Raw genomic sequence first — 186,694 nt, 5'->3', positions numbered from 1 at the left:
CGAAAGTTCGCACCACACACAAACTATCGCATACCCAATTTGCTGAAGCGTCGAAAGACGGTTCGGTACCCGAATTTCTTGACGACCATAGAGCATTGGAACCACCTGATCCCATCCCGAACTCAGAAGTGAAACGATGCATCGCCGATGGTAGTGTGGGGTTTCCCCATGTGAGAGTAGGTCATCGTCAAGATTAAATTCCAAAACCCCTATCTGCGTATGCAGGTAGGGGTTTTGTTTTTGCCCGGCTGCAAGGGCGAGCTTGCTCGCGATGGTCGTCAACGATGACGTTAACTATCTGAGGCCACCCGCAGTCCTTCAGTTCTCCGCGAGCGAGCTCGCTCCTGCAATGAAGCAAGTTGCCTTCAATGCTAAAGTCGTCCCTCGATTTGCGCTTTCCAAGGAAGCCTTTATGCCGGACGCAACATCCCTCAGTGCTGGTTTTATGGTGGTTCACGGCAATCGCCTGGACGAGTTACGTAGCCTGGTGGTGAGCTGGATGCGGCGTTACCCGCTGGCCCCCTTGGAAAATGAAATCGCCCTGGTGCAGAGCAATGGCATTGCACAATGGCTCAAGTTGGCACTGGCTGAAGACTCTGAAGAAGACGATATGGGTGGTTGCGGGATCGCTGCGGCCATCGATGTACAGTTACCCGGCAGCTTCATGTGGCAGCTGTATCGCATGGTTCTTGGTCGTGACGAAATTCCGGTCAAATCCCTGCTTGATAAGGCTCCCTTGACCTGGCGCCTCATGCGTCTGCTCCCGCAACTGATCAATCAACCGCATTTCGAGCCCCTGCAACGCTTCCTGACCCATGACAGCGATTTGCGCAAACGCTATCAATTGGCTGAGCGGTTGGCGGATTTGTTCGACCAATATCAAGTGTACCGGGCCGACTGGCTCGAAGACTGGGCAGAAGGTCGGCATCAATTACGCAACGGCAGAGGGGAAGCCAAGCCGCTGACGCCGGCCAATTGCTGGCAGGCGGAGTTGTGGCGCGCTCTGTTGCTGGATGTCGGTGAAGAGGGCATGGCGCAAAGCCGCGCCGGCGTACACCAGCGGTTCATCGAGCGGATCAACAGTCTCGATATCGCCCCTGTCGGGCTGCCTTCCCGTGTCATTGTTTTCGGCATTTCGTCGCTACCCGCACAAGCCCTGGAAGCCTTGGCCGGGCTGGCTCGATTCAGTCAGGTTCTGTTGTGCGTGCATAACCCGTGTCGCCACCATTGGGCGGACATCGTCGCCGATAAAGACCTGTTGCGACATCAATACAAGCGACAAGCTCGCAAGAGCGGTATGCCGGTTGTGCTCGACCCGCAAACCCTTCATCAGCATGCCCACCCGTTGTTGGCCGCATGGGGCAAGCAGGGGCGGGATTACATCAACCTGCTCGACAGCTACGACGATCCAAATAGCTATCGCTCTGCGTTTCGCGACGGTCGCATCGACCTGTTCAGCGACAGCCAGCCACTGAACATGCTCAATCAGTTGCAGGACGACATCCTTGAGTTGCGTCCCCTGAACGAAACCCGCGACCGTTGGCCGGCAGTGGATCTGGAGGCAGACCAGTCGGTCCGTTTTCACATCGCTCACAGTGCCCAGCGCGAAGTCGAAATCCTTCACGATCAACTGCTCGCACGCTTCAGCGCCGATGCAGACCTGCGACCACGGGATGTGATTGTCATGGTCCCGGATATCGACAGTTACGCACCCCATATTCGGGCGGTGTTCGGCCAGCTTGAGCGCCAGGATCCGCGATTCATTCCCTTCACCCTGGCGGACCAGGGGCAGCGTGGCCGTGATCCATTACTGATCGCCGTCGAACATCTGCTCAAACTGCCGGACAGCCGTTTCCCTGTCAGCGAAATTCTCGATCTGTTGGATGTCCCGGCACTGCGCGCTCGTTTCGGTGTAGAGGAGCGCGACCTGCCGACCCTTCATCGCTGGATTGAAGGCGCGGGCATTCGCTGGGGCATGAATGCCGAGCAGCGGGCAGGACTGGGTCTGCCGCAGGCGCTGGAGCAAAACAGTTGGCGTTTTGGCCTGCGCCGGATGCTGCTGGGTTATGCCGTGGGCAGTGGCAGTGCTTGTGAAGGCATTGAACCCTATGACGAGATCGGTGGACTGGATGCCGCGCTCATCGGCCCATTGGTCGCGTTGCTCAATGCGCTGGAGATTGCCCATCACGAACTCACGCAACCGGCATCGCCCCAGCGGTGGAGTTCGCGCTTGCAGGCCTTGGTGTCGTTGTTCTTCCAGGCCAGTAACGAGCATGACGACTACCTGCTGAGCGAACTCGAAGCCTTGCGTGAAACCTGGCTCGAGAATTGTGAGTCGGTCGGTTTACAAGACGAACTGCCACTGACCGTCGTCCGCGAAGCCTGGCTGGCCGGGCTCGATCAGGGGCGCTTGTCTCAGCGTTTTCTGGCCGGTGCGGTTAACTTCTGCACCTTGATGCCCATGCGAGCGATCCCGTTCAAACTGGTCTGCCTGCTTGGCATGAATGACGGTGACTACCCGCGAGCACAACCGCCCCTGGACTTCGACCTCATGGGCAGTGACTACCGCCCCGGTGATCGATCGCGACGCGAAGATGACCGTTACTTGCTGTTGGAGGCGCTCTTGTCGGCCCGTGACCAGCTCTACATCAGTTGGGTCGGTCGCAGTATTCGCGATAACAGCGAGCGCCCGGCATCGGTACTGATCGGCCAGCTCCGTGACCACCTGGCCAGCGGCTGGCGAATGACCGACGCCGAAGAGGACCTGCTTGAGGCCATCACTCAGGAGCACCCCTTGCAGCCCTTCAGTGCCCGGTACTTCCATGAAGGCGACGCACTGTTCAGCTACGCCACGGAATGGCAGGCGCTTCATCACGCGACCGAGCACGCGATGGACATCGAAGTGCTGGATGCCCACGTTCAAGAAGAGCCGCTGGGTCTCGGCCAATTGCAGGATTTCCTGCGTAACCCTGTGCGCCATTTCTTCAGTCAGCGCTTGAAAGTGTTCTTCGAGGCCGCCGAAGTGCCCCTGGCCGATGAGGAGCCCTTTGTGCTCGACGCACTGCAACGCTATAGCCTCAGCGACAGTTTGCTCGAAGCGGCTCTGGCAGCCCCGGAAGACGTTGATCAAGCGTTGGCATTGCAGGCACGACGCCTGCAAAACAGTGGACTGCTGCCAATGGCAGGATTCGGCGAATGCCTTCAGCGGGAACTGATTGAGCCGTTACCGGACCTGCTGCAACGCTACGACCAGCTCCTGGCGTTATGGCCAACGCCGCTGACCAGTGCCCTGCCGGTGAACCTGGCGTTGCATGATCTGCGCGTCGAGGGCTGGCTCAGCGGGCTGCACCAACGCGCCGACGGTGGTTTGCTCTCGATCACAACCATCCCCAACAGCATCGGTTCGATCAAATCGCGCAAATGGCATCGCCTGACGCGACCCTGGGTCGATCATCTGGTCGCCTGTGCCAGCGGCCTGGCCATGACCACCGCATTGGTGGCCAGTGACGACAGCCTGATCCTTGAGCCGATGGAGCAGGAGTCAGCATCACGGATTCTGGGTGACCTGTTGCTGGCCTGGCAATCGGGCATGCGTCAGCCGCTGCCGATCGCGGTCAAGACGGCGTTCGCCTGGTTAGGCCAGACCGATCCGGTCAAAGCCGCAATGGCTGCGCGCAAAGCCTACGAAGGCGATGGATTGACCACGGACGGGGAGCGCCGGGAAAGCGTGGCACTGGCCCGTCAATTCGCCGATTACGATGCGCTCACCGCCGATGAAACGTTCGTCGATTGGTGCAACGCCTTGTATCGGCCGCTACTTGAGGCGCCTTGGCGCTCATTGCCCAGCGAGGAGGCACGCTCATGACCAGCAAGACACCTCTGGCCCTGGCATTCCCGCTGCGCGGCAGTCAACTGATCGAAGCCAGTGCCGGGACCGGCAAGACGTTTACCATTTCTGCCCTGTATCTGCGGCTGGTCCTTGGCCATGGCGGCGAATCGAGTGGTTTCGGGCGCGAGTTGTTGCCTCCGCAAATCCTCGTTGTGACCTTCACCGATGCCGCCACCAAAGAGCTGCGCGAACGGATTCGCACACGGCTTGCAGAAGCCGCCCGCTTTTTCCGCGATGAAACGCCCGCCCCGGACGCCCTGATCGCCGAGTTGCGTAACGAGTACCCGCCCGAGCAGTGGCCCGGTTGCGCAAACCGCCTGGACATCGCCGCCCAGTGGATGGACGAAGCCGCCGTCTCGACCATCCACAGTTGGTGTCAGCGCATGTTGCGCGAACACGCGTTCGACAGTGGCAGCCTGTTTACCCAGACCCTGGAAACCGACCACAGCGATTTGCTCGGCGAGGTCTTGCGCGATTACTGGCGGCTGTTTTGCTACCCGATGCAAGGCGATGCCCTGAACTGGGTGCGCAACAATTGGGGTGGCCCGGCCGCACTGTTGCCGCGCGTTCGCGGACTGTTCGCCAGTGAGCGTGACAGTGTTGAAGGTAAAGAGCCGGTCGAACTGATCACCGAGTGTCTGCAGCAACGACGGGCGGCCTTGCTCGAACTGAAGATGCCCTGGCGTCAGTGGGCGGACGAGTTGCTCGCCATCTGCCACGAGGGTGTCGCCAGCAAAAATGTCGATGGTCGCAAGATGCAGGCGCGTTACTTCGAGCCGTGGTTCGAGAAACTCAAAGCCTGGGCCGAGGATGAAGCCCTCGAGCAACTGGATATCGGCACCGGTTTCACGCGTCTCACGCCCGACGGTATGGCTGAAGCCTGGAAGAAGGGCGAGGTGCCCCGTCATCCTGGGCTGGACGCAATGCCCGGCCTGAAAACCGCACTTGATCAATTGCCGACGCCCGATGCCGCCGTGCTGCAACACGCCGCCCATTGGGTCGGTGCACGCTTCGAAGAAGAGAAGCGTCGACGGGCGGAAATGGGCTTTGATGACATGTTGCTGCGTCTCGATGCAGCGTTGCAATCCGATGGCGGCGAGCGCCTGGCTGCCCTGATCCGCGAGCAGTTCCCGGTAGCGCTGATCGATGAATTCCAGGACACCGACCCGGTGCAGTACCGGATCTTCGAGAGTATCTATTGCATCGAAGACAACAATCCGCAAAGCGGCCTGTTCCTGATCGGCGACCCGAAGCAGGCGATTTATGCCTTCCGTGGCGCCGACATCTATACCTACCTTCGCGCGCGTCAGGCCACTGCTGGCCGGCTGCATACCCTGGGCACCAATTTCCGTTCCAGTCATGGCATGGTCGGTGCCGTGAACCATGTCTTCGAACGCGCGGAGTCCCGAGAGTCCGGGCGTGGTGCCTTCCTTTTCCGGGAAGCGAGCGGCGACAACCCGGTACCGTTCCTGCCGGTCGAATCCCAGGGCCGCAAAGAAGTCCTGTGCATCGATGGTCAGGTCGTGCCCGCCCTGAACATCTGGCACCTGTCCACCGAGCAGCCGTTGTCCGGTGCGGTGTACCGGCAACAACTGGCCGCCGCCTGCGCCAGCGAGATCACCCGACTGCTCAATGGTGGTCAGCAAGGTCGTGCCGGGTTTACCCGCGAAGGCCAGGGTTTCAAAGGCCTGTTGCCAGCGGACATTGCGATCCTGGTCCGCGATGGCAAGGAAGCGCAGGCTGTGCGTGCCGAACTCTCGGCCCGAGGCGTGCGCAGCGTTTATTTGTCGGACAAGGACTCGGTGTTCGCCGCTCAGGAAGCACACGACGTGCTGACCTGGCTCAAGGCCTGCGCCGAACCGGATGTCGAGCGGCCGCTACGCGCCGCCTTGGCCTGCATCACGCTGGACCTGTCACTGACGGAACTGGAGCGACTGAACCAGGACGAACTGGCGTGGGAAGCGCGGGTGATGCAGTTCCGCAGTTATCGCGAGATTTGGCGCAAGCAGGGCGTGTTGCCGATGTTGCGACGTTTGCTGCATGACTTCCAATTGCCCCAGGCGTTGATGGCACGCAGCGATGGCGAGCGAGTGTTGACCAACCTGTTGCACCTCTCCGAGTTGCTGCAGCAGGCCGCTGCCGAACTGGATGGTGAGCAGGCCTTGATCCGACATTTGTCCGAACACCTGGCGTTGTCCGGGCAGGCCGGTGAAGAGCAGATCCTGCGTCTGGAAAGCGATGAACAGCTGGTCAAGGTCGTGACCATCCACAAGTCCAAGGGGCTGGAGTATCCCTTGGTGTTCCTGCCGTTCATTTGTTCGGCAAAACCGGTGGATGGCAGCCGACTGCCGTTGCATTACCACGACGCCACGGGCAAGGCCCAGGTGACCTTGAGCCCGACCGCCGAGTTGATTGCCCTGGCCGACGACGAGCGTCTGGCCGAAGATTTGCGCTTGCTCTATGTCGCGCTGACACGGGCGCAGCATGCCTGCTGGCTGGGCGTCACGGATCTCAAGCGTGGCAATAACAACAGCTCGGTACTGCACCTTTCGGCGCTGGGTTATCTGTTGGGCGGTGGCGCGGCATTGCTTGAATCGGCGGGTTTGAAGCGCTGGCTGGAAGACCTGCAACAGGGCTGCGTTGCGCTGGCTTACGGCGAAATGCCTGAAGTCACCGCCGAGCATTACCACCCGCCGCAGAACGAAGCGGCATTGCTCGCGCCATTGATTCCGAAGCGCAAGGCCAGCGAAAACTGGTGGATTGCCTCTTACAGTGCCCTGCGAATCAGCGACATCCTGAGTGTCGGCAGTGATGAGGCACCAGAGAGCCCGCAGGCACAGAAGCTCTTCGACGACGAACGCCTCGATCCGCAAGCGCCCCGTGAGATGGTCGCCGGGGGGGCCGATCTCCATCGATTCCCGCGCGGTCCGAATCCGGGCACCTTTCTTCATGGATTGCTCGAGTGGGCCGGTGACGAGGGTTTTGTGGCCACGCCGAACGCTGTGGAAGATGCCATTGCCCGCCGATGCAACCGCCGAGGCTGGGAAGGCTGGATCACTACACTGAGCGATTGGCTGCAGCATCTGCTCAAGTCGCCGTTGCCGGCAGGGGCCGGGCAGGTCCCGGTGGTCCTGGAGCAACTGACGCATTACCAGGTCGAAATGGAGTTCTGGTTCGCCAGCCACAAGGTCGACGTGCTCAAGCTCGATGCGCTGGTGTGCCAATACACGCACAAGGGCGTAGCGCGGGTGGCGGCCGAACCGGTATTGCTCAATGGCATGTTCAAGGGTTTCATCGACCTGACCTTCGAGCACGACGGTCGTTATTACGTCGCTGACTACAAATCCAACTGGCTCGGCGTCGACGACGCGGCTTACACCGAACAGGCCATGGAACAGTCGATCCTCGACAACCGCTACGACCTGCAATACGTGTTGTACCTCCTGGCCTTGCATCGACAACTCAAGGCACGGCTGGCCGATTACGACTACGACCGACATGTCGGCGGCGCGTTGTACCTGTTCTTGCGCGGCACGCGTGCATCCAGCCAGGGCGTGTACTTCGCCCGCCCTCCAAAAGAGCTGATCGAACGAATGGACCGGCTGTTCCAAGGTAAGCCAGAACCCAAGGCCGAACCCGCCTGGGAACAGGGAGTATTGCTATGAGTCGCACCTTCGCTGACCTGTTGCCCACTTCATTGGCCGACGAGAGTCTCGCCGAGCTTGCCCCCCTGAGCCGTGCTGACGACTTGTTGTTGCTGCTCACCCGCTGGGTCGAACGTGGCTGGTTGCGCGCGCTGGACAAGGCCTTCGTGACCTTCCTTCATGAACTGGCGCCGGATGACGACCCCTTGGTGCTGCTGGCCGCGGCATTGACCAGTCACCAGTTGGGCCACGGGCATGTTTGCCTCGACGTGTTCGAGACATTGAAGGAGCCGGACTTCGCCCTGTCGCTGCCACCGGAAGGTGATCTGCACAGTGGCGCGATGGTGTTGCCGTCGCAGTTGTTGGTTGCGCTGGACGGCGCCCATTGGTGCAAAGTGCTGGCCTCCAGCAGTCTGGTCGCGTTGGCGGCCGACGGGCGTGAGGCGGTGCACAGCCGTCCACTGGTGTTGTCGGGCAAGCGCCTGTACCTGCGCCGTTACTGGGCTTACGAGCGCCGTATCGATAACTCGCTGCGCCAACGCCTGGCCGAACATGAAGCAACGCCGGGCGACTTGCCCGAGCGTCTAACCGGTTTGTTCGGTGCGGCCAAGCCGGGGGACGTGATCGACTGGCAGAAACTCGCCTGCGCCCTCGCAACCCGAGGCGCCTTCAGCATCGTCACCGGCGGACCGGGAACCGGCAAGACCACCACTGTCGTGCGCTTGCTGGCGTTGCTTCAGGCGCCAGCGGTAGAGGCGGGCAAACCGCTGCGCATTCGTCTCGCTGCCCCGACCGGCAAAGCGGCAGCGCGCCTGACCGAGTCCATCAGTCAGCAAGTCAGAACGCTCAAAGTCAGCGACGCCATACGCCAGAAAATCCCTTCGGATGTCACCACCGTTCACCGTCTGCTCGGAAGCCGTCCCGGTACGCGGCATTTCCGTCACCACGCGGGCAATCGCTTGCCGCTGGACGTGTTGGTGGTGGACGAAGCCTCGATGATCGACCTGGAAATGATGGCCAACCTGCTTGATGCGCTGCCACCCCATGCGCGCCTGGTGTTGCTGGGGGACAAGGATCAACTGGCCTCGGTGGAGGCCGGTGCCGTGCTGGGCGATTTGTGTCGCGATGCCGAGGCCGGCTGGTACAACCCGCAAACACGGCAGTGGCTGGAAGCGGTCAGTGGCGAAAGCCTGGCGGCCAGTGGTTTGCAGGAAGACACCCAGGGCGTTCATCCGCTGGCCCAGCAAGTGGTGATGCTGCGTCACTCGCGGCGGTTTGGCGAGGGCAGCGGCATTGGTCAACTCGCCCGTTGGGTCAATCAACAGCAGCCCGATGAAGCCCGTAAATTGCTGGCGGCGCGAAGCCATGACGACGTGTTTTCCCTGTCCCTCAAGAACGAACAGGACCGGGCGCTGGAGCGTTTTTTGCTCGATGGCCATGGCGAAGGACCACAAGGTTATCGGCATTACCTGAGCCTGTTACGCAACCAGCGGCCGGCAATCGACCGTCCGCTCGAGGATGCGTGCTGGATGGATTGGGCGCGGGATGTCCTGAAAGCCTTCGACGCTTTCCAATTGTTGTGCGCCGTCCGCAAGGGGCCGTGGGGTGTCGAGGGCTTGAACCGGCGAGTGACCGACGCGTTGCTCAAGGCCCGCCTGATCGACAGCGACCAGCAGTGGTACGAGGGACGGCCCGTGCTGATGACCCGCAACGACTATGGTCTGGGCTTGATGAATGGCGATATCGGCATTGCGCTGAAACTCCCCGAACGGGACGGTCCGGACGCCGGCAAGCAGGTGCTTCGCGTGGCGTTCCCGCGCAACGACGGGCAGGGCGGCGTGCGCTTTGTCCTGCCCAGCCGGCTGAACGACGTCGAGACTGTGTACGCCATGACCGTGCATAAATCCCAGGGCTCGGAATTTACCCACACCGCGTTGGTTCTGCCCGATGCCCTGAACCCGGTGCTGACCAAGGAACTGATCTACACCGGGATTACCCGGGCCAAGGACTGGTTCACCTTGATCGAGCCGCGCGCCGGGGTCTTTGAAGAAGCGGTGCGGCGCAAGGTCAAACGCTTGAGCGGGCTGATGCTGGAGCTCGGCACCGATTAATCGGCAAACAGCATCTCCCGGCTTTCCCCCATCAACAGCCGCTGATTCTGCTCAGTGACCGAACGGATGTAATCCCACAACAGGGTGATTCGCTTGAGCTTGCGCAGGTCTTCGCGGCAGTACATCCAGAACTGCCGGGTGATGTTGATGTCCTCCGGCAGCACCGGCAGCAAGCGTGGGTCTTGTGCGGCGAGGAAGCACGGCAGGATCGCCAATGACCGGCCCTGCTGTGCTGCCACGAATTGCGCGATCACGCTGGTGCTGCGCAGGTTGGCACTGGCGCCGGGCAAGACGTTGGCCAGGTACAGCAGCTCCGAACTGAACGCCAGGTCGTCGACATAGCTGATGAATGAGTGCTTGCCGAGGTCGGCCGGGCGGCGGATCGCCGGGTGTTTGTCGAGGTATTCCTGTGTCGCATACAGCTGCAGGCGATAGTCCGTCAGTTTGCAGCACACGTACGGCCCGTGTTCCGGGCGCTCCAGGGCGATGACGATGTCCGCCTCGCGCTTGGACAGGCTGATGAAGTGCGGCAACGGCAGGATGTCCACCGAAATGGCCGGGTAGGCGTCGACGAAATGGCTAAGCTGAGGCGTGATGAAAAAACTGCCGAACCCTTCGGTACAGCCCATGCGCACATGCCCGGACAACGCCACCCCGGAGCCGGACACCTGCTCGCAGGCCATGTGCAGCGTGCTTTCGATCGACTCGGCGTAACCCAGCAATCGCTGGCCTTCGGCGGTCAGGACGAAACCGCTGGTCCGGGATTTCTCGAACAGCAGCGTCCCCAATGAGGCTTCCAGCGAACTGATGCGCCGCGACACGGTGGTGTAGTCGACGGCCAGGCGTTTGGCGGCGGTGCTGGCCTTGCGGGTCCGGGCGACTTCGAGGAAAAACTTGAGGTCATCCCAGTTCAGCGAACCTAAAGACGTGATGTTTTTTTGCATGATGGACCGGCTTTTATGTGCGTTCTTATTAGAAGTTTGCACATCTATACTCCAAAAACAGTCCCACAACCAATTCGCGACACACGCCTCATCGCAAGGCGACTTTTTCGCCTTGGCTCCCAAGATAAAAACAAACATCCGGAGACCCACATGAACGCTTCGCTTACGCCTAACGAAACCACGCTGCACAAGGTCAAGCTGTTGATCGATGGCGAGTGGGTCGAATCCAAGACCACTGAATGGCACGACATCATCAACCCGGCGACCCAACAGGTGCTGGCCAAGGTGCCGTTTGCCACCTCCGAAGAAGTCGACGCCGCGATCAGCGCTGCCCATCGCGCCTTCCAGACCTGGAAGCTGACGCCAATCGGCGCGCGGATGCGCATCATGCTCAAGCTGCAGGCGTTGATTCGCGAACATTCCAAACGCATCGCCGTGGTGCTCAGCAACGAACAAGGCAAAACCATTGCCGACGCCGAGGGCGACATTTTCCGTGGCCTGGAAGTGGTCGAACACGCGTGCTCCATTGGCACCCTGCAAATGGGCGAGTTCGCTGAAAACGTGGCCGGTGGGGTCGACACCTACACCCTGCGTCAACCGATCGGCGTCTGCGCCGGCATCACCCCGTTCAACTTCCCGGCGATGATTCCGCTGTGGATGTTCCCGATGGCCATCGCTTGCGGCAACACCTTCGTACTCAAGCCGTCCGAGCAGGACCCGCTGTCGACCATGCTGCTGGTGGAACTGGCGATCGAAGCCGGCGTTCCGGCGGGCGTGCTCAACGTCGTGCACGGTGGCAAGGACGTGGTGGATGCGCTCTGCACCCACAAGGATATCAAGGCGGTTTCGTTCGTCGGCTCGACCGCCGTCGGCACTCACGTCTACGACCTGGCCGGCAAGCATGGCAAACGCGTGCAATCGATGATGGGCGCCAAGAACCACGCCGTGGTGCTGCCGGATGCCAATCGCGAACAAGCGCTGAATGCGCTGGTCGGTGCCGGTTTCGGCGCGGCCGGTCAACGTTGCATGGCCACGTCGGTGGTGGTGCTGGTGGGCGCGGCCAAGCAGTGGCTGCCTGACCTCAAGGCGCTGGCGCAAAAACTCAAGGTCAATGCGGGCAGTGAGCCGGGCACCGACGTAGGGCCGGTGATCTCGAAAAAGGCCAAGGCGCGAATTCTCGATCTGATCGAAAGCGGCATCAAGGAAGGCGCGAAACTGGAGCTGGACGGTCGTGACATCAAGGTTCCCGGTTTCGAACAGGGCAACTTTGTCGGCCCGACGCTGTTCTCCGGGGTGACCACCGACATGCAGATCTACACCCAGGAAATCTTCGGCCCGGTGCTGGTGGTGCTGGAGGTCAATACCCTTGACGAGGCCATCGCCCTGGTCAACGCCAACCCGTTCGGCAACGGCACCGGCCTGTTCACCCAGAGCGGTGCGGCGGCGCGCAAATTCCAGAGCGAAATCGACGTCGGCCAGGTCGGTATCAACATCCCGATTCCGGTGCCGGTGCCGTTCTTCAGCTTCACCGGTTCCCGTGGTTCGAAACTCGGCGACCTCGGCCCGTACGGCAAGCAAGTGGTGCAGTTCTACACTCAGACCAAGACTGTCACCAGTCGCTGGTTCGATGACGACAGCGTCAACGACGGTGTGAACACCACCATCAACTTGCGTTAAGGAGCCGGACATGAAAATTGCTTTTATCGGTCTGGGCAACATGGGCGCGCCGATGGCGCGCAATCTGATCAAGGCCGGCCATGCCCTGCGCCTGGTCGACCTGAACAAAGCCGTGCTGGCGGAACTTGAACAGTTGGGCGGCAGCATCAGCGCCTCGGCCCGGGAAGCGGCGGACGGTGCAGAGCTGGTGATCACCATGCTGCCGGCGGCCGTGCATGTGCGCAGCGTCTGGCTGGGTGAAGACGGCGTTCTGGCCGGGATCGGCCAAGGTGTACCGGCTGTTGATTGCAGCACCATCGACCCGCAAACCGCGCGTGACGTGGCCGCCGCTGCCGCCAAACAGGGCGTGGCCATGGCCGATGCCCCGGTGTCCGGCGGTACGGGTGGGGCAGCCGCCGGGACGCTGACATTCATGGTCGGCGCCACCCCGGAACTGTTCGCCACCCTGCAACCGGTACTCGCACAGATGGGCCGCAACATCGTCCATTGCGGTGAGGTCGGCACCGGGCAAATCGCTAAAATCTGCAACAACCTGCTGCTGGGGATTTCCATGGTCGGCGTCAGCGAGGCCATGGCCCTGGGCGATGCCCTGGGGATCGACACCAAGGTGCTGGCGGGCATCATCAACAGCTCCACCGGGCGTTGCTGGAGTTCGGAGATGTACAACCCATGGCCGGGTATCGTCGAAACGGCGCCTGCGTCACGGGGCTATACCGGCGGTTTCGGTGCCGAACTGATGCTCAAGGATCTGGGGCTGGCCACCGAAGCGGCACGTCAGGCACACCAACCTGTGGTGCTCGGCGCGGTGGCCCAGCAGCTGTATCAGGCGATGAGTTTGCGTGGGGAAGGCGGGAACGACTTCTCGGCGATCATCAACAGCTATCGCAAACCGCAATAATCGCGCGGAAAACCTGTGGGAGCGAGCCTGCTCGCGATAGCGGTGTGACAGTCGACGAAAATGTTGAATGTGAGTCCGCCATCGCGAGCAGGCTCGCTCCCACAGGGGCAGCATGTACCTATCGACATTTACCGGGAGATCACGTCGGGTGATCCCCCGGTTTTTTTGTATCAGGCAAACACGAAATACTTGCGTACGGTTTCCACCACTTCCCACGTGCCTTTCATGCCTGGCTCGATGACGAAAATGTCACCGGCGCGCAGGTGGATCGGCGCCATGCCTTCCGGGGTGATGATGCAGTAGCCTTCCTGGAAGTGGCAGTACTCCCACTTCACGTATTCCACGTACCACTTGCCCGGCGTGCAGATCCAGGTGCCCATGATCTTGCTGCCGTCTTCGCTGGTGTAAGCGTTGAGGTTGACGGTATGCGGATCGCCTTCGAGCTTTTCCCATTTGCAGGCGTCGAGCACCGGCAGCGGGTGAGTGTCGCGAAGAACAGTAATCGGTGCGGTCATGATGACTCCGAGCGTTAGGGAGAACTGAAGTCGCACCCTATAGGGCTTGGTTATGCGTCAGTTGTCTGTGCTCGACATCGAGGTATCCAGAAACGCAGCGGCCAGCGTCCATTCGCGCAAATCCCGATGGATGAAGGCAGCTGTTTTTTGCGTTGAAATTTCCTGTCGGGAAACCATCGATTCCCGGCATTTTTTGCGAAAGCACCCGGCATTGCCGCAGGTTTTCGCAAGAACCTGCACAACCATCACTCGTATCATTGACCTCGGAAAAGGCCGAGAGCGTGGCAATGAAAAAAACAATGTCGTGGTGGGATATCAGCCCGCCCTTGAGCACTGCAACACCGACCTGGCCGGGTGATACGCCGTTTCAGGAAGAGCGCGTCTGGAGCCTGGGGCCGGAGTGCCCGGTGAATGTCGGGCGCATCACCCTGTCGCCGCACACGGGCGCCCATGTCGATGCACCGTTGCACTACAGCGCGGACGGTGCGGCCATTGGCGATGTGTCGCTCGACGTCTACATCGGACCGTGCCGCGTGTTGCACTGCCTGGACAGCGGCCGCCTGGTGCAGCCCGGGCAATTGCAGGGTCGTTTGCACAACCTGCCCGAACGCGTCCTGCTGCGCACCTATCGCCAGGCACCACTGACCACCTGGGACCCGGACTTCACCGCCGTCGGCAAAGACACCGTCGATCTGCTGGCCAGTCTCGGCGTGCGCCTGATCGGTATCGACACCCCATCGCTGGACCCGCAGCAATCCAAGACCATGGATGCGCACAACGCAGTGGCGCGCCACGGCATGGCCATTCTTGAGGGCATCGTGCTCGATGACGTCCCGGAAGGGGATTACGAGTTGATCGCGCTGCCGTTGCGCTTTGCCAACCTCGACGCCAGCCCGGTGAGGGCGATTTTGCGTCCGCTGACCCGCGAATAAAAAACGCCCCGGCATTCATGGAATACCGGGGCGTTTTTGTGTGCGGTTACTCAGCCACTGGCAAGTTCCGATGCCTGGCCATGCGTATCCGGTAGCAACCGTAGATGAACAACACCCAGACCGGCATGGCGTAAACCGACGCGCGTACTGGCGGAATCATCCAGATGACGCAGATGATCACAGCCATGAACAGCAGGCACAGGTAATTGGTGTAGGGCGACCAGAATGCCTTGAAGCCTGGCACGATGCCGCGTTGGCCCATGGCCTTGCGAAACTTCAGGTGCGTGAGACTGATCAGCGCCCAGTTGATCATCAGCGAAGCGACCACCAGTGCGAACAGCAATTCGAGCGCTTCATGCGGGGCGACATAGTTGACCAGCACCGCCAGCATGGTGATCAGGGCTGATACGCCCAGCGCCCGTACCGGAACGCCCTGCTTGTTCAATTTCATCAGCGACTTCGGTGCATCGCCCTGTTCGGCCAGGCCGTAGAGCATGCGGCTGTTGCAGTACACGCCGCTGTTATAGACCGAGAGCGCCGCGGTGAGCACCACAAAGTTGAGGATCTGCGCGGCGGTGTTGCTGCCGATCAGCGAGAAGATCTGCACGAACGGGCTGCCGCTGTAGGCATCGCCCGACGCGCCCAGCGTTTGCAGCAGTTGGTCCCACGGATACAGCGAGAGCAATACGGTGAGGGCGCCGACGTAGAAGATCAGCACGCGGTAAACCACCTGGTTGATTGCCTTGGGAATGACCTTTCGCGGCTCGCTGGCTTCAGCGGCGGTGATGCCGACCAGCTCCAGGCCACCGAAAGAGAACATGATGAACGCCATCGCCATCAGCAAACCGCTGTAGCCGTTGGGGAAGAAACCGCCATGGCTCCACAGGTTGCTCACCGCTGCCTGCGGGCCGCCCGTGCCGCTGAACAGCATGTAGCAGCCCAGGGCAATCATGCCGATGATGGCCACGACCTTGATGATCGCGAACCAGAACTCCATTTCGCCGAAGATTTTCACGTTGAGCGTGTTGATCAGGTTGACCAGCACAAAGAAGACCGCCGCGCTGACCCAGGTCGGCACCTCCGGCCACCAGAACTGGATGTATTTACCCACGGCCGTCAGTTCGGCCATGCCCACCAGCACATACAGCACCCAGTAGTTCCAGCCGGACAGGAAGCCGGCAAAACTGCCCCAGTAGTTGTGGGCAAAATGACTGAAGGAGCCGGCCACCGGCTCCTCGACAATCATTTCGCCCAGTTGGCGCATGATCAGGAAGGCGATGAAGCCGGCTATCGCATAGCCGAGGATCATCGATGGCCCGGCGGACTTGAGCACGCCGGCCGAGCCCAGGAACAGCCCGGTACCGATGGCTCCACCCAACGCGATCAGTTGAATGTGTCGATTTTTCAACCCTCGCTTGAGCGTCCCCTGTTGCAAGATTTCATCCGCCATCGCGTTCCCTTCTGGTCATTGTTGTCAGGCATGATTTGAAGGGTCAGATATTACTCTCAGTGAACTTCTCGTAATACAGGTGCACGTTGTCCAGGGCCTGCTCCTGCAGCCAGGTCTTGATCGATTCGACCATCGGTGGTGGCCCGCAGACGTACATGTCGGCCTCGCCATCGCGCAGTTCACTGGCATTGAAGTGCTCGGCGATGTAGCCGCGTTTTCCGCTCCATTGCGGTGACGGGTCGCTGACCACTTCGGTGTAGCGAAAGCCTGGAATGCGTTCGGCGTAGGCATCGATGCGTGCCCGTTCGCACAGATCGGCCGCGTCGCGCACGCCGTAGTACAGGTGCACTGGTTGTTCGCAGCCGCGCTCGGCCAATTCGTCGAGCATCCCCAGCAGTGCCGAGAGTCCGGTGCCGCCCGCGACCAGGATCAACGGTTTGGCGACGTGGCGAAGGTAGAAGGCGCCCAGTGGTGCTTCCAGGGCGATTTCGTCGCCCACCTGGCAGCGTTCGCGAATGTAGTTGCTCATGACGCCGTCGGGCAGCAGGCGGATCAGGAATTGCAACTGATTGCGGCTGCTTGGGCGGTTGGCGAACGAGTAGGAGCGCAGGCTTTCCGTGCCCGGAATCCTCAGTCTCGCGTATTGCCCCGGCAGGTAATCCAGAGCCTGGGCTGCGGTGCCGAGGTCCAGGTGCAGGATCGCCGTGCTGGCCGAAATCTGCCGCACATCCGTGACCGTGCCCTTGAGACGGTCAGGGCCGCTGGCGTTGCACAGGCTGGAGGCGAAGTCGAAATAGAACGCCGCATCAGACTTCACCCGGGTCTGGCAGGTGAGCATTTTGCGTTGCTGCAGGTCCTGACTGGAGAGCGCCTCCTCGTCCACATAATCCTGGCTGTAATCGCCCGATTCGCAGCGGCCCTGACAGGTTCCGCAGACGCCTTCGCGGCAATCGAGGGGAATGTTGATGCCGTTGCGCAGGGCGGCGTCGAGCAGGATTTCGTTGGCCTGCACGGGAAAGAACAGCGTTTTGCCGTCGGCAAAGCTGAACGCTACTTTGTGATTCATGCCTCGGTCTCCCGGGATTCAGAGGTGGTAGAAGTCGAGTACCGAGTTGATGGTGTCGTTGAGCAACAACACATGCTTGCGGCTGATCAGCCAGCTGTCGGCGTGGGGCTTGAGCCGGTAGGTCGCGCGGCCGTAGAACTGCTCCGATGTGGCCAGGCGATAGAACAGCGTGTGCCAGTTCAGGCGCACTTCCAGCTCACCGTTTTCGAGTTCGTCGATCCGCACGTTGTTGATCAGGTGCAAGGTGCGCGGCATGGGTGTCGAGGACGCAGACTTGCCCGTGCGCAGGCGGAACACGCGGTCCTCCAGGCCTGAACGGTTGGGGTAGTAGATCAGCGACATTTCGCGTTTGGGGTCGCGGGTGTAGACGTGTTCCGAATCCCATTGCGGCAGGTGGAATTCGCTCTGCTCGTCGAACAGCTTGATATAGGCGTCCCAATCCTGGGCATCGCACAGTTCGGATTTGCGATAGAAGAACTGTTCGATCTGGTACTGCAATTGCGCATTCATCATTGCACCTCACGGAGTTTCAGGGATTTCGCATCCAGGCCATCGAGCAGGAATTTCTGCCAGTTGCTGTGCTGGTTGACGTAAAGGCCTTCGTGGGTGAATTCGGTGCCGGTCATGGCCGGGGCGATGCCGATCGCCTCGCTGTTGGGCGTGGCGCCGGTAGCCCATCGGTGGCTGCCACGGGAAATGTCGCTCCAACGCTCCAGGCGTGCCTGGAAGCCGCGCTGGGCTTCGCGGAATTCCACCAGGTCATCCGGCGTGCCGAGGCCCGAGACGTTGAAGAAGTCCTCGAACTGGCGAATGCGGTTTTCGCGGTCGGCGTCAGACTCGTTTTTCACCCCCAGGCACTGGCTGATGATCTCGGTCTTGTTCCACGCCACCGGGCGGATGATGCGCAGCTGCGAGCTGATCTGGTCGAGGAAAAACAGGCTGGGGTAGATGTTCAGGTTGCGCAGGCGATGCATCATCCATTCGGCCTTTTGCTGGCCGTGTTCTTCGATCAGGCGCGGCATGATCGTCGCGTAACCCGAGCGTACGGTCGGGTTCGGCATGTCGCTGAACAACAGGCTGTGACCGTTGTTGAACGCGAACCAGCCATCATCGGTGTTGGCATCGCCGGCACCGAGTTTGCTGTAGTCGAGGGTACTGCCAGCGGCGGTGCCGTTCTCGCTGTTGACCTGCTGGCGATGCTGCACGGTAGCCACGTAGTTGTAGTGGACGGTGCTGACGTGATAACCGTCGAGGCCGTTTTCGTTCTGCAGTTTCCAGTTGCCGTCGTAGGTGTAGGCCGACTTGCCGGGCAGTACTTCCAGCTCACCGGTGGGCGACTGGGCGACCATCATGTCGAAGAACACCCTGGCGTCGCCGAGGAAGTCTTCCAGGCTGTTGTCCGCGTGCACGTCCAGGCTGATGAAGACGAAACCCTTGTAGCTCTGGATGCGGGCTTTTTTCAGGCCGCGGGTGGCCTTGTCGAAACCTTCCGGGTACTCGCCAGGCGCCTTGACCTTCACCAGGCGGCCGTCGCTTTTGTAGCACCAGGCGTGGAAAGGGCAGGTGAAGGTCGACTGGTTGCCCTTGCCGACCCGGGTCAACGTGGTGCCCCGATGCTGGCAGGCGTTGATCAGCGCGTTGAGTTGACCGTCGCCGTCGCGGGTAATGATCATCGGCTGACGGCCGGCGCGCATGGTGACGAAGTCGTGATTGTTGGCCAGCTCGCTTTCGTGGCAGGCGTAGATCCAGTTCTTCTCGAAGATCAGTTCCATCTCCAGATCGAACAACTGCGGTTCGGTGAAAATGTCCCGGGCAATGCGGAACACGCCTTCTGCCGGACGGAAATCCAGGCAGCCCTGGATAAACGCTTTCCACTGCTCGACGTTCTTTTCGCCACTCATGGGTGTGTACCTGTTTTTGTTGGGGCTAATCGGTGTGCTCATTAGAGGGAGTGGGGCGGGCAGGGGTCTATCCGGTTTGTGGGCGAAGGCAGTCCATAAAATTGGTAGCGGACGACACAGGTGCTGGCCCGTTCGGGTAACACCGTGTAACGCGTTGGGCAGGGACGACTCAAACCGCGCACCAGGCGATGAACGGCTGCACCCGTTTGCAGCAATGAGTTACTGTTTTGTCGGACGTCGAGTGCCGTTTGATAGCGTTTCCCTGCCCCTGACTCACGCCGTTATCCACTTAGTCAGGGATTGCTATCCATTCAGTTGGCCTTGGCGTTTTATGGCTTGGAACTTGCCTTTTTCCAGCCGGAGACGCGCCGTCAGAGCGCGCTAAAAGAAGCCTGCGAGTGCACCGTGATGAACAGCAAAACTGATCCGCAGTGTCGCGATATTCGTGTCGACAGCGATGACCTTGAGGCCGCGAGAAGCTGGATGTCCGGCATCTGCGGGCCCCACAGACTCGTGACTGCGACACCCGAGCGGATCCGCTTTCACCACAGCGCCAACATGTTCAAATCGATGGCCACCACCCTGGGCACCATCGAATACGGCACCGATGTCACCATCGATATCGAAGACCCCGAGCACTTCAGCAGTTACAGCCTGAGCTTGCCGTTGGTGGGCGAGCAGGAGTTGAGCAAGAACGGCAGTGTGCTCAAGTCCGATCGTGATCAAGGCGTGATCATTTCCCCGAATGAAAACCAGTTGCTGGCGATCTCCGGCGATTGCCGCAAGGTTCAGGTGGTGATCACCCGCGTCGCCATGAGCGAATCCCTGGAGGGCTTGCTGCAACGACCGCTGGATGAACCGCTGCGCTTCGAACCGGTGATGGATGCGGTCGACGGTGCATCGGCCTCCTGGTGGCGGATGGCGCGCTATTTCATCGCCGAACTGGAACGCAGCAGCGAGCTCTATGAACAAGTGGCCTTCACCCGGGACATCGAAAGCTCGTTGATCAAAGGCTTGATCCTCGCCCAGCCGAACAACTATTCAGAAGAGCTTCGGGCAGTGTTGGGCGTGAAGTTGCCGCACTATCTGGTCCGGGCCCGGCAGTACATTCACGCCAACGCCCGGGAAGCGCTGCACCTTGAGGACATCGAAGCGGCGGCCGGGGTGTCGCGCTTCAAGTTGTTCGAGGCATTCAAGAAGTACTTCGCCCTCTCGCCCATGGTCTACCTGAAAAAATACCGCCTGAACGCCGTGCGCCAGGAGATTCTCGAGCACGGTTCGGCGCGCAATATTTCCGGAATCGCCATGGGCTGGGGCTTCACCCATCTCGGGCGTTTTTCCGCCGAGTACCGCAAGCTGTTCGACGAATCCCCGAGCATGACCCTGCAGCGCAACGAAGCCCGGCGCCTGCGCGGCTTCTGAGGTCAGGCTTTGCCCCTTACTTGCGCACCACCAAATCCAGCAAATCGTCGCGCTCCTTGATTTTCTGCAGGACGATTTCCGAGCGGATGTCGGTGACCCCCGCCGTGCGGTTCAGGTGGTTGACGATGAAATCGGAGAAGTGTTTGAGGTTGCGCGCCTGCACTCGCAGCACATAGTTGCTCGCCCCGGTAATCACATAAGCCGTGACCACTTCCGGCCACAGCTGAACCTTCTTGATGAAGGTCTCGTGCCAGTCCTCGACGTCCTGTCGCAATGACACATGGACGATGGCTTCCAGCTCGATGCCCAACCGTTCGGCATTCAGCACGGCGCGATAGCCGGTGATGATTCCTTCGCTCTCCAGCAGGCGCAATCGGCGCAGACAGGCCGACGGCGACAGGGCGACTTTCTCTGCCAGTTCCTGGTTGCTGATACGGCCATCGAGCTGCAATTGATGGAGGATTCGCAAGTCTGTCGAGTCGAGATTCATTGTTCGTATAAATCCGCGCTTATTGGTGATGGATTCGAATTTTATGCGAAATAACTACGCTTTCTTCGCTCACTTTGCACGAAAATTCTCCAAAGCTTCGTTCATTATCTCTCCACGGAAAAGGGGCCGACAACGCCTGAAATAACGCTACGACCTTCCAAGAACAGGACACCCGATGACAACAAGAAACGATTGCCTGGCGCGTGATGCCCAGGACACTCTCGCGCCGCTACGCCAGCAGTTTGCCCTGCCAGAGGGAGTGATTTATCTCGATGGCAATTCGCTGGGCGCTCGACCGGTCGCCGCATTGGCGCGTGCTCAGGAGGTGGTCGCCCAAGAGTGGGGCAATGGCCTGATCCGCAGTTGGAACAGTGCCGGCTGGCGTGAGCTGTCCGAGCGTCTGGGCAATCGATTGGCCGGCCTGATTGGTGCCCGTGACGGCGAAGTGGTGGTGACCGACACCACGTCGATCAACCTGTTCAAGGTGCTCAGCGCCGCCCTTCGCGTGCAGGCTGCAAGGTCGCCGGCGCGCCGAGTGATCGTCACCGAATCCAGCAACTTCCCCACCGACCTGTACATCGCCGAAGGTCTGGCCGACATGCTGCAGCAAGGCTACACGCTGCGTCTGGTCGATAGCCCGGAAGAACTGCCGCAGGCGATTGACCAGGACACCGCCGTGGTGATGCTCACCCACGTCAATTACAAGACCGGTTACATGCACGACATGCAGGCCCTGACCGCGCTGACCCACGAATGTGGCGCGCTGGCCATCTGGGACCTGGCGCATTCCGCCGGTGCCGTGCCGGTCGATCTGCATCAGGCGCAAGCCGACTACGCGATTGGCTGCACCTACAAATACCTCAATGGCGGTCCCGGTTCGCAGGCGTTTGTCTGGGTCCATCCGCAGTTGTGTGACCTGGTGGCGCAGCCGCTGTCAGGCTGGTTCGGGCATTCGCGGCAGTTTGCCATGGAGTCCCATTACGAGCCGAGCAGCGGCATCGCGCGTTACTTGTGCGGCACTCAACCGATCACCTCATTGGCGATGGTCGAATGCGGTCTGGATATTTTCGCCCAGACCGACATGGCCACCCTGCGCCGCAAATCCCTGGCGCTGACGGACCTGTTCATCGAGCTGGTCGAGCAGCGCTGCGCCGCCCATGAGCTAACGCTGGTCACCCCGCGTGAACATGCCAGGCGCGGCAGCCATGTCAGTTTCGAGCACCCCGAAGGTTATGCGGTGATCCAGGCCCTGATCGAGCGGGGCGTGATCGGTGACTACCGCGAACCGCGGATCATGCGTTTCGGCTTCACCCCGCTGTACACAACCTTCACCGAAGTCTGGGACGCGGTACAGATTCTCGGTGAAATCCTGGACCGCAAAACCTGGTCGCAAGCGCAATTCCAGGTCCGCCACAGCGTGACCTGATACACCCCGGACGCCCTCGTCTTGCTGCCGCTTTTTCCCGGCAGCAGGCCTTCGGTCGCCTCAATAAAAGTTCTGTGCAAACACAATAATAAGGAGCACGCAGAATGAAACTGTCCCTCTGGCCCGCCTTGTCGCTCGCCGTCAGCAGTTGTCTGAGTCAATGGGCTTGCGCCGCCGACAATGGATTTGTCGAAGACAGCAGCCTGACCCTGACCAACCGTAACTTCTATTTCTACCGCAACAACCTCAACAATCCCGGTGGCCAGAATTATCGGGACGAATGGGCCCACGGGATCCTGCTCGATTATCGCTCCGGTTTTACCCAAGGCGTTGTCGGGTTCGGGGTCGATGCCCATGCGCAATTGGGTCTCAAGCTCGACAGCGGCAAGGGACGGACCGGCACCGGTTTGCTGCCGGTCGACTCCGATGGCCGTCCCGAGGATGAGTACTCCGAAGCGGGCGGTGCGTTGAAGGCGCGGATCTCCCGCACCGAACTCAAGTACGGCAACCTGGCACCGTTCAACCCGGTATTCGGCACGGGCAATGCGCGCCTGTTTACGCCATTGGCCAACGGCTTTCAGCTGACCAGTAATGAACTGAAAGCGCTGCAGCTCGACCTCGGGCACTTCACGTCCGGCAACGACGGCAATTCGACGAATAACGATGGCGCCCTCAAGGCCCTGTATGCCGGCGTGGAAACCCGCAGCGTCGACTACCTGGGCGGCAGCTACGCCCTGAGCGATCAACTGAGCGTCAGCCTCTACGGTTCACGGTTCACCGACATCTGGCGCCAGTACTACGCCAACACCAACTACACCTTTGCCCTGAGCGAAGGCCAGTCGTTGAACCTGGATTTCAATATTTACCGTACCAATGACGACGGCCAGAGCCTGGCCGGCAAGATCGACAACACCACCTGGTCGTTGGCCACCGCCTACAAATTCGGTGCCCATCGCTTGACCCTGGCGTACCAACGCGTCGATGGCGACGAGCCGTTCGACTACCTGGGGTTCGATCAGCAACCCGGTACTTCGATCTTCCTGGCCAACTCGGTGCAGGTGCTGGACTTCAACGCACCCAACGAACGCTCCTGGCAACTGCGCTACGACCTGGACATGGCCGCGTTTGGCGTACCGGGCCTGAGCTTCATGTCGCGTTACGTCAGCGGTGACCATATCGACGACAGCCATTACGACGGCGGTTCCAACGGCGCCTATGGGCGTTACGGCGATGACGGCAAGCGCTGGGAGCGCGACATCGAAGCGCGCTATGTCGTGCAGTCGGGCAAGGCCAGGGACCTGTCGGTGCGGGTGCGCCAGGCCAGCGTGCGTTCGACCGCACAAGTGGCGCGGGCCGACACCACGGACAACAACGAAATCCGCGTCATCATCGAGTATCCACTGAGTATTTTCTGATCCGTGTCCTGCTGTGCGTGGCTGATCCCCACCCGTAAAACCCACGACGTGCTCTTCAAGAAAGACAATATTCAGAGGACATAAAAATGACCGATAACGCCGGTTTTGAAACGATATCCAACCGTGAACACGGCCTGCGGCGGCAACTGACGTCGGGGCAAATGAGCATGATCGCCATTGGTGGTGCGATCGGCACCGGGCTGTTCATGGGCAGCGCCTACGCCATTGGCTATGCCGGACCGAGCGTGCTGCTCAGCTACGCCATCGGCGCGATCATCACTTTGCTGTTGATGGGCTGCCTGGCGGAAATGACCGTGGCCCATTCGACCTCGGGATCCTTCGGCGCCTACGCCGAATTCTATGTCAGCCCGTTGGCCGGTTTCCTGGTGCGCTATGCCTACTGGGCGGCGATTGTGCTGGCGGTCGGCACGGAAGTGACGGCGGTGGCGATGTACATGAAGTACTGGTTTGCCAACGTGCCGGAGTGGATATGGATCGTCTCGTTTTCCAGCATGCTGATCGTGCTCAACGCCATCAGCGTGAAGACATTCGGCACCTTTGAGTACTGGTTCTCGACCATCAAGATCGGTGCAATTGTCGGCTTCATCATCCTGGCGGTGTATGTGGTGTTCGGTTCCGGCAACCCGCAATACGGCGTGCACAACTACACCGCCCATGGCGGCTTCTTCCCCAATGGCCTGCAAGGCATGTGGGTCGCGGTGATCGTGTCGATCTTCAGCTACCTGAGCGTGGAAATGATCGCGGTGGCGGCCGGTGAAGCGCAGGACCCCGAACGCGCCGTGAAGAAAGCCTTTCGCGCGACTATCGTACGGCTGGTGGTGTTTTACCTGCTGACCCTGGCCCTGATGTTGGCCATCGTGCCGTGGGTTCAGGCCGGTCATGCCCAGAGCCCGTTCGTCACGGTCATGCAAACCATCGGCATTCCCGGCGCGACCGGGGTGATGAATTTCGTGATCCTGATAGCGGCGTTGTCGGCCATGAACAGTCAGCTCTACATCACCACACGCATGATGTTCAGCCTCTCTCGTGGCGGCTATGCACCCAAGTCCATGGGCGTGTTGAGCAAGAGCGGAATCCCGCTGAACGCCTTGTTGCTGTCGAGTTCGGGCATTGCACTGGCGACCCTGCTCAACGTGTTGTACCCGGAAAGCTCGTTCACCCTGATGATGGCGATCTCCATGTTCGGCGCCATCTTCACCTGGTTCATGATCTTCCTGACGCACTACTGTTTCCGTCGCTACCACGAGCGCAATGGCGAGCGAAAACTGTCGTTCCGCATGCGTCTGTTTCCGTACAGTACCTTGTTGGGGTTGTTGTTGATGGGCGCGGTGATGATCACCACTTACTTCACCGAGGCGTTCAAGATGACGTTGGTGTTCGGTGTGCCGTTCCTGGTGATTCTGTCGATCGTCTATGGCCTGTTTTTCAGGAAGGCCAAGCCGATCTCACTTAGCGCGCAAAGCCTCAAGCAAGGTTCTGGCATAACCGGGCAGGCCAGTGAATGAGCGGGCGCACAGCAGTAGTTTTCGTTGTGCCCAGTCTTCCTTCAGGGCGAAGCTTTTGATCGATTGACTCACTGCCTGGCGCTGGATTGCCGCCAGCGGCACGATCGCCAGCCCGGCGCCGCGCGAGACCATGCGTATCACCCCGTCGAAGCCTTCCGCACGGATGCGGATTTGCAGGCGGATACCTGCGTGCAATGCCTGTTCCTCAAGGTACACGGCCAGTGCACTGTTGCTGGCCAGACCCACAAAGTCGTGTCGCAACGTATCGTTGAAGCTCGGTGTTGCACCGTCGGCCAGCGGATGCCCGAGTGGCATGATCAGCGCCAGCGGATCGTCGCAAAAGGGCAGGGTTTCGAGGCCGTGAGTGTCCACCGCATCGGAGATCACGCCAAGGTCGGCGGCACCCTGACGCAAGGCATGGGTGATGCGGGCACTGGGCAACTCCTGCAGGTCGATATCGAGGTTGGGATGCTCGCGCAGAAAGTCCGCCAGCAGCTCGGGCAGGTATTCAGTGATCGCGGTGGTGTTGCACAACAGCCGCACCTGACCTTTGACGCCGTTGGCGTATTCGGCCAAGTCCTGTTGCATGCGTTCGGCGTGCTGCAGCAAGCGTCGGGCGTGCTGAGCCAGGGCATTTCCCGCAGGCGTGGGGGTAACACCACGTCGTCCGCGCTCGAGAAAATCGATGCCGATCGACGCTTCCATCGCACGGATTCGTGCGCTCGCTGCCGCCAGCGACAGGTGACTGCGCGCGGCACCGGCGGTGATGTTGCCGCTGTCGAGGATGTTCAGGTACAGGCGCAGGTCGGTCAGGTCGAAGTGCATTGGCGGCCTTTGGATATCAGTTGTCTGGAAGGGCCCCATCGCGGGCAAGCTCCTACAAGGGATGGGTGTCGTTCGCAGGCCCCCTGTAGGAGCGAGCCTGCTCGCGATGGACTCAAGAGCGCCGCGTTTAGCCGGTAAGCACGCGTTATCGTTAACGACCATCGCGGGCCCGCTCCCACAAGGGATGGGTGTCGTTCGCAGGCCCCCTGTAGGAGCGAGCCTGCTCGCGATGGACTCAAGAGCGCCGCGTTTAGCCAGTAAACACGCGTTATCGTTAACGACCATCGCGAGCAGGCTCGCTCCTACAGGGGACGTTGCGCCTCATTCCTCAGCCTCTTGTCAGGAGAGAGGCAGCCTCAGTATATGGCAGATTTTCAAGCGACCACGGCGGGCTCACCATGGCCCCATGAATACACTCGCCCCGTTTTACCAAAATATTGGTTTTGCCCTGTCATTGCTGGTCATGGCGACTTTCCTGCTGGCCGGCATGATCAAGGGTGTGATCGGCCTGGGTCTGCCAACCATCGCCATGGGTTTGCTCGGTCTGGCTATGGCGCCGTCGCAGGCTGCTGCGTTATTGATCATTCCCGCAACGCTGACCAACGTCTGGCAACTGGCATTCGGCGGGCATTTGCGCGGTTTGATCAAACGACTCTGGCCGATGCTGCTGGCGATTTTCGTCGGCACGGGGGCGGGGACGCTGTGGATCGGCATGGCCGGTGGACGTTGGGTGGTGCGGGGATTGGGGGCAGCGCTGTTGCTCTATGCCTTGAGCGGCTTGTTTCTGCCGACCCTGCGCATCGGTGCGCGCAATGAGCGCTGGCTCGGTCCGTCGTGCGGTGTACTGACGGGTGTGATCACCTCGGCCACCGGTGTCTTTGTGATTCCGGCGGTGCCCTACCTGCAAGCGCTGGGTTTGAACAAGGATGAGCTGGTACAGGCGCTGGGCCTGTCATTCACCGTCTCGACCCTCGCCCTGGCCGCCGGACTGTTTTGGCGCGGCGCCTTGGGCGGTGAAGAGTTGGGTGCATCGTTGCTGGCGCTGATCCCGGCGGTGTCGGGCATGCTGCTGGGGCAATGGTTGCGCCAGCGGATCAGCGCCGTGTTGTTCAAACGCGTTTTTTTCATTGGCCTCGGCGTGCTCGGCGGCCACTTGCTGATCAGCGGTTAGCAGACGACGGGCTGATCATCTCGATTTCGCGGATCTCAAAGTCTCGTTCCAGGTATTCAAAGCGCTGATCCAGAAACTGCTTCATGTGCGGCAGGTTCGAATGCACGTCGAGATGCGCCTGGGACTGCCAGATTTCGTAGAAGATAAACAGGGTCGGGTCCTGCTTGTCGCGCAGCATGTGGTACTCGATGCAGCCGGGCTCGGCGCGACTGGCTTCGACATAGCCACTGAAAAACGCTTCGAAAGCGTCGGATTTTTCCGGACGGGTCTTGGCGTGCAGGATGAAGCCTTGCAGTTCACTCATTGGAAAGTCTCCTCAAGTCAGAATGGGGGGCAGTCTAAGGCAATAATCGCTGGTTGATTCTTGCGTATGGGTCAAATGAATTTTGCGAAGGAGGCGCTTATTCCGCGCGAGGTGGATCGTTACTCTGCCGCCATTCAATTTTCTGACCTTTGCGAGACCACCCATGAAAAAAGTCCTGTTGCTCAATGGCGGCAAAAAATTCGCCCACTCCGATGGCCGCTACAACACCACCCTCCACGAAACCGCGTTGAGCGTGCTGGACCGTGGCGGCGTGGATATCAAAACCACGTTCATCGACGAGGGCTACGACATCGCGGAAGAAGTCGCCAAATTCCTCTGGGCCGACGTGATCATTTACCAGATGCCCGGCTGGTGGATGGGCGCGCCGTGGACCGTGAAGAAGTACATCGATGAGGTGTTCACCGAAGGCCATGGCAGCCTCTACGCCAGCGACGGCCGTACCCGTTCCGACGCGTCGCAGAAGTACGGCAGCGGCGGCCTGATCCAGGGCAAACAGTACATGCTGTCCCTGACCTGGAACGCACCGCAGCAAGCGTTTGATGACCCAAGCGACTTCTTCGAAGCCAAAGGTGTGGATGCGGTGTACTTTCCGTTCCACAAGGCCAACGAATTTCTCGGCATGACCAGGTTGCCGACCTTTCTCTGCGTTGACGTGATGAAGCGCCCGAACATCGAAGCCGATGTGGCGCGCTACGAGCAGCATCTGATTGAGGTGTTTGGTCTGAAGGCTTGACGCTCCGCTACTATCGATAGCAGGAGCGGGCACTGACCTGTGGCGAGGGAGCTTGCTCCCGCTCGGCGGCGAAGCCGTCGTAAGATCAGCCAGCGAGATCAACCTGAATCACAGCGTCTGCAGGGTTTGGGTTCGCTTCGCGCACCAGCGGGAGCAAGCTCCCTCGCCACAAAGGGGCGCCCACACAGCAGAGTTGTGCAGGACTATCGATAAGGAACCCACGTGAAAGCCAGATCCGATGAGTTGCAGATTTTCGTCTGCGTGATTGAATGCGGGTCGATTTCTGCGGCGGCCGAGCAGGTGGGACAAACGCCATCGGCGGTCAGCCGCACGCTGTCGCGGCTGGAGGCCAAGCTCGATACCACCTTGATCAACCGCACGACGCGGCGCATGGACCTGACCGAGGAGGGCAAGTACTTCTTCGAGCAGGCCAAGCTGATTCTCGATCAGATGGACGAGCTCGAAGAGCGCCTGTCCTCGCGCCAGCAAACGCCGTCCGGGCGTTTGCGCATCAACGCCGCGTCGCCGTTCATGCTGCACGCGATCGTGCCCTACATCGATGAGTTCCGCCGGCTCTACCCGGAGATCCAGCTGGAACTCAACAGCAACGATCTGATCATCGACCTGCTCGAGCAGAGCACCGACATCGCCATCCGCATCGGCACCCTGGCCGACTCGACCCTGCATGCCCGTTCCCTGGGCTGCAGTCCGCTGCACATCGTCGCCAGTCCGGCGTACCTGGAAAAGCACGGCACGCCAAAGGCCGTGGCCGATCTGTCCAGCCACACGCTACTCGGATTCACCCAGAACGAAGGCCTCAACCAATGGCCGCTGCGCTACGTGCACGGTGACCGCTGGCCGATCCAGGCCTCGCTCAGTGCCTCCAGCGGCGAAACCATTCGCCACCTGGCGCTGGAAGGCCAGGGCATCGCCAGCCTGTCGCATTACATGACCATCGAGGACATCCGTGCCGGACGCTTGAAAGTCTTGCTGGCCGAGTTCAACAGTGGTTATCGCCAGCCGATCAACGCGGTGTATTACCGCAACTCGCAACTGGCCCTGCGAATTCAATGCTTCCTGGATTTCATCCAGGGCAAATTGGCGCTGTACGCCACCGACGATTTCAACGACTGATTCGTGACTTCTGCGCAAGAGTGATTTGGGCCGGCAGGGATTTTCCCTCAGGGATCGCTGCTTGATACTCGTTGCATCACTTATCAACGCAGGGAGCTCCTCCATGAATGTCTTCGTCACCGGCGCCGCCGGTTTCATCGGCGGCTCGATCGCCACGGGCCTGATCCGTGCCGGCCACCAGGTCACCGGTCTGGTGCGCAGCGCCGAACAAGCGGAAGAACTGACAGCGCTAGGGATCACCCCGGTCATCGGCACTCTTGACGACAGCGCACTATTGGCCGACCAGGCCCGCGCCGCCGACGCGGTGATCAACGCCGCCAGCAGCGACCATCGTGGTGCGGCTCAAGCGCTGCTTGATGCCCTGCGCGGTACCAACAAGGTGTTCCTGCACACCAGCGGTTCGAGCATCGTCGGTGATGCGTCGGGCGGTCAGCCCAGTGATGTCATCTACTACGAAGACAACCTGCCGGAACCGACCGTCGACAAGGCTGCACGGGTGGCCATCGACAACCTGATCCTCGCGGCAGCCAGGGACGGCGTGAATTCGGCGGTCATCTGCAACACCCTGATCTACGGCCACAGCCTGGGCGTCCATCGCGACAGCGTGCAGTTGCCGCGTTTGCTGAAACAGGCGCGTAAAAGCGGCGTGGTGCGTCACGTCGGGACCGGCCAGAACATCTGGTCCAACGTGCACATCGAAGACGTGGTGGCCCTGTACCTGCTGGCGCTCACCAAAAACGTTCCCGGCACCTTCTACTTTGTCGAAAGCGGCGAAGCGTCGTTCATCGACATGACCACGGCGATGGCCGAGGCGCTGAATCTGGGCAAGCCGCAAGACTGGCCGCTTAAAGACGCCGAAGCCGAGTGGGGTTATGAGATGGCCAACTATGGCCTGGGCTCCAACAGCCGGGTTCGCGGCAAGCAGGCGCGGGAATTGCTGGGCTGGGCACCGAAGCGCACGTCGGTGGTTGAATGGATTCTTAACGAGATGGTGTGAGTTCGCTTTAAACCGCGTCATCGTTCATCGCGGGCAAGCCACGCTCCCACAGGGTTCTCCAGTGATCAGGTGGGAGCGAGCCCGCTCGCGATGGCGTTTCTGAAAGCTCATAAACTGGCCGGGCCGCCCTCGATTCCGTAACATCCGCACACTCTTTCCTGCTACTCCCTGCATGCGGTCCCCCATGAAACCAAAACACCTACGCGCCGATGCCCTGGCCGGCCTCACCACGTCTTTTGCCTTGCTGCCCGAATGCATCGCCTTTGCACTGGTGGCGCACCTCAATCCGCTGATGGGCCTGTACGGCGCGTTCATCATTTGCACCCTGACTGCGTTGTTCGGTGGTCGACCGGGTATGGTGTCCGGGGCCGCGGGTTCGATGGCGGTGGTGATTGTCGCGCTGGTGGTGCAGCACGGCGTGCAGTACTTGCTGGCCACGGTGTTGCTCGGTGGCCTGGTCATGCTGGCGTTCGGGCTGCTGCGACTTGGCAAACTGGTGCGGATGGTGCCGCACCCGGTGATGCTCGGCTTCGTCAACGGCCTGGCGATCATCATTGCCCTGGCGCAACTGGAGCATTTCAAAAGCGGTGAGGCCTGGTTGAGCGGTGCACCGTTGTACATGATGGTCGGGCTGGTCGCGGTGACGATGGTGATTGTCTATGTGCTGCCGCGCCTCACCCGCACGGTCCCGCCAGCCTTGGTGGCGATTCTGGGCGTTGGCCTGGCGGTTTATCTGCTCGGTCTGCCGACCCGTACCCTGGGTGACATGGCGCACATCGCCGGCGGCCTGCCGACGTTCGCCCTGCCGGACCTTCCCTGGAACCTGGAGACCCTGCGCATCATCGCGCCCTACGCGATCCTGATGGCGCTGGTCGGTTTGCTGGAAACCCTGCTGACCCTGAACCTCACCGATGAAATCACCGAGAGCCGTGGTTACCCCGATCGCGAATGCGTGGCGCTGGGCGCGGCCAACGTGGTGTCCGGTCTGTTCGGCGGCATGGGTGGTTGCGCGATGATCGGCCAGACCGTGATCAACCTCAGTTCCGGTGGTCGCGGTCGCTTGTCCGGTGTGGTCGCCGGTATGGCGATCCTGCTGTTCATTCTGTTTCTGTCGCCGCTGATCGAGCGCATTCCGTTGGCGGCCCTGGTCGGGGTGATGTTCGTGGTGTCGCAGCAGACCTTTGCCTGGGCCTCGCTGCGGGTGCTGAACAAGGTGCCGCTCAATGACGTGCTGGTGATCATCGCAGTGACGGTGATTACGGTGTTCACCGATCTGGCGACAGCCGTGCTGTGCGGCATCATCATTGCGGCGCTCAACTTCGCCTGGCAGCAGGCCCGTGAGCTGTATGCCGACACCCACGTCGAAGCCGACGGCAGCAAGCTGTACCTACTGCATGGCACGCTGTTCTTCGCCTCGACCACACCCTTTCTCAACCAGTTCGATCCTGCCAACGACCCGTCCGTGGTGACCATCGATTGCCGCCACCTGAGCTTCGTCGATTACTCGGCCATCGCCGCGCTCAAGACACTGCGCGAGCGCTATGAAAAGGCTGGAAAGCACCTGCGCGTGCTGCACTTGTCCGAGCGCTGCAAGAAACTGCTCAAGCGGGCACGCGTGCAACACGACTGAGACCCCGCCCCTGGCAGGCGCGATGTAAATCCGCCTGCCTGATTTTCATTACTCGCGACAAGACATGCCTTTGCGCGACACGCCTTACCTCTGCACGAAAATTACTTTCACCTCGTTTGAATATCGCGTCTCGAAATGTTTTAAGAGTTTCACAAAGCTTTCGACGTGACCCTCTCGAGGAGTACCGCATGACCCCGTCCTTCGGCTATTGGCTGCTGGTGTACGCCGCGGTCGCCATCATCGCGCTGATCGTGCTGATCGCCCGCTACCGGCTCAATCCGTTCATTGTCATCACCCTGATTTCCATAGGTCTGGCGCTGGTCGCCGGGATGCCGCCGTCCGGCGTGGTCGGCGCGTATGAGGCTGGTGTGGGCAAGACATTGGGGCACATCGCGCTGGTGGTGGCGCTGGGTACGATGCTCGGCAAGATGATGGCCGAGTCGGGTGGTGCCGAGCAGATGGCGCGCACGCTGATTGAACGCTTCGGTGAGAAAAACGCTCATTGGGCGATGGTCTGCATCGCATTCCTGGTCGGGCTGCCGCTGTTCTTCGAAGTCGGTTTCGTGTTGCTCGTGCCGATTGCGTTTACCGTGGCGCGGCGGGTGGGTGTGTCGATTCTGATGGTTGGCTTGCCCATGGTGGCCGGGCTCTCGGTGGTACATGCCCTGGTGCCTCCGCACCCGGCGGCGATGCTGGCGGTGCAGGCCTATCAGGCGTCGGTGGGGCAGACCCTGCTGTATGCCATCCTGATCGGCATCCCGACGGCGATCATCGCCGGCCCGCTCTATGCCAAATTCATCGTGCCGCGTATCCAGTTGCCGGCGCAAAACCCGTTGGAGCGGCAGTTCCTCGAACGCGAGCCGCGCGACAGCCTGCCCGGTTTCGGCATCACCATGGCGACCATTTTGCTGCCAGTGGTGCTGATGCTGATCGGTGGCTGGGCCAACCTGATTTCCACGCCGGGCAGCGGTTTCAACCAGTTCCTGCTGTTCATTGGCAACTCGGTGATCGCGCTGTTGCTGGCGACGCTGCTGAGCTTCTGGACCCTCGGTCTGGCCCAGGGCTTCAACCGTGAAGCAATCCTGAAATTCACCAACGAGTGCCTGGCGCCAACCGCCAGCATCACCTTGCTGGTCGGTGCCGGTGGCGGACTGAACCGGATTCTGGTGGACGCTGGCGTCACCGACCAGATCGTCGGCCTGGCCCACGACTTCCACCTGTCGCCGCTGCTGATGGGCTGGCTGTTCGCCGCGTTGATGCGCATCGCCACCGGTTCGGCCACCGTGGCCATGACCACCGCGTCAGGCGTGGTCGCACCCGTGGCCATTGGCTTGGGTTATCCACACCCGGAGTTGTTGGTACTGGCGACAGGCGCCGGGTCGGTGATTTTTTCCCACGTCAACGACGGCGGCTTCTGGTTGATCAAGGAATACTTCAACATGACGGTCGCCCAGACCTTCAAGACCTGGACCGTGCTTGAAACCCTGATCTCGCTCGTCGCCTTCGGTTTGACCGTGGGTCTTTCTTACCTGATTTAGCCGGAGCCGCCCGCCATGGACATCCTCTACCAGATTCGCGCTCGCCAGGATTCCTTCAGCGCCGGTGAAGGACGCATCGCCCGCCTGATGCTCGACGACGTAGGGTTTGCCGCGTCGGCCAGCCTCGACGAGCTGGCACAGCGGGCGGAAGTCAGTACCGCCACGCTGTCGCGTTTCGCCCGTACGGTCGGTTGTCGCGACTTGCGTGATCTGCGCCTGCAACTGGCCCAGGCCAGTGGCGTCGGCAGCCGTTTTCTCGATCCGGCGGGGACGCCCGAGCAGTCGGCGTTTTATGGACAGATCGTCGGCGATATCGAATCGACCCTGCGTCAGCAACTGTCGGCCTTCGACGAGTCGCGCTTTGCCGACGCGGTGAAACTGCTGGGCAAGGCGCGGATGATTCACGCCTTCGGCATGGGCGGCTGCTCGACCCTGTGCAGCGATGAGTTGCAGGTGCGCCTGGTGCGGCTCGGTTATCCGATCACAGCGTGTCATGACGCGGTGATGATGCGGGTCACCGCCGCCAGCCTCAGCGCCGAACACGTGGTCATCGTCTGTTCATTGACAGGCATCACCCCCGAATTGCTGGAAACCGTGGAACTGGCGCGCAACTACGGCGCGCGCATTCTGGCGATCACGCGGGGTGATTCGCCGCTGGCGCAACTGGCCGACATCGTGCTGCCGCTGCAAAGCGCCGAGACCTCGTTCATCTACAAACCGACCGCCGCGCGCTACGGCATGCTGCTGGCCATCGACGTACTTGCCACCGAGCTGGCACTGGCCAATCCTGAAGACAATCAAGAACGTCTGCGGCGGATCAAACTCGCCCTGGACGATTACCGCGGCGGCGATGATCACTTGCCGCTGGGAGACTGACATGATGTACGACACGCTGATTCGCAACGCGCTGATCATCGACGGCAGCAACCGCCCCGGCTACCCCGCCGACCTGGCGATTCTGAACGGACGCATCGAGCGTATCGGTGATCTGCACGACGCCCGCGCCACCGAAGAAATCGACGCTGCCGGCCGCGTTCTGGCGCCGGGTTTCATCGACGTGCACACCCATGACGACACCGTGGTGATCCGCCAGCCGCAGATGCTGCCCAAGCTCAGCCAGGGCGTGACCACAGTGATCGTCGGCAACTGTGGCATCAGCGCCTCGCCCGTGAGTTTGCGCGGCGACCCACCGGACCCGATGAACCTGCTGGGCACCCGCGCCGCCTTTGTTTATCCGACGTTCAGCGATTATCGCGCGGCCGTCGAAGCGGCGAACACGACGCTGAACGTCGCCGCGCTGGTGGGCCACACCGCGCTGCGCAGCAATCACCTCGACGATCTGTTTCGCACCGCCACGGCCGACGAAATTGCCGCGATGCGCGAGCAACTGCGCGAGAGCCTGGAGGCGGGTGCACTGGGCTTGTCCACGGGCCTGGCTTACGCCAGTGCGTTCTCGGCGTCCACCGACGAAGTGATGCAATTGACCGAAGAGCTGACGGCATTCGGCGCCGTCTACACCACCCACTTGCGCAGCGAATTCGAACCGGTGCTGGAGGCCATGGACGAGGCGTTCCAGATCGGCCGCCATGCGAAATCCCCGGTGATCATTTCCCACCTCAAATGCGCTGGCGCCGGTAACTGGGGCCGCAGCCCGCAGTTGCTGGAATCCCTTGAGCGTGCCGCACAAACCCATCCGGTGGGCTGCGATTGCTATCCCTATGCGGCGAGCTCGTCGACCCTGGACCTCAAGCAAGTCACCGACGCCCATCGCATCACCATCACCTGGTCGACGCCGCACCCGGAGATGGGCGGTCGCGACCTGATGGACATCGCTGCCGAGTGGAACCTGTCGTTGCTCGATGCCGCCCGCCAACTGCAACCGGCCGGCGCGGTGTATTACGGGATGGACGAGGCGGATGTGCGCAGAATCCTCGCGCATCCACTGTCGATGGTCGGCTCCGATGGCTTGCCCGAAGATCCATTCCCGCATCCGCGCCTATGGGGCGCGTTCCCGCGGGTGCTGGGGCATTTCAGCCGTGACGTAGGGCTGTTTGCGCTGCACACCGCCGTGCACAAAATGACCGGGCTATCCGCCGCGCGATTCGGCTTGAAGGAGCGGGGCGAGATCCGCGAAGGGCATTGGGCCGACCTGGTGTTGTTCGACCCGGCGACCATCCGCGACGTGGCGGACTTCAATGATCCGCAACGGGCCGCAGAAGGCATCGACGGCGTGTGGGTCAACGGCGTTCTGAGTTACTGCGACGGTCAGGCGAACGGACGCAGGGAAGGGCGGTTTCTGGCGCGGGAAGGGGATCTGCGAGACGGGTTCGAGTGAGGATTGGGGGTTGCGTCACAATGATGGCGCATTGACATTAAAGAATGCCATGCCCCAGCCGAATTGCTGACGTACAGCCCGACTCCACTCCGGGCCATTTCCGTCTGGGAGCAACGCGATGAGCCTCGGCAAAACCACCCCGATCCTGCGGATCTTCGATGAGATCACGGCCATGGAGTTCTACGTCGACTTCCTCGGATTCAAGGTCGACTGGCAGCATCGCTTTGAACCCGGCTTCCCGTTGTACCTGCAGGTATCGCGCGGTGAATGCGTGCTGCATCTGTCCGAACACCACGGGGACAGCACCCCGGGCTCGGCCCTGCGCATCGAGACCGATGAACTGGAAGTGTTCCAGCAGCAATTGCTGGCCAGGCAATACCCCTTCGCTCACCCGCAGATTCAGGCGATGCCGTGGGGCAGCCAGGACATGACCGTGACGGATCCGTTTGGCAATCGGTTGGTGTTTACCAATGCGATCAGTGTGTGAAGCCATCCAGCGGCCGGCAATGTTTACTGAATCATGATGTGCTAGCCTGCAATCAATGATTTCATTGATTGCAGGAGGCATCATGGCCAGCATCACTATTCGAAACCTCGACGATCAGATTAAAGAACAGCTACGCATTGCGGCGGCCCATAACGGACACTCGATGGAAGAAGAAGCTCGCCTGATTTTGGGAAGAGCATTGGCTACCATCGATCGTGCGGGAGGGCTCGGCAGTAGAATTCGTGATCGGTTCAGAGTGTGCGGCGGTGTTGAACTCGATTTGCCAGAGCGGCATGAAAAAGCGAGCGCTGTGGATTTCTCCGAATGATCGTGCTCGATACGAATGTGCTTGCAGAGTTCATGCGAGTCGAACCTGACACCCAAGTGCTTGCCTGGGTTGATGCACAACCTGCGATGGAGCTGGCAATCAGCGCCATTACCGTGGCGGAAATTCTCCACGGCATCGCCAGGCTCCCTTCCGGCAAGCGCAAACAAAAGCTCGAATCCCATGCGATGGCAATGTTTGAAGAAGACTTTGCCGGAAGGATTTTGCCCTTTGATGTTCATGCTGCGGTCGAGTACGCGACGCTCGTGGCAGGATGTGAAGCCAAGGGGCGTACTGCGTCGATGGCTGATGCGCAGATTGCCGCTATCTGCCGAATCCACAGGGCTCCGATTGCTACTCGTAATGTTCGGGACTTCGAGTTTTCCGGACTGGAAGTGATGAATCCGTGGGAAGCCTGAGTGTTTTCATTGCCCCTCAGATCGCCATCGCGAGCGGGCTCGCTCCCCAAAGGGCTCGGTGAATACCTGTGGGAGCGGGCTTGCCCGCGATTGGTCGTTGATTCAGCGCTGAGCGTACGTCAGACGCGGAAGTGGCTCACCATCGCCTGCAACTGATTCCCCAAGCGCGCCAGTTCAATACTGGATGCTGCCGTTTCGTCGCTGGCCGCAGCCGTCTGTTCGGACACATCGCGCACGTTGATGATGCTGCGGCTGATCTCTTCGGCCACGGCGCTTTGCTGTTCGGCGGCGGCTGCGATCTGCTGGTTCATCGACTGAATGTTGGACACCGTGCGGGTGATGCTTTCCAGTGAGGCGCCGGCCTTGCGGGTCAGGGCCACGCTGCTGTCGGTCAGGACACGGCTGTTGTTCATCACCATCGCCACTTGCTGGGTACCGTTCTGCAGACCCGCCACCAAACCTTCGATTTCTTCGGTGGATTTCTGTGTGCGCTGGGCCAGGCCGCGGACTTCGTCGGCCACCACGGCAAAACCACGTCCGGCTTCACCAGCACGTGCCGCTTCAATGGCGGCATTGAGTGCCAGCAGGTTGGTCTGTTCGGCGACGGCCTTGATCACGTCCATGACGCTGCCGATCTTGTCGCTTTCCTGTTGCAGCACGCTCATGGCTTCGGTGGAGCGCACCACTTCGCTGGCCAGGCGTTCGATCTGGGCAATGGCTTCGCCGACCACTTTGTCACCTTCGCGAGCTTCGCCATCGGCCGCGGCTGCCGCTTGCGAAGCATGCTCGGCATTGCGTGCGACTTCCTGCACGGTGGCGGTCATTTCGTGCATGGCGGTGGCGACCTGATCGGTTTCAACTTTCTGGCTGTTGACCCCGGCGCTGGTCTGTTCGGTCACGGCCGATAATTCCTCGGCGGCGCTGGCGATCTGGGTGACGCCATCGCGGATGCCGCTGATCAGGTCGCGCAGGGTTACGCCCATGCGCGCGATGCCTTGCTGCAACACGCCCAGTTCATCGCGGCGTGTCACCCGGACGTCGTGGGTCAAGTCGCCGCTGGCGATGCGATCGACCACGGCCAGTGTGTCGCGCAGCGGGCCAGTGATCTGCCGGGTGATGATGACGGCGGCAATGACACCGACCAACAATGCCAGCAACGTGCTGACCAGTTGCAGGGTGCGGGCCTTGGCGCTTTCGGCATCACGTCGGTCGAGTTGAATCTGGTACAGCGCATCGCTGAGGCTGACGATGGCGGCACCCTCTTCGGTCATTTCCTTGCGTGCCTGCACCACCTCGTTACTCGCGGTTTTGTAGGCTTGTAACGCGCTGCGGTAGTTGCCCAGGGCGGTTTCCAGTCGATGCAGGGCATCTGGCTCTACGTCGGCGAAATGCACGTTGAGCTGTTTCAGGCTGGCGATGGCGGCATCCAGCTGGGCGACGGCTTTTTGCTCGGTGTCGGCATTAGTGGTCGCGGTGTAGCCACGTACTTCGTAGCGGGCCAGCAAGAAGGCTTCCCTGGCAGCGGTGATGGCCTGGAACTGTTCGAAGCGCTGATCGCTCGGGGGCAGTTGTTGCACGCGGGTGTTGAGGTCGTTGATCAGCGTGTTGGCGGTTTCGGCATTGGCGGTCATGGCATCGCGGGCGCTGTTGCCGGCGCGGTAGGCGCCACGCATCTTGTTCAGGGACGTCTTGTAGGCGTCGATGACGGCGCCTTGCTCTTTGAGCAATTTGAGGTTTTCCGGGCTCTTGAACTTCACCAGCAGCGCTTGTTGTTGAGCGGAAAAGGCTTCGAGGGTGGTCTGCACGCTTTGCGCGGTGGTTTCGTCGCCGTTGGTCAGCATGTATTGCAGGCGCGCGACCCGTAGTTTGGTCAGACTGGCGTTGAGCTGGGTGATGTCGCTCATCCAGTTGCTGCGGTCAATCAAACTGCCCAGGCTGGTCCAGCCGGTGAGGGCGAGCACGCAGGTCAAGGCGAGGACCAGGCCAAAGCCCAGGCCCAGTTTCAGGTTCACGCTGATGTTGCCGAACCAGCTATTCATCAAAATTCCTCCAGGAACGTGTTGCTTCTTGATCGTCGGTTGGCTGGAAGATTGTTGTTTTTAGGGCCAGCAAGCGGTGTAGCAGGTGTTTATCGGCCGCAAACATGAGAGCTGAAAGGATTTTTCAGGGGATTCTGTAACAAGGTTTTTGCAGGGTTTTAAGCTTTTTTTCACAATCGTTTCACTTTGAGTCGACGCCCACCTCTCTACGCTCTTGCATTATTTTGAGTGGTGCATGCCGGCGAGGCGGCCTGATATGGAATTGAGACTGAGTCTTTTCGGCGTAAAGCGCTCGATCGATCTGAGCCGTCTGGCCCGTTATCGCAATGCAATCGTGGTGCTGGCCTCGGCGTTGCTGGTGATACCCCTGACAATATTGCTCCTGCGGCCCGCCGCCGTGCCGGACCTGGCCAATGGTAATGTGGCCGGTGCCCAGGCGTTGCTGGCGGGCTGGGCCAAGGGCGACATGATCGTGCTGGTACGCCATGTTGAACGTTGTGATCACTCAAGCGCCGCCTGTCTGGTGGGCAACGATGGCATAACCGACCGTTCGCGTAGTGTCGCGGTGGAGGTCGGTGCGCACTTCGAGCAGTTGGGACTGAGCAAGGCTGACATCTACAACAGCCCAATGCTGCGAACAGCACAGACAGCGGCCTACATGTTCAACAAGGTCGGCACCGGTGAGGACTGGCTGATCAGCTGCAAGGGCACTATGCTGCGCGACGCTTTGGCGCACAAAGTGGCAGGACGCAATCTGATTCTGGTGACCCACAGCGAATGCATGGAGCAGCTCGAGAAAGACCTCAAGTTGTCAGGCTCCACTTTGGGCTACGGCGCGTCGTTGTTTATTTCCGCTGAAACGCCACAGACACCTCGCATGCTGGGCTTCATCGACGCCGCGGACTGGCAATCGGTGACGGGCAAATGAATTCATCTTTTTGATCAGGACACACGATGCAGAGTACTTCCCACCGTTTTTACTGGCTGAATTTCGGCATTCCCCTGGCCTGCGCGGCCGTGGTTTTCCTGATGTTCGACATGACGTCAATCGACCTCGCGTTCAGCAATCTGTTCTTTGATCCGATTACCCAAACCTTCCCGATCGACCACATTCACTTCTTTGAAAAGCTGACCCACAAATGGGCGCGGATCATTCCCAACTGGACCGCTGAAATTGCGCTGATTGGGGCAATCCTGTCGTTTGTCTGGCCGTTGCTCAATCCGCCGAAACGTCCTCGTCTGGGCAACTTCCTGGAGCGGACCAAAGCCGCCCCTGTGCTTCGATTTGCCAGGGACCATCGTCGGGATTTTCTGTTTGTGGTGTTCGCGTTCGCGATTTGCACCGGGGTGATTCATTTCCTCAAGTCGCATACCAGCGTGTACTGCCCGATTGAAACGACGCTCTACGGTGGAAAGATCGCCCACGTCGAGTGGTACGAGAATTTCCAGCTGTTCAGGGAAGCAGGCGACGGCCGCTGCTGGCCGGGTGGCCATGCCTCCGGGGGCTTTACCATGCTGGCGCTGTATTTCGTTGCACGTCGCTACCAGTGGCGCTTTTCCAAGGCGGTGATGTACGGGTCGCTGCTGCTGGGTTTCGTCTACGGCACCACGCGAGTGCTGCAGGGCTGGCACTACATGTCCCACACCCTCTGGGCCGGGATCTTCGTATGGCTGGCGTGTTTGCTGACGGCGCTGGCGTTTTACGGCCGAGCGCGGCTGGATCAGCCGGTTCTGCAAAAGCATGAACGGCGGGCAGGAGTAGCGCAGGTTCAGACGGCCAGTTAATTTCAGGCGTCGGATAAAAAAAACCGTGATCCCCAAGGGGCACGGTTTTTTTTGTTTTCCGGGACATTATCTTCGCGAATGAGCTCACTGCCCGACAAAGAAGTATTGCTGTTGCCCGACCATCATGGATTTAAGCACTTTCAATGGTGCGGGCGGTTCTGCATCGGCAGCCATGACCGCTACGTTGGAAGGCGACGCCGTCAGGAACTCATGCAGCTGCGCCTCGGTATCCAGTCCTTTGAGCACGCGGTGGGTATAGAACACGCTGGCGCCGCCCAGGCGTTCGCTGGCCTGATACAGCGCGACGTGCTGACCGTTGGCCTGCAGGGTCCGGATCTGCTCGGTCAGTGGCAGGAACGACAATGTGCGATCGGCGTGGGGTAGCGCCCATTGTGCATCGGCGAGGTAGGTGGCAATCACCACGGACAGCGTGCCAACCGCGACGCTGCGACGATGCCGGATAATGCTGCTCACCAGGGGCGAGAAGTCTTGCCGGGCCTTCAGTTTTGCGTACAGGGCGCTCGCATACTCGGCGGCGATGACAGCCGCCGCCGGTGTCATCGACATCAGGTACACCGTGCGTTTAGTCGACGCCAGCGTCAGCATGACGAACTGGGCCAGGAGCCACAGGGTGAAGAACAGCAGGTAACGGTTGGCCATCAGGCTTTTGCGGAAATGCCACAACCCCAGGTACACCAGAATGTTCCAGGGCAAAAACGCCTGGGGCAGTTTGGCCAGATAGTAGTAGAACGGTTCGTGATGACCGGCTTCCACGAAGGAGCCACTGAAGCGTCCGACGCTGTTGGTCAGCAGCAGTTCCGTCACTGCCTGGATGCCGCCGCGCTGATACAGCAGCGCCAGCCAGATCATCAGTGGCAGCAACCCCAGCATTGTCAGCAGCCCCGGACGTAGCCAGTGCGAGAGGTACAGACGCTTGTCCATCAGGCTTTCTGCCAGCAAAAAGGCGAAGATCACCACCCCCGGCATCGCCAGCCCCAGGATGCCTTTGCTCAAGGTAGCGATGGCGATGCCCAGGGCGAACAACAGCGCATTGCCCAGGCTCGATTGTCTGTGGTCCTGGAAGAACGCCAGTAGCGTCAGCGTCACGCCGAGGGCGAGCAACGCGTCTTCGCCGACGCTGCGCACGTTACTCCAGTAACTGGCCATGGTCGCCAGCAGAAGAGCAGCAGTCCAGGCAAGGATTGTCGGCCGGCCGAACCGCCGCAGCATCGTGAACAACAGCATCACGCTGAGTAGCCCGGCGCAGGCCGAGGTCAGCCGTACCGCCCAGGGTGTGCTGCCAAATGCGCCGATTGCCTTGGCGTCGAGCCATAGACTCAGGGGCGGTTTTTCCAGGAAGGGTTCGCCGAACAGGCGAGGGGTCACCCAGTCGTTGTCCAGGTGCATTTCCATGGCAATGCCGGCGACTCGAGCCTCGGCGGAACCTTGCAACTGGTGATTGCCCAGTGCGAAGAAGAACAGCAACGCGGCAAGCAAGAACAGTGAGGAAGTGGAGCGTGACATGGATTTTTCGGCGACCGGGAAAGGAGTACGAGCGCCGAGCATACGAAGCGAATCCTTAACAAAACGTGAACGCGGTGTGAAAGCTTAGGATAACTGTCTAGACCAGCACTGATCCGGGTTTTCGTAGACCTTGCTGACCAGCGCAGTCAATACGTGATCCTGCCAATGCCCGCCGATGTTCAGGTACGCCTTGGCATAGCCTTCGCGCTCGAAACCCAGGCGCTCCAGCAGCCGGGCGCTGCGCTCGTTGTCGGGTATGTAGTTGGCCATGATCCGGTGCAGGTTCATTGTTTCGAACATGTAGCGAATGCCCGCTTGCAGGGCTTCATGCATCAAACCCTGGCCCTGGCGGGATTGGTCGATGTGATAGCCGAGGTAGCACGCCTGAAATGCCCCACGAATGATGCCGCTGAAATTGCATGCACCGATCATCTGCTCGCTGCCGCGCTCCAGCACGGCAAAGTGCACCGCGTAGCCGTCTTCAAAGGCAAAGGCCTGTTGCGCCAGGCGCGAGCGGATTTTTTCCGGGCTGTAGTAATCGTCAGGCCGAACCGGTGACCAGGGGGCAAGGTGGGCCTGGTTGCGTTGGTAGAAATCGCTTTCCAGTGGCGCCTGGCTGGGGCTGAGGATGGCCAGCGTTACGCGTTTGCACGGCAGGGTGAGGATTGTCATCGAGCGCTCCGGGTTGGGGTGGACGATGACCAATCTACAGGCAAAAAAAAGCCCGCGGGAGGGCGGGCAAACCGTAGTTTCTTGAATGAGCGAGGGAAATGTACAGGTTGCGACCAGGACCAGGGGTGAAGAAAAGTTCATTTGTCCGGCGATGGCCGGCGCCCCCGAGGCTAAGGCAAATGATCTGCCGCAAAATCCGCTTCCGACCGCGCGCGCAAGCGGCCCTTGCGACAGGCCTGCTGAAAGCGCACGAAGTCGCGTTCGTTCTGTTCGGCATAACCCTTGGCGTATCGGTGGAGTGCATCAGCCAATGCGTCTCCCTTGCCGATGTAGCCAGTGATATGCGCGGCGTAACCTGACGACTTGGCGTGGGCATTGGCCAAGGCACGACCACAGACCCTGCCGTAGGCCGCAAAGGTCTCGGCGTCGAACGTTTCGAGCTCTGCGGAGACTTTCATATCGCGCAACTGACGCACATAGAAATGACGACCGTTCGGGCCGGTGGTCCAGCCTAGGAACAGGTCGCTGGCCGATTGCATCAGGCGCTGGCCATCGACCACACGCTGTCCTTCATGCCGTGTCCGTGACTTGCTTTTGACGTAATTGGCGATCACGGATCGGCGTGCTTCCTTGAATTGCAGAAATAGCGGGAACTCTTGTTCGTCGGTCAGCAAAGCCACCAGGCATCGGGTGCCAACGCTGCCGACACCCACCACCTTGAACGCCATGTCATGAACCTGAAAGCGTGACAACAGTTCACGGCGGTCAGTCTGCAAGGTGGCGCGGTAGTCGCGCATGAACGTTTCATACAGCGGCTGCCAGTCGGAAAGGCGCAGCCAGTCATCCTCGGCATCCAGCAGGGTGGTGTTGTCGTGCAGGTGGAAGATTTCCGGCAAGTCATCACGAATGACCAGGCGACCCTGGGCGTCACGCTCGCTGATTTTCGGCAGCAGTTCGGCGTGGGTGCGACGTTCGGCTTTTTCGATGGCGCGCTCCACATGCTCAAGTGCGCTTTTGCGTGCCTGTTCGCGCAAGTCGTCATAGGAAATGGATTCGTACCAAGTCTCCAGGGTGCTTTGTTCAGCGCATTCGAGCATGGTCTGTTGATAAGCGCGCACCGCTTCATGGCAGACCGTTTCCTCGACCGAGCTGCCGTGACGCAGGTCGCGGGCGGCCACCAGAAAACTCGCCACCAGGCGTTTCAAGTCCCACTCCCAGGGCCCGGGATGCGCTTCGTCGAAGTCGTTGACGCTGAAGACCAGATTGCGCTCGGGGGTGGCAAAGCCGCCGAAATTCATCAAATGACAGTCACCACAGATCGGCGACACCAGGCCCATGTTCGGCGTGCCCGCCAGATCGTGCGCTTGCAGCAATGCATTGCCGCGAAAGAAAGTGAAGGGTGAGACCAGCATGCGCCCATAGCGCAATTCGACCAGCGACTTGACCCGCCCCTCGCTCGACGCCTTGATCAGCGGAATCGGATCACGGTTGCCTTTACCCAGCGTTGCCTGTGCGCTGCGCGAGCATTTCTTGCGAGCGTCCTTGCCTTGTTTCAAGCGATCTTTGAGGGTCGTCATTTGGGCTCTATCGGCAGGGTGTGGAATGTATGCCAAGTGAGTGTAGAAGGAGTTGAAAGCGCCGTGCCTGCTGCCTCCAGGTTAATGGCCTGAAAATGCGGGCAATCGGCAGCACTGATGCGGGGGCGCCAATCGGGCGATGCTTGGGATCGAAGGAATGGTGCGCTGGCAAAGCGCCGGAAAGGGAGGTTGCTGAAAAGGCGCTGGGATCGGCGTGAATCCGCAACTGCTCACGGCAGAATTCCAGAGTGCAGATGCAACGAAGCCCGCACTGGGCGGGCTTCGTTGGGTTTTGATTGGTGGAGCCGGGGTAATTTGAATCGGTGTTGTATCTTATTGAGTTATTTATCTAATCTTTTATGATGTTTTTAGCTGGAATACCAATCGGAATACCGTTCGGCTGAAAAGTGCATCGTTTAGTTTTTCTTCAGAATTCACGTGTACCGATGTCCTGAAGAAAACTTGGTGGAGTAAATTTTTCGCCTGTCGACCAACGGGTTTCTGCCTACCGTATCGAGCCTCGGCTGCCGGTGGCAAGAGGCCGAAACCGGCAGATACTGTTGAAAAAGTCGGATTCGATTTCCACGACAGAAAAGTACGCGTCTGAGATTGAAATCTGCATGCTGAGCAGAGGGTTCAGGGCCCAGATTTGACATGGCAGTGTTAAAAAATGGCGTTTTCACCACTCAATGCATGGCTGGCCAAGCCGGGTCGACTTTTTCAACACAATCGGCCAAAAGCAGCCGGTCATATGTGGTTAGAAAATTAGGGACGTTTCAAATAATTTCTGGCAGCAGCCCATACCTTAATCAAACTGTACCAGTACGCCCATTTCGGTTAATGCGCCCTATCAAAGTTTTCCATCCCCTGCTGGCGTATTTGCTCAATCCAATTGTCTGCCGTCTCCTTAGAGTGGCCACGGTCGATAGCAGCTTCATGCATCAAATGATGCTCCATCCGCAGAGTGGTCGGAATCAGACCAGGATCGTCCGTGTTGATCGTAACCGGCATAGATCGCTTGCGAAGACTGAATAGATTGAACCTACCGCCCGCTTCCAAATCTGCATGGTCTGGAGGATTCCAGCGATAAATCGGGTGGTCACTATGAGTTTTCAACTGACCAATGTAGACATTAGAGCTGGGATTGGTCTCGATTGATAACCCCAAGCGTGAATAGCGCTCGAGGCAAATGTCCTGTAAGGCAAGCATAAAGCGGAGGTCGTTGGGATCATCATGATCGTAAAGGCATATAACCGACTTGCTTTGCCCCCCATGTGGAGACTCAAGAGGCTGGGACTCCAATAGTTCCTGCCTGCGTGTAAGGTGGCCGTGCGGAAGCACTGTCAGGCGCACTTGAGTTACTTTCTTCTTCGTAGCAGTCGGTGAGTTGACTTCGAGAAGAGCTCGCAGAACGTAAAGCCCTTCCGATGTATCATTCGACGGTTTCTCGAGATGCTCACGAAGTCTTGAAAGCTCGGGTACCCCAACGATTAGTTCTGGTTCATCAATCCCTGTGTTGCTGATCTCGGACAGTGCCATGTGCGCACAGTTTCTACGAAGCTTCCACGCCACATACAAGCGCATTATGTCTTCTTTCGTTGGATCGGACATACCCTCCTTCCAGGGATACCAAGTCACATATCGCAACATGCGGGTGATCCGCTTTTCTAGCCTAGGCCGTACGCGTTGTGCTTCCTCCAGCGCTTTCAGCTTTCCCGCCTCTCGCCAAGCCCAAACAAGGTTGTCAACGTGCTCATCCACTGACAATAACACCTCGCCATGCCTGTCTAACCATTCGTCCGGTGCAATACCCAAGGCCAGCGCATGGCCCAGTCGATCGCCTTTTCGCATGTTGCAAAAGCGCACAGTTTCATCAACATGACGCAGTCCAGATAGCGGATGCGCATAGTCCTCTCCGGCATGAACGCTGAGATGGAGTTTCGCTTTAGGCACCAAAAAATTGTCTGGACCACCTTGGGGTGGGAGCGATTGCGTTCGAGTGCGGAGCCAACGCAGCATCGGTGCGAATCGCTCGATTGACCACTGAGTTTCGTCTCCGACAACATCGAGGCCACGGATAATCTCTGCCGGATGTACAGTGTTTCCCGGCTCAACTTCGAGAAAATCCTCGGGGGCTGCCAAGCTCCAGCGCTGCACTGAATGTAGTACACCATGCAGCGCTTTGGCTTCCTTCCAGAGTTTATGTCTAGGGGATTTTCCCGCCCGATTAAAGGTCGCGCAGATATGCCAATGACTACGCGAGTCGGCATGACCCGCGGAAGCGTCAACCAGAGCGGCCTGAGGCTTACTATTGGCGAGCTTATGTATGTGCGCACTCACGTTTTGTGCGAAGGCTGCCGTGGTATTGCATTTTCCAAGACTGCCCGCATGAAGCTTGATTTCAGTTTTGTCACCCTGTCGGGCAAAGAGCCTTCTGGCTGCCTCATACTGCGATGTATTTTTCCAAGGGCCGTGTGATGCAGCGTCAGCGCGCAGCGGAGAAAAGAACTGGGTAGTGAAGCGTCTCAGGCCACTTCCGTTCATGATCAATTGCCGGCGGAGCACCATGATGTCGGCGACCAGAAGCAGGACTGCAACACGTATCGAGGGCTTGGTTTTACCTTGATAAGTTCGCCACAGAAGGATGAACAGCCAGATCCATGCGTGCTGAAGGTTATGTTTGTCTGCATCAGCGGCCAACTGTATCAGCAGCCACCGGTCGGTAGTCGACTCGTTCGCCTCATCCACCGCAGGTAATACCGCTTGATCAGCCTCGACGTCTTTATAGAGCCCACGCAGAAGAAAGTCCCAGTCTATGGCCGGATTATTGGGTACTAGTTGAGCATCGTCGGAAACCGCGCTCAGTAGCACAATCTCTTGCTGGGTGGTTGTCCGGGCCTGATGTCCCCAGTTGTCGGTCAAGGCCATGAGCATACGGCGGATCCGACGGAGTCGGCTCACGTGCAGCTCCGACACCGCGAACTTCGTCGGCCACTGGTGACCGAGAACGAGTTGCGCCAGCACAAGCTCCTCCCCAGCAATACCATTAAGGTGCACGTGTCCTTCGGCAAAGGCGTCTGAAAAAAATCGCGGCCCAACGAACAAGGTCTTTAGTCGAATGACAGTTTCCTGAAGGGCCTGCTTCGACCACTTTTCCTGCTCTGCCCGCTGTGCCAGATATCGCGCCGCAAGGATTGTAGGGTCGAGTTCCGACAGTATTTGCGCGTAGAGCTGAACCTGCTTTTCACGAAAATGCAGGGTTTTTGTATCGCTATCCCATTCCAGCACTGCATCAATCGACTCATCTATGACCGGACTCTCCCCGTTGTCTAGGAATAGCGATTCGCAAAGGCCCTGGCTGATGCGTTGAATCTCGTTCACCCGATGGCGGTTTCCAGTTCGCGCATCTATGTCCGCCTCAATCGTGTCCTGCAGTTTTTCGCGGAGGGAATCCAGATTGATCGGCTTAGGGTTCGCGCAAGCCTGTGTCGGCCACCAATCAACCAGATGTTTATAAAGTACGTTGGCAGTCCCTTCACCGCCGAGCAGTGCACCGAGTGCTCGCTCTTGCATGGAGCGAACAAGCATCAGGATGCCCCAGCCTCCAACGTCTTCTCGTCCAGTTCGTCAATTGCTCGACGTAACGTGCTTAGCTGACTATTATCTGGATAGAGATCTGATACGCGGCCCCATATCGACTCGCCAAATTGTTTGGGAGTTACGCCTCCAGGGGCGTTGCGTTTCAGCGCCTTTTTGATAGATGGAACAGTAATTCGGCGCTGACTGGTCGAGATCCCCAATGCTTGCAACAGATAATCACGACCATCAACGGCTTCAACCTTGTTCACAGTCGTATCTTCTCGCTCTTTTGCGAACTCGAAGAGCTCCTGCAAGCGCATGCGCAGCGGGTGTTTATCCAGCGTCCAGGTAGCCGAGATTACCTGTTCTCCAGACACCGTCGCATCACCCATCTCGACCAGTGGCTTGATGTTCTGTGTGAACAAGTCATTGCGTGTGAAATCGCCTCGGCGATTAAGCAGGTTCACGTTTGAGATTTCGGAGCCAAGGTCGAATAACGGTCCTTTCTCAAAACTAGCTAGCGCGGCCCAGAATGAATTGAATGCAGAGAGACCTGACGCAGCAACATCGCTGAGCAACTCTCCCCTTGGCTGCTCATTCACTGACAAGGGACGAGTGAACATCGGCGACTGATTGAACGCCTTGTTCAGCGCACAGTAAATCAGCCATGGCGAGCGTGGCAGGCGGTCGGCCTGAACGCTCCGCCTCCACTCATTGATAGCGGTCGCAATGTTCTGGATTGCGGTATCCCGGCTTTGCAGGCCGAGGTCACCCGCACCATATCGGGTCGACGAGGCGGATTCCTCATCAGCGTCGAAGTCAGATGACTCAATCTCATCGAGCGAGAACTGCACGGCTTTGGTCGCTGCAACGCGAACAGCACTGTGAAATGGAGCGTTAGCCAGGATGCGATTGACATCACCGCTAGAAATGTCCCGGACAAGGCTAGTCACGACCAGTTCAAGCACACGACCACTGCAAATCAAAGTAGCCCGCTTGCTCGTACTGTAAAAATTACGATGCGTGATCAGATCAATTAAAACCCGTGTGCTTGCAGCAGATTGAGAATTATCAGGTTTTTCTTTTTTTTCCTCCCATGGAGCGAGTACTACGGCGCGGCCCACTTCGGGTGTAGCAAACGGAAGGATGGCTTGGTCTTTCAGTGTGTTTACCCATGAGTCGGGAAGCCGTCCACCCAAGTCCACTGTCCAGTTGAGAGTCGCTCTCGTCGCTATATACCTCAGTTCAGGACGATTGATCTGTTGCAGCGGGTGAAAAAGCGGCGTATCGAGTACAGATCCGTCTCTCACCTCATGCCAATGCCGCACTGCCAGCAACACGAGACAAACAGCACCGGCGGAAGGTTCGAACATGAAGTGATTCAGTAGCGCCGACTGCCATTGCGCTAGCAAAACCTGGTTCGGCTCCGTTGCGGGAGCGGAAGGCTCTGTCCCCTCGCTATGACCGCGAGCAGGAGTTCGACCACGTCGTCGATATGAGATACGCCGCATTAGATCCGTCTCTGGCAGTGCAGCCGTCTCGTTGAAGAACGCCTTTTCAAGTGCCGGGATATTAGTTCGCACCCGGGACAGTAGCTGCGACAGCGCCCGGATCGTCGAGATGGGAATGCGGAGTCGACTGTTCTCGTTGTTATTGACAGCCCCCGCCAATAAAGCCCTCAACCAGGACTCCAGTTCAGGTAACACGAGACGGGGTGTTCCTTCAGCACGGTTCTCGACGCCCAAAAAAACGTTGTAGTTGCCCAAGAACTCCCCGACCTCTGGCATCCTCAACCGCCGATGTAACGGTAGGATCTTACGCAGATATTCGTGTGCCAAGCTCTCCGCAAACGGCTTTGCTTGCTCATGATAGTGGGCAACGTCCACAGTCAGCCTTCGGAACGTATCGCGCCACGTTACCTCGTGATAGAGGCTCAAATCTCCGCAAACGATGGGCAACAGCACCGGGCTAACCAAATAGCGCCGCACCACCTCCAAGTTCTCGAAGGCACGATGCAATGTCGTGTCAACGTCATCGATTGGAAGCACCAGCAAGCGCTTGCCCAACAACTGTGCTGCCTTCTGGAAGAAGTCGTGAACGGCGCCCACCAGTTCCTGTGTTCCCATGAACGCCCGTAATCGGTCGAGGCCGACCCCGTCGCTCTGCGTCTCCTTCCCCAGCAGAGCACTCCCAAGCTTCTGAAGGCTCTCGTGCAGAGCTTGCCAAAGCTCGGGTTTCTCATCCCGCTGCGCCTTGACTTGTTTATCCCCAAGCACAGCCGCTACAACGACGTTGAGGAACAAGTCGTCGCCATCTTCAAGCTGCGAAGGATCGATGGGCTTAAGAACATGCACCGCCTCGGCCAACCCTTCATAGCGCTCGCGCACGCCGTCGGCCTCCAGATACTGTGGCAGGTTGACGATGACGGTTGTCTTTCCGGTACCACGGTCGCCGTCCAGAAAGATTGTCATGTGGCCGCGGTCACGGACAAAGCGCTCGCTGTCGTCGTGATCTGTTACGCCCCCAAGATCGGGCAGCGATTCCTTCAACATCTGCGCCAGGTTCTCGTACACAGCGCGGGGCAGCAACTGGCTCACCGTCATATGGCTCGCCCGTTCGCCTTGGTCGAGAGGAAAAAAGATGGGCTCGCTACTTTGCCCAGGCACTGACGACATGTCATTTCCTTATGATCATAATGTGGTTGCAATCGACATCCCAACTGAGAGCGCCAAAGCGATTTGCATGACATGAAATCAACTGGTAGGGAATCAGCGTTACATCATCATTTGCGAACTTCGCAGATGTGATTGTGCAGGTATCTTCATATGCCCTACAGTCTATATGGTTGACGACGTACGATATACCTAGAGATTCAACTGCTGCCTCCCGTGTACTGAGATTCGTAGAATCCACAGTCATCGAATGAAAGGAACTCTGCAATGGCAAAGTGAATCGCCCCTCATTTCGTAGACATTTCCGAATGACCGCTTCCGATAGCAGCCATTGATACCGTCGACGTTAACTAACCCAACTGGCCCCAGTCTCAACGCAAAGCTGGCCGTTCCCCATCCGCTTCCAGATCAGCATGGAGGTGAGCCGATAATAATATCGAGTAGCCTCTGAACGATCCCTCAGGTGCTGAGTGAGAAACCAGCGCACATGTTTGAGCTGCCAGGTCCAGGGATTATCGCGTTGCCATCGCTGTTGAATTGCCGCTTGCATGATTCTGGCTTGGCGCAGGTGTCGTTGCTGCGTGACCTTCGAGCCGGTCAGAACGCCGCTCAGGAACAGGGTCATATCGAAGGGCCTGGTCACGCTCTCCCTCCAATGTAGGCCGAAACCACATCGATCCGGTTATGCCCGAGTTCAACGCTGATCTGTTGCCGCGCCTGCTGATCAAGGTCGCGGTCAATGCGATAGCAGTGGCCACCATTGACCGGTGCGGCGTGGCCAGTGAGCTGTTCATAACGCTCGCAGGCGTAGGCCGCTCGCAGTTCATGGAAACCCTTCAGCCCGTGTTCATGCAGCGTTTCTCGGGCGGGAAGTACGGTCTGATGCAGGAACACAGCGTAGCTTTCGTCTCGGGCCAACAAGTTGCGGCTGCGGGGCGGCGATGCATGACGAGCAAGCTGCAGTGCCGCCTTCACTTCTTCATTTGCCACGACCCATCGCGGCGCTGAAGCCCCTGAGCGGCCGCCTTTGGTGCCGTCCTGGATGTTGATGCGGCCTAAGTGTTCGGCTTCGCGGTGTAAGCGTGGCAGGTCAGCCAGGATCGCTTCACGCAGGCGCATACCGGTTGTTCGGGCCAACAGGACAATCGCGGCCACCCGCTCGTGTTGCTGTTCGCCAAGTGCCTCGAGTACTCGCCGCAGCTGTTGGTGGTCTTGGCCATCCGGTGCGCGGATGCGCACGGTCGAGCGCTGCTGTCCCAACGCCTGGCTCGGGCTGGCGATCCTCACGTCCTGATCACCGCGTAGCGCAGCGAGGGTGCGGTTGACGCTGCTCAGGCGGTTCTGCGCGGTGGCGATGCAGAGTTCACCTTGCTGGATCTGCTGGCGCAGATACGCGGCGTAGTCTTGTAGCGTCTGTCTATCGATCTGGCGCGCATCGTTGTAACCGGGGCCGTTCTCTGATCGACACCAGCGCACGAACGCTTGCCAGCGATCGCTATGCGCTTTGACCGTGGCGAAGTGGCCATCGGCAAACAAATCCTTGAGCGCTTGTGAGCCGGCGTAGCTCAGCTGGCGGCCATAGCCAAAGTTGCGACCCTCACGCAGACCGACCAAGGCCATCATCATCACCGTTTTCGTTTGTTTGCAGAAAGAGCAGCAAGGCTTTCCAGTGAGGGCTGAGCCTGTCTATCTGCCGCCAGTGTGTCGGGCGGATCAGGAGGGCGTTCTCGTGGTGTTGCAGCAGTGCCCCTTCCTCACGCAGTTGCTTGATCAGCAGGGCGAGATTGGCAGGCTCAAAGGGTGGTGTGGCGACAGCGGCGACAGTGGCGACAACCCCTGTCGTTGCTGGCCTGGCGCGTGGCGACAGGGTGGCGACAGAAGCGGCGACACGCCGTGATTCAGGTTGTGATTGATGTTGCGCCAGGTAGCGGCGCACCGCGTCATTGAGGCGAAACATGGCGGACCTCGAAGGTTTTTCCGTCGCGGCTGTTCAGCCAGCGATGAGTGATCAGCACGACCAATAAAGAGGCGGTATGGTCAGCGCTCTTGCGGGCAAAACGAGGGCCGTTGCGATTGACGTCGCGAATGGTGAAGTGAGTCCAGCCTTTCTGCACCAGCCAGCGCAGCAGTCGATCCGCCTCTTCGCGTCGCCTATTGACCGGCTCCTGTTCGGTCAAGCGCTGGATCTCGGCCAGGTAGTAATCCATCAACGTGGAGGCGCGCTGGATGTGTGCTTCCTCCAACTGACTGGCCTCTTCAACCATGGCGAGCACGCCTGCGATGCGCAGCACATTCGCCGCGGCCTTGCCCGCGGCAGGCTGGACGCCGGCCAGCTCGCCGAACTCGCCAGACTGGCACTCGATGGTGTCGTGAATATCGATCCAGGCACGACGGGCACGGGGAGTCAGTTCCAGCGTGACGGGATTGAGTGATCCATCCTTGTGAAGCGACCAGGGCTTTTGCAGCAGGGCGGTGATCCGTTGTTGGTAGTGCTGGACTTTGGCATCTCTGGTCAGGTCGATTGCCTTGTAGAGTCGCTGGCCGGCCAGGCGCTCGGGCCAACTGATCAGGCAACGGCCGAGGATGCCTTGGCCATTGATCACCGGGTCTTTGAACAGCTGGTTGGCAAGGTAGGGTTGCAGCATCAGATGCAGACTGAGGCGGCGGTCATAGGCCCGCAGACTTTCTCCGGCCATGGAGCGCGCCCGGTCGATCGGGCTGCCATCCCACAGTGTCGACAAGGTGGTGATCGCCTTGAGCAGATTCTCTTTGCTCATGGTGCTGCTGCCCAAGAACTGGCCACCTTCATCATTGAACAAGCCCATGCTGGGCAAGCCATTGCACAGACTTTTGACCAGGGCCTCAATGGTGGGCTCGGCAATGATTAGTCTCGGCGGTACGGGCTCGGACAGCTCACCGCCTTTCGCCTCTGCACGCTCCGTTGAGGTTTTGGGTTTGGCCATGAGGCTGGTAGCGGCGCGATAGGCTTTGAGCTTTTCCGCATACAGGGTCCACTGCTGTCGTTCCCAGTCGCGCGCCGCCTTCAGTGCCAGATGATCCACCGCGCTTTTGCGATCACCCGAGGACGCCACCGTCAGTAGGTAGAGGGACAATGGATAGGTTCGGCCATCGAGTTCGACATTGGCATGACCCTGACTCACCAGGGCAGCGCTGGCCAGCACCGATTGCGCGGCCATGGCGCAGGGCACGCCGATCACCTCGGCCAGTCGTTCGACCGCAGGGCCCAACAATTCCCCCAGTGCTTCGACCGGGTAGGACAGTGGCGCCTGCTGATATTCCAGCAACGGTTGTGGTGGCTCGAACGCTTCGCACAGTTGCATCGCAACTCTCCTGAGATTATCGACTTCGTCCTCACTCATCCCGCCACGGTTGTTGAGTGTTATCAGGGATCTAGGCCCCTGCGACCTGTGAGGGTTGTCCACTAACGCGGGACTGGCGGCTCCTTACGACCGGGAGCTTGGGCATCTCATGATCTGGCCTCCTGGGCACTTCCGAAGAAGTGGGCGGGTGGAGGCTGCACTGGCTGACGAAACCGGTGCCGCGAGATCCTGAGTCAGGTGAAGGCAGTGAGGCGATGACTGGGGCATGCCTGACTGTCAGTCAGGTGCAGTCCATTCCGTGGGCTGCGGCACCATCATCGGCATTGCTGTGGCGAGTGAGCATTCGTTCGGTGTTTGTCACGCCGATTGTCACGAGGGGGAAAGCCGCAAAGCCCCATGCGAGCGGGGCTGCAGCAGTGGTAAGAGCGCCCGTCTCTTTAGGGGGCAAAGAGACGGGCAACAGGTTGGCGCAAGAAATGGCCAAGCGGATAAGTTGCTGCAGAGCAGCCAGGGAGAGTATGAGCTGCCGCAGTGGGCATTCTGGAAGAAGTGGCATCCATCACATCGCTGTGACCGTGCGAGCCGCCGGACGCTAATCGCACTTGAGGGTGAACCACCACGGTATGGCGTAGCCTCAAAGGTTCTGGCTACCTGGGTGCTGTCGAGGACAGCGCTGGTACGGTTCTGGTTTAGCGCTCGTTCTGCTCGCGGTCAACCGTATTTTGGGGGCGGTTGTTGCGCCAATCGGTAACGGTGGAAGACCTTGGAAACCGGTGGTTTTCCATGGCCGGGTGGTCGTTCGTCGGTTTTTAATGTGAGCCCATGCGAGTGGGAATGCGGAGCCTTCCCGCTCGCGTGGGCTTGGCCGAGAAAGCCCCGCGAGCGAGACTTGTAACGGCGACAGTCGCCACTTCTGTCGCCATGCTGCAGGCCAGGTATTACGCGGGTTGTCGCCGGTGTCGCCGCTGTCGCCAAATCAAGCATCACTCCATCTTGGGGAGTCATTCTCGGTTACTGGCGGCGTCCGGTGAGCGCTTACCGTATCGGCACGACGTTGTGGTCCCGGGTTTGATTGATCGCAGATGCCGACAGGTTGCCAGTGGCCGCTTTCTGGATGTGCTCACTCCACCAAGCCATCATCGGACGCCGGCGCTCGATGTAGTCCGCTCGGTTGTAAGCGCTTCGGACTTCGTCCTTGTCGACATGCGCCAGCGCGACTTCGATCAGCTCCGGATCCCACCCATGCTCGTTCAGGATGGTGCTGGCCATGGAGCGCATGCCGTGGCTGACCAAGCGGTCCTGAAAGCCCATGCGTTTCAACGCCATGTTGGCGGTCTGGCTATTAGCGTGGGTACGCGGGTTTCTATCTGCCGGGAACACGTATTCTCTGTGGCCGCTATGGAGCTTGAGTGTCTCCAGTAACGCGAGTGCCTGTTCAGTCAGCGGGATGGTATGCGGGCGACGCTTTTTCATGCGCTCCGGTGGGATGGTCCAAATGCGTTTGTCGAAATCGATGTCTGCCCACCGAGTGGTGGCTGCCTCGACAGGGCGGGTCATCGTGTGCAACTGCCATTCGATCAGACAGCGCGTGACTCGCTTGATGCTGGCATTCGCGATTTCCATCATGAGCTCCGGAAGCTCGTCAGGTCGTAGCGCGGCCATGTTCTCTTTCCTGGGTTTCTTGAACACCGCCCGAATGCCACTGAGGGGGTTCGCAAAGATCAGTCCTGAATTGACCCCGTAGGTCATGATCTCGTTGAGTCGTTGGCTCAGCCGCTTCACTGTTTCGAGGCTGCCTTTGGCCTCAATCGGGCGAAGGAGCTTGATCACCATAGGAGCACTGACTTCAGAAAGCGGCGTCGATTTCATGCTCGGAAAAACATGCAGCATGAGTGAACGCCAAATGTCCTCGGCATACGCTGGCGTCACTGAGTCTTTCTTCAGTTCGAACCAGGCTGTGGCTATCTTCTCGAAGGTGTGTTCGGTCTCAGCCAGTCTGGCTTGCCTTTGCTCATCGCGCTGGGCTTTGGGATCAATGCCTTGAGCAAGTAGCTCTCGCGCCTCGACTGCTTTCTTCCGAGCATTCGCTAATGAGAGGTCGGGGTATGGGCCGAGCGCCATATTAAGACGGCTTCTGGTCAACGGCTCGCGATAATTGAAATTCCACATCATCGAGCCGCTGGCGCGTACTCGAAGCTGAAGGCCGTCGCCGTCGCTGAGGACGAAGTCTTTACCAGTTGCCTTGACTGCCTTGAGCTGGCGATCGGAGAGGCGGGTTGCGTTAGTAGGCATGGGGGCTACCTCCAGCACCGTTTTGGTATCCTGAAAGTAGCATTTGGCAGCCCGGGATACCACCTGGGATACCAAAGCGCCTGGAACTCAGAAATCCTCAAAAGTCCTCGTAAGCCCTGGAAGCCGCGTATTTACTGGATTTCAGGCACAAAAAAAGACGTCCGTGGACGTCTTTAGATGATGAAGTGGTGGAGCCGGGGGGATTTGAACCCCCGTCCGCCAGTACTCCGCTGTCGGTACTACATGCGTAGCCGTGTCTATTAAGTTAACCCTCAGCGACCCGACGGGCAGGGTGCTTTGGGCGAGTTGTGTAAGTTTTAGCCGCTTCGTCCACAACGTACTGCACGGCGATTCTGTTCTATATGACAATCATTTTGGGTTTACAGACATCCCCTGATGATTGCTGGACCCGAAGGTACCAGAAGCTCAGGCTCTAAGGCTGCTTACGCAGCGATAGCGAATTCCTGGCCGTAGTTATCGTCATTGGCAACTATAAGTAGTTGCAACAGTGGATTTACGAGTTCTGTTACCAACTCGGCATGCACCTAAAGTTTCGCGACCGGCGTCGAATCCTAAACGGCCCCGAGCCTGTTACTCGGTGAATCAAAGTGAGCAACAGGCCTGCACAGTGTACGCCAACACGCTTCAGAAGGCCACCCGCAAGGTTGGCCTCGATTGATCATGGGTTGGTTCGTTGGTCAATTTGCCATAGACAATGCCTGGCTGGCCTCGGTGGCGCATTTTTTGTCATCTTTGGCGGCTTGTGACGCTTTGGCGCTGGCCAGCAGCCTTTTGATTTCGGGCGCGTTGGTGGAGGTCGCTGGCAGCGAATTCACTTTGGCTTCGAGCTCTTGCAGCTTGCTCGTACACAGGTTGTTGTCCGCGGCAAATACGGGAGAGGCCAACATGGCAGCAGAAATGAACAGGCCAGCGACTACGGTACGTTTCATGGGGATCTCCTCGAACTGATGGGCTCGGTGCTGCTGTATGGGCGGGGGCTCGGCCGAGTCTAAAAATCAGCCACGTTGATTGGGCTTATCTAAAAGACTGCGGCGCGGCAAAGTAATTCGGTCTTGGCAGAAAAGCGATGAAAAACTGCGCAACAGGCCCAATGGCACTAAAAAGGTTTACCGAGCCCCAGATGCACCAAAACCCGTAATTTGACGGGTTCTGGATTGCTTCGTACTGGATGGAGCCAGTACGGCGGTAAGGCCAACCCGAAGGTTGGCCCGGAGCTGGGTTACTTCCCGCCTTTGTTCGCGTTCTTGATGTCCTGAATGGTTTGGTTGGTCTCGGCGACGCAATCATCAATCCCTTGCTTGGTGCCTTTTGCGTGGTCTGCTTGGGCTTGCTTGACGGAATCCGCTACCTGGTCAGCCAGTTCCTCAGGAATCTGTGCCTGGGCGTCTTCGATGGTTTGCAGATTGACGGCGCATTGATCTTTTTCGGCGGCAAACGAGGGGGAGGCCAGCAGTGAGGCAGTAACGAACAGACCAAACAGTACAGAACGTTTCATGGGTATCTCCTTGAACTGAGTGGCCAGGCATCGCTGACCATCAGGACGGGCTGCCAAGTGTTGGGAAGGTCCCGCATTTGCGGGACTTGGTCAGTAGACTGCGGCGGCACATCAGGGTTCTAATTTTTTGCTGTACTGCTGTCGGTTCTGGCAAGAAACAAAAAGGCGCCTGAATGCGCCTTCCTTGAGGTCCTGCTCAGGTCACCCTAGCCTGGGTAACGCGGTCCACCAGATAGACTAGCCCGTGGTAATCAATGCCGCCATGTTGCGACAGCCCGATCTCACAGGTGCGGCTGGTCGAAATCCCCTCGCTGCACTGCTGCACCGCGTCCTTGAGCGTTCTTAACGAATGAGCGTTCAGTTCCGGCGTGGTGAAACCCTTGTCGCCGGCAAACCCGCAGCAATGAATGCCTTCAGGAATGATGACGGTTTTGCTGCACTTGCGTGCCAGATCAATCAACGCGTGGCTCTCGCCCAAGTGCTGGGTGCTGCAAGTGACGTGTACGGCAATCGGCGCCTCCTGCGGTGTGAAATCCAGGCGATCCATCAAATGCGTGCGGATGAAGCGCACCGGGTCATACAGGTCCAGCCGAACTTCGCCCAAGTCTTGAATTAGTCGTAGCGTGCAGGGGCTGGTGTCGCAATAAATCGGATCGAGCCCGCCGCGACTGGCGTGCAGCAAGGCGCCAATCAGTTCCTGTCGTTTGTGTTCGGCTTGTTCGGCATAGCCCTTGGAGGCGAATGGCTGGCCACAGCAGAGATTGTCCAGATTGTCCGGAAAGATCACTTGGTAACCGGCTTTTTCCAGCAGTCCGCGGGTTTTGTCGTACAGCGACATCTGCTCTTCATCACCTGCCGCCGGGCCCATGACCCGCGACACACACGCTGCCATGTACACCACCCGAGGGCGTTCGTCCGACACGGTCGGGCTGAAGCGAATGGCTTTTTCCGGTTGTGGCATGGCGTTGGTCCATTGCGGGACCTGCCCTTTGGACAGTTTCGTCAGCGTCGCCGACAGCTTCGCCAGGCGGGGCGCTCCCAACAGCATCCGGGCGCCGTTAGCGACGTGCAGTGTGAAACGTGCACCTTGCAGCGCCGTGGCGAAATTGCCTTCCAGCCAGTTGGCGGTTTTCTTATGCGTGGCGTGGCGTCCGCGAAGCTTTTTCACCAGCTCGCCGGTATTGATGCCTACAGGGCAACGCTGTGCACAGAGCCCGGTGGCGGCGCAGGTATCGATACCTTGATACTCGTAAGCCGCTTCGAGTTTGGTGGTGTCCATGCCCGCGCGTTTCTTCGCCTGAATGTCGCGCCAGATCACGATGCGTTGGCGAGGGCTCAGGGTCAGGCCTTTCGACGGGCAAACCGGTTCGCAGAAACCGCATTCGATACACTTGTCCACAATCTCGTCGGCGGCCGGCAAGGGCTTGAGATGCTTGAGGTGGATCTGCGGATCTTCGCTGAGCACAACGTCCGGGTTGAGAATGCCATTGGGATCGAGCAGGCGTTTGAGTTGCCACATCAACTGATAGGCATCGCTGCCCCATTCCAGTTCGACAAACGGTGCCATGTTGCGTCCGGTACCGTGTTCGGCCTTCAGCGAACCGCCAAACTCCACCGCGACCAACTGCGCCACGTCATCCATGAACGCCTGATAGCGTGCGACTTCTTCCGGGTTATTGAAGCCTTGGGTGAAGACGAAGTGCAGATTGCCCTCCAGCGCGTGTCCGAAAAGGATCGCTTCGTCGTAGTGATGTTTGTCGAACAACTCGATCAGCCGGTTCACGCCGATGGCCAGTTGTTCCACCGGGAAGGTCACATCCTCGATGATCACCGTGGTGCCGGTTTTGCGCACCGCGCCGACGGCGGGGAAGGTGTCTTTGCGGATCGCCCAGAGGCGGGCGTTTTCCAGTGGGTCCTCGGTGAAATCGACCTGTTTCTCCACCGGGAACGACGCCAGGGACGCCATGATCTGCGCCAATTGTTCATGCAGCAGTGAGGACGACGCGGCGCGGGATTCGATCAGAAGTGCGCAGGCGTTATTCGACAGCTGCTGTACGAAAGCCGGCATGCCGGGCTTGTTCTGTACCGAGCGCAAACTGCGGCGGTCCAGCAGCTCCACCGCCGACACCGGTTGGCTTTTCAGCACGGTAACCGCGTTGCAGCAGGTTTCCACATCGGGAAACACAATCAGCGCCGAGGCCTTGTTCGGGTGATCGATCACGGTGTCGTAAGTCACGGCACTGATGAAACCGAGGGTGCCTTCGGAGCCCACCAGCAAGTGGCTCAAGATATCCACAGGCTCGTCGAAATCCACCAGGGCATTGAGTGACAGGCCGGTGGTATTTTTCAGGCGGTATTTGTGGCGAATCCTTGCTGCCAGTTCGGTGTTTGCGCGTGTTTCACGGCCCAATGTCGCCAAACGCTCCAGCAGCGCTGCATGGCTCTGGCGAAACGCCGCGACGCTGGCGGCATCTTCGGTATCGAGACGACTGCCGTCGGCCAGTACCAGACGAATCCCGGCCAGTGTGTGATAGGTGTTTTGCGCCGTGCCGCAGCACATGCCGCTGGCGTTGTTGGCGACGATGCCGCCGATTTTGCAGGCATTGATCGAGGCCGGATCAGGGCCGATTTTGCGCCCGAACGGTGCCAGCCAGGCATTGGCCTGGGCGCCGATCACACCGGGTTGCAGGCGGATTTGTGTGCCCTGGCCACGGAGCTCGCGACCGTTCCAGTTATCCCCAAGCACGATCAGCACCGAATCGCTGATCGCCTGGCCAGAGAGACTGGTACCGGCAGCGCGGAACGTCACCGGCACTCGGTCACGCTGGGCCATTTTCAGCAGCGTGACGACTTCTTCTTCGGATTCGACGCGAATCACCAGCTTCGGAATCAGTCTGTAGAAACTGGCATCGGTGCCGAAGGCCAGCGTCGACAGCGGGTCGTCGAAGCGTCGTTCCCGTGGAATCAGTTGCTGTGCATCACGCAGAAAAGCGGCCGGTAGACTCATTGGTCCTCCAGGATCAATACCACCAGGTCTTTCGGGCCGTGGGCGCCGTAGGCCAGCACCTGCTCGATGTCGGCGGTTTTCGACGGGCCGGACACCAATAGAGCATTGGTCGGCATGCCCTGGGCCCATTCGAACTCTTGCTGTACCTGATAGAAGTTGTCGCGAATTGCGCTGGCCTTGAGCAGGGCGAAATGCACCGGTGGCGCCAGGCTCATCAATCGCGGCTCCTCCCGGGTCGGCCAGAGAATCAAGCTGCCTGTGGCAGCGATTGCGCCGAGGGTGGTGGTGAGACTCGCAGGTGTGTCATTGAACAGTTCGGCTTTCCATTCCTCTACCGGACGGTCGTAGGCCTTGAGTGCCGGCAGGTGCGGATTATTCGCCCAGTGTTGAGTGATGCGTTGACCATGAGCGGTGGTTGGCGCGATCAACAGGCTTGGCAACTGACGGTCCCCCAGAAGTTTTGCCAGCAGCGCTGGCCAGTCTTCGTCGGTTGTCAGATGGATTTCCGTGTGCACCGCTTCCATCAGTTTTCGCAGTTGCGCAATGCGTTGCTCAGGGGCGTAGGTGTAGGGCTGCGTCACCAGATCGACGTCGAAGTTGTCGGCAACCGGCGTAGTGCCTGTCAGGCTTTTACGCAGTTTGGCGAGGATGTTTTGCTTGGCGCTCATCAACGGTCTCCCTGTTTGGCCAGATGCTCGCGGGCCATGTCATGCAATGAGCGGGCGGCGGGTTTCGGTGCGCTGTGGTTTTGTGTCCACGGGCCGACATTGTTCGGTGTGAGGGCACGCAACCGTGTGGCGAAGAATGCGAACAGGCGATACAGCGTCGGCGAACTGTTGAGCTTCGCCCAGGCGTTCCAGATGAATCGCTCTTTGCGCGAATACTTGCTGCCCTGGCCGCGCATTACTTGATGGGGGCTGTCCGGGGCTTTGACGTTTTCCTCCCGCAGGCGACGCAGCAATGAAGGGATCGGAATCTTTACCGGGCACACTTCACCGCAAGCACCGCATAAAGAAGAGGCGCTCGGGTGGTCCGGGACTTTCGCCAGGCCGACCATGTGCGGGGTGATGATTTTTCCGATGGGGCCAGGGTAAACCTCGCCATAGGCATGGCCGCCGATTCGGGTGTAGACCGGGCAGTGATTCATGCAGGCGCCGCAGCGAATGCAGTTCAGGGTCTGGCGCAATTCGCTGTCGGCAAAGGCCTGGCTGCGACCGTTGTCGAGCAAGACCAGGTGCACTTCCTGCGGGCCGTCGAGTTCATGCGCCTTGCGAGGGCCGGAGATCATGTTGACGTAAGTGGTGATCGGAATGCCCAGGGCCGAGCGGGTCAGCAGCGACAGCAGTGGCACCACGTCGCGCAGGTTTTCCACGACTTTCTCGATACCGGTGACGGCGATATGCACCGGCGGTACCGTTGTGGTCATGCGGCCGTTGCCTTCGTTTTCCACCAGCAGCAGGGTGCCGGTTTCGGCCACGGCGAAGTTGACGCCGGAGACACCGATGTCCGCTTCGAAGAATTTCTGCCGCAGGACCCTGCGACCGATCTGAATGAGTTGGTCAACGTCCTTGGTGTATTCCACACCAAGTTTGTCGTGGAACAAGGACGCGACCTGACCGGCATTCTTGTGGATCGCCGGCATAATGATGTGTGAAGGCTTCTCGTTGTCGAGCTGGACGATGTATTCGCCCATGTCCGATTCAAGGCATTCAATGCCCTGATCAGCGAGGAAATGGTTCATCTCCATTTCTTCGCTGACCATCGATTTGCCCTTGATCACTTGCCGCCCCTCGTGAGCGCGGATGATCGAGAGGACGATGCCATTGGCTTCGTCCACCGTTTCCGCCCAGTGTACTTTCACACCATTGCGGGTCAGGTTCTGTTCAAGTTGCTCGAGCAGGTCGGGCAGCTTGGATAATGCTCGGGCACGGACAGCATTGCCCAGCGCTCGCAAATGTTCTCTTTCATGGGCATCGCTGAACGCCGCTGCCCGTTTGGTCATCAGTGAATCCATCGCCTTGCGAAAGTTGTTTCGCAATTGCGCGTCACCCAGCGCCTGGTGAGCACGGGTGCGGAAATCTTCTTCTACGGCAACCGTAGGAATAATCGTGGAAGTGCTCATTGGGCACCTCCGGTACGCTGCCAAAGGAAGCTGGCCAGGTGTTGGCCGCGTAGCGCTTCCTTTTGTTTTTCCAGCGAGCCATTGATGTTCATCAGGCAACCGCAGTCGGCACTGAGTACCTTGTGCGCACCGGATTCCTTCAACGACCGGGTCTTGTCGGCCACCATCGCGCCGGAGATGTCTGGCATACGGACGCTGAAAGTCCCACCAAAGCCACAGCATTCACTTTCGTGGCTGTGCTCGACTCGCTCCACATTGCTCAACTGCGCCAGTAACGCGCGGCCATGCAAATGGGTGTTCATTTCCCGACGTGCCGAGCACGAAGTGTGCAACGCCACTTTTACAGGCTCGCCGCTGTCCTTGAGCTGCACTTTGCAGACATGCAACAGGAATTCGGCGAGTTCGTAGGTTCTGGCAGCCAGTGCCTGAACCTGTTTCAACGTTTGCGGTTCGTCCTTGAACAAGTCGGCATAGTGTTCACGCAACATGCCCGCGCAAGAACCGGATGGCACCACCACCGGATAATCCCCGGCGAACAGCGCCAGTTGCGAGCGCGCCACGGTCCTTGCCTGCTCGGTGTAGCCCGAGGTGTAGGCCGGTTGGCCGCAGCAGCTTTGCCCTTGCGGGTACTCGACACGGATGCCTTCGCGTTCCAGCAAGTGGATCGCGTCCATTCCGGCTTCCGGGTAGAACAAATCCACTACGCAGGTCCCGAACAGGTAGACCCTTTGCGGTTTCTCGCTGGGGTATTGCCGAGGCTCGGGCAGTGGCGGGGCGACACGGGTCGCATTCGGCACAGCGTTGTAAAAGAGTTCGCTCATCAGGCGTGTCTCCGGGTGATCCCGGTTATCCGTCCGCTGAGGCTGCTGAATATAGAGAGTGATTCTTTCAGCAGCCTTACAGACCGGGTGGTGAATAGCTGACGCCGGAGTCGTGGTCCGGCGTCGGTTTTTTCCATGCCGCTTGTGGCGTTTAGTGCACCAGCATGCCGGTGAACCAGTAGGCCTGGGCCAAGGTGATCAGGCCGACGATCGTTGCAAAGAATAGGCTGTGCTTGAGGGTGAAGCGGAACAGATCCGACTCTTTGCCCACCAGGCCGGTCGCGGCGCAGGCCACGGCGATCGATTGTGGCGAGATCATCTTGCCGGTTACGCCGCCGCTGGTGTTCGCCGCGACCAGCAAGGTGTCGTTAACGCCGATCTGGTGCCCGGTGGTCGCCTGCAACGAGCTGAACAGGGCGTTGGACGAAGTGTCCGAACCGGTCAGGAACACACCGAGCCAGCCAAGGAATGGCGAGAAGAACGGGAACGCGGCGCCAGTGGCTGCCAATACCAGAGCCATGGTCGAGGACATGCCCGAGTAGTTGGTGACGAAGGCGAAGGCCAGCACCATGCCGATGGACAGGATCGGCCAGCGCAGCTCGTAGAAGGTCTCTTTCAAAGTGGTCAGACCAATTTTGATGTTGATCTTCAGAATCAGCATCGAGATCAGCGCCGAGAAGAAAATCGCCGTACCGGTCGCGGAAATCGGGTCAAGCTTGAATACCGCCGGGATAGCCGTGGGCGCTGCCACGATCGGTGCAACCTTGATCACCATTTGATCCAGGTGCGGAATGGCGAAGTTGAACACCCAGCTGTACATCGAGCCGCCGGCGGCGAACATGGCCTTGAACGGTTTCAGGGTCCAGATGGTGACCAGTACGGTCAGGATCAGGAACGGCGACCAGGCTTTGAATATTTCACCCAGGCTGTAAGGCGAAGCCACGGTGGTGCGCTTCTGGCCAAAACCACCGGTGCTGGCGGTTACCACGGACGCCGAAACGGCGCCGACGATGTGTTGGCCGGCGGCGCGCTTCGGCTGCCAGACTTTCAGAAACAGGGTTAGTGAAACCAGGGAAACCAGCGCCGAGGTGATGTCCGGCAGTTCCGGGCCGATGAAATTGGAGGTGAAGAACTGCGTGACGGCAAAGCTCAGGCCGGCCACCAGTGCGGCTGGCCAGGTCTCACGGACGCCGCGCAGGCCGTCCATCATGAACACCAGCCAGAACGGCACGAACAGCGACAGCAGGGGCAGTTGGCGGCCGGCCATGGCTCCGATCTTGAAAGCGTCGATGCCGGTCACTTGCCCGGCGACGATGATCGGGATGCCCAGTGCGCCGAACGCCACTGGAGCGGTGTTCGCGATCAGGCAAAGGCCGGCGGCGTACAGCGGATTGAAGCCCAGCCCTACCAGCAGCGCGGCGGTAATCGCGACTGGCGCGCCAAAACCGGCTGCACCCTCCAGGAAGGCACCGAAGCAGAAGCCGATCAGTAGCACTTGCAGGCGCTGGTCGTCGGTAATCGACAACACGGAGCTGCGGATGATTTCGAACTGCCCACTTTTGACCGTCAGTTTGTAGAGGAAAACGGCGGCCACGATGATCCAGGCGATCGGCCACAGACCGTAGGCGAAGCCATACCCGGCGGCGGCGAATGCCATGTCGACCGGCATCTGGAAGGCAAAGATTGCCACCAGAATCGACAAGGCCAGGGTGATGCTGCCGGCCACGTGGCCTTTGAGGCGGAAGACGGCCAGGGCCAGGAAGAAAAACACGATGGGAATAACGGCCGCGAGGGCGGACAAGCCGAGGCTGCCGAGCGGGCTGTAGAGCTGTTGCCAGGTTTGCATATGGGGTGGCCCCTAATTGTTGTTGGTCAGGCACTGATCAGCGTTCTTGGCTAATTGGTAATACCAATTTACAATCGCTGTTGGCTAGGGTAAAAGCCTTGTGGGCGGTGTGTCAATTTGCCGCTCTAAAACTTTTGTCGAATGCCTGCGTGTTCAGGTCGTCTGGTCTGTTCAAGCAATTGCTGTCTGGCAGGTGTCGGCGCTGCGCCGATAGGCCAGAATAGAGCCCCGGCGAGTCGTCGGGATCGTGGAGAAATTGAGTTATGGGGTTTGATCAGATTCGGCAGCGCCGTTTGTCTGACGATATTGTCGAGCGGCTTGAAGGCATGATCCTTGAGGGCACGCTGAAGGCGGGTGAGCGCTTGCCAGCTGAGCGCGTATTGGCCGAACAGTTCGGCGTGTCACGCCCTTCGTTGCGCGAGGCCATTCAAAAACTGGCGGCCAAGGGTTTGCTCGTCAGTCGGCAGGGTGGCGGCAATTATGTGGTGGAATCGCTGGGGACGACCTTCAGTGATCCATTGCTGCATCTGCTGGAAAGCAATCCTGAAGCGCAGCGCGATCTGTTGGAGTTTCGCCATACGCTCGAAGCGTCCTGCGCCTATTACGCTGCGTTACGCGCCACGGATGTTGATCGTGAGCGGTTGACGGCGGCGTTCAACGAATTGCAGGACTGCTATTCGCGTCACGATGACGTAAGTCGCGCGGAAGAGGGCGCGGCAGATGCGAAATTCCATCTGGCAATCGCCGAAGCCAGTCACAACGCCGTGTTGTTGCACACCATTCGTGGGCTGTTCGATCTGCTCAAGCGCAATGTGGTGACCAATATTGGCGGCATGTACAAGCAGCGCACGGAAACCCGGGACATGCTGATCACCCAGCATCGCGAGTTGTACCAGGCGATTGTCGAAGGTCGTGCGGAGCAAGCGCGGGAAGTCTCCAGTCGACACATCCTGTATGTGCAGGAAGTGCTGGAGGAAGTGCGTCAGGAAGTGCAGCGCGTGGCTCGGGCGGAGCGGCGCAAGGGGATGTAGTTGTCGTATTGAGATTCAATGTGGCGAGGGAGCTTGCTCCCGTTGGGGGGGGCGAAGCGGCCCTGGCTTTTGGCGTAGCTGTCACGAATGCATTGGCGACGGCTGCGCAGCCGGGCGGGAGCAAGCTCCCTCGCCACAAAAGCAGTGATCAGGTCGGAAGATTAATCTTCCTTGCCCTTGTTGCGCACCGCGCGCTGCAACTCGCGGCCGGCATCGCGCTCACGCTCGGTATCACGCTTGTCGTATTCCTTCTTGCCCTTGCCCAGAGCGATCTCGCACTTGACCATGTGCTTGCTCCAGTACCAGGACAGGCATACGCAGGCGTAACCCTTTTGCTGCACAGCGGCAGACAGCTTGTCCAGCTCGCGCCGGTTCAGCAGCAGCTTCCGGGTGCGGGTCGGGTCAGCGATGACGTGGGTGCTGGCGGTTGTCAGGGGCGTAATGTGACTGCCGAGCAGCCAGGCTTCGCCATCCTTGAGCAGCACGTAACTGTCGACCAGTTGCAGCTTGCTCGCCCGCAGACTTTTTACTTCCCAGCCGGCCAGGACCAGACCAGCCTCGAACCGATGTTCGATGAAGTAATCGTGCCGCGCCTTTTTATTTTGCGCGATGGTCCCTGTTGGGTGTTTCTTCTGTTTAGCCATAGGGGCGGCATTATAGGGAGTTGCACGCGAGTCGGCTACGGTGTTGCTGCGTGCTTGAGCAGGTTGATTGAATCCCGGACAATGCGCGCTCTTTTTTGAATGCTTGGTCGTAATAACGATGTCGACAGACAAGGTTTCTGTCCACGGCAGTTGGGCTAGCCGCTGGGTCTTCATACTCGCCGCGACCGGTTCGGCCGTGGGCCTGGGTAGTATCTGGAAATTCCCGTACATGGTTGGCGTCTATGGCGGCGGCGCCTTCGTGCTGATGTTCCTGGCCTGTATTGCACTGATTGGAGTGCCGGTCATGCTGGCGGAAACCCTGATCGGCCGGCGTGCCCGGCAGAGTCCGGCCAATGCGCTGAAGGTGCTGGCGCAGGAAGCCGGGCATTCGGGTAAATGGTCCTGGGGGGCCTTTGCTGGCATGATCACGGCGTTGTTGATCCTGTCTTTCTATAGTGTCGTGGGCGGCTGGTCGCTGGATTACATCGTCGACATGGGCCGGGGCGACTTCCAGGGTGTGACACCGGAACAGGTGGGCGCCTACTTCGGTAATGTAATCGCCGATCCATGGCGTCTGACACTTTGGCACACGATTTTCATGCTGCTGTCAGCCCTGGTGATTGCCAAAGGGGTGGTGGCAGGTCTTGAACGTAGTCTGCGGATCATGATGCCGCTTCTGTTTGTGATGATCCTGGTGTTGCTGGGCTACAGCATGACGACCGGGCATTTCATGGAAGGCGTGCATTTCATGTTCGACTTCCATCCGGAAAAGGTCCTCGATGGTTTGTTGCCAGCCATGGGGCATGCGTTCTTTTCCCTGAGCGTCGGTGTGGGTTCGATCATGATTTATGGCGCTTACATGCCGAAGCATTCGTCGATTTCCGGAACTGTCGTTGGCGTGGCGCTGCTCGATACCTTCGTTTCGCTGGTGGCTGGTCTGGCGTTGTTTCCGATTGTGTTCGCCGCAGGCTTGAATCCAAGCGAAGGCCCAGGCCTGATGTTTGTCAGCTTGCCATTTGCCTTTGGTAACGTAGTCTTCGGCCAATTGATGGGCGTAGTGTTTTTCGTACTGGTAGCGATTGCGGCGTGGAGTTCGGCCATTTCGCTGCTTGAGCCGATGGTGGCGTACTTGGTCGAACGGACGAAAGTCAGCCGCGCTTGGGTAACCTTCTGGCTGGCGTTCACCTGCTGGTTTGTCGGTCTCGGTACGGTGTTCTCGTTCAATATCTGGAAGCAAGCCAAGTTTTTCGTGAACGAAGGCGGTTTGTTCCACCTCTACCAATGGGGGGCCGCGGGCGGTCTGGATTTTTTTGGAGTCATCGATTTCTTCACCTCACGGATCATGTTGCCACTCGGTGGTTTGTGTTTCGTGGTGTTTGCAGGCTGGGTGATGGGGCGTGAAGCGGTGCGTGACGAGTTGTCGATCCGCAACCCTGCATTGTTCGCCCTGTCCTTGTTCTTGATGCGCTATGTGGCGCCCATCGGCATTCTCGTAGTGTTTGCCGCACAGCTGTGGAAGTGACGCTGACATGACGACACACATTTCACGTTCGGCCTTGCTGCCCTATCCGGCGCAAGCGCTTTATGACCTGGTCAACGATGTAGCGCGGTATCCGGAATTCTTGCCGTGGTGCTCAACGGCCGAAGTCCTGGAAGGCTCTCTCGAGCATATGCGTGCCAGTGTTGGAGTGGCCAAGGGTGGGCTAAGTCAGCATTTCGTGACGCGTAACACCCTGGTTCCCGGTCAGTCGATTGAAATGAATCTCGAAGAGGGGCCATTCACTCAGTTGCACGGTATCTGGGTGTTCAAGCCATTGGGCGAGAAGGCCTGCAAGATCAGTCTGGACCTGTCGTTCGACTACGCGGGGCCGATTGTTCGGGCGACTCTGGGCCCGCTGTTCAATCAGGCCGCCAACACGCTGGTGGATGCATTCTGCCAGCGGGCCAAGCAAATGTATGGATGAGGTGCTGATAGAGGTCGAGGTGGTGTATGCCGCTGTTGATCGACAACTGCTTCTGTCGGTGTCAGTGCCAACCGGAACGACCGTCAGGGCGGCATTGCTGGCATCGGGAATAGGTCTGGCTTTTCCGGAGCTGGACTTGGCCGAGTGCCCGGTGGGAATCTTTGGTAAGGCGCTAAATGATTCTGACAGTCGTCCGGTTCAACCGGGAGACCGAATCGAGATTTACCGACCATTGCTGGCGGACCCGAAAGAAGTTCGCAGGTTGCGTGCGGCCAAGGCTGCCGAGGCCAAGGCGCGGAATCAGTGAGGCACTCAAATCTCACGCAATAAAAAACCCGGCATGCCGGGTTTTTTATTGCGTTGCAGATTATTGCGGCGAAGTATCCAGAGGTTCTGGTGTCGGGACCGGAGCGGTCTCTACACCGTCGACGTCCTTCTGGATCTGGTCTAGCAACGAGCCTGGCTTGATCGGTTTTTCAGGTTTTGGTTTCGGCTTCTCGGTGTTTTCTACAGGGGCGGCCACTGTCGTGGCGGTGTCCTTGCCGAGAATCGCCTCGTCGCGGCTCATGCCCGGCATGAAGTCTCCGGAGAGGCTGACAAGCTGGTCATTTGCGTTGAAGATGACGCTAATGCGTTCTTGTTGGCGTTCACCACCACCCGGTTGCAGGCTATACAGATAATCCCAGCGATCGGCGTGGAACGTGTCGGTCAGCAGAGGGTTGCCCATGATAAACCTTACTTGCTTACGGGTCATTCCCGGGCGTAACTGGTCTATCATGTCCTGCGTGACGACATTGCCCTGCTGGATGTCGATTTTGTAAACCCCGGGGAATGAACAACCGGCGAGTGCGAGCAGTCCCACAAAGGTGAAACTGGTTAGCAAGAGCTTGGTGTTTTGCATCGGTGGGCGACTTCCACTATCTTGGCTGGGACAACGTAAACGCCGATCATACCCGCATTAAGAGAAGCTGCGAAGCAGCATCGCGAGAAAGCTGACCATGGTTGAAAATAGCGAACTACGCAAAGCCGGCCTCAAAGTGACCCTTCCACGGGTCAAAATTTTGCAAATGCTCGATTCCGCCGAGCAGCGTCATATGAGTGCTGAAGATGTCTACAAGGCACTGATGGAGGCTGGCGAGGATGTCGGTTTGGCCACGGTTTACCGTGTACTGACTCAGTTCGAGGCAGCTGGCCTTGTGGTGCGGCACAACTTCGACGGAGGCCATGCGGTCTTCGAGCTGGACGACGGCAAGCATCATGACCATATGGTTAACGTCGAGACCAGTGAAGTGATCGAGTTCTTCGACGAGGAAATCGAGCGCCTGCAGAAAGCCATCGTCGACAAATATGGCTTCGAAATGGTTGATCACAATCTTGTGTTGTATGTACGCAAGAAAAAGTAAGCAAGTCGCGCGAACCTGAGGTTCGCGAAACGAACGAAGGCGACCCAAGGGTCGCCTTCGTGCTTTCTGTCGAACTTAAATCTTCGCGGTTACGACCATTTTCCTGGCGTGAGCCAGGGATTCCTTGGTGAGATCGATGCCTCCCAGCATTCGCGCGACTTCTTCTACACGATCATTTTTACTCAGCCTGGAGACGGCGGTGTGGGTGGCGTCTTCGCCGCGCACCTTGTGGACAAACAGGTGTTGATGACCTTGTGCTGCCACTTGTGGCAAGTGGGTAACGGTCAGAACCTGTCCTCGTTCCCCTAGACGACGTAGAAGCTGGCCGACGATTTCGGCTGTCGGTCCACCGATGCCCACGTCCACTTCGTCGAATACCAGGGTGGGTACGCGGGAGGTTTGTGCGGTGATCACCTGAATGGCCAGGCTGATTCGGGACAATTCGCCGCCCGACGCTACCTTTGCCAGTGCTTTTAAGGGCTGCCCGGGGTTGGCGCTGACCAATAGCTCGACCTGTTCAAGTCCGTTGGGCAGCAGTTCGTCACCGCTATTGGGGCGTAGCTCAATGGTAAAGCGACCACCTGGCATTCCCAGTCGCTGAATTTCCTGCTCTACAGCGCTCGCCAGGCTGCTTGAGGCCTGGTGGCGCAGGTCACTCAGCTCTCGGGCTTTTTCCTGGTAGTGACGCGCATAAGCGGCCAACTCATCGCTCAGTCGTTCGATGGATTCGTCGTTGGCATTCAGCGTTTCAATCTCATCCAGTAGCTTTTGTTGCATCTCGGCGACTTCGGTCGGCTGGATTCGGTGTTTGCGCGCCAGGGTGTAGATCGAATCAAGTCGTTCTTCGAGATATTGAAGACGCGATGGGTCGGCGTCGAAATTATCAAGGAAGCGATTCAGTTCGCCGACGGCTTCTTCGACCTGGATTTGCGCACTGGTCAACAGGCTGCTGGCCTCGCCCAGAGCACCAATCGAGTTGTTCACGCTCGACAGGCGGTTGAGACTGGCGGTCAGGGCGTTCAAGACATTGCCCGAATCGCTTTCGCTGCACTGTTCGACGACTTGCCGGCAGATACCCAGCAAGGTTTCAGCGTTGGTCAGGTTCTTGTGTTCCTGCTCCAACTGCTCCAGTTCATTGTCGCCAAGGCCCAGGTTTTCAAGTTCTTCGAGTTGATAGCTGAGCAATTGATGGCGAGCTCGCTGCTCGTCGCCTGAGTTGGAAAGGCGTTCCAGTTCCTGGCGCGTTTGGCGCCAGCGTTGGGCCGCCAGCTGTACCTGGCGGGCAAGATCCGTGGCGCCGGCGTACTCGTCGAGCAGGCGACGGTGGGTATCGGTTTTGAGCAGGGATTGGTGTTCATGCTGGCTGTGGATATCGATCAGCAGCTCACCCAGTGCCTTGAGATCGCCCAGCGGGCAGGGTGTGCCATTGATGTAGCCACGCGAGCGCCCTTCGGCGGTGATCACGCGGCGCAAGATGCACGGGCCTTCATTTTCAAGGTCGCGTTCGGCAAGCCAGGTGCGTGCTTCCGGAATGTCGACCAGATCGAAGGTGGCGAGGATATCGGCCTTGTCTGCGCCGGGTCGGACCACGCCGCTGTCGGCGCGATCGCCCAGGGTCAGGCCCAGGGCGTCGAGCATGATCGATTTGCCGGCGCCGGTTTCTCCTGTGATCACGCTCATCCCGCGATCGAGTTCGAGATCGAGATGTTCAACGATGGCGTAGTTATGTACTGACAGGTGCACCAGCATGAAGGCCGCTCCCAGGCATTAGGTCTGGTTATTTATACAGTGTTTTGTTTCTGGCTGACAATGCCCCTCGTTAGCTCGATTTGCTTGATCCGACGAAATCGTTAGTGCGTCCCGGAATGACAATGCAGGTGTTTTTGTAGGGTTAATACGCGGACACCCCTTGAAGCAGGATTTTGCGGCCCCATATAGGTGGGCAGAAGCGCGAGTTAAGGCTCGCGGACGATATTGAAAGGAGAATTCTATGGCTGACGAACAGACAGTGGATACGCAAAATCTAGACGCCGATCAGGCCTCCCAAGCCTCGGGTGATGACCTGACGGCTCGTGTACAAGTGCTCGAAGAGCAACTGGCAGGTGCGCAGGATCAGGCTTTGCGTGTAGCCGCCGATCTGCAGAACGTCCGCCGTCGCGCCGAGCAGGATGTAGAAAAGGCTCACAAATTCGCGCTGGAAAAATTCGCCGGCGACCTGCTGCCGATCATCGACAGCCTGGAGCGTGGCCTGGAGTTGTCCAGCCCGGATGACGAAAGCATCCGTCCGATGCGCGAAGGCATCGAGCTCACCCTGAAAATGTTCCAGGACACCCTGAAACGTTATCAACTGGAAGCGATCGATCCGCACGGCGAACCGTTCAATGCCGTTCTTCATCAGGCAATGGCGATGCAGGAAAGCGCCGACCTTGAGCCGAACAGCGTGCTCAAGGTGTTCCAGAAGGGCTACCAGCTCAATGGACGCCTGCTGCGCCCAGCGATGGTGGTGGTCAGCAAGACGCCGGCGCCTGTTTCGCCTTCGATTGACGAGCAGGCTTGAAATTAGCCGCAAGGCCCCCATTTAGAAGTCAAGTGTTTAATTGCTACCGCAGTTAGCCATCACTGCTGCGGCAACCAAATCCAAAGTTTCGGGAGAGTGAACATGGGCAAAATTATCGGTATCGACCTGGGGACTACCAACTCCTGCGTCTCCGTACTTGAAAACGGCGTAGCCAAAGTTATCGAAAACGCCGAAGGCGCGCGTACCACGCCGTCGATCATCGCTTACGCCAACGATGGCGAGATCCTGGTTGGCCAGTCGGCCAAGCGTCAGGCAGTGACCAATCCGCACAACACCCTGTACGCGGTGAAGCGTCTGATCGGTCGCAAGTTCGACGAAGAAGTCGTACAGAAAGACATCAAGATGGTCCCGTACAAAATCGCCAAGGCTGACAACGGCGACGCCTGGGTTGAAGTGAACGGCCAGAAAATGGCTCCGCCACAAATCTCGGCTGAAATTCTGAAGAAGATGAAGAAGACCGCCGAAGACTACCTGGGCGAGTCAGTGACTGAAGCGGTGATTACCGTTCCGGCCTACTTCAACGACAGCCAGCGTCAAGCCACCAAAGACGCCGGCCGCATCGCGGGTCTGGACGTAAAACGTATCATCAACGAACCAACCGCAGCTGCGCTGGCTTACGGCATGGACAAGGCCAAGGGCGATCACACCGTGATCGTTTACGACTTGGGCGGCGGTACTTTCGACGTTTCCGTAATTGAAATCGCTGAAGTCGATGGCGAGCACCAGTTCGAAGTGTTGGCCACCAACGGTGACACCTTCCTGGGTGGTGAAGACTTCGACATTCGTCTGATCGACTACCTCGTCGACGAATTCAAGAAAGAAAGCGGCATGAACCTCAAGGGTGACCCGCTGGCGATGCAGCGCCTGAAAGAAGCTGCTGAAAAAGCCAAAATCGAGCTGTCTTCCGCTCAGTCGACCGACGTGAACCTGCCGTACATCACTGCAGATGCAACCGGTCCTAAGCACTTGAACGTGAAAATCTCGCGCGCCAAGCTGGAAGCGCTGGTTGAAGACCTGGTTCAACGCACCATCGAACCTTGCCGCATCGCTCTGAAAGACTCCGGTATCGACGTTGGCGCCATCAACGACGTGATCCTGGTGGGCGGTCAGACTCGTATGCCGCTGGTGCAGAAGCTGGTTACCGAGTTCTTCGGTAAAGAAGCTCGTAAAGATGTTAACCCGGACGAAGCGGTTGCCATGGGTGCTGCTATCCAGGGCGCGGTACTGGCCGGTGACGTGAAAGACGTTCTGCTGCTCGACGTCAGCCCGCTGACCCTGGGTATCGAAACCATGGGTGGCGTGATGACTGCGCTGATCGAGAAAAACACCACGATTCCTACCAAGAAATCGCAAGTGTTCTCGACTGCCGACGACAACCAGGGCGCCGTGACCATTCACGTGCTGCAAGGTGAGCGTAAGCAAGCGGCACAGAACAAGTCCCTGGGCAAGTTCGACCTGGCCGAGATTCCACCAGCACCACGTGGCGTGCCGCAAATCGAAGTGACCTTCGACATCGACGCCAACGGCATCCTGCACGTAGGCGCCAAAGACAAGGCCACTGGCAAGACTCAGTCGATCGTGATCAAGGCCAACTCCGGTCTGTCCGATGAAGAGATCGAGCGCATGGTGCGTGATGCCGAGGCCAACGCCGAGGAAGATCGCAAGTTCGAAGAGCTGGCTGCTGCTCGTAACCAGGGCGATGCACTGGTTCACTCGACACGCAAAATGGTGGCCGACGCTGGCGACAAAGTGAGTGCCGAAGAGAAGACTGCAATCGAAGCGGCTGTAGTTGCTTTGGAAGCCGCTGTTAAAGGCGACGACAAGGCTGCGATCGAAGCCAAGGTTGAAGAGCTGTCCAAGGTCTCCGCGCCAGTGGCTCAGAAGATGTACGCCGAGCAGGCTCAGCCAGCTGAAGGCGCTGCACCGCACGCTGAGTCGGCTGGAAAGGCTGATGACGTCGTCGATGCTGAGTTCGAAGAAGTCAAAGACCACAAGTAAGTTGTTGGTCGGCCGGTTGACTGCCTTGAGGCGGTGACTGGTAGGATGTCGCCGCGCGGGGGCTTGCTCCCGCGTTGGCGTGTCTGGAGTAAGCGAATTTTTACAGTATGCGACAACGTTCGCGTGCTGATGGTATGGCCGGGAATGCTCCTGCTTTCTGAGCCGCAAGTACCGCATCGAATCAAAGACCAGGATCGTTGAATTGACGTGAGTTGGGTCCGGGCCTTCATTGGGGCTCAACGGGTTTGGCGAGGCTCAGGAGAGGTTTGCCGAACGTCCTTAAGAGTGCAAAAGACTTATGGCAAAGCGTGACTATTACGAAGTATTGGGTGTTGAACGAGGCTCAAGCGAGGCGGACCTGAAAAAGGCCTACCGTCGCCTGGCGATGAAGCACCACCCGGACCGTAATCCCGATGACAAAGCGTCGGAAGAGAAATTCAAGGAAGCCAACGAGGCTTACGAAGTACTGTCCGATTCCAGCAAGCGTGCGGCGTACGACCAGTATGGTCATGCCGGTGTCGACCCGAGCATGGGTGGCGGCGGTGCCGGTTTTGGCGGTCAGAACTTCTCCGATATCTTTGGCGATGTCTTCAGTGACTTCTTCGGTGGCGGTCGCGGTGGTTCCCGTGGCGGCGCTCAGCGCGGCAGTGATCTGCGTTATACCCTGGAGCTGGATCTGGAAGAGGCGGTGCGCGGCACGACCGTGAATATCCGCGTTCCAACGCTGGTCAACTGCAAGCCGTGCGATGGCTCGGGTGCCAAGAAAGGCTCCTCTCCGGTAACCTGCCCGACCTGTGGCGGTATCGGCCAGGTGCGCATGCAGCAAGGTTTCTTCTCGGTGCAGCAGACCTGTCCGCGCTGCCATGGTCAGGGCAAGATCATTTCCGATCCATGCGACTCCTGCCATGGCGAAGGTCGCGTCGAAGAGTACAAGACCCTGTCGGTGAAAGTGCCGGCCGGTGTTGATACCGGTGACCGCATTCGTCTGTCTGGCGAAGGCGAGGCGGGTGCGCAAGGCGGGCCGACCGGCGACCTGTATGTCGTGATCAATGTGCGCGAACACGCGATCTTCCAGCGTGATGGTAAGCATCTGTTCTGCGAAGTGCCGATCAGCTTCGTCGATGCGGCGTTGGGTGGTGAACTGGAGATTCCGACCCTCGATGGTCGGGTCAAACTGAAGATTCCCGAAGGGACTCAGACCGGCAAGCAATTCCGCGTTCGTGGCAAGGGTGTTGCGCCTGTGCGTGGCGGCGGTGCCGGTGACTTGATGTGCCGCGTGGCGGTCGAAACCCCGGTGAATCTGAGTCGTCGTCAGCGTGAAATGCTCGAAGAGTTCCGCAGCTCGCTGGCGGATGACAACAGTCACTCGCCGAAAACCACTGGCTGGTTCGAAGGCGTGAAGCGCTTCTTCGGCGATCTGTAAGGAGTGGTCATGCGACGTATAGCTGTGATGGGCGCTGCCGGGCGCATGGGTAAGATCCTGGTCGAGGCGGTGCAGCAACGCGCGCCGCTCACCGGTCTGACAGCCGCCATCGTTCGCCCTGGCAGTACGCTGATTGGTGTGGATGCCGGTGAGCTGGCTTCGCTGGGGCGTATCGGCGTGCCGTTGTCCGGTAACCTGGATGCGGTGGCGGATGAGTTCGACGTGTTGATCGACTTCACCCTGCCGGAAGTCATGCTGAAAAACCTGGCCTTCTGCCGCAAGGCGGGTAAAGCCATGGTCATCGGCACGACGGGGCTGGACGCTGCGCAAAAGCAGTTGCTGGCCGAGGCGGGCAAAGACATCCCGATCGTGTTTGCAGCCAATTTCAGCGTGGGTGTGAACCTGTCGCTGAAATTGCTCGATATGGCGGCTCGTGTGTTGGGCGACGAGGCGGATATCGAAATCATCGAAGCTCACCACCGGCACAAGATCGACGCGCCTTCCGGCACGGCGTTGCGCATGGGTGAGGTCATCGCCAGTGCCCTGGATCGTGACCTGCAGAAGGTTGCGGTCTATGGTCGCGAGGGGCATACCGGCGCGCGCGAGCGTGAAACCATCGGTTTTGCCACTGTTCGCGGTGGTGATGTGGTGGGGGATCACACGGTGCTGTTTGCCTGTGAAGGGGAGCGCCTGGAAATCACCCATAAGGCTTCCAGTCGCATGACCTTCGCCAAGGGCGCGGTACGTGCTGCCTTGTGGCTGGATGGTCGAGAGCCTGGTCTTTACGACATGCAAGACGTGCTCGACCTGCGATAAAACGCTATTGAAACCGGGCTCGAGCAATCTGCTTGAGTCCGGTTTTACACCGCCAAGCGACGTCCTGTCGCATTCTCTGGCCTTTCGGGCTCATTGGCGGTAGACCAAAAATGCCTTTTTCTGTAAGCTACAGCTTTAGTGTGTCCACTAAAAGCGCGCAGAATAATTCAGTGAAGAAGCGGGGTGACGTGTCCATACGTCACTCCGCTTTTTTACAACCTGCGATCGCCCTTTCAGGCTTTATTTACGGGAGGTCTTCTTGACTAAGCCAGCCATACTCGCCCTTGCTGATGGCAGCATTTTTCGCGGCGAAGCCATTGGAGCCGACGGTCAAACCGTTGGTGAGGTGGTGTTCAACACCGCAATGACCGGCTATCAGGAAATCCTTACCGATCCTTCCTACGCCCAACAGATCGTTACCCTGACTTACCCGCACATCGGCAACACCGGCACCACGCCGGAAGACGCTGAGTCCAACCGCGTCTGGTCCGCTGGCCTGGTCATCCGTGACCTGCCACTGGTTGCGAGCAACTGGCGTAACACCATGTCCTTGTCCGACTACCTGAAAGCCAACAATGTTGTGGCAATCGCCGGTATCGACACCCGTCGCCTGACTCGCATCCTGCGTGAAAAAGGCGCACAGAACGGCTGCATCATGGCCGGTGACAACATTTCCGATGAGGCCGCCATTGCCGCCGCCCAGGGCTTCCCTGGCCTGAAAGGCATGGACCTGGCGAAAGTCGTCAGCACTACTGAGAATTACGAGTGGCGTTCGACGGTCTGGGATCTGAAAACCGACAGCCATGCCACCATCGAAGCCTCCGAGCTGCCGTACCACGTGGTTGCCTACGACTACGGCGTCAAGCTGAACATCCTGCGCATGTTGGTCGAGCGCGGTTGCCGCGTCACCGTGGTACCGGCTCAAACGCCTGCCGCCGATGTGCTCGCCTTGCAGCCGGACGGTGTGTTCCTGTCCAACGGCCCTGGCGATCCGGAGCCTTGCGACTACGCGATCCAGGCGATCAAGGACGTGCTGGAAACCGAAATTCCGGTATTCGGCATCTGCCTTGGTCACCAGCTGCTGGCCCTGGCCTCCGGCGCCAAGACCCTGAAAATGGGTCACGGCCACCACGGTGCCAACCACCCGGTCCAGGATCTGGATACCGGCGTAGTGATGATCACCAGCCAGAACCACGGTTTTGCCGTAGACGAAGCCACCCTGCCGGCCAACGTTCGTGCGACCCACAAATCGCTCTTCGACGGCACCCTGCAAGGGATCGAGCGTACCGACAAGAGCGCCTTCAGCTTCCAGGGTCACCCGGAAGCCAGCCCTGGCCCGAACGACGTAGCGCCTTTGTTTGATCGCTTCATCAACGAGATGGCCAAGCGACGCTGATCGCTCGCCCTGATGTTGCAAAGCTTGAGGGCGGTCCCGATACCGGCGGCCCCCTCAAGGCTTCAGAGATTGAACAAGACGGCTTGCCGACTGACCTGCGGATTTGAGTGACAAACCCATGCCAAAACGTACAGACATTAAAAGCATCCTGATTCTCGGCGCTGGCCCGATCGTGATCGGCCAGGCCTGCGAATTCGACTACTCCGGCGCCCAGGCCTGCAAAGCCCTGCGCGAAGAGGGTTACCGCGTCATCCTGGTAAACTCCAACCCGGCCACCATCATGACCGACCCGGCCATGGCCGACGCTACCTACATCGAACCGATCAAGTGGCAGACCGTCGCCAAGATCATCGAGAAAGAGCGTCCGGACGCGCTGCTGCCAACCATGGGCGGCCAGACCGCCCTGAACTGCGCCCTGGACCTGGAGCGCGAGGGCGTTCTGGAGAAGTTCGGCGTAGAGATGATCGGTGCCAACGCCGACACCATCGACAAGGCTGAAGACCGCTCGCGTTTCGACAAGGCCATGAAATCCATCGGCCTGGCGTGCCCGCGCTCCGGTATCGCTCACAGCATGGAAGAGGCCAATGCGGTTCTCGAGAAGCTTGGCTTCCCGTGCATCATCCGTCCGTCCTTCACCATGGGCGGCACCGGTGGCGGTATCGCTTACAACCGTGAAGAGTTCGAAGAAATCTGCGCCCGTGGTCTGGACCTGTCGCCGACCAAAGAGCTGCTGATCGACGAATCCCTGATCGGCTGGAAAGAATACGAAATGGAGGTTGTCCGCGATAAGAAGGACAACTGCATCATCGTCTGCTCCATCGAAAACTTCGACCCGATGGGCGTGCACACCGGTGACTCGATCACCGTGGCGCCTGCACAGACCCTGACCGACAAGGAATACCAGATCCTGCGTAACGCCTCCCTGGCGGTACTGCGCGAGATCGGCGTGGAAACCGGTGGTTCCAACGTCCAGTTCGGCATCTGCCCGAACACGGGTCGCATGGTTGTCATCGAGATGAACCCGCGTGTATCCCGTTCCTCGGCCCTGGCGTCGAAAGCCACCGGTTTCCCGATTGCCAAGGTCGCGGCCAAGCTGGCCGTGGGTTACACCCTGGATGAGTTGTCGAACGACATCACCGGCGGCAAGACCCCGGCGTCCTTCGAACCGTCCATCGACTACGTCGTGACCAAGCTGCCACGCTTCGCCTTCGAGAAGTTCTCCAAGGCAGACGCGCGCCTGACCACGCAAATGAAGTCGGTCGGCGAAGTCATGGCCATTGGCCGCACCTTCCAGGAGTCCCTGCAGAAAGCGCTGCGGGGCCTGGAAGTAGGCGTTTGCGGTCTGGACGAGAAGGTTGACCTGAACAATCCGGAAAGCATGAGCATCCTCAAGCGCGAGCTGACCGTGCCGGGTGCCGAGCGTATCTGGTACGTGGCGGACGCAATGCGCGCCGGCATGAGCGTTGAAGATATCTTCGGCATGACCATGATCGATCCTTGGTTCCTGGTGCAGATGGAAGATCTGATCAAGGACGAAGAGAAGGTCAAGACCCTGGGTCTGACCAGCATCGACCGCGATCTGATGTTCCGCCTCAAGCGCAAAGGCTTCTCCGATCAGCGCCTGGCCAAGCTGCTGGGTGTGACCGAGAAGAGCCTGCGTGCCCATCGTCACAAGCTTGAAGTGTTCCCGGTCTACAAGCGCGTCGACACGTGCGCCGCCGAGTTCGCCACCGATACCGCTTATCTGTACTCCACGTACGAAGAAGAGTGTGAAGCCGCACCATCGGGCCGTGACAAGATCATGATCCTGGGTGGCGGTCCGAACCGTATCGGCCAGGGCATCGAGTTCGACTACTGCTGCGTACACGCGGCACTGGCCCTGCGCGATGACGGGTACGAGACCATCATGGTCAACTGCAACCCGGAAACCGTATCCACCGACTACGACACTTCCGACCGTCTGTACTTCGAACCAGTGACCCTGGAAGACGTGCTGGAAATCGTCCGCGTCGAGAAACCGAAAGGCGTGATCGTCCAGTACGGCGGCCAGACCCCGCTGAAACTGGCGCGTGCCCTGGAAGCCGCCGGCGTGCCGATCATCGGCACCAGCCCTGACGCCATCGACCGTGCCGAAGACCGTGAGCGCTTCCAGCAAATGGTTCAGCGACTGAACCTGCGTCAGCCGCCGAACGCCACCGTGCGCAGCGAAGACGAAGCGATTCGTGCGGCTGCCAAGATCGGCTACCCGCTGGTGGTGCGCCCGTCCTACGTGCTGGGCGGTCGTGCGATGGAAATCGTTTACGAAGAAGAAGAACTCAAGCGCTACCTGCGTGAAGCGGTTCAAGTGTCCAACGACAGCCCGGTGCTGCTGGACCACTTCCTCAACTGCGCCATCGAAATGGACGTTGATGCGGTCTGCGACGGCAAAGACGTGGTGATCGGCGCAATCATGCAGCACATCGAGCAGGCTGGCGTTCACTCCGGTGACTCCGCATGCTCGCTGCCACCGTACTCGCTGCCTGCTCATATCCAGGACGAGATGCGTGAGCAGGTCAAGAAAATGGCCCTGGAGCTGGGTGTGGTCGGCCTGATGAACGTACAGTTGGCGCTGCAGGGCGACGATATCTACGTGATTGAAGTCAACCCGCGTGCTTCGCGTACCGTGCCTTTCGTGTCCAAGTGCATCGGTGTTTCCCTGGCAATGATCGCGGCTCGCGTCATGGCCGGTAAAACCCTGAAGGAAATCGGTTTCACCAAAGAAATCATTCCTAACTTCTACAGCGTGAAAGAGGCGGTATTCCCGTTCGCCAAATTCCCGGGAGTTGACCCGATTCTCGGCCCAGAGATGAAGTCCACCGGTGAGGTGATGGGTGTGGGCGATACCTTCGGCGAAGCGTTTGCCAAAGCCCAGATGGGTGCCAGCGAAGTGCTGCCGACCGGCGGTACTGCGTTCATCAGTGTGCGCGACGACGACAAGCCACTGGTTGCAGGCGTGGCCCGTGATCTGATCAACTTGGGCTTCGAAGTGGTCGCTACTGCCGGTACTGCCAAGCTGATCGAAGCCGCAGGCCTGAAAGTGCGCCGCGTGAACAAGGTGACCGAGGGTCGTCCACACGTGGTCGACATGATCAAGAATGACGAAGTTACCTTGATCATCAACACCACCGAGGGTCGTCAGTCGATCGCTGACTCCTATTCCATTCGTCGCAATGCCCTGCAGCACAAGATTTACTGCACCACGACCATTGCTGCTGGCGAAGCGATCTGTGAAGCGCTGAAGTTCGGTCCCGAGAAGACCGTGCGCCGCTTGCAGGATCTACACGCAGGATTGAAGGCATGAGCATAACGAAGTACCCAATGACCGTTCAGGGCGCTCGCGCCCTGGAAGAAGAACATGCTCACCTGACCAAGGTCGTTCGTCCGAAGCTCAGCCAGGACATCGGTACGGCCCGCGAGTTGGGTGACTTGAAGGAAAACGCCGAATACCACGCTGCTCGCGAGCAGCAGGGTATGGTTGAGGCGCGGATCCGTGACATCGAAGGCCGCATGCAAAATGCAGTGGTGATTGATGTCACGACCATTGCACATACTGGCAAGGTGATTTTCGGCACGACCGTTGAGATCGCCAACGTCGAGACTGATGAAAGCGTGACCTACCAGATCGTTGGTGAGGACGAGGCAGACATCAAGCTCGGCAAGATCTCTGTCGGTTCACCCATCGCCCGCGCCCTGATTGCCAAGGAAGAGGGTGACGTGGTCGCGGTCAAGACGCCGAGCGGCGTCATCGAGTACGAGATTGTCGAAGTTCGCCACATCTGAAGGTAAAAGCAGGCGCCTGCTTCGTGCGGGCGCGGTGCTTTGGCAGCTGACTCAGATGTTGTGGGTTGGCGGCCTGTGGTTGTTGCATATCGGTCTGTTGCCGGTGCTGGGGCTGATTGGCCTGGCACCGCTGCTGATCGACGAAATTGCAGGCATGCTGAGTGCATTGATGGTGGGTTTTGCCACAGTGTGTCTGGTTTTTCAGGCTTTGGTGCTGATTCAGGCCGAGGGCCTTGCCAGTCTATGGTGCGATATTCGTGGGCAGCTGTTGCTGATGGGGCTGGGCGCGTGCGCGATGCACTTCGCGGTGCGTGTCGGGTGGCCCGACGCGGTGCGTTGGCAGGTGTTCAGTTATCTTGTCCTGGGCTTTTCCGGACTGGTGCTGGTCATACAGCCGGTGCCTGGGTGGAGTGGCAGGGTGCGCGAAGCACACCCTTGACCCTTGCCATCACTTGAAGCGATGGACGTTCGACAGCTGCTTGTTGACGCTGAAGTTTTTGCGGTAAATCAGTGCCATCTTGCCGATGACCTGAACCAGGTCCGCCCTGCCGACCTTGCACAGTTCTGCAATGGACGCCAGGCGCGACTCGCGATCCAGGATGTTGAGCTTGATTTTGATCAGCTCGTGATCCGCCAAAGCGCGTTCAAATTCGGCTAAAACACCTTCAGTCAAACCATTGTCAGCCACAATCAAAACTGGTTTCAGGTGGTGGCCAATGGATTTGTACTGTTTCTTCTGCTCTTGAGTGAGCGGCATAATCTGACCCTTTCGTCTGGATTCTGTAAAATGGCGGCCATTTTACCCGAGGGTTCGTGGATCCGCCCAATTAATCACGACCCTTATCAACGAGGTGCCCAATGGCGCGTTCCAAGACAAGCCTTGGTTGGCTGAAAAGACATGTCAATGACCCCTATGTGAAGCAGGCGCAGAAGGATGGCTACCGCTCGCGTGCGAGTTACAAGCTTCTGGAGGTCCAGGAGAAATACAAGCTGATCCGTCCGGGCATGAGCGTTGTCGACCTGGGTGCGGCGCCTGGTGGCTGGTCGCAGGTCACTAGCCGGCTGATTGGGGGGCAGGGACGTCTGATCGCCTCGGACATCCTGGAAATGGACAGCATTCCGGACGTGACTTTCATCCAGGGTGACTTCACTCAGGACGAAGTGCTTGGCCGGATCCTTGAGGCTGTGGGTAATTCGCAGGTGGACCTTGTGATTTCCGATATGGCCCCCAATATGAGTGGTACGCCTGCCGTAGATATGCCCAAAGCCATGTTTCTTTGCGAGCTGGCTCTTGATCTGGCCGCTCGGATACTCAAGCCGGGTGGTAATTTCGTGATCAAGGTTTTTCAGGGTGAAGGGTTTGATGCTTACGTAAAGGATGCTCGTCAGAAATTCGACAAGGTCCAGATGATAAAACCGGACTCGTCCCGTGGCAGTTCCCGTGAGCAGTACATGCTGGCTTGGGGCTACCGCGGTCGGAGTGAATAAAGCGAGGTTTTTTTGCGGGGCAATAGGATTTTCGTATTTCGCCCTGTGGGAAATAACGAATATTGTGTAGGAAGTGTTTCACAAAGGGTTACAGACGGCGCCTGCCAAGTCGTAGGTAATGTAGTAAGTTAGGCCGGTGAATATCATGCGAAGCGCGCGCCATCAGCGGCGCTTGCTTCAGAGGGTAGTTAATTGAACGATATGGCAAAGAATCTGATCCTGTGGTTGATCATCGCGGCTGTCCTGGTGACGGTGATGAACAACTTCTCCAGCCCTAACGAGCCGCAGACCCTCAACTATTCCGACTTCATCCAGCAGGTCAAGGATGGCAAGGTCGAGCGCGTGGCGGTTGATGGCTACGTGATTACCGGCAAGCGCAACGATGGCGACAGTTTCAAGACCATTCGTCCGGCGATCCAGGACAATGGTTTGATCGGCGACCTGGTGGATAACCACGTCGTGGTCGAAGGCAAGCAGCCTGAACAGCAAAGCATCTGGACTCAACTCCTGGTCGCAAGCTTCCCGATCCTCGTGATCATTGCCGTGTTCATGTTCTTCATGCGGCAGATGCAGGGCGGCGCCGGAGGCAAGGGCGGGCCAATGAGTTTTGGCAAGAGCAAGGCGCGCCTGCTGTCTGAAGATCAGGTCAAGACCACGTTGGCTGACGTTGCCGGTTGTGACGAAGCCAAGGAAGAGGTCGGTGAGCTGGTCGAGTTCCTGCGTGATCCGGGCAAGTTCCAGCGTCTGGGCGGTCGCATTCCCCGCGGCGTGCTGATGGTTGGTCCTCCGGGTACCGGTAAAACCTTGCTGGCCAAGGCGATTGCTGGCGAAGCCAAGGTGCCATTCTTCACCATTTCCGGTTCCGATTTCGTCGAAATGTTCGTTGGTGTGGGTGCCAGCCGTGTTCGTGACATGTTCGAGCAGGCCAAAAAACACGCGCCATGCATCATCTTCATCGACGAAATCGACGCCGTCGGTCGCCATCGTGGCGCCGGCATGGGTGGCGGTCACGACGAGCGCGAGCAGACGCTCAACCAGTTGCTGGTAGAGATGGATGGCTTCGAAATGAATGACGGCATCATCGTGATTGCCGCCACCAACCGTCCAGACGTACTGGACCCTGCGCTGCTGCGCCCGGGCCGTTTCGACCGTCAGGTTGTAGTGGGTCTGCCGGATATCCGTGGCCGCGAACAGATTCTCAAGGTCCACATGCGCAAAGTGCCAATGGGTGACGACGTCGCTCCGGCCGTTATCGCTCGTGGTACGCCTGGCTTCTCCGGTGCCGACCTGGCCAACCTGGTAAACGAGGCTTCGCTGTTTGCCGCCCGTGCTGGCAAGCGCATTGTCGAAATGAAGGAATTCGAACTGGCCAAAGACAAGATCATGATGGGTGCCGAGCGCAAATCCATGGTCATGTCCGAGAAAGAAAAACAGAACACGGCTTACCACGAGGCGGGTCACGCCATTGTTGGTCGTGTCGTGCCCGAGCATGATCCGGTATACAAGGTGTCGATTATTCCGCGTGGTCGCGCCTTGGGTGTGACCATGTTCCTGCCGGAAGAAGATCGCTACAGCTTGTCCAAGCGGGCGCTGATCAGCCAGATTTGCTCGTTGTACGGTGGTCGTATCGCTGAAGAGATGACGCTGGGCTTCGATGGTGTAACCACCGGTGCCTCCAACGACATCATGCGTGCCAGCCAGATTGCGCGGAACATGGTGACCAAGTGGGGGCTTTCGGAGAAACTCGGTCCTTTGATGTACGCCGAAGAAGAAGGTGAGGTTTTCCTTGGTCGCGGCGGCGGTGGTCAGAATGCAAGTTTCTCCGGCGAGACGGCCAAGCTGATCGACTCCGAAGTGCGCAGCATTATTGATCAATGCTACGGCACAGCTAAGCAGATCCTTACGGACAACCGTGACAAGCTTGATGCAATGGCCGATGCCCTGATGAAGTACGAGACGATCGATGCTGATCAGATCGATGACATCATGGCGGGTCGTACGCCTCGCGAGCCTCGCGATTGGTCGGGTGGCACCGGCACTTCCGGAACCCCTCCGGTGGTGCAGGATGAGCGTCCTGAAACACCAATTGGCGGTCCGGCTGCTGATGTTTAAGGTTTGAAATGACTTCTGCTCAGTCCTCGACCCGGTTGCCTTGCGGCAACCGGGTTCTTGATTTGGCCCAGACTCATGTCATGGGCATTCTCAATGTCACCCCCGATTCTTTCTCTGACGGTGGTCAATACAGCCAGCTTGATGCTGCCCTAAGGCACGCAGAAGCCATGGTGGCGGCTGGCGCGACACTGATTGATGTGGGTGGTGAATCGACGCGACCAGGTGCCAGGGCGGTTTCGCCACTGGAAGAGCTGGAGCGCGTAGCGCCGATTGTCGAGCGGATCAGCCGCGAGCTGGACGTGATCATCTCGGTCGATACCTCCACGCCGGCTGTCATGCGTGAAACCGCACGACTGGGCGCCGGGTTGATCAATGACGTGCGTGCACTCCGTCGTGATGGTGCCTTGGATGCGGCGGCAGCGACCGGTCTGCCGGTCTGTCTGATGCATATGCTCGGTGAGCCGGGCGATATGCAGGACAATCCGCAGTATCAGGACGTCACGAAGGAAGTGGGTGAGTTCCTTGTCGAGCGCATGGCACAGTGCGCATCGGTAGGGATCGCGGCTGAGCGGATCATTCTTGATCCAGGCTTCGGTTTCGCCAAAACATTGCAGCACAACCTAAGCTTGTTCAAGCATATGGATGCCTTGCATGCCTTGGGGCGGCCCCTGTTAGTCGGGGTTTCGCGAAAGAGCATGATCGGGCAGGCATTGAATCGTCCGGTGGGCGAGCGCTTGTATGGCAGTCTTGCCCTTGCTGCGCTGGCTTCGCACAAGGGTGCGCGTATATTGCGCGTCCATGATGTCGCTGAAACTGTCGATGTGGTGAGGATGATCACTGCAGTGGCATCAGCCGAATAAGAATTATGGAGTGTTTATGAGCAGGAAATACTTTGGTACCGACGGCATTCGTGGTCGAGTTGGTCAATATCCGATTACTCCTGATTTCATGCTAAAGCTTGGCTGGGCTGCAGGCATGGCGTTCCGCAAGATGGGTGCCTGCAAGGTGTTGGTCGGCAAGGACACCCGGATCTCCGGTTACATGTTCGAGTCTGCGCTGGAAGCTGGACTGACGTCGGCGGGCGCCGATGTCATGTTGCTGGGGCCAATGCCAACGCCAGCCATCGCTTATCTGACGCGTACCTTTCATGCTGAAGCGGGTATCGTGATCAGTGCGTCGCACAATCCTCATGACGACAATGGCATCAAGTTTTTCTCCGGAAAGGGCACCAAGCTGCCGGATGAAGTCGAACTGATGATCGAGGAGTTGCTGGATACGCCAATGACCGTGGTTGAGTCGAGCAAGATCGGCAAGGTCACGCGAATCAACGACGCCTCGGGTCGTTACATCGAGTTCTGCAAGAGTAGCGTACCGACGGGGACCAGCTTCTCCGGCCTGAAAATCGTCATCGACTGTGCCCATGGTGCGACTTACAAGGTTGCGCCTAGCGTGTTTCGCGAGCTAGGGGCCGAGGTGGTAGTTCTTTCAGCGCAACCCAACGGATTGAACATCAACGATAATTGCGGTTCGACTCATATGGGGCAACTGCAGGCTGCTGTTCTCGCCGAGCACGCCGATCTTGGGATCGCATTTGACGGTGATGGTGATCGCGTTCTGATGGTCGATCACACCGGTACCATCGTTGATGGCGATGAGCTGCTGTACATCATTGCGCGTGACCTGCATGAGCGTGACAAGCTGCAGGGCGGTGTGGTCGGTACGCTGATGAGTAACCTGGGCCTGGAGCTGGCTCTCGCAGATCTGGCGATTCCGTTCGTGCGTGCCAATGTCGGTGACCGTTATGTCATTGCTGACCTGCTGGAGCGTAACTGGCTAGTGGGTGGTGAGAACTCGGGGCATATCGTTTGTTTCAATTACACCACTACGGGTGATGCGATCGTTGCCGCGTTGCAGGTGTTGAAGGCGCTCAAGACCCGATCGGAAGGGCTCGCCCAGGCTCGTCAGGCGTTGCGTAAATGCCCTCAGATACTGATCAATGTGCGTTTTGGTGGTGGTGCTAGTCCCCTTGATCATCCTTCCGTCAAGGAAGCCAGTGAGCGTGTGACCAAGGCTATGGCGGGTCGTGGGCGGGTGCTTTTGCGCAAGTCCGGAACAGAGCCGCTGGTGCGCGTCATGGTCGAAGGCGAAGACGAAACGCAGGTTCGTGGCTACGCCGAAGAGCTGGCAAAACTGGTTAGTGAAGTTTCTGCCTGAATTCGGCTTGCCAGCCATGATTGTGTTGGGTAACATCTGCGCCCACTTTGACCGACGAGGTACAGCATGCGTCGCCCTATGGTAGCTGGTAACTGGAAGATGCACGGTACCCGCGCCAGCGTCGCTGAGCTGATCAAAGGCCTTTGTGATTTGGCCTTGCCGAGCGGTGTTGATGTTGCGGTATTCCCGCCTTGCCTGCATATCAATCAAGTGATTGATGGCTTGAAAGGAAAGTCGATTGCAGTCGGCGCGCAGAATTCTGCGGTGGAGTCCACACAAGGTGCGTTGACTGGTGAGGTTGCTCCGAGTCAGTTGGTGGATGCGGGCTGTTCACTGGTGCTTGTCGGGCACTCCGAGCGTCGTCAGGTAATGGGCGAGCAGGACGGAATGCTGATCCGCAAGTTCGCAGCAGCTCAGGCATGTGGCTTGATTCCGGTGTTGTGCATTGGGGAAACCCTTGAGCAGCGTGAAGCTGGAAAGACTCTTGAAGTTGTCTCGCGTCAGCTTGACAGCATCATTGAGGAGCTGGGTGTTGGTGCATTTGCGAAGGCGGTAATCGCTTACGAGCCGGTCTGGGCCATTGGTACCGGGCTGACTGCTTCGCCGCAACAAGCGCAGGATGTGCATGCAGCCATCCGCGCACAGTTGGCGGCAGAGAATTCTGAAGTCGCACGAGGTGTGCGGCTTCTATACGGCGGCAGCGTGAAGGCGGCCAATGCGGTCGAACTGTTCGGCATGCCGGATATCGATGGGGGGCTCATTGGTGGAGCTTCCCTGAATGCAGATGAGTTCGGTGCGATTTGTCGCGCCGCGGGAAACTGAAAAAATGCTGGAAACAGTCGTAGTCGTTTTTCATCTGCTGGGTGCATTGGGCGTAGTTGCTCTCGTATTGCTGCAGCAGGGTAAAGGTGCGGATGCTGGCGCGTCTTTCGGAGCAGGTGCTTCAAATACTGTGTTCGGAAGCCAAGGTTCCTCTACCTTTCTTAGTAAGTTTACTGCTATACTTGCCGCAGGTTTCTTCATAACCAGCTTAGGGTTAGGTTACTTTGCTAAAGAGAAAGCTCATCAGCTGACTCAAGTAGGTTTGCCAAACCCGGCAGTGTTGGAAGTTCCAAAGCAACAACCGGCTTCTGATGATGTCCCGGTGCTTCAAGAGCAAAAGTCGGCTACTCCAGCGACTGACGTGCCTCCAGCTCAAGAGCAGAAGTAAGAAGGGTTTCAAACGTAGTATTGCCGAGGTGGTGGAATTGGTAGACACGCAACCTTGAGGTGGTTGTGCCCATAGGGTGTAGGGGTTCGAGTCCCCTTCTCGGTACCAATTAGTCAGGAGAGCCCGCTGTTGCGGGCTTTCTTGCAGGTGGAAGGTTACATTGACCCTGTCAGGGATCGGTCGTATACTTCCGCCCCAGCTTTGTCGCGGGGTGGAGCAGTCTGGTAGCTCGTCGGGCTCATAACCCGAAGGTCGTCGGTTCAAATCCGGCCCCCGCAACCAGTTTAAGGAGCCCCTTTTCAGGGGCTTTTTGTTAGCTGGACACTTTATAACGCCGCTGTTCGACGGCGTTTCAGGGATGGGCGTTTCGCCCATTTTTTTATTTTGCATAGCATGCATTTACATGCACGAGGGGGTTCAGGTGTCGAGCAAGCTAGAACAGTTGCAGGCCTTGTTGGCCCCGGTGGTCGTGGCCCTTGGCTATGAATGCTGGGGTATTGAGTTTTCGGCTCAAGGTCGCCACTCACTGTTGCGCGTTTATATCGATAAAGAAGGCGGTGTGCTGGTGGACGATTGTGCCATCGTCAGCCGTCAGATCAGCGGTGTTCTGGATGTTGAAGATCCAATTTCCGTTGAGTACACCCTTGAAGTTTCCTCGCCTGGCATGGAACGCCCTCTGTTCACTCTTGAGCAGTTTGCAAAATTTGCCGGTGAACAAGTGAAGATCAAGCTGCGCTCGCCTTTTGAAGGTCGGCGCAACTTTCAGGGCCTTCTGCGCGGTGTAGAAGAACAGGATGTCGTGGTGCAGGTAGAAGACCATGAGTTCCTGTTGCCGATCGATATGATCGACAAGGCCAACATTATTCCCAGTTTTGACTGAGACGCGGATCCCGCGGATCCAATGGCTTGCGAAAGGCGAGGCGTACGATGAGCAAAGAAGTACTGCTGGTTGTTGAGTCGGTATCCAATGAAAAGGGCGTACCGGCAAACGTAATTTTTGAAGCGCTGGAGCTGGCTCTGGCCACTGCTACCAAAAAGCGTTTCGAGGACGAAGTTGATCTGCGTGTGGAAATCAACCGCCACACCGGTGCTTACGAGACTTTCCGTCGCTGGACGGTCGTCGAAGAGGCAGACCTGGACGATCCGGCCATCGAAACCTGGCCGAGCAAGGTTGCTGAAACGCATCCAGGTGCCAAGGTGGGTGACGTCGTCGAAGAAAAAATCGAGTCGATCGAATTCGGCCGTATTGCTGCACAGACTGCCAAGCAAGTCATCGTGCAGAAAGTCCGCGAAGCCGAGCGTGCTCAGGTTGTGGACGCTTACCGCGAGCGCCTGGGTGAAATCATCTCCGGCACCGTGAAGAAAGTGACCCGCGATAACGTAATCGTCGATCTGGGTAACAACGCTGAAGCGTTGCTGGCTCGTGAAGACATCATCTCTCGCGAAACCTTCCGGGTTGGCGTGCGTCTGCGTGCGCTGCTCAAGGAAATCCGCACCGAGAACCGCGGCCCGCAGCTGATCCTGTCGCGTACCGCGCCGGAAATGCTGATCGAGTTGTTCCGCATTGAAGTGCCGGAAATCGCTGAAGGCTTGATCGAAGTGATGGCGGCATCCCGTGACCCGGGTTCGCGCGCCAAGATCGCCGTCCGCTCCAAGGACAAACGCATCGACCCGCAGGGCGCTTGCATCGGTATGCGCGGTTCGCGCGTCCAGGCAGTGTCGGGTGAGTTGGGCGGTGAGCGTGTTGATATCGTTCTGTGGGACGACAACCCGGCTCAATTCGTAATCAACGCCATGTCCCCGGCCGAGGTTGCAGCAATTATCGTTGACGAAGATGCCCACGCAATGGACATCGCCGTTGGCGCAGACAATCTGGCTCAGGCCATCGGTCGCGGTGGTCAGAACGTGCGTCTGGCGAGCCAATTGACTGGCTGGACCCTGAACGTAATGACCGAATCGGACATCCAGGCTAAGCAGCAAGCAGAAACCGGCGACATCCTGCGCAACTTCATCGACGAGCTGGAAGTCGACGAAGAACTGGCCCAGGTGCTGGTCGATGAAGGCTTCACCAGCCTGGAAGAGATTGCCTACGTACCGTTGGAAGAAATGCTCAACATCGACGGCTTTGACGAAGACATCGTCAACGAGCTTCGCGCTCGTGCCAAGGATCGTTTGTTGACCAAAGCCATCGCTACTGAGGAAAAGCTGGCAGACGCCCATCCGGCCGAAGACCTGCTCTCGCTTGAGGGTATGGACAAGGATTTGGCGATGGAACTGGCGGTGCGCGGCGTAATTACCCGCGAAGACCTGGCCGAGCAGTCTATTGACGATCTGCTCGACATCGACGGCATTGACGATGATCGTGCCGGCAAGTTGATCATGGCCGCCCGAGCCCACTGGTTCGAGTAATTAGGCGCGGCCTGAGGAGAGAAGTGCATGACGCAAGTCACGGTGAAACAACTGGCCGATGAGGTCAAAACACCGGTAGAGCGCCTGTTGCAGCAGATGCGTGAGGCAGGTCTGCCGCACACCGCCGCCGAAGAAAGTGTGACTGACAGTGAGAAGCAATCTTTGCTGACTCACTTGAAAAGCAGCCACAAGGCGAAAGTGGAAGAACCACGCAAGATTACGCTGCAGCGTAAAACCACCAGCACCCTGCGTGTTGCTGGCAGCAAAAGCATCAGCGTTGAAGTACGCAAGAAGAAAGTCTTCGTACAGCGCAGCCCGGAAGAAATCGAAGCCGAGCGCAAGCGTGAACTGGAAGAGCGTCGCGCAGTAGAAAATGCTGCTCGTCAGAAGGCTGAAGAAGAAGCCAAGCGTCGCGCCGAAGAAGAAGCGCGTCGCCAGCCTGCTGTTGCGCCGACCGCTCCAGCCGAACCTGTTGCTGCTGCACCTGTTGCCGTGGCCGAGCCTGTGCGTGAAAGCGCTCCGGTTGTAGCTGCCGCACCGGCTGCCGACACCCGCAAGCGTGACGAACAGCGCCGTCCGGACAAACCACGTGCAGACGATAACAATCGTCGCGGTGGCGGCGATGGTGAGCGCAAAAACGCTCCGCATCGTGCTTCGGTCAAGGAAAAAGCGCCTGCTCCACGCGTTGCCCCTCGTACTACCGACGAAGAAAGCGATGGCTTCCGTCGTGGTGGTCGCGGCAAGGCCAAGCTGAAGAAGCGCAACGCTCATGGTTTCCAGAGCCCAACCGGCCCTGTCGTGCGCGAAGTGAAGATCGGCGAGACCATCACTGTGGGCGATCTGGCCCAGCAGATGTCGGTCAAGGCAGCTGAAATCATCAAGTTCATGTTCAAACTGGGTACTCCAGCGACCATCAACCAGGTGCTCGATCAGGAAACTGCTCAACTGGTTGCTGAAGAGCTGGGCCACAAAGTGACCCTGGTCAGCGATACCGCCCTGGAAGATTCCCTGGCCGAGTCCCTGAAGTTTGAAGGCGAGGCTGTTGCCCGTGCGCCAGTCGTGACCGTAATGGGCCACGTTGACCACGGTAAGACTTCCCTGCTCGACTACATCCGTCGTGCGAAGGTTGCAGCTGGCGAAGCCGGCGGCATTACTCAGCACATCGGTGCCTACCACGTTGAAACTGACCGTGGCATGGTGACGTTCCTCGACACCCCGGGCCACGCCGCGTTTACCGCGATGCGTGCCCGTGGTGCCAAGGCGACCGACATCGTGATCCTCGTCGTTGCAGCGGACGACGGCGTGATGCCGCAAACCATCGAAGCTGTTCAACACGCTCAAGCCGCGGGCGTTCCGCTGGTTGTGGCGGTGAACAAGATCGACAAGCCGGGCGCCGATCTCGATCGCATCCGTAGTGAATTGTCGGTACACGGCGTGACGTCGGAAGAGTGGGGTGGTGACACGCCATTCGTACCGGTTTCGGCGAAGATGGGTACCGGTGTCGATGAATTGCTCGAAGCCGTTCTGCTGCAAGCCGAAGTTCTGGAACTGACAGCTACGCCTTCGGCTCCTGGCCGTGGTGTGGTGGTTGAATCGCGTCTCGACAAGGGCCGTGGCCCGGTGGCGACCGTTCTGGTTCAGGACGGCACCCTGCGTCAAGGCGACATGGTGCTGGTCGGTTCCAACTACGGCCGTGTTCGCGCCATGCTCGACGAGAACGGCAAGGCCATCAAGGAAGCCGGTCCAGCCATCCCTGTCGAGATCCTCGGCCTGGACGGTACTCCGGACGCTGGCGATGAGATGAGCGTGGTTGCCGACGAGAAGAAAGCCCGTGAAGTGGCTCTGTTCCGTCAAGGCAAGTTCCGCGAAGTCAAACTGGCCCGTGCTCACGCAGGCAAGCTGGAAAACATCTTCGAAAGCATGGGTCAGGAAGAGAAGAAGACGCTCAACATCGTCCTCAAATCCGACGTCCGTGGTTCGCTGGAAGCGTTGAACGGTGCCTTGAACGGCCTGGGTAACGATGAAGTGCAGGTGCGTGTTGTCGGTGGCGGTGTCGGTGGTATCACCGAATCCGACGCCAACCTGGCACTGGCCTCCAACGCTGTACTGTTCGGCTTCAACGTGCGTGCCGATGCCGGCGCTCGCAAGATCGTCGAGCAGGAAGGTCTGGATATGCGTTACTACAACGTGATCTACGACATCATCGAAGACGTCAAGAAAGCCCTGACCGGTATGCTTGGCAGCGATGTTCGCGAGAACATCCTCGGTGTGGCCGAAGTGCGTGACGTGTTCCGTTCGCCGAAGTTTGGCGCAATCGCCGGTTGCATGGTGATCGAGGGTACTGTTCACCGTAACCGTCCAATCCGTGTACTGCGTGAAGACATCGTTATCTTCGAAGGCGAGCTGGAATCCCTGCGCCGCTTCAAGGATGACGCTTCCGAAGTACGTGCCGGCATGGAATGCGGTATCGGCGTGAAGAGCTACAACGACGTCAAAGTCGGTGACAAGATCGAAGTCTTCGAGAAGGTTCAGGTTGCTCGCAGCCTCTAACTCGCGCACTTCAAGAGCCGTGATGGGCAGCCGCATGCAAATGCACGGCGCATCACCCGGACTCTAAACGCAACGCCCGGTCTGGCTTCTGTCAGGCCGGGCGTTTGCCGCTTTCAGACCTCACGGGTTTCGCCGTGGGGCAGTAACAGGTAACAAGACATGGCAAAAGAATATAGCCGTACCCAACGTATCGGCGATCAGATGCAGCGCGAGCTGGCACAACTGATCCGTCGTGAAGTCAAAGACCCGCGCGTCGGCCTGGTCACCATTACCGCCGTGGAAGTCAGCCGTGACGTCGGTCACGCCAAGATTTTCATCACCGTGATGGGGCAGGACAGCGCCGAAGACATCGCACAGAGCATCAAGGTGCTCAACTCCGCCGCCGGTTTTCTGCGCATGCAGTTGGCTCGCGAGATGAAACTGCGCAGCGTCCCACAGTTGCACTTCCACTACGACGAAAGCGTCGTTCGTGGTGCGCACCTGTCGGCATTGATTGAGCGCGCAGTGGCTGAAGACAATCAGCATCCGGTTGCGGCAGAAGCCGAAGACACCAAGGAGTAATCGGTGGCTCAGGTCAAACGTATCCGTCGTAACGTCAGCGGTATCATCTTGCTCGACAAGCCGCTGGGGTTCACCTCCAACGCGGCCTTGCAGAAGGTCCGCTGGTTGCTCAACGCTGAGAAAGCCGGACACACCGGCAGTCTCGACCCGCTGGCCACCGGTGTGTTGCCGTTGTGCTTCGGTGAGGCCACCAAGTTCTCGCAATACCTGCTCGATTCCGACAAGGGTTACGAAACCCTGGCGCAACTGGGCAAAACCACGACCACGGCGGATGCCGAGGGCGAAGTTTTGCAGGAGCGTCCCGTGACCGTTGGTCGCTCCGATATCGAAGCGGTGTTGCCGAATTTTCGTGGCCAAATCAGTCAGATACCGCCGATGTACTCGGCTCTCAAGCGTGATGGTCAGCCGCTGTACAAGTTGGCTCGTGCTGGCGAAGTAGTGGAGCGCGAACCGCGTTCTGTTACTATTACGCGCTTGGAATTACTGGCTTTCGAAGGTGATACTGCGCGGCTGGCAGTGGATTGCAGCAAAGGCACCTATATCCGTACCCTGGTGGAGGATATCGGTGAGCAACTCGGTTGTGGCGCTTACGTTGCAGAACTGCGACGTACCCAGGCCGGGCCTTTCACGCTGGCCCAGACGGTCACCCTGGAAGAGCTGGAAGCGGTACATGCCGAAGGCGGCAACGAAGCAGTCGATCGCTTCCTGATGCCATCGGACAGCGGTCTGCTGGATTGGCCGCTGTTGCAGTTCTCGGAACATAGTTCGTTCTACTGGCTTAACGGCCAGCCGGTACGAGCTCCGGACGCACCGAAATTCGGTATGGTCCGGGTACAGGATCACAATGGTCGCTTCATCGGTATCGGTGAAGTGAGCGAAGACGGGCGCATCGCGCCGCGTCGACTGATTCGGTCAGAATGACCGGACGAGGGTGGCTGTCAACAGGCACGGTCACTACTCATTTTTAGATACAGGGATTTGTCCCTGGCCTGTTGAAACTGTTTTTCTGAAACAGTTTCCTGATAAAAGGATTGCCTCATGGCTCTCGACGTTCAAGAAAAAGCCCAAATCGTAGCTGACTACCAGCAAGCTGTTGGTGACACTGGTTCGCCAGAAGTGCAAGTTGCACTGCTGACCGCCAACATCAACAAACTGCAAGGTCACTTCAAGGCCAACGGTAAAGATCACCACTCCCGTCGTGGTCTGATCCGCATGGTAAACCAGCGTCGTAAGCTGCTGGACTACCTGAAAGGCAAAGACGTGAGCCGTTACAGCGCTCTGATCGGTCGCCTGGGTCTGCGTCGCTAATAAGCGATTGCGCTAGAGGTTGGTTGTCTGTCGTGCGTCCGCGGGTTTCCCGTTGGCGCATGGCAGGCTCCCAGCCTCAAGTTTTATCTGGATACACGTTTTACCCTGGACAATCGAGTCGGGCCGATTCCCGGCGTTGCCCAAGAATTTCGCAAGAAACCAGTTCCCCCAAGAGCCACAAAGAAGGTAGGACACCGTGAACCCGGTAATCAAAAAATTCCAGTTCGGTCAGTCGACCGTTACCCTCGAGACTGGCCGTATCGCCCGTCAGGCCTCCGGCGCAGTATTGGTCACCGTTGACGACGACGTCACCGTATTGGTGACCGTAGTGGGTGCCAAGCAAGCCGATCCAGGCAAGGGCTTCTTCCCTCTGTCTGTTCACTACCAGGAAAAGACTTACGCAGCCGGTAAGATCCCTGGCGGTTTCTTCAAGCGTGAAGGCCGTCCTTCCGAGAAAGAAACCCTGACTTCCCGACTGATCGACCGTCCGATCCGTCCGCTGTTCCCAGAAGGTTTCATGAACGAAGTGCAGGTTGTCTGCACCGTTGTTTCCACCAGCAAGAAGACCGATCCGGACATCGCTGCGATGATCGGTACCTCGGCCGCACTGGCCATCTCCGGCATTCCTTTCGATGGTCCGATCGGCGCTGCCCGCGTTGCGTTCCACGAAAGCACCGGCTACCTGCTGAACCCGACTTACGAACAACTGAAAGCTTCGAGCCTGGACATGGTCGTTGCCGGTACTTCGGAAGCCGTTCTGATGGTTGAATCGGAAGCCAAAGAGCTGACCGAAGACCAGATGCTGGGCGCTGTACTGTTTGCCCACGACGAATTCCAGGCCGTTATCCAGGCCGTCAAGGAGCTTGCTGCCGAAGCTGCCAAGCCAACCTGGACCTGGGCTCCGCAAGCCGAAGCCACTGAACTGCTGGGCGCTATCCGCTCCGAGTTCGGCGAAGCGATCTCCCAGGCTTACACGATCACCGTCAAGGCCGACCGTTACGCTCGCCTGGGTGAGCTGAAGGACCAGGTCGTTGCCAAGCTGTCCGGCGAAGAAGGCCAGCCCTCCGCTGCCGACGTCAAAGCTGCTTTCGGTGAAATCGAATACCGCATCGTTCGCGAAAACATCGTAAACGGCAAACCGCGTATCGATGGCCGCGACACCCGCACCGTACGTCCGCTGAACATCGAAGTCGGCGTACTGCCGAAGACTCACGGTTCGGCGCTGTTCACCCGTGGCGAAACCCAGGCTCTGGTTGTAGCAACACTGGGTACTGCCCGTGACGCACAGCTGCTGGACACCCTCGAAGGCGAGAAAAAAGACCCGTTCATGCTGCACTACAACTTCCCTCCGTTCTCGGTAGGCGAGTGTGGTCGCATGGGTGGTGCCGGTCGCCGCGAAATCGGTCACGGCCGTCTGGCCCGTCGTTCGGTTCAGGCCATGCTGCCGGCCGCTGACGTGTTCCCGTACACCATTCGGGTCGTATCGGAAATCACCGAATCCAACGGTTCGAGCTCGATGGCTTCGGTCTGCGGCGCCTCCCTCGCTCTGATGGACGCCGGCGTGCCGATGAAGGCGCCGGTTGCCGGTATCGCCATGGGTCTGGTTAAAGAAGGCGAGAAGTTCGCCGTCCTGACCGACATCCTGGGTGACGAAGACCACCTGGGCGACATGGACTTCAAAGTAGCCGGTACCGCCAAAGGCGTGACCGCGCTGCAGATGGACATCAAGATCAAGGGCATCACCGAAGAGATCATGGAAATCGCTCTGGGCCAAGCCCTGGAAGCGCGCCTGAACATTCTCGGCCAGATGAACCAGATCATTGGCCAGTCGCGTACCGAGCTGTCGGAAAACGCTCCGACCATGATCGCGATGAAGATCGACACCGACAAAATCCGTGATGTCATCGGTAAAGGCGGCGCGACCATTCGTGCGATCTGCGAGGAGACCAAAGCTTCGATCGATATCGAAGACGATGGCTCGATCAAGATCTTCGGCGAAACCAAGGAAGCAGCTGAAGCGGCACGTCAGCGCGTTCTGGGTATCACCGCAGAAGCCGAGATCGGCAAGATCTACATCGGTAAGGTTGAGCGCATCGTCGACTTCGGCGCATTCGTCAACATCCTGCCTGGCAAGGACGGCCTGGTTCACATCTCCATGCTGAGCGATGCTCGCGTTGAGAAAGTGACCGACATCCTCAAGGAAGGTCAGGAAGTGGAAGTACTGGTACTGGACGTGGATAACCGCGGCCGTATCAAGCTGTCCATCAAAGACGTGGCAGCTGCCAAGGCTTCGGGCGTTTAATCCGCTCTCCAGCCTGACCGCTTCAACGTTGTAAAAAAGACCCCGCCGTGAAAACGACGGGGTCTTTTTTTGCCTGTAAACAATCGATGCATTGGCTAAAGTTGCCGGTATGCCTTGGCGATGCTAGGTTTAGCGCACCGCCCGTGTAGCTCAGTCGGTAGAGCAGCGCACTCGTAACGCGAAGGTCGCAGGTTCGATTCCTGTCTCGGGCACCATCCCCCCTGTTGTTTCGCCTTTCTGCTCAAATCCTCGATCGTACTTTTTAGTTCGTCCCTTGCGTTGCTGTCGGCGCTTTTGCTGGAACAGCTGCCGGTATGTCCGTGGGCGAGACTGAAGGTGAGGGCGGTTTATTTGTGGATTGATGTAAAGAGTCGTGTAAATCGTCTGATAAACATCCTATATTCGGAACCTGCATGAGCTTGGCCCTGCAGTTTTCAGATGATCCCGAATGGTTCTGAAGGCCAGACAAACCGGGTTGAACACGGTTATTTGCGTCAGAGAGATCCTTGATGATCCAGATCCATCTTCCATTCCCCAGATCAGCGAGAACACCATGACCGTTAAAGAATTGAGCCAGGAAGCCCGGCACGAAGAGGCACTCAAGAAGTATTTGCTGGATTCGCCCCAGCTAGCCGAAGAGATCAAGGACTTGCCAGCCGACGATCAGAAAGACCAGATCCAGTGGGCCTTCGAGGATGAGGCTGAAGCCCAGGGCCTGCAGCCGTGGGAATTGACGCTCAAGTACACATCGAGCCCGGAAGAGTACGAGGCCGCGCGCCTGGCTCTGCACAAGGAGGCGGCTGAAGTGTTGGGCGTCGAGTGGGAAGAGTACTGCGAGATGAATAATCTGGTGGTCTGAAAAAGCGCCCGCCAGGTGCAGGAGCGAGCAAGCTCGCTCCTGCAGTTTTTCATTGCGTCTGATCAGAGACTCAGACGCATCGACAGATCGACAGCCTTCACATCCTTGGTCATTGCACCAATCGAAATGTAATCCACGCCAGTTTCAGCGATGGGCAGCAACGTGCTTTCGTTGATGCCACCACTGGCTTCCAGTTTTGCCTTGCCAGCGTTCAAACGTACGGCTTCGCGCATGTCATCCAGGCTCAGCTCATCAAGCATGATGATGTCGGCACCGGCCGCCAAAGCCTCTTTCAGCTCATCCAGGCTTTCCACTTCGATTTCGACCGGTTTGCCCGGGGCGATTTTGTGCGCGGCGGCGATGGCTTGCGGGATACCTCCGCAAGCGGCGATATGGTTTTCCTTGATCAGGAAGGCGTCATACAAGCCGATGCGGTGATTGTGACAACCGCCACAGGTCACCGCGTACTTTTGCGCGAGACGCAGGCCCGGCAGGGTTTTGCGAGTGTCGAGCAGCTTGACCTGGGTCTGGGCGACAAAGTCCGCCAGATATTGCGCGCGAGTAGCCACGCCGGACAGCAGTTGCAGGAAGTTCAAGGCACTGCGTTCACCAGTCAGCAACGAGCGTGCGGGGCCTTCGAGGTGGAACAACGCCTGATTGGGGTTGACCCGCTCGCCATCGGCAACTTGCCAGTGCACCGCAACCCGTGGGTCCAATTGGCGAAATACGGCATCGACCCAGGCGGTGCCACTGATAACGGCGGCGTCGCGGGTAATGATGGTGGCTTTGGCCAGGCGTTCGGCCGGGATCAACTGTGCGGTGATGTCGCCGCTGCCGATGTCTTCGAGTAACGCGCGGCGCACGTTGGCTTCGATTTCGGCGGTCAAATCGGCGAGACGTAGATTCGGCATAACGGACTCCACAAACAAAGTGGCCCGATTATAGGGCCATGGTGCGAGGCAACCCAAGGCATCCGAGCTGTCGCCATCGCTCAGATGCCTGCATTTGGTCGATTCCCAAGGCCTGCCTGTCTTCAAGGGAGGGGCTATTTGCGCAGAAGCTGAAGAGTCCTCTGGCGCAAGCGCTATCTTTTACAAGATAATTCGCCTTGTATTTGACGTCATGACTTTGACGAACAGGATTTTCAGGAGGCCGGATGCTCAAAGACGGGAATGTAGTGCCTTTGCGCAAGGCGACTACCGATCAGGCGACACCTTCGCCGCTCGCCCGCTTGCCTGTGATCCTGCTTCAGGTTCGCGACAAGGCCACGCAACAACTCCGGCAGGGTGTGCAGGCGCTGTTCGATAACGCCGACGACACGCTTTTCGAAATGGCCGACCGCGCTCGCACCGACGGCGAGCAGAACATTTTCTTTCAGGCGATGCGCGACTTGCGCCTCAAGCGCAAAAGTATCGAGCGGTTTTTTTTCGAACAGTTTTTCGAGGCATTCATCGGTCTTGCCCGTTACGACGCCACTCATACCTTCATGAATAGGGCATTGCCGGTTGACTCCCCTGCTGCGGTGCCGCATGACGAGCTTGAGCGTCATGTGGCGGTGGAGTCGATGGTCAACAAGGTGTTCAATCGCGACGGATTCGCCCTCGATCAACTCACCGCGCGCCTCAGTACGTTGCTGGGCCGAACGCTGATCGAGCAGCACAACCCCATGGGGCCGACGATGCTCTGCGCGTTTTTCCTGCAGGCCGCGCGCAACCTGGGGGTGGAAATCAAGGTCAAGCTGATCATACTCAAGTTGTTCGATCGCTACGTGCTCAGTGGTGCCGAACAGCTCTACGGGCAAGCCAACCAACTCTTGATCGCCGCCGGCGTGCTGCCTGATCTCAAGCCTGCCCCGACGTGTCGTTTCGCGGATCAGGCGACCGTTGGTGTCGCCCTTGAGTCCGGCGAAGTGCCAGGCGAATACGACAGCGTGCCGCAAGTATTCGCTGCTTTGCAGGAACTGCTGTCCCACGTCCGCGGCAGCATGACCCCGAACCTCGAAGCCAATACCCTGGCGCAGCCGATCTCCAGCCGCGACCTGCTGCGTCTGCTCTCGCACCTGCAGCAATCTGTGCCAACGCCAGGCGCTGACGACGACTTCGATCTGCGCACCCGCTTGGAACAGTTGGTGTCGCGCAGCAGCGTCAAAAGCGGCAAGTCGCGTGTCGTCGGTGTGGCCGATGAGGACGCGATCAATCTGACCCTCATGTTGTTCGAATGCATGCTCGACGACCGTAATTTGCCCGTCTCGCTCAAGGCAATGATGGGCCGTCTGCAGATCCCGATGGTGAAAGTAGCGGTGCTCGACAAGAGTTTCTTCAGCCGCGGCAGCCATCCGGCCCGGCGTCTGCTCAACGAAATCGCCAACGCGGCGCTGGGTTGGGGCGAGAGCGATGACCATGAACGTGACAGCCTGTACGTGCGGATCGAGCAGGTGGTGCAGCGTCTGTTGAGCGAGTTTAGGGACGATCCGGCGATATTCTCTGAATTGCTGGCCGATTTCCTGACATTCACCTGTGATGAACGTCGGCGCAGCGAATTGTTGGAACAGCGTATCCGTGACGCCGAAGAAGGTCGCGTCAGAACCGTGTTGGCCCGTCAATGTGTCGAGCAAGTGTTGAATCAGGCTTTACTGGGCAAGGTATTACCGAAAACGGTGTTTGCGTTTGTCCGGGATGCCTGGAGCAAAGTCTTGCTGTTGACCTGCCTCAAACAGGGCGATCAGTCCGCACAGTGGCACGCCGATGTGCAAACCATGGAGCAACTGATCTGGAGCGTCCAGCGCCATGACGAGCCCGACGCCCGTACTCAACTGTTGGCGTTGGTACCGGGTTTGCTCAAGGCCTTGCGCGAAGGTTTGAGCGGTTCGGCATTCGACCCGTTCGCCACCAGCGAATTTTTCAGTGAGCTGCAAAACCTGCATGTGCAGTCGTTCGAGCATCTGCCGGGCTCGCCTGCCGGCACGCCGCTGTTGATCGAAGTGCGGGAAAAAATCGTTTTGCCGAGCGCCGATGAAGGCCCTGTGGAAGGCAATTCGGTACGGTTGCCGGTGGGCGATGCAGGATTGCGTCAGGTCGATCAGTTGCGTCCGGGCTGTTGGGTCGAATTCCAGGAGGATCCGGAAAACACCCTGCGTTGCAAACTGGCGGCGATCATTGAGGGCACCGGCCAATTCATCTTCATCAACCGTACCGGCATGAAGGTACTGGAGCGCAGTCGCACGAGCCTGGCTCTGGAGTTTCGCCAGGGTTCGGTGCGCACACTCGATGACACCCTATTGTTTGATCGGGCCCTTGAGTCGGTGATCGGCCATCTGCGGCGTCTCAATCGCGGCAAGTGATCGCGTCCCGAGGGGCTATCGCGGCATACTGGTCACTCACACAGTCGTCGTTGAAGGAACCTTTATGCAGTTGGACCCCGCAAGCGGTTGGTGTCAGGACGTGCGCCTCTGCCCCTCGCCCAACTTCAACGAGCGCCCCTCGGGCGAAATTTCCCTGCTGGTGATCCACAACATCAGCCTGCCGCCAGCGCAATTTGCCACGGGCAAGGTGCAGGAGTTTTTCCAGAATCGCCTGGATGTCACGGAGCACCCTTACTTTGAAGGGATTGCCGATTTGCGGGTGTCGGCGCATTTTCTGATTGAGCGTGATGGCGCCGTCACCCAGTTTGTCTCTTGCCTTGAGCGCGCCTGGCACGCTGGCGTTTCCAATTTCGAGGGGCGCGAGACCTGTAACGATTTTTCCGTGGGCATTGAACTCGAAGGCACGGATGATCTGCCGTTCACCGACGCCCAATATGACGCGTTGACGGGGCTGACGCTTCAATTGCAAAGCGTCTTCCCGGCCATCACGGCACAGCGTATCTGCGGGCATAGCGACATTGCGCCCGGACGAAAGACCGATCCGGGACCGGCGTTTGACTGGGCACGCTACCGCGCGGCCCTGGCAAAGACTACATTGGGAAAAAAGGAGCAACGATGAGCTTTCTGGTGTTGCTGTTGGCAGTCTGGATCGAGAAATTCTCGGCCTTGCGCCACCGTGTACAGCGCGACGGTTTTTGGCTGCGTGAACTGGCCAGGCTTGAGGTCAGCACGCGTCTGGTCAATCGACCCTGGCTGATCCTGGCCGTGATGGTGCTGTTTCCGGTGGCGCTGCTCGGTTTGCTGTTGCTGGTGCTGACCCCGGTGGCCTACGGTCTGTTCGCATTGCCCGTGCACCTGCTGGTGGTGATTTACAGCCTGGGGCGCGGTGATCTGCTGGCCGGTCTCGGGCCGTTTCGCGATGCCTGGCGCCGGGAGGACCTGCAAGCCGCGGCCCTTGTCGCCAAACGCGATGTGGATATCTGCGCCGACAGCGGTGAACAACTGCTTGAGCGAGTGGAAGGGCATTTGCTGTGGGAGGCCTACCAGAGCTTTTTCGCGGTGATTTTCTGGTACTTCCTGTTGGGCCCGGTCGCGGCCCTGAGCTATCGATTGCTGGCGCTGGCCGAAGAGCACGGGCAAAACCCGGCCGTGGTCGAGCGCGCCAAACAACTGCGTCACGCCTTCGATTGGGTGCCGGTGCGCCTGCTGGCGGCGAGTTTCGCCCTGGTTGGCAACTTTGTCGCGGTCGGTCGTGTGATGTTGCACGAACTGCTGAACTGGAACATCAGCGCCGCTCAATTGATCGAGAAGGCCGGGCTGGTGGCCGGTGAAATTCCGGCGCCGGTGGTTGGACCTGAAGGCATCAACAACCTCGACCGCATCTGGGAGTTGCTTCTGCGAGCCGCAGTGCTCTGGTATGCGGGATTTGCCCTGTGGACGGTACTGCCCTGATTGGGTCCTGAAGACCCAATGTTCGCAGCCAGTGATGGCTGCGAACTTTCTCGTTAACCTTTAGTTACAAAACCTCCCGCCGATTTAAGTTATACAGAGATAGCGCCGGTTAGTGGCTATTTGCTCTCTGTCTGCGCCTGCCAATAAAAATAAGAAATCAATGGGAGACTTCCAGTGAAGAGCTTGCACTATCCCGCCGTCGCGCTTATGAATCGCCTGAGCTTTGGCATGAAGTTCAGCTTGATCAGCGTGCTGTTCCTGGTGCCGATGCTGGTGACCAACTTCTACCTGGTGCGTGACTCCTATCGCGAATTCCAGGGCACCCGTATCGAACTGCAAAGCCTCGACCTGTTGGGCAGCAGCCTGGCGTTGCGGCGCGATCTGGAAACCCTCAACAACCTGGTGCAGATCAACGTCACCCTTGGCCAGTCGGGCAAGGCGGGCAATGTCGAGTCGCAGATCAGCGCCCTGGAGCAAAGCCTTCTGACCCGCTTGCAAGGGCTGACCGCGATGAGCACGGACCCCGAACAAATCACGGTGTTCGATGCCAAGCGCGATGAAATGATCGCGGCCTTCAAGGCGCAACACAGCGAAACTTCCCTGCAAAGCAAAAGCGGGATGATCGGCAAGTTGCTGGGCAGTGCGCAGGTTTTCAGCCAGATCGTCGCCAGCCAGGCCGGACTGAGCCGCGATACCGAGAGCGACATGCGTCAGTTGAGCGAGCTCATTACCAATGTCACCCCGCCAGTCACCCAGCTTCTGGGGGAAGGCCGTGCCATGGGCTCTTTTTCCCTGGGGCAGGGCTTTCTCAATTCGGCTTCGAGTACCCGTTTCGATGAGCTGTTGGCGCAGATCGAAAAATTGCAGGGCGAATATGGCCTGAAGTTGCAGGACGCATTGGGCTCCAGCAAAGCGGCGCGGGAAACCCTGGCCGCGCAGGCTGACAGCAGCCGGGCGACATTGAAGAAGGCCAGTGAACTGTTCGAAGAACAGGTCGTGATGGCCGACACCCTCGATGCACCGTGGCAGGGTTTCTACGATCAGGTCACCGGCCTGATGGACAAGACGTATCAACTCAACGAAGCCACGCTGAAATTTCTTGGCACCCAATTGCAGCAACGCCTGGATCAGAACCGCACCCACATGGTTTTGCAGGCTGTGGCGCTGTCGGTGGTGTTTGTGCTGATTTTTTATCTCTATGGCGGCTTCTACGCCTCGACCCGCACCACCCTCAAACGCCTTGGCGGGGTGATGGATAAAGTCGCGGCCGGCGACATGACGGTGACGTTCAGCGCCAACAGCCGCGATGAACTGGGCGAGTTGGGCGAGGTGTTCAACGGCACCGTGAAGAAAATCCATGACCTGATCGAGCGCGTGGGGCAAACCGTCAGCGAGGTCGAACGCCAGGCCGGGCAAGTCGAGAATGTGTCTGCGCAAAGCAACCATGCCGTGGCTGGGCAACGCAGCCAGATCGAGCAAGTCGCCACGGCAATGAACCAGATGTCGGCCACCTCCCTCGAGGTGGCGCGCAGTGCCGCCGCGGCGGTCAGCAGTGCCCACAGTGTCAACGATGAAACCATCAGCGGGCGTGGACTGGTGGAGTCCCAGCAAGGCAGCATCGCAGCACTGGCCAGCGAAATAGATCAGTCGGTGCTGGTGATCAATCAACTGGCCAGTGATAGCCAGTCCATCAGCCGCGTGCTGGAGGTGATCAAGAGCATCGCCGAACAGACCAACCTGTTGGCGCTCAATGCTGCGATCGAAGCCGCGCGGGCTGGCGAGCAGGGGCGTGGGTTCGCGGTGGTGGCAGACGAGGTCCGGACACTGGCCAAGCGTACCCAGCAATCGACCGAAGAAATCGAACAGATGATCGCCAAGCTCCACAGTGGTGTCGGCGCCGCCGTGAAGGCGATGGGGGTGAGCCATGAAATGGCCAATGGCACGGTTGGACAATCGGAAAAGGTCCAGCAGGCGCTGGAAAACATCCTCGGTGCCGTCGGCATGATCGTCGACCAGAACCAGCAGATTGCCGCAGCCGTGGAACAGCAAACGGCGGTTGCCCACGATATCGACCAGAACATTGTCGAAATCAATCGCGCTGGCGAACGAACCGCTGAAGGTGCGCACCAGACCGAGGATGCCAGTCGCGTGTTGTCGGCTCAGGTGGTGGAACTCAAGCAGCTGATTAGCGCATTCCGGGTCTAGATAGGCCCCTGTGGGCTCGCTTGTTGGCGATGATGGCGTGATGGTCAATGTTGTCGATTGGCACCTCACTGTCGCGAGCAAGTCCAGTCTCACGGGTTCTATCAGTGGCTGAAAACGCTGTAATACCTGTCCCAAATTTCGTCAGGAACCTGCTGTTTTTCAGCATGTTCCTGTTTTTCATCTTCAATGAACGGAGTTTCATTTCAGTGCCCACATGGAGGAGGCCTTTCTATGTCTGTTGCAACACTTGGAATCCAGGGACGCTGCGCCCATTGCCAGCGCACGCTGCTACTTGAGTGCTGGCAGATCAACGCCATCGCAATCAACGAAGCCTTCAGCTGCACACACTGCCGAAAAGCCTTGCAACTGAACGACCCGAAACAGATCAAGCGCTTCAGGTCGCTTGATTCCCTGGCCATGTTGAAGGCCAGCCTGTTGATCATGGTTTGCACCGTATTGATGGTGGCGTTGTTGTTGGAGTGGCTGGGCAGGATCAGCGTTTGGGAGCAGCTCAACTGCTCGCTACTGGCGGTTTTCGTCTACTTCATCTCCGTGCGCTTTGCCCGTCAGCGTCAGCACATGACGTTGACGCTTGAGGCCGCCAAGGCTCACGCCGACTGATTACCAGTTGAACAACTCGCAGGCATTGGCCGTGCTGACAGCCGCCAGTTGCTCGGGGCTGATCGCCATGATGCCAGCCAGTGCTGCACAAATGGCAGGCAGGTGCGCCGGGCTGTTGCGTTGGCCGGGATACATGGCCGGTGCCATGTCGGGTGAGTCAGTCTCCAGAACCACCGATTCGAGCGGCAGCTCGGCGAGGACCCGGTGCATGCGCAGCGCCTGGGGCCAGGTGGCGGCACCGCCGAGGCCCAGTTTGAAGCCGAGCTTGATGTATTCGCGCGCCTCTTCCTTGCTGCCGGCGAAGGCGTGGATGATGCCGGCGCGTGGCAGGCGAAAGCGTTTGAGCGTGGCAATGACCGCCGCATGACTGCGTCGCACATGGATCAGCGCCGGCAGATTGAACTCCGCGGCCAGTTGCAGCTGTGCGTCGAACAACACTTGCTGGCGTTCGCGGTCGAGGGTTTCGATGAAGTAATCCAGGCCAATCTCACCCACTGCGCACAACTGTCGGTGACCGGCCAGACGGGTCAGCCACTCACCGAGTTCGCGTAAATCTTCGGGCCGATGATCGTCCAGATACACGGGATGCAGACCGAACGCGGCATGCAGGTCGGGATCGCTTTGCACCAGATCCCAGACGCGTTGCCAATTACCCTGATAAACCCCCAGCACCACCATCCTTCGTACCCCGAGGGCGCGACTTTGCGCCAGTAGCGCCCGACGATCCTTGTCGAAATCGGGAAAGTCCAGATGGGTGTGGCTGTCGATCAGCTCCACGGTTCAGTCCTGGCGGATACGCTGCTTGAAGGTGCGCGCGATGGCCTGCACGCCGGGTTGGTAATCGGATTGCTCGATGGCAGCCAGGGCCAGTGCGAGGGCCTTGTCGGCAATCAGCTGATGCTGCTGGGCCATGGCATTGACCGGCAGTGGCAGGAAGTCCAGCAACTGAGTGTCGCCGAACGTGCCGAGGCGCAACGGGCGGTTTTTCAGCGGGAAGTCGTGCAAGGCATCGAACACGCCCTGCAATAATACATAGGACGTGGTCACCAGTGCTTCGGGTAAATGCCCTACACGCTGGAGTAACTCTTCCATCAGTTGTTTGCCACATTCGCGGCTGAAGGATTCGCCCTGTTCGATCAGCACCTCGCCGTTAAAGCCCTTCAAGGCCTCTTTGAAACCGGCGGCGCGTTCCTGGCTGATGCTCAGTTCCGGGCGGGCACCGATCAAGGCGATCTGCTTGGGCAGCGGGTCCAGCAGGCTGCGGGTCAATTGCAAACTGGCTTCGCGGTCGTCGCTGATCACCGAGCAGAAGTGCTCTGGCTCCATGACCCGGTCGATCGCGATGATGGGAATGCCCTTGGCCTGCAACTGGCGATAGCTGTCATCGCCCGGCGGCAGGCAACTGGCAACGATCAGGGCATCGCAGCGGCGGGCGCGGAACAGTTTCAGCAATTGCCGTTCGCTGTCCGGCGCGTCGTCGGAACTGGCGATCAGCAACTGATAGCCGCGAGCGCGTGCGCCTTGTTCCAGCAGTTTGGCGATTCGTGCGTAACTGGGGTTTTCCAGATCCGGCAAAATGAACCCCAGGGTGCGGGTGTGCCGGCTGCGCAGCCCGGCGGCCTGAGGATTGGGCGTGAAGCCATGTTGTTCGACGACTGCACGTACGCGTTCTACGGTGGCGCTACTGATGCGCTGTTGTTCGGCCTTGCCATTGATGACGTAGCTGGCGGTGGTAACGGACACACCGGCCAACTGGGCAATATCACTGAGTTTCAACCCGGGATTTCCTTGTTTTTTCGAGCTTGCCTCGACATTTTTTGCCAATCCTAACCGATTCGCGCAGGCGATCCCGCCTTCGCGCAGCCGACAAGTTGGACTTCAAGGATGGGCCATTATCGAGTAACGTGCCAATCAATCTAGATTAAACGTTTCAGCAAGCGTATTTTCTACGTTATGGGCGCCTTTGGCCGGTTCTGCCACGAAACCGCTGAAGACTGTCACAGGACAAGCGCCTAAGCTGAATCAATCAAAACAATACCTGGTGCCAACAGGTGCCAAAAGGAGAAAGCATGCTCGAGCTCACCATAGAGCAGATATCCATGGGCCAGTCGGCTGTGGATAAGTCCGCAGCCTTGCAGTTGCTGGCCCGGCATCTGGTTACCGATGGTCTGGTTGCCGATGGTTATCTCGCGGGCTTGCAGGCGCGCGAAGCCCAGGGCTCGACCTTTCTCGGTCAAGGTATCGCCATCCCCCACGGCACCCCGGAAACCCGCGATCAGGTATTCACCACGGGTGTGCGCCTGATGCAGTTTCCCGATGGCGTTGACTGGGGCGACGGGCAGATCGTCTACCTGGCCATTGGCATCGCCGCCAAATCCGATGAACACCTGCGCCTGCTGCAATTGCTGACCCGCGCCCTGGGCGAGACCGATCTGGGCCAGGCCCTGCGCCGCGCCAGTTCCGCCGAGGCGCTGCTGAAACTGCTGCAAGGCGCGCCGCAGGAATTGGCGCTGGATGCGCAGATGATTGGCCTGGGTGTGGCGGCCGAAGATTTCGAAGAGCTGGTCTGGCGCGGTGCGCGTTTGTTGCGTCAGGCCGACTGCGTCAGCAACGGTTTCTCCGCCGTGTTGCAACAGGTCGAGGCGCTGCCCCTGGGCGATGGGCTGTGGTGGCTGCACAGTGAGCAAACAGTGAAACGCCCCGGGCTGGCGTTCGTGACCCCGGACAAACCGCTGCGTTACCTCGGTCAGCCGCTGCACGGGTTGTTCTGCCTGGCCAGCCTGGGTGAGGCCCATCAAGCCTTGCTGGAGCGACTGTGCGCGTTATTGATTGAAGGTCGCGGCCACGAATTGGGCCGTGCCACCAGTTGCCGCGCGGTGCTTGAAGTCCTCGGCGGTGAACTGCCGGCGGACTGGCCGAATGCTCGGATCGCCCTGGCCAATGCCCACGGTTTGCATGCGCGGCCGGCGAAGATCCTCGCGCAACTGGCAAAGAGTTTTGAAGGTGAAATTCGCATCCGCATCGTCGATGGTCAGGACAGCGCAGTATCGGTCAAGAGCCTGAGCAAGTTGCTCAGCCTCGGCGCCCGTCGTGGTCAGGTGCTGGAAATCATCGCCGAGCCGAGCATCGCCGCCGATGCCCTGCCCGCGTTGTTGGCTGCCATCGAAGAAGGCCTCGGTGAAGAAATCGAGCCGCTGCCACCCGTCAGCCAGCCGCGCGAAGAGTTTGTCGAGACCGCCCAGGTGCTGCTCGCCCCGGCGTCCGGTAGCGTGATTCAAGCCATCGCCGCCGCACCGGGTATCGCCATCGGCCCGGCGCATATTCAAGTGCTGCAAGCCATCGACTACCCGCTGCGAGGTGAATCCGCCGCCATCGAACGCGATCGTCTTAAGCAGGCGCTGGCGGATGTGCGTCGCGACATCGGTGGTTTGATCGAGCGCAGCAAGGCCAAGGCCATTCGCGAAATTTTCGTCACCCACCAGGAAATGCTCGACGACCCGGAATTGACCGATGAAGTCGACACCCGTCTCAAGCAGGGCGAAAGCGCGGAAGCGGCCTGGATGTCGGTGATCGAAGCGGCGGCCCGGCAGCAGGAAGCGCTGCAGGACGCCTTGCTGGCCGAACGCGCTGCCGATTTGCGTGATATCGGTCGTCGGGTGTTGGCGACGCTCTGCGGGATCGAAACCCCGAGCGAACCCGAGCAACCGTACATTCTGGTGATGGACGAAGTCGGTCCATCCGACGTTGCGCGTCTGGACCCGACTCGCGTGGCAGGCATCCTCACCGCTCGCGGCGGCGCTACTGCCCACAGTGCGATCGTTGCCCGGGCGCTCGGTATTCCGGCATTGGTCGGTGCCGGTCCGGCCGTGTTGCTGCTGGCGCCGGGCACGCCGTTGCTGATCGATGGCCAACGCGGTCGCCTGCATGTGGACGCCGATAGCGCAACGCTGCAACGGGCCACTGAAGAACGCGACACCCGTGAACAACGATTGAAGGTGGCCGCTGAACAGCGCCATCAACCGGCCGTGACCCGCGACGGTCATGCGGTCGAAGTGTTTGCCAACATCGGTGAAAGCGCTGGCGTGACCGGAGCGGTGGAGCAGGGGGCCGAAGGCATTGGCCTGTTGCGCACCGAACTGATTTTCATGGCGCACCCGCAAGCCCCGGACGAGGCGACCCAGGAGGTCGAATACCGGCGTGTCCTCGATGGCCTGGCAGGCCGACCCCTGGTGGTGCGCACCCTTGATGTTGGCGGCGACAAACCGCTGCCCTATTGGCCGATCGCCAAGGAAGAAAACCCGTTCCTCGGTGTTCGTGGCATTCGCCTGACCCTGCAACGGCCACACATCATGGAAGCGCAGTTGCGCGCCTTGCTGCGAGCGGCCGACAACCGTCCGCTGCGGATCATGTTCCCGATGGTCGGCAGCGTCGATGAGTGGCGCCAGGCCCGGGACATGACCGAACGCCTGCGCCTGGAAATTCCGGTCGCGGACCTGCAACTGGGGATCATGATCGAAGTGCCGTCCGCGGCATTGCTGGCGCCGGTGCTGGCCAAAGAGGTGGACTTCTTCAGCGTTGGCACCAACGACCTGACGCAATACACCCTGGCCATCGACCGTGGACATCCGACCTTGTCGGCCCAGGCCGATGGCCTGCATCCGGCGGTGTTGCAACTGATCGACATCACCGTGCGCGCCGCCCATGCCCATGGCAAGTGGGTCGGTGTCTGCGGCGAACTGGCGGCCGACCCGCTGGCGGTGCCGGTGCTGGTCGGGCTCGGTGTGGACGAGTTGAGCGTATCGGGGCGCAGCATTCCCGAGGTCAAGGCGCGGATCCGTGAACTCAGCCTGAGCCAGACGAAAACCCTTGCCCAAGCGGCGCTCGCCGTGGGCAGCGCCAACGAAGTGCGCGCATTAGTGGAGGCCCTGTAATGGCCAGGATATTAACCCTGACCCTCAACCCGGCGCTGGACCTCACCGTCCAGTTACCGCGCCTGGAACCGGGTCAGGTCAATCGCAGCGATGCGATGCACACCCACGCCGCAGGCAAAGGGTTGAACGTGGCGCAGGTATTGGCAGACCTTGGGCATCAACTCACGGTCAGCGGATTTCTCGGCGAAGACAACCTCCAGGCCTTCGAAACCCTGTTCGCCAAACGCGGCTTTGTAGACGCGTTCATCCGCGTGCCGGGCGAGACCCGCAGCAATATCAAACTGGCGGAAAGCGATGGCCGCATCACCGACATCAATGGCCCGGGGCCGCAGGTCAGCGCGAGCGCACAGCAGGCCTTGCTGGATCGTCTTGACCGGATCGCTCCGGGGCATGACGCCGTCGTCGTCGCCGGCAGCCTGCCACAGGGCGTTAGCCCGCAATGGTTGCAGGCGTTGATTCTGCGCTTGAAAAAACTCGGTTTAAAGGTCGCGCTCGACACCAGCGGCGATGCCTTGCGCGCCGCGCTCAAGGCCGGTCCATGGCTGATCAAGCCGAACACTGAAGAGCTGGCTGAAGTGCTGGGTTGCGAGGTGGTCTCTGTCACCGCCCAGGCCGAAGCGGCGAACCGCCTGCACGCGCAGGGTATCGAGCATGTGGTGATTTCCCACGGAGCCGATGGCGTGAACTGGTTCAGTGTCGGTTCGGCGCTGCATGCCACGCCACCTAAAGTCAGCGTCGCCAGCACGGTGGGCGCGGGCGACTCGTTGCTGGCGGGGATGCTCCACGGCCTGGTCAGCGCCGATCTGCCCGAGCAGACCTTGCGCAGCGCCACGGCAATTGCCGCGATGGCCGTCACCCAGATCGGTTTCGGTATCAGCGATGCAGCGCAATTGGCGCGGCTCGAACAGGGTGTGCGCGTGCGCCCCCTGACAGAACAATAAGAGGGTTGGTCATGAAATTAGCCATTGTTACTGCCTGCCCGAACGGCATGGTCACCAGTGTGCTGTGCGCCCGTCTGCTGGATGCAGCGGCCCAACGTCAGGGCTGGAGCACCAGTGTCGAAGTGAACGATGCGGCGCATCCTGAACGGCAATTGTCGGCGGCGACGATCGCGGCTGCCGAATGGGTATTGCTGGTGACCAGCGCGCCGGTGGACATGTCGCGATTCGTCGGCAAGCGAGTATTCCAGAGTACCCCGGCGCAAGCCCTGCAGGACGTCGAGGCGGTGTTGCGCCGTGGCGCCGAAGAGGCTCGGGTGTACGTCGCGCCTGAAGCCGTCGCAGAACCTGTTGCGGTAAGCAAAAACGCACCGCGCCTGGTCGCGATCACCGCTTGCCCGACCGGCGTCGCCCACACCTTCATGGCTGCCGAAGCCTTGCAGCAAGCAGCCAAGCGCCTGGGGTATGAGCTGCAAGTGGAAACCCAGGGTTCCGTCGGCGCGCGTAATCCGCTGAGTGCGCAAGCGATTGCCGAGGCTGATGTGGTGCTGCTGGCGTGCGATATCGAAGTCGCCACCGAGCGTTTCGCCGGCAAGAGAATTTATCGCTGCGGCACCGGCATTGCCCTCAAGCAGGCCGAAGCCACGCTGAACAAAGCGCTGGCCGAAGGCTCGCAGGAAAGCGTCGCGAGCGGTGCCAGCGGCCCGGTCAAGGCAGAGAAGACCGGCATCTACAAACACCTGCTCACCGGTGTCTCGTTCATGTTGCCGATGGTGGTGGCGGGCGGTCTGATGATTGCCTTGTCGTTTGTATTTGGCATCACTGCGTTCAAGGAGCCCGGCACGTTGGCGGCGGCGTTGATGCAGATCGGCGGCGAGACCGCGTTCAAGTTGATGGTGCCATTGCTGGCGGGCTATATCGCTTACTCCATCGCCGACCGTCCGGGTCTGGCGCCGGGGATGATCGGCGGTTTGCTGGCGAGCTCCCTCGGCGCCGGTTTTATCGGCGGGATCATTGCCGGTTTCCTTGCCGGCTACGCCGCCCAGGCGATCAATCGATATGCGCGGTTGCCGCAAAGCCTTGAGGCGCTCAAGCCGATTCTGATCATCCCGTTGCTGGCCAGTCTGTTCACGGGCCTGGTGATGATCTACGTGGTCGGTAAGCCCGTGGCCGGGATGCTCGAAGGGCTCACGCATTTCCTCGACAGCATGGGCACTACCAATGCGATCCTGCTCGGCGTGTTGCTGGGCGGAATGATGTGCGTCGACCTCGGCGGGCCGATCAACAAGGCCGCTTATGCGTTCTCGGTCGGGCTGCTGGCGTCGCAGAGTTATGCACCGATGGCCGCGACCATGGCGGCAGGCATGGTGCCGCCGATCGGCCTTGGCATTGCCACGTTCATCGCCCGGCGCAAGTTTGCCCAGACTGAACGCGAGGCCGGTAAAGCGGCGCTGGTGTTGGGGTTGTGCTTCATCTCCGAAGGGGCGATTCCGTTTGCCGCCAAGGACCCGCTACGGGTGATTCCGGCGAGCATCGCCGGCGGTGCGCTGACCGGTGCGCTGTCGATGTATTTCGGCTGCAAGCTGATGGCGCCCCACGGTGGATTGTTCGTGCTGGCCATCCCGAATGCGATCAACCATGCATTGCTGTATTTGCTGGCGATTGTGGCGGGGAGTTTGTTGACGGCGGTGGTGTATGCGCTGGTCAAGCGGCCTGAGGTGACGGAGTTGGCGATCGAGCCCGTCAGCGCCTGATCCCCCCTGTAGGAGCGAGCCTGCTCGCGATGGACTCAACGGCGCCGCGGGCTATCAGGTGCCCCGCGTTATCGTTGACCACCCTCGCGAGCAGGCTCGCTCCTACAAGGGAAATCTGAGGTGTCAGTAAACGTCGCGGCGGTAGCGGCCCTGTTCGATCAGACGTTCCACTTCGGCGGTGCCGAGCACATCGTTGAGCACTTGATCGACTCCCGAAGCCATACCCTGCAAGCTGCCGCAGATGTAAATCACGGCCCCTTCGGCCAACCACTTCTTCAGTTCCTTGGCTGATTCACGCAGGCGATCCTGAACGTAGATTTTCTCCGCCTGATCCCGCGAGAACGCCAGATCCAGGCGCTGCAGATCACCCGAAATCAACCACTCTTCCAGCTCGTCGCGACATAGATAGTCGTGTTCCCGATTGCGCTCGCCGAACAGCAGCCAGTGACGTTGTTGACCGTCGGCAATCCGCGCCTTGAGCAAGCTGCGCAGTCCGGCCAGCCCGGTGCCGTTACCCAGCAGGATCATCGGCACGGGGTTCGACGGCAGATGGAAACCGCTGTTGCGGCGCACACGCAGGCTGATGGTGCTGCCCACCGGCGCATGTTCGGTCAGCCAGCCGGAGCCGACGCCGAGGCTGCCATCGGGGTGCAATTCCTGGCGAACGATCAGCTCCAGCACGCCGTCGGCGGCAATCGAGGCAATGGAGTATTCGCGCATGGCCAGGGGCACCAGCGCATCCGCCAGCGCCTGGGCATGCAGACCGACCAGATGCACCCGATTCGTCGGCAGCTGGCGGCTGGCGAGTGCTTGCTCCAGCGGCTGCGCCCGGCCATCGAGTTCAATCGTGGCGCGACCGTCAATCCCCAGGCCGTCGAGGAAATGCTCGATTGCCCAGGAACCATTGCGTGGCAACACTTCCACCAGGTCGCCTGCCAGCCAACTGCTGGTGGTGGGCGGTTTGAGGCCCAGCAAGTACACGGGCGAGCCGCTGCTGTCCGGGTTGAGCAACTCGCGACGAATCAGCGGCCAGTGGTCGTAGCTCGGCGCTTGCCAGGTGTCGACCGGTGCTTGCCCGGTCAGCAGGCCCAGTTGTTGCTGCCAGTGACGCAAGGCGTAAGGGTCGCCGCTGTCGACTTCCACCGGGGCGAACAGGGTCTTGCCGCCGTGTTCGCCCAGCCAGGTGTGCAAGCGTCGGGCAAAACCGCAGAAGTGTTGATACTGCCGGTCGCCGAGACCGAGCACGGCGTAGTTCAAACGCTCCAGGCTCGACGCCCGGCCCAGCACCTTGCGTTCAAAACCACGGGCGCTGTCCGGCGCCTGGCCGTCACCGAAGGTGCTGACCACGAACAGTGCGTTGCTCGAACTACGCAGGTCCTGCTCGCTGACGGTCGCCAGCGGTTGCACCTTCACCGGCAGGCCGGCCGCCTGCAATTGACCGGCGGTCTGCCAGGCCAGTTGCTCGGCAAAGCCACTCTGACTGGCGAAGCTGATGAGCCACGCCGGCGCGTCGCTGGCGGGTTGGGCGAGGTCCTTGCGGGCGTCCTTGATCTGGCGTTTTTTGCGTCGGCGATCGAGGTACAGCAACCAGCCGGTGACGAAAAACAGCGGCATGCTCAGCGCGGTGATCGTCAGAATGATCCGCCCGACGATGCCGAAGTAGCTGCCGACATGCAGCGCATAGAGACTGGTCAGCAGTTGCCCCTTGAAGCGCTTGTCGCTGTAGCGCTCATGCCGTTTGATATCGCCGGTGACCGGATCGAGGGTGATCTGGTTCAGCGCGCGGTCGTGAGGGGAGTTTTTCAAGAGGTAGAACACGGTCGCCGGTTGACCGGCCACGGGCGGCATGCGCGTGTTGTAGAAGCTCAGGCCGGGGCCGGCAGCGCTATAGATGCTCAGCCACATGGCCGAGTAATCGGCCGTCGGCGCCGGACCATCGGGCGCCGGGCCACGACCACCGCGTACACGCTCGTTCTGCGGTGAGTCGGAGAGCAAACGGGTCAGGCCCTTGTTGTACCACTCGTAGGACCAGGACAACCCGGTCAAGGCGGCAAGGAGGTAAAACACCAGGCACCAGGTGCCGGCGACCGAGTGCAGGTCCCAGTTGAAGCTGCGACCTTTTTTCTTCCAGTCGAGGGTCAGCCAGGCACGCCAGCTTTTCCACTGGCGGGGCCAGCGCAAGTACAGGCCGGAGAGGCAGAAGAACACCAGGATCAGGGTACAGGCACCAGTGATCTGTCGACCGGTATCGCCCATGGCGAGGAAACGGTGCAATTGCAGCATCAGGCCGAAGAAATCCTGGCCAGTGGCGTCGCCCAGCAGCTCGGCGGTGTAAGGATCGAAGTAACGCATCGGTCCGCGCCGCTCGCCCGGTGGCGGGGTGAAAAACACTTTTGCGGCGATTCCGCTGTCGATGTCGACCGAAAGCCCCGTCACTTTTTTGCCCGTGGCCGTCTCGATTTTCTCCACCAGTTCGGCGGGCGGCAGCACCCCGGCGACCTGCTTCTGGACCTGCAAGACCGAGGGGTTCAGCGCATACAGGATTTCATCCTGAAACGATACCGTCGCCCCGGTGATGCCCATCAGGGCCAGGACGAGTCCGGCGCTGATGCCAAAAAACCAGTGCAACTGGAACAGGGTTTTCTTCAACACGTCGCTCGCCTTGTTCGTTCAAAAGTCATCATCACGGCGCGCATTATGCCGTGGGTTGTCGAGAAGCATTCTTTTTTACACACAAAAGCCCCGTTCATCTGGATGAACGGGGCATGGCCCTGTTTCGGCCTTCACCCTTCTGTAGGAGCGAGCCTGCTCGCGATGGTCGTCAACGATAACGCGTAAATCCTGGCACCCCGCGTCGTTCTCAAGTCCATCGCGAGCTCGCTCCTATAGAGGTTGCGATTTCACGTTTCCATCAGAAGTGGAAGTTGGTGCTCAGCAACGCAGTACGGCCCGCCGCCTGGTTGGCGAAGTGAGTCGAGAAGGCCTTGTCGTAGTAGGTTTCGTCGGTCAGGTTTTGCAGGTTCAGTTGCAGGTCGATGTTTTTGGTCAGCTTGTAGGCCGCCATGGCATCGTAACGAACGTAGGAATCGACCATGGTGGTGTTGGCCACGCTGCCGAACACGTCATCGACATAGAACGCGCCGCCACCGATGGTCAGCTTCGGCGTGACCTGATAGGTCGTCCAGAGGCTGGCGCTGTTTTTCGGCGTGTTCGGCAGTTCGTTGCCGTCGTTGACCGCGCCCAGCGGGCCGCCATCGACCTGTTCGCTGTCCATGTAGGCGTAACCGGCGAAGACCTGCCATTTGTCGGTGATGCGGCCGGTCGCCGACAGTTCGACACCTTGAACACGGGTTTTGCCGACGTTTTCATAGGACGTGGTGTTGGTCTGTACCCGAGCATTTTCTTTCTCGGTACGGAAGATATCGGCGGTCAACGACAGGCGATCGTTCATCAGGTCCCACTTGGTGCCGATTTCGTAGTTCTTGGTGGTTTCCGGCTCCATGTCGCTGCTCAGCAGATTGCCGTTGCGATCAGGCGTGCCGCCTAGCGGGTTGCCTTCCTGACCGTCGCCGAGGGTGTTGCCCGGCGGCGTGGCGGACGTGGCGTACGACGCATAGATGCTGCCGTTCTCTGCCGGTTTGTAGACCACACCGAATTGACCGGTCACGAACTCACTGACGTCGTCACCCTTGGACGTGGTGGCGCCGGCGGCGGTGTAGGTCTTGTAGCGAGTGTCGAAATGGTCGTAACGCAGGCCCATGTTCACCAGCCATTGTTCGGACAGCTCAAGTGTGTCGAACACGTACAAGGCATAGGTGTCGGCCTTGGTGTCGGTGCCGGCGTAGTTGCGCGAGATCGCTCCGTTCCACGGATCGCTTGGGGTCGGATTGGACAACGAGGTGCAGTTGTAGCCGCTCGCCGCGCCGATCAGACCCGGGTTGCAGTTGGTGGTCACCGCCGCTGTGCCCGGGGTGGTGTCGGTGTTGACGTTGTACGAGGATTTTTGATTTTCCTCGTGGGTGAACTCGATACCGGTGGCGAAACTGTTCTTGAAGCCTGCGAGATGGAAATCGCCAAACAGGTCGGTCTGGTTCGTGGTCGTTTCGGTGTTGCTCACGCGGGTGTTGGCACGACGCCAGACGCTGCCGTTGTTGACGTTGCCCTTGCTGTCGTCCGGCTGGGTCAGGATGTAGTCCTGCATGCTGGTGCCGTGGCGCAGGGTGTTCTTGACCGTCAGCGAGTCGTTCAGATCGTGCTCGATGGCGAAGGTCGCGGTGTCGGTGCGGCCCTTGCGGAAATCGCGGTTATCCAGGCCATAGAAATTGCTGCTGTCGCCGCCGTCGTTCGGCTTGTCCGGGTTGGCCTTGGTACGGGCAGCCGAGCCGGCAGCCGGGATGGAGTAGGGGATACCCGAATCCGGGGTGTCGTTGCTTTCCAGATGGTAGTAATCGAGGTTGACCCGGGTATCGGTGCCCAGGCCAAAGGCCAGCGAGGGTGCAACGCCCCAGCGATCGTAATCGACGCTGTCGCGGCCGGCGACGTTGCTTTCATGGCTCATCAGGTTCAGACGGCCGGCGGCGGTCTCGGAGAACTGGTAGTTGCCGTCCATGGTGTAGCGCTGGGTTTGGTCGGAACCCCAGGTAAAGCCGCCGTCGAACGAGTCGCCCAGGTGCGCTTTTTTGCTCACCAGGTTGATGCTGCCGCCCGCCGCGCCACGGCCACCGATGGCCGAGTTCGGTCCTTTGCTGACTTCGATCGATTCAACGGCAAAAATCTCGCGGCTCTGCGAACCGGTGTCGCGCACGCCGTCCAGGTAAGTATCGCCCTGGGCATCGAAGCCACGAATGAATGGACGGTCGCCCTGTGGGTTGCCGCCTTCACCGGCACCGAAGGTGATGCCTGGAACGGTGCGCAGGGCGTCCTGCATGTTCAGGGCGCCGGTGTCCTTGAGCACTTGCTGCGGGATCACGGTGATCGAACGCGGTGTGTCTACCAGCGGCGCGGTGTACTTGGGCGAGGAGGCTTTTTCGACATTGTAGGAAGTCTGGTCCTGTGCTTCGCCAGTGATGGCAGTCGCGCCCAGGGAAATGGTGTTGCCCGGCGCTTTTTCATCGGTCTTTTCAGCCGCGAAAACCATGTGGCCCGCGGAGCCGGCGGTGATCGCCACGCCAATTGCAGAAGCGAGTAAACGCGGTGAGCTGACAGGTAATTGTGGTTGCTGGCGTGACATTTTTATTCCCCTCCCCAAGGATTTGAGGCGGCGGAATATAGGGTAAATACGTATTCGTATCAATTGCGAAATATTGCTATTCGCATCGAATTTACATTCTTTACAATTTACCCTTACGGTTTTTACCGACTTGTTCGTCTGGCGGGTTTTACATTGGCAATAAGAATCAATACCATTAGCGCCCTTTCTCTTTCTGGTGCCATGCCTATGTTGCTGCACATCCCCGGCTTGTTCGAAAAAGAAGAAGTGCGGCGCATTCGCGAGGCTCTGGAGCAGGCCGATTGGGCGGACGGCAAGATCACTGCCGGTTATCAGTCGGCCAGGGCCAAGCACAATCTGCAATTGCCCGAAGGCCATCCGCTGGCCAAGGAGATCGGCGCGGCGATGCTGGAGCGTCTGTGGAAAAATCCGCAGTTCATGTCCGCTGCATTGCCGCACAAGGTCTTTCCTCCGTTGCTGAACTGTTACACGGCCGGTGGCAGTTTTGACTTCCATATCGACAACGCAGTGCGTCAGCCCAAGGGCAGCATTGAACGGGTGCGCACTGATCTGTCGGCAACGCTGTTTTTCAGCGAGCCTGCGGATTACGACGGCGGCGAACTGGAAATTCAGGACACCTACGGCACCCAGCGCGTGAAGCTGCCGGCCGGTGACATGGTGCTGTACCCGGGCACCAGTCTGCACAAGGTCAACGCGGTCACTCGCGGGGCCCGCTACGCCTCTTTTTTCTGGACCCAAAGCCTGGTGCGCGAAGACAGCCAGCGCGCCTTGCTGTTTGAAATGGACGGCGCGATTCGTCAATTGACCCAGGACGTGCCGGACCATCCGTCGCTGATCCGCCTGACCGGCACCTATCACAACCTGTTGCGCTGCTGGGTCGAGGTGTAAGTGGCGGATTTTCGATTGCGCCGCGAAGAAGTCCTCGACGGTGATCGGCTAAAAGCCATGCTCGACGAAAGCCCTGCGCGTGCGGCCCAGGCGATTCTGATGGCTGCCGGCGAAGGCATCCTCGATGCGCAGGCGTTGCTCGGGCAGATACTGCTGGACGGGCAGGGCATCGCCCGGGATCAGCCGTTGGCGGTGCGCTGGTTTGAGATCGCTGCACGACGTGGGCATTTGATGGCGCGCAACATGCTCGGTCGCTGCCATGAACACGGTTGGGGTTGCGCTGCCGATGCTGCCGTTGCCGCGCGGCATTACCGAATTGCAGCCGAAGCCGGGCTGGATTGGGCGATGTACAACTACGCCAACCTCCTGGCGACCGGACGCGGGGTCGTCGAGGATCAAGTGCAGGCACTGGAGCTGTACCGCCGCGCCGCAGCACTCGGCCATGCGAAATCGATGAACCTGCTGGGGCGTTATCTGGAAGAGGGGCGGGTTTGCCCGAGGGACCTGGTAGCCGCTCGCGACTGGTATCGACGTTCGGCCGAAGGCGGGGACTTTCGCGGACAATTCAGCTTTGCGGCGGTGTTGACCGAAGAGGGAAATATCGACGACGCATTGGTCTGGCTGCGCAAGGCACTGGCCGGAGGGAATCTGAATTTCCTGCGGGTGGCGAGTGAAGCATTGTCGGCATCGGCCGACCCAAGGGTTCGCGTGCTGGTGGCTGAATATCAGCAGCGAATTCAAGAGTTGAGCCCGGAATAAATGGATCAGCACGGCAACTGTGGCGAGGGAGCTTGCTCCCGCTGGGTCGCGCAGCGGCCCCCAAAAAATGGGACTGCTGCGCAGTCCAGCGGGAGCAAGCTCCCTCGCCACAAGGGGGAGTCGCGGATTGTGGCTCTAAGTTGAATTCCAGGCACAAAAAAGCCCATGACGCGTCATGGGCTTTTTTGTTTGTGCGTGACGTACTTACACGTAGAACGATTTCAGCGGCGGGAAGCCATTGAACTCAACGGCGCTGTAGCTGGTGGTGTAGGCACCGGTCGACAGCCAGTACAGGCGATCGCCGATGGCCAGGTTCAGCGGCAGGCCATACTTGTAGTTTTCGTACATGATGTCGGCGCTGTCGCAGGTTGGACCAGCGATGACGACTTCTTCCATCTCGCCTTTCTTTTCGGTCCAGATCGGGAACTTGATGGCTTCGTCCATGGTTTCGATCAGGCCGGAGAACTTGCCCACATCCGTGTACACCCAACGCTCTACAGCGGTACGGGATTTACGTGCGACCAATACCACTTCGCTGACCAGGATGCCGGCGTTGGCGATCAAAGAACGGCCTGGTTCCAGGATGATTTCCGGCAGGTCGTCACCGAAGTCTTCCTTGAGGAAGCGGATGATTTCTTCCGCGTAGGTTTCCAGGCTGTTGGTGCGGGTGATGTAGTTGGCCGGGAAGCCACCGCCCATGTTGATCAGCTTCAGTTGAATGCCGTCTTCTTCTTTCAGGCGCTCGAAGATCACTTTGACCTTGGCGATTGCCGCGTCCCAGACGCTGATATCGCGCTGTTGCGAGCCGACGTGGAAGGAGATGCCGTAAGGCACCAGGCCCAGGTCGCGAGCGAGGATCAGCAGGTCCATGGCCATGTCGGTCTGGCAGCCGAATTTACGGGACAGTGGCCAGTCGGCAGTGGTCGAGCCTTCGGTCAGGATGCGCACATAGACTTTCGAACCCGGTGCGGCCTTGGCGATGTTGCGCAGGTCCGCTTCGGAATCGGTTGCGTAAAGACGCACGCCCTTCTCGTAGAAGTAGCGGATGTCCTTGGATTTCTTGATGGTATTGCCGTAGCTGATCTGGTCGGCGCTGACGCCACGGCTCAGCACTTTGTCCAGCTCATAGATCGAGGCGATGTCGAAGCTCGAGCCTTTTTCCTTGAGCAGGTCGATGATTTCCACGGCCGGGTTGGCCTTGACCGCGTAGTAGACCTTGGCGAATTCGAAACCGGCGCGCAGGTCGTCATAGGCCTGGCTGATCATTGCGGTGTCGATCACTACGAACGGGGTTTCTTGCTTGTCGGCGAACGCTTTCATTTTTTGAAAGGTTTCGCGCGCGAAATAGTCTTCGACCTGGATCGACATGCTGGGAACTCCTACTGGCAAACTAAAATTATCAATGGGTGCAAATGAACGTCCTCCGTATCCCCACTTTGGTTCGCCTACTTCCCAAGGCATGTCGCCGAAAGCAAAAAGGCCATGGGTAGCGTTGCTTCCCTTGGCCTTGCTGTCTCGTCGTCAGTACTTGAGCCGGATGGATCGTTTCCAGCATGGACGTTCGGCGCGAACTTTAGGGCGTGAGGGGCTTGAGATCAACAAAAAATGTCGCGTTTTTGCACTCGTCTGTCGCACGGCAACGGCACAGTCCTTTTTAACTGACACAGATGACAGTCGGATGTTCCGGATGATTTATGAAGTGTTAAAAATACCTGCACGTTCGACGCTTTTGTGCGCCAAGTCGCTAGAAAGTGCAATGTCGTCAACTTCGGCGACGTTGGCTGCGAGAATCTGGGCTGAGAGGGAATTTGATTATTTAAGTGTGTGTTTGTGGATGGCTTTTGCAGGCTCTACTGTTGATATTTTTTTCCGGCCTGTGCATCACTCAAAAATCCCACAGAACCTGTGGGAGCCAGCCTGCTGGCGATGACAATTTCATCATCAAAACAGTGTTGACTGGTATTCCCCAATCGCTGGCAGGCTAGCTCCCACAGAGATTTGTGTTTTTTACTCGATTATCAGGCAACCACTGCCTCAGCCGGCGAGACGATATTGGTCTTCATCCCGCGCGAACGCCCCGAACTCAGGTACGCCGCAATCGACTCCTGTGTCACCTCACCCAAGAACACCCGCTCGGCATCCATCACCGGCAACCACGAACGGTTGAACTCGTACATCCGCGACAACAGGATGCGAAGATGTTCGTCGTACGCCGCAGTGGCGTTGAACTCGCGCAAGTATTGCCCGCAGGTGCCGGTCTGGCGGTGCAGGTCGCGACGACGAACATAGCCCAGCGCCTTGTTCTCGCCGTCGGTGACCACCACGTAACGCCGGTCATGCTCATCCATCAGTTCCAGCGCGTCGGCCACCGGGGTGTGCGGGCTGACCGACGGCGCGTTGTCCGCCGCATCTTCCGCTTTCACCAACAACAGGCGCTTGAGGGTGCTGTCCTGGCCGACGAAGTTGCTGACAAAGTCATCCACCGGATGGGCGAGCAGGGTGTCCGGGTGGTCGATCTGCAACAGCTTGCCGGCCCGGAAAATCGCGATCTTGTCGCCCAGCTTGATGGCTTCGTCGATGTCGTGGCTGACCATGATCACGGTCTTGTTCAGCGCCCGCTGCATCTCGAAAAACTCGTTCTGGATCATTTCACGGTTGATCGGGTCGACCGCGCCGAACGGTTCATCCATCAGCAGCAGCGGAGCATCGGCCGCCAGGGCACGAATTACCCCGATGCGTTGCTGCTGGCCACCGGACAATTCCCGAGGGTAACGATGCAGATACTGCTTGGGCTCAAGCTTGATCATGCTCATCAGTTCACGAGCGCGGTCGTGACATTTCTGTTTGTCCCAACCCAGCAGACGCGGGACCACGGTGATGTTTTCCTCGATGGTCATGTTCGGGAATAGACCGATCTGCTGGATCACATAGCCGATATTGCGGCGCAAGGTCACTTCGTCGAGAGCCGTCGTGTCTTCGCCGTTGATCAGGATCTTGCCCGAGGTCGGTTTGATCAGGCGGTTGATCATTTTCAACGTGGTGCTTTTACCGCAACCCGACGGCCCGAGGAACACGCAGATTTCGCCTTCATTGACGGTCAGGCTCACCGAATCCACGGCTTTCACATCTTTGCCGTTGCTTTGGAAGGTCTTGCTGAGGTTTTGAAGTTCGATCATTTGAGTAATCCTTTTGGGGTCAGCGAACGTTGCAGCCATTGCAGAAGCAGGTCGGCGAAGATGGCCAGCAGGCTGACCAGCACGGCGCCGACGATCAGCATCGACATGTCGCTGCGGCTGATGGAAGCGAGGATGAGCACGCCGAGGCCGCCGGCGCCGATGGTCGCGGCGATGGTCATGACACCGATGTTCATGACCACGGCGGTGCGTACGCCGGCGAGGATCACCGGCACGGCGATGGGCAGTTCGACCATGCGCAGGCGCTGGCCGAAGGTCATGCCGATACCGCGCGCGGCTTCACGAATGCCCGGTTCGACGCCGGTCAGGGCCAGGTAGGTGTTACGCATGATCGGCAGCAGCGAGTAGAGAAACACGGCGGTGATCGCCGGCATCGGGCCCAGGCCCTGGCCGAATCTGGAATAGAAGGGCAGCAGCAGGCCGAACAGGGCAATCGACGGCACGGTCAGCAGGACCGTGGCGCTGGCTTGCAAGGGACCGGCCAGCGTCGGGAAGCGGGTCATCAGGATGCCCAGTGGTACACCCACCAGTATCGCCAGGGTCACGGCGATGCCGACCAGGGTGATGTGCTGCCAGGTCAGGTGCAAAACCTGCGGCCAATCGAGATGGGAAAAGGCGTTCAAGAATTCCATGGCTTTTCCTCGTTCAGTTCAATGGATGCTGGCGCAGGAAATCGGCGGCCACGGCGGAAGGGCTTTCGTGGTCGACATCAACGCGCGCGTTGAGCTGGCGCATGGTGTTGTCGTCGAACAGTTCGGCCAGTGGCTTGAGCTGCTCAGCCAGTTGCGGGTGCGCATCGAGATACGCCTGACGCACCACCGGGGCGGCGGTGTAATCGGGGAAGTAGTGCTTGTCGTCTTCGAGCAACTTGAGTTTGAAGGCGTTCAAGCGACCGTCGGTGGTGTAGACCAGACCGGCAAATACCTGACCGTTGCGCAGCGCGGTGTAAACCAGGCCCGCGTCCATCTGGCGGATGTTTGTACGGGTCAGGTTCATGCCGTACAGCTTGACCATGCCATCGAGGCCGTCGGAACGGTTGGCGAACTCGGTGTCCAAAGCCACCAGGTGGTTGGTCTTGGCCTCGTCCCGCAGCACCTTGTTGAGATCACTGATGGTGTTGATCTGCGGGTACTCATCGGCGACGTTCTTCGGCAGCGCCAAGGCGTAGGTGTTGCTGAATTTCGACGGTGTCAGCCAGACCAGGCCTTTTTTTCCGTCGAGTTCTTTCACCCGGGCGTAGGACTGTTCGCTGTCGAGTTTTTCAGTCACATGGTTGTAGGCCACCAGCGACACGCCGGTGTATTCCCAGAGCATGTCCAGTTGACCGCTTTCGTGGGCGCTGCGGGCCAGATTACTGCCCAGGCCGCCGGTGACTTGCACGTCATAACCCTTGGTGCGCAGGTATTGGGAGGTGATTTCCGCCAGCAGGGTCTGTTCGGTGAACACGCGGGCGCCGATGCGGATCAGCGGTTTGTCCGCCGCTTGGGCAAATCCTGCGCACAGCAGTACGCAGCCTAATAAAAAGCTAGATGTCTTCATGAGAGTTCCTTTGCCGAGACTTAAGACGGGCGCAAGCCGCGTTCGAGCCAGGTTCGGCTGGCCAGCGTCACCAGACCGTCGAGCAGCAGGGCCAGCAGGGCCGTGCAGGCCGCGCCCAGTAGCAGTTGCGGCTGATTGTTCAGGGCGATGCCGGGGAAAATCAGGCTGCCGAGACTGTTGGCGCCGATCAGGAACGCCAGCGGCGCCGTGCCGACATTGATGGCCAGTGCCACGCGCACGCCACCGATGATGATCGGCACGGCGTTGGGCAATTCGACTTTCCACAGCACCTGGCGCGGGGTCATGCCGATGCCGACGGCCGCCTCCTTGAGCGAACCCTGGACGTTTTTCAGGCCTTCATAGGTGTTGCGCACGATCGGCAGCAGCGAGGCCAGGAACAGGGCGAAGATCGCGGGACCGCTGCCTATGCCGAGGATGCCCAGGGCGATGGCCAGCACGGCGAGGGGCGGGACGGTGTTGCCGATGTTGAAGACCTGCATGAAGCGTTCGGCGCGGCCGACCATGGTCGGGCGGCTGAGGAAGATGCCGGCGGGGATGCCCACGACGAGGGCGGCCAGCATGGAAGCGAGGACGAGAATCAGATGAGCTTGCAGGTAAAACAACAAATCGTCGCGGTAGTGTTCGATCGTGTTGATGCCGATCCAGTGGATCAGCAGGGCCAGAAGGGCGATGACCAGCGCGCCTCCTATCAGCCCTTTGCCATAGCGAATAGCCACAGGCGGACTCCTTTTTTCAGTCGGCGAACGCAGTCCCGTGTGGCATGCCATTCCTGGCTGCCGGGAAATCAACGTTCGCGAGAAGCAGCTCATGCCGGGCGCATTCCACTGCAGGAGCGAGCTCGCTCGCGAAAAACGTCCAGACAACGCGTACATTCAGGTACCCCGCGTTATCGTTGACGTCCATCGCGAGCAGGCTCGCTCCTACAGGCGGAACGCGTACGGCTTATCGAGCCATAAGCGCAGCCTCGTCAGGCTAACTTGCTGATTTTTCAGCCCCTGACGAAAGCCGTAACAGGGGAGTGGACGCCTCCACCTTTTAAAAGGTTCCATAATCGGCAGCCTCTGGCCACCTTTAGTGCCCTGCAGGGATCTGTTGATCACCGCAGTCGACGGGCCGAGCGGTGGTCTGTGATGGACGGTTTGCGCTATACTCGCCGCCCTTTTTTGAATCACCTGCCAGGCGATTTCCCATGACCAAACAGGCCGCCGAAGTCGCGAAACGCCGCACTTTCGCCATTATTTCCCACCCCGATGCCGGTAAAACCACCATCACCGAGAAGCTCTTGCTGATGGGCAAGGCGATTGCGGTAGCCGGCACGGTGAAATCTCGCAAATCCGACCGCCATGCCACCTCCGACTGGATGGAAATGGAAAAGCAGCGGGGTATCTCGATTACCACGTCGGTCATGCAGTTCCCGTATCGCGAGCACATGATCAACCTGCTCGACACCCCGGGTCACGAAGACTTCTCCGAAGATACCTACCGTACCCTGACCGCGGTCGACTCGGCGTTGATGGTCCTCGACGGCGGTAAGGGTGTAGAGCCACGCACCATCGCCCTGATGGACGTCTGCCGCCTGCGTGACACGCCGATCGTCAGCTTCATCAACAAACTCGACCGTGACATCCGTGACCCGATCGAACTGCTCGACGAAATCGAAGCGGTCCTCAAGATCAAGGCCGCGCCTATCACTTGGCCGATCGGTTGCTACCGCGATTTCAAAGGCGTGTATCACCTCGCCGACGACTACATCATCGTCTACACCGCCGGTCACGGCCACGAGCGCACCGAAACCAAGATCATCGAGAAACTCGATTCCGACGAAGCCCGCGCCCACCTGGGTGACGAGTACGAGCGCTTCATCGAACAGCTGGAGCTGGTGCAGGGCGCCTGCCACGAGTTCAACCAGCAGGAATTCCTCGACGGTCAACTGACCCCGGTGTTCTTCGGTACGGCGCTGGGCAACTTCGGTGTCGACCATGTACTCGACGCCGTGGTCGACTGGGCCCCGCGTCCGCTGGCACGTGTGGCCAACGAGCGCACCGTGGAGCCGGTGGAAGAGAAGTTTTCCGGCTTCATCTTCAAGATCCAGGCGAACATGGACCCGAAACACCGCGACCGCATCGCCTTCATGCGCATCTGCTCCGGCAAGTACGAAAAAGGCATGAAGATGCGCCACGTGCGTACCGGCAAAGACGTGCGGATCGGCGACGCGCTGACCTTCTTTTCCTCCGAACGTGAGCAACTGGAAGAAGCCTACGCCGGCGACATCATCGGTTTGCACAACCACGGCACCATCCAGATCGGCGACACCTTCAGCGAAGGCGAAACCCTGGGCTTCACCGGCATCCCGCACTTCGCCCCGGAACTGTTCCGCCGCGTACGCCTGAAGGACCCGCTGAAATCCAAGCAACTGCGCCAGGGCCTGCAACAACTGGCCGAAGAAGGCGCGACCCAGGTGTTCTTCCCGGAGCGCAGCAACGACATCATCCTCGGCGCCGTCGGTGTGCTGCAGTTTGATGTGGTCGCCAGCCGCCTGAAGGAGGAATACAAGGTCGAGTGTTCCTACGAGCCGATCACCGTCTACTCGGCGCGTTGGGTCGAATGCAGTGACAAGAAGAAGTTCGAGGAATTCTCCAACAAGGCTGTGGAAAACCTGGCCCTGGACGGCGGCGGTCACCTGACCTACCTCGCGCCTACGCGGGTCAACCTGGCGCTGATGGAAGAGCGCTGGCCGGACGTGAAATTCCGTGCAACGCGCGAGCATCACTAAGCGCTGAGTTGAAACACCCAAAACCCCGTTGCGAGAGCTGCGGGGTTTTTTGTTGCCTGTTGCATTCCCTGTAGGCGCGAGCCTGCTCGCGATGATTCCAGCCGCGCCGCGTTTAGTCAGGAGGTGCGCACCATCGTTGACCTCCATCGCGAGCAAGCTCGCTCCTACACAGAATGAGGGTTACCGCTGCGACGAAAGTGTTCCCTGATGGAAAACCATTTGCCATTGCTCATCCTGCTTTCGCCAGATCGAACTGCGCAAACTGCCGATGGAGCGTTGCTGGCCAAGGGTTTCGACGTGGCAGTGGTAAGTCACCAAGGCGGTGTGCTCTGACAGTGGTTTAACGGCAAACTGGCTGATGGTCCGTTGCGTGAAGTGCTCTTGGGGCAACTGCTCGACCACGTCGGCCTTGTTCCAGATGTTGCCGCTGACGCCGAACTCGATGAAGTCGGCGGCGAGCAGGTGGGAGAGCTCTTCGCCATTGCGTCGCGCTGCTGGTGAAAGGAGACGTTGTTCGAGTTGCAGAAGTGTTTGAGACAGATCCATGGCCCTGGTCCTTTTTTGAGCATTGAAGATCACAACCTTCGATAGTCTGCCGAGTGCTGTGTTCTTACGATTTTTTCGGCATAACCTTTATCGCAAACCAATCTCCACGCCAATGGCATTTCCGCCGAGTCGATACCCTCTAGTCTGGAGAACCCGGCTGATCGGAACTAGATTTTACTCAGCGCCAGCCAGGCACTTGAGTTTCACCTGCGAAAGGATGGAATCGGCTATGAACAGGTTGCTACGCGTTGTATTGCTGTTGAAGGTTTTCGTGATGCTGTCCCTCGGCAGTGCGGCGGTCTGGGCCGAGTGTGAGAACCACGCTACCCAGGCGATGAGCGGGCAGGGCGGAGACAGTGGAATGATGCTCGCCAAGTCCGAATCGGAGGCGGGTGATAAGGGCCAGGGCGGCGCGGATAACGGTGATGACTCGACCACCGACGAACCGGATTCCAGTGACGACGAGGAAGGCGATAGCCAGTCGTAAATTGCAGACAAAAGAAAACCCCTTCCAGCGGAAATGGAAGGGGTTCGGTTAACACAATCCCTGTGGGAGCGAGCCTGCTCGCGATAGCGGTGGATCAGTCGATAAAAATATTGACTGAAAGGGCGTCATCGCGAGCAGGCTCGCGCCTACAGTTTTTTATGCCGCGCCGTCGAGGAATTGCTCGGCGTAGTGGCAAGCCACCTGACGACTGTCCAGCAGGCGCAGGGCCGGCTCTTCAGTTTTGCAACGCTCGGTGGCGTATGGGCAACGCTTGTGGAATGCGCAGCCGGGCGGCGGGTTCAGCGGGTTGGGCAGTTCGCCGACGATCTTGATCTTCGGCTTGTCCGGATCCGGGTGAATGGTTGGCGTCGCCGACAATAGCGCCTGGGTGTAGGGATGCAGAGGACGGGTGTAGATGTCCTCTTTCGGGCCCATTTCCACTGGACGACCGAGGTACATCACCATCACGTGATCGGCGACGTGGCGCACCACCGCCAGGTTGTGGGAGATGAACACGTAGGCGGTGTTGAACTCTTGCTGCAGGTCCATGAACAGGTTCAGCACCTGGGCCTGGATCGATACGTCCAGCGCCGAGGTCGGTTCGTCGGCCACCAGCACTTTCGGTTGCAGCATCATGGCGCGGGCGAGGGCGATCCGCTGGCGCTGACCGCCGGAGAACATATGCGGATAGCGCTGGTAGTGTTCGGGACGCAAACCCACCTGCTTCATCATCGCCTGGACTTTCTCGCGACGTTCGGTGGCCGACAGGTTGGTGTTGATCAGCAGCGGCTCGGCCAGTTGATCACCGATTTTCTGCCGTGGGTTCAGCGAGGCGTACGGGCTCTGGAACACCATCTGCACGTCTTTGCGCAGTTGCTTGCGCTGGGCCTTGTCGGCACCGGCCACTTCCTGGCCGGCGATTTTCAAGGAGCCCGAGGACGGCTCTTCGATCAGTGTCAGGGCACGGGCCAGGGTGGATTTGCCGCAACCGGACTCGCCTACGACGGCGAGGGTCTTGCCGGCCTCCAGTTCGAACGACACACCGTTGAGGGCGCGAACGGTGGCGAGACCCTTGAACAGGCCACGGGACACTTCGTAGTGACGGGTCAGGTCGCGGGCGGTAAGAACGACGGCCATTACGCCACCTCCTGGTTCAGCGGGTAGAAGCAGCGGGCGAGGCTGTTGCTTTTCGGGTCAAGGGTCGGACGCTGCGCACGGCAGTTGTCCTGCACATACGGGCAGCGCGGCGACAGCAGGCAGCCCTGCGGACGGTCATAACGGCCGGGCACGATGCCCGGCAGGGTCGACAGGCGCGAGGCTCCCAGGCTGTGTTCCGGGATCGCCTTGAGCAGCGCTTCGCTGTACGGGTGCGCCGGGATGTCGAACAACTGGGGCACCTGGCCGACTTCGACCGCTTGACCGGCGTACATCACGCACACGCGCTGAGCGGTTTCGGCCACGACCGCGAGGTCGTGGGTGATCAGTACCAGGCCCATGTTCTGCTCTTTCTGCAACGCCAGCAGCAGGTCCATGATCTGCGCCTGAATCGTTACGTCCAAGGCTGTGGTCGGTTCGTCGGCGATCAGCAGTTTCGGTTCGCCGGCAATGGCCATGGCGATGGCAACACGCTGGCTCATACCGCCGGACAGTTGATGCGGGTAGGCGTCCATACGACTGGCAGCGCCCGGGATTTCAACTTTTTCCAGCAGTTCGATGGCACGCTTGCGCGCAGCCTTGCCGGACATTTTCAGGTGCAGGCGCAGCACTTCTTCGATCTGGAAACCGACGGTGTAGCTAGGGTTCAGCGCGGTCATCGGGTCCTGGAAGACCATGGCCAGGTCTTTGCCGACGATTTGCCGACGCTGACGGTTGCTGAGCTTGAGCATGTTTTTGCCATCGAAATTCAGGGCGTCGGCGGTGACGATCCCCGGATGCTCGATCAGGCCCATCAGCGCCATCATGGTCACGGACTTGCCGGAACCCGATTCGCCAACGATGGCCAGGACTTCGCCCTTGTCCACTTTCAGGTCGAGGCCATCGACCACGGGAACGGCGTTCTTGTCGCCAAAGCGAACGTTGAGATTCTTGATTTCTAACAGGGACATTGGAATCTCCTCAGGCGGCGTTCTTGAGTTTCGGGTCCAGCGCATCGCGCAGGCCGTCACCCATCAAGTTGATTGCCAGCACGCTGAGCAAAATGGTCAAACCAGGCAGGCTGACGACCCACCAGGCGCGTTCGATGTAGTCGCGGGCCGAGGCCAGCATGGTGCCCCACTCAGGGGTTGGCGGTTGTACGCCAAGGCCGAGGAAGCCCAGTGCGGCGGCATCGAGAATCGCCGAGGAGAAGCTCAGGGTCGCCTGAACGATCAGTGGCGCCATGCAGTTGGGCAGCACGGTCACGAACATCAGGCGCGGCAGGCCGGCACCGGCCAGGCGCGCGGCGGTCACGTAGTCGCGGTTCAGTTCGCCCATCACCGCAGCACGGGTCAGACGAACGTAGGACGGCAGGGACACCACGGCGATGGCGATCACGGTGTTGATCAGGCCTGGGCCGAGGATGGCGACGATCGCCACGGCCAGCAGCAGGGACGGCAGGGCCAGCATGATGTCCATCAGACGCATGATGGTCGGGCCGACCACGCGCGGGAAGAACCCGGCGAACAGACCCAGCAGGATCCCCGGGATCAGCGACATGACAACCGACGACAGGCCGATCAGCAAGGACAGGCGCGAACCCTGGATCAGGCGCGACAGCAGGTCACGACCCAGTTCATCGGTACCGAGCAGGAACTGCATCTGCCCACCTTCCAGCCAGGCCGGCGGGGTCAGCAGGAAGTCGCGATATTGCTCGCTCGGGTTATGCGGCGCGACCCACGGGGCGAAGATGGCGCAGAAAATCACCAGCAGCATGAACAGCAGGCCGGCAACGGCACCTTTGTTCTTGGAAAACGCTTGCCAGAATTCTTTGTACGGCGACGGGTACAGCAGGCTTTGATCCGCGGCGGAGGCGGTGGCGGCTACTGAGGAAGTTGGAGTGCTCATGGGTATTGACCTCAGCGCTGATGACGGATGCGTGGGTTGGCAAAGCCGTAGAGGATGTCCACTACGAAGTTGACCAGAATCACCAGGCAGGCGATTAACAGGATGCCGTTTTGCACAACCGGGTAGTCCCGGGCGCCAATGGCTTCGATCAGCCATTTACCGATACCCGGCCAGGAGAAGATGGTTTCAGTCAGGACCGCACCGGCCAACAGGGTGCCGACTTGCAGGCCGACCACGGTCAGCACCGGAATCAGCGCGTTACGCAGACCGTGCACGAACACCACGCGCGATGGCGACAGGCCTTTGGCGCGGGCGGTACGGATGTAGTCCTCACGCAGTACTTCGAGCATCGACGAACGGGTCATCCGAGCGATCACCGCCAGCGGGATCGTGCCGAGCACGATGGCCGGCAGAATCAGGTGATGCAGGGCGTCGAAGAAGGCGCTGACGTCATCGGCCAGCAAGGTATCGATGAGCATGAAACCGGTGCGCGGCTCGATGTCGTACAGCAGGTCGATCCGCCCGGATACCGGGGTCCAGCCCAGGGATACCGAGAAGAACATGATCAGGATCAGGCCCCACCAGAAGATCGGCATCGAGTATCCCGCGAGCGAGACACCCATGACCCCATGATCGAACAGGGACCCTCGCTTGAGTGCCGCGATCACCCCGGCCAGAAGGCCCAGGATGCCGGCGAACAACAGTGCGGCCATGGACAGCTCCAGGGTCGCGGGGAAGAGAGAGGTGAACTCGGTCCAGACGCTTTCACGGGTACGCAGGGATTCCCCGAGATCGCCGTGAGCCAGTTTGCCGATGTAATCCAGGTACTGGGCATACAGGGGTTTGTTCAGACCTAGGCGTTCCATTGCCTGAGCGTGCATTTCCGGGTCGACTCTGCGTTCGCCCATCATGACTTCCACGGGGTCGCCAGGGATCATGCGAATCAACGCGAAAGTCAGCAAGGTGATGCCGAAGAACGTGGGGATCAGTAACCCCAGTCGGCGGGCAATAAAACTAAACATCGTGTGGTGTACCTCATCAGCCGGTTAGGCGTGCCCGGCATGCCTGGGTTCAGGAATGCCGGGAGTTTCTTATCTACTTCACCTGGGTGGTGGCGAAGTTATTCGTGGTGAGCGGGCTAATGTGATAACCCTCTACGTTGTTGCGCATTGCTGTAAACATTCTAGTGTGCGCCATGCTGATCCACGGCTGGTCCTGATTAAAAATAACCTGAGCCTGCTCGTACAAGGCTGCACGCTCGGCCGGGTCGGTTTTTTCTCGGGCCTGGTCAATCAGTGCCTGGAACTTGTCATTGCACCAGCGGGCGTAGTTTTCGCCGTTCTTCGCGGCTTCGCAACTTAGCATAGGCGTCAGGAAGTTATCCGGGTCGCCGTTATCGCCCGCCCATCCGGCGGAAACCATGTCGTGTTCGCCGTTTTTGGCGCGCTTGAGCATTTCCCCCCATTCCATCACGCGGATGTCGATCTTGATCCCGACCTTGGCCAGGTCAGCCTGCATCATCTGCGCGCCGAGCATCGGGTTCGGGTTGGTCGGGCCGCCACCGTTGCGGGTGAACAGGGTGAACGTCGTGCCTTCCGGTACGCCGGCTTCCTTGAGCAGGGCGCGAGCCTTGTCCAGATCGTGGGCCGGGTTCTTCAGGCTGTGGTTGTAGCCCAGCAGGGTGTCCGGGTACGGGTTGACCGCCGCTGTCGCATTGCCTTTGCCGAACAGGGCGTTGACATAGGCTTCCTTGTCGAAGGCGATGTCGATGGCTTTACGTACGCGCACGTCACTCAGGTATTTGTGCGTGGTGTTCATGGCGACGTACGAAACGGTCATGGCGTTCAGTTCGTCGACTTTCAGGTTCGGGTCTTTCTTGATGCTCGGAATGTCATCCGGCTTCGGATACAGCGCGACCTGACACTCGTTGGCCTTGAGTTTCTGCAGGCGTACGTTGTTGTCGGTGGCGATGGCCAGGATCAGCGCCTCGGCTGGCGGCTTGCCACGGAAGTAGTCCGGGTTGGCCTTGAAGCGAACCTGGGCGTCCTTGTTGTAGCGCTGGAAGACGAACGGGCCGGTGCCCACCGGTTTGTTGTTCAGGTCGCCGGTCTTGTTGGCCTTGAGCAACTGGTCGGCGTACTCGGAGGAGTAGATCGACGAGAAGGCCATGGCGATGTCGGCCAGGAACGGCGCTTCACGGCGGGTCAGGGTGAACTTGACCGTGTTGTCGTCGATTTTCTCTACGCTTTTGAGCAGTTCCTTGAAGCCCATGCTTTCAAAGTACGGGAAGCCCACGCTCGACAGTTTGTGCCATGGGTGGTTCGGGTCCAGCTGACGCTGGAAGCTCCAGACCACGTCGTCGGCATTCATGTCGCGGGTCGGCTTGAAGTATTCGGTGGTGTGAAACTTGACGCCTTTGCGCAGGTGGAACGTGTAGTTCAGGCCGTCTTCACTGATGTCCCAGGATTCGGCCAGTGCCGGAATCACTTCGGTGGTGCCAGGCTTGAAGTCAGCCAGGCGATTGAAGATGGTTTCGGCCACTGCGTCGGCGGTGACTGCAGTTGTGTACTGGACCATGTCGAAGCCTTCGGGGCTGGCTTCGGTGCAGACGACCAGGGGTTTGGCCGACACGCCAACCGCGACACTCAGCAACGCGGCCGCGATGGCCGCACGTAGGGGAAGCATTTTCATCAAGAACCCTCTGCAATCGGTTGATCAGGAAAACCCGATGGCCGGCCCCTCACGAGCCAGCCGTCGGGTAGGCGTGTTTACAGAATGTTGAACGGAACGGTGGTCACGAGACGGAACTCGTTGATGCTGCCGTCAGCCTGGTTTTCGCTGGCACGGTGAGCGGTGTAGGTCGCGCGTACGGTGGTGGCCTTGAGCGGACCGCTTTGTACGGCGTAGGAAGCACCGATGCCGTATTCGTAATGGGTTTCGCCGTCCATCGACTGAATGCCGTCGTAACCTTTGCCCGCTACACCACCGTTGCCGGTGTAGTGAGTGCCGTCGATGCCCCAGCCGCGAGCCTGGTAGATGTTGAACTTCAGGCCTGGCACGCCGTATTCGGCCATGTTCAGACCGTAGGCAATCTGGAACGATTTTTCGTTCGGGCCGTTGAAGTCCGACAGCAGGGAGTTGGCCAGGTAGATGCCGTTGGTTTCGTGCAGGTAGTCGAAGTACTCGTTACCGTTCACTTCCTGATACGAGAAGGTCAGGCTATGGGCCTGGTGAGCGAGGCCCAAGGACAGGGAGTAGGTGTCGTTGTCGATCTTGCCGATCAGCGCCTTGCCTTCGTCCTTGGTCTTGTAGTAGTTCAGGCCGGTGGTCAGGCTCAGGACCTGGCTATCGCCCAGGACATGGTTGGCGCCGAAGTAGTACTGGTTCCAGATGTCTTCGGCCTGGGTGGCCCAGAGGCTGGTGGTCAGGCTGGCAAACGGGGTGTAGGTGAGACCTCCGGTGTAGACGTGGTCGGTTTCAACGATGCCGTTGGCGTATTCGGTGCGGAATTTACGCTGGCTTTCTTCGGTACGCGGTGAGTTGCGATCGAACGTGGCCAGGTCGAAAGCCAGGTTGTTCAGCTCTTCGCTGTGGATCGCCACACCTTCGAAACTCGAAGGCAGCGCACGGTTGCCGATTACGTCGACCATCGGGCTGCTGAAGTTCATGCGGCCTGCGGTCAGGGTGGTGTTGGAGACACGGGCCTTGACGTTGGCCAGGCCCATTTTGCTCCACTGGCCTTGAGCGTCGCCACCTTCGGTGGTCAGGGTACGGTTGTTACCCGCGCCTGGGCGAGTGCCCGGTGCGCCGCCGTTGTTGGAGGCCAGGTCCTTGCGGTCACGATCCAGTGCGATGGCGTTGTAGGCCGCCACTTCAGTGCTGAAACCGACAGTGCCTTCGGTGAAGCCCGAGTTGTACTTGACGATGGTGCCCTGAACCCAGTTGATCCGGCGGTCGGTCGGGGTCGAAACGCCGTCCTTCTTGTACTGGAACTTGCCACCGCGTTGCAGTTGCTCGTTGGCGTACCAGTTACGGGTAGTGCCGCTAATCGACTGGCCTTCAACAAAACCAGTGGCTTCGCTTTGAGCACTTTTCTCATTCACAGTAACCGGGGTGTACGCCTGGCTCTGGGTTTCTGCGTAAGCCGTGGCTGTTACGCTGCTGATGGCCAAGGCCAGTATCGCGGTGCTGCTCAGTTTCATGGGTAAAGCTCCTTACTTTCTTTTTTTATGCCGTTCTTTTTTGATGAATCGGCTATTGCTTTGGAACTCATTGCACGCATCGCAAACGTTTGCTGTACGCCTTATGGGCGAATTACGGCAACACGCTGGCGTGAGGGCGCCATGCGCCCCCGGCGTTTTCAACTACACGGTTTTATTTATCGATGCTGACACCCGAGAACACGTTGCGACCGAACGGGCTCACCTTGAACCCTTCGATTTTGGCGCTCAACGGCTGGTTGACCGTCGAGTGGGCGATAGGCGTGATCGGTACTTGCTGCTTGAGCAACTGCTGCGCCTGTTTGTAAAGCACGGTGCGCTGGCCTTGATCGGTCACGACCTTGGCCTGCTTGATCAGCTTGTCGTAAGCCGGATCGCACCACATGGAATAGTTGTTGCCGCCAATGGCATCGCAGCTGTACAGCGTGCCCAGCCAGTTGTCCGGGTCACCGTTGTCACCCGTCCAGCCGATCAGGCTGATGTCGTGCTCGCCATTCTTGGTGCGCTTGATGTACTCGCCCCACTCATAGCTGACGATCTTGACCTTGAGGCCGATCTTCGCCCAGTCAGCCTGGAGCATTTCGGCCATCAACTTGGCGTTGGGGTTGTACGGACGCTGGACCGGCATGGCCCAGAGGGTGATTTCGGTGCCTTCTTTCACACCGGCAGCCTTGAGCAATTCCTTGGCTTTTTCCGGGTTGTAGGCGACGTCCTTGATGGTGTCGTCGTAGGACCATTGGGTCGGCGGCATGGCGTTGACGGCCAGTTGCCCTGCGCCCTGGTAAACGGCGTTGAGAATGCCTTGCTTGTTGACCGCCATGTCCAGCGCCTGGCGCACTTCAAGCTGGTCGAACGGTTTGTGGCGCACGTTGTAGGCGATGTAGCCGAGGTTGAAGCCGGGCTTCTCGATCAGTTGCAGCTTCGGATCGTTTTTCAGCGCGGCGACGTCGGCAGGGCGCGGGTGCAAGGTGATCTGGCACTCGTTGGCCTTGAGCTTCTGCACGCGTACCGACGCATCGGTGTTGATGGCGAAAATCAGGTTGTCGAGCTTGACCCGGCTTGGGTCCCAGTAGTGCTTGTTGCCGGTGTAGCGGATGTTCGAGTCTTTCTGGTAGCTCTTGAACACGAACGGCCCGGTGCCGATCGGCTTCTGGTTGATGTCGCTCGGCTTGCCTTCGGCCAGCAGCTTGTCGGCGTACTCGGCGGAGAGAATAGAGGCAAAACTCATCGCGATGTTCTGAATGAACGCGGCGTCGACGCTGTTGAGCGTCATGACTACGGTCAGCGGCCCGGTCTTTTCGACCTTGGCAATGTTCTTGTTCAGGCTCATGCCGTTGAAATACGGAAATTCGGTCGGGTAAGCCTTACGGAAAGGGTGTTGCGGATCGAGCATTCGATTGAATGTGAACAACACGTCATCAGCGTTGAAGTCGCGAGTCGGTGTGAAGTACTTGGTTGTATGAAATTTCACACCAGGACGAAGGTGGAATGTGTATTTGAGGCCGTCCTCGGATATATCCCAACTGGTGGCCAGGCCCGGTACGACATTGGTCGCGCCTTTTTCAAACTCTGCCAGACGGTTGTACAGCGGCTCGGCGGCGTCATTATCGGTCGCGGTCGTGTACTGCGCGGTATCGAAGCCAGCGGGGCTGCCTTCGGAGCAGAACACCAGGCTGTTGTTGGCAGCCTGGCTCATGGAAGTGGCGGCCAACAGGCCGGTGCCCAGCAAGGCGGATAAAACCAAGGTATGGCGCATAACGCTCCCTCTCGTTCAGTGTTTTGACAATGAGCCTTCGTCCCGTCCGGGGACGTGGAGGCGTCACTGATTTCAAGCCATGACGTGCAGCCGAAAACCGATGGCCCACGCATGAACTGGTCAGATCCCGACGGTATGGGCCGTGGGTCTGGCAGTAAATGCGTAGAGCCTGAAAGACTCGTAGGAAAAGACGACGCGTCCTAACGGACTGCTGTAGTTAGCAGACGATTTGGATGTAGGCAGATTCCTGCTTTCTCGGAAGATAAAGCGATGGCGACGTCAAAAACGTCGCCATCGCCGAACCTTATTTGCTGACGCTGACACCGTAGAAGGAGTTCAAGCCAAACGGGCTGATCTTGAAGTCCTGCACTTCGGCGCGCATGGGTTGGAACACCGTCGAGTGAGCGATAGGTGTCATTGGAGTCTGATCTTTGAGGATGTGTTGCGCCTGTTTGTACAGTTCGGTGCGCTTGGCCTGATCCGAGGTGCGCTTGGCTTGCTTGACGATGTCGTCAAACGGCTTGTAGCACCACTTGGAGAAGTTGTTGCCTTCCAGCGAGTCGCAACCGAACAGCACGTTCAGCCAGTTGTCCGGATCACCATTGTCACCGCTCCAGCCAATCAGCATTGCCTGGTTCTCGCCACCTTTGGAGCGCTTGATGTACTCGCCCCACTCGTAGCTCTGGATCTTGACCTTGAGGCCGATCTTGGACCAGTCGGACTGCAGCATTTCTGCCATCAGTTTGGCGTTCGGGTTGTATGGACGCTGTACCGGCATCGCCCAGAGCACGATTTCGGTGCCCTCTTTGACGCCCGCTTCCTTGAGCAGCTCTTTGGCTTTCTCAGGATTGTACGGTGCGTCCTTGATGGTGGTGTCGTAGGACCACTGGGTTGGCGGCATGGCGTTGACGGCCAATTGACCGGCACCCTGGTACACGGAGTCGATGATCTGTTGCTTGTTGACCGCCATGTCCAGTGCTTGACGCACTTTCAGTTGAGCCAGCGGGTTTGGCTGATCACTGCCCTTGATCTTGTCCATGACGTTGTACGCGATGTAACCCAGGTTGAAACCCGCCTGGTCAGGCAGCTTCAGGGTCTTGTCTTCGCGCAGCGCCTTCAGGTCGGCCGGACGCGGGAACAGCGTGACCTGGCACTCGTTCTTCTTCAGCTTCTGAATGCGTACCGACGGGTCGGTGGTGATGGCGAAGATCAGGTTGTCGATCTTGACGTCTTCAGGCTTCCAGTAGTCCTTGTTCCCGGTGTAGCGGATGTTGGAGTCTTTCTGGTAGCTCTTGAACACGAACGGACCAGTGCCGACCGGCTTCTGGTTGATGTCGGCGGCCTTGCCTTCCTTGAGCAGCTGGGCAGCGTACTCGGCGGACTGGATCGAGGCGAAGCTCATGGCCATGTTCTGGATGAACGCGGCATCGACGTCTTTGAGGGTGAACTTGACGGTGTGGTCGTCGACTTTATCGATCTTGGTGATGTTGGTATCCATCCCCATGTCGGTGAAGTACGGGAATTCGGTCGGGTACGCTTTGCGGAACGGGTCATCCTTGTTAATCATGCGATTAAAGGTGAACAGCACGTCGTCGGCGTTGAACTCACGAGTCGGCTTGAAGTACGGGGTTGTATGGAACTTGACACCTTCACGCAGGTGGAAGGTGTAAGTCAGGCCGTCTTCGGAGACATCCCACTTGGTCGCTAGCCCAGGAACTACGGCGGTGCCGCCGCGCTCGAACTGGGTCAGACGGTTAAACATGGTTTCTGCAGAGGCGTCGAAGTCGGTTCCGGTGGTGTATTGACCCGGATCGAAACCGGCCGGGCTCCCTTCGGAGCAGAACACCAGGTTAGTCGCAGCTTGGGCGAAAGGTGCGGCAGCTAGTAAGCCGGCACCTAATAGAAACGGAATGACCGCGTGTTTAAGCATGGTGGCCTCATGATTTGTTGTCATTTTTTGATTTTGAGGACGACCTCGTGAGTCGTGCCTGCGGATACTTATGCAGGGGCCATACCCAATGCAAGATCCAGAGCGACTACAGGCGTTAAACAGTGGCACGAACGTACCTTAATGTCGCATTGGTATAAATTTTGACGCATTTGACCGTTTGCGCAGTATTTTTACCTTACAAGCCGTGCCCTTTTTCGGTGCATTTTAAATCTATGAATGCTCCCGGTTGGGGCGGGTGTTACTTATATATACCCCGGACCTGAGGTGGGTATGGCCCAAGTGCGACTGGTTATTGTTGCTCCAACGTTAGCGGATGATCTTGAGTTGTACCTCGGTGCAACCAGCGATTTCGCGCTGTTTGCCTATTCATTTATAGCTCACTTATAAAAGCTGTCCGAAAAAAAACGGCGATCACCGAAGTGGTCGCCGTTTTGCGTGCCGTTTATCGAATCAAGGCATCAGCACTTCAATCGAGCCATCGGCGGTCATGCTGACCTGGCTGGTTCCGGCTTCGACATCCGGCGTCACCGACGCCGCATCCATGGCTGCCGCTTTCATCATCATCGGTGCGCGCATATAAGGTTGCGGGTAGCCGTTGCTGTTGAGGTTCAGGTTGACGATTTTGTAGTCTTTGCCTCCCAGCGCATCGGTGGCTAATTGGGCGCGGGCCTTGAACGCAGTCACGGCTTCCTTGAGCAGGGCGTCTTCACTGGCCTTGCGGGTTGGCGTGGCGATGGCGAAGTCCATGCCGCCCATCTTCAAGTCGGTGAGCAGTTCGCCGGTGAGTTTCGACAGTGCGGCGAAGTCCGAGCTTTCCAGGCGCAGTTCGGCGCGTTCACGCCACCCAGTGATTTTTTGACCCTTGGTGTCATAGATCGGGTAGCTGTTGCGGCTGCCCTGGCGCAGGGTAATGTCTTTAACCTGCTTGGCCTGGGCCAGCGCCTTGTTCATGGTGGTGCTGACGTCGGCGGCTAGTTTAGCCGGGTCGCTGTTTTGTTCTTCGGTGTAGAGCGTCACGATCATCAGGTCGCGAGCCACTTCCTGACTGACTTCGGCGCGCAGGGAAATCTGGTTGTAATGAAGCTCGTCGGCCGCCAGGGCCGGGAGGCTGGCGATCGTGCCAATGCTCAGGGCGAGAAGGGCGGCGCTGCGGCGGAATGTGTGCATGAAAGCTCCTTGGGTGATGCGCAGGGGTGTGTTCCGGGCCTGCGTGAAACCATCAGACTCTAGCCGCTACGATCCGGTTCGCACAGTTACAACTTCTATACAGATACACATGCCCCCTGTAAGCGAGCCTGCTCGCGATGAACCTGAGAGCACCGAGGGGGGCTAGGTTTCCAGCGTCATCGTTGACGACCATCGCGAGCAGGCTCGCTCCTGCATGTGGCCGTTTGCCGCACTTTTGCCTGTCAGCCCCCGTGCTTGGTTATACTCCCTGCGATCCGCCTGGAGCGCTCATCAGGAGAGCTCATGCTCGCCCCCGTTCAAATCACCTCCGCAACTCGCCAGAATCTCTGGCGGCTGACGTTCATCCGCACTTTGGTGCTGGCCGCCCAAGCCGGCTCGGTGGGCCTGGCCTACTGGCTTCAATTGCTGCCGCTGCCCTGGTTCCAGCTGGCGGCGACCCTCGGTTGCTCAATGTTGCTGTGTACGTTCACGGCGATTCGCCTGCGTACCTCATGGCCGGTGACAGAGCTCGAATACGCCGTGCAACTGGCCTGCGACCTGTTTATCCACAGTGCCTTGCTGTACTTCTCGGGTGGCTCGACCAACCCGTTCGTGTCCTATTACCTGGTGCCACTGACCATCGCGGCGGTGACCTTGCCGTGGCGTTATTCGGTGATCCTGTCCGGTATCGCGTTGACCATGTACACCCTGTTGCTGGCGCGCTTTTATCCATTGCAAACCTTCCCGATCGCTCGGGAAAACCTGCAGGTGTACGGGATGTGGCTGAGTTTTGCCCTTGCCGCGGCGGTGATCACTTTCTTCGCCGCGCGCATGGCCGAAGAATTGCGTCGCCAGGAAGAACTGCGCGCCATTCGCCGGGAAGAAGGGCTGCGCGATCAGCAATTGCTGGCCGTGGCCACCCAGGCGGCCGGTGCCGCCCATGAACTGGGCACCCCACTGGCGACCATGAGCGTGTTGCTCAAGGAGATGCGTCAAGACCACCACGACCCGATGTTGCAGGACGACCTCAGCGTGTTGCAGGATCAGGTCAAGCTGTGCAAGGAAACCTTGCAGCAGCTTGTTCGGGCGGCGGAAGCCAATCGCCGCCTGGCGGTGGAAATGCAGGACGTGACCGACTGGCTCGACGAGGCGCTCAATCGCTGGCATCTGATGCGTCCCGAGGCCAGCTATCGCTTCCAGCGCCTGGGTCAGGGCGAAGTGCCGCGCATGGCGCCCCCCCCGGACCTGACCCAAGCCCTGCTGAATTTGCTCAACAATGCAGCGGATGCCTGCCCCGAAGGCCTGCAAGTGACGCTGGACTGGGATGCGGAAAACCTGACGATCAGCATCCGCGACCACGGCGCCGGGGTGCCGCTGGCCATTGCCGAGCAGATCGGCAAGCCGTTTTTTACCACCAAGGGCAAAGGCTTCGGCCTGGGCCTGTTTTTGAGCAAGGCCAGCGTGACACGCGCGGGCGGCTCAGTGAAACTCTACAGTCATGAGGAAGGCGGCACGCTCACCGAGCTGCGCCTGCCCCGTGTCGCCCGAGGAGACCAACATGAGTGACGAAATCCAAGTCGAAGGCGAAGAGCTGCCGCATTTGCTGCTGGTCGATGACGATGCAACATTTACCCGCGTCATGGCCCGCGCCATGGCTCGCCGTGGTTTTCGCGTCAGCACCGCCGGTTCCGCCGAAGAAGGCCTCGCGATGGCCCAGGCCGATCTGCCGGATTACGCCGCTCTGGACCTGAAAATGGACGGTGACTCGGGCCTGGTGCTGTTGCCCAAGTTGCTGGAAATGGACCCGGAAATGCGCGTGGTGATCCTCACCGGTTACTCGAGCATCGCCACCGCCGTCGAGGCGATCAAGCGCGGCGCCTGCAACTACCTGTGCAAACCGGCGGATGCCGATGACGTATTGGCGGCGCTGCTGTCCGAACACGCCGACCTCGACAGCCTGGTGCCGGAGAACCCGATGTCGGTCGACCGTCTGCAATGGGAGCACATCCAGCGCGTGTTGACCGAACACGAAGGCAACATTTCCGCCACGGCCCGCGCCCTTGGCATGCACCGTCGCACGTTGCAGCGCAAATTGCAGAAGCGCCCCGTTCGTCGCTGAACCTGTGCTGAACGAATGCCGGCCGCTCCTCGCGACAAATCGAACCGATCATCTATGATCGGTTCGAGCATGTTCTTTTCTTTATCGAGCCTTTTCCATGAATCAGAACGCTGAATATTCCGCGGTCAACGATGCGGTGCGCGGGCAGTTTTTTCGCAAAGTGTGGGCGATGACCACGCCTTACTGGCGTAGCGAGGAGAAGGGCAAGGCCTGGACGTTGCTGATCGCCGTGATTGCACTCTCGCTGATCAGCGTCGGGATCTCGGTGTGGTTCAACACCTGGTACAAGGATTTCTATAACGCCCTGCAGAAGAAGGATGAGGCGTCGTTCTGGACCCTGATTCTGTATTTCTGCGCCATTGCCGCCGTGGCGATCATCGGTGCGGTGTACCGCCTTTACCTGACCCAGATGCTGACCATTCGCTGGCGGGCCTGGCTCACCGAAAAGTATTTCGCCCGCTGGCTCGGCGACAAAAATTACTATCGGCTGGAGCAGGGCGGTTACACCGATAACCCGGACCAGCGGATATCGGAAGACCTCAATAACTTCACCTCAAACACCCTGAGCCTGGGCCTTGGGCTGATTCGTAACATCGTCAGCCTGGTGTCGTTTTCGATCATTCTGTGGGGCGTATCGGGCAGCATTGAAGTGCTCGGTTTCACCATTCCCGGCTACATGTTCTGGTGTGTGCTGGTGTATGCCGCGGTCGGCAGTTGGCTGACGCATTTGATCGGTCGTCGTTTGATCGGCCTGAACAACCAACAACAACGCTTCGAAGCCGACCTGCGTTTCTCCATGGTCCGGGTTCGTGAAAATGCCGAAAGCATTGCGTTATACAACGGCGAACCCAACGAAAACCGCCGCCTGAGCGGTCGTTTCGGGATGGTCTGGCATAACTTCTGGGACATCATGAAGGTGTCCAAGCGCCTGACGTTCTTCACTTCCGGTTACACCCAGATAGCGATCATCTTTCCGTTCATGGTTGCGGCGCCGCGTTACTTCTCCGGCAAGATCGAGCTCGGTGAACTGATGCAAATCAGCTCGGCTTTCGGCAACGTTCAGGAGAGTTTCAGCTGGTTTATCAGTGCGTACCAGGACCTCGCCTCATGGCGCGCCACCTGTGATCGTTTGTTGAGCTTCCGTCAGGCCATGGCCGACAACGAAGAGCGTGTCCCGGCCATCGACGTGCAGAATCAAGGGGACGCATTGCGGGTGCACAACCTCGGCCTTGATCTTGCTGACGGTCGCCACCTGCTGACCAATGCCGAGATGAATGTGGAGGAGGGCGAGCGTGTGATGCTCAGCGGTCGCTCCGGCAGCGGCAAGTCGACCTTGCTGCGGGCGATGGGGCATTTGTGGCCGGCGGGCCACGGCAGTATTCGCCTGCCGGCCGCGCGTTACCTATTCCTGCCGCAAAAACCCTACCTGCCGATTGGCACGTTGCGTGAGGCGCTGAGTTATCCACAGGCCGGCGATACCTACCCGAACGAGCGCTACGTGCACGTACTGGAAACTTGTCGCCTGCCCCATCTGGTCGCTCGTCTTGATGAAGCCAATCACTGGCAGCGCCTGCTGTCGCCCGGTGAGCAGCAGCGCCTGGCCTTTGCCCGCGCCCTGATTTATGCGCCGCAATGGTTGTACATGGACGAAGCGACCTCGGCGATGGATGAAGAGGATGAAGCGTCGCTGTATCAGGCCCTGATCGACGAGTTGCCGGGACTGAGCATCATCAGCGTCGGCCATCGCAGCAGTCTCAAGCGTTTCCATCCACGGCACATTCGTATCGAGAATGGCCACCTGGTGGACCAGGCAGTGACCGCATAAACACCACGCGTCCTGTAGGAGCGAGCCTGCTCGCTCCTACGCAGGGGGATGGGTGATCGTACAACCGCGTTGAGCTATGATGCGGTTTCAACCGAATTTTTCGAGACAGATGTTCACCATGGAAAACCCGAACGACGCACCACGCCTCCCTCGCAAGCGCCGCAGTCTCGCGCAGGAGCTGGTGACGGTGCTGTCCGAGCAGATCCGCGACGGTCACCTCAAGCGTGGTGACAAGTTACCCACCGAGTCGGCGATCATGGATGCCCATGGCGTCAGCCGCACGGTGGTGCGCGAGGCGATTTCCCGTCTGCAGGCGGCGGGGCAGGTGGAAACCCGTCACGGTATCGGCACCTTCGTCCTCGATACCCCGAGCCCGAGCGGTTTTCGCATTGATCCGGCGACAGTAGTGACCTTGCGTGATGTGCTGGCCATTCTGGAGCTGCGCATCAGTCTGGAGGTGGAGTCCGCCGGGCTGGCAGCACAGCGCCGTACCCCCGAGCAGTTGGCGTTGATGCGCGCGGCACTGGATGCCTTGAATGAAAGCGTCTCCCATGCCGGCGATGCGGTGGCCTCGGACTTCCAGTTCCACCTGCAAATTGCCCTGTCGACCGGCAACCGCTACTTCACGGATATCATGACCCACCTGGGCACCAGCATCATTCCGCGCACCCGCCTCAATTCCGCGCGACTGGCCCATGACGACCAGCAGCACTACATGAATCGCCTGAGCCGCGAGCACGAAGAAATCTACGATGCGATTGCCCGCCAGGATTCCGATGCGGCCCGTGCCGCCATGCGCCTGCACCTGACCAACAGCCGTGAACGGTTGCGTCATGCCCATGAAGAGGCTGAGGCGCAGCGGGGGTAGTTTTCAACTCCGCTTGATCGTCTGCCTGATCGACCGCTATCGCGAGCAGGCTCGCTCTCACATTTGACTTGCGGTGAACACTCGTCGTGCGCACCCAAATCCCTGTGTGGGAGCTTGCTCGCGATGGGGCCATCAGCCATTTCCCACACCCTCCAGCTTGTTTGCTCGGTCCATCAATCTTCTGACAACGTATCTCTGTCGAGGCGGCCTGCGCCCCGCTTTTCCTGCCCCCAATAACCGCAGAAACTCCTATCTCGCCTGACTCTTGTCGAACAATTTTCACCCGCAGCGATGAAATGCAGTTGACGGTTATTTTTTAAGTTGTACGATGACCTACAACTCGGCGAAAGCTGAACGGTTTTCCTCACACACAAACGTCGTTACCCAGGGTGTTCGAATAATGAATCCACAAGAACTGAAGTCCATCCTCTCCTCCGGCCTGTTGTCTTTCCCGGTCACCGATTTCAATGCTCAGGGCGACTTCCATCGCGCTGGCTACATCAAACGTCTTGAATGGCTGGCCCCATACGGCGCCTCGGCTCTGTTCGCCGCAGGCGGCACCGGTGAGTTCTTCTCTCTGGCGGCCAGCGAGTATTCGGAAATCATCAAGACGGCCGTCGACACCTGCGCCTCCAGCGTACCGATCCTGGCCGGTGTTGGCGGTTCGACCCGTCAAGCCATCGAATACGCACAAGAAGCCGAGCGCCTGGGTGCCAAAGGCTTGTTGCTGCTGCCGCACTACCTGACCGAAGCCAGCCAGGACGGTGTTGCCGCCCACGTTGAAGCCGTGTGTAAATCGGTCAACATCGGTGTCGTGGTTTACAACCGCAACGTTTGCCGCCTGAACGCGCCGCTGCTGGAACGTCTGGCCGAGCGCTGCCCGAACCTGATCGGCTACAAGGACGGCCTGGGTGATATCGAGTTGATGGTGTCGATCCGTCGCCGCCTCGGTGACCGTTTCAGCTACCTGGGCGGCTTGCCGACCGCCGAAGTCTACGCCGCTGCCTACAAGGCTTTGGGCGTGCCGGTCTACTCCTCGGCGGTATTCAACTTCATCCCGAAAACCGCGATGGACTTCTATCACGCGATCGCTCGTGACGATCACGCCACCGCTGGCAAGATCATCGACGACTTCTTCCTGCCGTACCTGGACATCCGTAACCGCAAGGCCGGTTACGCCGTGAGCATCGTCAAGGCCGGGGCAAAAATTGCCGGGTACGACGCAGGTCCGGTGCGTGCGCCGCTGACCGATCTGACGGGCGAAGAGTTCGAAATGCTCGCCGCGCTGATCGACAAGCAGGGCGCGCAGTAACACATCTGATTTAACGGGGCCGCTGAGCATTCAGCGGCCTTTTGCGTGAGATCTTTTTGTTTCGAGGGCAGTCCCGTGGCAAATGCAAAGCGTTTCGACAACTACATCAACGGCGAATGGGTCGCGGCCAGCGATTACTCGACCAACATCAACCCGTCCGAGCTGAGCGATGCCATCGGCGACTACGCCAAGGCTGACCTGGCCCAGGTCCATGCCGCCATCGATGCTGCCCGTGCCGCGTTCCCGTCGTGGTCCACTTCCGGCATTCAGGCGCGTCACGATTCCCTGGATAAAGTCGGCACGGAAATTCTCGCTCGTCGCGAAGAGCTCGGCACCCTGCTGGCTCGGGAAGAGGGCAAGACCCTGCCCGAAGCCATTGGCGAAGTGACCCGCGCCGGCAACATCTTCAAGTTCTTCGCCGGTGAATGCCTACGCCTGTCCGGCGACTACCTGCCGTCGGTGCGTCCGGGCGTCAACGTTGAAGTCACTTGCGAAGCATTGGGTGTGGTCGGCCTGATCACCCCGTGGAACTTCCCGATTGCCATTCCGTCGTGGAAAATCGCCCCGGCCCTGGCCTACGGCAACTGCGTTGTGCTCAAGCCTGCGGACCTGGTGCCCGGTTGCGCCTGGGCTCTGGCGGAAATCATCTCCCGCGCAGGCTTCCCCGCCGGCGTGTTCAACCTGGTGATGGGCAGCGGCCGCGTAGTGGGCGATGCACTGGTCCACAGCCCGAAAGTCGACGGCATCAGCTTCACCGGTTCCGTGGGTGTCGGTCGTCAGATCGCTGTCAGCTGCGTATCGCGCCAGGCCAAGGTCCAGCTGGAAATGGGCGGCAAGAACCCGCAGATCATTCTCGACGACGCCGACCTCAAGCAAGCGGTCGAGCTGTCGGTGCAGAGCGCGTTCTACTCCACCGGCCAGCGTTGCACTGCATCGAGCCGCTTCATCGTCACCGCCGGTATCCACGACAAGTTCGTCGAAGCCATGGCCGAGCGCATGAAGTCGATCAAGGTCGGCCACGCCTTGAAATCGGGAACCGACATTGGTCCGGTGGTTTCGCAAGCCCAGCTTGAACAGGACATGAAGTACATCGACATCGGCCAGTCCGAAGGTGCGCGTCTGGTCAGTGGCGGTGGTTTAGTGACCTGCGACACCGAGGGCTACTACCTCGCGCCAACCCTGTTTGCCGACAGCGAAGCCGCGATGCGCATCAGCCGTGAAGAAATCTTCGGCCCGGTGGCCAACGTGGTTCGCGTCGCTGATTATGAGGCGGCACTGGCCATGGCCAACGACACCGAATTCGGTCTGTCGGCGGGCATCGCCACCACTTCGTTGAAGTACGCCAACCACTTCAAGCGCCACTCCCAGGCCGGGATGGTGATGGTCAACCTGCCGACCGCTGGCGTGGATTACCACGTTCCGTTCGGTGGGCGTAAAGGTTCGTCCTATGGCTCGCGTGAGCAAGGGCGCTATGCGCAAGAGTTCTACACGGTCGTGAAGACCAGCTACATCGGCTCATAACGCAATACCCCTGTAGGAGCGAGCTTGCTCGCGATGGTCTCCAGGACGCGACGCACAACCTGATACCCCGCGTCATCGTTGACCACCATCGCGAGCAGGCACGTTCCTACAGGGACCGTACCCGTTTCACCCGCGCATAAAAATAATCAGTGGGAGTACATCTACATGCCATCGACCAAGCCGACTCACGTCCGCTATTTGATCTTGCTCATGCTGTTCCTGGTGACCACGATCAACTACGCCGACCGCGCTACCATCGCCATTGCCGGCTCCAGCCTGCAAAAAGACCTCGGCATCGACGCGGTCACCCTCGGCTATATCTTCTCTGCATTCGGTTGGGCCTACGTGGCCGGGCAAATTCCCGGTGGCTGGTTGCTGGACCGTTTCGGCTCGAAAAAAATCTATGCCTTGAGCATCTTCACCTGGTCGGTGTTCACCGTCCTGCAGGGCTATGTCGGTGAGTTCGGCATGTCCACGGCAATCGTGGCGCTGTTCATGCTGCGCTTCCTGGTGGGCTTGGCCGAAGCGCCATCCTTCCCTGGCAACGCTCGCATCGTGGCGGCCTGGTTCCCGACCGCTGAACGCGGTACGGCATCGGCGATCTTCAACTCCGCGCAATACTTCGCCACGGTGCTGTTCGCGCCGCTCATGGGCTGGATCGTCTACACCTTTGGCTGGCAGCACGTGTTTGTCGTGATGGGCAGCATCGGCATCGTGTTCTCGCTGATCTGGCTGAAAGTTATCCACAGCCCGCGCCAGCACCCGATGATCAACGACGCCGAGTTCAAGCACATTGCCGAGAACGGCGGCATGGTCGACATGGACCAGGACAAAGGCAAGGGCAAAAAGGTCGACGGGCCAAAGTGGGACTACATTCGCCAGTTGCTGACCAACCGCATGATGCTCGGTGTTTACCTCGGGCAATACTGCATCAACGGCATCACTTACTTCTTCCTGACCTGGTTCCCGGTGTACCTGGTGCAGGAGCGCGGCATGACCATCCTCAAGGCCGGTTTCATTGCTTCGTTGCCGGCGATCTGTGGCTTCATCGGTGGCGTGCTCGGCGGGGTGATTTCCGACTACCTGCTGCGCAAGGGCCACTCCCTGACGTTCGCCCGCAAGGCACCGATCATCGCCGGCCTGCTGGTTTCCAGCAGCATCGTGGCGTGTAACTACGTCGATATCGAATGGATGGTCGTAGGCTTCATGGCCCTGGCGTTCTTCGGCAAGGGTGTGGGCGCGCTGGGCTGGGCGGTGGTCTCCGATACTTCACCGAAACAGATCGCCGGTTTGAGCGGTGGCCTGTTCAACATGTTTGGCAACCTCGCCTCGATCACCACCCCGATCGTGATCGGTTACATCATCAGTTCGACCGGATCGTTCAAGTGGGCATTGGTGTTTGTCGGTTGCAACGCATTGGTCGCGGTGTTCAGCTATCTGGTCATCGTCGGTCCGATTAAACGCGTGGTGCTCAAAGAACCACCGATGGGCGGTCCTGAAATGAATAACAAATTGTCTCAAGCGCATTCCTGAGGAGCGGCGTCATGCAGTTGATTGAACATTCCGACTCGCCGCGCTACATCCGCCTGCACGAGCGGGACAACGTAGTGATCGTGGTCAACGATCAGGGCGTGCCGGCCGGCACCGAGTTTGCCGATGGCCTGGTCACCGTGGATTTCGTGCCACAGAGCCACAAAGTCACCCTGGTAGACATACCCGAGGGTGGCCAGGTGATTCGTTACGGCCAGACCATTGGCTACGCCTTGCAGCCGATCCCGCGCGGCAGCTGGGTCAAGGAAGACCAACTGCGCATGCCCACCGCGCCGCCGCTGGACAGCCTGCCGCTGTCCACCGAAGTGCCGGCCGCGCAAGCGCCGCTGGAGGGGTTTACCTTCGAGGGTTATCGCAACGCCGACGGTACGGTTGGCACGCGTAACATTCTCGGCATCACGACCACGGTGCAGTGTGTCACCGGCGTGCTGGACCATGCGGTCAAGCGCATCAAGGACGAACTGCTGCCCAAGTACCCGAACGTCGATGACGTGGTGGCGCTGACTCACAGTTACGGCTGTGGCGTGGCAATCACCGCCACCGACGCCTACATCCCGATTCGCACCGTGCGCAATCTGGCGCGCAACCCGAACCTGGGTGGCGAGGCGTTGGTGATAAGCCTGGGCTGCGAGAAGTTGCAGGCCGGGCAGGTGATGCACGAGAACGACAGTTCGGTGGATTTGAGCGAGCCCTGGTTGTATCGCCTGCAGGACTCCAGCCACGGTTTTACCGAGATGATCGAGCAGATCATGGCGCTGGCCGAAACCCGTTTGAAGAAGCTCGATCAGCGCCGTCGGGAAACCGTGCCGGCGTCCGAGCTGATCCTGGGCATGCAATGCGGCGGCAGTGATGCGTTCTCCGGGATCACCGCTAACCCGGCCCTGGGCTACGCCTCGGACTTGCTGCTGCGTGCGGGGGCGACGGTGATGTTCTCCGAAGTCACCGAAGTGCGCGATGCGATCTACTTGCTGACCTCGCGTGCTCAAACCAGGGAAGTCGCTCAGGAACTGGTTCGGGAAATGGACTGGTATGACCGTTACCTGGCCAAGGGGGAAGCGGATCGCAGCGCCAACACCACGCCGGGCAACAAGAAGGGCGGGTTGTCGAACATTGTCGAGAAATCCCTGGGCTCGATCGTCAAGTCTGGCAGCAGCGCCATTACCGGCGTGCTCGGCCCAGGCGAGCGCTTCAAGGACAAAGGCCTGATCTTCTGCGCAACGCCAGCCAGCGACTTTGTCTGCGGGACGTTGCAGCTGGCGGCGGGGATGAACCTGCACGTGTTCACCACCGGTCGTGGCACACCCTATGGATTGGCCATGGCACCCGTGGTGAAGGTATCGACCCGGACTGAACTGGCGCAGCGTTGGCCAGACCTGATCGACATCGACGCCGGGCGAATCGCCACCGGACGCGCCTCCATCGAAGAGCTGGGCTGGGAGTTGTTCCACTACTACCTGGACGTGGCCAGTGGCAAGAAGCAGACGTGGGCCGAAAAGCACAAGCTGCATAACGACATCACCTTGTTCAATCCGGCGCCGATTACCTGAGATCGCGTTGCCTGCATCGCTGGCAAGCCAGCTCCCACAGGAATCTTCTGCGTTGCATAAGACGTATGAACACCGAGGAGCCTGTGGGAACTGGCTTGCCAGCGATAGCGTTCTACCAGACGCCGAGGGACTTGCTGGCTTATCATTAGCCCCCTAACGACGCCCACCTCAAGGTCCACTCCGGCATGCTGGCCATTTTCCTCGAAACCCTGAATATCACCGCCCCGGTGTTCGCCATGCTGTTTCTGGGGGTGCTGCTCAAGCGCATCAATTGGATCAACGATAACTTCATCCACACTGCGTCGGCGCTGGTGTTCAACGTCAGCATGCCGGCGTTGCTGTTTCTCGGCATCCTGCATGCCGACCTGCACGCCGCGCTGCAGCCGGCGCTGCTCATCTACTTCTCCCTCGCCACCCTGGTGGGCTTTGCCATCGCCTGGGGCTGGGCGATATTCAAGTGCCCGCGCGAAGACCGCGGGATCTACACCCAGGGTGCTTTTCGCGGTAACAACGGGGTCATTGGCCTGGCGCTGGCGGCGAGCATGTACGGCGATTACGGCATTTCCCTGGGGGCGATTCTCGCGGCGCTGGTGATCCTGTTCTACAACACGCTGTCGACCATCGTGCTGGCTGTCTATAGCCCGGTGATCAAGTCCGATCCGTGGAGCATTTGCAAAAGCGTGTTCAGCAATCCGCTGATCATCAGCGTGATCTCGGCGGCACCTTTTGCCTACTTCAAGATCGGTTTGCCGGGATGGCTGGAAACCTCCGGTCAATACCTGGCGCAGACCACCCTGCCGTTGGCGTTGATCTGCATTGGCGGCACGCTGTCGCTGGCGGCAATGCGCAAGAGCGGTTCGATGGCGCTGAGTTCAAGCCTGGTGAAGATGCTCGGCCTGCCGATACTGGCAACGCTCGGCGCGTGGCTCTGGGGCTTTCGTGGTGCGGAGCTGGGGATTCTGTTCCTGTACTTCGGCAGCCCGACGGCGGCGGCCAGTTTTGTCATGGCCCGTGCGGCCAATGGCAATCATGAACTGGCGGCGGCGATCATCGTCATCACCACGCTGATGGCGGCGGTCACCACCAACATCGGGATCTTTTTGTTGCAGTGGGGTGGGTGGATCTAGTCGCTGAAGAGGCAGTGCTCTTCAGGGGCTCATCGCGAGCATGCTCCCACATTTGGAATGCATCCCCCTGTGGGAGCGGGCCTGCTCGCGATAACGGTCGATCAATCACCGCATTGTTCGCGGTTTCATTCCGGCTTCTGGTAGGTATCAATCACTTCCTGCGCCGCCCGGAACGCATCGATCGCCGCCGGCACGCCGGCATACACCGCGCAATGCAGCAGCGCTTCGCGAATTTCTTCCACGGTGCAGCCGTTGTTCAGCGCACCGCGCACATGGCCTTTCAATTCCTGCGGGCACTTCAGTGCAGTCAGGGCGGCGAGGGTAATCAGGCTGCGGGTTTTAAGCGGCAAGCCTTCGCGGCTCCAGACACTACCCCAGGCGTGTTCGTTGACGAAATCCTGCAGCGGCTGGGTGAACTCGGTGGCATTGCCCAGCGCGCGGTCGACGAAGGCGTCGCCCATCACTTGGCGGCGTACTTCAACGCCGGTCTTTTTATTCTCGGTCATGGCAATTCCCTCTTGTGGTGTTGGCGACGCCAGGCGCGCAGCGACGTGAACAGCAAAAACGCCACCAGCGCCGGCAGGACGAAAAACAGCATCAGGTGTTCAAGCTTGCCCGCCAATGGCATGCCCGTGGTGAACGACACTACGTGCAGCCCGTAAGCCAGGTACAAACCCAAAAACAGCAGGCCTTCGGCGCGGGTCACCCGGTAGCCGGAATAGAACACCGGCAGACACAGCGCGGCGACGCCGAGCATCACCGGCAAGTCAAAATCCAGGGCATTGGGCGATACCGACAGCGGTGTCGGCGCAATCAACGCCGTAAAGCCCAGGACGCCCAACAGGTTGAACAGGTTGCTGCCAATGACGTTGCCCACGGCAATTTCCCGTTCACCCCGCAACGCGGCGATCAGCGAGGTGGCGAGCTCCGGCAGGGACGTGCTGATGGCGACGATGGTCAGGCCGATGATCCGCTCCGACAGTCCCAGATCTGTGGCGACCGCTACGGCTGCGCCCAAGAGCAAATGACCGGCGTAGATCAGCATCACCAGACCGCCACCGATCATCAGCAGGCTTTTCAACCATGGCGCTTGGCCAGGGTGCTCATGAGTCGAATGCGGACGCGCCGAGTGCTTCGACTGACGCAGCAACAGGCCCAGGTACAGCAGCAAGGCTGTCAGCAGGATGATGCCATCGGCGCGGGTCAGCTCTTCATTCCAGGCCAGTACGAACACCAGCAGGCTGGCGCCGATCATCAGCGGAATATCCAGGCGCACCAGTTGCCGTGAGACCCGCAGGGGGATGATCAGCGCCGACAGGCCGAGGGTTACGAGGATATTGAAAATGCTGCTGCCGATCACGCTGCCGACGGCGATGTCGGCGTTATGCGCCAGGGTGGCTTGCAGGCTGATGGCCATCTGCGGTGCGCTGCTGCCAAGGGCGACGATGGTCAGGCCGATGATCAGCGGTCGCACATGCAGGCCCGCAGCCAGGCGCACGGCGGCACGTACCATCAGTTCGGCGCCGGCAATCAATAGCACCAGCCCGCTGAGCAATTCGATCACGCTGATCAGGGGTAAATCGGCTAATCCGAAGATGGTCAGCGCTCCGTTTGTCAGTCGTCGAGGGCTTGCACGCGAACCCGTGCGGTGCCGCTCTTGAGCATGCCCAGGCGTTCGGCGGCCTCGTGGGACAGGTCAATCAGGCGCCCACGGGTATGCGGCCCGCGATCGTTGATGCGGACCACGCAGGATTTGTCGTTATTCAGGTTGGTGACCTTCACCCGCGTGCCGAACGGCAGTTGGCGATGGGCGGCGGTCAGGGAGTTCTTGTCGAAACGCTCGCCGCTGGCGGTGCGTTTACCCTGGTGTTTGGCGCCGTAGTACGAGGCCATGCCGGTCTTATCGTAGCCGTGTGGGTCGACGATATCGTTGCTGGCGCAGCCGGCGAGGAGGGAAAGGAGGGCGCAGGCGCCGAGCAAACGTTTCATTTCAAAGGTTTCCCGAAACAACTGTAGGAGCGAGCCAGCTCGCGATGGAGGGTCAGCTACATCGGGGCCAACTGACATTCCATCGCGAGCAGGCTCGCTCCTACCAGGTTTTGAGCCAGGTTTAAAAACTGGCTCCATTTCTATCAGCCTTCGAGCTTGCTTTTCAGCAATTCGTTCACCTGTTGCGGGTTGGCCTTGCCTTTGGAGGCTTTCATGGCCTGGCCGACGAAGAAGCCGAACATCTTGCCGCGCTTGGCCTCGTCTGCCGCACGGTACTGCTCGACCTGTTCAGCGTTGGCCGCGAGCATTTCGTCGAGCACTGCCGAGATGGCGCCAGTGTCGGTCACTTGCTTCAGACCGCGCTTGTCGATGATCTCGTCCGCGCTGCCTTCGCCGTTGGCCATGGCTTCAAACACCACCTTGGCGATCTTGCCCGAGATGGTGTTGTCCTTGATCCGCAGCAGCATGCCGCCCAGTTGTTCGGCGGAAACCGGTGACGCTTCGATGTCCAGGCCTTGTTTGTTGAGCAGGCTGCCCAATTCGACCATCACCCAGTTGGCGGCCAGCTTGGCGTCGCCGCTGATGCTTGCGACTTGCTCGAAGTAGTCCGCCTGCTCGCGGCTGGTGGCCAGCACGTTGGCGTCGTATACCGACAGACCGAACTGCTCCTGGAAACGCTCGCGTTTCTGCGGGGGCAATTCCGGCAGGGTGGCGCGCACGTCGTCGAGGAACGCGTTTTCAATCACGACCGGCAGCAGGTCCGGATCGGGGAAGTAACGGTAGTCGTTGGCTTCCTCTTTGCTGCGCATCGGACGGGTCTCGTCCTTGTTCGGATCGTACAGGCGGGTTTGCTGGATCACTTTGCCGCCGTCTTCGATCAATTCGATCTGGCGCTGGATTTCGCTGTTGATCGCCTTCTCGATGAAGCGGAACGAGTTGACGTTCTTGATCTCGCAGCGAGTACCGAACTCGACCTGGCCTTTCGGACGGATCGACACGTTGCAGTCGCAACGCAGCGAGCCCTCGGCCATGTTGCCGTCGCAGATGCCCAGGTAACGCACCAGTGCGTGGATCGCCTTGACGTAGGCCACGGCTTCCTTGGCGCTGCGCATGTCCGGCTCGGAAACGATTTCCAGCAGCGGCGTGCCGGCACGGTTCAGGTCGATGCCGGTGGCACCGTTGAACTCTTCGTGCAGGCTCTTGCCGGCGTCTTCTTCCAGGTGCGCGCGGGTGATGCCGACACGTTTGACCGTGCCGTCTTCCAGGGCGATGTCCAGGTGGCCCTTGCCGACGATCGGCAGCTCCATCTGGCTGATCTGATAGCCCTTGGGCAGGTCCGGGTAGAAGTAGTTCTTGCGGGCGAACACGTTGTGCTGGCCGATCTCGGCGTCAATCGCCAGACCGAACATCACCGCCATGCGCACCGCTTCCTGGTTCAGCACCGGCAGTACGCCGGGCATGCCCAGGTCGATCAGGCTGGCCTGGGTGTTCGGCTCGGAGCCGAACGTGGTGGAACTACCGGAAAAGATTTTCGACCGGGTGGTGAGCTGGGTATGAATCTCCAGCCCGATCACGACTTCCCATTGCATGTGTGTCTCCTCAGAAGCCGGTTGGGGTGCGGGTGTGCCAGTCAGTGTGTAGCTGATACTGGTGGGCAACGTTCAACAGGCGACCTTCCTGGAAGTACGGAGCGAGCAATTGCACGCCGACCGGCAGGCCATCGACAAAACCGGCAGGCATGGACAAGCCCGGCAGGCCAGCGAGGTTGGCGGTGATGGTGTAGACGTCTTCCAGGTACGCAGCGACCGGGTCGCTGTTCTTGGCGCCAAGCTTCCAGGCCGGGTTCGGCGTGGTTGGGCCGAGGATGATGTCGACCTCGTTGAAGGCCGCCATGAAGTCGTTCTTGATCAAGCGACGGATCTTCTGCGCCTTCAAGTAATAGGCGTCGTAGTAACCGGCCGACAGTGCGTAGGCGCCGACCATGATCCGGCGCTGCACTTCCGGACCGAAGCCTTCGCCACGGGAGCGTTTGTACAGGTCCATCAGGTTGACCGGGTTTTCACAGCGGTAGCCGAAGCGCACGCCGTCGAAACGCGACAGGTTGGAAGAAGCTTCCGCCGGGGCGATCACATAGTACGCAGGGATCGCGTGCTGCATGTTCGGCAGGCTGATTTCCTTGACCACGGCACCGAGCTTTTCCAGCTCCTTGACGCTGTTGTGGATCAGGTCGGCAATGCGTGGGTCGAGACCGGCGCCGAAATACTCTTTAGGCACGCCAATGCGCAGGCCTTGCAGCGAGCCGTTGAGGCTGGCGCTGTAGTCCGGCACGGGCTCGTCGATGCTGGTGGAGTCGTTCGGGTCGAAACCGGCCATGCCTTGCAGCAAAATTGCGCAGTCTTCAGCAGTGCGCGCCAACGGGCCACCCTGATCGAGGCTCGAGGCGTAGGCGATCATGCCCCAGCGCGAAACGCGACCGTACGTCGGTTTCAGACCGGTAAGGTTGGTCAATGCGGCGGGCTGACGAATGGAACCGCCGGTGTCGGTGCCGGTGGCTGCCGGCAACAGACGAGCGGCAACGGCCGCGGCCGAACCGCCGGACGAGCCGCCAGGCACGTATTCGAGGTTCCACGGGTTTTTCACGGCGCCGTAGTAGCTCGACTCGTTGGCCGAACCCATGGCGAATTCGTCCATGTTGGTCTTGCCCAGGGTCACGGCCCCGGCGGCGGCCAGCTTGGCGACGACGGTGGCGTCGTACGGTGCTTTAAAGTTGTCGAGCATCTTCGAGCCGCAGCTGGTGCGGATGCCCTGGGTGCAGAACAGGTCTTTGTGAGCGATCGGCGCGCCGAGCAGGGCACCGCTCTCACCATTGGCCCGGCGGGCGTCAGCGGCTTTCGCCTGCGTGAGCGCCAGGTCCTCGGTGAGGCTGATGAAACTGTTGAGCTGTGGATCGAGCTGGGCGATGCGCGCCAGCAGGACTTTGGTCAGCTCTTCGGAAGAAAACTTTTTATCGGCGAGTCCGCGGGCGATCTCGGCCAGAGTCAATTGATGCATTGCAGGCTCTTTCCCTTTAGTCGATGACTTTCGGAACCAGGTACAGGCCGTTTTCGACCGCTGGTGCGATGGACTGGTAAGCCTCGCGATGGTTGGTCTCGGTCACGACGTCTGCACGCAGGCGCTGGCTGGCTTCCAGTGGGTGGGCGAGCGGTTCGATACCGTCGGTATTGACCGCCTGCATTTCGTCGACCAGCCCGAGAATACTGTTGAGGGCCGAAGTGATGTGTGGAAGATCGGCTTCATTGAGGCCCAGACAGGCCAGATGAGCGATTTTTTCCACGTCGGAGCGTTCAAGCGCCATTGGGATTCTCCAGTGGAAAACAGAACGGACGGCGTCCGTGTGTTAGATTGTCGGAACACTACCGCACTTCTACGGTCATAAGGCCGCGATTGTGGGGCTTGGTGCACAGAAAAGCGGCCAATTTAACATATTGGCGCCTTGCCCAAAATCCCTGTCGTTGTTAGAGTTTGCCGCACTTTTTTACCCACGCGTTGCCTAGGGTCCCTTTCCCATGTTCAAGAAACTGCGTGGCATGTTTTCCAGCGATCTTTCCATTGACCTGGGCACTGCCAACACCCTTATTTACGTGCGCGAGCGCGGTATCGTCCTGAATGAGCCCTCCGTTGTGGCTATTCGGACACACGGTAACCAGAAAAGTGTCGTTGCTGTCGGCACCGAAGCGAAGCGCATGTTGGGCCGTACGCCGGGCAACATTGCTGCCATTCGTCCGATGAAAGACGGCGTGATCGCCGACTTCAGCGTGTGCGAAAAGATGCTGCAGTACTTCATCAACAAGGTTCACGAAAACAGCTTCCTGCAGCCCAGCCCTCGTGTTTTGATCTGCGTTCCGTGCAAATCCACCCAGGTTGAGCGTCGTGCCATCCGTGAATCGGCCCTCGGTGCCGGTGCCCGTGAAGTGTTCCTGATCGAAGAGCCAATGGCCGCTGCGATCGGTGCCGGCCTGCCGGTTGAAGAAGCTCGCGGTTCGATGGTCGTGGATATCGGTGGTGGTACCACTGAAATCGCCCTGATCTCCCTGAACGGTGTGGTGTATGCCGAATCCGTGCGTGTGGGCGGCGACCGCTTCGACGAAGCGATCATCACTTACGTGCGTCGCAACTACGGCAGCCTGATCGGTGAATCGACTGCCGAGCGCATCAAGCAGGAAATCGGTACGGCCTACCCGGGCGGCGAAGTGCGTGAAGTCGACGTACGTGGCCGTAACCTGGCTGAAGGCGTTCCACGTGCGTTCACCCTGAACTCCAACGAAGTGCTGGAAGCTCTGCAAGAGTCCCTGGCCACCATCGTTCAGGCCGTGAAGAGCGCGCTGGAGCAATCGCCTCCGGAACTGGCTTCCGACATCGCCGAGCGTGGCCTGGTCCTGACCGGTGGTGGCGCCTTGCTGCGTGACCTCGACAAGTTGCTGGCCCAGGAAACCGGTCTGCCGGTGATCGTCGCCGAAGACCCGCTGACCTGCGTTGCTCGCGGCGGTGGCCGTGCCCTGGAAATGATGGATAAACACACCATGGACCTGCTCTCCAGCGAATAAGTCGCCGGATTGCCTCTATGCTGTTGAGCGCGCAGGCGGCACTTTGCAGTGCTGCCTGTTCGCGTTTATCTTCTGTCGTCTGCATCCAGGCCGGTTTGATGCCGTATGAGTAAAGAGAACATTTGCCTGGGAGGAGCGGCTTATTAAACCGCTTTTCTCCAAAGGTCCCTCACTGGGCGTGCGCGTGTTGGTGCTGGTCGTGCTTTCGATCGCGCTGATGGTGGTCGATGCCCGCTTCACACTGCTCAAGCCAGTGCGTAGCCAGATGTCGCTGGTGTTGATGCAGTCCTACTGGATCACCGACCTGCCGCAGCGGCTATGGCAAGGCGTGGCCAGCCAGTTTGGCAGCCGGACCGAACTCGTCGCCGAAAACGAAAAACTCAAGACCGAGAACCTGCTATTGCAGGGGCGCATGCAAAAGCTTGCCGCCCTGACCGAGCAGAACGTTCGGCTGCGCGAGTTGCTCAACTCTTCGGCGCTGGTGAACGAGAAGGTCGAGGTGGCCGAGCTGATCGGCATGGACCCCAATCCCTTTACCCATCGGATCATCATCAACAAGGGCGAGCGTGACGGCGTCGTCCTCGGCCAGCCGGTGCTCGATGCCCGCGGCCTGATGGGGCAAGTGGTCGAGTTGATGCCGTACACCTCCCGCGTCCTGTTGCTGACCGATTCCACCCACAGCATTCCGGTGCAGGTCAACCGCAACGGCCTGCGGGCGATCGCCAGCGGCACGGGCAATCCGGAGCGCCTGGAGCTGCGTCATGTGGCTGATACCGCTGACATCAAGGAAGGTGATCTGCTGGTCAGCTCCGGCCTTGGCCAGCGCTTCCCGGCCGGTTACCCGGTCGCAACGGTCAAGGAAGTGATTCACGACTCCGGCCAGCCGTTCGCCATTGTTCGCGCCGTGCCGACGGCTGCGCTGAACCGCAGCCGTTACCTGCTGCTGGTGTTCAGCGACACCCGTACCCCGGAAGAGCGTGCCAACGACGCTGCCCAGGCGCAGGAATCCCTGGATGCGCAGGGCGGTGGGCCGATCATTCCGGCGACCGTGCCCAAACCGGCCATCGTTCCGGCTCCGGCTGCCCCGGCGACCCCGGCAGCGCCAGCCACCGCGCCGGCGGCCACAGCCCCGGCCAAACCTGGGGTTAAACATCCGAAGCCGTCCGCGACGGCACCGGCGCCATCCAAGCCGCCGACGGCTCAACCCGCCGTGGTGAAGCCTGCGGCCAAACCGGCTGTCTCCGCGCCGGCTACCCCTGGGGGACGAGAATAATGGCTGGTGTCAAAGCCTCCCGAAACGGCTGGATCGTCTGGCTGACCTTCGCCATCGGCTTGCTGCTCAGTGTATCGCCGTTGCCGCAATTCATGGAAATCCTCCGTCCTCTTTGGCTGGCCTTGCTGCTGGCGTTCTGGGCATTGACCCTGCCGCAGAAAGTCGGGATGGTCACCGCGTGGTGCCTGGGCCTGACCGAGGATGTGCTCTATGGCACGCTACTGGGGCAGAATGCCTTGATCCTGACGTTAATCACCTACCTGGTGCTGGCGCTGCAACAACGCTTGCGGATGTTCCCGATGTGGCAACAAAGCCTGGTTATCCTGGTGATCTTCGGTCTCGCACAGCTGGTTCAGCTATGGCTCAGTGCCCTGACCGGCAATCGTCAACCCACGCTGGCACTGGTGTTGCCGGCACTGGTCAGCGCCTTGCTCTGGCCTTGGGTCAGCTACGGTTTGCGCGGATTGCGTCGACGCTACAAAATCAACTGATTCGGTCAGGCATTTGCCCACACCATGACAAGGGAGATGTCTTGATGAAGCCGCTGTACCTCGCCTCTGGCTCACCGCGTCGACGTGAACTGCTTACGCAGATCGGCGTACCCTTTTCCGCCGTCAGTGCGGACATCGACGAAACGCCATTACCCCACGAATCCCCATCGGCCTATGTCGAGCGCCTGGCGCGCGGCAAGGCTGCGGCCGGGCGCGCTGTCGTGCGGTCCGACCTTCCGTTCTGCGTACTAGGGGCCGATACCGCCGTGGTGCTGGACGGGAAAATTCTTGGCAAGCCGGTTGATGAAGCTGACGCTTGCGCCATGCTAATGATGTTGTCCGGGTGTGAGCATGAAGTCCTGACGGCGATCGCTTTGCTCGACGGTGAGCGTTGCGAGTCACGGGTGGTGCGTAGCGTGGTGCGCTTTCGTCTGATAGGCAGCGATGAAGCGGCGGCCTACTGGGCCAGCGGCGAGCCGAGGGACAAGGCCGGTGGTTATGGAATACAAGGACTGGGTGCGGTGTTTGTCGCCGGGCTCAATGGAAGTTACTCAGCGGTGGTTGGCTTGCCGCTGTGCGAAACCGCAGAACTGCTGGGCCATTTCGGCATACCCTGTTGGCAAACCTATAACGCGCGTTGAGCGTCGTACTGACCAGATGTGGCCATTACCGTGAACATGCCTGAACGAGACCCTGCCATGAGTGAAGAGATCCTGATCAACATCACGCCGATGGAATCGCGCGTGGCGGTGGTTGAAAACGGTGTCCTGCAAGAGGTCCACGTCGAACGTACGCAAAAGCGCGGCATCGTTGGCAATATCTATAAAGGCAAGGTCGTGCGGGTATTACCCGGTATGCAGGCCGCTTTCGTCGACATTGGCCTGGATCGTGCCGCATTCATTCATGCTTCGGAAATTTCCCTGCGCGAAGGCCCGGCGGTCGAGAGTATCAGCGCCCTGGTTCATGAAGGCCAGAGCCTGGTGGTGCAAGTCACCAAGGACCCGATCGGCTCCAAAGGCGCGCGATTGACCACCCAGCTGTCGATTCCTTCGCGCTATCTGGTCTACATGCCGCGCACGGCTCATGTCGGCATTTCACTGAAAATCGAAGATGAAGCCGAGCGTGAGCGTCTCAAGCAGGTGGTCTCCGATTGCGTCGCCAAAGAAGGCATCAAGGAGGCGGGCGGTTTCATCCTGCGTACCGCGGCGGAAGGCGCTGGTGCCGATGAAATCCTCATGGACATCCGCTACCTACGCCGACTCTGGGATCAGATCAATGCGCAGATCAAAACCATCAGCGCACCGAGTGTGATTTACGAAGATCTTGGTCTCGCGCTGCGTACCTTGCGTGACCTGGTGAGCCCGAAGATCGAAAAAATTCGCATCGACTCCCGGGAAACCTTCCAGAAAACCATGCAGTTCGTCGCCGAACTGATGCCGGAGATTGCCGATCGTCTGGAACATTATCCCGGCGAGCGGCCGATTTTTGACCTGTACGGCGTCGAAGACGAAATCCAGAAAGCACTGGAACGCAAAGTCCCGCTGAAGTCTGGTGGTTATCTGGTGGTCGACCCGGCGGAAGCCATGAGCACCATCGACGTCAACACCGGGGCGTTCGTCGGTCATCGCAATCTGGAAGAAACCATCTTCAAGACCAATCTCGAGGCCGCGACCGCGATTGCTCGGCAATTGCGCCTGCGTAATCTGGGCGGGATCATCATCATTGACTTCATCGACATGGAAGATGAAGAGCACCAGCGTCAAGTGCTGCGCACGCTCGAGAAACAATTGGAGCGTGACCACGCCAAGACCAACATCATCGGTATCACCGAGTTGGGCCTGGTGCAGATGACCCGTAAACGCACCCGTGAAAGCCTCGAACAAGTCCTGTGCGAGCCGTGCAGCAGTTGCCAGGGCCGCGGCAAGTTGAAGACCCCGGAAACCGTTTGCTACGAAATCTTCCGGGAAATTCTCCGAGAGGCTCGCGCCTATCAGGCGGAAGGCTATCGTGTATTGGCGAACCAGAAAGTTGTCGATCGTCTGCTCGATGAGGAGTCAGGCAATGTCGCCGAGCTTGAAGGGTTTATCGGCCGCACGATTCGGTTCCAGGTGGAAACCATGTATTCCCAGGAACAATACGACGTGGTGCTGCTCTGAACTGCTGTGTTTTAACTTTTCCTGAACGGCTGGCCTCAGCTTTTTGCAAAACTTTTGCCATGGGAGCCAACTGACATGGAGCGTCTGACACGCATTTTGGCCGCACTGACCCGCTGGGGTCTTGGCCTGTGCGCGTTGGCTTTGGTGTTGATGGCGTTGTACGTCAGTCTTGGCCGTGAGCTGGCGCCACTGGTGGCCGAGTACCGCGGCGAGGTTCAGGCCAGGGCCAGCGACGCCTTGGGCATGCCGCTGCAAATTGGCGAACTCGAAGGCAACTGGAGTGGCTTCGCACCCATATTGTCGGCCCATGATGTGACGGTCGGCGAGGGTGCGAATGCGCTGCACCTGGACAAAGTGCGGGCGGTGCCCGACCTCTGGGCCAGTCTGCTGGCGCGCGAAGTGCGTATTGCCCACCTGGAACTCAATGGCCTTAAGATCAGCCTCAAACAAGGCAATGATGGTCAGTGGGCGCTGGAAGGTTTGCCGGTAAAAAACGATCAGCCCCTCGACCCGGAGCAGTTGCTCAATGGGCTGCAAATGGTCCAGCAGTTGTCGGTGCTCGACAGTCAGATCACTTTGCAGCCCTGGGGTGAGTCCCCGCTGAGCCTGACTTACGTTGGTCTTAATCTGAAAACCGGTGCATACCGCCAGCGGCTCGATGTCCGCCTGACCCTGCCCGATGGTCAACCGATGGCGATGAGCCTGCGTACCCGCATTCAGGCCAGTCAATGGAAGGACGGTGAAGCGGACGTCTACCTGAGCCTGCCGCAGAGTGACTGGTCTAAATGGCTGCCCGAAAGCGTATCCCAGCAATGGAATTTCTCTCAGATCAAGGCCGGTGGCGAGCTGTGGGCGACCTGGGGCCAAGGCGCCTTGCAAAGTGCCGCCATCCGGTTGAACGCGCCTCAAATCAAAGGGGCCTATGCCGAGCGCAAGCCGGTCCAGATCAATAATCTGGCGCTCAACGGCTATTTTCAGCGCAGCAACGAAGGCATGTTGGTCACCCTGGATTCTCTGGCCATGAACCTGGGCGAGACTCGCTGGGAATCACGCTTGCAGCTCAAGCAAATCGCGGCCACCGACAAGGCGGAAGAGGCTTGGCACCTGCAAGCCGACCGCTTCGAGCTCACTCCGCTCACGCCGTTGCTCAATGCCCTGGCGCCATTACCTGAAGGCTTTGCCACGGTGGTCGAGCGACTCAAGGTGATCGGTGGCTTGCGCAACGTTCTGATTGATGTGCGGCCCAATGCCACTGACGACAGCAAGTTCAGCTTTGCCGCCAACCTCGATCGGGTAGGTTTCGATGCCTATCACGGCGCTCCGGCGGCACGGAATGTCAGCGGCAGTATCAGCGGCGACCTGGGCCACGGTGAGCTGCGCATGGACAGCAAGGATTTCATGCTCCACCTGGACCCGATTTTCGCCAAGCCCTGGCAATACATCCAGGCCAATGCCCGGTTGACCTGGAAACTCGATAAAGAAGGTTTCACCCTGATCGCGCCGTACCTGAAGGTATTGGGCGAGGAAGGCAAGATCGCCGGTGACTTCCTGATCCGGCTGCATTTCGACCACAACCAGGAAGACTACATGGACCTGCGGGTCGGCATGGTCGACGGGGATGGTCGCTATACCGCCAAGTATTTACCAGCCGTCCTCAGCCCGGCACTCGACGAATGGCTGCGTACAGCGATTCTCAAGGGGGCAGTCGATCAGGGTTTCTTCCAGTACCAGGGGTCGCTGAACCATGGTGCCGAAGATGCCGCCCGCAGCATCAGTCTGTTTTTCAAAGTGCACGATGCCGAGTTGGCGTTTCAACCGGGCTGGCCGCATGTCAGCAAGGTCACGGGGGACGTGTTCGTCGAGGACAGCGGCGTGCGGATTCTGGCCAGCAAGGGGCAGTTGCTCGACACCCAGGTCAGCGATATTTACGTCAACATTCCTCATGTTCCGGAAGGGCAGAGTATTCATCTGTTCCTCGACGGCGGGTTTGCCGGCGGCTTGGGTGATGGCCTGAAAATTCTCAAGGAAGCGCCGATCGGCACTGCCGATACTTTTGCCGGCTGGGAAGGTGAGGGTGATCTGCAAGGCAAACTTAAGCTGGATATTCCGTTGGTCAAAGGCGAGCAGCCGAAGATCATTGTCGATTTCAAAACGGCAAAGGCCCATTTGAAATTGCCCGAGCCTCCTCTTGAACTGACTCAGCTCAAAGGTGATTTTCGTTTCGACAGCAGCAAAGGGTTGAGCGGCCAGAACATCACGGCAAAAGCGTTCGACAAACCGGTGAGTGCACAGATATTTGCCGATGGTCGTGAAGGCAAGCTCAATACCCGTGTCACGGCCTTGGGACAGGTCGAAGTCAAGAAACTTGCGAACTGGCTGAGCGTCACTCAGCCGTTGCCGGCGAGCGGCGTGATCCCGTATCAATTGCAGCTGACACTCAATGGCGGCGATAGCCAGTTGATAGTCAGCTCCAATCTCAAAGGTGTCGCCGTCGATTTGCCGGCTCCCTTCGGCATGTCCGCCGAAACCGGGCGTGACACGACGTTCCGCATGACCTTGCAAGGGGCAGAGCGACGCTACTGGGTGAATTACGGCGAATTGGCGAACTTCACCTTTGCCGCACCTCCCGGAAATTTTGCCGAGGGTCGCGGTGAGTTGTTCCTCGGTAATGGCAATGCCGTATTGCCTGGTGCAAAGGGCTTGCGAGTGCGCGGCGTGTTGTCGGAGCTGGAGGTCGGCCCCTGGCAGGATCTGGTGAACAAATACGCCGGGCAAGACCCGGGCGGCAGTGCCAAGCAATTGCTCAGCAGTGCCGATTTCAAGGTCGGCAAGCTCAGCGCATTGGGAACGACCCTGGATCAGGCATCCGTGCAGTTAACGCGCAAACCGGCCGCCTGGGCTTTGCAGCTCGACAGTCAGCAGGTCAAGGGCACCGCCAGCATTCCCGATGCGAAAGCCGCGCCGATGGTCATTAATCTGCAGTACGTGCGTTTGCCGGCACCCGATCCGAAGGTCCTTGCCGACGAAAACTCGCCGGACCCGCTGGCCTCCGTGGACCCGACGAAGATCCCGGCGCTGGATATCACCATCAACCAACTGTTCCAGGGCAATGATCTGGTCGGTGCCTGGTCGCTCAAGGTTCGTCCGACTGCCAAGGGGATCGCCCTCAACTCACTGGATATGGGCCTTAAAGGCATCCTGTTGCAAGGCAGTGGTGGCTGGGAAGGCGCGCCCGGCTCCAGCACAAGCTGGTACAAGGGGCGGATCAGCGGCAAGAACCTGGCGGATGTGCTCAAGGGATGGGGCTTTGCACCGAGCGTGACCAGCCAGGAGTTCCGTATGGATGTCGATGGTCGCTGGCCCGGTTCGCCGGCCTGGCTGGCCAGCAAGCGTTTCTCCGGGACCCTCAATGCCTCAATGAGTGAGGGCCAGTTTGTTGAAGTCGAAGGAGGCGCCCAGGCATTGCGGGTGTTCGGCCTGCTCAACTTCAACTCCATTGGCCGGCGGCTGCGCCTGGATTTTTCCGACCTGTTCGGCAAAGGCTTGAGCTATGACCGGGTCAAGGGTCTGTTGGTGGCGACCAACGGCGTCTACGTGACCCGTGAGCCCATTCAGATGACCGGTCCGTCGAGCAATGTTGAACTCGACGGCACCCTGAACCTGGTGGGGGATCAGATCGATGCCAAGCTGATGGTGACGTTGCCGGTGACCAACAACCTGCCGATTGCCGCCCTGATCGTGGGCGCGCCTGCCGTCGGTGGCGCTCTGTTCCTGATCGACAAGTTGATCGGTGACCGCGTGGCCCGCTTTGCCAGTGTGAAGTACACCGTCAAGGGGCCGTGGAAAGAGCCGAAAATCACCTATGACAAGCCTTTTTGACGCTCTTTTTCAGAACCCACACTCCAAGCCTATGGAGTAGCATGGACGCCTATCCATTCAGGAGCGCGCCATGTCTGTAGCGGTGATTCAAATGGTCAGTCAGAGCGATGTGCTGGCCAACCTGGCCCAGGCCCGTCAATTGCTCGAGCAAGCTGCGGCCGGCGGTGCGGCGCTTGCCGTGCTGCCGGAAAACTTCGCGGCCATGGGGCGGCGTGACATTGCCGACATCGGCCGCGCCGAGGCGCTGGGCGAAGGCCCGATCCTGCCCTGGTTGAAACAGACCGCTCGCGACCTCAAGTTATGGATAGTGGCCGGCACCTTGCCGTTACCGCCCGTGGATCAGCCGACGGCCAAGGTGCACGCTTGTTCGTTGCTGGTCGATGATCAGGGTGAGACGGTCGCGCGTTATGACAAGCTGCATTTGTTCGATGTGGACGTGGCAGACAATCGCGGCCGTTATCGCGAATCCGATGACTATGCTTATGGCAGTGGCGTTGTGGTCGCCGACACACCGGTGGGGCGAGTGGGCCTGACGGTCTGCTATGACCTGCGCTTCCCGGAGCTGTACAGCGAATTGCGTGCTGCCGGCGCGGAGCTGATTACCGCGCCGTCCGCCTTTACTGCGGTGACCGGCGCCGCGCACTGGGACGTGTTGATTCGCGCGCGGGCCATCGAAACCCAGTGTTATGTACTCGCGGCCGCCCAGGGCGGAACCCATCCGGGACCGCGGGAAACCTGGGGGCATGCCGCCATCATCGATCCATGGGGGCGTGTGCTGGCACAAAAGGATCAGGGTGAGGCCGTGTTGCTGGCCGAACGAGACAGCAGTGAACAAGCGTCCATCAGGGCGCGGATGCCGGTGTCCAGTCACCGGCGCTTTTTCTCGCAGGGCGCTGAGCGACCTGCATCAGAACGACGAATTTAAGGCGTAAAGCATATGAGCGAGTTGTTGTCCTCAGTCAGTGATCATCTCCTGGCACCCGGTGGCGTGACGATCGAGAGCCTGCAGGGTGTGCTCGGCGACCTGGCCGGCCCGGGTATCGATGCCGCCGACCTGTATTTTCAAGGGCAGATTTCCGAGTCCTGGGCGTTGGAAGACGGCATCGTCAAGGAAGGCAGCTTCAACCTTGACCAGGGTGTGGGCGTGCGGGCGCAATCGGGTGAAAAGACCGGTTTTGCCTACAGCAACGCCATCACGCTGGAAGCCTTGGGTGCGGCGGCCCGTGCCGCCCGTTCGATCTCCCGTGCCGGGCAAAACGGCACTGTGCAGGCATTCACCACTCAGGACGTCGCGCAACTCTACGGGCCAGACAATCCTCTGGAAGTGCTGACCCGTGCCGAGAAAGTCGATCTGCTCAAGCGTATCGATGCCGCGACCCGCGCGCTCGATCCCCGCATCCAGCAAGTTACCGTGAGCATGGCCGGTGTCTGGGAGCGGATTCTGGTGGCGTCCACCGATGGCGGTCTGGCAGCAGATGTTCGGCCGCTGGTGCGTTTCAACGTCAGCGTGATCGTTGAGCAGAACGGCCGTCGTGAGCGCGGTGGTCACGGCGGTGGCGGCCGCACCGATTACCGTTATTTCCTCGCCGAAGATCGCGCCATGGGCTACGCCCGCGAAGCGCTGCGACAGGCGCTGGTCAATCTGGAAGCCATTCCGGCACCGGCCGGTACATTGCCGGTGGTGCTGGGTTCCGGTTGGTCGGGTGTGCTGCTGCACGAAGCGGTTGGCCACGGTCTGGAGGGCGACTTCAACCGTAAGGGCAGTTCGGCCTACAGCGGACGCATGGGCGAGATGGTTGCATCCAAACTCTGCACCATTGTCGATGATGGCACGCTGGCCGGACGCCGTGGCTCCTTGAGCGTTGACGACGAAGGTACGCCGACCGAGTGCACGACGCTGATCGAAAATGGCGTACTCAAAGGCTACATGCAGGACAAGCTCAACGCGCGCCTGATGGGTGTTGCCCGCACGGGTAACGGCCGTCGTGAATCCTATGCGCACCTGCCAATGCCGCGCATGACCAACACCTACATGCTCGCCGGTGAAAGCGAACCGGCGGAAATCATCGCCTCGGTGAAGCGCGGTATCTATTGCGCCAATCTTGGCGGCGGCCAGGTGGACATTACCAGCGGCAAGTTCGTGTTCTCCACCAGCGAGGCGTACCTGATCGAAGACGGCAAGATCACCGCTCCGGTCAAGGGTGCGACCCTGATCGGCAACGGGCCGGAAGCCATGAGCAAAGTGTCGATGGTCGGTAACGATCTGTCGCTGGATAGCGGTGTGGGCACGTGCGGCAAGGATGGGCAGTCGGTGCCGGTGGGTGTCGGCCAGCCAACGCTGAAGATTGATGCGATCACCGTGGGTGGCACGGGCGCGTAAGGCGTGGAGCTGCGGGTGAGCCGCCAGGCGACTCACCCGATCGGAGTCTCAGCGCAGACCGCGTTGAGTTTCGTCCAGCTCACGGATGTACTTGAAGATTTTACGGCTCGATGCCGGTGGCTTGTTGGTCGCCAATTCGTGCTGGGCCTGACGGATCAGGGAGCGCAATTGCTGGCGATCAGCCTCCGGGTAGTCGATGACGAACTTCTCCAGGACTGCATCGTCGCCGGCGATCAGGCGATCACGCCAGCGCTCCAGGTTGTGGAAGCGTTCGTTGTATTGGCGAGTGGAGGCATCGAGTTGATCGAGCAAAACCAGAATGGCGTCAGTGTCCTGATCGCGCATCAGTTTGCCGATGAACTGAAGGTGCCGTTTACGCGCGATGTTCGCAACGTGCTTGGGCGCATCGGCCAAGGCCCGGCGCAACGCGTCGGTCAAGGGCAGTTTTGCCAGCAAGTCAGGCTTGAGTGTTGTAAGGCGCTCGCCAAGGTCAACCAGAGCATGCAGCTCGCGTTTGACCTGGGATTTGCTTTTTTCTCCCGTATCGAGGGAGTCGTCGTAAGAATCAACCATGGTGGCCGTCCGCAAAGAAACGCCGCCATGATAACCAGTCGGGGGCCGCTTGTCCGGCCCGGTCGCTCGATGACCTATACCGAAAGAAGAATTTGAGTGGAGAACAGCATGAGTGCAGTTGAAAGCGTCGGCCCACAAGCGTTGCCGGCACTGCAAGAACAAGTCGAGCAAATCATCGCTGAAGCCAAGCGTCAGGGGGCCAGTGCCTGTGAAGTGGCGGTGTCCCTGGAGCAGGGCCTGTCGACCACCGTGCGCCAGCGCGAAGTTGAAACCGTCGAATTCAACCGTGATCAGGGTTTTGGCATCACCTTGTACGTTGGCCAGCGCAAGGGTTCGGCCAGCACCTCGGCCAGCGGTCCTGAGGCGATTCGTGAAACCGTGGCCGCCGCCTTGGCCATTGCCAAACACACCTCTGAAGACGAAGCGTCGGGCCTGGCGGATGCCGCTTTGATGGCTCGTGACATTCAGGATTTCGACCTGTTCCACCAATGGGATATCACGCCAGAGCAGGCAATCGAGCAGGCCCTGGCCTGTGAAGCGGCCGCGTTTGCTGCCGACAGCCGGATCAAGAATGCCGACGGCACTACGCTGAGCACCCATCAAGGTTGCCGTGTTTACGGCAACAGCCACGGGTTTGTTGGCGGTTACGCTTCGACCCGACACAGCCTGAGCTGTGTAATGATCGCCGAGGCCGATGGCCAGATGCAGCGCGATTACTGGTATGACGTGAACCGTCAGGGCAATTTGCTGGCTGATCCGGTGAGCATCGGACAGCGTGCCGCGCAACGGGCAGCGAGTCGTCTTGGGGCGCGTCCGGTGCCGACCTGCGAAGTGCCAGTGCTGTTTTCCGCGGAGTTGGCCGGTGGTTTGTTCGGTAGCTTCCTGTCGGCGATTTCCGGCGGCAGTCTTTATCGTAAATCATCGTTCCTCGAAGGCACCCTGGGGCAAAAGCTGTTTCCGGAATGGCTGACCATCGACGAGCGGCCCCACTTGATGCGAGCCATGGGCAGCGCGGCGTTCGATGGTGATGGGCTGGCAACCTACGCCAAGCCGTTCGTCGAAAAGGGCGAGCTGGTCTCTTACATCCTCGGTACTTACTCCGGTCGCAAACTCGGCATGCCGAGCACCGCGAATGCCGGCGGGGTGCACAATCTGTTCGTTACCCATGGCGACGAGGATCAGGCAGCCTTGTTGCGTCGTATGGGGCGCGGCTTGCTGGTCACGGAGTTGATGGGCCAGGGCTTGAACATGGTGACTGGCGATTACTCCCGTGGCGCGGCGGGTTACTGGGTAGAGAACGGCGAAATCCAGTTTGCCGTCCAGGAAGTCACCATCGCCGGCAACATGCGCGACATGTTCAAGCAGATCGTTGCCGTGGGTAATGACCTGGAACTGCGCAGCAACATTCGTACGGGTTCTGTGCTGATCGAGCGAATGACGGTGGCGGGCAGCTAAACCCGTTCGTCACAAAAAAGGCGCGCCACCTGATCGGGTGGTGCGCCTTTTTTTATTGGGCTGCAGAGCAGCTTTAGCCTGGATTGGCGTCTACTCGCCTTCGTCGAAATAGCGGTTGATCAAGTCTTTCAACGCGTCCAGTGCCCTTTGCGCGTCTTCGCCTTCGGTGCTGATATAGATTTTGGTTCCCTTGCCCGCAGCGAGCATCATCATGGCCATGATGCTTTTACCGTCGACCGTGGATTCCGGAGTGCGTCCTACTCTGATCGTGCAATCCTTGAACTCACCGGCGACCCCGACGAATTTTGCAGAAGCACGGGCATGCAAGCCGAGTTTGTTGATGATTTCGATTTCCAGAGCAGGCATCGCGGTGTGAATCCTTTAGCTGAGGTCGCGGTGGCGAACCTGGACGTTCTTCAGGGATTGTTGCAGCGTCTTGCCCAGGCGTTCGGTCAGGTAGACAGACCGGTGGTGCCCGCCGGTGCAGCCAATGGCAATAGTGACATAGGCACGATTGCTGGCGGCAAAGCGGGGCAACCATTTGAGCAGATATGTAGAAATGTCCTGGAACATTTCTTCCACATCCGGCTGGGCAGCAAGGTACTCGGCAACGGGTTGATCAAGCCCGGACAGCGCCCGAAGCTCGGGTTTCCAGTAGGGATTGGGCAGGCAGCGCACGTCGAACACCAGATCGGCGTCCACCGGCATGCCACGCTTGAAGCCAAAGGATTCCACCAGAAACGCCGTACCGGGTTCCGGCTGGTTCAGCAGGCGCAGCTTGATCGTATCGCGCAACTGATACAGGTTGAGGTTGGTTGTATTGACTTTGAGGTCGGCGAGGTCGGCTATGGGGCCGAGCAAGCTGGTTTCATCGTTGATCGCCTCGGCCAGCGAGCGATTGGCACTGCTCAGTGGATGACGGCGACGGGTTTCGGAAAAGCGTTTAAGCAGGGTTTCTTCATCAGCGTCCAGGTACAGCACATCGCACTGGATATGCCGGCTGCGGACTTCTTCCAGCAGCTCGGGAAACCGCGACAGGTGGCTCGGCAGGTTGCGTGCATCGATGGAGACAGCAACGAGTGGCTGTACCAGCTCGGTGTGAATCAACGCGCGTTCGGCAAGTTCCGGCAGCAACCCGGCAGGCAGGTTGTCGATGCAGTAGTAGCCGTTGTCCTCAAGCACATCGAGGGCGGTACTTTTACCCGAGCCGGAACGGCCGCTGACGATGATCAAACGCATGATTACTGACCGTTTTGCTCGTTCAGGACAACCTGATACAAGGCTTCATTGCTCGGGGCACTGCGCAGTTTTTCGCGCACTTCCTTGCGGTCGAGCATGCTGGCGATCTGGCGCAAAAGCTCAAGGTGCGCATCGGTAGCAGCTTCCGGGACCAACAGAACGAACAACAGGTCAACCGGTGCGCCATCGATGGCGTCGAAATCTATGGGGGCGTCCAGGTGCATCAAAGCGCTGATGGGCGAGGTACAACCCTTCAGGCGACAGTGGGGAATGGCGATACCGTTGCCAAAACCGGTCGAGCCGAGTTTTTCGCGGGCAATCAAAGCCTCGAAGACATCTTGCATCTCCAGATCCGGCACTTCCCGGGCGATCAGGTTGGCAATTTGCTCGAGGGCTTTCTTTTTACTGCCGCCCGGCACGTTCACCAGGGAACGGCCGGGGGTCAGGATACTTTCAAGTCGGATCATGGGTTGGGAGTGTTAACGACCCGTAGCGCCCTGAAGGAGGCTCTGGGTCTTTTCCTTATGCTTTTTGAGTTGTTTGTCCAGCTTGTCGGTCAGTGCGTCGATCGCCGCGTACATGTCGGTATGTTCCGCGTTAGCGACCACTTCATTGCCGGGAATATGCAGCGTGGCTTCGATTTTCTGCTTCAACTTTTCGACGGTCATCGTGACCTGAACGTTGGTGATCTTGTCGAAATGCCTCTCTAATCGTTCGAGTTTTTCGCCGATGTAGGTGCGAAGAGGTTCGGTCACTTCCAGTTGGTGTCCACTGATGTTGACTTGCATACAGCTTCTCCTTCGTTGCCAGTGCATAAAGCGGTAGATCAGATGATCTACCACTGGAACGCTGTGGCGTGGCTCTACATCAACCGCTTGCGTTCGCTCGAAGGCGCGATCCCCAGGGATTCGCGGTACTTGGCGACGGTGCGGCGAGCCACCTGAATGCCTTGTGCCTCCAGTAAACCAGCGATCTTGCTGTCACTCAACGGCTTTTTCTGATTTTCCGCAGCAACCAGTTTTTTGATGATCGCGCGGATCGCCGTGGACGAGCATTCGCCACCTTCGGAGGTGCTGACATGGCTGGAGAAAAAGTATTTCAGTTCATATATGCCCCGAGGGGTATGCATGAATTTCTGGGTGGTCACACGTGAAATCGTCGATTCGTGCATACCGACCGCCTCGGCGATGTCATGCAGAACCAGCGGCTTCATGGCTTCGTCGCCGTACTCCAAGAAGCCGCGTTGATGCTCGACGATCTGGGTGGCTACTTTCATCAGGGTTTCGTTGCGGCTTTGCAGGCTTTTGATGAACCAGCGGGCTTCCTGCAACTGATTGCGCATGAAGGTGTTGTCGGCGCTGGTGTCGGCGCGACGCACGAAACCGGCGTACTGGGCGTTGACCCGAAGACGTGGAACCGACTCCTGATTGAGCTCCACCAGCCAGCGTTCGTTGTCCTTGCGCACGATCACGTCGGGAACGACGTATTCGGCTTCAGTGGACTCGATCTGCGAGCCTGGGCGTGGGTTAAGGCTCTGAACCAGTTCGATCACCTGGCGCAGTTCGTCTTCCTTGAGCTTCATGCGGCGCATCAGTTGACTGTAATCGCGGCTGCCGAGCAGGTCGATGAAATCGGTGACCAGGCGCTTGGCTTCGTTCAGCCAAGGGGTTTTGGCCGGCAACTGACGTAATTGCAGCAGCAGGCATTCGCCTAGGTTGCGGGCACCAATACCGGCGGGTTCGAATTGCTGGATGCGGTGCAGAACAGCTTCGATTTCGTCCAGTTCGATGTCCAGTTCCGGATCGAAGGCTTCGAGGATTTCCTCAAGCGTCTCGTCCAGATAGCCCTGATTGTTGATGCAATCAATCAGGGTCACGGCGATCAGGCGATCGGTGTCGGACATTGGCGCCAGGTTCAATTGCCACAGCAGGTGGCTTTGCAGGCTTTCGCCGGCCGATGTGCGGGTGGTGAAATCCCACTCGTCGTCATCGTTGCTCGGCAGGCTGCTGGCACTGGTCTGGTAGACGTCTTCCCAAGCGGTGTCGACGGGCAGTTCATTGGGAATGCGCTCGTTCCAGTCGCCTTCCTCGAGGTTATCAACCGTCGGTGCGCTTTCCTGGTAGGAGGGTTCCTGAATGTCGGGGTTGGGCTTCTGTTCGACGTTGTCGGCCAGGGGGTCGGTGTTATCGAAGTCGTCGCCGTCTTCCTGGCGTTCGAGCATCGGATTGGACTCCAGGGCCTCCTGGATTTCCTGTTGCAGGTCCAGGGTCGACAATTGGAGCAGGCGGATAGCCTGTTGCAGCTGCGGTGTCATCGTCAGCTGCTGGCCCATTCTCAAGACTAGCGATGGTTTCATGGCAGGGGCTTAACACCTTATTCGCCGGCGCACATGCGCCATCCACTACAGGGCGCCGGAGCGCCAAACATAAGCAAATTATATGCCCGAAACTGAAGTGTTTGCCTAGAGCGCTGTAACAATAAAAAAATGTTGATTTTTTATCGAGACAAGCGCCCGTCGACTAGCCAGACACCTCAGTGCTTACAGGCGGAACTCATGGCCCAGATACACTTCCTTGACCAGGTCGTTGGCCAGGATGGTTTCAGCGTCGCCTTCGGCGATCAATTGGCCATCGTTGACGATGTAGGCGGTTTCGCAGATGTCCAGGGTTTCGCGGACATTGTGGTCGGTGATCAACACACCAATGCCCTTGGCCTTGAGGTGATGGATGATCTGCTTGATGTCACCCACCGAAATCGGGTCCACGCCGGCGAAGGGTTCGTCAAGCAGGATGAATTTCGGGTTGGTCGCCAGGGCACGGGCGATCTCCACGCGGCGGCGTTCGCCACCGGACAGGCTCATGCCGAGGCTGTCACGGATGTGGCTGATGTGGAACTCCTGGAGCAGGCTTTCCAGTTCCTTGCGACGACCCGCCTTATCGAGTTCCTTGCGGGTCTCGAGGATGGCCATGATGTTGTCGGCGACCGACAGTTTGCGGAAGATCGACGCTTCTTGCGGCAGATAACCGATACCGGCCTTCGCGCGGCCGTGCATGGGCTGGTGGCTGACGTCCAGATCGTCGATCAGTACCCGGCCCTGATCGGCCTGTACCAAGCCTACGATCATGTAGAAACAGGTGGTCTTGCCGGCGCCGTTAGGGCCCAGCAGGCCGACGATCTGACCGCTATCGATGGACAGGCTGACATCACGCACGACCTGGCGGCTCTTGTAGCTCTTGGCCAGATGCTGAGCTTTCAGAGTTGCCATTACTGGGCCTTTTGCTCGTCGGTTTTCTTCTTCGGCTGGATCACCATGTCGATGCGCGGACGCGATTCGGTGACCTTGTTGCCTGTTGCACGGCCAGCGCTCGCAAGCTTCTTGACGGTGTCGTAGACAATTTTCTCGCCCTGGGTGGTGTTGTTGTCCTTGTCGATGACTTTGGCGCGATCAATCAGCACCACGCGGTTTTGCGAGGCGTGGTACTGGATGGTCACACCCCAGCCCTGGACAGGCTTGGTGTCGCCCTGGGTTTGCAGCTGTTCGAAGTAGGCCAGGTTGCCCACCGACGTCACGACATCGATGTCGCCAGTCGGGGTGCGGGTGATGGTTACGGTGTTGCCCTTAACGATCATCGAGCCCTGGGTAATGATCACGTCACCTTTGTAAGTGGCAACGCCATTCTTGTCGTCCAGTTGGGCGTCGTCGGCTTGAATGCGGATAGGCTGCTCTTGATCGTTCGGCAGAGCCCAGGCGCTCACGCTTCCCAGTGCTGCGCCCAGACTGAGCAAAATAGGGAGGGTTTTAACGAGCCTCATACTGTCCTCTTACGTTCGAAAGCAGGTGTATCCTGCTTTCTTTCAAATACGCTTTCATTCCGGTACCAGTCGATACGCCGCCAGCGCCGTCGATTCTAACGGGTTGCTCGGTCTGCGCATATTGCTGCTGCGGGAACACCGTCATGCGGGTGGTGGTGATCAGCGTTCTGCGGTTTTTTTCGTCGAAACGCGTGATGCGTACCGAATCGATCAGTTCAACCTGCGTGCCGTCCGGGTTGACTTCACCCTTTTCGCTCTGGACGTGCCACGGGAACTCGGTGCCGCGGAACATGTTCAGGTCGGGGTTGGTCAGCAACGTCACCTCGGTTGCCTTCAGGTGCTCGACCTTGTCAGACGTCATTTCATATTGAAGCCTGCCATCGGGCAGGAACTGCACGCTGTGGGCGTTGGTAGCGTAATAGTCGATTTGGCTTTCGTCGACGGGTGCCACTTGCTTGTCGAGGAAGCGTTCCGGGCTGATGTTCCAGTAGCCGACAGCGGCAAAAATCGCGGCGATGCAACCAAACACCAGGATGTTGCGAATTTTTTTCAACGACATGTTTGGCTCACAGGTACGCGGCGTTTGCCGCATCGAGGCGGCCCTGGGCGCGCAGGATCAATTCGCAGAATTCTCGGGCGGCACCTTCGCCGCCGCGGGCGTGAGTCACGCCATGGGCGTGTTCGCGCACAAAGCTTGCGGCATTGGCCACAGCCATGCCCAGGCCGACGCGCCGAATTACCGGCAGGTCGGGCAGGTCGTCGCCAAGATAGGCGACCTGTTCATAGCTTAGGTTGAGTTGGCCCAGAAGCTCGTCGAGCACCACCAGTTTGTCTTCGCGCCCCTGATAGAGATGCCCAATGCCGAGGTTTTTTGCTCGTCGCTCTACTACCGGGGTCTTGCGACCGCTGATGATCGCGGTCTGCACACCGGCCGCCATCAGCATCTTGATGCCCTGGCCGTCGAGGGTGTTGAAGGTCTTGAATTCGCTACCGTCTTCGAGGAAATACAGGCGGCCGTCGGTCAGGACGCCATCGACATCGAATACGGCCAGTTTGATCTGTTGGCCGCGTTGCAGCAGGTCCGTGCTCATTACATTACTCCCGCACGCAGCAAATCGTGCATGTTCAAGGCGCCAACCGGTCGGTCTTCGCTGTCGACCACGACCAGTGCGTTGATTTTATGGTCTTCCATGATTTTCAGGGCCTCGGCGGCGAGCATCTCCGCGCGGGCGGTCTTGCCGTGGGCGGTCATGACCTGATCAATCGTGGCGCTGTGGATGTCGATACTGCGGTCGAGCGTGCGACGCAAATCACCGTCGGTGAAGATCCCGGCCAGTTTGCCATCGGCTTCGAGAATGACGGTCATGCCCAGGCCCTTGCGGGTCATCTCCATCAGCGCGTCCTTGAGCAGGGTTCCACGCTGAACCTGTGGCAAATCCTGTCCGGCGTGCATGACATTTTCCACCTTCAGCAGCAGGCGTCGACCCAGTGCGCCTCCCGGGTGGGAAAAGGCGAAGTCTTCGGCAGTAAAACCGCGGGCTTCAAGCAGTGCGACGGCCAGGGCGTCACCCATGACCAGCGCGGCGGTGGTGGAAGACGTAGGGGCCAGGTTCAACGGGCAGGCTTCGTGCTCGACGTGAACGTTCAGGTTGACCTCGGCGGCCTTTGCCAGTGGCGAGTTCGGGTTGCCGGTCATGCTGATCAACTGGATGCCCAGACGCTTGATCAGTGGCAACAGGGTGATGATTTCATGGGTGGAGCCGGAGTTCGACAGGGCCAGAATGATGTCGTCGCGGGTGATCATGCCCATGTCGCCATGGCTGGCTTCGGCCGGGTGGACGAAAAACGCCGTGGTGCCGGTGCTGGCCAGGGTAGCGGCGATCTTGTTGCCGATGTGCCCGGACTTGCCCATGCCGACCACGACTACGCGGCCTTTGCTGGCCAGAATCATCTCGCAAGCGCGCACGAAATCCGTGTCGATATGCGGCAGCAAGCCTTGTACGGCTTCGACCTCGAGGCGGATGGTGCGTTGTGCAGATTGAATCAGGTCGCTGGATTGGCTCATGTCGGAATCGTATAGCCTGATGAAAAGGTCGCGATTATAGCGGTTATGATCGAAACCCTCACGCAAGTTCGTCGCGCATTATCATTCCCGGCTCTCCAATCCCTCTAAATAAGCATTCTCACCTGTCATCTTGCTGAATAAGGCCCGGCATTGGCCTTGGGCGCGTGGCCTTTGCAGTGATATAGTTCGCCGCCAGTTCGGCCCGCCCGGGGAGATGTGCTTTTGTCAGAAGGCCAGGCGTCCGAGTGAGAGGCTGCATCGCAAGGAGTTTAGATGAGTGCCGATAACGCCTACGCGGTCGAGCTGAAGGGACTGACCTTCAAGCGCGGTGCGCGCAGCATTTTCAATAACGTCGATATCCGTATTCCCCGCGGCAAGGTCACCGGCATCATGGGGCCTTCCGGGTGTGGCAAGACCACGCTCTTGCGGTTGATGGGCGCGCAATTGCGGCCCACCATCGGCGAAGTCTGGGTCAATGGCCAGAACCTGCCAAAGCTGTCGCGCAGCGATCTGTTCGACGCCCGCAAGCACATGGGCGTGCTGTTTCAGAGCGGCGCACTGTTTACCGATCTCGATGTGTTCGAGAACGTCGCTTTTCCGCTGCGTGTCCACACCGAGCTGCCGGACGAAATGATCCGCGATATCGTCCTGCTCAAATTGCAGGCCGTCGGCCTGCGGGGCGCCATCGACCTGATGCCTGACGAGCTGTCCGGCGGCATGAAGCGCCGTGTCGCGCTGGCCCGGGCGATTGCACTCGATCCACAAATTCTCATGTATGACGAGCCTTTCGTTGGCCAGGACCCTATCGCTATGGGCGTACTGGTGCGCCTGATCCGCTTGCTCAACGATGCGCTGGGTATCACCAGTATCGTGGTTTCCCATGACCTGGCCGAAACCGCGAGCATTGCCGATTACATCTATGTGGTGGGTGACGGGCAGGTGTTGGGGCAGGGCACGCCTGACGAACTGATGAACTCTGAGGAGCCGCGTATCCGTCAATTCATGACTGGCGATCCGGACGGTCCGGTTCCCTATCACTTTCCAGCGACGGACTACCGCGCAGATCTTCTGGGGAAGCGTTGATGCGCAAGATTTCATTACTGGAACGAGTGCGCCGATTCGGCCAGGCCGGCATCGACGTGCTGGCGGTGTTCGGACGTTCGGCACTGTTTCTGTTTCACGCGCTTCTGGGGCGAGGCGGTATTGGTGGCGGTTTTGGCCTGTTGGTCAAGCAGCTGCACTCCGTGGGCGTGATGTCCCTGGTGATCATTGTGGTCTCCGGCGTGTTCATCGGCATGGTGCTGGCGCTGCAAGGTTTCAACATTCTGTCCAGCTACGGTTCGGAGCAGGCGGTCGGCCAGATGGTGGCGCTGACGCTGCTGCGCGAACTGGGTCCTGTGGTGACTGCCTTGCTGTTCGCCGGGCGTGCCGGTTCGGCGCTGACGGCGGAAATCGGTAACATGAAATCCACCGAACAGCTGTCCAGTCTGGAAATGATCGGGGTCGACCCGCTCAAGTACATCATTGCCCCGCGCCTTTGGGCCGGCTTCATTTCCCTGCCGGTGCTGGCAATGATTTTCAGCGTGGTGGGCATTTGGGGCGGTTCGTGGGTGGCCGTCGACTGGTTGGGCGTCTATGAAGGCTCCTACTGGTCGAACATGCAAAACAGCGTGACGTTCTCTGATGACGTGCTCAACGGCATCATCAAGAGCATCGTCTTCGCCTTTGTCGTGACCTGGATCGCCGTATTCCAAGGCTATGACTGCGAGCCCACTTCCGAGGGGATCAGTCGTGCCACTACCAAGACCGTGGTGTATGCCTCTTTGGCAGTGCTCGGCCTGGACTTTATTTTGACCGCCTTGATGTTTGGAGATTTCTGATGCAAAACCGCACCCTGGAAATCGGTGTCGGCCTTTTCTTGCTGGCTGGCATCCTGGCTTTGCTGTTGCTGGCGCTGCGGGTCAGTGGGCTGTCCCCAAGCCCGAGCACCGATACCTATAAACTTTATGCATACTTCGACAATATCGCCGGTTTGACGGTCAGAGCCAAAGTGACCATGGCCGGTGTCACCATCGGCAAGGTCACTGCAATCGATCTGGATCGCGACACGTTCACCGGTCGAGTGACCATGCAGCTGGAAAAGCGCGTAGATAACCTGCCGGTCGACTCCACTGCATCCATCCTGACCGCTGGCCTGTTGGGCGAGAAGTACATCGGTATCAGCGTGGGCGGGGAAGAAGCCCTGCTCAAGGATGGCGGGACCATCCATGACACTCAGTCGTCGCTGGTGCTGGAAGACCTGATCGGTAAATTCCTGCTCAATACCGTTAGCAAAGACGCCAAATGAGGAGTTGTTAAATGATCTCTATCTTGCGACGTGGTCTGTTGGTATTGCTCGCGGCGCTGCCGTTGGTAGCTAACGCCGTGGCGGCGCCTTCCGCGCACGATCTGGTACAGGACACCACCAATCGGTTGCTTGCCGACCTGGCGGCCAATAAAGAAAAGTACAAGAAGGACCCGAATGACTTTTATACGGCGCTGAACACTATCGTTGGCCCCGTGGTGGATGCCGAGGGCATCTCCAAGAGCATCATGACGGTCAAGTATTCGCGTAAAGCGACACCTGAGCAGATGAAAACCTTTGAAGAGAATTTCAAGAAAGGTCTGTTCCAGTTCTACGGCAATGCGCTGCTGGAGTACAACAACCAGGGGATCGTCGTTGACCCGGCCAAAGATGAGTCGGGCGATCGCACCAGCGTCGGCATGACCGTCAAGGGCAGCAATGGCGCGATTTATCCAGTGCAGTACACGCTCGAGAAGATCAATGGCGAGTGGAAGCTGCGCAACGTCATCATCAACGGCATCAACATCGGCAAGCTGTTCCGCGATCAGTTCGCCGATGCGATGCAGCGCAATGGCAACAACCTGGACAAGACTATCAACGGTTGGGCCGGCGAAGTCGCCAAAGCCAAGGAAACCACCGAGAAATCCTCCGGGCAGCAAGCGCAATGAGTGAGTCGGCAGTCCAGATGGACGAAGCCGGCGAGCTGAAGCTCAGTGGCGTGCTGGATTACCGCACCGGCCCTGACCTGCGCAAGCAGGGGCAGGCGCTGATCAAGTCCAGCAAGGCTGCGGCGTTGGTGGTTGACTGTTCGGCGGTAGAGAAGTCCAGCAGTGTCGGCCTGTCCTTGCTGCTGTGCTTCATGCGTGATGCCCAGGCGGCCGGCAAGGCGCTGAGCATCCGCGGGATGCCCGAAGACATGCGCGAAATTGCCCAGGTCAGTGAGCTGACCGAGCTGTTGGCGCATCCGTAACCCGCATCGATAAAGAAGCCCCCCGTCAGAGTCCTGCTTCGCGGGGTTCGCAGGCGCGGGGCTTTTTTGTATGATGTCCGACCCGCGCGCACAGGGCGCCGATTGAGGTTGAGCATGCAGGCCACCGAAGTGAAGAGCTTCCTTGAAGGAAAGTTGCCAGGAACTCAGGTAGAAGTTGAGGGCGAAGGCTGCAATTTCCAGCTGAACGTGATTAGCGATGAACTGGCGGCATTGAGCCCGGTCAAGCGTCAGCAGCAGATCTATGCCCATTTGAACCCGTGGATCACCGACGGCAGCATCCATGCGGTCACTATGAAATTTTTCAGCAGCGCGGCCTGGGCCGAGCGCACCTGAGCCCAAGGGCGTCGAGATTCTTATGGATAAATTGATTATTACTGGCGGAGCTCGTCTTGACGGCGAAATCCGCATCTCCGGGGCAAAGAACTCTGCCCTGCCGATCCTGGCAGCGACGCTTCTGTGCGATGGCCCTGTGACTGTGGCCAACCTGCCGCACCTGCACGACATCACCACCATGATCGAGCTGTTCGGTCGCATGGGCATCGAGCCGGTCATCGACGAGAAGCTGGCTGTCGAAATCGACCCGCGCACCATCAAGACCCTGATCGCTCCGTACGAACTGGTGAAAACCATGCGTGCGTCGATTCTGGTATTGGGTCCGATGGTTGCCCGTTTCGGTGAAGCCGAAGTCGCATTGCCTGGCGGTTGCGCCATCGGTTCGCGTCCGGTGGACCTGCACATCCGGGGCCTCGAAGCCATGGGCGCGGTCATCGACGTCGAAGGCGGCTACATCAAGGCCAAGGCACCGGAAGGCGGCCTGCGTGGCGCGCACTTTTTCTTCGACACCGTCAGCGTGACCGGTACCGAGAACATCATGATGGCCGCCGCTCTGGCTAATGGCCGCAGTGTACTGGCCAACGCCGCACGCGAGCCTGAGGTCGTCGACCTGGCGAACTTCCTGAACGCCATGGGCGCCAAGGTTTCCGGAGCCGGCACCGACACCATCACCATCGATGGCGTCGAGCGTTTGCACCCGACCACTTACAAAGTGATGCCTGACCGTATCGAGACCGGCACCTACCTGGTCGCCGCTGCCGTGACTGGCGGTCGCGTGAAGGTCAAGGACACCGATCCGACCATTCTCGAAGCCGTCCTGGAAAAACTCCGCGAAGCGGGCGCCGAAATCACCTGCGGCGAAGACTGGATCGAGCTGAACATGCACGGCAAGCGGCCGAAAGCCGTCAACGTGCGTACCGCACCGTATCCGGCGTTCCCGACTGACATGCAAGCGCAGTTCATCTCCCTCAACGCCATTGCCGAAGGCACGGGCGCCGTGATCGAGACGATCTTCGAAAACCGCTTCATGCACGTTTACGAACTGCACCGCATGGGCGCCAAGATCCAGGTCGAGGGCAACACCGCCATCGTGACCGGCACTGAAAAACTCAAGGGCGCGCCAGTCATGGCGACCGACCTGCGTGCTTCGGCCAGCCTGGTCATCTCGGCGCTGATCGCCGAAGGCGACACCCTGATCGATCGCATCTACCACATCGACCGTGGTTACGAATGCATCGAAGAAAAACTGCAGATGCTCGGCGCCAAGATCCGCCGCGTACCGGGCTAGTTCCTGCTGCATGGGCATAAGGACATGCCCGTTGAATTGTTGAAGTCGAGCCGGATTCCGGCTCGACGTGTGTCCGGCGCCGTTTGCGACCGGGCATGAGTACCTTGATAAGGACTGACGTTTCCCATGTTGACCATTGCACTGTCCAAGGGCCGCATCCTTGACGACACCTTGCCGCTTCTGGCCGAAGCGGGCATCGTACCGACCGAGAATCCGGACAAGAGCCGCAAGCTGATCATCCCCACGACCCAGGAAGATGTACGCCTGCTGATCGTGCGTGCCACCGACGTGCCGACTTATGTCGAGCATGGGGCCGCCGACCTGGGTGTCGCCGGCAAGGACGTGCTGATGGAATACGGCGGCCAGGGCCTGTACGAGCCACTGGACCTGCAAATTGCCCAGTGCAAGCTGATGACCGCTGGCAAGGTCGGCGCAGTCGAGCCCAAGGGTCGCCTGCGTATCGCCACCAAGTTCGTCAACGTTGCCAAGCGTTACTACGCCGAGCAGGGTCGTCAGGTCGACATCATCAAGCTATACGGTTCGATGGAGCTGGCGCCGCTGATCGGCCTGGCCGACAAGATCATCGACGTGGTCGACACCGGTAACACGCTGCGGGCCAATGGCCTGGAGCCACAGGATTTCATTGCTGCCATCAGCTCTCGGCTGATCGTCAACAAAGCTTCGATGAAGATGCAACACGCCCGTATCCAGGCGTTGATCGACACCCTGCGCAAGGCAGTGGAGTCTCGACACCGCGGCTGATTCACTTGCGCGACCTTGAGTCGCGCCGTCTATCCGCCTCATAGCCAGAATTCTCAGGTGCCCAAGCGGATCGAATGTTAGCTTCGGGCGCCTGAGTTTTTTGCCAATCCTATGAGGCTCTCGCTATGACCGCACCGACTGCAATTCGCCGACTCAACGCTGCTGACCCGGATTTCGCACATCATCTGGATCATCTGCTGAGCTGGGAAAGTGTGTCTGACGACTCGGTCAATCAGCGGGTGCTGGACATC

Annotated in this window: 159 protein-coding genes, 3 tRNA genes, 1 rRNA gene, 1 other RNA gene and 2 pseudogenes (1 of these 166 only partly in view); 95 read left to right on the top strand and 71 right to left on the bottom strand. The window is 59.3% G+C overall.

Translation table 11 applies throughout. From position 1 onward, the window contains the following. Positions 1 to 77: 77 nt before the first annotated feature. The 4 genes from rrf (at position 78) to recD (ending at position 9,644) form a co-directional block, all read left to right on the top strand. A 5S ribosomal RNA gene (gene rrf, locus F7R06_RS20940) occupies positions 78 to 193 on the top strand. Between the two features lie 219 nt (positions 194 to 412). Beyond that, positions 413 to 3,865 (top strand): exodeoxyribonuclease V subunit gamma, encoded by a 3,453-nt coding sequence (gene recC, locus F7R06_RS20935; protein ID WP_090315706.1) that lies wholly within the window; start codon positions 413 to 415, stop codon positions 3,863 to 3,865. Further along, the gene (recB, locus tag F7R06_RS20930) at positions 3,862 to 7,554 is read left to right on the top strand and encodes an exodeoxyribonuclease V subunit beta (RefSeq protein ID WP_151149698.1); all 3,693 of its coding nucleotides are present in this window, start codon (positions 3,862 to 3,864) and stop codon (positions 7,552 to 7,554) included. Before recC ends, recB begins: the two co-directional genes overlap by 4 nt. Then, a complete protein-coding gene (gene recD / locus F7R06_RS20925; protein ID WP_090315710.1) occupies positions 7,551 to 9,644 on the top strand; it encodes an exodeoxyribonuclease V subunit alpha in 2,094 nt (697 codons plus the stop codon). Before recB ends, recD begins: the two co-directional genes overlap by 4 nt. Here the strand turns inward: recD and F7R06_RS20920 are convergent. Then, the gene (locus F7R06_RS20920; RefSeq protein ID WP_090315712.1) at positions 9,641 to 10,588 is read right to left on the bottom strand and encodes a LysR family transcriptional regulator; all 948 of its coding nucleotides are present in this window, start codon (positions 10,586 to 10,588) and stop codon (positions 9,641 to 9,643) included. The two genes, recD and F7R06_RS20920, sit on opposite strands and share 4 nt — an antisense overlap. Positions 10,589 to 10,738: 150 nt before the next feature. On the opposite strand from F7R06_RS20920, the gene F7R06_RS20915 reads away from it, so the two are divergent. Together F7R06_RS20915 and mmsB are read left to right on the top strand one after the other, a co-directional pair. Further along, positions 10,739 to 12,265, top strand: coding sequence for a CoA-acylating methylmalonate-semialdehyde dehydrogenase (locus tag F7R06_RS20915; protein WP_090315715.1), 1,527 nt, complete (start codon positions 10,739 to 10,741; stop codon positions 12,263 to 12,265). Positions 12,266 to 12,275: 10 nt separating this feature from the next. Further along, entirely contained in the window at positions 12,276 to 13,163 is an 888-nt protein-coding gene (gene mmsB / locus F7R06_RS20910; RefSeq protein ID WP_090315720.1) for a 3-hydroxyisobutyrate dehydrogenase, read from the top strand. A 170-nt stretch (positions 13,164 to 13,333) separates the two neighbouring features. Here mmsB and F7R06_RS20905 read toward each other — a convergent pair whose 3' ends face one another. Together F7R06_RS20905 and F7R06_RS20900 are read right to left on the bottom strand one after the other, a co-directional pair. Beyond that, positions 13,334 to 13,678, bottom strand: coding sequence for a cupin domain-containing protein (locus F7R06_RS20905; RefSeq protein WP_007900627.1), 345 nt, complete (start codon positions 13,676 to 13,678; stop codon positions 13,334 to 13,336). A gap of 57 nt (positions 13,679 to 13,735) precedes the next feature. Next, entirely contained in the window at positions 13,736 to 13,924 is a 189-nt protein-coding gene (locus tag F7R06_RS20900) for a hypothetical protein (protein WP_090315724.1), read from the bottom strand. Between the two features lie 41 nt (positions 13,925 to 13,965). On the opposite strand from F7R06_RS20900, the gene kynB reads away from it, so the two are divergent. After that, positions 13,966 to 14,610: an arylformamidase gene (gene kynB / locus F7R06_RS20895; protein ID WP_090315729.1), complete on the top strand. Its 645-nt coding sequence runs from the start codon at positions 13,966 to 13,968 to the stop codon at positions 14,608 to 14,610. Positions 14,611 to 14,656: 46 nt separating this feature from the next. On the opposite strand, the gene F7R06_RS20890 is transcribed toward kynB, so the two are convergent. From F7R06_RS20890 to antA, 4 genes are read right to left on the bottom strand one after another with little or no spacing between them, the layout of a single operon-like run. Further along, the gene (locus F7R06_RS20890) at positions 14,657 to 16,060 is read right to left on the bottom strand and encodes an amino acid permease (RefSeq protein WP_090315735.1); all 1,404 of its coding nucleotides are present in this window, start codon (positions 16,058 to 16,060) and stop codon (positions 14,657 to 14,659) included. Between the two features lie 43 nt (positions 16,061 to 16,103). Continuing rightward, the gene (antC, locus tag F7R06_RS20885; RefSeq protein WP_090315739.1) at positions 16,104 to 17,126 is read right to left on the bottom strand and encodes an anthranilate 1,2-dioxygenase electron transfer component AntC; all 1,023 of its coding nucleotides are present in this window, start codon (positions 17,124 to 17,126) and stop codon (positions 16,104 to 16,106) included. 18 nt (positions 17,127 to 17,144) lie between these two features. Then, positions 17,145 to 17,636 carry an anthranilate 1,2-dioxygenase small subunit gene (gene antB / locus F7R06_RS20880; protein WP_090315743.1) on the bottom strand — a complete coding sequence of 164 codons (492 nt, stop codon included), beginning with the start codon at positions 17,634 to 17,636 and terminating at the stop codon, positions 17,145 to 17,147. Further along, complete coding sequence (gene antA, locus F7R06_RS20875; RefSeq protein ID WP_090315748.1) at positions 17,636 to 19,027, bottom strand: anthranilate 1,2-dioxygenase large subunit; 1,392 nt, start codon at positions 19,025 to 19,027, stop codon at positions 17,636 to 17,638. The genes antB and antA overlap by 1 nt, the downstream gene beginning before the upstream one ends. 408 nt (positions 19,028 to 19,435) lie before the next feature. On the opposite strand from antA, the gene F7R06_RS20870 reads away from it, so the two are divergent. Further along, positions 19,436 to 20,449 (top strand): AraC family transcriptional regulator, encoded by a 1,014-nt coding sequence (locus tag F7R06_RS20870; RefSeq protein ID WP_090318299.1) that lies wholly within the window; start codon positions 19,436 to 19,438, stop codon positions 20,447 to 20,449. Between the two features lie 16 nt (positions 20,450 to 20,465). Here the strand turns inward: F7R06_RS20870 and F7R06_RS20865 are convergent, their stop codons facing one another. Beyond that, entirely contained in the window at positions 20,466 to 20,939 is a 474-nt protein-coding gene (locus tag F7R06_RS20865) for an Lrp/AsnC family transcriptional regulator (protein ID WP_090315751.1), read from the bottom strand. 175 nt (positions 20,940 to 21,114) lie between these two features. Between F7R06_RS20865 and kynU the strand changes: the two genes are divergently transcribed. From kynU to F7R06_RS20850, 3 genes are all read left to right on the top strand, one after another. Beyond that, the gene (kynU, locus tag F7R06_RS20860; protein ID WP_090315754.1) at positions 21,115 to 22,365 is read left to right on the top strand and encodes a kynureninase; all 1,251 of its coding nucleotides are present in this window, start codon (positions 21,115 to 21,117) and stop codon (positions 22,363 to 22,365) included. A gap of 104 nt (positions 22,366 to 22,469) precedes the next feature. Next, complete coding sequence (locus tag F7R06_RS20855) at positions 22,470 to 23,780, top strand: OprD family porin (RefSeq protein WP_090315757.1); 1,311 nt, start codon at positions 22,470 to 22,472, stop codon at positions 23,778 to 23,780. A gap of 86 nt (positions 23,781 to 23,866) precedes the next feature. Continuing rightward, a complete protein-coding gene (locus F7R06_RS20850; protein ID WP_090315760.1) occupies positions 23,867 to 25,306 on the top strand; it encodes an amino acid permease in 1,440 nt (479 codons plus the stop codon). Here the strand turns inward: F7R06_RS20850 and F7R06_RS20845 are convergent. Continuing rightward, positions 25,247 to 26,131 carry a LysR substrate-binding domain-containing protein gene (locus F7R06_RS20845; protein WP_090315763.1) on the bottom strand — a complete coding sequence of 295 codons (885 nt, stop codon included), beginning with the start codon at positions 26,129 to 26,131 and terminating at the stop codon, positions 25,247 to 25,249. The genes F7R06_RS20850 and F7R06_RS20845 overlap by 60 nt on opposite strands. A 406-nt stretch (positions 26,132 to 26,537) precedes the next feature. On the opposite strand from F7R06_RS20845, the gene F7R06_RS20840 reads away from it, so the two are divergent. Then, positions 26,538 to 27,302: a sulfite exporter TauE/SafE family protein gene (locus F7R06_RS20840; protein ID WP_090315766.1), complete on the top strand. Its 765-nt coding sequence runs from the start codon at positions 26,538 to 26,540 to the stop codon at positions 27,300 to 27,302. Here F7R06_RS20840 and F7R06_RS20835 read toward each other — a convergent pair. Next, positions 27,292 to 27,606, bottom strand: a complete 315-nt coding sequence (locus tag F7R06_RS20835) for a putative quinol monooxygenase (RefSeq protein ID WP_090315769.1) — start codon at positions 27,604 to 27,606, stop codon at positions 27,292 to 27,294. The two genes, F7R06_RS20840 and F7R06_RS20835, sit on opposite strands and share 11 nt — an antisense overlap. Positions 27,607 to 27,769: 163 nt before the next feature. On the opposite strand from F7R06_RS20835, the gene mdaB reads away from it, so the two are divergent. The 10 genes from mdaB to F7R06_RS20785 all read left to right on the top strand — a co-directional run bounded on the left by mdaB (position 27,770) and on the right by F7R06_RS20785 (position 37,225). Next, the gene (mdaB, locus tag F7R06_RS20830) at positions 27,770 to 28,360 is read left to right on the top strand and encodes an NADPH:quinone oxidoreductase MdaB (protein WP_090315773.1); all 591 of its coding nucleotides are present in this window, start codon (positions 27,770 to 27,772) and stop codon (positions 28,358 to 28,360) included. Between the two features lie 222 nt (positions 28,361 to 28,582). Further along, positions 28,583 to 29,494 (top strand): LysR family transcriptional regulator, encoded by a 912-nt coding sequence (locus F7R06_RS20825; RefSeq protein WP_090315777.1) that lies wholly within the window; start codon positions 28,583 to 28,585, stop codon positions 29,492 to 29,494. A 103-nt stretch (positions 29,495 to 29,597) separates the two neighbouring features. Continuing rightward, entirely contained in the window at positions 29,598 to 30,491 is an 894-nt protein-coding gene (locus tag F7R06_RS20820) for an NAD-dependent epimerase/dehydratase family protein (RefSeq protein ID WP_090315780.1), read from the top strand. Between the two features lie 184 nt (positions 30,492 to 30,675). Continuing rightward, positions 30,676 to 32,121: a SulP family inorganic anion transporter gene (locus F7R06_RS20815; protein WP_090315784.1), complete on the top strand. Its 1,446-nt coding sequence runs from the start codon at positions 30,676 to 30,678 to the stop codon at positions 32,119 to 32,121. Between the two features lie 188 nt (positions 32,122 to 32,309). Continuing rightward, entirely contained in the window at positions 32,310 to 33,659 is a 1,350-nt protein-coding gene (locus F7R06_RS20810) for a GntP family permease (RefSeq protein WP_090315789.1), read from the top strand. 15 nt (positions 33,660 to 33,674) lie between these two features. Then, entirely contained in the window at positions 33,675 to 34,535 is an 861-nt protein-coding gene (locus F7R06_RS20805) for a MurR/RpiR family transcriptional regulator (RefSeq protein ID WP_090315792.1), read from the top strand. Position 34,536: 1 nt separating this feature from the next. After that, positions 34,537 to 35,994 carry an N-acyl-D-amino-acid deacylase family protein gene (locus F7R06_RS20800; RefSeq protein ID WP_090315796.1) on the top strand — a complete coding sequence of 486 codons (1,458 nt, stop codon included), beginning with the start codon at positions 34,537 to 34,539 and terminating at the stop codon, positions 35,992 to 35,994. Between the two features lie 118 nt (positions 35,995 to 36,112). Next, positions 36,113 to 36,481, top strand: coding sequence for a glyoxalase superfamily protein (locus tag F7R06_RS20795; RefSeq protein ID WP_090315800.1), 369 nt, complete (start codon positions 36,113 to 36,115; stop codon positions 36,479 to 36,481). An 82-nt stretch (positions 36,482 to 36,563) separates the two neighbouring features. Next, complete coding sequence (locus F7R06_RS20790) at positions 36,564 to 36,809, top strand: FitA-like ribbon-helix-helix domain-containing protein (RefSeq protein WP_090315803.1); 246 nt, start codon at positions 36,564 to 36,566, stop codon at positions 36,807 to 36,809. Continuing rightward, the gene (locus F7R06_RS20785) at positions 36,806 to 37,225 is read left to right on the top strand and encodes a type II toxin-antitoxin system VapC family toxin (protein ID WP_090315808.1); all 420 of its coding nucleotides are present in this window, start codon (positions 36,806 to 36,808) and stop codon (positions 37,223 to 37,225) included. Before F7R06_RS20790 ends, F7R06_RS20785 begins: the two co-directional genes overlap by 4 nt. 119 nt (positions 37,226 to 37,344) lie before the next feature. On the opposite strand, the gene F7R06_RS31550 is transcribed toward F7R06_RS20785, so the two are convergent. Together F7R06_RS31550 and F7R06_RS31545 are read right to left on the bottom strand one after the other, a co-directional pair. Continuing rightward, entirely contained in the window at positions 37,345 to 38,049 is a 705-nt protein-coding gene (locus F7R06_RS31550) for a methyl-accepting chemotaxis protein (RefSeq protein ID WP_425524321.1), read from the bottom strand. A 201-nt stretch (positions 38,050 to 38,250) separates the two neighbouring features. Next, positions 38,251 to 39,129, bottom strand: a pseudogene (locus F7R06_RS31545) (methyl-accepting chemotaxis protein); the annotation flags it as partial. A gap of 391 nt (positions 39,130 to 39,520) precedes the next feature. Between F7R06_RS31545 and pmrG the strand changes: the two are divergent. Continuing rightward, positions 39,521 to 40,192: a lipopolysaccharide core heptose(II)-phosphate phosphatase PmrG gene (pmrG, locus tag F7R06_RS20775; RefSeq protein ID WP_151149696.1), complete on the top strand. Its 672-nt coding sequence runs from the start codon at positions 39,521 to 39,523 to the stop codon at positions 40,190 to 40,192. A gap of 26 nt (positions 40,193 to 40,218) precedes the next feature. After that, positions 40,219 to 41,049: a phosphatase PAP2 family protein gene (locus F7R06_RS20770; protein ID WP_090315816.1), complete on the top strand. Its 831-nt coding sequence runs from the start codon at positions 40,219 to 40,221 to the stop codon at positions 41,047 to 41,049. A gap of 84 nt (positions 41,050 to 41,133) precedes the next feature. Here F7R06_RS20770 and F7R06_RS20765 read toward each other — a convergent pair whose 3' ends face one another. The 18 genes from F7R06_RS20765 to F7R06_RS20675 all read right to left on the bottom strand — a co-directional run bounded on the left by F7R06_RS20765 (position 41,134) and on the right by F7R06_RS20675 (position 66,018). Further along, positions 41,134 to 42,573 (bottom strand): ArnT family glycosyltransferase, encoded by a 1,440-nt coding sequence (locus F7R06_RS20765; RefSeq protein WP_090318303.1) that lies wholly within the window; start codon positions 42,571 to 42,573, stop codon positions 41,134 to 41,136. Between the two features lie 84 nt (positions 42,574 to 42,657). Then, a complete protein-coding gene (gene rimJ, locus F7R06_RS20760) occupies positions 42,658 to 43,245 on the bottom strand; it encodes a ribosomal protein S5-alanine N-acetyltransferase (protein WP_090315819.1) in 588 nt (195 codons plus the stop codon). A gap of 170 nt (positions 43,246 to 43,415) precedes the next feature. Then, a complete protein-coding gene (locus F7R06_RS20755; protein ID WP_090315823.1) occupies positions 43,416 to 44,822 on the bottom strand; it encodes a DUF2252 domain-containing protein in 1,407 nt (468 codons plus the stop codon). An 837-nt stretch (positions 44,823 to 45,659) separates the two neighbouring features. Further along, entirely contained in the window at positions 45,660 to 48,410 is a 2,751-nt protein-coding gene (gene rdrB, locus F7R06_RS20750; protein WP_090315829.1) for an antiviral RADAR system adenosine deaminase RdrB, read from the bottom strand. Further along, on the bottom strand, positions 48,410 to 51,076 hold the full coding sequence (gene rdrA, locus F7R06_RS20745) for an antiviral RADAR system adenosine triphosphatase RdrA (RefSeq protein ID WP_090315833.1): 2,667 nt from the start codon (positions 51,074 to 51,076) through the stop codon (positions 48,410 to 48,412). Before rdrA ends, rdrB begins: the two co-directional genes overlap by 1 nt. A gap of 343 nt (positions 51,077 to 51,419) precedes the next feature. Then, entirely contained in the window at positions 51,420 to 51,716 is a 297-nt protein-coding gene (locus F7R06_RS20740) for a hypothetical protein (protein WP_090315837.1), read from the bottom strand. Next, on the bottom strand, positions 51,713 to 52,693 hold the full coding sequence (locus tag F7R06_RS20735) for an integrase domain-containing protein (protein WP_090318306.1): 981 nt from the start codon (positions 52,691 to 52,693) through the stop codon (positions 51,713 to 51,715). The genes F7R06_RS20740 and F7R06_RS20735 overlap by 4 nt, the downstream gene beginning before the upstream one ends. Further along, positions 52,671 to 53,030, bottom strand: coding sequence for a hypothetical protein (locus tag F7R06_RS20730; RefSeq protein ID WP_090315839.1), 360 nt, complete (start codon positions 53,028 to 53,030; stop codon positions 52,671 to 52,673). Before F7R06_RS20730 ends, F7R06_RS20735 begins: the two co-directional genes overlap by 23 nt. Then, positions 53,014 to 54,414, bottom strand: coding sequence for a YfjI family protein (locus F7R06_RS20725; RefSeq protein WP_090315843.1), 1,401 nt, complete (start codon positions 54,412 to 54,414; stop codon positions 53,014 to 53,016). Before F7R06_RS20725 ends, F7R06_RS20730 begins: the two co-directional genes overlap by 17 nt. Before the next feature lie 1,035 nt (positions 54,415 to 55,449). Beyond that, on the bottom strand, positions 55,450 to 56,706 hold the full coding sequence (locus F7R06_RS20715; protein ID WP_090315848.1) for an integrase domain-containing protein: 1,257 nt from the start codon (positions 56,704 to 56,706) through the stop codon (positions 55,450 to 55,452). Between the two features lie 186 nt (positions 56,707 to 56,892). Further along, positions 56,893 to 57,290, bottom strand: a transfer-messenger RNA (tmRNA) gene (gene ssrA / locus F7R06_RS20710). Positions 57,291 to 57,404: 114 nt separating this feature from the next. Then, positions 57,405 to 57,656 (bottom strand): hypothetical protein, encoded by a 252-nt coding sequence (locus F7R06_RS20705; protein WP_090315852.1) that lies wholly within the window; start codon positions 57,654 to 57,656, stop codon positions 57,405 to 57,407. A 290-nt stretch (positions 57,657 to 57,946) separates the two neighbouring features. Further along, entirely contained in the window at positions 57,947 to 58,222 is a 276-nt protein-coding gene (locus tag F7R06_RS20700; RefSeq protein WP_090315856.1) for a hypothetical protein, read from the bottom strand. A 196-nt stretch (positions 58,223 to 58,418) separates the two neighbouring features. Beyond that, positions 58,419 to 61,229, bottom strand: coding sequence for an FAD-binding and (Fe-S)-binding domain-containing protein (locus tag F7R06_RS20695; protein ID WP_090315859.1), 2,811 nt, complete (start codon positions 61,227 to 61,229; stop codon positions 58,419 to 58,421). After that, positions 61,226 to 61,897 (bottom strand): LutC/YkgG family protein, encoded by a 672-nt coding sequence (locus F7R06_RS20690; protein ID WP_090315862.1) that lies wholly within the window; start codon positions 61,895 to 61,897, stop codon positions 61,226 to 61,228. The genes F7R06_RS20695 and F7R06_RS20690 overlap by 4 nt, the downstream gene beginning before the upstream one ends. Next, positions 61,897 to 63,351: a LutB/LldF family L-lactate oxidation iron-sulfur protein gene (locus F7R06_RS20685; protein WP_090315864.1), complete on the bottom strand. Its 1,455-nt coding sequence runs from the start codon at positions 63,349 to 63,351 to the stop codon at positions 61,897 to 61,899. Before F7R06_RS20685 ends, F7R06_RS20690 begins: the two co-directional genes overlap by 1 nt. After that, the gene (locus F7R06_RS20680) at positions 63,348 to 64,172 is read right to left on the bottom strand and encodes a (Fe-S)-binding protein (protein ID WP_090315866.1); all 825 of its coding nucleotides are present in this window, start codon (positions 64,170 to 64,172) and stop codon (positions 63,348 to 63,350) included. Before F7R06_RS20680 ends, F7R06_RS20685 begins: the two co-directional genes overlap by 4 nt. Positions 64,173 to 64,323: 151 nt before the next feature. Continuing rightward, positions 64,324 to 66,018 (bottom strand): lactate permease LctP family transporter, encoded by a 1,695-nt coding sequence (locus tag F7R06_RS20675; protein ID WP_090315868.1) that lies wholly within the window; start codon positions 66,016 to 66,018, stop codon positions 64,324 to 64,326. A gap of 263 nt (positions 66,019 to 66,281) precedes the next feature. Here F7R06_RS20675 and F7R06_RS20670 point away from each other — a divergent pair, with 263 nt between their 5' ends. Continuing rightward, positions 66,282 to 67,049, top strand: coding sequence for an FCD domain-containing protein (locus F7R06_RS20670; RefSeq protein WP_090315870.1), 768 nt, complete (start codon positions 66,282 to 66,284; stop codon positions 67,047 to 67,049). Between the two features lie 161 nt (positions 67,050 to 67,210). On the opposite strand, the gene smpB is transcribed toward F7R06_RS20670, so the two are convergent. Then, positions 67,211 to 67,693: an SsrA-binding protein SmpB gene (smpB, locus tag F7R06_RS20665; RefSeq protein ID WP_090315874.1), complete on the bottom strand. Its 483-nt coding sequence runs from the start codon at positions 67,691 to 67,693 to the stop codon at positions 67,211 to 67,213. Positions 67,694 to 67,811: 118 nt separating this feature from the next. Here smpB and F7R06_RS20660 point away from each other — a divergent pair, with 118 nt between their 5' ends. The 3 genes from F7R06_RS20660 to F7R06_RS20650 are packed head-to-tail and all read left to right on the top strand — an operon-like array spanning position 67,812 to position 69,964. Further along, on the top strand, positions 67,812 to 69,215 hold the full coding sequence (locus F7R06_RS20660; protein ID WP_090315878.1) for a sodium-dependent transporter: 1,404 nt from the start codon (positions 67,812 to 67,814) through the stop codon (positions 69,213 to 69,215). A 7-nt stretch (positions 69,216 to 69,222) separates the two neighbouring features. Next, complete coding sequence (locus F7R06_RS20655; protein ID WP_090315884.1) at positions 69,223 to 69,657, top strand: type II toxin-antitoxin system RatA family toxin; 435 nt, start codon at positions 69,223 to 69,225, stop codon at positions 69,655 to 69,657. Continuing rightward, complete coding sequence (locus tag F7R06_RS20650) at positions 69,650 to 69,964, top strand: RnfH family protein (protein ID WP_090315887.1); 315 nt, start codon at positions 69,650 to 69,652, stop codon at positions 69,962 to 69,964. The genes F7R06_RS20655 and F7R06_RS20650 overlap by 8 nt, the downstream gene beginning before the upstream one ends. Positions 69,965 to 70,024: 60 nt before the next feature. Here the strand turns inward: F7R06_RS20650 and F7R06_RS20645 are convergent, their stop codons facing one another. Beyond that, complete coding sequence (locus tag F7R06_RS20645; protein ID WP_090315891.1) at positions 70,025 to 70,558, bottom strand: outer membrane protein assembly factor BamE; 534 nt, start codon at positions 70,556 to 70,558, stop codon at positions 70,025 to 70,027. A gap of 97 nt (positions 70,559 to 70,655) precedes the next feature. Here F7R06_RS20645 and fur point away from each other — a divergent pair, with 97 nt between their 5' ends. Beyond that, a complete protein-coding gene (gene fur / locus F7R06_RS20640) occupies positions 70,656 to 71,060 on the top strand; it encodes a ferric iron uptake transcriptional regulator (protein ID WP_003197684.1) in 405 nt (134 codons plus the stop codon). 75 nt (positions 71,061 to 71,135) lie between these two features. Here the strand turns inward: fur and recN are convergent, their stop codons facing one another. Then, positions 71,136 to 72,809 (bottom strand): DNA repair protein RecN, encoded by a 1,674-nt coding sequence (recN, locus tag F7R06_RS20635; RefSeq protein ID WP_090315894.1) that lies wholly within the window; start codon positions 72,807 to 72,809, stop codon positions 71,136 to 71,138. A gap of 241 nt (positions 72,810 to 73,050) precedes the next feature. On the opposite strand from recN, the gene grpE reads away from it, so the two are divergent. From grpE to F7R06_RS20590, 8 genes are all read left to right on the top strand, one after another. Next, a complete protein-coding gene (grpE, locus tag F7R06_RS20625; RefSeq protein WP_090315897.1) occupies positions 73,051 to 73,617 on the top strand; it encodes a nucleotide exchange factor GrpE in 567 nt (188 codons plus the stop codon). Between the two features lie 102 nt (positions 73,618 to 73,719). Next, a complete protein-coding gene (gene dnaK, locus F7R06_RS20620) occupies positions 73,720 to 75,636 on the top strand; it encodes a molecular chaperone DnaK (RefSeq protein WP_090315900.1) in 1,917 nt (638 codons plus the stop codon). A gap of 298 nt (positions 75,637 to 75,934) precedes the next feature. Then, positions 75,935 to 77,059, top strand: a complete 1,125-nt coding sequence (gene dnaJ, locus F7R06_RS20615) for a molecular chaperone DnaJ (protein WP_090315903.1) — start codon at positions 75,935 to 75,937, stop codon at positions 77,057 to 77,059. Between the two features lie 9 nt (positions 77,060 to 77,068). Next, positions 77,069 to 77,875: a 4-hydroxy-tetrahydrodipicolinate reductase gene (dapB, locus tag F7R06_RS20610; protein ID WP_090315906.1), complete on the top strand. Its 807-nt coding sequence runs from the start codon at positions 77,069 to 77,071 to the stop codon at positions 77,873 to 77,875. A 259-nt stretch (positions 77,876 to 78,134) separates the two neighbouring features. After that, positions 78,135 to 79,271, top strand: a complete 1,137-nt coding sequence (carA, locus tag F7R06_RS20605; RefSeq protein WP_090315910.1) for a glutamine-hydrolyzing carbamoyl-phosphate synthase small subunit — start codon at positions 78,135 to 78,137, stop codon at positions 79,269 to 79,271. A gap of 118 nt (positions 79,272 to 79,389) precedes the next feature. Then, a complete protein-coding gene (gene carB / locus F7R06_RS20600) occupies positions 79,390 to 82,611 on the top strand; it encodes a carbamoyl-phosphate synthase large subunit (protein ID WP_090315914.1) in 3,222 nt (1,073 codons plus the stop codon). A gap of 2 nt (positions 82,612 to 82,613) precedes the next feature. Further along, positions 82,614 to 83,090: a transcription elongation factor GreA gene (greA, locus tag F7R06_RS20595; protein ID WP_047539307.1), complete on the top strand. Its 477-nt coding sequence runs from the start codon at positions 82,614 to 82,616 to the stop codon at positions 83,088 to 83,090. 34 nt (positions 83,091 to 83,124) lie between these two features. Further along, positions 83,125 to 83,529, top strand: coding sequence for an MFS transporter (locus F7R06_RS20590; RefSeq protein ID WP_090318309.1), 405 nt, complete (start codon positions 83,125 to 83,127; stop codon positions 83,527 to 83,529). 9 nt (positions 83,530 to 83,538) lie between these two features. Here F7R06_RS20590 and F7R06_RS20585 read toward each other — a convergent pair whose 3' ends face one another. After that, complete coding sequence (locus F7R06_RS20585) at positions 83,539 to 83,847, bottom strand: YhbY family RNA-binding protein (protein ID WP_090315918.1); 309 nt, start codon at positions 83,845 to 83,847, stop codon at positions 83,539 to 83,541. 101 nt (positions 83,848 to 83,948) lie between these two features. Between F7R06_RS20585 and rlmE the strand changes: the two genes are divergently transcribed. From rlmE to F7R06_RS20500, 17 genes are all read left to right on the top strand, one after another. Next, complete coding sequence (rlmE, locus tag F7R06_RS20580) at positions 83,949 to 84,578, top strand: 23S rRNA (uridine(2552)-2'-O)-methyltransferase RlmE (RefSeq protein ID WP_090315922.1); 630 nt, start codon at positions 83,949 to 83,951, stop codon at positions 84,576 to 84,578. A gap of 201 nt (positions 84,579 to 84,779) precedes the next feature. Next, complete coding sequence (ftsH, locus tag F7R06_RS20575) at positions 84,780 to 86,690, top strand: ATP-dependent zinc metalloprotease FtsH (protein ID WP_090315927.1); 1,911 nt, start codon at positions 84,780 to 84,782, stop codon at positions 86,688 to 86,690. Positions 86,691 to 86,698: 8 nt separating this feature from the next. Continuing rightward, the gene (gene folP / locus F7R06_RS20570; protein WP_090315932.1) at positions 86,699 to 87,550 is read left to right on the top strand and encodes a dihydropteroate synthase; all 852 of its coding nucleotides are present in this window, start codon (positions 86,699 to 86,701) and stop codon (positions 87,548 to 87,550) included. 16 nt (positions 87,551 to 87,566) lie between these two features. Next, positions 87,567 to 88,904: a phosphoglucosamine mutase gene (gene glmM, locus F7R06_RS20565; protein WP_090315935.1), complete on the top strand. Its 1,338-nt coding sequence runs from the start codon at positions 87,567 to 87,569 to the stop codon at positions 88,902 to 88,904. A 66-nt stretch (positions 88,905 to 88,970) separates the two neighbouring features. Continuing rightward, positions 88,971 to 89,726, top strand: coding sequence for a triose-phosphate isomerase (gene tpiA, locus F7R06_RS20560; RefSeq protein ID WP_090315936.1), 756 nt, complete (start codon positions 88,971 to 88,973; stop codon positions 89,724 to 89,726). A gap of 4 nt (positions 89,727 to 89,730) precedes the next feature. Then, positions 89,731 to 90,114: a preprotein translocase subunit SecG gene (secG, locus tag F7R06_RS20555; RefSeq protein WP_017336473.1), complete on the top strand. Its 384-nt coding sequence runs from the start codon at positions 89,731 to 89,733 to the stop codon at positions 90,112 to 90,114. Positions 90,115 to 90,136: 22 nt separating this feature from the next. Next, positions 90,137 to 90,222 (top strand) — tRNA-Leu (locus tag F7R06_RS20550). A 97-nt stretch (positions 90,223 to 90,319) separates the two neighbouring features. Next, a tRNA-Met gene (locus F7R06_RS20545) sits at positions 90,320 to 90,396 on the top strand. 139 nt (positions 90,397 to 90,535) lie between these two features. Then, positions 90,536 to 90,994 carry a ribosome maturation factor RimP gene (rimP, locus tag F7R06_RS20540; RefSeq protein WP_149972091.1) on the top strand — a complete coding sequence of 153 codons (459 nt, stop codon included), beginning with the start codon at positions 90,536 to 90,538 and terminating at the stop codon, positions 90,992 to 90,994. A gap of 47 nt (positions 90,995 to 91,041) precedes the next feature. Further along, positions 91,042 to 92,523, top strand: a complete 1,482-nt coding sequence (gene nusA, locus F7R06_RS20535) for a transcription termination factor NusA (protein ID WP_047537517.1) — start codon at positions 91,042 to 91,044, stop codon at positions 92,521 to 92,523. A 27-nt stretch (positions 92,524 to 92,550) separates the two neighbouring features. Further along, the gene (gene infB, locus F7R06_RS20530) at positions 92,551 to 95,073 is read left to right on the top strand and encodes a translation initiation factor IF-2 (RefSeq protein ID WP_090315942.1); all 2,523 of its coding nucleotides are present in this window, start codon (positions 92,551 to 92,553) and stop codon (positions 95,071 to 95,073) included. Positions 95,074 to 95,232: 159 nt separating this feature from the next. Then, a complete protein-coding gene (gene rbfA, locus F7R06_RS20525; protein WP_034148332.1) occupies positions 95,233 to 95,634 on the top strand; it encodes a 30S ribosome-binding factor RbfA in 402 nt (133 codons plus the stop codon). A gap of 3 nt (positions 95,635 to 95,637) precedes the next feature. Then, complete coding sequence (truB, locus tag F7R06_RS20520; RefSeq protein WP_047537524.1) at positions 95,638 to 96,555, top strand: tRNA pseudouridine(55) synthase TruB; 918 nt, start codon at positions 95,638 to 95,640, stop codon at positions 96,553 to 96,555. Positions 96,556 to 96,672: 117 nt separating this feature from the next. After that, on the top strand, positions 96,673 to 96,942 hold the full coding sequence (gene rpsO / locus F7R06_RS20515) for a 30S ribosomal protein S15 (RefSeq protein WP_046820615.1): 270 nt from the start codon (positions 96,673 to 96,675) through the stop codon (positions 96,940 to 96,942). 196 nt (positions 96,943 to 97,138) lie between these two features. Next, a complete protein-coding gene (gene pnp, locus F7R06_RS20510; RefSeq protein WP_090315948.1) occupies positions 97,139 to 99,244 on the top strand; it encodes a polyribonucleotide nucleotidyltransferase in 2,106 nt (701 codons plus the stop codon). A 139-nt stretch (positions 99,245 to 99,383) separates the two neighbouring features. Further along, positions 99,384 to 99,459 (top strand) — tRNA-Thr (locus F7R06_RS20505). 338 nt (positions 99,460 to 99,797) lie between these two features. Beyond that, complete coding sequence (locus tag F7R06_RS20500; RefSeq protein WP_090318312.1) at positions 99,798 to 100,103, top strand: DUF6388 family protein; 306 nt, start codon at positions 99,798 to 99,800, stop codon at positions 100,101 to 100,103. A gap of 62 nt (positions 100,104 to 100,165) precedes the next feature. Here F7R06_RS20500 and nadC read toward each other — a convergent pair whose 3' ends face one another. Further along, positions 100,166 to 101,014 (bottom strand): carboxylating nicotinate-nucleotide diphosphorylase, encoded by an 849-nt coding sequence (gene nadC, locus F7R06_RS20495; protein WP_090315952.1) that lies wholly within the window; start codon positions 101,012 to 101,014, stop codon positions 100,166 to 100,168. A gap of 245 nt (positions 101,015 to 101,259) precedes the next feature. Here nadC and F7R06_RS20490 point away from each other — a divergent pair, with 245 nt between their 5' ends. The 6 genes and pseudogenes from F7R06_RS20490 to F7R06_RS20470 all read left to right on the top strand — a co-directional run bounded on the left by F7R06_RS20490 (position 101,260) and on the right by F7R06_RS20470 (position 107,742). Beyond that, a complete protein-coding gene (locus tag F7R06_RS20490) occupies positions 101,260 to 103,443 on the top strand; it encodes a DUF1631 domain-containing protein (protein WP_090315955.1) in 2,184 nt (727 codons plus the stop codon). 64 nt (positions 103,444 to 103,507) lie between these two features. After that, positions 103,508 to 104,083 carry a 1,6-anhydro-N-acetylmuramyl-L-alanine amidase AmpD gene (gene ampD, locus F7R06_RS20485; protein WP_090315958.1) on the top strand — a complete coding sequence of 192 codons (576 nt, stop codon included), beginning with the start codon at positions 103,508 to 103,510 and terminating at the stop codon, positions 104,081 to 104,083. Beyond that, complete coding sequence (gene ampE, locus F7R06_RS20480; protein WP_090315963.1) at positions 104,080 to 104,916, top strand: regulatory signaling modulator protein AmpE; 837 nt, start codon at positions 104,080 to 104,082, stop codon at positions 104,914 to 104,916. The genes ampD and ampE overlap by 4 nt, the downstream gene beginning before the upstream one ends. Before the next feature lie 207 nt (positions 104,917 to 105,123). Continuing rightward, positions 105,124 to 106,215, top strand: a pseudogene (locus F7R06_RS31540) (methyl-accepting chemotaxis protein); the annotation flags it as partial. After that, complete coding sequence (locus F7R06_RS31535; RefSeq protein WP_425530745.1) at positions 106,192 to 107,121, top strand: methyl-accepting chemotaxis protein; 930 nt, start codon at positions 106,192 to 106,194, stop codon at positions 107,119 to 107,121. The pseudogene F7R06_RS31540 and the gene F7R06_RS31535, both read left to right, overlap by 24 nt. A 231-nt stretch (positions 107,122 to 107,352) precedes the next feature. After that, entirely contained in the window at positions 107,353 to 107,742 is a 390-nt protein-coding gene (locus F7R06_RS20470; RefSeq protein WP_090315969.1) for a hypothetical protein, read from the top strand. Here F7R06_RS20470 and F7R06_RS20465 read toward each other — a convergent pair whose 3' ends face one another. Both F7R06_RS20465 and cra read right to left on the bottom strand, forming a co-directional pair. Continuing rightward, positions 107,743 to 108,519, bottom strand: a complete 777-nt coding sequence (locus tag F7R06_RS20465) for a TatD family hydrolase (RefSeq protein ID WP_090315971.1) — start codon at positions 108,517 to 108,519, stop codon at positions 107,743 to 107,745. A 3-nt stretch (positions 108,520 to 108,522) separates the two neighbouring features. Beyond that, a complete protein-coding gene (gene cra, locus F7R06_RS20460) occupies positions 108,523 to 109,518 on the bottom strand; it encodes a catabolite repressor/activator (RefSeq protein ID WP_090315974.1) in 996 nt (331 codons plus the stop codon). A 293-nt stretch (positions 109,519 to 109,811) separates the two neighbouring features. On the opposite strand from cra, the gene ptsP reads away from it, so the two are divergent. Genes ptsP through F7R06_RS20445 form a run of 3 tightly spaced genes read left to right on the top strand, consistent with a single transcriptional unit; the run spans position 109,812 to position 115,365 of the window. Beyond that, complete coding sequence (gene ptsP / locus F7R06_RS20455; protein WP_090315978.1) at positions 109,812 to 112,673, top strand: phosphoenolpyruvate--protein phosphotransferase; 2,862 nt, start codon at positions 109,812 to 109,814, stop codon at positions 112,671 to 112,673. Next, positions 112,673 to 113,614 carry a 1-phosphofructokinase gene (gene pfkB / locus F7R06_RS20450; protein ID WP_090315981.1) on the top strand — a complete coding sequence of 314 codons (942 nt, stop codon included), beginning with the start codon at positions 112,673 to 112,675 and terminating at the stop codon, positions 113,612 to 113,614. Before ptsP ends, pfkB begins: the two co-directional genes overlap by 1 nt. A gap of 11 nt (positions 113,615 to 113,625) precedes the next feature. Next, positions 113,626 to 115,365 carry a PTS fructose-like transporter subunit IIB gene (locus F7R06_RS20445; protein WP_090315984.1) on the top strand — a complete coding sequence of 580 codons (1,740 nt, stop codon included), beginning with the start codon at positions 113,626 to 113,628 and terminating at the stop codon, positions 115,363 to 115,365. Positions 115,366 to 115,488: 123 nt separating this feature from the next. Here F7R06_RS20445 and F7R06_RS20440 read toward each other — a convergent pair whose 3' ends face one another. Together F7R06_RS20440 and F7R06_RS20435 are read right to left on the bottom strand one after the other, a co-directional pair. Further along, positions 115,489 to 118,017 (bottom strand): PepSY domain-containing protein, encoded by a 2,529-nt coding sequence (locus F7R06_RS20440; RefSeq protein WP_090315986.1) that lies wholly within the window; start codon positions 118,015 to 118,017, stop codon positions 115,489 to 115,491. Positions 118,018 to 118,276: 259 nt separating this feature from the next. Further along, positions 118,277 to 120,595 carry a TonB-dependent receptor gene (locus F7R06_RS20435; RefSeq protein WP_090315989.1) on the bottom strand — a complete coding sequence of 773 codons (2,319 nt, stop codon included), beginning with the start codon at positions 120,593 to 120,595 and terminating at the stop codon, positions 118,277 to 118,279. Positions 120,596 to 120,802: 207 nt separating this feature from the next. Here F7R06_RS20435 and F7R06_RS20430 point away from each other — a divergent pair, with 207 nt between their 5' ends. Together F7R06_RS20430 and F7R06_RS20425 are read left to right on the top strand one after the other, a co-directional pair. After that, entirely contained in the window at positions 120,803 to 121,483 is a 681-nt protein-coding gene (locus tag F7R06_RS20430) for a Fe2+-dependent dioxygenase (protein WP_090315992.1), read from the top strand. A 57-nt stretch (positions 121,484 to 121,540) separates the two neighbouring features. Further along, entirely contained in the window at positions 121,541 to 122,242 is a 702-nt protein-coding gene (locus F7R06_RS20425; RefSeq protein WP_090318317.1) for a tetratricopeptide repeat protein, read from the top strand. 204 nt (positions 122,243 to 122,446) lie between these two features. On the opposite strand, the gene F7R06_RS20420 is transcribed toward F7R06_RS20425, so the two are convergent. Beyond that, positions 122,447 to 123,610 (bottom strand): type III PLP-dependent enzyme, encoded by a 1,164-nt coding sequence (locus F7R06_RS20420; protein ID WP_090315995.1) that lies wholly within the window; start codon positions 123,608 to 123,610, stop codon positions 122,447 to 122,449. On the opposite strand from F7R06_RS20420, the gene F7R06_RS20415 reads away from it, so the two are divergent. After that, the gene (locus F7R06_RS20415; RefSeq protein ID WP_139204747.1) at positions 123,609 to 124,172 is read left to right on the top strand and encodes a hypothetical protein; all 564 of its coding nucleotides are present in this window, start codon (positions 123,609 to 123,611) and stop codon (positions 124,170 to 124,172) included. The two genes, F7R06_RS20420 and F7R06_RS20415, sit on opposite strands and share 2 nt — an antisense overlap. An 88-nt stretch (positions 124,173 to 124,260) precedes the next feature. Here F7R06_RS20415 and F7R06_RS20410 read toward each other — a convergent pair whose 3' ends face one another. Genes F7R06_RS20410 through F7R06_RS20395 form a run of 4 tightly spaced genes read right to left on the bottom strand, consistent with a single transcriptional unit; the run spans position 124,261 to position 127,712 of the window. Next, entirely contained in the window at positions 124,261 to 125,418 is a 1,158-nt protein-coding gene (locus F7R06_RS20410) for an osmoprotectant ABC transporter ATP-binding protein OsmV (protein WP_090315998.1), read from the bottom strand. Continuing rightward, a complete protein-coding gene (locus tag F7R06_RS20405; RefSeq protein WP_090316001.1) occupies positions 125,415 to 126,068 on the bottom strand; it encodes an ABC transporter permease in 654 nt (217 codons plus the stop codon). The genes F7R06_RS20410 and F7R06_RS20405 overlap by 4 nt, the downstream gene beginning before the upstream one ends. A 13-nt stretch (positions 126,069 to 126,081) precedes the next feature. Then, on the bottom strand, positions 126,082 to 126,975 hold the full coding sequence (locus tag F7R06_RS20400) for a glycine betaine ABC transporter substrate-binding protein (RefSeq protein WP_090316003.1): 894 nt from the start codon (positions 126,973 to 126,975) through the stop codon (positions 126,082 to 126,084). 20 nt (positions 126,976 to 126,995) lie between these two features. Next, on the bottom strand, positions 126,996 to 127,712 hold the full coding sequence (locus F7R06_RS20395; RefSeq protein WP_090316006.1) for an ABC transporter permease: 717 nt from the start codon (positions 127,710 to 127,712) through the stop codon (positions 126,996 to 126,998). Positions 127,713 to 128,185: 473 nt separating this feature from the next. On the opposite strand from F7R06_RS20395, the gene F7R06_RS20390 reads away from it, so the two are divergent. Next, the gene (locus F7R06_RS20390) at positions 128,186 to 129,769 is read left to right on the top strand and encodes a peptide chain release factor 3 (protein ID WP_090316009.1); all 1,584 of its coding nucleotides are present in this window, start codon (positions 128,186 to 128,188) and stop codon (positions 129,767 to 129,769) included. Positions 129,770 to 129,949: 180 nt separating this feature from the next. Here F7R06_RS20390 and F7R06_RS20385 read toward each other — a convergent pair whose 3' ends face one another. After that, positions 129,950 to 130,315 carry a nuclear transport factor 2 family protein gene (locus F7R06_RS20385; RefSeq protein WP_090316011.1) on the bottom strand — a complete coding sequence of 122 codons (366 nt, stop codon included), beginning with the start codon at positions 130,313 to 130,315 and terminating at the stop codon, positions 129,950 to 129,952. Between the two features lie 229 nt (positions 130,316 to 130,544). Between F7R06_RS20385 and F7R06_RS20380 the strand changes: the two genes are divergently transcribed. Continuing rightward, positions 130,545 to 130,802: a hypothetical protein gene (locus F7R06_RS20380; RefSeq protein WP_090316014.1), complete on the top strand. Its 258-nt coding sequence runs from the start codon at positions 130,545 to 130,547 to the stop codon at positions 130,800 to 130,802. Positions 130,803 to 130,958: 156 nt separating this feature from the next. Here the strand turns inward: F7R06_RS20380 and F7R06_RS20375 are convergent, their stop codons facing one another. The 9 genes from F7R06_RS20375 to F7R06_RS20335 all read right to left on the bottom strand — a co-directional run bounded on the left by F7R06_RS20375 (position 130,959) and on the right by F7R06_RS20335 (position 142,938). After that, positions 130,959 to 131,939 carry a peptide ABC transporter ATP-binding protein gene (locus tag F7R06_RS20375; protein ID WP_090316018.1) on the bottom strand — a complete coding sequence of 327 codons (981 nt, stop codon included), beginning with the start codon at positions 131,937 to 131,939 and terminating at the stop codon, positions 130,959 to 130,961. Next, a complete protein-coding gene (locus tag F7R06_RS20370) occupies positions 131,939 to 132,907 on the bottom strand; it encodes an ABC transporter ATP-binding protein (protein ID WP_047537600.1) in 969 nt (322 codons plus the stop codon). The genes F7R06_RS20375 and F7R06_RS20370 overlap by 1 nt, the downstream gene beginning before the upstream one ends. A 10-nt stretch (positions 132,908 to 132,917) precedes the next feature. Next, on the bottom strand, positions 132,918 to 133,844 hold the full coding sequence (locus tag F7R06_RS20365; protein ID WP_090316022.1) for an ABC transporter permease subunit: 927 nt from the start codon (positions 133,842 to 133,844) through the stop codon (positions 132,918 to 132,920). 11 nt (positions 133,845 to 133,855) lie between these two features. Further along, complete coding sequence (locus tag F7R06_RS20360) at positions 133,856 to 134,866, bottom strand: ABC transporter permease subunit (protein WP_090316025.1); 1,011 nt, start codon at positions 134,864 to 134,866, stop codon at positions 133,856 to 133,858. A gap of 73 nt (positions 134,867 to 134,939) precedes the next feature. After that, entirely contained in the window at positions 134,940 to 136,535 is a 1,596-nt protein-coding gene (locus F7R06_RS20355) for an ABC transporter substrate-binding protein (RefSeq protein WP_090316028.1), read from the bottom strand. 77 nt (positions 136,536 to 136,612) lie between these two features. Beyond that, positions 136,613 to 138,046, bottom strand: a complete 1,434-nt coding sequence (locus tag F7R06_RS20350; RefSeq protein ID WP_090316031.1) for an OprD family porin — start codon at positions 138,044 to 138,046, stop codon at positions 136,613 to 136,615. A 172-nt stretch (positions 138,047 to 138,218) separates the two neighbouring features. Next, entirely contained in the window at positions 138,219 to 139,820 is a 1,602-nt protein-coding gene (locus F7R06_RS20345; RefSeq protein ID WP_090316034.1) for an ABC transporter substrate-binding protein, read from the bottom strand. Positions 139,821 to 140,124: 304 nt separating this feature from the next. Further along, positions 140,125 to 141,750 (bottom strand): ABC transporter substrate-binding protein, encoded by a 1,626-nt coding sequence (locus tag F7R06_RS20340; RefSeq protein ID WP_090316037.1) that lies wholly within the window; start codon positions 141,748 to 141,750, stop codon positions 140,125 to 140,127. A 471-nt stretch (positions 141,751 to 142,221) separates the two neighbouring features. Continuing rightward, positions 142,222 to 142,938 carry an SIMPL domain-containing protein gene (locus F7R06_RS20335; RefSeq protein ID WP_090316040.1) on the bottom strand — a complete coding sequence of 239 codons (717 nt, stop codon included), beginning with the start codon at positions 142,936 to 142,938 and terminating at the stop codon, positions 142,222 to 142,224. A 303-nt stretch (positions 142,939 to 143,241) separates the two neighbouring features. On the opposite strand from F7R06_RS20335, the gene F7R06_RS20330 reads away from it, so the two are divergent. From F7R06_RS20330 to F7R06_RS20290, 9 genes are all read left to right on the top strand, one after another. After that, the gene (locus F7R06_RS20330; protein WP_090316043.1) at positions 143,242 to 144,504 is read left to right on the top strand and encodes an ATP-binding protein; all 1,263 of its coding nucleotides are present in this window, start codon (positions 143,242 to 143,244) and stop codon (positions 144,502 to 144,504) included. After that, the gene (locus F7R06_RS20325) at positions 144,497 to 145,057 is read left to right on the top strand and encodes a response regulator transcription factor (RefSeq protein ID WP_047537624.1); all 561 of its coding nucleotides are present in this window, start codon (positions 144,497 to 144,499) and stop codon (positions 145,055 to 145,057) included. The genes F7R06_RS20330 and F7R06_RS20325 overlap by 8 nt, the downstream gene beginning before the upstream one ends. A gap of 97 nt (positions 145,058 to 145,154) precedes the next feature. Next, positions 145,155 to 146,882 carry an ABC transporter ATP-binding protein/permease gene (locus F7R06_RS20320; protein WP_090316046.1) on the top strand — a complete coding sequence of 576 codons (1,728 nt, stop codon included), beginning with the start codon at positions 145,155 to 145,157 and terminating at the stop codon, positions 146,880 to 146,882. Positions 146,883 to 147,000: 118 nt separating this feature from the next. Beyond that, entirely contained in the window at positions 147,001 to 147,750 is a 750-nt protein-coding gene (locus F7R06_RS20315) for a FadR/GntR family transcriptional regulator (protein ID WP_174552465.1), read from the top strand. Positions 147,751 to 148,150: 400 nt separating this feature from the next. Then, a complete protein-coding gene (gene kdgD / locus F7R06_RS20310) occupies positions 148,151 to 149,062 on the top strand; it encodes a 5-dehydro-4-deoxyglucarate dehydratase (protein WP_090316050.1) in 912 nt (303 codons plus the stop codon). Between the two features lie 75 nt (positions 149,063 to 149,137). Further along, positions 149,138 to 150,583, top strand: coding sequence for an aldehyde dehydrogenase family protein (locus F7R06_RS20305; protein ID WP_090316051.1), 1,446 nt, complete (start codon positions 149,138 to 149,140; stop codon positions 150,581 to 150,583). A gap of 165 nt (positions 150,584 to 150,748) precedes the next feature. Beyond that, on the top strand, positions 150,749 to 152,116 hold the full coding sequence (locus tag F7R06_RS20300; RefSeq protein WP_090316052.1) for an MFS transporter: 1,368 nt from the start codon (positions 150,749 to 150,751) through the stop codon (positions 152,114 to 152,116). A gap of 11 nt (positions 152,117 to 152,127) precedes the next feature. Continuing rightward, the gene (gene garD, locus F7R06_RS20295) at positions 152,128 to 153,681 is read left to right on the top strand and encodes a galactarate dehydratase (protein ID WP_090316055.1); all 1,554 of its coding nucleotides are present in this window, start codon (positions 152,128 to 152,130) and stop codon (positions 153,679 to 153,681) included. Between the two features lie 185 nt (positions 153,682 to 153,866). Further along, complete coding sequence (locus F7R06_RS20290; RefSeq protein WP_090316058.1) at positions 153,867 to 154,808, top strand: AEC family transporter; 942 nt, start codon at positions 153,867 to 153,869, stop codon at positions 154,806 to 154,808. Between the two features lie 125 nt (positions 154,809 to 154,933). On the opposite strand, the gene F7R06_RS20285 is transcribed toward F7R06_RS20290, so the two are convergent. The 6 genes from F7R06_RS20285 to gatC all read right to left on the bottom strand — a co-directional run bounded on the left by F7R06_RS20285 (position 154,934) and on the right by gatC (position 160,152). Then, on the bottom strand, positions 154,934 to 155,314 hold the full coding sequence (locus tag F7R06_RS20285) for a carboxymuconolactone decarboxylase family protein (protein ID WP_047537646.1): 381 nt from the start codon (positions 155,312 to 155,314) through the stop codon (positions 154,934 to 154,936). Then, complete coding sequence (locus F7R06_RS20280) at positions 155,311 to 156,372, bottom strand: calcium/sodium antiporter (protein ID WP_090316061.1); 1,062 nt, start codon at positions 156,370 to 156,372, stop codon at positions 155,311 to 155,313. The genes F7R06_RS20285 and F7R06_RS20280 overlap by 4 nt, the downstream gene beginning before the upstream one ends. Before the next feature lie 50 nt (positions 156,373 to 156,422). Then, positions 156,423 to 156,797: a septal ring lytic transglycosylase RlpA family protein gene (locus F7R06_RS20275; RefSeq protein WP_090316063.1), complete on the bottom strand. Its 375-nt coding sequence runs from the start codon at positions 156,795 to 156,797 to the stop codon at positions 156,423 to 156,425. Positions 156,798 to 156,940: 143 nt separating this feature from the next. Beyond that, positions 156,941 to 158,386, bottom strand: coding sequence for an Asp-tRNA(Asn)/Glu-tRNA(Gln) amidotransferase subunit GatB (gene gatB / locus F7R06_RS20270; protein WP_090316065.1), 1,446 nt, complete (start codon positions 158,384 to 158,386; stop codon positions 156,941 to 156,943). Between the two features lie 10 nt (positions 158,387 to 158,396). Further along, positions 158,397 to 159,848: an Asp-tRNA(Asn)/Glu-tRNA(Gln) amidotransferase subunit GatA gene (gene gatA, locus F7R06_RS20265; protein ID WP_090316068.1), complete on the bottom strand. Its 1,452-nt coding sequence runs from the start codon at positions 159,846 to 159,848 to the stop codon at positions 158,397 to 158,399. Between the two features lie 16 nt (positions 159,849 to 159,864). After that, positions 159,865 to 160,152 carry an Asp-tRNA(Asn)/Glu-tRNA(Gln) amidotransferase subunit GatC gene (gatC, locus tag F7R06_RS20260; protein WP_047537661.1) on the bottom strand — a complete coding sequence of 96 codons (288 nt, stop codon included), beginning with the start codon at positions 160,150 to 160,152 and terminating at the stop codon, positions 159,865 to 159,867. Between the two features lie 211 nt (positions 160,153 to 160,363). On the opposite strand from gatC, the gene mreB reads away from it, so the two are divergent. The 8 genes from mreB to tldD all read left to right on the top strand — a co-directional run bounded on the left by mreB (position 160,364) and on the right by tldD (position 171,580). Further along, a complete protein-coding gene (gene mreB, locus F7R06_RS20255) occupies positions 160,364 to 161,401 on the top strand; it encodes a rod shape-determining protein MreB (RefSeq protein WP_002555108.1) in 1,038 nt (345 codons plus the stop codon). 142 nt (positions 161,402 to 161,543) lie between these two features. Beyond that, positions 161,544 to 162,674 carry a rod shape-determining protein MreC gene (gene mreC / locus F7R06_RS20250; RefSeq protein WP_090316069.1) on the top strand — a complete coding sequence of 377 codons (1,131 nt, stop codon included), beginning with the start codon at positions 161,544 to 161,546 and terminating at the stop codon, positions 162,672 to 162,674. Beyond that, complete coding sequence (mreD, locus tag F7R06_RS20245) at positions 162,674 to 163,165, top strand: rod shape-determining protein MreD (RefSeq protein ID WP_090316072.1); 492 nt, start codon at positions 162,674 to 162,676, stop codon at positions 163,163 to 163,165. The genes mreC and mreD overlap by 1 nt, the downstream gene beginning before the upstream one ends. Before the next feature lie 44 nt (positions 163,166 to 163,209). After that, the gene (locus F7R06_RS20240) at positions 163,210 to 163,806 is read left to right on the top strand and encodes a Maf family protein (RefSeq protein ID WP_090316075.1); all 597 of its coding nucleotides are present in this window, start codon (positions 163,210 to 163,212) and stop codon (positions 163,804 to 163,806) included. A gap of 57 nt (positions 163,807 to 163,863) precedes the next feature. Then, positions 163,864 to 165,321 carry a ribonuclease G gene (gene rng, locus F7R06_RS20235; protein ID WP_090316078.1) on the top strand — a complete coding sequence of 486 codons (1,458 nt, stop codon included), beginning with the start codon at positions 163,864 to 163,866 and terminating at the stop codon, positions 165,319 to 165,321. 75 nt (positions 165,322 to 165,396) lie between these two features. Next, positions 165,397 to 169,200, top strand: coding sequence for a YhdP family protein (locus F7R06_RS20230; RefSeq protein WP_090316081.1), 3,804 nt, complete (start codon positions 165,397 to 165,399; stop codon positions 169,198 to 169,200). Positions 169,201 to 169,270: 70 nt separating this feature from the next. Continuing rightward, the gene (locus F7R06_RS20225; RefSeq protein ID WP_090316085.1) at positions 169,271 to 170,125 is read left to right on the top strand and encodes a carbon-nitrogen hydrolase family protein; all 855 of its coding nucleotides are present in this window, start codon (positions 169,271 to 169,273) and stop codon (positions 170,123 to 170,125) included. A 12-nt stretch (positions 170,126 to 170,137) separates the two neighbouring features. Then, positions 170,138 to 171,580, top strand: coding sequence for a metalloprotease TldD (gene tldD / locus F7R06_RS20220; RefSeq protein WP_090316088.1), 1,443 nt, complete (start codon positions 170,138 to 170,140; stop codon positions 171,578 to 171,580). Positions 171,581 to 171,628: 48 nt separating this feature from the next. On the opposite strand, the gene yjgA is transcribed toward tldD, so the two are convergent. Next, on the bottom strand, positions 171,629 to 172,153 hold the full coding sequence (gene yjgA / locus F7R06_RS20215) for a ribosome biogenesis factor YjgA (protein ID WP_090316091.1): 525 nt from the start codon (positions 172,151 to 172,153) through the stop codon (positions 171,629 to 171,631). A 108-nt stretch (positions 172,154 to 172,261) separates the two neighbouring features. Between yjgA and pmbA the strand changes: the two genes are divergently transcribed. Further along, complete coding sequence (gene pmbA, locus F7R06_RS20210) at positions 172,262 to 173,608, top strand: metalloprotease PmbA (RefSeq protein ID WP_090316094.1); 1,347 nt, start codon at positions 172,262 to 172,264, stop codon at positions 173,606 to 173,608. Positions 173,609 to 173,698: 90 nt separating this feature from the next. On the opposite strand, the gene F7R06_RS20205 is transcribed toward pmbA, so the two are convergent. The 10 genes from F7R06_RS20205 to F7R06_RS20160 all read right to left on the bottom strand — a co-directional run bounded on the left by F7R06_RS20205 (position 173,699) and on the right by F7R06_RS20160 (position 180,725). Then, the gene (locus F7R06_RS20205) at positions 173,699 to 173,974 is read right to left on the bottom strand and encodes an HPr family phosphocarrier protein (protein WP_075947622.1); all 276 of its coding nucleotides are present in this window, start codon (positions 173,972 to 173,974) and stop codon (positions 173,699 to 173,701) included. Positions 173,975 to 173,989: 15 nt separating this feature from the next. Further along, positions 173,990 to 174,847, bottom strand: coding sequence for an RNase adapter RapZ (gene rapZ, locus F7R06_RS20200; protein WP_090316097.1), 858 nt, complete (start codon positions 174,845 to 174,847; stop codon positions 173,990 to 173,992). A 2-nt stretch (positions 174,848 to 174,849) separates the two neighbouring features. Next, positions 174,850 to 175,314 carry a PTS IIA-like nitrogen regulatory protein PtsN gene (ptsN, locus tag F7R06_RS20195; RefSeq protein ID WP_090316100.1) on the bottom strand — a complete coding sequence of 155 codons (465 nt, stop codon included), beginning with the start codon at positions 175,312 to 175,314 and terminating at the stop codon, positions 174,850 to 174,852. Positions 175,315 to 175,326: 12 nt separating this feature from the next. Next, positions 175,327 to 175,635, bottom strand: a complete 309-nt coding sequence (hpf, locus tag F7R06_RS20190; RefSeq protein ID WP_007941242.1) for a ribosome hibernation-promoting factor, HPF/YfiA family — start codon at positions 175,633 to 175,635, stop codon at positions 175,327 to 175,329. 74 nt (positions 175,636 to 175,709) lie between these two features. Beyond that, positions 175,710 to 177,203, bottom strand: coding sequence for an RNA polymerase factor sigma-54 (locus F7R06_RS20185; RefSeq protein WP_090316103.1), 1,494 nt, complete (start codon positions 177,201 to 177,203; stop codon positions 175,710 to 175,712). 183 nt (positions 177,204 to 177,386) lie between these two features. Then, positions 177,387 to 178,112, bottom strand: coding sequence for an LPS export ABC transporter ATP-binding protein (gene lptB / locus F7R06_RS20180; protein WP_090316106.1), 726 nt, complete (start codon positions 178,110 to 178,112; stop codon positions 177,387 to 177,389). Beyond that, a complete protein-coding gene (gene lptA, locus F7R06_RS20175; RefSeq protein WP_090316109.1) occupies positions 178,112 to 178,660 on the bottom strand; it encodes a lipopolysaccharide transport periplasmic protein LptA in 549 nt (182 codons plus the stop codon). The genes lptB and lptA overlap by 1 nt, the downstream gene beginning before the upstream one ends. Next, positions 178,647 to 179,219: an LPS export ABC transporter periplasmic protein LptC gene (lptC, locus tag F7R06_RS20170; protein WP_090316112.1), complete on the bottom strand. Its 573-nt coding sequence runs from the start codon at positions 179,217 to 179,219 to the stop codon at positions 178,647 to 178,649. The genes lptA and lptC overlap by 14 nt, the downstream gene beginning before the upstream one ends. Positions 179,220 to 179,226: 7 nt before the next feature. Then, positions 179,227 to 179,751: a KdsC family phosphatase gene (locus tag F7R06_RS20165; protein WP_090316116.1), complete on the bottom strand. Its 525-nt coding sequence runs from the start codon at positions 179,749 to 179,751 to the stop codon at positions 179,227 to 179,229. Continuing rightward, positions 179,751 to 180,725 carry a KpsF/GutQ family sugar-phosphate isomerase gene (locus tag F7R06_RS20160; RefSeq protein ID WP_090316121.1) on the bottom strand — a complete coding sequence of 325 codons (975 nt, stop codon included), beginning with the start codon at positions 180,723 to 180,725 and terminating at the stop codon, positions 179,751 to 179,753. Before F7R06_RS20160 ends, F7R06_RS20165 begins: the two co-directional genes overlap by 1 nt. Positions 180,726 to 180,998: 273 nt before the next feature. Here F7R06_RS20160 and F7R06_RS20155 point away from each other — a divergent pair, with 273 nt between their 5' ends. The 9 genes from F7R06_RS20155 to hisD all read left to right on the top strand — a co-directional run. Continuing rightward, on the top strand, positions 180,999 to 181,808 hold the full coding sequence (locus F7R06_RS20155) for an ATP-binding cassette domain-containing protein (protein ID WP_090316124.1): 810 nt from the start codon (positions 180,999 to 181,001) through the stop codon (positions 181,806 to 181,808). Beyond that, positions 181,808 to 182,605: a lipid asymmetry maintenance ABC transporter permease subunit MlaE gene (mlaE, locus tag F7R06_RS20150; RefSeq protein WP_090316126.1), complete on the top strand. Its 798-nt coding sequence runs from the start codon at positions 181,808 to 181,810 to the stop codon at positions 182,603 to 182,605. The genes F7R06_RS20155 and mlaE overlap by 1 nt, the downstream gene beginning before the upstream one ends. Next, positions 182,605 to 183,072 (top strand): outer membrane lipid asymmetry maintenance protein MlaD, encoded by a 468-nt coding sequence (gene mlaD / locus F7R06_RS20145; RefSeq protein ID WP_090316129.1) that lies wholly within the window; start codon positions 182,605 to 182,607, stop codon positions 183,070 to 183,072. Before mlaE ends, mlaD begins: the two co-directional genes overlap by 1 nt. Positions 183,073 to 183,083: 11 nt before the next feature. After that, entirely contained in the window at positions 183,084 to 183,737 is a 654-nt protein-coding gene (locus tag F7R06_RS20140) for an MlaC/ttg2D family ABC transporter substrate-binding protein (RefSeq protein WP_090316132.1), read from the top strand. Then, positions 183,734 to 184,039: an STAS domain-containing protein gene (locus F7R06_RS20135; protein ID WP_090316136.1), complete on the top strand. Its 306-nt coding sequence runs from the start codon at positions 183,734 to 183,736 to the stop codon at positions 184,037 to 184,039. Before F7R06_RS20140 ends, F7R06_RS20135 begins: the two co-directional genes overlap by 4 nt. 114 nt (positions 184,040 to 184,153) lie before the next feature. Beyond that, positions 184,154 to 184,393: a BolA family protein gene (locus tag F7R06_RS20130; RefSeq protein WP_047537750.1), complete on the top strand. Its 240-nt coding sequence runs from the start codon at positions 184,154 to 184,156 to the stop codon at positions 184,391 to 184,393. Positions 184,394 to 184,415: 22 nt separating this feature from the next. Continuing rightward, positions 184,416 to 185,681: a UDP-N-acetylglucosamine 1-carboxyvinyltransferase gene (murA, locus tag F7R06_RS20125; RefSeq protein ID WP_090316138.1), complete on the top strand. Its 1,266-nt coding sequence runs from the start codon at positions 184,416 to 184,418 to the stop codon at positions 185,679 to 185,681. A gap of 126 nt (positions 185,682 to 185,807) precedes the next feature. Beyond that, positions 185,808 to 186,443, top strand: coding sequence for an ATP phosphoribosyltransferase (gene hisG / locus F7R06_RS20120; RefSeq protein ID WP_008018703.1), 636 nt, complete (start codon positions 185,808 to 185,810; stop codon positions 186,441 to 186,443). Between the two features lie 125 nt (positions 186,444 to 186,568). Further along, on the top strand, positions 186,569 to 186,694 hold the 5' end (the start) of the coding sequence (hisD, locus tag F7R06_RS20115; RefSeq protein ID WP_090316141.1) for a histidinol dehydrogenase. Its footprint extends 1,200 nt past the window's final position; only the first 126 of its 1,326 coding nucleotides appear in the window; it begins with the start codon at positions 186,569 to 186,571; its stop codon lies beyond the right edge, outside the window.

Source organism: Pseudomonas moorei, from assembly GCF_008801475.1.
In the GTDB taxonomy this organism is placed as follows: domain Bacteria; phylum Pseudomonadota; class Gammaproteobacteria; order Pseudomonadales; family Pseudomonadaceae; genus Aquipseudomonas; species Aquipseudomonas moorei.
The sequence above is the reverse complement of the archived record's forward strand: the minus strand, read 5'-3'. Positions and strand labels throughout refer to the sequence as shown.

Coding starts and splice junctions, on each gene's coding strand:
- recC (WP_090315706.1), top strand. CDS start 413: ATGCCGGACGCAACATCCCTCAGTGCTGGTTTTATGGTGGTTCACGGC.
- recB (WP_151149698.1), top strand. CDS start 3,862: ATGACCAGCAAGACACCTCTGGCCCTGGCATTCCCGCTGCGCGGCAGT.
- recD (WP_090315710.1), top strand. CDS start 7,551: ATGAGTCGCACCTTCGCTGACCTGTTGCCCACTTCATTGGCCGACGAG.
- F7R06_RS20920 (WP_090315712.1), bottom strand. CDS start 10,588: ATGCAAAAAAACATCACGTCTTTAGGTTCGCTGAACTGGGATGACCTC.
- F7R06_RS20915 (WP_090315715.1), top strand. CDS start 10,739: ATGAACGCTTCGCTTACGCCTAACGAAACCACGCTGCACAAGGTCAAG.
- mmsB (WP_090315720.1), top strand. CDS start 12,276: ATGAAAATTGCTTTTATCGGTCTGGGCAACATGGGCGCGCCGATGGCG.
- F7R06_RS20905 (WP_007900627.1), bottom strand. CDS start 13,678: ATGACCGCACCGATTACTGTTCTTCGCGACACTCACCCGCTGCCGGTG.
- F7R06_RS20900 (WP_090315724.1), bottom strand. CDS start 13,924: ATGGTTGTGCAGGTTCTTGCGAAAACCTGCGGCAATGCCGGGTGCTTT.
- kynB (WP_090315729.1), top strand. CDS start 13,966: ATGAAAAAAACAATGTCGTGGTGGGATATCAGCCCGCCCTTGAGCACT.
- F7R06_RS20890 (WP_090315735.1), bottom strand. CDS start 16,060: ATGGCGGATGAAATCTTGCAACAGGGGACGCTCAAGCGAGGGTTGAAA.
- antC (WP_090315739.1), bottom strand. CDS start 17,126: ATGAATCACAAAGTAGCGTTCAGCTTTGCCGACGGCAAAACGCTGTTC.
- antB (WP_090315743.1), bottom strand. CDS start 17,636: ATGAATGCGCAATTGCAGTACCAGATCGAACAGTTCTTCTATCGCAAA.
- antA (WP_090315748.1), bottom strand. CDS start 19,027: ATGAGTGGCGAAAAGAACGTCGAGCAGTGGAAAGCGTTTATCCAGGGC.
- F7R06_RS20870 (WP_090318299.1), top strand. CDS start 19,436: ATGAACAGCAAAACTGATCCGCAGTGTCGCGATATTCGTGTCGACAGC.
- F7R06_RS20865 (WP_090315751.1), bottom strand. CDS start 20,939: ATGAATCTCGACTCGACAGACTTGCGAATCCTCCATCAATTGCAGCTC.
- kynU (WP_090315754.1), top strand. CDS start 21,115: ATGACAACAAGAAACGATTGCCTGGCGCGTGATGCCCAGGACACTCTC.
- F7R06_RS20855 (WP_090315757.1), top strand. CDS start 22,470: ATGAAACTGTCCCTCTGGCCCGCCTTGTCGCTCGCCGTCAGCAGTTGT.
- F7R06_RS20850 (WP_090315760.1), top strand. CDS start 23,867: ATGACCGATAACGCCGGTTTTGAAACGATATCCAACCGTGAACACGGC.
- F7R06_RS20845 (WP_090315763.1), bottom strand. CDS start 26,131: ATGCACTTCGACCTGACCGACCTGCGCCTGTACCTGAACATCCTCGAC.
- F7R06_RS20840 (WP_090315766.1), top strand. CDS start 26,538: ATGAATACACTCGCCCCGTTTTACCAAAATATTGGTTTTGCCCTGTCA.
- F7R06_RS20835 (WP_090315769.1), bottom strand. CDS start 27,606: ATGAGTGAACTGCAAGGCTTCATCCTGCACGCCAAGACCCGTCCGGAA.
- mdaB (WP_090315773.1), top strand. CDS start 27,770: ATGAAAAAAGTCCTGTTGCTCAATGGCGGCAAAAAATTCGCCCACTCC.
- F7R06_RS20820 (WP_090315780.1), top strand. CDS start 29,598: ATGAATGTCTTCGTCACCGGCGCCGCCGGTTTCATCGGCGGCTCGATC.
- F7R06_RS20815 (WP_090315784.1), top strand. CDS start 30,676: ATGAAACCAAAACACCTACGCGCCGATGCCCTGGCCGGCCTCACCACG.
- F7R06_RS20810 (WP_090315789.1), top strand. CDS start 32,310: ATGACCCCGTCCTTCGGCTATTGGCTGCTGGTGTACGCCGCGGTCGCC.
- F7R06_RS20805 (WP_090315792.1), top strand. CDS start 33,675: ATGGACATCCTCTACCAGATTCGCGCTCGCCAGGATTCCTTCAGCGCC.
- F7R06_RS20800 (WP_090315796.1), top strand. CDS start 34,537: ATGATGTACGACACGCTGATTCGCAACGCGCTGATCATCGACGGCAGC.
- F7R06_RS20795 (WP_090315800.1), top strand. CDS start 36,113: ATGAGCCTCGGCAAAACCACCCCGATCCTGCGGATCTTCGATGAGATC.
- F7R06_RS20790 (WP_090315803.1), top strand. CDS start 36,564: ATGGCCAGCATCACTATTCGAAACCTCGACGATCAGATTAAAGAACAG.
- F7R06_RS20785 (WP_090315808.1), top strand. CDS start 36,806: ATGATCGTGCTCGATACGAATGTGCTTGCAGAGTTCATGCGAGTCGAA.
- F7R06_RS31550 (WP_425524321.1), bottom strand. CDS start 38,049: ATGACCGCCACCGTGCAGGAAGTCGCACGCAATGCCGAGCATGCTTCG.
- pmrG (WP_151149696.1), top strand. CDS start 39,521: ATGGAATTGAGACTGAGTCTTTTCGGCGTAAAGCGCTCGATCGATCTG.
- F7R06_RS20770 (WP_090315816.1), top strand. CDS start 40,219: ATGCAGAGTACTTCCCACCGTTTTTACTGGCTGAATTTCGGCATTCCC.
- F7R06_RS20765 (WP_090318303.1), bottom strand. CDS start 42,573: ATGTCACGCTCCACTTCCTCACTGTTCTTGCTTGCCGCGTTGCTGTTC.
- rimJ (WP_090315819.1), bottom strand. CDS start 43,245: ATGACAATCCTCACCCTGCCGTGCAAACGCGTAACGCTGGCCATCCTC.
- F7R06_RS20755 (WP_090315823.1), bottom strand. CDS start 44,822: ATGACGACCCTCAAAGATCGCTTGAAACAAGGCAAGGACGCTCGCAAG.
- rdrB (WP_090315829.1), bottom strand. CDS start 48,410: ATGCTTGTTCGCTCCATGCAAGAGCGAGCACTCGGTGCACTGCTCGGC.
- rdrA (WP_090315833.1), bottom strand. CDS start 51,076: ATGTCGTCAGTGCCTGGGCAAAGTAGCGAGCCCATCTTTTTTCCTCTC.
- F7R06_RS20735 (WP_090318306.1), bottom strand. CDS start 52,693: ATGGCCTTGGTCGGTCTGCGTGAGGGTCGCAACTTTGGCTATGGCCGC.
- F7R06_RS20730 (WP_090315839.1), bottom strand. CDS start 53,030: ATGTTTCGCCTCAATGACGCGGTGCGCCGCTACCTGGCGCAACATCAA.
- F7R06_RS20725 (WP_090315843.1), bottom strand. CDS start 54,414: ATGCAACTGTGCGAAGCGTTCGAGCCACCACAACCGTTGCTGGAATAT.
- F7R06_RS20715 (WP_090315848.1), bottom strand. CDS start 56,706: ATGCCTACTAACGCAACCCGCCTCTCCGATCGCCAGCTCAAGGCAGTC.
- F7R06_RS20705 (WP_090315852.1), bottom strand. CDS start 57,656: ATGAAACGTACCGTAGTCGCTGGCCTGTTCATTTCTGCTGCCATGTTG.
- F7R06_RS20700 (WP_090315856.1), bottom strand. CDS start 58,222: ATGAAACGTTCTGTACTGTTTGGTCTGTTCGTTACTGCCTCACTGCTG.
- F7R06_RS20695 (WP_090315859.1), bottom strand. CDS start 61,229: ATGAGTCTACCGGCCGCTTTTCTGCGTGATGCACAGCAACTGATTCCA.
- F7R06_RS20690 (WP_090315862.1), bottom strand. CDS start 61,897: ATGAGCGCCAAGCAAAACATCCTCGCCAAACTGCGTAAAAGCCTGACA.
- F7R06_RS20685 (WP_090315864.1), bottom strand. CDS start 63,351: ATGAGCACTTCCACGATTATTCCTACGGTTGCCGTAGAAGAAGATTTC.
- F7R06_RS20680 (WP_090315866.1), bottom strand. CDS start 64,172: ATGAGCGAACTCTTTTACAACGCTGTGCCGAATGCGACCCGTGTCGCC.
- F7R06_RS20675 (WP_090315868.1), bottom strand. CDS start 66,018: ATGCAAACCTGGCAACAGCTCTACAGCCCGCTCGGCAGCCTCGGCTTG.
- F7R06_RS20670 (WP_090315870.1), top strand. CDS start 66,282: ATGGGGTTTGATCAGATTCGGCAGCGCCGTTTGTCTGACGATATTGTC.
- smpB (WP_090315874.1), bottom strand. CDS start 67,693: ATGGCTAAACAGAAGAAACACCCAACAGGGACCATCGCGCAAAATAAA.
- F7R06_RS20660 (WP_090315878.1), top strand. CDS start 67,812: ATGTCGACAGACAAGGTTTCTGTCCACGGCAGTTGGGCTAGCCGCTGG.
- F7R06_RS20655 (WP_090315884.1), top strand. CDS start 69,223: ATGACGACACACATTTCACGTTCGGCCTTGCTGCCCTATCCGGCGCAA.
- F7R06_RS20650 (WP_090315887.1), top strand. CDS start 69,650: ATGGATGAGGTGCTGATAGAGGTCGAGGTGGTGTATGCCGCTGTTGAT.
- F7R06_RS20645 (WP_090315891.1), bottom strand. CDS start 70,558: ATGCAAAACACCAAGCTCTTGCTAACCAGTTTCACCTTTGTGGGACTG.
- fur (WP_003197684.1), top strand. CDS start 70,656: ATGGTTGAAAATAGCGAACTACGCAAAGCCGGCCTCAAAGTGACCCTT.
- recN (WP_090315894.1), bottom strand. CDS start 72,809: ATGCTGGTGCACCTGTCAGTACATAACTACGCCATCGTTGAACATCTC.
- grpE (WP_090315897.1), top strand. CDS start 73,051: ATGGCTGACGAACAGACAGTGGATACGCAAAATCTAGACGCCGATCAG.
- dnaK (WP_090315900.1), top strand. CDS start 73,720: ATGGGCAAAATTATCGGTATCGACCTGGGGACTACCAACTCCTGCGTC.
- dnaJ (WP_090315903.1), top strand. CDS start 75,935: ATGGCAAAGCGTGACTATTACGAAGTATTGGGTGTTGAACGAGGCTCA.
- dapB (WP_090315906.1), top strand. CDS start 77,069: ATGCGACGTATAGCTGTGATGGGCGCTGCCGGGCGCATGGGTAAGATC.
- carB (WP_090315914.1), top strand. CDS start 79,390: ATGCCAAAACGTACAGACATTAAAAGCATCCTGATTCTCGGCGCTGGC.
- F7R06_RS20585 (WP_090315918.1), bottom strand. CDS start 83,847: ATGCCGCTCACTCAAGAGCAGAAGAAACAGTACAAATCCATTGGCCAC.
- rlmE (WP_090315922.1), top strand. CDS start 83,949: ATGGCGCGTTCCAAGACAAGCCTTGGTTGGCTGAAAAGACATGTCAAT.
- ftsH (WP_090315927.1), top strand. CDS start 84,780: ATGGCAAAGAATCTGATCCTGTGGTTGATCATCGCGGCTGTCCTGGTG.
- folP (WP_090315932.1), top strand. CDS start 86,699: ATGACTTCTGCTCAGTCCTCGACCCGGTTGCCTTGCGGCAACCGGGTT.
- glmM (WP_090315935.1), top strand. CDS start 87,567: ATGAGCAGGAAATACTTTGGTACCGACGGCATTCGTGGTCGAGTTGGT.
- tpiA (WP_090315936.1), top strand. CDS start 88,971: ATGCGTCGCCCTATGGTAGCTGGTAACTGGAAGATGCACGGTACCCGC.
- secG (WP_017336473.1), top strand. CDS start 89,731: ATGCTGGAAACAGTCGTAGTCGTTTTTCATCTGCTGGGTGCATTGGGC.
- nusA (WP_047537517.1), top strand. CDS start 91,042: ATGAGCAAAGAAGTACTGCTGGTTGTTGAGTCGGTATCCAATGAAAAG.
- infB (WP_090315942.1), top strand. CDS start 92,551: ATGACGCAAGTCACGGTGAAACAACTGGCCGATGAGGTCAAAACACCG.
- rbfA (WP_034148332.1), top strand. CDS start 95,233: ATGGCAAAAGAATATAGCCGTACCCAACGTATCGGCGATCAGATGCAG.
- rpsO (WP_046820615.1), top strand. CDS start 96,673: ATGGCTCTCGACGTTCAAGAAAAAGCCCAAATCGTAGCTGACTACCAG.
- F7R06_RS20500 (WP_090318312.1), top strand. CDS start 99,798: ATGACCGTTAAAGAATTGAGCCAGGAAGCCCGGCACGAAGAGGCACTC.
- nadC (WP_090315952.1), bottom strand. CDS start 101,014: ATGCCGAATCTACGTCTCGCCGATTTGACCGCCGAAATCGAAGCCAAC.
- F7R06_RS20490 (WP_090315955.1), top strand. CDS start 101,260: ATGCTCAAAGACGGGAATGTAGTGCCTTTGCGCAAGGCGACTACCGAT.
- ampD (WP_090315958.1), top strand. CDS start 103,508: ATGCAGTTGGACCCCGCAAGCGGTTGGTGTCAGGACGTGCGCCTCTGC.
- ampE (WP_090315963.1), top strand. CDS start 104,080: ATGAGCTTTCTGGTGTTGCTGTTGGCAGTCTGGATCGAGAAATTCTCG.
- F7R06_RS31535 (WP_425530745.1), top strand. CDS start 106,192: ATGACGGTGACGTTCAGCGCCAACAGCCGCGATGAACTGGGCGAGTTG.
- F7R06_RS20470 (WP_090315969.1), top strand. CDS start 107,353: ATGTCTGTTGCAACACTTGGAATCCAGGGACGCTGCGCCCATTGCCAG.
- ptsP (WP_090315978.1), top strand. CDS start 109,812: ATGCTCGAGCTCACCATAGAGCAGATATCCATGGGCCAGTCGGCTGTG.
- pfkB (WP_090315981.1), top strand. CDS start 112,673: ATGGCCAGGATATTAACCCTGACCCTCAACCCGGCGCTGGACCTCACC.
- F7R06_RS20445 (WP_090315984.1), top strand. CDS start 113,626: ATGAAATTAGCCATTGTTACTGCCTGCCCGAACGGCATGGTCACCAGT.
- F7R06_RS20435 (WP_090315989.1), bottom strand. CDS start 120,595: ATGTCACGCCAGCAACCACAATTACCTGTCAGCTCACCGCGTTTACTC.
- F7R06_RS20430 (WP_090315992.1), top strand. CDS start 120,803: ATGTTGCTGCACATCCCCGGCTTGTTCGAAAAAGAAGAAGTGCGGCGC.
- F7R06_RS20425 (WP_090318317.1), top strand. CDS start 121,541: ATGCTCGACGAAAGCCCTGCGCGTGCGGCCCAGGCGATTCTGATGGCT.
- F7R06_RS20415 (WP_139204747.1), top strand. CDS start 123,609: ATGCTGGGAACTCCTACTGGCAAACTAAAATTATCAATGGGTGCAAAT.
- F7R06_RS20420 (WP_090315995.1), bottom strand. CDS start 123,610: ATGTCGATCCAGGTCGAAGACTATTTCGCGCGCGAAACCTTTCAAAAA.
- F7R06_RS20410 (WP_090315998.1), bottom strand. CDS start 125,418: ATGATCGAACTTCAAAACCTCAGCAAGACCTTCCAAAGCAACGGCAAA.
- F7R06_RS20405 (WP_090316001.1), bottom strand. CDS start 126,068: ATGGAATTCTTGAACGCCTTTTCCCATCTCGATTGGCCGCAGGTTTTG.
- F7R06_RS20400 (WP_090316003.1), bottom strand. CDS start 126,975: ATGAAGACATCTAGCTTTTTATTAGGCTGCGTACTGCTGTGCGCAGGA.
- F7R06_RS20390 (WP_090316009.1), top strand. CDS start 128,186: ATGACCAAACAGGCCGCCGAAGTCGCGAAACGCCGCACTTTCGCCATT.
- F7R06_RS20385 (WP_090316011.1), bottom strand. CDS start 130,315: ATGGATCTGTCTCAAACACTTCTGCAACTCGAACAACGTCTCCTTTCA.
- F7R06_RS20380 (WP_090316014.1), top strand. CDS start 130,545: ATGAACAGGTTGCTACGCGTTGTATTGCTGTTGAAGGTTTTCGTGATG.
- F7R06_RS20375 (WP_090316018.1), bottom strand. CDS start 131,939: ATGGCCGTCGTTCTTACCGCCCGCGACCTGACCCGTCACTACGAAGTG.
- F7R06_RS20370 (WP_047537600.1), bottom strand. CDS start 132,907: ATGTCCCTGTTAGAAATCAAGAATCTCAACGTTCGCTTTGGCGACAAG.
- F7R06_RS20365 (WP_090316022.1), bottom strand. CDS start 133,844: ATGAGCACTCCAACTTCCTCAGTAGCCGCCACCGCCTCCGCCGCGGAT.
- F7R06_RS20360 (WP_090316025.1), bottom strand. CDS start 134,866: ATGTTTAGTTTTATTGCCCGCCGACTGGGGTTACTGATCCCCACGTTC.
- F7R06_RS20355 (WP_090316028.1), bottom strand. CDS start 136,535: ATGAAAATGCTTCCCCTACGTGCGGCCATCGCGGCCGCGTTGCTGAGT.
- F7R06_RS20350 (WP_090316031.1), bottom strand. CDS start 138,046: ATGAAACTGAGCAGCACCGCGATACTGGCCTTGGCCATCAGCAGCGTA.
- F7R06_RS20345 (WP_090316034.1), bottom strand. CDS start 139,820: ATGCGCCATACCTTGGTTTTATCCGCCTTGCTGGGCACCGGCCTGTTG.
- F7R06_RS20340 (WP_090316037.1), bottom strand. CDS start 141,750: ATGCTTAAACACGCGGTCATTCCGTTTCTATTAGGTGCCGGCTTACTA.
- F7R06_RS20335 (WP_090316040.1), bottom strand. CDS start 142,938: ATGCACACATTCCGCCGCAGCGCCGCCCTTCTCGCCCTGAGCATTGGC.
- F7R06_RS20330 (WP_090316043.1), top strand. CDS start 143,242: ATGCTCGCCCCCGTTCAAATCACCTCCGCAACTCGCCAGAATCTCTGG.
- F7R06_RS20325 (WP_047537624.1), top strand. CDS start 144,497: ATGAGTGACGAAATCCAAGTCGAAGGCGAAGAGCTGCCGCATTTGCTG.
- F7R06_RS20320 (WP_090316046.1), top strand. CDS start 145,155: ATGAATCAGAACGCTGAATATTCCGCGGTCAACGATGCGGTGCGCGGG.
- F7R06_RS20315 (WP_174552465.1), top strand. CDS start 147,001: ATGGAAAACCCGAACGACGCACCACGCCTCCCTCGCAAGCGCCGCAGT.
- kdgD (WP_090316050.1), top strand. CDS start 148,151: ATGAATCCACAAGAACTGAAGTCCATCCTCTCCTCCGGCCTGTTGTCT.
- F7R06_RS20300 (WP_090316052.1), top strand. CDS start 150,749: ATGCCATCGACCAAGCCGACTCACGTCCGCTATTTGATCTTGCTCATG.
- garD (WP_090316055.1), top strand. CDS start 152,128: ATGCAGTTGATTGAACATTCCGACTCGCCGCGCTACATCCGCCTGCAC.
- F7R06_RS20290 (WP_090316058.1), top strand. CDS start 153,867: ATGCTGGCCATTTTCCTCGAAACCCTGAATATCACCGCCCCGGTGTTC.
- F7R06_RS20285 (WP_047537646.1), bottom strand. CDS start 155,314: ATGACCGAGAATAAAAAGACCGGCGTTGAAGTACGCCGCCAAGTGATG.
- F7R06_RS20275 (WP_090316063.1), bottom strand. CDS start 156,797: ATGAAACGTTTGCTCGGCGCCTGCGCCCTCCTTTCCCTCCTCGCCGGC.
- gatB (WP_090316065.1), bottom strand. CDS start 158,386: ATGCAATGGGAAGTCGTGATCGGGCTGGAGATTCATACCCAGCTCACC.
- gatA (WP_090316068.1), bottom strand. CDS start 159,848: ATGCATCAATTGACTCTGGCCGAGATCGCCCGCGGACTCGCCGATAAA.
- gatC (WP_047537661.1), bottom strand. CDS start 160,152: ATGGCGCTTGAACGCTCCGACGTGGAAAAAATCGCTCATCTGGCCTGT.
- mreB (WP_002555108.1), top strand. CDS start 160,364: ATGTTCAAGAAACTGCGTGGCATGTTTTCCAGCGATCTTTCCATTGAC.
- mreD (WP_090316072.1), top strand. CDS start 162,674: ATGGCTGGTGTCAAAGCCTCCCGAAACGGCTGGATCGTCTGGCTGACC.
- F7R06_RS20240 (WP_090316075.1), top strand. CDS start 163,210: ATGAAGCCGCTGTACCTCGCCTCTGGCTCACCGCGTCGACGTGAACTG.
- rng (WP_090316078.1), top strand. CDS start 163,864: ATGAGTGAAGAGATCCTGATCAACATCACGCCGATGGAATCGCGCGTG.
- F7R06_RS20230 (WP_090316081.1), top strand. CDS start 165,397: ATGGAGCGTCTGACACGCATTTTGGCCGCACTGACCCGCTGGGGTCTT.
- F7R06_RS20225 (WP_090316085.1), top strand. CDS start 169,271: ATGTCTGTAGCGGTGATTCAAATGGTCAGTCAGAGCGATGTGCTGGCC.
- tldD (WP_090316088.1), top strand. CDS start 170,138: ATGAGCGAGTTGTTGTCCTCAGTCAGTGATCATCTCCTGGCACCCGGT.
- yjgA (WP_090316091.1), bottom strand. CDS start 172,153: ATGGTTGATTCTTACGACGACTCCCTCGATACGGGAGAAAAAAGCAAA.
- pmbA (WP_090316094.1), top strand. CDS start 172,262: ATGAGTGCAGTTGAAAGCGTCGGCCCACAAGCGTTGCCGGCACTGCAA.
- F7R06_RS20205 (WP_075947622.1), bottom strand. CDS start 173,974: ATGCCTGCTCTGGAAATCGAAATCATCAACAAACTCGGCTTGCATGCC.
- rapZ (WP_090316097.1), bottom strand. CDS start 174,847: ATGCGTTTGATCATCGTCAGCGGCCGTTCCGGCTCGGGTAAAAGTACC.
- ptsN (WP_090316100.1), bottom strand. CDS start 175,314: ATGATCCGACTTGAAAGTATCCTGACCCCCGGCCGTTCCCTGGTGAAC.
- hpf (WP_007941242.1), bottom strand. CDS start 175,635: ATGCAAGTCAACATCAGTGGACACCAACTGGAAGTGACCGAACCTCTT.
- F7R06_RS20185 (WP_090316103.1), bottom strand. CDS start 177,203: ATGAAACCATCGCTAGTCTTGAGAATGGGCCAGCAGCTGACGATGACA.
- lptB (WP_090316106.1), bottom strand. CDS start 178,112: ATGGCAACTCTGAAAGCTCAGCATCTGGCCAAGAGCTACAAGAGCCGC.
- lptA (WP_090316109.1), bottom strand. CDS start 178,660: ATGAGGCTCGTTAAAACCCTCCCTATTTTGCTCAGTCTGGGCGCAGCA.
- lptC (WP_090316112.1), bottom strand. CDS start 179,219: ATGTCGTTGAAAAAAATTCGCAACATCCTGGTGTTTGGTTGCATCGCC.
- F7R06_RS20165 (WP_090316116.1), bottom strand. CDS start 179,751: ATGAGCACGGACCTGCTGCAACGCGGCCAACAGATCAAACTGGCCGTA.
- F7R06_RS20160 (WP_090316121.1), bottom strand. CDS start 180,725: ATGAGCCAATCCAGCGACCTGATTCAATCTGCACAACGCACCATCCGC.
- F7R06_RS20155 (WP_090316124.1), top strand. CDS start 180,999: ATGAGTGCCGATAACGCCTACGCGGTCGAGCTGAAGGGACTGACCTTC.
- mlaE (WP_090316126.1), top strand. CDS start 181,808: ATGCGCAAGATTTCATTACTGGAACGAGTGCGCCGATTCGGCCAGGCC.
- mlaD (WP_090316129.1), top strand. CDS start 182,605: ATGCAAAACCGCACCCTGGAAATCGGTGTCGGCCTTTTCTTGCTGGCT.
- F7R06_RS20140 (WP_090316132.1), top strand. CDS start 183,084: ATGATCTCTATCTTGCGACGTGGTCTGTTGGTATTGCTCGCGGCGCTG.
- F7R06_RS20135 (WP_090316136.1), top strand. CDS start 183,734: ATGAGTGAGTCGGCAGTCCAGATGGACGAAGCCGGCGAGCTGAAGCTC.
- F7R06_RS20130 (WP_047537750.1), top strand. CDS start 184,154: ATGCAGGCCACCGAAGTGAAGAGCTTCCTTGAAGGAAAGTTGCCAGGA.
- murA (WP_090316138.1), top strand. CDS start 184,416: ATGGATAAATTGATTATTACTGGCGGAGCTCGTCTTGACGGCGAAATC.
- hisG (WP_008018703.1), top strand. CDS start 185,808: ATGTTGACCATTGCACTGTCCAAGGGCCGCATCCTTGACGACACCTTG.